This window comes from Enterococcus alishanensis, from assembly GCF_019218635.1.
GTDB lineage: Bacteria > Bacillota > Bacilli > Lactobacillales > Enterococcaceae > Enterococcus_A > Enterococcus_A alishanensis.
Map to the genome: position 1 here is coordinate 230,686 of NZ_JAHUZB010000002.1, position 230,686 is coordinate 461,371.

Annotated in this window: 213 protein-coding genes, 1 tRNA gene, 1 other RNA gene, 1 pseudogene, 2 riboswitches and 1 other annotated feature (2 of these 219 running past the window's edge); of the genes and pseudogenes, 179 read left to right on the forward strand and 37 right to left on the reverse strand. The window is 34.7% G+C overall.

Features of this window, described 5'->3' with window-relative positions; all coding sequences use genetic code 11:
• The 3 genes from dnaK to KUA55_RS04770 all read left to right on the forward strand — a co-directional run.
• Positions 1-226 carry the final stretch of a molecular chaperone DnaK gene (dnaK, locus tag KUA55_RS04760; RefSeq protein WP_218325037.1) on the forward strand. 1,610 nt of this gene lie to the left of the window's left edge, so the window shows 226 of its 1,836 coding nt (coding positions 1,611-1,836); the start codon falls outside the window, past its left edge; the stop codon is at positions 224-226.
• 147 nt (positions 227-373) lie between these two features.
• Positions 374-1,546 carry a molecular chaperone DnaJ gene (gene dnaJ, locus KUA55_RS04765; RefSeq protein WP_218325038.1) on the forward strand — a complete coding sequence of 391 codons (1,173 nt, stop codon included), beginning with the start codon at positions 374-376 and terminating at the stop codon, positions 1,544-1,546.
• Between the two features lie 102 nt (positions 1,547-1,648).
• The gene (locus KUA55_RS04770) at positions 1,649-2,683 is read left to right on the forward strand and encodes an IS1096 element passenger TnpR family protein (RefSeq protein ID WP_218325039.1); all 1,035 of its coding nucleotides are present in this window, start codon (positions 1,649-1,651) and stop codon (positions 2,681-2,683) included.
• Positions 2,684-2,700: 17 nt separating this feature from the next.
• Here KUA55_RS04770 and mprF read toward each other — a convergent pair whose 3' ends face one another.
• Both mprF and KUA55_RS04780 read right to left on the reverse strand, forming a co-directional pair.
• The gene (mprF, locus tag KUA55_RS04775; RefSeq protein WP_218325040.1) at positions 2,701-5,277 is read right to left on the reverse strand and encodes a bifunctional lysylphosphatidylglycerol flippase/synthetase MprF; all 2,577 of its coding nucleotides are present in this window, start codon (positions 5,275-5,277) and stop codon (positions 2,701-2,703) included.
• Between the two features lies 1 nt (position 5,278).
• Complete coding sequence (locus tag KUA55_RS04780; RefSeq protein WP_218325041.1) at positions 5,279-6,007, reverse strand: alpha/beta fold hydrolase; 729 nt, start codon at positions 6,005-6,007, stop codon at positions 5,279-5,281.
• Between the two features lie 191 nt (positions 6,008-6,198).
• Here KUA55_RS04780 and KUA55_RS04785 point away from each other — a divergent pair, with 191 nt between their 5' ends.
• The 12 genes from KUA55_RS04785 to KUA55_RS04840 all read left to right on the forward strand — a co-directional run bounded on the left by KUA55_RS04785 (position 6,199) and on the right by KUA55_RS04840 (position 17,472).
• Positions 6,199-6,828: a lysozyme family protein gene (locus KUA55_RS04785; RefSeq protein ID WP_218325042.1), complete on the forward strand. Its 630-nt coding sequence runs from the start codon at positions 6,199-6,201 to the stop codon at positions 6,826-6,828.
• Positions 6,829-6,962: 134 nt separating this feature from the next.
• Complete coding sequence (gene dnaG, locus KUA55_RS04790; protein ID WP_218325043.1) at positions 6,963-8,774, forward strand: DNA primase; 1,812 nt, start codon at positions 6,963-6,965, stop codon at positions 8,772-8,774.
• A gap of 20 nt (positions 8,775-8,794) precedes the next feature.
• Entirely contained in the window at positions 8,795-9,904 is a 1,110-nt protein-coding gene (rpoD, locus tag KUA55_RS04795; RefSeq protein ID WP_218325044.1) for an RNA polymerase sigma factor RpoD, read from the forward strand.
• Positions 9,905-10,055: 151 nt separating this feature from the next.
• Positions 10,056-11,651, forward strand: a complete 1,596-nt coding sequence (locus tag KUA55_RS04800; protein WP_218325045.1) for a cell division site-positioning protein MapZ family protein — start codon at positions 10,056-10,058, stop codon at positions 11,649-11,651.
• Positions 11,652-11,738: 87 nt separating this feature from the next.
• A complete protein-coding gene (locus KUA55_RS04805; protein WP_218325046.1) occupies positions 11,739-12,596 on the forward strand; it encodes a CvfB family protein in 858 nt (285 codons plus the stop codon).
• 109 nt (positions 12,597-12,705) lie between these two features.
• Positions 12,706-13,158: a ferric iron uptake transcriptional regulator gene (gene fur / locus KUA55_RS04810; RefSeq protein ID WP_218325047.1), complete on the forward strand. Its 453-nt coding sequence runs from the start codon at positions 12,706-12,708 to the stop codon at positions 13,156-13,158.
• 94 nt (positions 13,159-13,252) lie between these two features.
• Entirely contained in the window at positions 13,253-14,143 is an 891-nt protein-coding gene (xerD, locus tag KUA55_RS04815) for a site-specific tyrosine recombinase XerD (protein WP_218325048.1), read from the forward strand.
• Between the two features lie 13 nt (positions 14,144-14,156).
• On the forward strand, positions 14,157-14,537 hold the full coding sequence (locus KUA55_RS04820; RefSeq protein WP_218325049.1) for a GNAT family N-acetyltransferase: 381 nt from the start codon (positions 14,157-14,159) through the stop codon (positions 14,535-14,537).
• A complete protein-coding gene (locus tag KUA55_RS04825) occupies positions 14,530-15,279 on the forward strand; it encodes a segregation/condensation protein A (protein ID WP_218325050.1) in 750 nt (249 codons plus the stop codon). The genes KUA55_RS04820 and KUA55_RS04825 overlap by 8 nt, the downstream gene beginning before the upstream one ends.
• Complete coding sequence (scpB, locus tag KUA55_RS04830) at positions 15,272-15,853, forward strand: SMC-Scp complex subunit ScpB (protein WP_218325051.1); 582 nt, start codon at positions 15,272-15,274, stop codon at positions 15,851-15,853. Before KUA55_RS04825 ends, scpB begins: the two co-directional genes overlap by 8 nt.
• Entirely contained in the window at positions 15,854-16,570 is a 717-nt protein-coding gene (locus KUA55_RS04835; RefSeq protein ID WP_218325052.1) for a pseudouridine synthase, read from the forward strand. It begins immediately after the preceding gene.
• A gap of 66 nt (positions 16,571-16,636) precedes the next feature.
• Positions 16,637-16,757: riboswitch (FMN riboswitch) on the forward strand.
• A gap of 118 nt (positions 16,758-16,875) precedes the next feature.
• On the forward strand, positions 16,876-17,472 hold the full coding sequence (locus tag KUA55_RS04840; protein ID WP_218325053.1) for an ECF transporter S component: 597 nt from the start codon (positions 16,876-16,878) through the stop codon (positions 17,470-17,472).
• Between the two features lie 43 nt (positions 17,473-17,515).
• Here KUA55_RS04840 and KUA55_RS04845 read toward each other — a convergent pair whose 3' ends face one another.
• Entirely contained in the window at positions 17,516-17,728 is a 213-nt protein-coding gene (locus KUA55_RS04845; RefSeq protein WP_218325054.1) for a ferredoxin, read from the reverse strand.
• A 23-nt stretch (positions 17,729-17,751) separates the two neighbouring features.
• Here KUA55_RS04845 and KUA55_RS04850 point away from each other — a divergent pair, with 23 nt between their 5' ends.
• From KUA55_RS04850 to KUA55_RS04915, 14 genes are all read left to right on the forward strand, one after another.
• Complete coding sequence (locus tag KUA55_RS04850) at positions 17,752-18,750, forward strand: helix-turn-helix domain-containing protein (protein ID WP_218325055.1); 999 nt, start codon at positions 17,752-17,754, stop codon at positions 18,748-18,750.
• The gene (locus KUA55_RS04855; protein WP_218325056.1) at positions 18,741-20,132 is read left to right on the forward strand and encodes a RecQ family ATP-dependent DNA helicase; all 1,392 of its coding nucleotides are present in this window, start codon (positions 18,741-18,743) and stop codon (positions 20,130-20,132) included. Before KUA55_RS04850 ends, KUA55_RS04855 begins: the two co-directional genes overlap by 10 nt.
• A 66-nt stretch (positions 20,133-20,198) precedes the next feature.
• Entirely contained in the window at positions 20,199-20,834 is a 636-nt protein-coding gene (locus tag KUA55_RS04860; RefSeq protein WP_218325057.1) for an SAG1386/EF1546 family surface-associated protein, read from the forward strand.
• 85 nt (positions 20,835-20,919) lie between these two features.
• Positions 20,920-21,591 (forward strand): (d)CMP kinase, encoded by a 672-nt coding sequence (gene cmk, locus KUA55_RS04865; protein ID WP_218325058.1) that lies wholly within the window; start codon positions 20,920-20,922, stop codon positions 21,589-21,591.
• A 142-nt stretch (positions 21,592-21,733) separates the two neighbouring features.
• Positions 21,734-22,960 (forward strand): 30S ribosomal protein S1, encoded by a 1,227-nt coding sequence (gene rpsA / locus KUA55_RS04870; RefSeq protein ID WP_218325059.1) that lies wholly within the window; start codon positions 21,734-21,736, stop codon positions 22,958-22,960.
• Positions 22,961-23,077: 117 nt separating this feature from the next.
• On the forward strand, positions 23,078-24,388 hold the full coding sequence (gene der, locus KUA55_RS04875; RefSeq protein WP_218325060.1) for a ribosome biogenesis GTPase Der: 1,311 nt from the start codon (positions 23,078-23,080) through the stop codon (positions 24,386-24,388).
• A 222-nt stretch (positions 24,389-24,610) separates the two neighbouring features.
• Entirely contained in the window at positions 24,611-24,886 is a 276-nt protein-coding gene (locus KUA55_RS04880) for an HU family DNA-binding protein (RefSeq protein ID WP_218325061.1), read from the forward strand.
• 127 nt (positions 24,887-25,013) lie between these two features.
• The gene (locus KUA55_RS04885; RefSeq protein ID WP_218325062.1) at positions 25,014-25,898 is read left to right on the forward strand and encodes a helix-turn-helix transcriptional regulator; all 885 of its coding nucleotides are present in this window, start codon (positions 25,014-25,016) and stop codon (positions 25,896-25,898) included.
• A 67-nt stretch (positions 25,899-25,965) separates the two neighbouring features.
• Complete coding sequence (locus tag KUA55_RS04890) at positions 25,966-26,577, forward strand: GyrI-like domain-containing protein (protein ID WP_218325444.1); 612 nt, start codon at positions 25,966-25,968, stop codon at positions 26,575-26,577.
• 300 nt (positions 26,578-26,877) lie between these two features.
• Complete coding sequence (abc-f, locus tag KUA55_RS04895) at positions 26,878-28,374, forward strand: ribosomal protection-like ABC-F family protein (RefSeq protein ID WP_218325063.1); 1,497 nt, start codon at positions 26,878-26,880, stop codon at positions 28,372-28,374.
• A 68-nt stretch (positions 28,375-28,442) separates the two neighbouring features.
• Positions 28,443-29,501, forward strand: a complete 1,059-nt coding sequence (locus KUA55_RS04900; protein ID WP_218325064.1) for a PI-PLC domain-containing protein — start codon at positions 28,443-28,445, stop codon at positions 29,499-29,501.
• A complete protein-coding gene (locus KUA55_RS04905; protein ID WP_218325065.1) occupies positions 29,494-30,753 on the forward strand; it encodes a tetratricopeptide repeat protein in 1,260 nt (419 codons plus the stop codon). Before KUA55_RS04900 ends, KUA55_RS04905 begins: the two co-directional genes overlap by 8 nt.
• A gap of 4 nt (positions 30,754-30,757) precedes the next feature.
• A complete protein-coding gene (locus KUA55_RS04910) occupies positions 30,758-31,318 on the forward strand; it encodes a YpiB family protein (RefSeq protein WP_218325066.1) in 561 nt (186 codons plus the stop codon).
• A 200-nt stretch (positions 31,319-31,518) separates the two neighbouring features.
• The gene (locus KUA55_RS04915; RefSeq protein WP_218325445.1) at positions 31,519-32,736 is read left to right on the forward strand and encodes a CapA family protein; all 1,218 of its coding nucleotides are present in this window, start codon (positions 31,519-31,521) and stop codon (positions 32,734-32,736) included.
• A gap of 70 nt (positions 32,737-32,806) precedes the next feature.
• Here the strand turns inward: KUA55_RS04915 and KUA55_RS04920 are convergent, their stop codons facing one another.
• Positions 32,807-33,694 carry a YitT family protein gene (locus KUA55_RS04920; protein WP_218325067.1) on the reverse strand — a complete coding sequence of 296 codons (888 nt, stop codon included), beginning with the start codon at positions 33,692-33,694 and terminating at the stop codon, positions 32,807-32,809.
• A gap of 115 nt (positions 33,695-33,809) precedes the next feature.
• Here KUA55_RS04920 and KUA55_RS04925 point away from each other — a divergent pair, with 115 nt between their 5' ends.
• The 21 genes from KUA55_RS04925 (at position 33,810) to KUA55_RS05025 (ending at position 50,366) form a co-directional block, all read left to right on the forward strand.
• Positions 33,810-34,157, forward strand: coding sequence for a nucleotide pyrophosphohydrolase (locus tag KUA55_RS04925; RefSeq protein ID WP_218325068.1), 348 nt, complete (start codon positions 33,810-33,812; stop codon positions 34,155-34,157).
• Entirely contained in the window at positions 34,154-35,383 is a 1,230-nt protein-coding gene (locus tag KUA55_RS04930) for a CCA tRNA nucleotidyltransferase (protein ID WP_218325069.1), read from the forward strand. Before KUA55_RS04925 ends, KUA55_RS04930 begins: the two co-directional genes overlap by 4 nt.
• The gene (locus KUA55_RS04935; RefSeq protein WP_218325070.1) at positions 35,367-35,738 is read left to right on the forward strand and encodes a thioesterase family protein; all 372 of its coding nucleotides are present in this window, start codon (positions 35,367-35,369) and stop codon (positions 35,736-35,738) included. Before KUA55_RS04930 ends, KUA55_RS04935 begins: the two co-directional genes overlap by 17 nt.
• Positions 35,739-35,798: 60 nt before the next feature.
• Positions 35,799-36,251: a hypothetical protein gene (locus KUA55_RS04940; RefSeq protein ID WP_218325071.1), complete on the forward strand. Its 453-nt coding sequence runs from the start codon at positions 35,799-35,801 to the stop codon at positions 36,249-36,251.
• Positions 36,252-36,414: 163 nt separating this feature from the next.
• Positions 36,415-36,969 (forward strand): MarR family winged helix-turn-helix transcriptional regulator, encoded by a 555-nt coding sequence (locus tag KUA55_RS04945; RefSeq protein ID WP_218325072.1) that lies wholly within the window; start codon positions 36,415-36,417, stop codon positions 36,967-36,969.
• Between the two features lie 74 nt (positions 36,970-37,043).
• On the forward strand, positions 37,044-38,924 hold the full coding sequence (locus KUA55_RS04950; RefSeq protein WP_218325073.1) for an ABC-F family ATP-binding cassette domain-containing protein: 1,881 nt from the start codon (positions 37,044-37,046) through the stop codon (positions 38,922-38,924).
• Entirely contained in the window at positions 38,925-39,872 is a 948-nt protein-coding gene (locus KUA55_RS04955) for a thymidylate synthase (protein ID WP_218325074.1), read from the forward strand.
• Positions 39,873-39,875: 3 nt separating this feature from the next.
• Complete coding sequence (locus KUA55_RS04960) at positions 39,876-40,364, forward strand: dihydrofolate reductase (protein WP_218325075.1); 489 nt, start codon at positions 39,876-39,878, stop codon at positions 40,362-40,364.
• 227 nt (positions 40,365-40,591) lie between these two features.
• Positions 40,592-42,025 (forward strand): peptidoglycan amidohydrolase family protein, encoded by a 1,434-nt coding sequence (locus tag KUA55_RS04965; protein WP_218325076.1) that lies wholly within the window; start codon positions 40,592-40,594, stop codon positions 42,023-42,025.
• Between the two features lie 188 nt (positions 42,026-42,213).
• Entirely contained in the window at positions 42,214-43,053 is an 840-nt protein-coding gene (locus tag KUA55_RS04970; protein WP_218325077.1) for a DegV family protein, read from the forward strand.
• Positions 43,054-43,138: 85 nt separating this feature from the next.
• A complete protein-coding gene (locus KUA55_RS04975) occupies positions 43,139-43,996 on the forward strand; it encodes an SGNH/GDSL hydrolase family protein (protein WP_218325078.1) in 858 nt (285 codons plus the stop codon).
• The gene (locus KUA55_RS04980; protein ID WP_218325079.1) at positions 43,997-44,602 is read left to right on the forward strand and encodes a YpmS family protein; all 606 of its coding nucleotides are present in this window, start codon (positions 43,997-43,999) and stop codon (positions 44,600-44,602) included.
• Entirely contained in the window at positions 44,602-45,111 is a 510-nt protein-coding gene (gene msrA, locus KUA55_RS04985) for a peptide-methionine (S)-S-oxide reductase MsrA (protein ID WP_218325080.1), read from the forward strand. Before KUA55_RS04980 ends, msrA begins: the two co-directional genes overlap by 1 nt.
• A 3-nt stretch (positions 45,112-45,114) precedes the next feature.
• The gene (locus KUA55_RS04990) at positions 45,115-45,336 is read left to right on the forward strand and encodes a YozE family protein (RefSeq protein ID WP_218325081.1); all 222 of its coding nucleotides are present in this window, start codon (positions 45,115-45,117) and stop codon (positions 45,334-45,336) included.
• 82 nt (positions 45,337-45,418) lie between these two features.
• Complete coding sequence (locus tag KUA55_RS04995) at positions 45,419-46,849, forward strand: S41 family peptidase (RefSeq protein ID WP_218325082.1); 1,431 nt, start codon at positions 45,419-45,421, stop codon at positions 46,847-46,849.
• A gap of 24 nt (positions 46,850-46,873) precedes the next feature.
• On the forward strand, positions 46,874-47,413 hold the full coding sequence (lepB, locus tag KUA55_RS05000) for a signal peptidase I (protein WP_218325083.1): 540 nt from the start codon (positions 46,874-46,876) through the stop codon (positions 47,411-47,413).
• Positions 47,414-47,532: 119 nt separating this feature from the next.
• A complete protein-coding gene (locus KUA55_RS05005; protein ID WP_218325084.1) occupies positions 47,533-47,763 on the forward strand; it encodes a DUF1858 domain-containing protein in 231 nt (76 codons plus the stop codon).
• Positions 47,764-49,065 carry a DUF438 domain-containing protein gene (locus tag KUA55_RS05010; RefSeq protein WP_218325085.1) on the forward strand — a complete coding sequence of 434 codons (1,302 nt, stop codon included), beginning with the start codon at positions 47,764-47,766 and terminating at the stop codon, positions 49,063-49,065.
• Between the two features lie 106 nt (positions 49,066-49,171).
• A complete protein-coding gene (locus tag KUA55_RS05015) occupies positions 49,172-49,582 on the forward strand; it encodes an Ohr family peroxiredoxin (RefSeq protein WP_218325086.1) in 411 nt (136 codons plus the stop codon).
• Between the two features lie 126 nt (positions 49,583-49,708).
• Entirely contained in the window at positions 49,709-50,068 is a 360-nt protein-coding gene (locus KUA55_RS05020) for a VOC family protein (RefSeq protein WP_218325087.1), read from the forward strand.
• Between the two features lie 10 nt (positions 50,069-50,078).
• Entirely contained in the window at positions 50,079-50,366 is a 288-nt protein-coding gene (locus tag KUA55_RS05025) for a putative quinol monooxygenase (protein WP_218325088.1), read from the forward strand.
• Between the two features lie 41 nt (positions 50,367-50,407).
• Here the strand turns inward: KUA55_RS05025 and KUA55_RS05030 are convergent, their stop codons facing one another.
• The gene (locus KUA55_RS05030) at positions 50,408-51,895 is read right to left on the reverse strand and encodes an amino acid permease (RefSeq protein ID WP_218325089.1); all 1,488 of its coding nucleotides are present in this window, start codon (positions 51,893-51,895) and stop codon (positions 50,408-50,410) included.
• Positions 51,896-52,002: 107 nt separating this feature from the next.
• Between KUA55_RS05030 and KUA55_RS05035 the strand changes: the two genes are divergently transcribed.
• The 12 genes from KUA55_RS05035 to KUA55_RS05090 all read left to right on the forward strand — a co-directional run bounded on the left by KUA55_RS05035 (position 52,003) and on the right by KUA55_RS05090 (position 61,931).
• Positions 52,003-52,431 (forward strand): GAF domain-containing protein, encoded by a 429-nt coding sequence (locus KUA55_RS05035; RefSeq protein WP_218325090.1) that lies wholly within the window; start codon positions 52,003-52,005, stop codon positions 52,429-52,431.
• Positions 52,432-52,437: 6 nt separating this feature from the next.
• Complete coding sequence (locus tag KUA55_RS05040; RefSeq protein WP_246601401.1) at positions 52,438-53,424, forward strand: sensor histidine kinase; 987 nt, start codon at positions 52,438-52,440, stop codon at positions 53,422-53,424.
• Positions 53,421-54,053, forward strand: a complete 633-nt coding sequence (locus KUA55_RS05045) for a response regulator transcription factor (RefSeq protein WP_218325091.1) — start codon at positions 53,421-53,423, stop codon at positions 54,051-54,053. Before KUA55_RS05040 ends, KUA55_RS05045 begins: the two co-directional genes overlap by 4 nt.
• Before the next feature lie 11 nt (positions 54,054-54,064).
• Positions 54,065-54,760, forward strand: coding sequence for a sirohydrochlorin chelatase (locus KUA55_RS05050; RefSeq protein ID WP_218325092.1), 696 nt, complete (start codon positions 54,065-54,067; stop codon positions 54,758-54,760).
• Positions 54,741-55,190, forward strand: coding sequence for a precorrin-2 dehydrogenase/sirohydrochlorin ferrochelatase family protein (locus tag KUA55_RS05055; RefSeq protein ID WP_218325093.1), 450 nt, complete (start codon positions 54,741-54,743; stop codon positions 55,188-55,190). Before KUA55_RS05050 ends, KUA55_RS05055 begins: the two co-directional genes overlap by 20 nt.
• Before the next feature lie 103 nt (positions 55,191-55,293).
• Entirely contained in the window at positions 55,294-57,726 is a 2,433-nt protein-coding gene (gene nirB, locus KUA55_RS05060) for a nitrite reductase large subunit NirB (RefSeq protein ID WP_218325094.1), read from the forward strand.
• A gap of 1 nt (position 57,727) precedes the next feature.
• Positions 57,728-58,030, forward strand: a complete 303-nt coding sequence (locus KUA55_RS05065; RefSeq protein WP_218325095.1) for a nitrite reductase (NAD(P)H) small subunit — start codon at positions 57,728-57,730, stop codon at positions 58,028-58,030.
• 2 nt (positions 58,031-58,032) lie between these two features.
• Positions 58,033-58,977 carry a uroporphyrinogen-III C-methyltransferase gene (cobA, locus tag KUA55_RS05070; protein ID WP_218325096.1) on the forward strand — a complete coding sequence of 315 codons (945 nt, stop codon included), beginning with the start codon at positions 58,033-58,035 and terminating at the stop codon, positions 58,975-58,977.
• A gap of 14 nt (positions 58,978-58,991) precedes the next feature.
• Positions 58,992-59,819 (forward strand): formate/nitrite transporter family protein, encoded by an 828-nt coding sequence (locus KUA55_RS05075; protein ID WP_218325097.1) that lies wholly within the window; start codon positions 58,992-58,994, stop codon positions 59,817-59,819.
• A gap of 11 nt (positions 59,820-59,830) precedes the next feature.
• Entirely contained in the window at positions 59,831-60,709 is an 879-nt protein-coding gene (hemC, locus tag KUA55_RS05080) for a hydroxymethylbilane synthase (protein WP_218325098.1), read from the forward strand.
• Positions 60,706-61,350, forward strand: coding sequence for a uroporphyrinogen-III synthase (locus tag KUA55_RS05085; RefSeq protein ID WP_218325099.1), 645 nt, complete (start codon positions 60,706-60,708; stop codon positions 61,348-61,350). Before hemC ends, KUA55_RS05085 begins: the two co-directional genes overlap by 4 nt.
• A 347-nt stretch (positions 61,351-61,697) precedes the next feature.
• Positions 61,698-61,931: an InlB B-repeat-containing protein gene (locus tag KUA55_RS05090; protein ID WP_218325100.1), complete on the forward strand. Its 234-nt coding sequence runs from the start codon at positions 61,698-61,700 to the stop codon at positions 61,929-61,931.
• Between the two features lie 682 nt (positions 61,932-62,613).
• Here KUA55_RS05090 and KUA55_RS05095 read toward each other — a convergent pair.
• Positions 62,614-64,212, reverse strand: a complete 1,599-nt coding sequence (locus KUA55_RS05095; protein WP_218325101.1) for a glycosyltransferase family 2 protein — start codon at positions 64,210-64,212, stop codon at positions 62,614-62,616.
• Positions 64,175-64,336 carry a hypothetical protein gene (locus KUA55_RS05100; protein ID WP_218325102.1) on the reverse strand — a complete coding sequence of 54 codons (162 nt, stop codon included), beginning with the start codon at positions 64,334-64,336 and terminating at the stop codon, positions 64,175-64,177. The genes KUA55_RS05095 and KUA55_RS05100 overlap by 38 nt, the downstream gene beginning before the upstream one ends.
• Before the next feature lie 987 nt (positions 64,337-65,323).
• On the opposite strand from KUA55_RS05100, the gene ylqF reads away from it, so the two are divergent.
• The 11 genes from ylqF to KUA55_RS05155 all read left to right on the forward strand — a co-directional run bounded on the left by ylqF (position 65,324) and on the right by KUA55_RS05155 (position 76,575).
• Positions 65,324-66,172: a ribosome biogenesis GTPase YlqF gene (gene ylqF, locus KUA55_RS05105; protein ID WP_218325103.1), complete on the forward strand. Its 849-nt coding sequence runs from the start codon at positions 65,324-65,326 to the stop codon at positions 66,170-66,172.
• Positions 66,172-66,936, forward strand: a complete 765-nt coding sequence (locus tag KUA55_RS05110) for a ribonuclease HII (protein ID WP_218325104.1) — start codon at positions 66,172-66,174, stop codon at positions 66,934-66,936. Before ylqF ends, KUA55_RS05110 begins: the two co-directional genes overlap by 1 nt.
• Before the next feature lie 58 nt (positions 66,937-66,994).
• Positions 66,995-67,852 (forward strand): DNA-processing protein DprA, encoded by an 858-nt coding sequence (gene dprA, locus KUA55_RS05115; RefSeq protein ID WP_218325105.1) that lies wholly within the window; start codon positions 66,995-66,997, stop codon positions 67,850-67,852.
• 109 nt (positions 67,853-67,961) lie between these two features.
• On the forward strand, positions 67,962-70,040 hold the full coding sequence (topA, locus tag KUA55_RS05120) for a type I DNA topoisomerase (RefSeq protein ID WP_218325106.1): 2,079 nt from the start codon (positions 67,962-67,964) through the stop codon (positions 70,038-70,040).
• Between the two features lie 18 nt (positions 70,041-70,058).
• Entirely contained in the window at positions 70,059-71,354 is a 1,296-nt protein-coding gene (gene trmFO, locus KUA55_RS05125) for an FADH(2)-oxidizing methylenetetrahydrofolate--tRNA-(uracil(54)-C(5))-methyltransferase TrmFO (RefSeq protein ID WP_218325107.1), read from the forward strand.
• A gap of 164 nt (positions 71,355-71,518) precedes the next feature.
• Positions 71,519-72,418, forward strand: a complete 900-nt coding sequence (gene xerC, locus KUA55_RS05130) for a tyrosine recombinase XerC (RefSeq protein ID WP_218325108.1) — start codon at positions 71,519-71,521, stop codon at positions 72,416-72,418.
• A gap of 17 nt (positions 72,419-72,435) precedes the next feature.
• Positions 72,436-72,981: an ATP-dependent protease subunit HslV gene (gene hslV, locus KUA55_RS05135; protein ID WP_218325109.1), complete on the forward strand. Its 546-nt coding sequence runs from the start codon at positions 72,436-72,438 to the stop codon at positions 72,979-72,981.
• 12 nt (positions 72,982-72,993) lie between these two features.
• A complete protein-coding gene (gene hslU / locus KUA55_RS05140) occupies positions 72,994-74,394 on the forward strand; it encodes an ATP-dependent protease ATPase subunit HslU (protein WP_218325110.1) in 1,401 nt (466 codons plus the stop codon).
• A gap of 19 nt (positions 74,395-74,413) precedes the next feature.
• Entirely contained in the window at positions 74,414-75,202 is a 789-nt protein-coding gene (gene codY, locus KUA55_RS05145; RefSeq protein ID WP_218325111.1) for a GTP-sensing pleiotropic transcriptional regulator CodY, read from the forward strand.
• 16 nt (positions 75,203-75,218) lie between these two features.
• Positions 75,219-76,088 (forward strand): aldose 1-epimerase family protein, encoded by an 870-nt coding sequence (locus KUA55_RS05150; RefSeq protein ID WP_218325112.1) that lies wholly within the window; start codon positions 75,219-75,221, stop codon positions 76,086-76,088.
• 10 nt (positions 76,089-76,098) lie between these two features.
• Positions 76,099-76,575 (forward strand): GNAT family N-acetyltransferase, encoded by a 477-nt coding sequence (locus KUA55_RS05155; protein ID WP_218325113.1) that lies wholly within the window; start codon positions 76,099-76,101, stop codon positions 76,573-76,575.
• A 25-nt stretch (positions 76,576-76,600) separates the two neighbouring features.
• On the opposite strand, the gene plsY is transcribed toward KUA55_RS05155, so the two are convergent.
• Positions 76,601-77,230, reverse strand: a complete 630-nt coding sequence (gene plsY, locus KUA55_RS05160) for a glycerol-3-phosphate 1-O-acyltransferase PlsY (protein WP_218325114.1) — start codon at positions 77,228-77,230, stop codon at positions 76,601-76,603.
• Between the two features lie 105 nt (positions 77,231-77,335).
• On the opposite strand from plsY, the gene KUA55_RS05165 reads away from it, so the two are divergent.
• The 17 genes from KUA55_RS05165 to KUA55_RS05245 all read left to right on the forward strand — a co-directional run bounded on the left by KUA55_RS05165 (position 77,336) and on the right by KUA55_RS05245 (position 99,827).
• On the forward strand, positions 77,336-77,758 hold the full coding sequence (locus KUA55_RS05165; RefSeq protein ID WP_218325115.1) for a CoA-binding protein: 423 nt from the start codon (positions 77,336-77,338) through the stop codon (positions 77,756-77,758).
• A 124-nt stretch (positions 77,759-77,882) separates the two neighbouring features.
• Positions 77,883-79,925, forward strand: coding sequence for a DNA topoisomerase IV subunit B (gene parE / locus KUA55_RS05170; RefSeq protein ID WP_218325116.1), 2,043 nt, complete (start codon positions 77,883-77,885; stop codon positions 79,923-79,925).
• A gap of 47 nt (positions 79,926-79,972) precedes the next feature.
• Positions 79,973-82,381: a DNA topoisomerase IV subunit A gene (gene parC, locus KUA55_RS05175; protein ID WP_425514601.1), complete on the forward strand. Its 2,409-nt coding sequence runs from the start codon at positions 79,973-79,975 to the stop codon at positions 82,379-82,381.
• Between the two features lie 282 nt (positions 82,382-82,663).
• Positions 82,664-84,955 (forward strand): formate C-acetyltransferase, encoded by a 2,292-nt coding sequence (gene pflB, locus KUA55_RS05180; protein WP_218325118.1) that lies wholly within the window; start codon positions 82,664-82,666, stop codon positions 84,953-84,955.
• Between the two features lie 86 nt (positions 84,956-85,041).
• A complete protein-coding gene (gene pflA, locus KUA55_RS05185; RefSeq protein WP_218325119.1) occupies positions 85,042-85,821 on the forward strand; it encodes a pyruvate formate-lyase-activating protein in 780 nt (259 codons plus the stop codon).
• Between the two features lie 85 nt (positions 85,822-85,906).
• Entirely contained in the window at positions 85,907-86,836 is a 930-nt protein-coding gene (locus KUA55_RS05190; protein ID WP_218325120.1) for a manganese-dependent inorganic pyrophosphatase, read from the forward strand.
• 48 nt (positions 86,837-86,884) lie between these two features.
• The gene (locus KUA55_RS05195; RefSeq protein WP_218325121.1) at positions 86,885-87,694 is read left to right on the forward strand and encodes a DUF1803 domain-containing protein; all 810 of its coding nucleotides are present in this window, start codon (positions 86,885-86,887) and stop codon (positions 87,692-87,694) included.
• A 2-nt stretch (positions 87,695-87,696) separates the two neighbouring features.
• On the forward strand, positions 87,697-88,548 hold the full coding sequence (locus tag KUA55_RS05200; RefSeq protein WP_218325122.1) for an alpha/beta fold hydrolase: 852 nt from the start codon (positions 87,697-87,699) through the stop codon (positions 88,546-88,548).
• Positions 88,549-88,856: 308 nt separating this feature from the next.
• Positions 88,857-90,761, forward strand: a complete 1,905-nt coding sequence (glgB, locus tag KUA55_RS05205; RefSeq protein ID WP_218325123.1) for a 1,4-alpha-glucan branching protein GlgB — start codon at positions 88,857-88,859, stop codon at positions 90,759-90,761.
• A gap of 43 nt (positions 90,762-90,804) precedes the next feature.
• Complete coding sequence (locus KUA55_RS05210) at positions 90,805-91,950, forward strand: glucose-1-phosphate adenylyltransferase (RefSeq protein ID WP_218325124.1); 1,146 nt, start codon at positions 90,805-90,807, stop codon at positions 91,948-91,950.
• The gene (gene glgD, locus KUA55_RS05215; RefSeq protein WP_218325125.1) at positions 91,937-93,085 is read left to right on the forward strand and encodes a glucose-1-phosphate adenylyltransferase subunit GlgD; all 1,149 of its coding nucleotides are present in this window, start codon (positions 91,937-91,939) and stop codon (positions 93,083-93,085) included. Before KUA55_RS05210 ends, glgD begins: the two co-directional genes overlap by 14 nt.
• Positions 93,085-94,515, forward strand: coding sequence for a glycogen synthase GlgA (gene glgA / locus KUA55_RS05220; RefSeq protein WP_218325126.1), 1,431 nt, complete (start codon positions 93,085-93,087; stop codon positions 94,513-94,515). Before glgD ends, glgA begins: the two co-directional genes overlap by 1 nt.
• A gap of 75 nt (positions 94,516-94,590) precedes the next feature.
• Complete coding sequence (locus tag KUA55_RS05225) at positions 94,591-97,026, forward strand: glycogen/starch/alpha-glucan phosphorylase (protein WP_218325127.1); 2,436 nt, start codon at positions 94,591-94,593, stop codon at positions 97,024-97,026.
• Complete coding sequence (locus KUA55_RS05230) at positions 97,007-98,839, forward strand: glycoside hydrolase family 13 protein (RefSeq protein ID WP_218325128.1); 1,833 nt, start codon at positions 97,007-97,009, stop codon at positions 98,837-98,839. The genes KUA55_RS05225 and KUA55_RS05230 overlap by 20 nt, the downstream gene beginning before the upstream one ends.
• A 58-nt stretch (positions 98,840-98,897) precedes the next feature.
• Positions 98,898-99,512, forward strand: a complete 615-nt coding sequence (locus KUA55_RS05235; protein WP_218325129.1) for a hypothetical protein — start codon at positions 98,898-98,900, stop codon at positions 99,510-99,512.
• A 36-nt stretch (positions 99,513-99,548) separates the two neighbouring features.
• Positions 99,549-99,737 carry a hypothetical protein gene (locus KUA55_RS05240; protein ID WP_218325130.1) on the forward strand — a complete coding sequence of 63 codons (189 nt, stop codon included), beginning with the start codon at positions 99,549-99,551 and terminating at the stop codon, positions 99,735-99,737.
• Positions 99,738-99,743: 6 nt separating this feature from the next.
• Positions 99,744-99,827, forward strand: a tRNA-Leu gene (locus KUA55_RS05245).
• 106 nt (positions 99,828-99,933) lie between these two features.
• Here the strand turns inward: KUA55_RS05245 and KUA55_RS05250 are convergent.
• Both KUA55_RS05250 and KUA55_RS05255 read right to left on the reverse strand, forming a co-directional pair.
• On the reverse strand, positions 99,934-100,248 hold the full coding sequence (locus KUA55_RS05250) for a hypothetical protein (protein WP_218325131.1): 315 nt from the start codon (positions 100,246-100,248) through the stop codon (positions 99,934-99,936).
• Positions 100,249-100,391: 143 nt separating this feature from the next.
• Positions 100,392-100,742 carry a hypothetical protein gene (locus KUA55_RS05255; RefSeq protein ID WP_218325132.1) on the reverse strand — a complete coding sequence of 117 codons (351 nt, stop codon included), beginning with the start codon at positions 100,740-100,742 and terminating at the stop codon, positions 100,392-100,394.
• A gap of 203 nt (positions 100,743-100,945) precedes the next feature.
• Between KUA55_RS05255 and KUA55_RS05260 the strand changes: the two genes are divergently transcribed.
• The 4 genes from KUA55_RS05260 (at position 100,946) to KUA55_RS05275 (ending at position 107,039) form a co-directional block, all read left to right on the forward strand.
• Entirely contained in the window at positions 100,946-101,755 is an 810-nt protein-coding gene (locus KUA55_RS05260) for a helix-turn-helix domain-containing protein (protein ID WP_218325133.1), read from the forward strand.
• Between the two features lie 78 nt (positions 101,756-101,833).
• Positions 101,834-102,982: an N-acetylglucosamine-6-phosphate deacetylase gene (gene nagA, locus KUA55_RS05265; protein ID WP_218325134.1), complete on the forward strand. Its 1,149-nt coding sequence runs from the start codon at positions 101,834-101,836 to the stop codon at positions 102,980-102,982.
• Between the two features lie 69 nt (positions 102,983-103,051).
• On the forward strand, positions 103,052-103,753 hold the full coding sequence (locus tag KUA55_RS05270) for an ABC transporter ATP-binding protein (protein WP_218325135.1): 702 nt from the start codon (positions 103,052-103,054) through the stop codon (positions 103,751-103,753).
• 10 nt (positions 103,754-103,763) lie between these two features.
• Positions 103,764-107,039, forward strand: coding sequence for an FtsX-like permease family protein (locus KUA55_RS05275; protein ID WP_218325136.1), 3,276 nt, complete (start codon positions 103,764-103,766; stop codon positions 107,037-107,039).
• Between the two features lie 23 nt (positions 107,040-107,062).
• On the opposite strand, the gene KUA55_RS05280 is transcribed toward KUA55_RS05275, so the two are convergent.
• Positions 107,063-107,659, reverse strand: coding sequence for an FUSC family protein (locus KUA55_RS05280; protein WP_218325137.1), 597 nt, complete (start codon positions 107,657-107,659; stop codon positions 107,063-107,065).
• A gap of 105 nt (positions 107,660-107,764) precedes the next feature.
• A complete protein-coding gene (locus KUA55_RS05285; RefSeq protein ID WP_218325138.1) occupies positions 107,765-108,721 on the reverse strand; it encodes a Gfo/Idh/MocA family protein in 957 nt (318 codons plus the stop codon).
• Positions 108,722-108,836: 115 nt separating this feature from the next.
• Between KUA55_RS05285 and KUA55_RS05290 the strand changes: the two genes are divergently transcribed.
• The 5 genes from KUA55_RS05290 to KUA55_RS05310 all read left to right on the forward strand — a co-directional run bounded on the left by KUA55_RS05290 (position 108,837) and on the right by KUA55_RS05310 (position 112,094).
• Positions 108,837-109,364 carry a hypothetical protein gene (locus KUA55_RS05290; RefSeq protein ID WP_218325139.1) on the forward strand — a complete coding sequence of 176 codons (528 nt, stop codon included), beginning with the start codon at positions 108,837-108,839 and terminating at the stop codon, positions 109,362-109,364.
• A 32-nt stretch (positions 109,365-109,396) separates the two neighbouring features.
• Complete coding sequence (locus KUA55_RS05295) at positions 109,397-110,170, forward strand: M15 family metallopeptidase (RefSeq protein WP_218325140.1); 774 nt, start codon at positions 109,397-109,399, stop codon at positions 110,168-110,170.
• A 9-nt stretch (positions 110,171-110,179) separates the two neighbouring features.
• Positions 110,180-110,791, forward strand: coding sequence for a glycoside hydrolase family 73 protein (locus KUA55_RS05300; RefSeq protein WP_218325141.1), 612 nt, complete (start codon positions 110,180-110,182; stop codon positions 110,789-110,791).
• 37 nt (positions 110,792-110,828) lie between these two features.
• Positions 110,829-111,509 (forward strand): beta/alpha barrel domain-containing protein, encoded by a 681-nt coding sequence (locus KUA55_RS05305; protein ID WP_218325142.1) that lies wholly within the window; start codon positions 110,829-110,831, stop codon positions 111,507-111,509.
• A gap of 90 nt (positions 111,510-111,599) precedes the next feature.
• Complete coding sequence (locus tag KUA55_RS05310; RefSeq protein WP_218325143.1) at positions 111,600-112,094, forward strand: pyridoxamine 5'-phosphate oxidase family protein; 495 nt, start codon at positions 111,600-111,602, stop codon at positions 112,092-112,094.
• Here the strand turns inward: KUA55_RS05310 and KUA55_RS05315 are convergent.
• From KUA55_RS05315 to KUA55_RS05325, 3 genes are read right to left on the reverse strand one after another with little or no spacing between them, the layout of a single operon-like run.
• Positions 112,087-112,758 (reverse strand): DUF2238 domain-containing protein, encoded by a 672-nt coding sequence (locus tag KUA55_RS05315; protein ID WP_218325144.1) that lies wholly within the window; start codon positions 112,756-112,758, stop codon positions 112,087-112,089. The two genes, KUA55_RS05310 and KUA55_RS05315, sit on opposite strands and share 8 nt — an antisense overlap.
• Positions 112,745-113,221 carry a nucleoside 2-deoxyribosyltransferase gene (locus KUA55_RS05320; RefSeq protein WP_246601422.1) on the reverse strand — a complete coding sequence of 159 codons (477 nt, stop codon included), beginning with the start codon at positions 113,219-113,221 and terminating at the stop codon, positions 112,745-112,747. The genes KUA55_RS05315 and KUA55_RS05320 overlap by 14 nt, the downstream gene beginning before the upstream one ends.
• A 22-nt stretch (positions 113,222-113,243) precedes the next feature.
• Entirely contained in the window at positions 113,244-114,461 is a 1,218-nt protein-coding gene (locus KUA55_RS05325) for a GNAT family N-acetyltransferase (RefSeq protein WP_218325146.1), read from the reverse strand.
• 150 nt (positions 114,462-114,611) lie between these two features.
• On the opposite strand from KUA55_RS05325, the gene lepA reads away from it, so the two are divergent.
• A complete protein-coding gene (gene lepA, locus KUA55_RS05330) occupies positions 114,612-116,447 on the forward strand; it encodes a translation elongation factor 4 (protein WP_218325147.1) in 1,836 nt (611 codons plus the stop codon).
• Positions 116,448-117,031: 584 nt separating this feature from the next.
• Here the strand turns inward: lepA and KUA55_RS05335 are convergent.
• A complete protein-coding gene (locus tag KUA55_RS05335; protein ID WP_218325148.1) occupies positions 117,032-119,122 on the reverse strand; it encodes an Ig-like domain-containing protein in 2,091 nt (696 codons plus the stop codon).
• A 1,291-nt stretch (positions 119,123-120,413) separates the two neighbouring features.
• On the opposite strand from KUA55_RS05335, the gene KUA55_RS05340 reads away from it, so the two are divergent.
• The 8 genes from KUA55_RS05340 (at position 120,414) to KUA55_RS05375 (ending at position 130,678) form a co-directional block, all read left to right on the forward strand.
• Positions 120,414-121,835 carry an Ig-like domain-containing protein gene (locus KUA55_RS05340; protein ID WP_218325149.1) on the forward strand — a complete coding sequence of 474 codons (1,422 nt, stop codon included), beginning with the start codon at positions 120,414-120,416 and terminating at the stop codon, positions 121,833-121,835.
• A gap of 200 nt (positions 121,836-122,035) precedes the next feature.
• Positions 122,036-124,042, forward strand: coding sequence for an Ig-like domain-containing protein (locus tag KUA55_RS05345; protein WP_218325150.1), 2,007 nt, complete (start codon positions 122,036-122,038; stop codon positions 124,040-124,042).
• Positions 124,043-124,373: 331 nt separating this feature from the next.
• The gene (locus KUA55_RS05350) at positions 124,374-124,691 is read left to right on the forward strand and encodes a PTS cellobiose transporter subunit IIB (protein WP_218325151.1); all 318 of its coding nucleotides are present in this window, start codon (positions 124,374-124,376) and stop codon (positions 124,689-124,691) included.
• A 12-nt stretch (positions 124,692-124,703) separates the two neighbouring features.
• Positions 124,704-126,725: a BglG family transcription antiterminator gene (locus KUA55_RS05355; protein ID WP_218325152.1), complete on the forward strand. Its 2,022-nt coding sequence runs from the start codon at positions 124,704-124,706 to the stop codon at positions 126,723-126,725.
• A gap of 10 nt (positions 126,726-126,735) precedes the next feature.
• Entirely contained in the window at positions 126,736-127,056 is a 321-nt protein-coding gene (locus KUA55_RS05360; protein WP_218325153.1) for a PTS cellobiose transporter subunit IIA, read from the forward strand.
• A gap of 9 nt (positions 127,057-127,065) precedes the next feature.
• Positions 127,066-127,572, forward strand: coding sequence for a hypothetical protein (locus KUA55_RS05365; protein ID WP_218325154.1), 507 nt, complete (start codon positions 127,066-127,068; stop codon positions 127,570-127,572).
• An 18-nt stretch (positions 127,573-127,590) separates the two neighbouring features.
• Complete coding sequence (gene celB, locus KUA55_RS05370; protein WP_218325155.1) at positions 127,591-128,934, forward strand: PTS cellobiose transporter subunit IIC; 1,344 nt, start codon at positions 127,591-127,593, stop codon at positions 128,932-128,934.
• A 58-nt stretch (positions 128,935-128,992) separates the two neighbouring features.
• On the forward strand, positions 128,993-130,678 hold the full coding sequence (locus KUA55_RS05375) for an adhesive domain-containing protein (protein ID WP_218325156.1): 1,686 nt from the start codon (positions 128,993-128,995) through the stop codon (positions 130,676-130,678).
• A gap of 618 nt (positions 130,679-131,296) precedes the next feature.
• Here the strand turns inward: KUA55_RS05375 and KUA55_RS05380 are convergent.
• Positions 131,297-132,457, reverse strand: a complete 1,161-nt coding sequence (locus KUA55_RS05380; RefSeq protein WP_218325157.1) for an ROK family transcriptional regulator — start codon at positions 132,455-132,457, stop codon at positions 131,297-131,299.
• Positions 132,458-132,615: 158 nt separating this feature from the next.
• Here KUA55_RS05380 and xylA point away from each other — a divergent pair, with 158 nt between their 5' ends.
• From xylA to KUA55_RS05420, 8 genes are all read left to right on the forward strand, one after another.
• Positions 132,616-133,923, forward strand: a complete 1,308-nt coding sequence (gene xylA, locus KUA55_RS05385; protein ID WP_218325158.1) for a xylose isomerase — start codon at positions 132,616-132,618, stop codon at positions 133,921-133,923.
• 8 nt (positions 133,924-133,931) lie between these two features.
• A complete protein-coding gene (gene xylB / locus KUA55_RS05390; RefSeq protein ID WP_218325159.1) occupies positions 133,932-135,413 on the forward strand; it encodes a xylulokinase in 1,482 nt (493 codons plus the stop codon).
• A 20-nt stretch (positions 135,414-135,433) separates the two neighbouring features.
• Positions 135,434-137,503: a glycoside hydrolase family 31 protein gene (locus tag KUA55_RS05395; protein ID WP_218325160.1), complete on the forward strand. Its 2,070-nt coding sequence runs from the start codon at positions 135,434-135,436 to the stop codon at positions 137,501-137,503.
• Complete coding sequence (locus KUA55_RS05400) at positions 137,503-138,282, forward strand: PTS mannose/fructose/sorbose/N-acetylgalactosamine transporter subunit IIC (RefSeq protein WP_218325161.1); 780 nt, start codon at positions 137,503-137,505, stop codon at positions 138,280-138,282. Before KUA55_RS05395 ends, KUA55_RS05400 begins: the two co-directional genes overlap by 1 nt.
• A complete protein-coding gene (locus KUA55_RS05405; protein WP_218325162.1) occupies positions 138,269-139,075 on the forward strand; it encodes a PTS system mannose/fructose/sorbose family transporter subunit IID in 807 nt (268 codons plus the stop codon). The genes KUA55_RS05400 and KUA55_RS05405 overlap by 14 nt, the downstream gene beginning before the upstream one ends.
• Before the next feature lie 16 nt (positions 139,076-139,091).
• Positions 139,092-139,574, forward strand: a complete 483-nt coding sequence (locus tag KUA55_RS05410; RefSeq protein WP_218325163.1) for a PTS sugar transporter subunit IIB — start codon at positions 139,092-139,094, stop codon at positions 139,572-139,574.
• A gap of 8 nt (positions 139,575-139,582) precedes the next feature.
• Entirely contained in the window at positions 139,583-139,987 is a 405-nt protein-coding gene (locus tag KUA55_RS05415) for a PTS sugar transporter subunit IIA (protein ID WP_218325164.1), read from the forward strand.
• Positions 139,988-140,736: 749 nt separating this feature from the next.
• On the forward strand, positions 140,737-142,401 hold the full coding sequence (locus tag KUA55_RS05420; RefSeq protein ID WP_218325165.1) for a malolactic enzyme: 1,665 nt from the start codon (positions 140,737-140,739) through the stop codon (positions 142,399-142,401).
• Positions 142,402-142,458: 57 nt separating this feature from the next.
• Here the strand turns inward: KUA55_RS05420 and KUA55_RS05425 are convergent, their stop codons facing one another.
• The 3 genes from KUA55_RS05425 to KUA55_RS05435 form a co-directional block, all read right to left on the reverse strand.
• Entirely contained in the window at positions 142,459-142,752 is a 294-nt protein-coding gene (locus tag KUA55_RS05425; protein WP_218325166.1) for a hypothetical protein, read from the reverse strand.
• 148 nt (positions 142,753-142,900) lie between these two features.
• The gene (locus KUA55_RS05430) at positions 142,901-144,793 is read right to left on the reverse strand and encodes an SSURE domain-containing protein (RefSeq protein WP_218325167.1); all 1,893 of its coding nucleotides are present in this window, start codon (positions 144,791-144,793) and stop codon (positions 142,901-142,903) included.
• Between the two features lie 416 nt (positions 144,794-145,209).
• The gene (locus tag KUA55_RS05435) at positions 145,210-145,557 is read right to left on the reverse strand and encodes a ribonuclease G (RefSeq protein WP_218325168.1); all 348 of its coding nucleotides are present in this window, start codon (positions 145,555-145,557) and stop codon (positions 145,210-145,212) included.
• Positions 145,558-145,710: 153 nt separating this feature from the next.
• On the opposite strand from KUA55_RS05435, the gene KUA55_RS05440 reads away from it, so the two are divergent.
• From KUA55_RS05440 to KUA55_RS05450, 3 genes are all read left to right on the forward strand, one after another.
• Complete coding sequence (locus KUA55_RS05440) at positions 145,711-146,619, forward strand: M48 family metalloprotease (protein ID WP_218325169.1); 909 nt, start codon at positions 145,711-145,713, stop codon at positions 146,617-146,619.
• Between the two features lie 82 nt (positions 146,620-146,701).
• Entirely contained in the window at positions 146,702-147,133 is a 432-nt protein-coding gene (locus KUA55_RS05445; protein WP_218325170.1) for a universal stress protein, read from the forward strand.
• A 106-nt stretch (positions 147,134-147,239) separates the two neighbouring features.
• Positions 147,240-148,082 carry a GRP family sugar transporter gene (locus KUA55_RS05450; RefSeq protein WP_218325171.1) on the forward strand — a complete coding sequence of 281 codons (843 nt, stop codon included), beginning with the start codon at positions 147,240-147,242 and terminating at the stop codon, positions 148,080-148,082.
• Positions 148,083-148,129: 47 nt separating this feature from the next.
• Here the strand turns inward: KUA55_RS05450 and KUA55_RS05455 are convergent, their stop codons facing one another.
• Positions 148,130-148,456: a hypothetical protein gene (locus KUA55_RS05455; RefSeq protein WP_218325172.1), complete on the reverse strand. Its 327-nt coding sequence runs from the start codon at positions 148,454-148,456 to the stop codon at positions 148,130-148,132.
• A gap of 180 nt (positions 148,457-148,636) precedes the next feature.
• Here KUA55_RS05455 and KUA55_RS05460 point away from each other — a divergent pair, with 180 nt between their 5' ends.
• Positions 148,637-149,068, forward strand: a complete 432-nt coding sequence (locus tag KUA55_RS05460) for a universal stress protein (RefSeq protein WP_218325173.1) — start codon at positions 148,637-148,639, stop codon at positions 149,066-149,068.
• Between the two features lie 31 nt (positions 149,069-149,099).
• Here the strand turns inward: KUA55_RS05460 and KUA55_RS05465 are convergent, their stop codons facing one another.
• Positions 149,100-149,495, reverse strand: a complete 396-nt coding sequence (locus KUA55_RS05465) for a hypothetical protein (RefSeq protein ID WP_218325174.1) — start codon at positions 149,493-149,495, stop codon at positions 149,100-149,102.
• A gap of 316 nt (positions 149,496-149,811) precedes the next feature.
• Here KUA55_RS05465 and KUA55_RS05470 point away from each other — a divergent pair, with 316 nt between their 5' ends.
• Genes KUA55_RS05470 through KUA55_RS05480 form a run of 3 tightly spaced genes read left to right on the forward strand, consistent with a single transcriptional unit; the run spans position 149,812 to position 151,605 of the window.
• Positions 149,812-150,012: a hypothetical protein gene (locus KUA55_RS05470; protein WP_218325175.1), complete on the forward strand. Its 201-nt coding sequence runs from the start codon at positions 149,812-149,814 to the stop codon at positions 150,010-150,012.
• A gap of 9 nt (positions 150,013-150,021) precedes the next feature.
• Positions 150,022-150,510: a hypothetical protein gene (locus KUA55_RS05475; RefSeq protein WP_343214705.1), complete on the forward strand. Its 489-nt coding sequence runs from the start codon at positions 150,022-150,024 to the stop codon at positions 150,508-150,510.
• A 54-nt stretch (positions 150,511-150,564) separates the two neighbouring features.
• Positions 150,565-151,605: a C39 family peptidase gene (locus tag KUA55_RS05480; RefSeq protein ID WP_343214706.1), complete on the forward strand. Its 1,041-nt coding sequence runs from the start codon at positions 150,565-150,567 to the stop codon at positions 151,603-151,605.
• A gap of 43 nt (positions 151,606-151,648) precedes the next feature.
• On the opposite strand, the gene KUA55_RS05485 is transcribed toward KUA55_RS05480, so the two are convergent.
• The gene (locus KUA55_RS05485) at positions 151,649-152,245 is read right to left on the reverse strand and encodes a nitroreductase family protein (protein ID WP_218325177.1); all 597 of its coding nucleotides are present in this window, start codon (positions 152,243-152,245) and stop codon (positions 151,649-151,651) included.
• A 178-nt stretch (positions 152,246-152,423) separates the two neighbouring features.
• Here KUA55_RS05485 and lepB (KUA55_RS05490) point away from each other — a divergent pair, with 178 nt between their 5' ends.
• From lepB (KUA55_RS05490) to pheT, 6 genes are all read left to right on the forward strand, one after another.
• Positions 152,424-152,966: a signal peptidase I gene (lepB, locus tag KUA55_RS05490; protein ID WP_218325178.1), complete on the forward strand. Its 543-nt coding sequence runs from the start codon at positions 152,424-152,426 to the stop codon at positions 152,964-152,966.
• Positions 152,967-153,024: 58 nt separating this feature from the next.
• The gene (locus KUA55_RS05495) at positions 153,025-156,525 is read left to right on the forward strand and encodes a PD-(D/E)XK nuclease family protein (protein ID WP_218325179.1); all 3,501 of its coding nucleotides are present in this window, start codon (positions 153,025-153,027) and stop codon (positions 156,523-156,525) included.
• Complete coding sequence (gene addA, locus KUA55_RS05500; RefSeq protein WP_218325180.1) at positions 156,518-160,216, forward strand: helicase-exonuclease AddAB subunit AddA; 3,699 nt, start codon at positions 156,518-156,520, stop codon at positions 160,214-160,216. The genes KUA55_RS05495 and addA overlap by 8 nt, the downstream gene beginning before the upstream one ends.
• Positions 160,217-160,291: 75 nt before the next feature.
• Positions 160,292-160,621 (forward strand): winged helix-turn-helix transcriptional regulator, encoded by a 330-nt coding sequence (locus tag KUA55_RS05505; RefSeq protein ID WP_218325181.1) that lies wholly within the window; start codon positions 160,292-160,294, stop codon positions 160,619-160,621.
• A 51-nt stretch (positions 160,622-160,672) separates the two neighbouring features.
• Positions 160,673-160,868, forward strand: a binding site (T-box leader).
• 42 nt (positions 160,869-160,910) lie between these two features.
• Entirely contained in the window at positions 160,911-161,954 is a 1,044-nt protein-coding gene (gene pheS, locus KUA55_RS05510) for a phenylalanine--tRNA ligase subunit alpha (RefSeq protein WP_218325182.1), read from the forward strand.
• 6 nt (positions 161,955-161,960) lie between these two features.
• Entirely contained in the window at positions 161,961-164,381 is a 2,421-nt protein-coding gene (pheT, locus tag KUA55_RS05515; protein ID WP_218325183.1) for a phenylalanine--tRNA ligase subunit beta, read from the forward strand.
• Between the two features lie 33 nt (positions 164,382-164,414).
• Here the strand turns inward: pheT and KUA55_RS05520 are convergent, their stop codons facing one another.
• On the reverse strand, positions 164,415-165,392 hold the full coding sequence (locus KUA55_RS05520) for a polyprenyl synthetase family protein (protein WP_218325184.1): 978 nt from the start codon (positions 165,390-165,392) through the stop codon (positions 164,415-164,417).
• A gap of 214 nt (positions 165,393-165,606) precedes the next feature.
• Between KUA55_RS05520 and KUA55_RS05525 the strand changes: the two genes are divergently transcribed.
• The 3 genes from KUA55_RS05525 to hemH all read left to right on the forward strand — a co-directional run bounded on the left by KUA55_RS05525 (position 165,607) and on the right by hemH (position 168,773).
• The gene (locus KUA55_RS05525; RefSeq protein WP_218325185.1) at positions 165,607-166,506 is read left to right on the forward strand and encodes a prenyltransferase; all 900 of its coding nucleotides are present in this window, start codon (positions 165,607-165,609) and stop codon (positions 166,504-166,506) included.
• Positions 166,507-166,526: 20 nt separating this feature from the next.
• On the forward strand, positions 166,527-167,732 hold the full coding sequence (locus tag KUA55_RS05530) for an NAD(P)/FAD-dependent oxidoreductase (RefSeq protein WP_218325186.1): 1,206 nt from the start codon (positions 166,527-166,529) through the stop codon (positions 167,730-167,732).
• A gap of 96 nt (positions 167,733-167,828) precedes the next feature.
• Positions 167,829-168,773, forward strand: a complete 945-nt coding sequence (hemH, locus tag KUA55_RS05535; RefSeq protein ID WP_218325187.1) for a ferrochelatase — start codon at positions 167,829-167,831, stop codon at positions 168,771-168,773.
• 36 nt (positions 168,774-168,809) lie between these two features.
• On the opposite strand, the gene trpS is transcribed toward hemH, so the two are convergent.
• Positions 168,810-169,820: a tryptophan--tRNA ligase gene (trpS, locus tag KUA55_RS05540; protein WP_218325188.1), complete on the reverse strand. Its 1,011-nt coding sequence runs from the start codon at positions 169,818-169,820 to the stop codon at positions 168,810-168,812.
• 261 nt (positions 169,821-170,081) lie between these two features.
• On the opposite strand from trpS, the gene KUA55_RS05545 reads away from it, so the two are divergent.
• The 8 genes from KUA55_RS05545 to cbpB all read left to right on the forward strand — a co-directional run bounded on the left by KUA55_RS05545 (position 170,082) and on the right by cbpB (position 176,350).
• Positions 170,082-170,819 (forward strand): amino acid ABC transporter ATP-binding protein, encoded by a 738-nt coding sequence (locus tag KUA55_RS05545; protein WP_218325189.1) that lies wholly within the window; start codon positions 170,082-170,084, stop codon positions 170,817-170,819.
• Between the two features lie 14 nt (positions 170,820-170,833).
• Positions 170,834-171,673 (forward strand): transporter substrate-binding domain-containing protein, encoded by an 840-nt coding sequence (locus KUA55_RS05550; protein WP_218325190.1) that lies wholly within the window; start codon positions 170,834-170,836, stop codon positions 171,671-171,673.
• The gene (locus KUA55_RS05555; RefSeq protein WP_218325191.1) at positions 171,666-172,310 is read left to right on the forward strand and encodes an amino acid ABC transporter permease; all 645 of its coding nucleotides are present in this window, start codon (positions 171,666-171,668) and stop codon (positions 172,308-172,310) included. Before KUA55_RS05550 ends, KUA55_RS05555 begins: the two co-directional genes overlap by 8 nt.
• Positions 172,311-172,328: 18 nt before the next feature.
• Positions 172,329-172,985 (forward strand): amino acid ABC transporter permease, encoded by a 657-nt coding sequence (locus KUA55_RS05560; RefSeq protein ID WP_218325192.1) that lies wholly within the window; start codon positions 172,329-172,331, stop codon positions 172,983-172,985.
• A 110-nt stretch (positions 172,986-173,095) separates the two neighbouring features.
• Positions 173,096-173,905 carry a glutamate racemase gene (gene racE, locus KUA55_RS05565; protein ID WP_218325193.1) on the forward strand — a complete coding sequence of 270 codons (810 nt, stop codon included), beginning with the start codon at positions 173,096-173,098 and terminating at the stop codon, positions 173,903-173,905.
• A 15-nt stretch (positions 173,906-173,920) separates the two neighbouring features.
• On the forward strand, positions 173,921-175,261 hold the full coding sequence (gene rph / locus KUA55_RS05570) for a ribonuclease PH (protein ID WP_218325194.1): 1,341 nt from the start codon (positions 173,921-173,923) through the stop codon (positions 175,259-175,261).
• Positions 175,258-175,770 (forward strand): metallophosphoesterase, encoded by a 513-nt coding sequence (locus tag KUA55_RS05575; RefSeq protein WP_218325195.1) that lies wholly within the window; start codon positions 175,258-175,260, stop codon positions 175,768-175,770. Before rph ends, KUA55_RS05575 begins: the two co-directional genes overlap by 4 nt.
• Positions 175,771-175,858: 88 nt before the next feature.
• A complete protein-coding gene (cbpB, locus tag KUA55_RS05580; protein ID WP_218325196.1) occupies positions 175,859-176,350 on the forward strand; it encodes a cyclic-di-AMP-binding protein CbpB in 492 nt (163 codons plus the stop codon).
• Positions 176,351-176,395: 45 nt separating this feature from the next.
• Here the strand turns inward: cbpB and KUA55_RS05585 are convergent, their stop codons facing one another.
• The gene (locus KUA55_RS05585; RefSeq protein ID WP_218325197.1) at positions 176,396-178,420 is read right to left on the reverse strand and encodes a urocanate hydratase; all 2,025 of its coding nucleotides are present in this window, start codon (positions 178,418-178,420) and stop codon (positions 176,396-176,398) included.
• Positions 178,421-178,630: 210 nt separating this feature from the next.
• Here KUA55_RS05585 and hutI point away from each other — a divergent pair, with 210 nt between their 5' ends.
• The 11 genes and pseudogenes from hutI to KUA55_RS05640 all read left to right on the forward strand — a co-directional run bounded on the left by hutI (position 178,631) and on the right by KUA55_RS05640 (position 193,083).
• Positions 178,631-179,899 carry an imidazolonepropionase gene (gene hutI, locus KUA55_RS05590; protein ID WP_218325198.1) on the forward strand — a complete coding sequence of 423 codons (1,269 nt, stop codon included), beginning with the start codon at positions 178,631-178,633 and terminating at the stop codon, positions 179,897-179,899.
• 163 nt (positions 179,900-180,062) lie between these two features.
• Positions 180,063-183,107 carry an ATP-binding protein gene (locus tag KUA55_RS05595; protein WP_218325199.1) on the forward strand — a complete coding sequence of 1,015 codons (3,045 nt, stop codon included), beginning with the start codon at positions 180,063-180,065 and terminating at the stop codon, positions 183,105-183,107.
• Positions 183,108-183,826: 719 nt separating this feature from the next.
• On the forward strand, positions 183,827-184,726 hold the full coding sequence (gene ftcD, locus KUA55_RS05600) for a glutamate formimidoyltransferase (protein ID WP_218325200.1): 900 nt from the start codon (positions 183,827-183,829) through the stop codon (positions 184,724-184,726).
• Between the two features lie 10 nt (positions 184,727-184,736).
• Positions 184,737-185,363 (forward strand): cyclodeaminase/cyclohydrolase family protein, encoded by a 627-nt coding sequence (locus KUA55_RS05605; RefSeq protein WP_218325201.1) that lies wholly within the window; start codon positions 184,737-184,739, stop codon positions 185,361-185,363.
• 15 nt (positions 185,364-185,378) lie between these two features.
• Positions 185,379-187,055 carry a formate--tetrahydrofolate ligase gene (locus KUA55_RS05610; RefSeq protein ID WP_218325202.1) on the forward strand — a complete coding sequence of 559 codons (1,677 nt, stop codon included), beginning with the start codon at positions 185,379-185,381 and terminating at the stop codon, positions 187,053-187,055.
• 1 nt (position 187,056) lies between these two features.
• A complete protein-coding gene (locus KUA55_RS05615; RefSeq protein WP_218325203.1) occupies positions 187,057-187,620 on the forward strand; it encodes a HutD family protein in 564 nt (187 codons plus the stop codon).
• 40 nt (positions 187,621-187,660) lie between these two features.
• Positions 187,661-189,016: an APC family permease gene (locus tag KUA55_RS05620; protein ID WP_218325204.1), complete on the forward strand. Its 1,356-nt coding sequence runs from the start codon at positions 187,661-187,663 to the stop codon at positions 189,014-189,016.
• Positions 189,017-189,102: 86 nt separating this feature from the next.
• Positions 189,103-190,656: a histidine ammonia-lyase gene (hutH, locus tag KUA55_RS05625; protein WP_218325205.1), complete on the forward strand. Its 1,554-nt coding sequence runs from the start codon at positions 189,103-189,105 to the stop codon at positions 190,654-190,656.
• A gap of 93 nt (positions 190,657-190,749) precedes the next feature.
• Entirely contained in the window at positions 190,750-191,628 is an 879-nt protein-coding gene (locus KUA55_RS05630; protein WP_218325206.1) for a YitT family protein, read from the forward strand.
• Positions 191,629-191,655: 27 nt separating this feature from the next.
• Positions 191,656-192,416 (forward strand): annotated as a pseudogene (locus tag KUA55_RS05635) (formate/nitrite transporter family protein).
• A gap of 9 nt (positions 192,417-192,425) precedes the next feature.
• Positions 192,426-192,523: riboswitch (THF riboswitch) on the forward strand.
• Between the two features lie 29 nt (positions 192,524-192,552).
• Positions 192,553-193,083, forward strand: coding sequence for a folate family ECF transporter S component (locus KUA55_RS05640; RefSeq protein WP_218325207.1), 531 nt, complete (start codon positions 192,553-192,555; stop codon positions 193,081-193,083).
• Positions 193,084-193,184: 101 nt separating this feature from the next.
• On the opposite strand, the gene KUA55_RS05645 is transcribed toward KUA55_RS05640, so the two are convergent.
• Positions 193,185-194,096, reverse strand: coding sequence for a mechanosensitive ion channel family protein (locus KUA55_RS05645; RefSeq protein WP_218325208.1), 912 nt, complete (start codon positions 194,094-194,096; stop codon positions 193,185-193,187).
• Positions 194,097-194,302: 206 nt separating this feature from the next.
• Between KUA55_RS05645 and KUA55_RS05650 the strand changes: the two genes are divergently transcribed.
• Positions 194,303-195,319 carry a branched-chain amino acid aminotransferase gene (locus KUA55_RS05650; RefSeq protein ID WP_218325209.1) on the forward strand — a complete coding sequence of 339 codons (1,017 nt, stop codon included), beginning with the start codon at positions 194,303-194,305 and terminating at the stop codon, positions 195,317-195,319.
• A 76-nt stretch (positions 195,320-195,395) separates the two neighbouring features.
• The gene (locus KUA55_RS05655) at positions 195,396-195,836 is read left to right on the forward strand and encodes a hypothetical protein (RefSeq protein WP_218325210.1); all 441 of its coding nucleotides are present in this window, start codon (positions 195,396-195,398) and stop codon (positions 195,834-195,836) included.
• A 63-nt stretch (positions 195,837-195,899) separates the two neighbouring features.
• On the opposite strand, the gene fabI is transcribed toward KUA55_RS05655, so the two are convergent.
• Positions 195,900-196,655 carry an enoyl-ACP reductase FabI gene (fabI, locus tag KUA55_RS05660; RefSeq protein WP_218325211.1) on the reverse strand — a complete coding sequence of 252 codons (756 nt, stop codon included), beginning with the start codon at positions 196,653-196,655 and terminating at the stop codon, positions 195,900-195,902.
• A 159-nt stretch (positions 196,656-196,814) separates the two neighbouring features.
• Here fabI and fabZ point away from each other — a divergent pair, with 159 nt between their 5' ends.
• On the forward strand, positions 196,815-197,261 hold the full coding sequence (gene fabZ / locus KUA55_RS05665) for a 3-hydroxyacyl-ACP dehydratase FabZ (protein WP_218325212.1): 447 nt from the start codon (positions 196,815-196,817) through the stop codon (positions 197,259-197,261).
• Positions 197,262-197,390: 129 nt separating this feature from the next.
• Here fabZ and KUA55_RS05670 read toward each other — a convergent pair whose 3' ends face one another.
• Together KUA55_RS05670 and gap are read right to left on the reverse strand one after the other, a co-directional pair.
• Positions 197,391-198,209 (reverse strand): peptidylprolyl isomerase, encoded by an 819-nt coding sequence (locus KUA55_RS05670; RefSeq protein ID WP_218325213.1) that lies wholly within the window; start codon positions 198,207-198,209, stop codon positions 197,391-197,393.
• Positions 198,210-198,321: 112 nt separating this feature from the next.
• Positions 198,322-199,332, reverse strand: coding sequence for a type I glyceraldehyde-3-phosphate dehydrogenase (gene gap, locus KUA55_RS05675; RefSeq protein WP_218325214.1), 1,011 nt, complete (start codon positions 199,330-199,332; stop codon positions 198,322-198,324).
• Positions 199,333-199,594: 262 nt separating this feature from the next.
• Here gap and obgE point away from each other — a divergent pair, with 262 nt between their 5' ends.
• Entirely contained in the window at positions 199,595-200,908 is a 1,314-nt protein-coding gene (obgE, locus tag KUA55_RS05680) for a GTPase ObgE (protein WP_281419008.1), read from the forward strand.
• Here the strand turns inward: obgE and KUA55_RS18700 are convergent.
• Positions 200,816-201,088 (reverse strand): hypothetical protein, encoded by a 273-nt coding sequence (locus KUA55_RS18700; RefSeq protein WP_425514602.1) that lies wholly within the window; start codon positions 201,086-201,088, stop codon positions 200,816-200,818. The two genes, obgE and KUA55_RS18700, sit on opposite strands and share 93 nt — an antisense overlap.
• A 100-nt stretch (positions 201,089-201,188) precedes the next feature.
• Between KUA55_RS18700 and KUA55_RS05690 the strand changes: the two genes are divergently transcribed.
• The 6 genes from KUA55_RS05690 to KUA55_RS05715 all read left to right on the forward strand — a co-directional run bounded on the left by KUA55_RS05690 (position 201,189) and on the right by KUA55_RS05715 (position 206,881).
• The gene (locus KUA55_RS05690; protein ID WP_218325215.1) at positions 201,189-201,722 is read left to right on the forward strand and encodes a DUF456 domain-containing protein; all 534 of its coding nucleotides are present in this window, start codon (positions 201,189-201,191) and stop codon (positions 201,720-201,722) included.
• Between the two features lie 61 nt (positions 201,723-201,783).
• Positions 201,784-202,710, forward strand: a complete 927-nt coding sequence (gene rnz / locus KUA55_RS05695; protein WP_218325216.1) for a ribonuclease Z — start codon at positions 201,784-201,786, stop codon at positions 202,708-202,710.
• A gap of 7 nt (positions 202,711-202,717) precedes the next feature.
• The gene (locus tag KUA55_RS05700; RefSeq protein ID WP_218325217.1) at positions 202,718-203,506 is read left to right on the forward strand and encodes an SDR family NAD(P)-dependent oxidoreductase; all 789 of its coding nucleotides are present in this window, start codon (positions 202,718-202,720) and stop codon (positions 203,504-203,506) included.
• Between the two features lie 12 nt (positions 203,507-203,518).
• Positions 203,519-203,944, forward strand: a complete 426-nt coding sequence (locus KUA55_RS05705) for a LapA family protein (RefSeq protein ID WP_218325218.1) — start codon at positions 203,519-203,521, stop codon at positions 203,942-203,944.
• Positions 203,945-204,037: 93 nt separating this feature from the next.
• Positions 204,038-206,326 carry a single-stranded-DNA-specific exonuclease RecJ gene (gene recJ, locus KUA55_RS05710; RefSeq protein ID WP_218325219.1) on the forward strand — a complete coding sequence of 763 codons (2,289 nt, stop codon included), beginning with the start codon at positions 204,038-204,040 and terminating at the stop codon, positions 206,324-206,326.
• Positions 206,327-206,368: 42 nt separating this feature from the next.
• The gene (locus KUA55_RS05715; RefSeq protein ID WP_218325220.1) at positions 206,369-206,881 is read left to right on the forward strand and encodes an adenine phosphoribosyltransferase; all 513 of its coding nucleotides are present in this window, start codon (positions 206,369-206,371) and stop codon (positions 206,879-206,881) included.
• Positions 206,882-206,922: 41 nt separating this feature from the next.
• Here KUA55_RS05715 and KUA55_RS05720 read toward each other — a convergent pair whose 3' ends face one another.
• Together KUA55_RS05720 and lexA are read right to left on the reverse strand one after the other, a co-directional pair.
• Positions 206,923-207,195: a hypothetical protein gene (locus KUA55_RS05720; protein ID WP_218325221.1), complete on the reverse strand. Its 273-nt coding sequence runs from the start codon at positions 207,193-207,195 to the stop codon at positions 206,923-206,925.
• Between the two features lie 116 nt (positions 207,196-207,311).
• Positions 207,312-207,935: a transcriptional repressor LexA gene (gene lexA, locus KUA55_RS05725; RefSeq protein ID WP_218325222.1), complete on the reverse strand. Its 624-nt coding sequence runs from the start codon at positions 207,933-207,935 to the stop codon at positions 207,312-207,314.
• 132 nt (positions 207,936-208,067) lie between these two features.
• Here lexA and KUA55_RS05730 point away from each other — a divergent pair, with 132 nt between their 5' ends.
• From KUA55_RS05730 to nth, 9 genes are all read left to right on the forward strand, one after another.
• Positions 208,068-208,310, forward strand: coding sequence for a DUF896 family protein (locus KUA55_RS05730; RefSeq protein ID WP_218325223.1), 243 nt, complete (start codon positions 208,068-208,070; stop codon positions 208,308-208,310).
• Positions 208,311-208,403: 93 nt separating this feature from the next.
• Positions 208,404-210,398, forward strand: coding sequence for a transketolase (tkt, locus tag KUA55_RS05735; protein WP_218325224.1), 1,995 nt, complete (start codon positions 208,404-208,406; stop codon positions 210,396-210,398).
• 201 nt (positions 210,399-210,599) lie between these two features.
• Positions 210,600-211,433 carry a glucosaminidase domain-containing protein gene (locus tag KUA55_RS05740; protein WP_218325225.1) on the forward strand — a complete coding sequence of 278 codons (834 nt, stop codon included), beginning with the start codon at positions 210,600-210,602 and terminating at the stop codon, positions 211,431-211,433.
• A 142-nt stretch (positions 211,434-211,575) separates the two neighbouring features.
• On the forward strand, positions 211,576-212,010 hold the full coding sequence (locus KUA55_RS05745; RefSeq protein WP_218325226.1) for a Fur family transcriptional regulator: 435 nt from the start codon (positions 211,576-211,578) through the stop codon (positions 212,008-212,010).
• Between the two features lie 352 nt (positions 212,011-212,362).
• Positions 212,363-213,472: an alanine dehydrogenase gene (ald, locus tag KUA55_RS05750; RefSeq protein WP_218325227.1), complete on the forward strand. Its 1,110-nt coding sequence runs from the start codon at positions 212,363-212,365 to the stop codon at positions 213,470-213,472.
• Entirely contained in the window at positions 213,472-214,479 is a 1,008-nt protein-coding gene (tdcB, locus tag KUA55_RS05755) for a bifunctional threonine ammonia-lyase/L-serine ammonia-lyase TdcB (protein ID WP_218325228.1), read from the forward strand. Before ald ends, tdcB begins: the two co-directional genes overlap by 1 nt.
• A 281-nt stretch (positions 214,480-214,760) precedes the next feature.
• A complete protein-coding gene (locus tag KUA55_RS05760) occupies positions 214,761-216,104 on the forward strand; it encodes an FAD-dependent oxidoreductase (protein ID WP_218325229.1) in 1,344 nt (447 codons plus the stop codon).
• An 83-nt stretch (positions 216,105-216,187) separates the two neighbouring features.
• Entirely contained in the window at positions 216,188-216,889 is a 702-nt protein-coding gene (locus KUA55_RS05765) for a DnaD domain protein (protein WP_218325230.1), read from the forward strand.
• Between the two features lies 1 nt (position 216,890).
• Positions 216,891-217,547, forward strand: coding sequence for an endonuclease III (nth, locus tag KUA55_RS05770; RefSeq protein ID WP_218325231.1), 657 nt, complete (start codon positions 216,891-216,893; stop codon positions 217,545-217,547).
• Positions 217,548-217,563: 16 nt separating this feature from the next.
• Here nth and KUA55_RS05775 read toward each other — a convergent pair whose 3' ends face one another.
• Together KUA55_RS05775 and recU are read right to left on the reverse strand one after the other, a co-directional pair.
• Positions 217,564-219,867, reverse strand: coding sequence for a PBP1A family penicillin-binding protein (locus KUA55_RS05775; protein WP_218325232.1), 2,304 nt, complete (start codon positions 219,865-219,867; stop codon positions 217,564-217,566).
• Positions 219,868-219,870: 3 nt separating this feature from the next.
• Positions 219,871-220,482 (reverse strand): Holliday junction resolvase RecU, encoded by a 612-nt coding sequence (gene recU, locus KUA55_RS05780; protein WP_218325233.1) that lies wholly within the window; start codon positions 220,480-220,482, stop codon positions 219,871-219,873.
• A gap of 68 nt (positions 220,483-220,550) precedes the next feature.
• On the opposite strand from recU, the gene KUA55_RS05785 reads away from it, so the two are divergent.
• From KUA55_RS05785 to KUA55_RS05805, 5 genes are all read left to right on the forward strand, one after another.
• Complete coding sequence (locus KUA55_RS05785) at positions 220,551-221,108, forward strand: SLOG family protein (RefSeq protein ID WP_218325234.1); 558 nt, start codon at positions 220,551-220,553, stop codon at positions 221,106-221,108.
• A 70-nt stretch (positions 221,109-221,178) separates the two neighbouring features.
• Complete coding sequence (gpsB, locus tag KUA55_RS05790) at positions 221,179-221,619, forward strand: cell division regulator GpsB (RefSeq protein ID WP_218325235.1); 441 nt, start codon at positions 221,179-221,181, stop codon at positions 221,617-221,619.
• An 18-nt stretch (positions 221,620-221,637) separates the two neighbouring features.
• An RNA gene (gene rnpB, locus KUA55_RS05795) (RNase P RNA component class B) lies at positions 221,638-222,007 on the forward strand.
• Between the two features lie 85 nt (positions 222,008-222,092).
• Entirely contained in the window at positions 222,093-223,253 is a 1,161-nt protein-coding gene (locus tag KUA55_RS05800) for a THUMP domain-containing class I SAM-dependent RNA methyltransferase (RefSeq protein ID WP_218325236.1), read from the forward strand.
• A complete protein-coding gene (locus KUA55_RS05805; RefSeq protein WP_218325237.1) occupies positions 223,246-223,893 on the forward strand; it encodes an HD domain-containing protein in 648 nt (215 codons plus the stop codon). Before KUA55_RS05800 ends, KUA55_RS05805 begins: the two co-directional genes overlap by 8 nt.
• A gap of 12 nt (positions 223,894-223,905) precedes the next feature.
• On the opposite strand, the gene KUA55_RS05810 is transcribed toward KUA55_RS05805, so the two are convergent.
• Positions 223,906-224,220, reverse strand: coding sequence for a hypothetical protein (locus KUA55_RS05810; protein WP_218325238.1), 315 nt, complete (start codon positions 224,218-224,220; stop codon positions 223,906-223,908).
• A 74-nt stretch (positions 224,221-224,294) separates the two neighbouring features.
• Between KUA55_RS05810 and KUA55_RS05815 the strand changes: the two genes are divergently transcribed.
• Together KUA55_RS05815 and KUA55_RS05820 are read left to right on the forward strand one after the other, a co-directional pair.
• Entirely contained in the window at positions 224,295-225,470 is a 1,176-nt protein-coding gene (locus KUA55_RS05815) for a VanZ family protein (RefSeq protein WP_218325239.1), read from the forward strand.
• Complete coding sequence (locus KUA55_RS05820; RefSeq protein WP_218325240.1) at positions 225,457-226,806, forward strand: DEAD/DEAH box helicase; 1,350 nt, start codon at positions 225,457-225,459, stop codon at positions 226,804-226,806. Before KUA55_RS05815 ends, KUA55_RS05820 begins: the two co-directional genes overlap by 14 nt.
• Before the next feature lie 18 nt (positions 226,807-226,824).
• Here KUA55_RS05820 and KUA55_RS05825 read toward each other — a convergent pair whose 3' ends face one another.
• On the reverse strand, positions 226,825-227,256 hold the full coding sequence (locus KUA55_RS05825; RefSeq protein WP_218325450.1) for a GNAT family N-acetyltransferase: 432 nt from the start codon (positions 227,254-227,256) through the stop codon (positions 226,825-226,827).
• 72 nt (positions 227,257-227,328) lie between these two features.
• Between KUA55_RS05825 and KUA55_RS05830 the strand changes: the two genes are divergently transcribed.
• The gene (locus tag KUA55_RS05830) at positions 227,329-228,381 is read left to right on the forward strand and encodes a DUF7278 family profilin-like fold-containing protein (RefSeq protein ID WP_218325241.1); all 1,053 of its coding nucleotides are present in this window, start codon (positions 227,329-227,331) and stop codon (positions 228,379-228,381) included.
• Between the two features lie 270 nt (positions 228,382-228,651).
• Positions 228,652-230,686: the 5' portion of an alanine--tRNA ligase gene (alaS, locus tag KUA55_RS05835; protein ID WP_218325242.1), read on the forward strand. 599 nt of this gene lie beyond the right edge of the window; only the first 2,035 of its 2,634 coding nucleotides appear in the window; it begins with the start codon at positions 228,652-228,654; the stop codon falls past the right edge of the window.

Sequence of the window (230,686 nt, forward strand, 5' to 3'; positions counted from 1 at the left end):
AGAAGCTCGCGATGAATTAAAAGCTGCTGTTGAAGCTAACAACATCGAAGACATGAAGACTAAACGTGATGCATTGAATGAAATCGTTCAAAGCTTAACTGTAAAACTTTATGAACAAGCAGCTCAACAACAAGCAGAAGAAAATCCAGAAGCTGCACAAGGTGGCGCGGATGATGTCGTAGATGCTGATTTTGAAGAAGTTGACGGCGACGACAAAGATAAATAAGCTTAAGAATAATTAGATAGCGAGACTGAAGCAAAAAACATTTTGGTTTTTGTCTCAGTCTCGTTTCTGATTTAGCTGGTATTCATCTATCGTTAATGGAAACATTGTGATACAATACTAGCGATTCTATTTTATGGAGGAAAACAAATGGCTGAAAAAAGGGATTATTATGAACTCCTTGGGGTACAAAAAGGAGCTTCAGATGATGAGATAAAAAAAGCTTATCGGAAGCTTTCAAAAAAATACCATCCAGATATTAATAAAGAAGCCGATGCAGAAGAAAAATTCAAAGAAATTTCCGAAGCCTATGAAATTTTAAGCGATCCTCAAAAACGAGCAGCCTATGATCAATATGGTCACGCGGGAACCGATCCAAACTTTGGCGGTGGAGCTGGTGGCTTTGGCGGATTTGGTGGCGCCGGAGGATTTGGCGGCGGCGGAGCTGGTTTTGGCTTTGAAGATATCTTTGAATCATTTTTTGGAGGAGCTGGTGGCGGACGTCAAGCGGATCCTACTGCACCAAGGCAAGGTGCTGACTTACAATATTCAGTTACCTTGGAATTTGAAGAAGCAATTTTTGGTGCTGAAAAAGATGTTAAATATAACCGTGAGGAAACATGTCATACTTGTCACGGTAATGGAGCAAAACCAGGAACACAACCGGAAGTTTGTCATAAATGTCATGGTGCCGGAACAATTAATGTTGAACATCAAACTCCTTTAGGACGAGTTGTTAGTCGTCAAACATGTGATGTCTGCCATGGGACAGGTAAAGAAATCAAAGATCCTTGTCCAACATGTCATGGTTCAGGACATGAAAAACGTCCACACACTGTAAAAGTAAATGTGCCTGCAGGTGTAGAAGATGGTCAACAAATGCGTTTAGCTGAACAAGGTGAAGCGGGTACAAATGGAGGACCTTATGGCGATTTATATGTGGTTTTCCAAGTAAAACAAAGTGATATATTTGATCGTGAAGGACCAGAAATTTATTACACATTACCATTGAGCTTTGTTCAAGCAGCTTTAGGTGATGAAATTGCGATACCAACAGTTCATGGTGACGTTAAATTAAAAATTCCTGCTGGAACACAAACAGGACAAAAATTCCGCTTACGTGGTAAAGGTGCACCACGTTTGAGAGGAAATGTAAATGGCGATCAACAAGTAACAGTAAAAATTGTCACTCCTAAGAATTTAAATGACCAACAAAGAGAAGCTTTAAGAACTTTCGCTGAAGCAGGTGGGCAAACCGTTTCTGAGCAAAAAGAAGAAGGTTTTTTCAATAAGGTCAAAGATGCATTCGGTGGAAAAAAATAAAGTTTAGAACAATCGAGGATAAAACTTCGGTTGTTCTTTTTATTAATCAAATACAGACCCAGAAGTCCTCTTTTGTTATAATTAAATATAAGGAGGGGTCTTATGGGACAAATTGAAGAATTATTTAATCGATTAGCAGAAGATTTTTATCATTATTTATTTGTAGGTAGTATGGATGATGCTGATTCACTTTTAGATACGATTGATTTTTTCTTAGATCGCGTAGATAAACAAAAGTTTAGCTATAAATTAGTGGATTCTAAGACTATTCTGCAAGTTTATACTGTGGACATTCCTAAAGATTTCCCCGTTTTTTTTGGTGAAGGCTTATTGATTCATCAAGCGTTGATGGACCTATATTTTGAGTTAAGACAAGTTGATTTAATTTCTAATGAGGATTTTAAAAAAATACAGACACTATTACAAGAAAACAAAAACTTATTTTTTTACCGATTGATTGATTCAAGCTTTTGGGGAGCAGATAAGCGAAAATTGTTGGTTGAAATGACTGATAATGAAATTATTGATTTTGCTCATGTTACTAAAACGATGTTAAATGAAATTAATTATGATAAACCACATACGAAAAGTAATGTCATTCCTTTTCCTAATATGGAGATCGATTTTTTTGAGCCGTTTGAAGATGATGACGGCATGCTAAAGGGATTTCAGCTACGAGTTGATATTGTTGGTGAAAAGCCACCTGTTTGGCGGAGATTATTAGTTCTGGAAGAAATTAATTATCGGCAATTAAGTGATATTATGCAAATGATTTTTCAAATAGATCGTAAAGGGAAGTATTCATTTAAAGCTTTGCAAGGGCAAATTCAAGGAGTCGAAGAGCTAACTGAAACTTATTTGAAGAGTCATCTAGTTAATGTTGAAGATCAGTTAGTTACAAGTTTTATGGGAAAAAATAAGGAACCTTTTCGCTATTATTACTCTTCTTTGGGAAATGAATTAGTTTTAAAAGTGAAAGTAGAAGATTTACTTGGTTTCGAAGATTTCTTTCGGGAAGTTCAACCGATTTGTGCTAAGCTGGTCGGTGAAAATCCTTACGTTAGTCAGCAAAAATTACCTCAACTAGAAGAAATCAATCGAAAACTATCTGTCTATTGGCATAAAGAAATGACATAAAAATGACGCAGTAAGTTTTAAAACTTATTGCGCCATTTTCTTTTATTTGAATGTGCATCATTTAAAACAGGTGCATTGTCAGTAATCAATAGGGCAGCCATAACATAGCCGATCCAGCTATCTCGTGGATAAAGAACATAAGCCGCAGACCACTTGGTAGCATATTTATCTTTGTATTCTTTTAAGCCGCCAAAAGAATAAAAACGAGAACCAAAATTATAGACTAGGTAGGCAATTCGTTCTTGAGTAAAACTTTTTCGAGAAGTGCCCACATTAGCTAAAGGAGCCATTCCCAAATCAAAATATTGGATACCTTGTTCTTGAAAATATTGGAACAAATTAATAAATAGAAAGTCCATTGTTCCCCCAGGAGCTTTTGTCGGACTATGCCGCATAAGGTCAATGGTTGCTAGTTGGTTATCTGTATAGGTTGGCATAAAATTAGCAAATGCAACAATCTCTTGATTTTCATTTCTGATTACCCCAATTGGTGCACGTTGTAAATAATCTTCTGAGAAAAAGCCGAGAGAATAGCCTTTTTCTTTACGACCATTTAACCACTCATCAGAGATATCCTTTAATTGTTGGATTATTTCTTTTGAAAATGGTGGTTGAATGACTTCAAAGATAAAGCCTTGTTTTACTATTTTGTTGAAACTGGCTCTTTGACCCTTCATTTTTTTTCCGCTTAGAGTAAAGTCTGGTAAGTAAACATGGGCTTTTTCGCCAAACTTGATAAAATCATACCCAACTTCATGTAACAACATCACCATGTCTTCGCTATTTTCATAAAAAACAGGTTGATAATTGAAACGATCAGCAATTTCAATAAATTCTTCGGTCGCTTTTTCAAAGTCGTCCTTTTTACCTGAAGGATCTCCCATGACTAAAAGCTTATTGTTAAAGCACGACATTTGGAAAAAGACAGTATCTTCTTCGCCATTATTGTAAATATAGACCTGTTTATCCTTTAAAAAGACCAATTGACTATCAGCATTTCCACCATAATTTGCTAAAATAGTCTCAATCTTTTGTGCATCTAAGTCTTCGCCAATCTTCACTTTTTTCCCTTTTAAATAGCGCACAAAGAATAATACAATCAGTGATACGACTAAGATGGCAATAAAGCCAACTCCCCAAATCCTTTCACTAGGAAATAAGAAAAATTCTGGCAAATGGTGGCGATGATGGATGTGAGGACTATTATAAACGCCAATAACAATATACAAAATAGCTAATCCACCAAAGATAAGTCCATCAATTGTTAGCCATTCCCAACTATAAACCAATTGCTCTCGATACAATTCGTTTTTAGAGAAAATAACGAAAAATAGTAAAAACAAAAGAAAAATCCCTGTTGACAATTGGAAGCCAGCAAAAAATGCATAGATGAAAGTCAAAAGAATTAAAAGAATTGTTGGCCAATAAGCTCGTTTGACTCTGGCTTGAATGCCACGACCAGCAATAATTAATAAATAACCTAGCAATATTGCTGGAAAAACAACGATGACTCTTGATTGAATCGGGTTAAGATGATTAAACCAGCTAAACCTGAAAAAGAATTCTGGAATTGTTGCTGATAAAACCATCATGATGCCAGTCAGATATAGGAGAAATACTTCAACTTTATGAAAGATTTCTTTCAATAAATTGATAGGAATGTCATTGTAGCGTTGATTAATTGTTGTATTGAAATTTTTAATAAAGAGAGTAACCCCAATAATAAATGGCACAATATAATAAAAAAGTCTAAACAATAACAACCATGCGACAACAGTTTCACGATTAATATTTAGAGCGGATAAGCCAATAATCATCATTAAATCAAAACTACCTAATTCGCCTGGAATCATTGAGGCAATCCCAATTACGGTAGCAGCGATGAATAATGGAATGACCTCACGAATTTCAAATGAGAGCCCCATTAATAATCCAGTAGCAATAAAACTAATTAAAACAAAAGACCATTCTAAGACAGAAGTTAAGATTAATTGGAAACGATGACGGTGAGACAAGTCACCTAAGTATTCACCTTTACCAAATAAGCTTAAGCAAAAAACAATCGGGAAGTATAAACCGCCGGCAATTAACCAAACCCAATACTGACTTAAATAACTATTTGATTCGTCAAAAAAAACTAGGAAAAAGGAAAGAAGGGCATATAATGAAAGCCCTGACATGGTAAAGATTAATATTTTGGATAAAGCTTGAACAACTTTTTTTCCAGTATTTTGTTTTCCATAAAATTCTGAGCGGAGGCCAGCACTGATAAAACCACCAAACCCAGCTAAATTATTCAAAGTATTCACTAGCCAGCTAGTTTCTAGGAGATAAGTTTTTTTTGGTTTTTGACCTAAGAGTTGATTCAAAATAACGTCATAGCCTAACATTGGAAGAATTGCTATCAAACCTATTAAAGCCATTAATAAAATATTAATCGGCGGGATATTTGAAAAAATATCCTTTAATTGATGAAACGAAATAGTCTTAGCAATATTCGATAATTCGTAGAAAACAATCACTATTACAGATATTAAAAAGATTGTTTTTATTTTTTTGGCGTTTCGTTTAAACCAATCAATCAGTTTTTCCATTTTAAGACCTCGTACTTTCTAGAAGAAAGCGTAATACTTCTTCATTAAATCGTTTTGGATTTCTTCTGGCAAACATGTGACCTTGACCTTTAACTAGTGCAAAGCTAGCATTGGGAATGGTACGGGCTAAATACATTGAGTGACTCGTTTTGATAACATCATGTTTTCCAACTATAACTAACGTTGGTGCCGTAATTTCTGCTAGATCTTGACTATTTAAACCAACATCATGAAACAGTAATTTCAAAATAGGTAAAAAATTCCGCATCCCTTTATCAAAGAAGGAACCTATCCAAACAATAGCATATTGTAAATAACTTGCTAGATGAGGCATCAAGCGAACACCGCTGACCAATGTGTTTCCCGCATTTAATACTAAATGGTCACAATGATCCGGATAAAGATGGGCAAAAACCATCGCTAAATTTGCACCATCACTAAAGCCCAACAAGTCAGCTTTTTCAATTTTTTCTTGTTTCATAATTGCCAATAGATCATCTGCCATTAATTGAAAACTCGTTACTTTTTTTGTATTTGTTGACCGTCCATGGCCACGACTATCAACCACAAATACAGTGAAGTACTGACTAAAATTTTCTAATTGTTTTGAGAAATATTTCCCACTCCCACCATTTCCATGAAGTAAGAACAAGGCACTACCACTACCATATTTTTCGTAATATATTTCTGAACCGTCTGCTACAACCACTGTTTTATTTTCCACTTTCACATCATCACCTACTATTACATTAGTATAACGATTTCTATGTTTACAATGCAATTAAAAAGAGAGGACCTTACAATAATTAAAGATTGAATAATAATAGTTTAAAGAAATATAAAACTGTCGAAGTTTACTTTTTAATCTCCGTAGCTTCTTGTACTATGGAAGTCATAAGAAATTTAGTTGGATGGTTATCAATGAGAAAAATTAAAAATTTTTTTAAGGGATTCGTTATTTTCATATTAATGGGCGTTTTAATAGTTGCAGGAATTCTATTTTATCGCACGTTTCAATTTACAAAAACAGTTAATGCCTATCGCTCAGAAGTTAGTGAAATTGCTGCAGATGAAGGTATTGAAGAATACACCGATACGATATTAGGTATTATGTATACTGAATCAAAAGGTCGTGGGACAGATTTAATGCAGAGCTCTGAGAGTGCTTATGGAACTACTGGGCAAATATCTAGCCAAGAAGAAAGCTTGAAACAAGGTGTTAGTCATTTTGCTGAAAGTTTGAAATTAGCGGAGGCTGCCGGTTGTGATTTATCTACTGCTATTCAAGCCTATAATTTTGGTTTTAAATACATCGATTACGTCAAAGAAAATGGTGGTGAAAATACTGTTAGTTTGGCTGAAAATTATTCGCGGGATGTGTTATCACCAGGTATGGGTAATACAGATCAGTCTCAGTATCGCTACATGAAAATTCAGTCCTTGATGTATAATGGTGGTTATTTGTATCGTAACGGTGGCAATATGTTTTATGCTGAAATCGTTGAGATGAACCGTAAGATTCTAGATTTTTTTGCTCCAATGCAAAAGTAAGCGTAATGCTTGAAATTTTTTTGGAATCTGATAAAATGATAAATGTATATTTGTGTCTTTGAGTCGCGCTGATTAGTTTTTGAATTAGGGCGATTTTTGTGGCTGTTATTCTTTTAAAGATAGGGGTGATGGGTATGGCACAGAGAATTCCTCAGGAAGTAATTGATGATGTTAGGGAAAAAACCAATATTGTCGAAGTAATTGGTCAATATGTTCAGTTGAAAAAATCTGGAAAAAATTATTCTGGATTGTGTCCTTTTCATGAAGAAAAGACCCCTTCATTTTCAGTAGCAGAAGACAAACAGATCTTTCATTGCTTTGGATGTGGAAAAGGCGGAAATGTCTTTACTTTTTTACAGGAGATTGAAGGAATTAGTTTTCCTGAATCGGTTCAAAAAGTTGCTGAAATGGAACAAATTCCGTTACAATTAAATATCAACCCACAGACAGAAGTGGTCGAAAATTCAGATCAAAAAAAATTAATTACGCTTCATGAAAAAGCTCGTGATCTTTACAATCATATGTTAATAAACACAGCAGTCGGTGAGGCAGCATTAGATTATTTGCAGCAACGAGGATTAGATGATTCAATCATTGAAGAATTTAAGTTAGGCTTTGCGCCAAATCAACGGGATTTTTTAGTGCAGATTAGTCGTCGTGAAGGTTTTTCTGATGACATTATGGAACGCAGTGGTTTATTTATTCGGCGAGAGGATGGTAGTTTTGTTGATCGTTTTTACCAGAGGGTCATGTTTCCTTTAAATGATTTTCGTGGGAAGACAATCGGCTTTTCAGGACGGTTGCTAAAAACAGCAGAATATCCTGGTGAGGATCAGCCAAAATACCTGAATTCCCCTGAAACTGAGTTATTTAACAAGCGAGTCGTGCTTTTTAATTTTGATAAAGCTCGGAATGAGATTCGTAAACAAGGCGAAGCAATCTTGTTTGAAGGTTTTATGGATGTGATTGCTGCTTGGCGAGCTGGCATTAAAACGGGGTTAGCTTCAATGGGTACAAGTTTGACCGAACAACAAATGGCGGCGATTGAACGAATCACAAATCAGGTAATCATTGCTTATGATGGTGATTCGCCTGGAATGGCGGCAACCGAACGAGCCATCACTAGTTTTAGTAATCACTCTCGAATAAATGTTTCTGCTGTTACCATTCCAGAACAATTAGATCCAGATGAATATTTAAAAAAATATGGTGCTGAAGCATTACAAAATTTATTTCAGCATGGCCGGCAAACACCTTTTGTTTTTAAGATGAATTATTACAAAAAAGACTTGAACTTAGATAATGAAAATGATCTGTTGACTTATTTAAACGAGTTGATGCAGGATTTAGCAAAAGTTCAGTCACCGGTTGAGCAGGATTTATATTTAAGTCAATTAGCAGATAATTTTCAGTTATCAAAAGATAGCTTGAAACAACAACTACAATTGGCAAGAAACCAGGTGCGTAATGAACGGCGTCAAACCAATGTACAAAGTGCACCACAAGTAGCAGTTCAGCAGCTATCTCAAACAGAAAAGGCTGAACGAATGTTAATTTATCGTAGTATGAATGAGCCGATGGTGAGAGAAGAACTAATCGCTGGCGGATTTCAATTTGTACACGATCAATATCAGGAATTGCTTCTTTATATCGATAGTTATATGATAGTTCATGGGAATTTTATTTTAGCGGATTTCTTGAATTATTTAAAGGATGATGGGATGAAGCAATTGATCGTCGACATCTCCATAATACCTATGTCACAAGATAGTAATGAACGGGAAATTTCTGATTTGAAAAAAGTTATTGCGCTGACTGGCCTAGCTGAAGAAATCAAAAAACGACAATTAGAGCAGCTTGAAGCCAGAAAAACCGGCAATCAACAAAAAGAATTGGAATTAACGGTTCAAATTATTGAACTGACTAAGCGCTTGAAACAAGCCTAGAAGTGAAAGGGGCATTTTGTATGGCAAACAAAACAGAAAACAAAGAGTATCAAAAAAGATTACAAGCCTTTATTAAGGAAAAGAAACCATTGGGACAAGTGGTTTATGATGAATTAACCAACAAAATGGCGACACCTTATGCTTTGAACGCTGAAGAAATGGATATATTGATCCAAAAAGTGGAAGATGCTGGGATTAGTGTCGTTGATGAAAACGGCGAACCTTCTAAAGCCAGCTTGAAAACACAAGAAAAAACAGCTGAAAAAGCAAAAAATGAAGATTTATCTGCACCAACAGGTGTAAAAATTAATGACCCCGTTCGTATGTATTTAAAAGAGATTGGTCGTGTTTCATTATTAACAGCTCAAGAAGAAGTTGAGTTAGCATTATTAATTGAACAAGGTGACCAAGAAGCTAAACAAAAATTAGCCGAAGCCAACTTACGTTTAGTGGTAAGTATTGCCAAACGTTATGTCGGTCGGGGCATGCAATTTCTTGATTTAATTCAAGAAGGGAATATGGGCTTAATGAAGGCCGTTGAAAAATTTGATTACCGTAAAGGATTTAAATTCTCAACTTATGCTACTTGGTGGATTCGTCAAGCAATTACACGTGCGATTGCTGACCAAGCAAGAACGATACGAATTCCAGTGCATATGGTCGAAACCATTAATAAATTAATCCGAGTACAACGTCAATTACTTCAAGATTTAGGTCGCGAACCGACACCAGAAGAAATTGGAGCGGAAATGGATTTACCAACTGAAAAAGTTCGTGAAATTCTAAAAATTGCGCAAGAGCCAGTATCTTTGGAAACACCGATTGGTGAAGAAGATGATTCACACTTAGGTGATTTTATTGAAGACCAGGAGGCTACTAGTCCGGCTGAACATGCAGCATCTGAAATGTTAAAAGAACAATTAGAAGATGTGTTAGACACCTTAACTGATCGTGAAGAAAATGTTTTGCGATTGCGTTTTGGTTTAGATGACGGCAGAACTCGTACGCTAGAAGAAGTAGGTCGGGTATTCGGTGTAACAAGAGAACGGATTCGACAAATTGAGGCAAAAGCTTTAAGAAAATTACGTCATCCATCTCGTTCAAAACAATTAAAAGATTTCTTAGAATAAAAGATCAAAAATGGAGCATGGATATTACTATCTGTTGCTTCATTTTTTTTATTCAAATATTAAATTTATAGAAATCTAGCAAAACATCTTTTACCTTGGTAGAGGATATGATAAATTTAACAGTAAGAATGAAAAAAAGGAGCAGATTTCATTGCATAAATGTCCCAATTGCGGTTTTGAACCCGTTGATGGCAGAGCTATTTGTCCAAACTGTGGTTTTGAGTTAACCGCCAAAAATGATAGAGCGAAAAAAAATGATGAAATTGAGTGGTCAGAGTTAGCATCTATGCCGATTGATTCGGTTAAGGAAATGTTTAGTGCTACAAACGATGAATCACCTGAAGATAACGAAGGTTCTCAAGATGAATTAAAAATTGTCGAAAAGAAAGCGGAACATTTACCTGAAACGGAAGCATCTTTTGACAGAACTAATCCAATTTTGGAACAATATATCCGAGAACATAAAGAAGAATCGGAAAAGTTAAAAGAAAAGTCAAGTGCTGAAGAAAAGGCCGAAGCTGAAAGAAAAGCACTAATTGAAGCTGAGCAAGCCAAAGTTATCGCAGCAGAGCAGGCCAAGGCAGCAGCGGACGAAACTCGTTCGTTGGAGAGTCATAAAGAAAGCAATCAAGAACCACCTAAAAAAGGAAAAAAAGGTCGCAACATTGCGATAGCTGCAGTTATTTTAGTAGCACTATTAGGTGGAGGTGGTTATTACTACTCTTACCAACAGGATCAAGCGGCAGAAGAAGCCGCAGCAGAGAAAGCCGCTGCTGATAAAAAAACTAATCAAGCAATTGACGAAATTGAAGCAGAAATAACTGATTTTTATACTAATAGTAAGCAAGTCTTCCTAAAAGTGGATAAAGTCGATACTAACACAGCTAAAATTGCAGAAGAGATTAATCAATATAAAAAGAATGACCGTTATAAAGAATTAAAAAATAGTTATGATACTTTAACAGCAAAACAAAAAGATGTTCAAGCAGTTAACAATCTATTTACATCTACGGCAATTAACGGTGACATCTTAGCGAGCGATTTAAAATTAAAAGCAGCAGAAGATGTTACTTTAACTGTTGATACAAAAGATAACCAATTTAACGATTTGTTAAATGAAGCAATTAATCAAGCAAAAACACAGTATGATCAAATTATTGATTTGAGGAATTCTGTAAGTACTCTTATTACTAATGGTACAGTTGCTAGTACAGCTACTCGATCGACTTATAATGCAACAATGCAAAAAGCTGGAACTGTTCCAAATCAAGAACTCATCACAGATCAAGTTAATCAATTGGCAGAAGTAAACCAAACTTTAACCGAATGGGAAACTGCTGCCAGTGAATCAGCAAGTCGTGCTGAGAAAGAGGAAGAAACTACTTCAAGTAGTGAATCTTCAACAAGTTCACCCTCATATAGTATGAGCGGTAATAATCAACCTATTATGTCAACAAACCAAAGTCAAGTTGCAGATTCTGGTAATAGTGCTTGGTCTTGGAATAGTGGTGTGCGCGAAAAATTCTTGCAAACAGTAATTGATCGTGGTTATGTTACTGAGGGTGGTTATTCACTTGTGCCAGTTCAAATTCAAGGTGGCGAAGGATATTACAACTTATTTGCAACTAACAATCAATCCGATTTAACTAAAGGATATACGTCCGCTGATTTACCAATGTATGTTGTAACTGTTAATTGTAAAACTGGTTGGTTTAAGGGAAATGGCGGCGGCGGAAGCAGAAGCTAAAATAGTAAAAATGAATTGAAAAGAGCTGTAACATCAGTGAAGTTTCACTTGTGTTGCAGTTCCTTTCGTTTGAAAAGGAGAAAATAAATGAACGATTTATTAGGTCAAGTCTTTACTGGCTTGATTACAGACGAAAATGAAGAAGCTTATTTTGTGCAAAAAAATGGTGTCACTTTTCAATTAGCGAAAACAGAAGGAGAGCACAAGATTGGTGATCCAGTAGAGGGATTTGCTTATGTGAATCAAAAAAAACAGGGGGCTTTTACAACAGAAATTCCAGCTATTAAAAATGGGCAATATGGTTTTGCTGAAGTGATTGGTGTGCGTAAAGACTTGGGTGTATTCGTTAATATCGGTTTGCCTGATAAGGACGTAGTTGTTTCATTAGATGAATTACCGACTATGAAAGAATTATGGCCCAAAAAAGGTGATCGTCTGATGATTACTTTACGTGTCGATGATAAGGATCGTATGTGGGGAACTTTAGCTGATGAGAATGTATTTCATGCAATGGCTCGTAAAGGCACTGCTGAAATGAAAAATAAAGATGTAAAAGGAACAGTATATCGATTAAAAGTTGCTGGAACATTTTTAATTACGGATGATTTATATTTAGGTTTCATCCATCCATCTGAACGATATAATGAACCTCGTCTTGGTGAAGTCATCGAAGGACGTGTAGTTGGCTTGGCTGCTCATGATAATATGTTAAATATATCTCTTAAGCCTCGTAGTCATGAAATGATTGACGGTGATGCGGGGATGTTGTTAGCAATGCTAGAACGAAGCGAAAATAAAATGTTGCCTTATGGAGACAAATCAGGTCCTGATGAAATTAAAGCGGGATTTGGTATCAGTAAAGGACAATTTAAACGAGCAATTGGCGCTTTATTAAAAGCTAAAAAAATTGAACAACGAGATAATCAAATTTACTTAAAAAACTAATTGAGAATAGCTTGTGTTAATGAAGAATATAAATTATACTTATTCTAAACTAATCACGAAAACCAAATATTTTGTTTATAATGATTATAAATTAGCAGGGAGGTTCTCAATGAATACCGTTTTAGCTCTACAAAAAACAAAAAAACAACTCCATGATTCAGGATTTAAATTAACTCCCCAAAGAGAATCTGTTGTGATTGTCTTGTTAGAAAATGAAAAAGATCATTTGTCAGCTGAAGAAATTTATTTTCTAGTTAAGAAGAAAAGCCCTGAAATTGGTTTAGCAACAGTTTATCGGACTTTGGAAATATTGACTGATTTGCATATTGTTAATAAGGTCAGTTTTGATGATGGTTTGGCTCGTTATGATCTGAGAAAAGAAGGGGCCGCGCATTTTCATCACCATTTACTTTGTTTGGAATGTGGAAACATCGAAGAAATAGAAGAGGACTTGCTGGGAGAAGTTGAACAAGTAGTCGAGTCACGGTATCATTTTATCGTGAAGGATCACCGGTTGACTTTTCACGGTATTTGCTCGGATTGTCAAAATAAAAAACAATAAATAGTTTTTTGATTAGAAAAGCTTGAGTCCCTTAGTTGATACGTGTATCATTTTAAGGGACTTTTTGGTATGATAAAGCGAAAGTGGTGAAACGATGGAAGAACAAATCATTGAATATTTACATTATTTGACGATCGAACGAGGCCTTTCTGCCAATACTAAAAGCAGTTATCAAAGAGATTTAAAACAGTATTTAGCCTTTTTGAATGAGGCTGGTATTTCCGATTGGCAAGCTGTCGATCGTTATACAGTAGTGGCTTTTTTAGCACATTTAAATCAACTGAATAAAGCATCGGCGACTGTTACTCGCATGATTTCTAGTTTACGTCGGTTTCATCAATACTTACGGCAAGAACGATTTACTGATCATGATCCTATGCAGCATATTGAAAGTCCTAAAAAAACTCAAAAATTACCTCAAACACTTTCCTTGCAAGAAGTTGAAAAACTGATTGCTACGCCTGATACAACAACAACTTTAGGTATTAGAGACCGGGCGATTCTAGAAGTGATGTACGCAACAGGATTGCGGGTGAGTGAATTGATTGGCTTGAAAATGGGCGATATCCATTTAGAGATGGGACTTTTACAAACCTTGGGTAAAGGAGATAAAGAAAGGATTGTTCCGTTGGGAGATTATGCGATTCATTGGATTGAGCGATATTTAGCGGAATCCAGACCTTTATTAACGAAAAAAAGACCCCAAGAGAATCATTTGTTTGTCAATAATCATGGCAGTGGATTGAGCCGACAAGGTATTTGGAAAAACCTGAAAGTTTGGGTTCTAAAAGCCGGAATTATAAAAGATGTCACGCCCCATACTTTACGACATAGTTTTGCGACTCATTTGTTAGAAAATGGTGCTGATTTAAGAACTGTTCAAGAATTATTAGGTCATTCGGATATTTCGACAACTCAGATTTACACACATATCACAAAACGACGAATGACAGAAGTTTATAAGGAGCATTTTCCTAGGGCTTAATAAAGGAGTTTATATGATTACTAGGTATCGAAAAAACCAAAGAAAAATTGCGATGGGACTTTTAAGCTTCCATCAAAATTTAAAAGAGCAACAGCATCTTTTAAAAGAATTAGATACTTATGAAGAAGATAATAATTACCAATTATTTTGTTACTATCATGAAGGTGAATCTGCTAATGTTCAAGGACTAATCGGGATTAGCATTGAGAACGATAATGAAATCGTTTTGCAAGATATTAGTTTAAATCCGTCTTATCGTGGTGAACGCATTGGTTTTCAAATGTTAGATGAATTACAATTTTTATTTTCTGGTCAAAAAATCTTAGCAACAAAGACTACGGCCGATTTCTTAAGTCATTGGCATGAAAGTAAAAAGGAAGCAACAAATGAGTGAAATTAGTTTAAAATTAGATGTTTTTGAAGGTCCTTTGGATTTACTTTTACATTTAATTCAGCAGTTAGAAATTGATATTTATGATATTCCAATTACTCAAGTAACTGAACAATATATGGATTTTATTCACACAATGAAAACTTTGGAATTAGAAGTTGCCGGAGAATACATCGTGATGGCTGCGACATTAATGTCCATTAAAAGCCAAATGTTATTGCCGAAAGTAGAAGTTTCTTTAGGTGAAGATGATCTCTATGAAGAAGATCCGCGAGAGGCTTTGGTACAACAGTTATTAGAATATCGAAAATATAAATACGCGGCGAATTTATTGTCTGAAAAGGCAAGTGAACGCGGTCAATATTTTTCTAAAGAACCAATGGATTTATCAGATTACAAGGAAAATAATACCTTACTACCGGCAAATCAAGTCAATACGATTGATTTGTTTTTAGCGATGCATGATGTTTTGCAAAGAAAAAAATTAAACCGCCCACAAGATTCTGTTGTTAGTGGTGAAACCATCACAATTGAGGAGAAAGTAAATCAAATTCGTTTTAAGTTAGATGAATTAAACTCGGATGAAGGGCTTCCTTTGGAGAACTTTTTTCAAAACTATACAAAAGATGAAATGGTGACGACTTTTATGGCGTTATTGGAATTGATGAAAAATGGGCAAGCAACGGCAAAACAAATTAAAAATTACGATCCAATTTTAGTCTACAAAGGAGTTTCAGATGAATAAATTAAGTCAAGTTGAAGCTTTGCTTTTTGTTGTTGGTCAAGAAGGTATTGGCTTAGATGAGCTTTCATACAATTTAAAAATATCAACGGCTGAAACCTATCAGCTGATTGAATCGTTAACAGCAGCATATCAAGCAGATCCGAATCGAGCATTAACTGTTTTGGAGGTGGGCAGTCATTTTGTGTTAACCACCAAAAAAGAATGTGCGCCATTGTTAAAAACTTTTGCACGTTCTCCATTAGTGAACAAATTGAGCCAAGCAGCTTTAGAAACTTTATCTATTATTGCATACAAACAACCAATCAGTCGTGTACAGATTGATGAAATGCGAGGGGTTCAATCTAGTGGAGCAGTTCAAACTTTGGTATCAAGGCATTTAATTGAAGAAAAAGGTCGTGTGGAAGGGCCTGGTCGAGCGATTTTATATGGTACAAATGAGCGTTTTATGGATTATTTCGGTTTAAAAGATTTAAGTGAATTGCCAGATGTTGAAAAAATGGAGGATGATTTATCTTCCGAAGAAGAAGTTCCACTGGATTTGTTTTTTGACCGGTTAAAAGAGGAGAATATATAGATGGAAAGATTACAAAAAGTAATTGCACACGCGGGAATTGCTTCTCGTAGAAAAGCCGAGGAAATTATTTCCAATGGCAGAGTTAAGGTCAATGGAGAAGTTATTACCGAGTTAGGCACAAAGGTTGGTAAAAAAGATGTGGTAGAAGTTGATGGTGTACCCATCTACCAAGAAGAACCGGTTTATTATTTATTTTACAAACCGCGCGGCGTGATTTCTGCTGTCACAGATGATAAAAATCGTCGAGTAGTCACTGATTTTTTCCCAGAAGTGACTGAAAGAATTTATCCAGTGGGTCGTTTAGATTATGATACATCAGGAATTTTAATTTTAACCAATGATGGGGATTTTTCACAAAAATTAGCCCATCCTAAACATCAAATCGATAAAGTATATGTAGCAAAAGTTAAAGGTATAGCTGATCAAAAGAATCTATATCCTTTGACAAAAGGAATTGTGTTGGAAGGCAAAAAAACAGCACCCGCACGTTACGATATTATTTCAAGTGATAAAAAATCTGAGACGAGTATCGTAGAGCTGACTATTCATGAAGGGCGTAATCATCAAGTGAAAAATATGTTACAAGCTGTTGGTCTACCTGTTCAAAAGCTAAAACGTGAAAAATATGGTGAACTTACATTAAAAGGTTTAAAACCAGGTGAGTATCGTCGCTTAAACGCAAAAGAAATCAAAAATTTGTTGCATCAAGCAAAATAAAAACTTTTTACTTGTATTTTGTTAGTGTTGTGCTATATTTGTATTGTAAATAAAAATAATTTTAAGGTTCGTCTTCAGGGGCAGGGTGAAAATCCCGACCGGTGGTAATAGTCCACGAACTGCGTTTACGCAGCCGAATCGGTGTAAATCCGATACCGACAGTACAGTCTGGATAAAGAAGATAGGGCTTATTTGAGTGTGAAATTCAAGTAACTCTATGCTTTTTTCTGAAGCATAGAGTTTTTTTGTACTTTCAAATTCGAGTGGTTCGTTGAAGATGATTCCTGAATCTTGGAGGATGTCAAATGAAGAACTTAAAGTTACAAAAGATGACAGCAGTAGCAGTAGCAGGAGCAATGGGATTGATTTTGCAATTTATCGCTTTTCCCTTAATTCCAATTTTCCCCTTTTTAAAGTTGGATTTTAGTGATATTCCTATTTTAATTAATATGTTCTTATTTGGACCAATTACTGGGATTGCGACAGCGTTAATCAGATCGTTGCTGCATTTAACTATGACTGGCTTTTCCTTTGATAATATGATTGGAGATTTTGCTAGTTTCTTTGCCACTACTATTTATACGTTACCAATTTTTGCATTATATAATAAAAATAAATTTAGTCGAAAATTTTCTGGTTTAGCTTTAGGGATTTTGGCGATGACTTTATTCATGAGCGTGGCTAACTATTTTGTTATCACACCACTTTATTTAAAAGCATTTGGCTTATCAGCTGGACAAATGTTAGGTATGAGTTTAGGTCGTTACGTATTGGTGGGTATTGTGCCATTTAATATTTTAAAAGGTATCATTGTCAGCAGCGCTTTTGTAATACTTCATGCGAAACTATTACCATGGTTAAGTAAGAAGAGTTTTAGTAGCCATTCCCATCACTCTATTTAAATAAAAGGACTAGCCATGATATTTTGGCTAGTCCATTTTTGTGTTATAGTGAATCGTAAGAAATCGCGTAAGCTGGGCATCTTTTTGCTGCTAGCCGAACGTCTTTTTGCGATTTTTCAGGAATAAATTGTTGTCGGGCTTTTTCTTCACCAGAAAAAATGATGATTCCATCATCACGATAGTCAAAAACTTCTGGTGCAATCGTTTGACAGAGTCCGCAAGCAATGCAGCGCTCTGGAAATATTTCTGCTTTCATTTTTCACCTCAAGGAGTATCTATATGACTTTGTTTATTTTAACGTTATTTCGTTCAGGCCACAAGTTAAGAGTATCTAGCATTTATCATTTATTGACTGGGAAAAGAACTAGTTCGGTCCTTATTTTCGGGTACTTTCATCAAATTTTAGTTTTTTTAGGTAGTTTGCCTTCACTAGAGAAAGCGGTATTTAATCAAGTAATCAAAAAATTATTGCAACTTAATTATATTGAAATGAATGATGAGTTTGGAAAAATAACTGATCTAGGACAGCAAGCTTTAACTGAAGTAGTCCAATTAAAACAGTTGACACAATTAGATGGTTTTAGATTTGGGCGGATGCGAATAGAGATGTGGCGGCTCATATTATTTGCGGTTCAAGTTATTAGCTTTATCAGTGTTCGTCAAAAAAAATATACGCCAATTGAACAAAGACCCGAAGCAGTCTATCAGTTAAAAAAATGGCTGAAAAATGCAGACAGTAATTTAATCGGACTATTGCTGGCTGAACTAGAGAAAATCTTTTCACAAATGCCCCAGAACCAAGCTGATTTTCTAGCGAATCAATTAAGTGGCTATCATCAGGATGGGAAAGTAGCTTTTCAGCTATTAGCTGAGGAGTGGCAAAGTGAACCATGGAATGTACTTTTCCAACAACAATGTATTGATTCTTTTCTTGAAAAAGTAATTCCAAATAGCCAGATTGATTTATTAATAAGTGATTTTTCACAACAAAATTGCAATCAAAGTATGTTGCAAACTAGAGATTTATTTTTAGCTGATTTGAATGAAACTGAAATCTTACAACAAAGAAGTATTAAAACTGGAACCTATTATGATCATATTATCGAGTGGGCAATTAGTGATGAAAATTTTCCATTCGAAAAATTTACTTTACTTGATTTTAAAGAGTCTAAAAATTTCGAGGAAGTAATTGATTTAAGTTATAAAAATTATCAGGAGAATTATTTGAATTTTCGTTTATCGCAAATAAAAAATTTGAGGGATTGCCAATGGAATTAAAAAAGGCTCTAGAACAGTATTTTGGTTATTCTGAGTTTCGTCCAGGACAAGCTGAGATTATTTCGACTGTTTTAAAAGGGGAACCGGTCTTAGGTATGTTGCCGACTGGTACAGGGAAATCTCTATGTTATCAATTAGCCGGTTATTTATTACCTGGGACAGTAATTATTATTTCGCCCTTGATTTCATTAATGGAAGATCAAGTCAATCAGTTACAGCAACTTGGAGAAAAACGCGTGATCGCTTTGAATAGTGTTCTTTCTTACAGTGAAAAAGATTATGTCCTTAAAAATATGAAAAAGTATAAGTTCATTTTTATGAGTCCTGAGATGTTTTTACAAGAAAAAATAATGGCACAACTAAAAACAAGTAATATTTCACTCGTAGTGGTCGATGAAGCCCACTGCATTTCACAATGGGGGATTGACTTTCGACCAGAATATCTAAAGCTGTCTGCAGGAATTCATCAATTACCCCAACCGCGAATCATGGCTTTAACAGCAACAGCGACCCCAAATGTACGAGAAGATATCAAACACTTATTGTTTCATCATCAAGTAAAAAGTTTTGTTTATTCAGTTGATCGCCCTAATATTAGTTATTTTGTGTTTCAAGCAGAGAAAAAAACTAAATTGAGAGAGCTACTGGAAACTTTGTCTGGTACGGGAATTGTTTATTGTGCTACTCGTAAACAAGTAGAATCACTATACCAGCTTTTTAGAAATGATTTTCCTGTTGCCTTTTACCATGGTGGTTTAAGCGGACAAGAAAGACGGGTCTTGCAGCAACAGTTTCAGCAAGATGAATTGAAAGTTTTATTTGCCACCAATGCTTTTGGGATGGGGATCAACAAGAATAATATTAGGTATGTGATTCATTATGATTTACCTGATTCACCAGAGAACTATCTACAAGAAATCGGTCGCGCTGGTCGTGATGGGCATCATGCACAAGCTATTTTACTATATGAAAATAATGATGAAAAAATTCACTACTTTCTCCAGGATCAAATTAATGACGTACGTAAACTATATGAAATGAAACAACAAAATCCCGAATTGCTCATTGAACTACCTCTGATTAAAAAATGGGAAACATATTTTCCTGACCAAAGCGATCAAATTATTTCATTATTGGAAAAACGCCAACAAGTAAAAAGACAGCAAATCCGCTTTATGTTGGCTTATGTTCAACAGACTGAGTGTCGCAGAAAATTTCTGACAAATTACTTTGCCGAAAAGTTAGAAAAGATTCCTAAGACTTGTTGTGACAATCATGGTGCCACTTTAACAACTGTAGAAAATAATCTGCAAGAAAAAGTCCAACCACAATCATGGCAAGAAATCTTAGAAAAAATTTTTAAAAATCCCTTGAAAATTTGAAAAAAACGCCATTCTTTTTGAAGCTATGATATAATATTGAACGATATTAAAGAGGAGGTACAAAGCGTGAGTAGAAAAGACCGTTACAATCAAACAGAAAGCAACGAGCCTTGGGATCAACATATATATGAGTCTGAGGAAAGTCAGACTGCAACGAACCGAGTTTCCCGGAGTGAAGCAAGAAGAAACAGTGAAGGAAATAAAGATAATAAAAATGGTGGAGGCAATACTAAATTTTTAACTATTTTAGTTATTTTGTTAGTGGCTCTGATTACCATTCCGGCAGCTGCCTATTTTTTTATAACTAGAGATGGAGGAAATACTGCTGCAAGCTCGTCATCAAGCAGCATTACCGCTTCGTCTACATCAAGTACGGAAGAATCAAGTACAGAAGAATCAAGCGATGATGACACTTCTGCCTCGTCAGAAGCAGAGCAACAACAAGCGGCTGCTTCACAGGCTGCGGCGTCATCCGAAGCAGCTGCATCACAATCAGTAGCTGGTCAACAGTCGCAATATGTTTCACCAGCAGGTGAGGGAGCAAATACGACAACTGTTCAAGCAGGTGAAGGCTTGCAACAAATAGCTAATCGAACAGGTGTAGATATTAGTACAATCGCAGCTTTAAATGGGATTACCATTCAAGGGGATTCATTCTATCCACCAATTAATCCAGGTCAACAAATTGTGATTAGCCAATAATAGTTAAATCTGAATGATGGAGTTGTGGTATGAGTTTTTTGGAACTCGTGTCACAACTCCCTATTTATTGAAGGGAAGTTTAAAAATGAAAAAAATTTCAATTGCGATTGATGGTCCAGCTTCATCAGGAAAAAGTACAGTAGCAAAAATACTAGCGAAGGATTATCAATTCATTTACGTTGATACCGGTGCAATGTATCGAGCGGTAACCTATTTAGCAATGATCAATCAAGTCGCTTTTTCGGATGAAAAAAAGATTGTTGGATTGATTGAAGAATATCCGATTCGCTTTGAACAAGTACCTGGTGGTCAACGTGTTTTTGTAAATCAAAGTGATATTACTGAAGAAATTCGATCACAAGCGGTAACCCAAGCTGTTTCAGAAGTGGCTGCGCATCAATTGGTTCGAGAAAAACTAGTTGAAATTCAGCAAAAACTCGGAGAAACTGGCGGCGTTGTGATGGATGGCAGAGACATTGGGACTACGGTTCTTCCAAATGCAGAAGTAAAGATTTTTCTTATAGCTAGTGTGGAAGAACGTGCCCAAAGACGGTATATTGAAAATCAGGCGAAAGGCTTTTCAGCTAGCTTTGAAGAATTAAAAGAAGCAATTTCAAAACGGGATTATTTAGATTCTCATCGCGAAGTGTCACCTTTGGTGCAGGCTGAGGATGCTATTTTGGTAGATACAACAGGTATGTCGATTGAACAAGTAGTGAAACGCATCAAAGAAATTGTAATAGCAAAGGGCTTTTAAATAAAATTTTGTCGTAAGTAAAATCATTTTTTACAAATTTTAAGAAAAAAAGAGAAATCGCTTTATTTTTCCCTGTAGATAAATTAAAATGGTAATTGTAGTCTATTCATATATTGAATTGTTGGTTAGGAGGACATATGTCATGGCAGATTTAGAACAAAATCCATTAGATAACGAAAATGTATCAATGGAAGCAGCAATGGAAAGTGTACATGAAGTAAAAGTCGGCGATATCGTGAGAGGCGAAGTGCTTGCTTTGGAAGACAAACAAGTCGTTGTCGGTATCGAAGGAGCAGGAGTTGAAGGTGTAGTTCCTGCAAAAGAGCTTTCTACTTTACCAGTAGAAGATATTTCACAAGAAGTAAAAGTCGGTGATGTCTTAGACTTGGTAGTCATTTCTTCTATCGGAAAAGATAAAGAAAATGGCAGCTATCTACTTTCTAAACGTCGCTTAGATGCGAAAAAAGTTTGGGAAGACATCGAAAAAGATTTCCAAGCTGGAAAAATAATCGAAGCACCTGTTACAAATAGTGTTAAAGGTGGTTTGGTAGTTGACGTAGGTGTCCGTGGATTCGTACCAGCATCAATGATTGACGATCATTTTGTAGACGATTTTTCCGCATATATCGGTCAAACCTTGGCCTTTAAAATTATTGAAATTGAACCATCAGAAAACCGCTTGATTTTATCACATAAGGCAGTAGTTGAAGCAGAAAAAGCTGAGAAGAAAAAAGAAATCTTAGCGACTTTATATGATGGTCAAGTAATCAAAGGTCAAGTAGCTCGTTTAACGGACTTTGGTGCATTTGTTGACTTAGGCGGCATTGACGGATTGGTTCACGTATCAGAAATTTCTCATAGCCATGTTGGTAAACCTTCAGATGTTTTATCAGTCGGTGATGAAGTGGAAGTTTTGGTACTTTCTGTCGATCCTGAAAAAGAACGGATTTCATTATCAATTAAAGCAAACTTGCCTGGACCTTGGACAGACATTGACGAAAAAGCAGCACCTGGAACTGTTTTAGAAGGAACTGTTAAACGTTTGACTAGTTTTGGTGCTTTTGTGGAAATTTTCCCAGGAGTTGAAGGATTGGTTCATATCTCTCAAATCTCTCACAAGCACATTGCCACTCCTCATGAAGTATTACATGAAGGTGATAAAGTTCAAGTGAAGGTTTTAGAAGTAAATCCGGATGAACACCGAGTAGCACTATCAATCAAAGCATTACAAGAAAAACCTGAAGAGTTAAAAGAAGAAGTTGTTGAAACTGATGACTACGAAATGCCTGAAGAAAGTTCTGGTTTTACATTGGGTGATGTTTTAGGTGATGCTTTAGCTGAAAGTGAAGCTAACGAAGACAAAGAGTAAAAAAGGCTTAAGGACGTACAATTATGTGCGTCTTTTTTTGTGGTTTTTTCATCTCTTTCTTGCTATAAAGTGATTTCTTCGTTAAACTAAGGAGAATTTTAAAAAAGGAGCAAAAACATGTCAAATCCTATTATAGCCATCGTTGGACGACCCAATGTTGGTAAATCTACATTATTCAATCGTATTGCAGGAGAAAGAATTTCAATTGTCGAAGATACTCCCGGTGTTACTAGGGATCGCATTTATGCGAAAGGTGATTGGTTAGATCATGAGTTTTCAATTATTGATACTGGTGGTATTGATCTAGGTGATGAACCATTTATGGAACAAATTAAACACCAAGCACAAATAGCAATTGATGAAGCTGATGTCATTTTATTTATTGCTAGTGGCCGTGAAGGTGTGACTGACGCTGACGAAGCAGTCGCTAAAATCTTATATCGTAGTAACAAACCGGTTATTTTGGTAGTCAATAAAGTAGACAATCCAGAGATGCGTAGTGACATTTATGAGTTTTATGCACTAGGATTGGGAGAGCCTTTCCCGGTTTCTGGGAGTCATGGCTTAGGTCTAGGTGATGTTTTAGATGAAGCGGTCAAACACTTCCCAGATGATAGTGAAAATGAGGAAGATGAGAGTATTAAGTTTAGTCTAATTGGACGACCTAATGTTGGTAAGTCTTCTTTGATTAATGCGATCTTAGGGGAAGACCGTGTTATTGTGTCAGAGATTGAAGGAACAACGCGGGATGCTATTGATACTAAATTTATTGGCGAAAATGGTCAAGAATTTACCATGATAGATACAGCAGGCATGCGTAAACGTGGTAAAGTTTATGAGAACACTGAAAAATATAGTGTGATGCGGGCTATGCGCGCAATTGATCGCTCAGATGTTGTCTTAGTCGTTATTAACGGTGACGAAGGAATTCGTGAACAAGATAAACGGATTGCTGGATATGCTCATGAGGCTGGTCGTGGAGTTATTTTAGTTGTAAATAAATGGGATTTAGTTGAAAAAGATACTAATACCATGAAGGATTTTGAAGCAGAGATTCGTGATGAGTTTGCTTATTTAGATTATGCGCCGATTATTTTTGTCTCAGCTTTGACGAAGCAACGTTTAAATAAACTTCCTGATTTGATTGAAACAGTCAGCATGAATCAGAACCTGAGAATTTCCTCTTCTATCTTAAATGATGTTATTATGGATGCTGTTGCGATTAACCCGACACCAACTGATAAAGGAAAACGTCTGAAGATTTTTTATGCGACTCAAGTGGCTGTTAAACCACCGACTTTTGTTGTCTTTGTCAATGAAGAAGAATTGATGCATTTCTCTTACGCGCGCTTTTTAGAAAATCAAATTAGAAAAGCTTTTGATTTTGAAGGTACACCGATTCGAATCATCGCTAGACGGCGGAAATAAGCCATTTTACCATAAGTTATTCTGTAGGACAAATATTTTTATCAATGTTTACCATATCTAGGAATTTTTGGTGATAATCGGCTAAAAACCTTGCTATCACAAGGTTCATATGCTATCGTAAAACAAGAATATTGACCAAATCAATATTTATGGTAACTGGACCACTCAGTTACTAAAAGATGTGCAAACATCAAATCATCACTCACGGAGGTGAAAATTTACATGGCAAACAAAGCAGAATTAATCGAAAAAGTTGCAGCTGCGACTGAATTAACTAAAAAAGACGCTACAGCTGCTGTTGATGCTGTATTTTCAAGCATTCAAGACGCTTTAGCTGAAGGTGAAAAAGTTCAGTTAATCGGTTTTGGTAACTTTGAAGTTCGTGAACGTGCTGCCCGCAAAGGTCGCAACCCACAAACTGGCGAAGAAATCCAAATCCCAGCAAGCAAAGTACCTGCGTTCAAACCAGGGAAAGCCCTTAAAGACGCAGTTAAATAATTGACGTCGTAGAACCCTTGTCTTACAAGGGTTCTTTTTTCTTTTTAAGAATTCCCTGATGTTTACAAAAATACATAAAAAAAAGCATCTAAAATACAATACATAGAAAAAAGTGAATGGAGTTTATATGGATAGTCGATTATTTCAAATTTTATATATTTTATTAGAAAGAGGAAGTATCACGGCAAAGGAATTAGCGGAAAAGTTTGAAGTATCTCCCCGAACAATTTATCGTGATGTGGATACTTTAAGTGGTAGTGGGATTCCAGTCTATGCTATGCAAGGCAAGGGTGGTGGTATTTTTATTAATGAAGATTTCGCTTTAAATCGTTCTGTGCTTTCAAAAGAAGAACAGCTTCAAATTTTAACTGCTGTTCAAGGTTTATCAATATTGCCTAGTACTTTTGATGATGACTTATTAACAAAACATGGAGGATTATTTCAGCACAGACAGGCTGGTTGGCTAGAAATTGATTTTTCCGATTGGGGACAAAAAAATCAAGAAGTATTCGTCAATATTCGTGAAGCGATTATTCATAAGAAAAGGCTGTGTATTTTATATTTGAGCCAAGAAGCTGTAGATTCAGAACGTACAGTTGAACCTTTCAAATTAGTTTTTAAACAAAATGCTTGGTACTTGTACGGCTACTGTTTAAAAAAAGAAGCGAATCGAATTTTTAAATTGAGTCGCATCAGGAAAGTTCAAATCTTAGATGAATATTTTTCACGAAACTATGAAGGGAAAATATTTGAATCTAAAGAAAGCCTTGCTTTACCAGAAACTCTAATAACTTTAAAATTTAAAAAGGATCAGCTATCTCAAGTGAAAGAAAATTATCAAAAATATACTCAATTGGGTGATGGTAGTTTATTGGTAAAAGAGAAATATCCGATATCTGAAGGCTTTTATGCTTTTATACTATCATTGGGGGCTAATGTTGAGGTTGTCGAACCATTAGATATTCGGGAAGAATTAATAAAAAGAATTCAAACAATGGCAAATAATTATTAAACTTGACATAAGGTGACATGTTTCACTTGTTATAATTATTTTATCTTATAGAAGTGAGGCGAGAATGATGAAATATGAATGGCGTAAACATGAGAAAGATTTATACAGTACAGTTAAGAAAACATTATTAGTAACTGTCCCAAAACAAAATTTTATAATGATTGATGGTGAAGGAGATCCCAATCAAACAGATTTTTCAGAACGAGTAGGTGTGCTTTTTTCTTTGGCCTATGCAATAAAAATGAATTATAAAAAGCTATGGGCTGATCCGAAAAATCTATATGACGATTTTACTGTTTTTCCATTGGAAGGGCTTTGGGATTCAAAAAATAGCCAAGATACTCGCGATAAAGCCAGTTATATTTATACGATTATGATTCAGCAGCCAGAATTTATTACATCAGAAATGTTTGAAAAAGCTTTATCTATGACCAAGAAGAAACCACATTCTCTACTTGATGAAATTTATTTTAATTCTATCGAAGAAGGAAAATGTGTGCAAATGCTACATGTTGGTCCCTTTGAGAATGAGGCAGCTACCTTTGAAAAAATGCACTTATTTATTGAAGATCAAAAATATCGCAGGAACGGTCATATGCATCGGGAGATTTATTTAAATGATGCGAGAAAAACACCACCAGAAAAGCGCAAAACTATTTTACGTTTTCCATTGGCTTGACCAGTAATAATAATCATGGTAACGTTAACATAAGAAATAGAAAGCGAGGAATCCCAATGAGATATTTCACCAAATAAGTAGAAGCTGCATTCAGACTAAACCAAGGATTTTCCAAGGGGACAGTGTGCAGATTTTTGAAAAATTGGTGGAACATATGATTTGAGGGATTTTAAGCAAAGGATCAGCTAGATTTTTTTGCTGTGTTAAAAACTCAAAATATAGATATGTTTAGGAGACACCGGTTTTTCATTAATAACTGGAGTCTTTTTTTGCTCCTTTTTTCAAAGGAAGTGAGCCAGTATGTCCAATATTAAAATTGAAAATTTGTCTTTTGGTTATGATCAAATGGGAACTTTATTATTTGATGATGCACAATTAATCATTGATGATCAATGGAAGCTAGGATTAGTAGGTAGGAACGGTCGCGGAAAAACTACATTTCTTAGAATTTTACAAAAGCAATTGCCTTATAGTGGAAGAATTCAGTATCAGATGATTTTTGATTACTTTCCCAAAACAATATCTGATGCGAAGCAGCTAACTTTTTATGCTTTATTAGAAATCCGGACATTTGAATTATGGCAGATGGAGCGAGAGTTAAATTTATTAGCCTGTGATCCAGAAGTTTTGTGGCGTCCCTTTGAGACCTTATCTGGTGGTGAACAGACCAAAGTATTGTTGGCCTTAATGTTTATTGAAGAAGGCCTTTATCCTTTGATTGACGAGCCGACCAACCACTTAGATGTAGTCGGTCGTAAACAGGTTGCAAATTATTTAAAGGAAAAAAGACAAGGGTATATTTTAGTTAGCCATGATCGCCAATTTTTAGATGAAACGGTCAATCATATTTTGGCGATTGAAAAAAATCAACTGGTATTATATCAAGGGGATTTTAGTACCTATGAAGATCAAAAGGCCCGTCAAGATGCTTTTGAACAAGCACAAAATATCAAACTGAAAAAAGAGATTTCGCGTTTACAGAAGACGGCAATTGAAAAAGCTGAATGGTCGAAAAATCGTGAAAAAGACAAACTAAATCAATCAAAAGGTTTTATTGATACTGAATATCGGCGGGTAAGCCCAGGTGCAATTGGTGCTGACGCTGCACGAATGATGAAACGATCAAAAGCCATTTTACAAAGAGTAGAAGGTCAAATCAGTGAAAAGTCACAGCTATTAAAAAATATTGAAACAGTTGATGGTTTAGAAATGAATTATCAGCCAAGTTATCATCAAAGAATATTACAAATGGAGAAGGTTGTGCTTACTTATCAACAAACTCCCCTTTTTGATCCAGTTAATATTGAATTATTTAAAGGGGAATGTTTAGCTATTACAGGAGCTAACGGAAGTGGAAAAACTTCATTATTGGCAGCAATTTTGCAGGAATTTAAAGGTAAACAAGCAGGGGAAATCCATTTACCTAAAGGTATCCAAATGAGCCATATTCGGCAAAATTATCAAGATAACTCTGGGACATTAGCAGCTTTTGCTGAAACAGAAGGGCTTGATTTTTCACAGTTTTTGAATAATCTCCGTAAATTAGGCATGGAACGCAATGTTTTTGAGAATAAAATTGAAGAAATGAGTATGGGACAACGAAAAAAAGTTGAAGTGGCTAAGTCTTTAGCTCAACCAGCTAATTTATATGTTTGGGATGAGCCGTTAAATTATTTAGACGTTTTTAATCAGAAACAACTATTAACATTGCTTAAAGAAGTTTCACCAACGATGATTGTAATTGAACATGATACTCGTTTTATTGAAGCAATTGCGGATAAAATTGTCTCGTTATAGCAGAAGTCACATTTGACTTCTGTTTTTTTAACCTTTTTTTGGTATGATAAGAAAGAGGTGGTGAGAAAATGGAAAGAACTTTTCAAAGAAAAGAACCAACTAAAATTTTCTATGGAAAAACTGTGGCTAGCTTATTTCGTTCAACTGACTTAAGGGATAGTCAAATTATTTTTTGCGGGAATCAACGCTACTATGATCATTTGGCTGAGAAACTGAATCAGTTTGTTCAAGCAGCAACTTCGGTTGATTGGTTTATTACAACCAATAATCGATATTGTAATGATTTTCGAACATTTGAAGATTTTATTTCCTTCATGAATCGATTCTCACCAAATAAAAAAATGATCATGATTGGCATCGGCAATCAAGGTGTGATGGAATTGATGAGTTTTTATCAACAAGTGGCAGTTTTTGATGTAGAACTTTGGTTGATTCCCTTATCACTACGTGCATTTGCTCAGTCTTTAAACAATCAAAGTCAAATTATTTCCCAAGAGAAAGTTCAAGCAGTTATGGCAACAGAAATTTCTCCTCAGAGAATTTTGTTCGATCAGACTTTAGCTGACCAACAAATTACTGGTAAAATAGTTGATTTATTAGTACTCATTCGATGTGGAATTGTTTTGGATTACCATTTTTTACAACAGGTTTTTCGAGCATTTCCCACTCGTCAAGTATTGAATACCAAATCCTCAGCGGCATTTATTGATGCAGTCATTGATTTTTATCAAGATAGCCGAACAGAATTGGCCAGTTTTGATGAAATTTTTACCGCAGCATTTTTTCAAACAGAAAACGGACATTTGTTATCAGATAGTATGAAAAATCAGTTTGGGCTACTTTTTGCTTTCTTTTGGAATGGTCAAGTCGCGAAACTTGATTTTAATTTCAAAAATTTTATGATATGGTTGATGCAATTAGATTTTCCAGTTCTCTTGCCGGCGGCGATTTCTTTAGCTGATTATGGCGAGCAAGTAGTTATTATGGCAAAAGGAAAAGGTTCGTTAGGATTAGCCGAGGTAGGGAAAACAAATGGGTATCAAGCAGTGACAGAAGTGCAATTGGATCGTGCTTTTGCAAACTACACAAAAGTATTAAAAGAAATTAGAGGGACAATCAATGAATAGTTATAGTGAAAAAATGTTAGATGCTTTAAGAAATGAAGATTTAGCAAAAGCTCAAGAGATGTTTCAAGCAGCATTGAAAAATGATTCGGCAGAAATATTAGCCAGTTTGGCCCAAGAATTACAGAATTTAGGATTTTTAACAGAAGCTCGTGAAATTATAACGCAGTTGTTGGAAGAATTTCCTGAGGAAGATTATTTTTATTTATCGTTAGCTGAAATGGCGATTGAAGATGACGAGATCGATCAAGCTTTTGAATATCTTGAAAAGATTCCGATGGATAGCCCTAATTATTTAGAAAGTTTATTAGTTACTGCTGATTTATATCAGGTTCTAGGCATTCCTGAGGTTAGTGAAGCAAAATTGTTACAGGCCAAAGCGATAGCACCTGAGGAAACATTGATTACTTTTGCTTTAGGCGAGCTACATTTTGCCAACAACCAATTAGGTGAAGCGATTGCTGAATATGGTCAACTACAAAAACAAGGAATTAATGAAGTCGCAAATATTTCGTTAAATGAACGGATTGGCAGTGGGTATAGTTTGTTAGGCGGTTTTGAAGAGGCGATACCTTTTTTAAAAGCAGCTATTGATGAAGAAAGCACCTCTGATCGATTGTTCCAATTAGGCTTTACTTATTATCAACTGAAAGAATATCAACAAGCTATTATTTATTTTGAAGAAGTTCAAAAAATGGATCCAGAATATCAAAGTGTTTATTATTATTTAGCAGACAGTTTGAAAGAAGAAGAATTAGTAGAAGAAGCTTTGAAAATTGCTGAAGCAGGAATAAAAGAAAATCCTTATCAGGTGGAAACTTTACATTTGGCTTCCGAATTGGCTTATCGTTTACATAATCGAGAAAAATCTGAAGACTATTTAGACCAAGCTCTAAGTACAGGTGAAAAAGTCGATGAAACATTGTTAACATTGAGCAATCTATTTTTAAATGAAGGTGAACCTGAAGAAGCGATTCAAGCGATTAGTAAAATGGATGAACAAGACAATCCATATGCTTTATGGAATTTAGCACAAGCCAATGACGAGCTAGAAGAATATGCTGAAGCTGGTAAATATTATCAATTGGCCTATGAAGAATTAAAGCAAGAAGCAGAGTTTTTGAAGGCTTACGGATTATTTTTGAGAGAAGAAGGCCAATTAGCGCAAGCAAGACAGGTGTTAGCAGATTATTTAGCATTGGAACCAGAAGATATTGAGGTGCAATCGATTTTACAAGATTTATTAGAGAGGTGATCAGATGGTAGATGTAGCAGATAAAAGAGAATTTTTAGTTTGGCTAATCAATAATGTCCCTTTTCAAAGAAGAGAGGTTGTCTGGATTTTAAATTATTTAATTAATCACGAGGCTATTTTAAAAAACGTCCATGTGGTGGAGCAAGCGGAAAAAACTGAGCGAGGAATTGTTTTTCGTGATGCTAGTCAAGAAAAGATGGAACCAATGATGTTGACTGTCTCTGGACAAAATTTTGCTAGTAGTGATCAAATTTTTCATGAAATTCGTCTCCATTGGCAACAACCCTTATATATAGAATGTATTTTTCCGAACCCTTGGCAAAATGCGCTATATTTATCTGTCTTAGAAGATAATCCAGCTATCTCCTGGAATGATTCTGTCAGTGCCGAAACGATCAATGAAGTAGAATCGTATATGGAAAAAGAAGCTCAACAAGCGACTTTGAAACATTTATATCAGCAAATCGATCAAGCTCTAGAAGATGGCGATCAAGATACTTTTGTCGAGCTATCCAATGAAATCAATCGTTTAAAATTATTGATTAAAGAAAAAGAAGTTCAATAAAAAACTAAGCAAAAAGGATAATCAACTCTTGTCCTTTTTGCTTTTTTTGCTTATATTGAATGAATAAGGTGAAAAATTTTGACAACAATTTAGAAATGTTTAGAGCGTCACTCTAGGGGGAAAGAGTAGTGAGATGGGATCGGATTTTTAACAAGCGATATTTAAAATCAATCTTAAACGTGAATCATTTAGATAAAAACATGAAACGAGTTCAAAGAGTCGCCAGAAAAAGAAGAATCGACATGATCTTTTGGCTAAGTTTAGGGTTACTTAGTTTGATAATGTTAGGGATTCGTTTTAGTGAAGCTAATACACAAACGAATGAACCAACAAATACACCAGTAGTTACTAAAAAAAATGAACAAAAAGCGACCATCACAGCAAGCGGAGATATGCTGTACCATGATATTTTATTCAGAAGCGCCTATGATGGTTCCGGCTATGATTTAGACAATGATTATGCTCAAATCAAGCCAATTCTAAAAGAAGCGGATTTGTCTTTAGGAGACTTTGAAGGAACGATTAATCCTGACTGGCAATTAAGTGGTTATCCGATGTTTAATGCCCCAGAAGAAGTAGCAGACAGCATTAAAGAGGCGGGATTTGATGTTGTTGACTTGGCCCATAATCATATTTTGGATACTGGACTAGCAGGACTGAAATCAACGGCTGCAACTTTTAAAAAGATTGGTATTGATCCTATTGGTGTAGAAACGGATCAAGCAGATGCAATGGTCATTAAAGAAGTTAACGGCATAAAAATCGCTTTGCTCGCATATTCTTATGGTTTTAATGGTATGGAAGCTACTTTGACTAAAAAACAATACAATCAATATTTGAGAGATTTGGATATGGAAAAAGTTGCCGCTGATTTGAAAAAAGCTGAAGAAGTGGCAGATATTACAATCGTCATGCCCCAATCCGGAGTGGAGTACTCATTAGAACCAACTAAAGAACAACAAAAAAATTATCGTAAAATGATCGACTTAGGAGCAGATATTATTTTTGGCGGACATCCCCATGTAGCAGAACCGACTGAAATTATCGAAAAAGATGGTGAAAGAAAGTTTATTATTTATTCGATGGGCAATCTTATATCCGATCAACGTTTTGAAAGTGTAGGAGATTACTGGACTGAACGCGGAGTAATTATGGAGGTCGAGATTACTAAAAATGATGGAGGAACCAAACTAACTAAGGTAAAAGCTCATCCAACTTGGGTAGATAAAGAACCAATTGCTGGTCGCTTTTATCAGCACCCAGAATATGGAACAGTCCAAGCGCAAGATTATCAAGTTTTTTTAGCTGAAAATTATCTTCCTAAGGGTAAATATGCAGATACGGTTCCAGAAATAAAAAGACAGCGAATTGAAACTGCCTATTATCGCATGTTGGATTTACTAAATATCCAATGGTAAAAATATCGAATCCTATATAACAACATAAAAAAATCCAAGTCAGTATAAAAAATTTACTGACCTGGATTTTTTAGTTTTTCTTCAAAAAGAATTTTCTACGCTGTGGCTTGAGGTAAGTGAATCCTTCTCCTACCACATCATGAACATTTGAAATAGAGATAAAGGCCTTTTCATCCACAGTATGAATAATTTTCTTTACTTCATTCATTTCTTGAGGAGAAACAATAATATAAATAATTTTTTTCAAATCAGATGAAAAGCCGCCTTCACCATGAATATAAGTGACACCTCGCTCTAAATGATCCATTAAAATTTGAGCGATTTCTTCGTTTCGATTAGAAATAATCATTACACCTTTAGCAGCGTAACCGCCAGATGATAGCATATCGACGACCTTACTAAAGACAAAGGAAACAATTAAAGTATACATCATGCGCTTTAAATCTAAATAAGTTAGAGACAATAGCAATACAATCACATCAAAGATTAGTAATGATTTACCCATTGTAAAACCAATTTTTTGTTCTAATATGCGAGCAATCACATCGGCACCACCAGTAGTTCCACCGTAACGATAAACCAAGCCACTACCAAAGCCTGCGAATAAACCAGCAAGTAGTGAAACAATAAATAAATCGTGGTCTAAATTAATCACAAGAGGTACCCGCTGCCAAATCCATAAAAAGACAGATAAACAAACTGTTCCTAAAATCGTGTAATAAAATGACCGTTTGCCTAGAACTTTACCGCCAATTAAAATCAGAGGAATATTAATCAGTAAAGTTGTATAGGCTGGATCGATACCAAATAATGCACGGATGATTAAAGTGATACCAGTCACTCCACCTTCAGCCAAATGATTCGCGATATTTAAGTAAACCAAACCAAATGCATAAATTGCCGTTCCGCCAACAATGAAGAAAATTTCTTTCACACGGGTTGATGTTGATGTTTCCATTGTGTCCTCCTTTTAGATGTTTTCCACCTTCAAACTTATCATGAAAAAGCAGGACTTACAACATCAGGATAGGAAAGAAAAGCGTTTTTTGATAAGATAGTTCTGAGGTGGTTTGATGGAACAAAAAACATTAGCAAAAATGCAAATAGAAGTTGATCAATATATTCAACAATTTAAGACTGGTTATTTTTCACCCTTAGCACAAATGGCTAGATTAACTGAGGAAGTGGGTGAACTTGCTCGAGAAATTAATCATTATTATGGTGAGAAACCTAAAAAAGATACAGAGGCAATTATTTCTGTTGAAGAAGAATTAGGAGACGTTTTATTTGTTACTTTAATTATGGCGAATTCATTAGACATTGACTTGACGAAAAGTTTTAATCAAAATATGGCGAAATTTAATCAACGAGATGCTTATCGCTTTGAACGTAAAGATGGACAGACAGGTGAGACAAAATGAAATTAGAAAATTTACCGTTGGAGTTTCAAGGAGCGATGCCGATTTTACGAAAACTACAAGAAGCGGGATATGAAGCTTATTATGTTGGTGGTAGCGTGCGAGATATTCTTCTGAATAAACCCATACATGATGTGGATATTGCTACTAGTGCTTTTCCAGCAGAAGTAAAAGCTTTATTTCGAAAAACTATTGATGTCGGTATTCAACACGGCACAGTCATGGTTATTACAAAGGAAGAAACTTATGAAGTGACGACTTTTAGAACAGAATCAACCTATCAAGATTATCGTCGTCCAGACCATGTTGAGTTTGTACGTTCGCTGAAAGAAGATTTAAAACGTCGGGATTTTACAATCAATGCTTTGGCAGTGGGAATAAATGGTGAAGTGATTGATTTATTTGATGGCCTGAATGATTTACGAAATAAAGTTTTACGGGCAGTTGGTAACCCTTACGAACGATTTCATGAAGATGCGCTACGGATGATGAGAGCTTTACGTTTTGTTAGTCAACTAGGATTTAATTTACAAAGGGAGACTTTTGATGCGATTAGTGAATATCATTCTTTGCTGGCAAAAATTTCAGTTGAACGAATAAATATGGAGTTTGTCAAATTATTAATGGGTTCTTTTCGTCAAGCAGGGATGCGCTCGTTTGTGGAATCAGAATGCTATATCTATTGCCCAGGTCTAAGAGCCTACGGTGAAGGATTATTGAGTTTTGCAGAGTTAGTAGGGCCAGCCATTCCACTAGAAAGCCAAGCTTGGACGTTGTTAATTGATCAAATTCATTTGCCGGAGGACAAAATTCGTTCTTTTTTAAAAGAATGGAAATGTTCCAATCAAGTCATTAAAGATGTGCAGCAGATGGTTCCCGCTTTAAAGTATCGCAAAGAAAATGAATGGACAGCTTGGAAATTATATCAAATCGGACGAGAATTGGCCTTATCAGTGGATTACTTATTATATTATTTTGATCAAACACCTAACTTGTCCAAGATTCGGATGATGTATCAGACTTTACCGATTCACTCTTTAAAAGATGTAGTAATCAAAGGAAATGATTTGTTTTCACTATTTGACCGACCTAAAGGACCTTGGATTAATGAAGTATTACGAGCAATTGAAAAGGGAATTGTCGAAGGAGAATTAAAAAATCAAGAGAAATCACTCATTCAATTTGCCCAAAAATATTTAGAAGAGGTGGATAATGGAAAAATTGACTAAAGAGTTTGTAGTTTCGGCAACAGATACAGCAGAAAAATTAGGTTCGGGTGATCTAGCCGTTTTGGCAACACCACGTTTGGTAGCAATGATGGAAAACACCGCAAAAAATATGTTGGATTTAGCTAGTAATATGACTAGTGTTGGTTTTATTATGGAGATGAAACACCTAGCTCCCAGTCCAGTAGGAGCTCAAATAATCGTTACTGCTGAAATTCTTGAGAGAGGTGAGCGAACAGTTGATTTCACTCTCTCTGCTTATGCTGGAGATACATTAATCGCCACAGCAAATCATCAAAGAGTCATCGTGAATCGCTTGAAATTTATGGAAAAAATTCAAAATAAGCCAATCATGTGACCGTTTACTGCTACTTATGCTAGAATTAGTTTATCTTATAGATGTAAGGAGAATGCAAAAATGGCAAGAGAAATGAGTGCTTTAAAATTTTATTTCCGTAATGGGGAAACTTGGACAATTGACCGTCGCTACATTGGCGATTTATGGATTAAACAAATTACAACAAGTTATGGTCGGATTAATGGTAGTGAGTTTGTGGAAATTCACCCAGTTGCTGGTTTCAAAATTGAAATCTATCAAGAGGGCGATCATGTCCAAACATCTGATATTAACTTAGGTGGTTTAGAATTAGGCATGTTCGAAAGAGCCCATAAATTCCAAGATATTGAAAGAATGGAAATCATTTTCCGCAGTGGTAAACCTGATATTGTTTATTTCCCATACAAAGAAAAAGATGCTGATGGTTTAGACAATGTTTATCAATCAATTAAATTCTCTGAAAAAACTAAGAGCTTATACATCGTTATTGACCCAGAAAAAGATGTAGATAGTACGTATCCTGACAAATTTTAAATCCTAAAAGACAGAATTTTCGTAATTCTGTCTTTTTTGTATAAGAAATTATTAAGGTACCATAATAAAAAGAGGAATATTGTTGCAAAAATAGTAAGGTACCTGTATTATATAAACATAAGGTACCTGAAAAAAATAATAACCTTAAGAGGAGATTTTTATTATGGAAAACAATTTAAACGAACAATTCATGAAAATGCAACATGATTTGAGAAGATATTTTCATCGTCAAAGAGCAAAAAACCATGGATTAGAAGCGCATCAAGGACAAGGGCGAGTGTTAGCCTTACTAAAATTACATCCAGAAATTTCGCAAAAAGATTTGATCTTTGTACTAGGATTACGTCCCCAATCTGCTGGAGAATTAATTCAAAAATTAACTGATAAGGGTTGGGTAACTCGTGAGGCATCAGAAGAAGATCGTCGGGCCATGATTGTTAAGCTAACTGATTTGGGTCGCGAAGAGGCTGAAAAAATCGGTCAACGTCCTGATATTACGACAGAACTATTTGTAGATTTTACTGATGAAGAAAAAATGCAATGGTCGACTTTAGTTGACAAATTAAACCAAAAACTTGAAGAAGAATTGGCAGGTGAAGAAGATTCATTTGAAGATGGACCACACGGACATCATGGTAAACCTCATGGACATCACGGACCGCATCATCGCCATCACCATCACCATCATGGTCATGGACCACACTGTCATAGAGATTAATTTCGCAAGAGAAGGAGATGCCATCCTTCTCTTTTTTTGTTACAATGAGTTGAATAAATCTAAAGGTGGCTATCATGAAAGAATTAAAAGTAACAAACTTGCATAAAACTTTTGGGGATAAAACATTGTTTGATCACATTTCTTTTTTAATTCACGAAAAAGATCGTATTGGTTTGATCGGTGTTAACGGTACTGGCAAATCGAGTTTGCTTGCCATTTTAGCTGGTTTAGATAGTGGCGATGGAGATATTTCAGCGATTGAGAAGGCTAGTGATTATCGCATTGGCTTTTTGACTCAAGCACAAGAATTTCCACCTGATGAATCAGTTTTGGAAGTTGTTTTTGCAGGGAATAATCCCTTAATGCAAACAGTTCGTCAATATGAAAAAGCCTTAATAAATTTAAATTCCGACGGTAGTAATCAACAGTTTCAGGAAGAATTTTCTAATGCTGAAGAAGCAATGAATAAACAAGATGCTTGGACAGCCGATAGTGAAGCGAAAGCGATCTTAAATAAGTTGGGAATTGATACCTTACATAAAAAAATAAGTGAATTATCTGGTGGACAGAAAAAAAGAGTGGGTTTGGCACAAGTATTAATTGATGCACCTGATTTACTTTTGTTAGATGAACCAACTAACCATCTAGATTATCAAGCGATTACTTGGTTAGAAAATTATTTGAAAAACTATCAAGGTGCCCTTCTAATGGTGACTCATGATCGTTACTTTTTAGATCGTGTAACCAATCGTATCTTTGAATTGTCATTTGGAAAACTCTATGAGTATCAAGGGAATTATGAATATTATGTAGCTGAAAAGGCAGAGCGAGATCGGATTGCTGGGGAACAAGAAGGCAAGCGAAAACAATTATTTAAACAAGAATTGGCTTGGATGCGTGCTGGTGCAAAGGCTCGAACAACCAAACAACAAGCACGGATTAATCGTTTTGAAGATTTAAAAGAAAATTTGAATCAAGTGCAAACTGATGGGAAAATTGAAGTAAATATTGCTACAAATCGTCTCGGGAAAAAAGTTTTAAAACTTGAAGATGCGAATTATGCGATCAATGGTAAAATTTTGTTAGAGCATTTTAATTTATTAATTCAGGCCAATGAACGTTTGGGTATCACCGGAAAAAATGGTGCTGGAAAATCAACGCTATTAAATATTTTAGCTGGTCGACTTGAATTAGATAGTGGTATTTATGAGATTGGTGAAACTGTTCATTTGGCTTATTACACTCAGGAAAATGAAGTAATTGATCCTAACAAACGGATGATTGCTTATTTACAAGAAGTTGCCGAAGAAGTTAAGCAAAATGATGGGAACCAAATTAGTGTGGCTGAATTATTGGAAAGATTTCTATTTCCAAGATCAATGCATGGCACATTGGTTGGCAAACTTTCAGGTGGCGAAAAACGACGTTTGTATTTGTTGAAATTATTAATTCAACAACCTAATGTCTTGTTATTAGATGAACCGACAAACGACTTAGATATTGCGACTTTGACAGTTTTAGAAGATTATTTGCAAGATTTTTCGGGTGCCGTTATTACTGTGTCTCACGATCGTTATTTCTTAGATAAAGTGACTGACAAACTCTTAATTTTCGAAGGTGAAGGCAAGATTATAAGTACTTTAGCGAGCATTATGGATTATTTAAAAGAGACAGAGGAGTCGACAAAAGTCATAAAAGCTGTTAAAAATGAGACAAAAGAAAAATCAAAAAAGAAGAAATTGTCATATAATGAACAAAAAGAGTGGGCAACCATTGAAGATCGTATTGCCAAGTTAGAAGAAAAAATCGAACAATTAACCGAAGATATGAACCATCAAGGAGAAGATTTTTCTAAATTACAGTCATTACAAAAAGAAATTGATCAAACTGAAATAGATTTAGAGGAACAAATGAATCGTTGGGAATATTTATCTGAAATAGTGGAGGAAAGCTAAATGGAACAAGCATATCTAGATTTAGGTCGTAAATTATTAGAAGAAGGTCATCAGAAAGGTGATCGTACTGGAACAGGTACCAAAAGTATTTTTGGTTATCAAATGCGTTTTGACTTAAGTGAAGGGTTCCCATTATTAACGACCAAACGGGTACCATTTGGTTTGATCAAAAGTGAATTGTTATGGTTTTTAAAAGGAGACACCAATATTCGTTATTTATTACAGCATAATAATCATATTTGGGACGAATGGGCTTTCGAGCGTTATGTTTCTTCAGAAGATTATACAGGACCTGATATGACGGATTTTGGTCGCCGTGCTTTATTGGATGAAGCTTTTAATGAAAGCTATCAAAAAGAATTAAAAGAATTTTGTCAAAAAATATTAGATGATGAAAAATTTGCTGAAAAATATGGAGAATTGGGTAATATTTATGGTTCACAATGGCGTCATTGGCAAACAAAAGATGGTGGTTTTATTGATCAAATCAGTAATGTAATTGAGATGATTAAAACGACACCTGATTCTCGCCGTTTAATTGTATCAGCATGGAATCCTGAAGATGTACCAACAATGGCGTTGCCTCCTTGCCACACGATGTTTCAGTTTTATGTGAATGATGGCAAATTAAGCTGTCAATTATATCAACGAAGTGCTGATGTATTCTTAGGTGTTCCGTTTAATATCGCGAGTTACGCATTATTGACCCATTTAATCGCCCACGAAACAAACCTTGAAGTTGGCGATTTTGTTCATACTTTAGGGGACGCGCATCTTTATTCAAATCACGAAGAACAAATGAAAGAACAATTATCTAGAAAACCGCAAGCTTTTCCTAAATTAATTTTGAATCAAGAAAAAGAATCTGTCTTCGATTTTGAGATGGACGATATAAAAGTTGAAGGATATACACCGGCAGCTGCGATTAAAGCACCGGTGGCGGTATAAACTATGTTAGTTGCAATCTGGGCACAAGATCAGAACGGCTTAATTGGTAAAAAAGGAAAACTACCTTGGCGTCTGCCAGCAGATTTGAAGTTTTTCAAGGAAACAACAGAAAATCAGACAATTGTCATGGGGAGAAAAACCTTTGTCGGGATGAATAGTCGTCCGTTACCTAATCGCAAAACAATTATTTTAACTCGCGATACAGCCTACCATGCTGAGGGTGTTGAAGTTATGCATTCAATAGAAGATATTATGACATTCGCTGAAGCAATGGAAGACGATGTTTTTATTTGTGGAGGCTCAACTATTTATCAGGCACTGTTACCTCATTGCCAAAAAATATTACGAACACTTATCTATGAAAACTTTACAGGCGATGCTTTTTTTCCAGCACTTGATTGGGATAATTTTATGCTTTTAGAAAGAAGAGTTGGGACTAAAGATGAAAAAAATCCTTATGACTACCAGTTTGAAAGCTACCTGCGAAAATAAAAATCGATGATAAAAACTGCTTTAAATAGTTTTTATAATATGCTAGTCTAAAAATGGTCCATTTTATTTTTTAATCAAAAATTTGATTGAGCAAATATAAGACTAGCGTACATATTTAAGGCTAATATTTTTAGTAGTTTTAACTGGTATGAAGCTGGCAATTTTAATTGCCAGCTTTTTTTAATAAATCTATTTTTATTAAAAAGAGTTTAAAAGGGGGAGAAAAAGTGCATAAAGAAATAGATCACATTGAAAAAAAACGGTTTAAAATGTACAAAGCTGGAAAAAAATGGCTGATTGCGCCAATTATTTTCTTTGGGTTACTGGGATTGAGCATTGCTTCTACCAGTCAAGAAGTTGCAGCTGCTGAAACCGAAGCTGTTACAAATTTTTCCGCTGACAGTATTGCAGAAATAGTTGATTTAACCAATCAAGCTATGTCTCCACTTTCTGATACCGAAGCAATTGTCGTAGAATCTCAATCAACTGAATCACTCGAATTCAATCACGAGTCCAAAGAAGATGAATCAACTCAAGCAGTTTCATCAGAAGAAACACTTGATCCAACGGTAGCTGAATCGAATTCAGAACAACCTGATTTAGAAAATACGCCTTTAAATAGTAATACGAATGAAGTAAGTAATGAACAATCGGTTGAAAAAGTACCTAATAATACGAATACATCTACTCAATCAGCTGCTAAAGAAGCGACCAACACAAATGACCAACCGATTGAAGATTTAAACAAAGTAACTACGGTAGACACGATGGATGAAATAAGTGAACCCGACCCAAAAGTATTGGGGGGAACTGTCGATAATGCGCAACCAGCTGAGCAAATTCCAGTTTATCGGGTATACAATCCTCATTCAGGTGAGCATTTTTATACAAAAGATACGAATGAACGAGACTATTTAGTAAGTATTGGCTGGCAAGATGAAGGTATCGGTTCTTATAGTGTTACCGAAGGGAATGAATTGTACCGCGTCTATAATCCTAACTCTGGTGAACATCACTATACTTTATCGCGAGGAGAAATTGATGCATTAATTATAGCTGGTTGGCAGGATGAGGGAATTGCTTGGCTGACAGCAACTGATGGATTATCAGTTTATCGGTTGTTCAATCCAAATGCTCGCAATGCTGGGTCACATCACTATACGGTAGATCTCAATGAAAGAAATCAATTACTAAAATTAGGTTGGAAAAATGAAGGAATCGCATATTATTCTGCTGGAAATAGAGCTAGAATCGATAAAGTTCTTGATTGGTTTTATCAACGACAAGACAATGTAACTTATTCGATGCAAAATCGAAAAGGTCCAAGTTCATATGATTGTTCTAGTGCGGTTTTTTATGCTTTAATTGAGAGCCATTACTTACCGTCAGATCATCGAATTGGTAATACGGAAGACTTATTTGCATTAATAGATATTTTGTTTGTTCCAATAACAAGAGATCAAGTAAAAAAAGGTAGCCTATTTATTTCCGGCGTACAAGGAAGTTCTGGTGGAGCAAGCGGTCATACAGGATTTGCCACAGGCAACGGAACGATTATTCATTGCAATTATGATGATAATGGTATTACAGAAACAGAAATCGATGGACGTACCGGTAGTCCTGTTTTTTGGTTTGACTTAAAAGATATTTATAGCGATTAGTGATTGCATAAAAAGTATTTGAGAATTTTTAATTTTTCAAATAAAATGGAAAATGGGTCGATAATTCAAGCCCATTTTTTTGAAAGTGTTTCAAGTTTTTATAAGAAGACTTCGCGACCAATGATTTATTTTTGCGTGTCTGTTATACTGGTAAATGTGTAAATGTTCTATGAGAAAGAAGGATAGAGATGTCTAAAGTAAAAATAGTTACCGATTCGTCTTGTACCATTGAAAAAAGTGTGCGGGATGATTTAAATATTACAATGATTCCATTATCAGTGATGATTGATGATGTGGTTTATCCCGATGATGATAATTTAAGTGGCGAAAAATTTATGGATATGATGGCAGGGGCAAAGAGTTTACCTAAAACTAGTCAGCCACCAATTGGTTATTTTGCTGAACTTTATGATGAATTGGGTAAAGATGGTAGCCAAATTATTTCTATTCATATGGTTCATACTTTAAGTGGGACTGTTGAAGCAGCTCGCCAAGCAACTTTTTTAACTAGTAGTGATGTCACTGTAATTGATAGTGGTTTCATTGATCAAGGATTATCTTTTCAAGTTATTCGAGCAGCTGAAATGGCAAACAATGGTGCATCAGTTGAAGAAATATTAGCAGCTATTGGTAAAATTAAGGAAAATAGCTATTTGTTTATTGGTATTTCTTCGCTAGATAATTTGGTAAAAGGTGGCCGGGTTTCTCGAGCCAAAGGTGTTATTTCAAACGTATTAAACATGCGAGTGATTATGGAATTAGAAAATGGGTTACTCACGCCCATCGTTAAAGGCCGAGGGAAAAAAACTTTCACCAAGTGGTTTGAAAATTTCAAAGATGAATTAAGTAAATTTACCATTAGAAAAATCGGTATCTCACATACCGGCAAAACAGAATTCATTGAAGAAGCCAAACAAGCATTACAAGAAATGTTTCCTGATATGGAAATTCCAGTTCTGCATACAAATCCAATTGTAGCGACACATGCTGGTAAAGAAGCTTTTGCCATCATGTATTATACTGAATAAAAATTTTGGAGCTGAGTCAAAGTCCTAGCGACTTTTGCTCAGCTTTATTTGTAAAATTATCAATGAAAAGAGGCATCTTCTCTAAATGAAAAGCGTGAATATAAAAAAATTTCTACCAGTTATTGTTCCAATTATTACAGCATTGATAGTTTTGCTTAGTTTAAATCTGCTCTTACCTAAGGCCCAGCCAAAGTTAAAATTTTCTGCGGATAATACAAAGCAAAATTATAAAGAAACGATCCATTTTGTTGCTGTTGGAGATTCTTTGACTGAAGGTGTAGGTGATGAAACCGGTGATGGTGGTTATGTGCCAATAGTAGCTAATGAATTAAAGGAACACTATGATTTGTCTACTGTCCAAAATGAAAATTTTGGAGTTGCGGGTGAACGCAGTGATCAAATTTTAAAACGAATCAAAAAGGATGATGATTTGCAAACAAGTCTTGCTAGTGCTGATTTGATAAGTATTACTGTTGGGGGTAATGATTTAATGCAAAGCTTCCAAAAAAAGATTAACGCAAAAAAATCCAGTGCTTTTAACGGAGCAATAAAAAAATACGACAACAATATTCAAGATATTATGGATGAGATTAGAGAGCTAAATAAAGAAGCACCTATCTACATAGTTGGTATTTATAATCCGTATTATCTAAATTTTTCAAATATAAAAATTATGCAAGAAGTTGTTGATAATTGGAATGAATCAACAAAAGAAATCATTGCAGATAATCAGAATACTTTCTTTATTCCAGTAAATGATTTACTTTATAAAGGTTATAAAACCGCAAATTCTGATAGTGAGGATAATTCAGTCAAAAATAATCTCTTGTCTGACGATGATAGTTTCCATCCTAATAATACTGGTTATCACATCATGGCTGAGGCGATTAGTCAGGAAATGGTCAAGAGTCATAATTTGTGGTTGTTGAAGGAGAATGAATAAATGAAGAAACCAAAAAATATATGGAAATGGGCTTTTTTGATATTAATAGGTCTGATCTTAGGCAGTGGTATTTTTTTAGGTACTAGAATCTTTTCTCAACGAGAAACCAATCTACCACCAGCTAGTGAAGTGACCGTCACAAAAGGTACGTCAGTAGTAACCATGAACACGAATAAGAAAAAATTGAACACTTTAATGTCTTATTTTTTAAATAATTTTCAAAAAGATTCCGATGTTAAATATCAGTTTTATTTAGAAGATGAGGCTTTATTAACTGGAGAGTTTCCGATTTTAGGGACAAAAGTAGAGTTCAGTCTTTATTTTGAACCGTATGTGATGACGAATGGCAATGTCCAATTAAAAGCAACTGATTTATCCATCGGAACTTTGAATTTTCCAGTGCAGCAAGTTATGTCCTTGGTTGAAAAAAGTTATGATTTTCCTGAATGGGTGGAAGTCAATCCTAGTGAGCAAACAATGACGATCAAATTAAATCAATTTAAACTGCAAAACGATATGTACGTGAAAGCAGATCATATTGATTTAGTTGGCGACGATATTCAATTTAGTTTATACTTACCGTCAGATGAAGGAGATGGTGAGTAATGGAAAAAGCAATCTTTGCTGGCGGCTGTTTTTGGTGTATGGTTCAGCCATTTGATAGTTTAGCGGGCATTGAATCAGTTGTTTCAGGCTATACTGGTGGAACAACTGAAAACCCAACTTATCAGCAAGTTAAAAAAGGAGATACGGGACACACTGAGGCAGTTGAAATTACTTTTGACCCGACAATTTTTAGTTATCGAAAATTGTTAGAAGTGTACTGGCAACAAACGGACCCAACCGATGCTTTTGGCCAGTTTGAAGATCGCGGGGACAATTATCGACCAGTGATTTTTTATCAAAGTGAAGAACAAAGACGTGCAGCGGAAAAAAGTCGCCAAGCCTTGGCAGACAGTGGCCGTTTTAATGAGCCAATTGTCACAACGATTGAACCGGCACAAATTTTTTATGCTGCTGAAATGGAACATCAAGACTATTATCAAAAAGAGCCAGAGAATTTTTCAAAGAATCATGCCATTCGAGAAGATTTCCTAGATCAAAATTGGAGGTAAATTTTGCGTAGAAGTTTCTATCATTATATATTGACGCAACGCGGTCACAATGTAGGTGATCCAGTTGAGGATTTTGCAGCCAATGTGGCAAAAGATAATAACTTTCCTAAGCAGTCACAAGACTATCATGAATTAAGTAGTTATCTAGAATTGAGTGTTAACTATCTCTCATCGATGGATTTATTTGATCAAGTTTGGGACAATTATCAAGAAAATAATCAGTAAAATTATGGGAAAAGCCAAACAGCGCTTTTCCTTTTTTTTTTTACATGCTATCATGAAAAAAAGGGATGAAAGGAGTTTTTTTTTGCATAAAAGAACGATTCCACTACCGATTTTTTTAGTTGGACTTTTTTTTACTGTGGTTGTTACTGCAGTTGTTGTTCATTTTATTGAAACTAGAGCGAGTGTACAGAATCAATCGGTTGTTCGAGTGACCCGTAGTGATTTAGATGAAGTTCAGGATTTATATGATTTAATAAGTACGAATTATGTGGAAGAAGTTAGCAAAAAAGCTTTGGTAGAAGGGGGTCTAAGCGGCATGACCGCCGTTTTAGATGATGAATATTCAGAATTTTTAACTGCTGAAGAAACCAAAAAAATTGATGAGTCTGTTTCAAGCAATTTTGGTGGTATAGGGACAAGTATAAATTTAAAGGATCGTTTGCCAGTTATCGAAGGTGTTCCAATTAAAAATTCTCCTGCGGAAAAAGCGTCTTTAAAAGCTGGAGATATTATTTTAGCTGTCGATGGTCAGTCCACTGAAAATCAGACGATTGATGAGACAGCAAATAAAATTCGGGGAAAAAAAGATACAGAAGTGAGTTTGTTGATTCGTCGTGGAGAAGAAGAATTTAGCGTTGATTTAAAAAGAGAGGTTGTTCCCAATGAAACGGTCATGGGAGAAATTAATTCAGATAATCCGACTATTGGTTATGTTGAATTAACTAATTTCCGAGAGACAACTGCGTTAGAATTTCGCAATACGATTGAAGATTTAAGAACTCAAGGAGCTACTTCTTTTGTTGTTGATATCCGTCAAAACTCCGGGAATTTACTTTCTGAAGCAGAACGAGTAGCCAGCTACTTTTTATCGGATGGTGATACAATCGCACAATTTTCAGCCCGTGGTGAGGTGGTATCAACCGAAAAAGCTGGTAGTAAAATAGATAGCGGATTTAAGGTAATTGAACCGACTGTATTTCTAGTAGATCAGGAAACAGCGTTTGGTTCAGAAGTATTGGCTGCGGCAGTTAAGCATAAAGGTTTTTCTTTAGTTGGAGTGAATACTTTTGGCAAAGGAACCATCCAAAATGTCTTACCAATTGGTGAAAATAATTATTTACAATTAACAGTCATGAACTGGCTGACACCAGATGGTTCTTCGATTGATCAGACGGGAGTAAAGCCAACGATTCAAGCAGATTATCCTGACTATGCCAAATTGCCACCAATTTCTACCAGCTCAAACTGGCGAGTTGGTGATAATGGTGAAGTAATTAAGAATATTAATGTAATGCTAGCTGCCTTAGGCTACGAGACAAGTGGTGATTCTTTTAATGAACAAACATTAGATGCAGTCAAGGATATTCAAATCAATAATAATATGGAAGCAACTGGTGTAGTGGATGAGCCGACAGCTAAGAATATTCAAGAAAGCATTTTTCAATTAGTAAAAGAAAATGATACAGCATATCAAAGTGCGGTAGATATGTTAAAAATCAATAAAATCTCCTAACATAAAATTAGAAGGAAAGATTAGATGAAAAGATTTAAAAAAGAATATTTATGGTTAGGTCTAAAATATTTGATAATTGCTTTATTTTTTGGCGTAATTATTCGGGGTTTCATTTTAATTCCTGTACCGGTGACTGGTAATTCCATGTCACCGACTTTGAAACAGTCCGATATGGTAATCATGGAGAAATTTACATCAGTGAAACGTTTTGATGTCGTTGTTTTCGAACAAGCAGATCAAACTACTTATATTAAGCGCGTGATTGGATTGCCAGGAGACCAGATTACCTATCAAGATGATATATTGTATGTGAATAACCAAGCTGTTTCCGAGCCGTATTTACAAAAGAAAAATGCAAGCAAGCAAATGCCTTATACGACAAATTTCACGCTACGAGAATTAATTGGTGAGGATCGCTTACCTGAAGATCAGTATTTTGTTTTAGGAGACAATCGCCGAATCTCTAAAGACAGTCGTTCTTTTGGAACCGTCAAGGCGGATGAAATTATTGGAAAAGCAAGGTTTGTTTATTACCCTTTTAGTGATATGAAAATTATTTCTTAAGCTCTGAGATTAAATGTCTCAGAGTTTTTTTGTGAAAAAAATAGGGGAAATCCCTATATTTTTTCAATAAAAATACGTTTACAATATTTGTGAAATACTTAATTATATGGAGGGATAAAATGCCAGAAATTGATTTATCGCGAACTCTATTTGATATAGTCAAAGACTTTCCAGAAGTTCAAACCATAATGGCCGCTAATGGATTTAAAGAAATTGCCAAACCAGGCATGCTTCAAACAGCTGGCCGCTATATGACAATACCTAAAGGAGCAAAAATGAAAAAAATTCCTTTAGCAGAAATAGTTACAAAATTTGAAGAAGCTGGTTTTATTGTGAAAGGAGTAGATTAAATGGATCAAACTAAAGCACAAAGACAAGAGAAAATTGTTGAAATATTATCTTTGTTACACCAAGGAGGCTCTTTTGAAGAAGCCAAGGAGATGTTTAATCAAGAATTTGATGGTATCGATGTGACAGAAATTACTGCAGCTGAAAAAGCTTTAATTCAAAGTGGACTAGCGCCGACTGAAATTCAAAAATTATGTAATATTCATGCGGCAGTTTTTAAAGGTTCCATTAATGAGATTCATCGTTCTGATTACGAGCATGAACAACCAGGACATCCAGTTGCTGTCTTAAAGCTAGAAAATCAAGTGTTGCAATCGTTATTGACTGATGAAGTGGATGATTTGTTACAGAAAATAAAAACTGGCGATTGGTCTCAAAAAGAGCGCTTGCTATCGGCCTTGACTGATTTAAAACAAATTGATAAACATTATGCCCGCAAAGAAACGATCATTTTTTCTTATATGGAAAAATACGGTATCACAGCGCCACCTAAAGTAATGTGGGGCGTAGACGATAACATTCGGGAAATGCTAAAAGAATTAATTACTTATCTTGATTCGTCTAAAGCAGCCTTTAATCCGCTCTTTGAAAAGTGGACAGCTTTAAAAACAGAAATTGAAGAAATGATTTTTAAAGAAGAAGAGATTATGGTACCGATGACTTTAGATGTCTTTAGTTTAGCTGATTGGGAAAAAATTGCAGCTGATAGTTTTGATATTGGCTATGCGTTTATTCCCGAACCTTTACCATGGAAAGCTAGTGAAAAAGCGAAGGCTAGTGAAATCGAAAGAGAGCCGGCTAGGCAAATCGCAATTGCTCAAGCAAAAGAGACCACAGATGGTATTGCTGCAGGATTAGAATTAACTAAAAATATGGAAGAATCGATAACCTCTAACTCAGAAATAATTGGTCTTCCGACAGGTTCATTACAGCTAAAAGAAATGGTTGCGATATTTCAAGTATTGCCGGTAGACTTAACCTTTGTTGATAAAAATGACATCGTACGTTTTTACTCTGAAGGAAAATCTCGTGTATTTCCACGGACAAATTCTGTTTTAGGCCGAGAAGTAATTAACTGCCATCCGCCAAAAAGTATGCATGTTGTGCAACAAATTTTAGATGATTTTCGAGCAGGTGTGAGAGAAACAGCTGATTTTTGGATCGATATGAAAGGGATGAAGGTTTATATTCGCTACTTTGCTTTAAAAGATCAAGAAGGTGAATACTTAGGTTGTTTAGAAGTGACTCAAGATATTACTAAAATTCAAAAGATTGAAGGCCAAAATCGTTTATTAGATGAATAAGTTTGTTTAATAATGACGTTTTGCAGACGTTCTATGCGAGCGGCTTATTACAATAAAAAATTTTTTTATGCTATATTGAATTTATAGACAAGAAAGGATGATTCAAATGGCAAAAAAAATCTCACTATCAACAGTTGTTAATGAAGGCGGTCGTGAAGGCGAAAGTAAATCAGTGACAGGATATTTAGATGTTAAAACGACTGGTGCAAAAAAAGAGGGGTATACAAATCCTGAAGAACTATTTGCAGCAGGAATTGCTGCTTGTTTTAATGGCGCGATGGTTTTCCCATTAGAACGTGATGGTAAAGGGGATCTACATCGTTCTGTCCGAGCTGAAGTTGGTTTACTTGGTGATTTGCCTGATTTTAATACTTTACATTTAGAAGTGACTTTAATTGGAAAAATCGATGGCTTGTCTAAAGAAGAAACTTTAAAATATATGGAAGAAACAGAAGGTATCTGCCCATATTCTAAAGCAATCAAAGGTAATGTAAAGATTACTTTAGATGCTGAATAATAAATGAACAATCACAAGTTGAGTAATCGGCTTGTGATTTTTTTGCATAAATTTGTAATGATCACTCCTGTAATCTTTTTGAATTTGCTATACTAAAATAAATTAGTAAAGAGAGAAGGGATAAGAATGATTGATCATTTAAGTTTAGGTGTATCTGATTTATCAAAAAGCAAAGAGTTTTATTCAAAAGCTTTGGCACCTTTAGGCTATCAGGTAAAAATCGAAATGGACCACGGAATTTGCTATGGTGCCAGTGATGGTGGGGATCTATGGATTTTAAAAAGCGAGCCAACTAAAATTCATGTAGCTTTTGGCACAACCAAACAGGAAATTGTTGATGCATTTTATCAAGCAGCAATTAATGCTGGTGGAAGAGACAATGGGGCACCGGGTCTTCGTCCTAATTACCATGAAAACTATTATGCAGCCTTTGTAATTGACCCTGACGGTTATAATATTGAAGCCGTCTGCCATCAAGAATATTAGGAGGAAAACAATGATAATTATTAATGTTTTGTTGAAAGTTAAACCAGAAAAACGAGAAGAATTTTTAGTATTTGTAGAGGATTTAGTGAGTAAATCTAGACAAGATGAAGGGGCTCTTTTCTATGATTGTTTAGAGAGCTTGGATACGAAAAATCAGTTTATGATTATAGAAAATTGGCGGGATCAAGCAGCTGTTGACTTGCATAATGAAACAGCCCATTTGAAAAAATTTATTGTTGAAATCGATCAGTATTTAGCTGCTGATAAAGAACTGAAAAAGATAGCTTATCCTGAATAATAAAAAAGTAGAGAACTATTGGCAAAATAGTTCTCTATTAACTATAGTTGCAAAGCTTGTCGTCTTTCAAAACGTTGATATAATAAACGTGAGAGAAAAACAAAAATAATCGGACCAATAATCAAGCTGAAACCATCAACATAATTGCCTAATTTAAAAGGTTGATAAATTTGAAAACCAATTGCTAGCAATATACAAAGACAGACACTGATCGACAATAAATAATTGTTTTTTTTATTTTGAATTAAACGCTCATGATCACTGACAATATTTTTTTGAATAAAGAATGGAAAACTGATGGCAACTACAAAATATGGGATAGAACGAGCGACATTTGTCATATAGGTTAATTGATTGTAGAGATTACCTAAAAATTGATTATTTAAAGATAGTGTAAGAATCACTAAAGCTACCAACACGGCTTGTAACCATAAAGCATTAACCGGCATCTGATTACTATTTAATGAAACAAACTTTTTCGGCCAAATTTCTTTTGGTGTTCCTTGAATTAAACTTTTTAACGGCCCAAAAGTAATTGAAGATAACAAACTTAAATAAGCAACAAACAAGGTGAACGCCGTATAACGAATAAAAATTTGATAAAGTAGTGCTGTTTGACTGTTAGAAAAATTAAAACTAACAGCTAAGTTTTTAGCAGTTGTACCCATTAAACCGTACATAAGATTACCCAGATGCATCTGATTTGTTTGTCTTAAAGCCTCCAAGTTATTCGCACCACTCCATAGAATAATACCTATGAAGTATAATAAAGTAATAATTACTGCAGCAATAATGACTGCTCGAGGAAACCGGCTTTTGCTTTTTTTTGTGCGGTCAGCTAAACTAGCAACAGTATCTAAGCCACCAAAAGCAGTAATTGAAAAAATAAAAAATGGTAGTTGTGAAAAAAACTGGTTATTTGTGCCAGTAAAAAAACTATCCGCATGAATACTACCGATGATATTTGGGAAAAACTCAGCAGGATGACGGCTAATAATCAGTAAATTACTAATTAATGATAAGATTAGTAAGCCGACCATGGCAAAGCTTGAAATTTTCAAAAAAGAAACTATCACTTGAAAGCCACGAGTATTTAAAGCTGTTAATAAGAAAACTGACAGAATCGATAAAAGAGCTACCCAGATTTGGCTAGAAATGCCAAACCAACTGGCTGCACTAGAAATATCTTTACCAAATAGTAAAATAGAAAATGGAATCATGATTCGCATGAACAAACTAACCATCCAAGTAAAATAGCTGCAATACCATAAGGCAGCGGTAATAAAAGCCAACTTTGGTGACAAAGATTCTTTTAACCAGTCAAAAATAGTTCCTGATCGATCAGCGTATTTTTTAGTATACTGTGCGACAATTAAAGCATAAGGAATGAAGTAACAAGCACCGCTAATTAAAAACCAGGGGAGAGACTTACTGCCCATCATGAAAAAAGCGGTAGTCATACTGGAAAAAGAAAAAACAGTGGTTGTAATAATTAGGATTAAGGTAGGTAAGGAAAGATCCTTCTTCATAATTTTTAGCCTCCAAGATTAATAAGCGAAACCTGATTCTTATATTAGTGATATTTGTAACAAAGTACAAGTGAACGAGAAAAAAATAGGGAATTGGAGTAGTTTTGATGATAGAAATCAATAGCTGGTTAGAAATGCAAAGAAAGAAAATAGGTTGTGATTTTTTAGGCGTCGCAGAAAATGTTGCAGAAAAAAATCAAACAACTGAAATTCGTTGGCTACATGTCGCTGGAAATCAGGGAACAGCCTATCAAAAAATTCGTTTACGAGTCGGTCGAGGGATTGCTGGCATTGTTTGGAAAACAGGCAGAATGCATGAAGAACATCATATTTTAAGCCAAACAGATAAATTAGCGGAGTATCCAATTGCTCGTACTGAAAAACTTCAATCCTCATTAGCTGCCCCCATTATTGATAATCGAGAAGTTTATGGGGTGGTCTTAATGGGGTATCGCCAAGAAAAATATTTTTCAGAAAACGATAAAGAATCGCTGATTCAGATTTGTGAAGCTTTGAAAGGCAAATTAGAGGAGTGAAATATTATGGAAGTAACCACTAATTTATTTCGTGAAATCAAACAGGCTTTGTGGTTGCTGGATGATCGTTCTACCGTTTTAGCTCGAACGAAAAAAGCGGAACAGCTACAAGAAAAATTTCAAATAAATTTGACAAAAATTATTGAAATCAGTCAGGGTAAGGGTTGTGCACTACATAGTACCAAAGAAGAATGCTTAAATTGTCCATTGGAAGGTGAAATTTCAGCAAACGGCTTCCCTTTTGTTTTATTGGATCATCAGCAACAACCAAAAGAATTTTGGGGGAGCTTACAAAAGGACCAAGGGAAAACAATGCTTCAAATCGAAGTTCAAAAAAGTCCATTACTCCAACCAAGTGATTCGATGTTTAACTATTTAAATAATGCCCGTGAAAACGAGCGGAAAAAAATAGCGCAAGATCTCCACGATGGTATTGCTCAAAGTATTTATAGCCTAATGTTGGAAACACGTAATTTAAAATGGATCGATCCTTCTTTACGAAGTGAAAAATTAAAAGAAATTGATCATCATTTTAGTGATGTGTTAAAAGAAGTCAAAGATCTGGCTGGAGAATTACGTCCAATGACGATTGATGAATTTGGCTTGGTGCCGGCAATCGAACAATTTGTTGAGCGAACAGTTGAAATGACAGGTTTTGAAATTGCATTATCTGTTACAGGAAAACTTGAGGCTTTAAGTGAGAATAGCCGAATCTCAACCTATCGAATTATTCAAGAAGCAGTAGTTAATTCATTGAAATATTCTGGTGTGAACCAAGTGGAATTGACATTGAACTTTACCGATAATTTTCTGCACGTTCTCATCGAAGATCAAGGAGAAGGCTTTGATTTGAAACGGGCGGAAAATGGATTTGGATTGATTAACATGCAGGAAAGAGCACACGCTGTTGCGGGAGAACTGAATATAATTTCTGCACCACAACAAGGGACAAAAGTTATTTTAAAAGTGCCAATCAAGGAGGTTTTGGAATGAAAATCTTAATTGCTGATGACCATGCAATGATTAGAAATGCCTTGGCTTTTTTAATTAATGCGCAAAAAGATATGGACGTTGTTGCCGATGCGGCTGATGGCCACGAAGTCTTTATGAAGGTTGAAAATGAACCAGTAGATATTGTTTTGATGGATATTTCAATGCCACCGGGAGAGAATGGACTGTTGACAACAAAACGATTAAAAGAAGCTTTTCCAGAAGTAAAAGTGATCATGTTGACGATGCATGATGAGCGTTCTTATGTAAAAGAAGCATTGGGAGCAAATGCTGACGGTTTTGTATTAAAAGCTGCTGACGATGAAAAATTATTAGAAGCAATTCGCCGTGTTTATAATGGAGAAATATTTTATGATGGCTATACAAAAAAAGATCTATCTGAGTTTGCCGTAGAAAAGGAAGATCCTTTGTATGCTAGTTTATCAAAGCGAGAAAAAGAGATTTTACCTCTTATTGCGTTAGGATATAATAATAAACAAATTGCTGAAAAGTTATTTATTTCAGTCAAGACTGTTGAAGTTCATAAAGCAAATATTCGTAAAAAATTGCGATTGGAGAACTATGCTGGCTTGCTAAGGTATAGTTTGAAACACCATTTAGTTGATTTTTAGGAGGTATGAAGATGAAAGGAATCATTTTTGTTTTACATGGAAGACGCGAAAAATTGTCAAAGACTAATTTTTCAATCATCGAAGAAGTAGCAGCGCAATTAGAAAATCCTTCTGCAATTGGATTATTAGAAGGCGAAGAACAAATATTAGAAGATGCTATGGAAAAAATGCAAACAGAAAAAGTTGAAGAGATTATTTTTTTACCTGTATTATTGTTTGCAGCGACGCATGTTAATGAAGATTTGCCAACACGTGCAAAAAAATATTTGATGGATACCCCTTTTAGTATTTTACCAACTTTAGGAACTACTGAAGCGGTCTTGAATTTTGTAGTTGAAGAAATTTCACAGAAAAAAGAAGATTCAGCTGTTCTATTGATTGCTCATGGAACGCCTCATTATCAAGAACCTTATGTACAACTAAGTCGAATTGCAAATGAAGCTAGTTTAAGAAGTGGTAGAAATATTTATCCTGCTTCCTACATTGGTGAAGGAAACTATCAAGACTTTTTAATTAACCACCCAGAAGAATTTATAGTTTTACCATTGTTTCTGACTTCAGGCTTTTTATTAAATAAAATTAAGACAAAAACAACTGAAATTCATGGTGACGACGATATTTGGCTACCGACTTTAGAAAATCAGCCAGCGTTGAAAGCAGCTATTTGGGAGAGATTGAAGGACGCGCATGTATCCAGTACTAATTGATCTAGAAAAAATAAAAATTGTTGTCTTTGGTGGCGGAAAGATTGGCACCCGAAAAGTGCAAGGTTTGGTGGCTGAAGGAAGTTGTCCTGTGGTTATTGCACCAGAAATCACAAACCAACTGGAAATATTATTTTCAGAAGGGAAAATCAGTTGGCAAAAAAGAGTTTTTCAAAAAGGTGATACTACAGATTTTCAAATGGTTTTTATTTGTACTAACCAGAAAGAAGTTAATCAAGAAATCTTAGAGGAAACGTCAAGCACCCAATTGGTAAATGATACAAGTGATAAAAACAACAGCAACTTTTATAACCTAGCACTGTTAAAGCAAAAGGATTTTTCAGTAGCTATAACTACTCATGGTCAGTCTCCCACAAGAAGCAAAGCAATTAAAAACAAAATTAAGGATATACTTGAAAAGCTGCCAATTTAAATTGGCGGCTTTTTTTATTAAATAGGGGATTCCCCTATATTATCTAAAATCTATTTCATTTATTGTGAGTATATTAACAAAGTATAATTCTGAGGTGAAAATTATGAAAGAACGTTTAGTCGTTATTGGCAACGGCATGGCGGGTGTCAGAACGGTAGAAGAAATTATTGAGCGAGATCCCGATCGGTATGAGATTACCATCATTGGTAAAGAAGAATATCCTAATTATAATCGTATTATGTTGTCTAATGTTTTACAAAAGAAAATGACAGTTGATGAAATCATCACAAACCCTCTTAGTTGGTATGATGAAAATGATATCGCTCTGATCAATGATGATCCAGTTGTAGGGATTGATTCAGAAATTAAAAGTGTCGTTACAGAATCAGGTTTGGTTATTCCCTACCACAAATTAATTATTGCTACAGGTTCACACCCATTTATTTTACCAATACCTGGTGCTGATAAAGAAGGCGTAGTAGCTTTTAGAACAATTGATGATACGAAAGAAATGCTAGCAGCATCAGAAAAATATAAAAAAGCTGTTGTTATTGGTGGCGGATTACTAGGATTAGAAGCCGCTAAAGGATTACAAGAACAGGGAATGGAAGTTACCGTTGTTCATCTAGCAAAATGGTTGATGGAAACTCAGTTAGATGAAAAAGCAGGTAAATTATTGCAAGCTGAGTTAGAAGATCAAGGTTTGAACTTTTTGATTGAATACGCTACCCAAGAAATATTAGGTGACAATCATGTAACAGGACTAAAATTTTCTAATGGCGAAGAACTTGAAACGGATTTAGTTGTGATGTCAATCGGTATTCGTCCAGCTGTTGAATTAGCGAAAGAGGCTGGTTTAGAAGTCAACCGTGGGATTGTGGTAGATGATTTCATGCACACAAGTCAGAAAGATATTTATAGCGTTGGTGAATGTGCTGAACATAATGGTATTGCTTATGGATTGGTGGCACCTTTATATGAACAAGGCAAGGTTTTAGCCAATCTTTTAACGGATCAAGAAGAGATCAAACCTTATCAAGGTTCTAAAACTTTCACTTCTTTAAAAGTTTCTGGTGCTGATTTGTATTCGGCAGGGAATATTTTGAATACGGATGATTTAGACAGTATTGAAGCTTATGATAGTGCTTCTCGTAAATATAAAAAAATCTTTTTGAAAGATGGAAAAATTCAAGGAATCGTTTTATATGGTGATACAGATGAAGGTAGCCGCTACTACAATATGATGAAAAAAGGGCAACCGATTGAAGACTTGCAAACTATTGCTGTTTTACAGGCGATTGGTGAAAATCTTGGGGGCGCCGAAAGTGTTGTCGATTGGGATGACGATGAAACTGTCTGTGGCTGTAACGGCGTAGAAAAAGGTGCAATCTTACGTTCCATTCGTGAAAAGGGTCTGACAAGTGTAGCTGAGGTTGGTAAAGTTACAAAGGCAGGAACTTCATGTGGAAAATGTAAACCACAAATTCAAGCTTTATTGGAACATGAACTAGGCGACGCAGTGACTGCTGCAACCGGAATTTGTTCTTGTACTGATTTGAATCGCGATCAAATTGTAACTCAAATTTATGCCAAACACTTAACTTCAACTAAAGAAGTCTATGAAGCACTAGAATGGAAAAATCCAGAAGGTTGTCCAAAATGCCGTCCGGCCGTTAACTTCTATTTAAATGTTGCTTGGCCAGAAGAGCACCAAGACGAGAGTACTTCACGAGTAGTCAATGAAAGAATGCACGCTAATATTCAAAAAGACGGGACATTTTCAGTTGTTCCAAGAATGCGTGGGGGTCAAACTTCTCCACAGCAATTGATGAAATTAGCACAGGTTGCTGAAAGATACAATGTACCTTTAGTAAAAGTTACTGGTTCCCAAAGAATTGGTTTATACGGCGTGAAGAAAGAAGATCTGCCACAAATCTGGGAAGAATTAGATATGGTAGCTGCTCAAGCATACGGGAAAGTTTTCCGTTCAGTGAAAACTTGTGTTGGTCAAAGTTTCTGTCGCTTTGGTACCCAAGATACGATGGGGCTAGGTGTAAAATTAGAAGAAGAATTTGAATATATTGATACACCTCATAAATTTAAAGTGGGTGTTTCTGGTTGTCCAAGAAGTTGTGTAGAATCTGCTGTTAAAGATTTCGGCATTATTGGTGTAGAAAATGGTTTCCAAATTTATATTGGTGGGAATGGTGGAACCGAATTAGTAGCAGCACAATTGTTAACTACGGCAGAAACGGAAGAAGAAGTTGTTGATATTTGTGGTGCGATGATGCAGTATTATCGCGAAACTGGCATCTATGCTGAAAGAACAGCACCTTGGTTAGAAAGAATGGGCTTTGAAAACGTTCAGTCTGTTTTATTAGATCCAGAAAAACGCAAGGATTTGTGGAAAGACTTAAATCGTGCATCAGCTGCGAAAGGTCGTAAGGACACTTGGGGAGTAGTCCTTCGTAATCCTGATTTGAGAGAAAAAATGTATACTATTGATCGTCCAGAAGTTGTAAAGGTGGGAGAATAAGATGAGAGTATTAGCAACTAAAAAATCAAATTTAATCCCAAGGGTGGGACGTTCAGTCGAAATTAATAATCAAAAAATTGCAGTTTTCGAAACAACTGCTGGAAATATCTATGCTTTAGCAGACTTCTGTCCTTTAACCGAAGGGCCAATCTTAGAGGGTATGGTTTCAGGTGAATATGTTTATGAACCAATGCGAGATTTTAAAATTTCATTGATTGACGGTAAAATTCAAGAACCAGATGAAGGACAAGTAAAAACTTATCCAGTAGAAATTTTAGCGGATGATATTTACATTGAGGTGTAACAATGATTTCTTTTGTGGGTAGTGGACCAGGAGATTTGGAATTAATTACGGCCAAGGGTCAAAGAAGATTGCAAGAAGCAGACGTTGTTATCTATGATCGTCTAGTTAATCCATTATTATTATTTCATTGTTCAAAAACATGTCAATTTATTTATGTGGGTAAGACGCCTTACGTTGCCAGCATGAAACAAACAGAAATTAATCAACTTTTAACTATTTATGGGAATAAAAATCAACGGGTCGTACGTTTAAAAGGCGGCGATCCCGCGATTTTTGGTAGATTATTAGAAGAGTTAGCTGTTTGTAAAGAAAATCATATCTCTTTTGAAGTTATTCCGGGAATAACCGCTGCTAGTGGTACAGCTGTCTATAACGGCATGCCTTTGACTGAAAGAGGACAAGCGCAATCGGTCACCTTTATGACGGGGCGTATCCAAACAAGTGAAGAAAATCACTTTCCTGTCATGGGAAAAAATCAAACGATTTGTTTATACATGGGTGTAGAGGCATTAAAAAAATTTATTCCGCATTTAATCAATCAGGGCTTTTTACCTGACACAAAAATTTGTGCCATAAGTTGGGGGACATACGGCCGTCAACAAAAAGCAGTGGGTACATTACTAACAATTGAAGACTTAATTGAAAAGCAAAAAATAACTAATCCAGCAATGATTATTGTTGGCGAGGTGGTTTCTAATGAAGCTAGTTATAATTGGTTTCAACAGCTACCAAAATATGGTCAGCGTGTCTTATTAGTTAGTACAAGATCTCCTGAAATATCAGAATTAATTGCTTACACTGAAAAAGGTGCAGATGTTTGGTGGCAACAAGTAGGCGAAAAACGAGATCTTCGTTTTGATAGTATTTCTGAAAGATATTTGGCAGAACAATCGTACCATGAAGTTATTTTTGTAGATAAAAAAGCAAAAGAACTTTATCAAACTTGAAAGGAAGTGGCAACTTGTCATTATCGCCAAAAGAATTAGTCGATGAAGCAATTAAAAGAGGAACAGCAAAAGCAAATTATGGTTTTTTAACAACAGCAGTTTTAAGTATCATGGCAGGAGTTTTTATTGGTGTCGCTGGTGTTGCAATGATTCGAACAATGGGATCTATGCCAGCTGAATGGGATACTTTTGTTAATTTAATGGGTGCATTGATGTTTCCATTTGGTTTAATTTGTTTATTATTAGTTGGTGGTGAATTAGTCACCGGTAATATGCTTTCTGTCTCGATGGCATTGTATGCGAAAGCAATTACTTTGAAGCAGTGGGTCAGAAATATGTTTTTAGTGACAGTTTTCAATTTAGTAGGTGCAGTTGCGGTAGCCTTTTTCTTTGGTTATCTATCCAATACGTTGCAAGGCCCTTTTGTGGAAAGAACGATTGCTGTAGCGCAAGGTCGAATTGCTGACGCACCCTTGCAAGCTTTTTTATCAGGAATTGCTTGTAATATTTTGGTTTGTACAGGTGTGTATATGAATATGGCAGCAAAAGATTTTATTGGTAAAATTATGGGGACATTTTTGCCAATTGCTGGCTTCGTCATTGCTGGTTATCAGCACGTAGTGGCTAACATGTTTTTAATTGCTGCGGGAATATTTGCCGGTGGTGCAACGATGAATCAATATATTGTCAATCTAGTTGTTGTTTGGTTAGGGAACCTTGTTGGTGGAGGCGTGATTTTAGCGGGTATGTATTTCTTAGCCTTTAAAGTCGGCATGAAGGAACCAGCAAAAGAATTGGATAATGACGAATCTTCTTCTATAATAAGTGAGAGATTAAAATAAAAGAGGTATCCATGAAAAAATTAAGAGTAGGCACACGAAAAAGTCCTTTGGCTATGAGACAAACCCAAATTGTGATCGATTTACTAAAAGCAGTCGCACCTGAAATTGAATGTGAGGTTGTTGGTTTATCAACTAAAGGTGATCGTTTACAAAAAGCAGATCTCACAAAAATTGGTGGTAAAGGTGTCTTTGTTAAAGAAGTTGAATATCAACTTCAGCAGGGGTTAATCGATTTTGCTGTCCATAGTTTAAAAGATATGCCTGCAAAATTGCCATCGGATTTATTATTAGCGGCAACTCCTCAAAGAGCTCTTGCTTTAGATTGTTTGATTTTAAAAGAAGAGGTGGATTTGAATCGACCTTTAACTATTGGAACTAGCAGTATTAGACGTGCAAAACAATTAGCTAATCAATTTCCACAGATGCGCTTCGTACCTATTCGTGGAAAAATTGAAACTCGCCTGAAAAAAATGGTAACGGAAAACTTGGATGGCACAGTGTTGGCTTGCGCAGGTTTAGAACGAATGAATTATTTTGATATTCTTGATGAGTATCAAATATTAGCTCCAGAGATTTGTGTGCCTGCTGTTGGTCAGGGTATTTTAGGAATAGAATGTTGTAAAAATGATAATGAGTTATGTCAATTATTATCTAAAATCAATCACTTAGAAACCTATCAGGCGGCACTGGCTGAACGATATTTACTAGAACAAATGGATGGAAATTGTGATGTGCCGATTGGTGCTTATGCTAAAAAGCTTGCAGATGGAGAATGGTGTTTTTATGGCTTTTTAGCAGAAAACCGTGAATCTGATGGTGAAAAAGTTGTCTTAACAGGGAGTGATCCGTTATCACTAGCAAAAAAAGCCATGAAAAAACTATCTTATTGACACGTGGAAAAGGATTAAATCACCCAGATCGTATTTTTTTTGAAAATCTAGGTTATCAAACATTAGTCGCTCCATTAAGTGTGATAAAGATTCTTCCATTATCAGTTGAAGCAATCAATGAATTAGAGAAAAGTCAGTGGGTTTTTTTCACGAGTCAAGCTCCAGTGAAAACAATTTTATCTGTTGCGCCAAAAGATATAAAAATTGCAGCTATTGGGAAAAAAACTGCAAGCGAAGTTAAAAAATATGGTTATAATCCTGATTTTGTTAGTCCTATAGAAACAAAAAAAGCTATGTTAACAAGTTGGAAAAAATTATATCCTGAACGTACAAGTATTTTTTATCCCAAAAGCCAACTAGCAGACAAGTTTTTGGAAAACTTTTTAAAAACAGACAATGTTTATTCATATGTTGCATACGAGAATGATTTTACTCACGAGGATCAAAATTTTTTAAAAAAGTTACTAATGGAACATTCTATAAGTGCTGTTTATCTGACAAGCCCATCTGCATGGCAACGATTTTATTATGTAAATTCAGACTTCGAAGATTTAGAATTCATTGTGATTGGCGAAACAACTAAGGAAGCTATTTTGGCGGATTTTCCTAAAGCATGTATTAATTTAAAAAATGACTTTTAAAAGTTAGATGACCATTCTAACTTTTGAAAGTCATTTTTTTATATCATAAATTGAAGTTCGTTCTTTCAGTCATTATTTAACGCAAAAATATATTAAAATAATTAATTAATATTTGGATAAGTATTTTTTTGTAGTTTCATTGTTTTTTATTTGCAAAATTTTTTAAAAAAATATTCTAAATATTTTCCAAATAAATTTAAAATATTTAAATTGATTTAAATATAAAAAAATATGTGGAAACATCATTATTTTTAATATTAGTATATTTAAAAAGTGATTAATAAATTCTTGTATAGACTATATATTTGAGTGAAAATGATAATTAATCTAGTGATTTCTTTACTTAATTGTATCTTGGAATTTTTGATAAAAATGCTGCAGATGCTACTGAAACCATGAATAACCAAACAGTCTCCTACGATAAAGATACAAATCTAAATATGAATCAGCATAAACCATCAGGCGACTTTTTTACTGGTTGGACTACTAATTCAGATGGTTCAGGCGATACCTATGAAGATAAAGTTAGCATGAAAAATTTGGCAGAAGTAGATGAAAGTATCACGTTATATGCTCAATAGTTTTGTTTTTTATCATTTGATTTGAATCAGATGATTTAATGGGAAAATACTCATTTAAATTTTTTGAAATTACTAAAGAAGAGTTACTTCAATTAGTAACTTATCAAATGTAAATTAGACTTTAGGGTCTGACTTTATGTATTATTGTATGGTAAAGATAATACTTTATTTAGATATATTGTTTATGTTTGTAATGGGGGAAGTTACTATGAAATGAACCGAGCGAGGCGCATCATAATCAAAATGTATATTCTAATTATGATATTATATTATGATTTGAAAAAAATTAATAATGTGTGAATTTATCTGTAGAGGCTTCCACAGCGATATTTTTGCTTATAACGGTTTAACAGTTTCAAATTGTTGAACTGACTGTGTTGAAAAAAAGCCCTCATTTAAAAGAGGACTTGAAATCTTAAAAAACGTAGTTATATTAATTCATTATTTAATTCTGGCAGAAGTTTATAAATCGAAAAGAAATAGTATGATCCAATTGTCTTTATAAGATGGTGCCTCAAACCCACTATTAAGAGATGTACATTTTTAAATATCTCTAACTTATTCGAGTAGCGATAAATTAAATATGATTTCTCTAGTTTCTGAATTTTTTTAAAATCTCTTTGAATATGTTCAGTGGAAGATTCTTTAAAAAGTAAAAATTCAAAGAATTATCATTTTAAGATTATTCAATCATTTCTTCATTATTTATTAGGTCTGTAACTTTTCCTTCATCATTTTTATTTTTGTCACTTTTTTTGCATAAAGAAGTTAGATAGATGCCTGATAGGCTAGGCAGCACAATTAAAATGATTGGCAATAGACTTTTAGTAAACCACACGGACAAGATCACTAACCCAAAAGAAAATATGATTTCTTGGATGTTACCTTTTATGGTTTCTAATAATGAATATTGCTGATTTTCTTTTGGCGTTACAATGAATTTCGGTTTAATCCCAATCCATGCTTTGGTCGCTCCATAAAAACTGATCCAATATAATGAACCATAAAGAAGAAAGGCAGAAAATAAGTATCCAAGGCTTTTTAGAATTGGATAACGGCCTAATAAATAGACCATGTCATTAATAGTTGGCGCATACAAGAATATAATTGTCGGTGTCATTAACCATAGCGGATACCCTGCGCTCACACCCAATACTGGCAGGAGAATTAAATTGATAATCAAAAATAAAAAGAAAACTGTAGACATTGGTAAACTAAATGTGAATAGAACAACATCTAACTTTTCAAACCAGCGTAAATTTTTGCTAAACATTAATTTTTTTGCATAGTTACTAATAAATTCTAAATTTCCGCCTGTCCATTTCAGATGCCTTTTTTTAAAAGCGAAGTAGTCTACAGGGTACTCTTCTTCACATACAATATAAGTTGAGAAAGCTGTAAAATAGCCTTTAATTTTTGCTTCTATAGAAAAGCATAAATCTTCTGCAACAAGATGTGGAAACTGTCCCACTGCTTTAAAGCATTCTCTAGAAATCATTGCTCCATGTCCCAAAAATGACATAAATCCATATCTTTCTTTCATTGCTTGATAAGTTGGCCAATGTGCATCTACTCCTACAGAAAAACGTTCCATGAATTTCGTTTTGTTCCTTGTTGATATGTGATTAGCTTGTAATAGTCCTATTTCTGGATAATAGGAAAAGTAATGTAAGGATTTAGTAATAAAATCTTCTGGAATGATTTCATCGCTATCTAAAATAACAAAAAAATCATAATCATCTCGATCCACTAGATAATTATTCAGATTACCAGCCTTGTATCCTTCACGATCCTCTCTTCTTACAACTTCAATTGAATGGAGTTGAGCAAAAGTATCAATTCGTTCTTTGTATTGATCTTCGCTGGAATCATCAAGGATGACTGTTTTATAATTTGAATATTGTTGATTCATAGAAGTAGTTAAACTGTCTTCTATAAAATCATTGCAAGTACAGTAAAGCAACAGAACACGAGTATCCTTGTATTGAGGTAGTACATCTGTTTCTAATACCTTCAGTTCTTGTTTTTGCAATTTTCTATATTTAAACTGATAAAAGAAAATATAAACAATATCTTTCGTTCCATTTAACCAAAAATATAAGATGAAAACAGTATTTACCATTAAAAGAATAATGGTCCAGATAGATACATTCATGGCTTTGTTCTGAATAATTGTTGTAATGAAAGTAATTAAACCGAAAGCACTTAAAATTCCCCATGCAATCAATATCCATATATATAGACTACAGTTCTTTTTTATTGTGTTTTTTTCCTTTTCCAATTTGTCCAATTCCTTTCAACGATAAAACAGACACTGCTACAATTAATAATCCTAATAAAATCGGATTTTTCATTAAATATAGAGAGTGTAGATCATTCTCAAATAGTGTTACTAAAAAGTCCAATCCTCCTCCTCCTTTGCGAGCATGTTTCAATAGCAATTTTTATAATTGCATATTTTTTAAACATAAAGTGCTTTTTGAATCCGTTTACATAGTTTTTTTATTTAGAAAAACAAATTTTTATCTATATATAAAGTATAGTTTTTCTAGAAATATTGAAGTAAAAATACTTTTTTTTAGAAATAAAAAACCTTGTCAGGATATGAAACATTTCCAATGAAAAAAAGCACTCTTTTTTCTTCAATATTAAATGTACTGGCCTTTTTGTAGCCTAATATATTGTTTATTATGAAAAAAACCATCTATAAAATAAAAAAATTGATAAAATTTTTTAGAAATCAAATGATACAAAGGAACCATTTCATTTAAAAATTGTACATGCCATCATCGAACCTATGTTTTTGCTATATGTTGCAGCAGCATCGATTTATTTCTTTTTAGTGGAGTCACTAGACGGGTTAATTATGTTGATATTTGTTAGGTTAATTATTTCTATTGAAGTGGTCTAGGAATGGAAGACTGTGGCAAGCCGCTTCAGAAGATTACTGGCGGACAGACTATGTATACGCAGGAATGCTTGTTACAGTCGGAAGTTTAGTAGTTATGGTTGATAAAAATAGCTAAAGTTATTTTGGTAGCTTCTTTTTACTATTCCTCTGAAGGATGAATTGAGAATTAAACTATTTAGATGTGTAACTTTTATAAGAATTTAGAAAATTGTGAAAAGATGCAGATCGGTTGTGTCATTTTTTTATTAAAATAACCGTGTTCAAAAAATTGCATATTTTGTAAAAAAAAATAAAAACTGATAGTTGTTTTTTTAGGGGGAAATATAAACACCTGAGCAATTTTGAAAAAGAAAGTAGTTTTAATACTATTTAAATAATTTAAGTGGATTGTTTTGTATTATTCAAAGAAAAACATCCATTTAATTATGGTACAATCAGAGGTGTCTATCTAAGATTTAAGGTATTAGGAGGAAGTATTTATATGGCTATACAATGGTTTCCAGGACACATGGCGAAGGCTCGGCGTGAAGTTCAGGAAAAATTAAAATATGTAGATATCGTTTTTGAGTTGGTAGATGCTCGGCTACCAAAATCATCCCGTAACCCGATGCTGGATCAAATTATTCAACAAAAACCACGGATTATATTATTAAACAAAGCAGATTTAGCGGACCCTGTCCAAACCCAAAAGTGGCAAAACTATTTTAACAATCTTGGCTATGAAACATTGGCTTTGACTGCGAAAAATGATAAAAGTGTCAAACAAATTGTGCCAGCTGCTAAAAAGGTTTTGGCTGAAAAAAGAGCACGGGATAAAGAAAAGGGTCTAAAAGAACGAGCTATTCGAGCAATTGTTTTAGGCATTCCAAATGTGGGGAAATCAACATTACTTAATCACTTAGCTGGGAAAAAAGTTGCCACGACAGGTAACAAGCCAGGTGTAACAAAAGGTCAGCAATGGTTGCGTTTTAATTCACAATTAGAATTATTGGATACACCAGGAATTTTGTGGCCAAAATTCGAAGATCCAGAGGTGGGTAAAAGGCTGGCTTTGACTGGTGCGATTAAGGATGATTTATTACAATTGGATGATTTAGCCATTTACGAGTTGGAAATTCTTAGTCGTTTTTATCCAGAAATTTTGATGGAACGGTATCAATTATCTGAAGATGATTTGTTTCAACCAGCAGCGGAAATATTAATGGAAATCACCAAAAAACGCGGTTTTAAAGATGATTATGAACGTGGTAGTGAGTTGTTAATCAATGAATTACGTCAAGGACGTTTAGGACGATTCACACTTGATCGTTATGAGGAGAAGGTAGATTAATGGGGAAGCTGTCAATTCAGGAAATAAAACAAATTCTATTAACAATTACAGCAGATAATGACCCACAATTAATGATCTTTCGTGAGGATTCCAGAAAAGGTGTTCAGCAAGCAATTATTCAGTGGGAAAATCAACAGTTAAAAAAAATTGCTTTAAAAAAACAATATCAAGAAATGTCGCAATTTGAAAAAGAGAAAAAAGCGGCCGGTTTTACCGCAATTTGTGGCATTGATGAAGTCGGTCGAGGGCCATTAGCGGGACCTGTGGTTGCAGCGGCAGTTATTTTAAATGAAGACCATCAAATTCTTGGTTTAAATGATTCTAAACAATTATCTATAACAAAAAGAGAAAGTTTAGTTAAAGAAATTAAGAAAAATGCTCGCGCAATTGGAATTGGGGAAGCAACGGCTGAGGAAATCGATCAAATAAATATTTATGAAGCCACAAAAGTTGCGATGCAAAGAGCAATTGATCAGTTGGAAATCTCCCCAGACTGCTTGTTAATTGATGCCATGGTATTACCAAACGGCTTACCTCAAGAAAAAATTATCAAAGGAGATGCCCGTTCGGTGTCGATCGCGGCTGCCAGCATTATTGCCAAAGTTTATCGCGATGAGTGGATGACAAATTATGGTAAAGATTATCCGGCGTACGGTTTTGACAAAAATGCTGGTTATGGCACAAAACAACATATGGCTGCTATTGAGAGTCAAGGAATATTATCGATTCATCGTAAAACTTTCGCACCGATTAAAGATAAATAAAGCAAAACCTCTCTTTTAAACTACCTTATTAATAAATGGTAGAAAAGAGGGGATTTTTTTGGAAGAAAGAGATTTTTTGTTGCGGTTAAGCTTGACAAAAGGGATAGGCATCGTTAGTAAAACCAAAATTTACAATTTTGCTAAAACAAATCATTTTTGGAATCTGACGGCTAATGAAATTGGCTTAATTACCAAATGCCGTCAGCCGAATAATTGGCACGATTTGACTATGGATCATTTAGCTGAAATAAAACGAACGCATCAATACATTACTTACTGCGATGAAATATATCCTGAAGAATTACGTCAAATTCCTCAGCCTCCACTTGTTATTTTTTATAAAGGGAATATTGATCTTATTTCCAGAAGTAAAATTGCAGTTGTTGGTGCGAGAAATGCCTCTAATTATGGTTTTGACGTTTGTAAAAAATTGGTTGGAGATTTGGTGAAGCACCAATTTGTGATTGTTAGTGGTTTAGCTAAGGGAATCGATTCGTATGCCCATCAGTTTGCCATCAGTTATTTTGGAAAAACAATTGCTGTAATTGGTACAGGCTTAGATATTTGTTATCCTAAAGAGTCAGCAAACTTACAAATTGAGATGGCTAAAAATCATTTAATCTTAAGCGAGTATCCTAATGGCACGTCTCCACAAAAATTTCATTTTCCAATGCGGAATCGAATCATTGCTGCTTTGGCAAGTGGTGTGTTAGTTGTAGAAGCAAAAGTTCGTAGCGGGTCACTAATTACGGCTCAAGTTGCTTTGGAGTATGGTAAGGAAGTTTTTGCTGTACCCGGAAGCATTATTGATGGTCGTTCCAGTGGTTGCCATCAACTAATTCAAGATGGTGCAGTCTGTGTGGAGAACGTGCAGAATATTATAGATTCTTACCAATTATTGAAAAAAATTTACTAGCGCTTACTTGACAAATAAATTCTGAATGGCTAATATAGGCTACGATTTGAAAAAAGCTTCAAAAAAGTAGATATATAATAGAAGAAAAAATTTAAGGAGGCAAAAAACTTTGGCCTATAAGAATTTAGTCATTGTGGAATCGCCAGCAAAAGCAAAAACAATTGAAAAGTATTTAGGGAGAAATTATAAAGTTGTAGCAAGTGTCGGACACGTTCGCGATCTACCGAAAAGCAAAATGGGGATTGATGTTGAAAACAATTATGAACCTCATTATATCAACATTCGTGGAAAAGGCGATGTGATTAAGGGCTTGAAACAGGCAGCCAAAAAAGCGCAAAATGTCTATCTCGCAAGTGACCCGGACCGTGAAGGTGAAGCGATAGCTTGGCATTTGGCATATATTTTGAAATTAGATTTGGAAGATAAAAATCGAGTGGTTTTTAACGAAATTACAAAAGATGCAGTAAAAGCTGCCTTCAAAGAACCTCGGACAATTGATGTTTCACTAGTCGATGCCCAACAAGCCCGTCGTGCATTGGATCGTTTAGTAGGTTATAGCATTTCACCTATTTTATGGAAAAAAGTCAAAAAAGGTTTAAGTGCGGGTCGAGTCCAATCGATTGCCTTAAAAATTATTATTGATCGCGAGAAAGAAATTCGTGATTTTAAACCAGAAGAATATTGGAGTATTGACGGTAATTTTAAAAAGAAAACCAAAAAATTTAAAGCTAATTTCTGGGGAGTCGATGGTAAAAAGAAAAAATTACCAAACTCTGAGGCTGTAAAAGAAGTTATCAATCGAATTGATGGTAAAGATTATGATGTCACCAAAGTTGAAAAGAAAGAGCGTAAACGAAATGCGCCAAATCCATTTACCACAAGTAGTTTACAACAAGAGTCTGCTCGTAAAATAAATTTCCGTACTAGGAAGACCATGATGGTAGCACAACAATTGTACGAAGGAATTACTTTAGGGAAACAGGGAACAGTCGGATTAATCACTTATATGCGTACAGATTCCACTCGGATTTCTGATACGGCTAAGACTGAAGCAGCGACTTACATTGAAGAAACTTATGGTAAAGAATATTCGCAACACCATGCCCGTAAAACAAAAAATCCACAAGGTTCACAGGATGCCCATGAGGCAATTCGCCCTACCAGTGTCACTCGTACACCAGAAGTAATGAAACAATACTTAGATAAAGATCAGTTAAAACTTTATACATTAATCTGGTCACGTTTTGTTGCCAGTCAAATGACACCAGCTGTTTTTGATACAGTTCGCGCAACTTTGGAACAAAATGGTGTGACTTTTGTAGCAAATGGCTCGAGAGTGAAATTTAAAGGTTATATGATTGTGTATATAGAAGGTCGCGATGATGGCAAAGAAGATAAAGACAATATTTTGCCAGATTTAGCTGAAGGCGATAAAGTGCAATCTATCGATATCGAACCAAAACAACATTTTACTCAACCACCAGCTCGTTATAGTGAAGCAACTCTAATAAAAACTTTAGAAGAAAATGGCGTGGGACGTCCATCAACCTATGCACCAACTTTAGAAACAATTCAACGACGTTACTATGTAAAATTAAATCAAAAACGCTTTGAGCCGACAGAACTAGGCGAGATTGTTAATTCATTGATTGTGGAATTCTTCCCACAAATTGTCGATGTTAACTTTACAGCTTCGATGGAAAATGACTTGGATAAAGTCGAAGAAGGCAAAGAAGAATGGATTAAAGTCGTAGATAAATTCTACCGACCATTTGCTGAAGAGTTAGAAAAAGCTGAAGAAAATATGGAAAAAATCCAAATTAAGGATGAGCCAGCAGGTTTTGACTGCGACGTTTGTGGTAATCCGATGGTGATTAAACTTGGAAGATACGGAAAATTCTATGCATGTAGTAACTTTCCAGATTGTCGTAATACCAAACCAATCATTAAAGAAATTGGTGTGGAGTGTCCTGTCTGTCATGAAGGTCAAGTTGTGGAAAGAAAGTCTAAGAAAAATCGTTTATTCTATGGTTGTTCTCGTTATCCAGATTGTGATTTTACTTCGTGGGATAAACCAATTGGCCGTAATTGTCCGAAGGATGGCGGCTACTTAGTTGAGAAAAAAGTTAAAGGTGGCAAACAAGTAGTCTGTGTGAACGGTGATTATGAAGAAGCACCGCAAAAATAATTTGAAGTGAGGAACAAGATGAAACCTGTGAATGTAATTGGTGCGGGATTGGCTGGTAGTGAAGCCGCATGGCAGATCGCCGAAGCAGGCGTCCTGGTGAATTTATATGAAATGCGCCCAGTTAAATCAACACCCGCTCATAAAACAGAAAAATTCGCTGAATTAGTTTGTAGTAATTCTTTACGAGGAAACAGTTTAGCAAATGCGGTAGGAGTTTTAAAAGAAGAAATGCGCCGCTTAAATTCTGTCGTCATATCTTCAGCTGATGAAACAGCGGTACCAGCTGGTGGCGCCTTGGCAGTTGACCGTGAAGGCTTCTCAGAATTGATTACAAAAAAAGTTAAAAATCATCCCTTAGTGACTGTCATTAATGAAGAAGTGAATGATTTACCAGAAGGAATTACCATAATTGCAACGGGTCCTTTGACTTCTGAAACATTGGCTGAGAAAATTGCTGAATATAATGGTTCCCACGGATTTTATTTTTATGACGCTGCGGCTCCAATTTTAGATGGTTCAACGATTGATCGAGAAAAAGTTTATTTGAAATCACGCTATGACAAAGGTGAGGCAGCTTATTTAAACTGTCCAATGAATAAAGAAGAATTTGATGCTTTTCGAGAGGCACTTATTGAAGCAGAAGTAGCTGAGCAAAAAGAATTTGAAAAAGAAAAGTATTTCGAAGGCTGTATGCCGATTGAAGTAATGGCTAATCGTGGAGAAAAAACGATGCTTTTTGGTCCCATGAAACCAGTTGGACTAGAAGATCCTAAAACTGGTAAACGTCCCTACGCAGTTATTCAATTACGTCAGGATAATGCGGCAGCGTCAATGTACAATATCGTAGGTTTTCAAACTCATTTAAAATGGGGCGAACAAAAAAGAGTCTTTCGAATGATTCCCGGTTTGGAAAATGCAGAGTTTTTACGGTACGGTGTTATGCATCGTAATAGTTTTATGAATTCACCAGAATTATTAAAACCCACATATCAAAGCAAAAAACGTGCTGATTTATTTTTCGCCGGACAAATGACTGGTGTAGAAGGTTATGTTGAAAGTGCGGGCAGTGGCTTAGTCGCTGGAATTAACGCAGCAAAATTAGCCAAGGGTGAAGAGTTGATTGAATTTCCACCAGAAACTGCGATTGGCTCAATGGCATATTATATTACTCATGCAGAAGGAAAACACTTCCAACCAATGAATGCCAACTTCGGTTTATTTCCAAGTTTGCCAGAACGAATCAAAGATAAAAAACTGCGCTATGAAACGTTAGCCAATCGTGCATTAGTAGCATTAGCCGAAACAAAAATTTAATAAAAGTAAAAGATGAAGTTCATATTGACTTCATCTTTTTTTGTTATCTTAAAAAACCTAAACAGGAAATTGTAAGGTAATTCGTGAAAACTCAATAAATTCTGACAATTTAATTGTATTTATCGATTGGCTGTGCTAAATTTACATATATCTGAGGTGATTAAATGGAGAACCAAAAATTAATTTCAGAATTTTTAAGTTATTTGATTAATCAAAGAGGTTATTCACCTGAAACGGAAAAAGGCTATGGGAATGATTTAGTTGATTTTTTAGAATTCTTAACAGAGTCTGGTGAAGCTAATTTACTAAAAGTGCAACATTTAGATGTTCGAATTTACCTTTCCTATTTAAACGATCTCAAGTATAGTCGCAATACGATTAGCCGTAAAATTGCTAGCTTAAGATCATTTTACCAGTATCTTTTACGTCTAGAGATGATAGAGGAAAACCCATTTTCTTATGTCCATTTAAAAAAGAAAAATGCTAAGTTGCCACGTTTCTTTTTTGAAAAAGAAATACAAGTATTATTTGATAGCGTATCTGGTGATAAACCATTGGATCAAAGAAATCGGGCATTATTAGAAATATTATACGGTGCTGGTTTGCGAGTGAGTGAATGCGCTAACTTAACCTTGTCAGTAGTAGATTTTGATAATAGTGTCTTATTGATTCACGGAAAAGGTGGTAAAGATCGTTATGTGCCACTGGGATCTTATGCAGCGGATGCTTTAAAAGAATATTTAAATGATGGCCGACAAAAAATCATGGCACATTTTCAACAAAGCCATGATTTTGTATTCATTAACCATCGAGGTGTTCAGATTACGCCAACTGGAATTGAATATGTCTTAAAACAAATTATAAAAAAGAGTAGTTTAGCTAGTGACATTCATCCACATATGCTGCGACATACTTTTGCCACGCATTTACTAAATAATGGGGCCGATTTAAGAACGGTGCAGGAACTATTGGGTCATAGTAATCTATCTTCCACTCAAATTTACACACATGTAACAAAGGAAAGTTTACAAAAAAATTATCGCTCATTTCATCCAAGAGCATAAACTAGGAGGAAACAGGAATGTCAGAATCACAATTTCATTCAACAACTATATGTGCCGTTGAAAAAGACGGCAAATTGGCGATGGCTGGAGACGGTCAAGTAACCATGGGACAACAAATCATGATGAAGGGAACCGCTAGAAAAGTTCGCCGCATCTATAATGGAGAAGTGGTAGTCGGATTTGCAGGCAGTGTGGCAGATGCCTTTACCCTTGAAGAAAAATTTGAAGGCAAATTAAATGAATACAATGGCAATTTACAAAGAGCAGCCGTTGAGTTAGCCCAAGAGTGGCGCACTCAACAAGCAATGAAAAACTTAGAAGCTTTGTTAATTGTTATGAATAAAGAAGAAATGCTATTAGTATCAGGAAATGGTGAAGTAATTGCACCAGATGACGGTATTCTAGCCATCGGTTCAGGAGGAAACTATGCTTTAGCTGCTGCTCGAGCAATGAAAAAACATAATCCTGAAATGAGTGCTAAAGAAGTTGCTGAGAGTGCTTTAAATATTGCGGCAGATATTTGTGTCTTCACTAATCATAATATCATTGTCGAAGAAATGTAAAGGAGTTAAAAAATGAGTGAAATGAATAAAACCCCAAAAGAAATAGTCGCTGAATTAGATCAATATATTATCGGTCAAAATGACGCTAAGAGATCAGTTGCCATTGCATTACGGAATCGTTATCGACGAATGCAATTAGAAGAAAGTATGCAGCAAGAAGTAACGCCAAAAAATATTTTAATGATTGGTCCAACTGGTGTTGGGAAAACTGAAATTGCTCGTCGATTGGCTCGAATTGTTAAAGCACCTTTTGTCAAAGTCGAAGCTACAAAATTTACCGAAGTTGGTTATGTTGGTCGTGATGTTGAGTCGATGGTGCGGGATTTAGTCGAAAATGCAATTACAATAGTTGAAAAAGAACAGTATTCTCGTGTATATAGCCAAGCCTTAAAAAAAGCTAATAAACGATTAGTGAAAGTTTTAGTTCCTGGAATCAAAAAAGAACAAAATAACCAAAATAATAATCCTTATCAACAAATGATGAATATGTTTAATCAGGCACAAACCAATGAACCTAAAGAAGAAATCACAGAAGAAATAAAAGTGAATCGTTCAACAATCTTAGAACAATTAGAAAAGGGTGCTTTAGATAGCCGCGAAGTGACTATTGAAATCGAAGAGCCGAAAAAAAATGCTCCCCAAATGAATAATGCGATGGAACAAATGGGTATTGATCTTAATGATGCATTAGGCGCGCTAAGTCCTAGTAAAAAGATCCAACGAACAGTCACTGTTAAAGAGGCGCAAGAATTATTAGTCAGAGAAGAGCAAGCAAAACTTGTTAACGAGGCGGATATTTCTACTGCAGCAATTCGATTGGCTGAAAGTTCAGGCATTATTTTCATTGATGAAATCGATAAGATTACTTCAAAATCCCAACAAAATTCAGGAGAAGTTTCGCGAGAAGGTGTTCAAAGAGATATCTTGCCAATCGTGGAAGGCTCACAAGTAAATACAAAATATGGTGCCATTCAAACTGACCATGTGCTATTTATTGCTAGTGGTGCATTTTCTTTATCTAAACCAAGTGATTTGATTCCTGAATTACAAGGTCGCTTCCCAATTCGGGTAGAATTATCTGATCTAACGGCGGAAGATTTTGTTCGTATTTTAACTGAACCGAACAATGCATTAATCAGCCAGTATGTTGCTTTAATCGGAACAGAAAATGTTAATGTGATTTTTACTCAAGAAGCTATCAAAAAAATTGCCGAAATTGCGTACAATGTCAATCGTGAAACGGACAATATCGGGGCTCGACGTCTTCATACTATTTTAGAGAAATTACTAGAAGATTTATTATACGAAGCACCAGATATGCAAATGGGGGAAATTCGCATTACGGAAGCCTATGTGGATGAAAAATTAGCTAGCATTGCTGAAAACAAAGATTTAAGTCGCTATATATTATAAAAAAGGGGTTGTTAAAAATATGGTCTCATTGCTAGAAAAAACTCGTCAAATCAATAAATTGATGCAACAAAAAAACGCTTTTGAACCACAAGCTGAAATGCCTTACAATAACATGGCTCGAATTTTAGGAGATGTGTTAGAAGCTTTGACGTATATTATCGGTTCTGATGGAAAATTATTAGGTTACAATGAAAAGATTGATATTAATACTGATCGGGTAAAGTCATTTATTGTTGATCGGCAATTTCCAGAAATATATGTATCGAATATGGAAAACGTTGAAAAAACGGAAGCCAATATTTCAGTGGAAAATCCTTTAACCGCTTTTCCAACCGAACGATCTGAATATTATCCTAATGGTTTGACAACAGTGATTCCGATTTTCGGTTCTGGAGAGCGTTTAGGAACAATTGTTGTAGCTAGAACAGATGAAGCTTTTGGTGACGATGATTTAGTCCTAGCAGAATATGGTGCAACTGTTGTCGGTATGGAAATTTTGTACCAACAATTCTTAAATGTTGAAGAAAATGTTCGTTCACAAACAGCTGTCCAAATGGCCATTAACACTCTTTCATATAGTGAATTAAAGGCTGTAAAAGCGATATTTGCAGCTCTCGAAGGTGATGAAGGAAGATTAACTGCTTCTAATATTGCTGATGAAATTGGGATTACTCGTTCAGTGATTGTAAATGCTTTACGAAAGTTAGAATCGGCTGGTATTATTGATTCACGATCTTTAGGAATGAAAGGCACATACTTAAAGGTGTTGAACCCGCTCTTTAAAGAAGAGCTGGCCCGTCACCGCTAAACGAGGGGGCTTGCAAATGTCAGTAACAATTAAGAATGAATATTTGACTGCAATAATTAATGAAAAAGGGGCAGAATTAACCAGTCTTTCTGCGAATCAAATTGAGTATATTTGGCAGGCTGACCCAAATTATTGGGGACGTCACGCACCAATTCTATTTCCTTTTGTGGGTCGTTTGAAGAACGACCAATATACTTATCAAGGGGAAAATTATCCAATGGGTCAACATGGTTTTGCCCGTGATAAAAAATTTGAATTGTTAGAGCAAACTGCTGAAAAAGCTACATTTATTTTGAAGAGTGATGCTGAAACAAAAAAGATCTATCCTTTTGATTTTGTTTTGATTGTTAGTTATGAGGTTTGGGGAGAGGGGCTCCGGATACGTTTTGAAGTCCAAAATCCTAGTTCAGGCGAATTAATTTTCGCTTTGGGTGGACATCCAGCGTTTAACATTCCTTTAGAAGAAAACTTAACATTTGATGACTATTTTATTGCTTTTTCACCGCAAAAAAGTCGGATAAAGATTCCTTTGGAGGGACCGTTTGCTAATTTAGATCAAAAAACTTTAGGTCAAACCAACACCAATATTCAATTGAGTCATGACTTATTTAAAGAAGATGCGTTAATTTATGAAACTCGTGGACTTAATTCATATACTGTTGGTTCAGAAGATTCAAAACATAACGTTACAGTGACTTATAATAATATTCCTTACGTTGGCTTTTGGTCTCCAATGCCAAAAGAAGCACCCTTTTTATGTATTGAACCTTGGTGGGGATTTGCGGATACAGTTAATAGCACTGGCAAATTGGAGGACAAAGCAGGTATGCAGCATTTGCCAGCAAACGAGACATTTAAAACCGAATTTTCAATTACTATTCATTGAGGTGAAACGAATGGAAATTATTAAGTATGATAAAAAATACCAGCAGCAGTTAACCGATTTGATTGTAGGTATTCAAACAGATGAATTTGAGGTAAATATTACGTTAGCAGATCAGCCAGATTTGGCTAATATTCCTGATTTTTATCAAAAAGATGGTGGAAATTTTTGGCTAGCTATCGACCAAGGTCAGGTGGTAGGGACAATTGCTTTGATCCGTTTGAAGGATGGCAATAGTGCTTTAAGAAAAATGTTTGTTAATAAAAAATACCGTGGCAAAGCTCAAGTTGGTCAGAAATTATTGGATGTGTTGTTGGATTATTGTAAAACCGAAGACATTCACTATGTATATTTAGGAACTATTGATATTTTCAAGGCGGCTTTGGGATTTTACAAGAAAAATCAGTTTGTCGCTTTACCATTGACTGATTTTCCAAAGGACTATCCGGTTGTTGCGGTTGATAATGTATTTTTAATGAGAGAAATTTAAAAAAACCAGCTCGTCGCCTAAGCGATTAGCTGGATTTTTTGTGTAAACCAAAGGATATTCGGCTTTCTGTACCATTTTTTATTCGAATGATGTTTTCTCGATGACGATAAATAATGTAGCAAGTTAGTGCAAAACAAATAATAGTTAATAACCAGTTAAAGTTAGGTAGAATTCCTGTATGTGTCAAGGGTAAAATAATTGTCGATAATGTTACAAAGATCGCTGCAATGATACTAGTAGCGCTCACCATACTGGTAATGTACAAAATAATGATAAAAAAGATTAGCGAATACAAGAAAAACTGGGGACTGTAACCTAATAACATGCCACCACTTGTTGCAACTGCTTTTCCACCTTTAAATCCAGCAAAGATTGGTAAAGTATGGCCGATGACAGCAACTAAACCGAACCAAAGTGGATTAATCTCTAAATGGAAAATCATTGGTAGGCAAGTTGCTAAAGTTCCCTTTAATAAATCCATCAAAAAAACAATTGCACCGGCTTTTTTACCTAAAACACGGAAGGTGTTGGTAGTGCCGGTATTTTTACTACCAAAATCACGGATATCTTTTTTAAAGAAAATTTTGCCGATCCAGACACCTGATGGAATCGAACCTAAAAAATAAGCTACTGCCAAAAGCATAGCTGTTTCCATATAAATCCTCATTTCTATCAATAATATGTTCATTTTAGCAGATTTCAAATATGTGAACAAATCAATTTCACATGTTATACTATAAAAAAAGAAAGAGGTGGACTGATGGCGTTTGAAAATCCTAGTCAAGAAAAGATTTTCGATTATCTGAATGATGCTAAAGTTATTGCGGTTGTAGGCTTAAGTGATAATCCAACTAAAACAAGCTATGCCATTGCGGATCTTTTGAAAAAATTTAATTATACATTATACGGTGTGAATCCGAAACTTGCTGGTCAGACAGTGAATGAGATTCCTGTTGTCGCAACCTTAGCTGAAGTTCCTGAGTCGATTGATATTGTTGATATTTTCCGTCGTAGTGAGTTTCTACCACAAGTAGCCGAAGATTTTATCAAAACAGATGCAAAAGTATTTTGGGCTCAATTAGGTTTACAAAGCGAAGAAGCTTATGAAATTTTGAAAGAAGCCGGAAAAAAAGATGTCGTGATGAATCGGTGTATCAAGATCGAATTAGGTAAAAGAGGATAAACTTTTATTTGTAATCATGACAAAAAATTGATAAAATGCCTCTCGGGTACTAAGGGAGGCTTTTTTTTTGGCCAAATTTAGCGTATCATACAAGAGATGTATTTTTTAGATAGGAGCTGTAGGATTGGCTAAGAAGATAAATAATGAATATAATGATGCTTCTATTCAAGTGTTAGAAGGATTGGAAGCAGTTAGAAAACGTCCAGGAATGTATATCGGTTCGACTGACAGCCGTGGTTTACATCATTTGGTTTATGAAATCGTTGATAATGCAGTTGATGAAGCATTATCTGGTTTCGGTAGTGACATTGAAGTAACTTTACACCCTGATAATAGTGTGGAAGTTAGCGATAAAGGTCGTGGGATGCCAGTTGGGATGCATGCTTCAGGAATTCCCACGGTAGAAGTAATTTTTACTATTTTACATGCCGGCGGAAAATTTGGTCAGGGCGGCTACAAAACGTCTGGTGGATTACATGGTGTTGGTGCCAGTGTGGTAAACGCTCTATCAAGTTGGCTGACAGTAAATATTGTTCGTGATGGTGTTGAGTATCAACAAGAATTTAAAAATGGTGGTAAACCACAAGGCACTCTGAAAAAAATTGGCAAAACTAAAAAACCAAACGGTACAATGGTTCATTTTATGCCAGATGATACAATTTTTAGCACAGTTAAATTTTCTTTTGATACTTTAGCTGAACGATTGCGAGAATCGGCTTTCTTATTACGTGGTGTCAAAATTACTTTAAATGATTTACGGGGAGAAGAAAAAAATTCCGAAGTCTATCATTTTGAAGAAGGTATCAAGGAATTTGTAGCTTATTTAAATGAAGACAAAGATACTCTAACACCGGTTACTTATTTTTCTGGAGAAAAAGAAGGAATCGAAGTTGAGTTTTCTTATCAATATAATGATGGCTACTCAGAAAATATCTTATCTTTTGTTAATAACGTCCGCACAAAAGATGGTGGTACCCATGAAGCAGGGATGAAGACATCGATTACAAAGGCATTCAACGAGTATGCTCGTAAAACTGGGTTACTGAAAGAAAAAGATAAGAATTTAGAAGGTACAGATTTCCGTGAAGGTTTGGCGGCAGTATTATCAGTTCGCATTCCTGAAAACCTATTACAATTTGAGGGCCAAACCAAAGAAAAACTCGGAACGCCAGCTGCTAGAGGAGCGGTTGATAGTGTGATTAGTGAACAGCTAGGCTACTATCTACAAGAAAATAGCGAAAATAGTCAGATGTTGGTCCGCAAGGCTGTCAAAGCCCGAGAAGCTCGTGAGGCTGCTCGTAAAGCGCGAGAAGAAAGCCGTAATGGCAAAAAACGTAAAAAAGGTGAGTCACTACTTTCTGGTAAATTGACTCCGGCTCAATCCCGGAATGCAAAACGTAATGAACTATTTTTAGTCGAAGGAGATTCTGCTGGTGGTTCAGCTAAGCAAGGACGCGATCGAAAATTCCAAGCAATTTTGCCTTTAAGAGGGAAAGTCATCAATACTGAAAAAGCCAAAATGCAAGATATCTTAAAAAATGAAGAAATCAATACGATGATTTATACAATTGGTGCTGGCGTTGGTCCAGAATTTAGTATTGAAGACTGCAATTACGATAAAGTGATAATCATGACCGATGCGGATACCGATGGTGCCCATATCCAAGTCTTATTACTGACTTTCTTTTATCGTTATATGAAACCATTGATTGAAGCTGGGAAAATTTATATAGCTTTACCACCATTGTATAAAGTTTCAAAAGGTAGCGGTAAAAAACAAGTAGTGGAATATGTTTGGACTGACGATGAATTACAATCAGCGATTGAAACAGTTGGCAAAGGTTATATGTTACAGCGTTATAAAGGTCTCGGAGAAATGAATGCTGATCAATTATGGGAAACAACCATGGATCCAGAGCATCGTACATTGGTTCGTGTAAGAATAGATGACGCTGCTAAAGCAGAACGAAGAGTCACTACTTTAATGGGGGATAAAGTTGAACCCCGTAGAAAGTGGATTGAAAGCCATGTTCAATTTACCTTGGAAGAAGATGGTAGTTTGTTGGACAGTAAAACAGAAGACGATATTACGGCAACTACCACTGTAGTTAAAGATCCAACTGAAACGGAAATTTATCAAGCAAATTTATTTGATGGGGAGGAATAGCCTTGGAAAATCAACATGCGATTCAAGAATTAACATTAGAAGAAGTCATGGGAGAACGCTTCGGGCGCTATTCTAAATACATTATTCAAGAACGGGCACTGCCGGACATTCGAGACGGTTTAAAACCTGTTCAACGGCGCATCTTGTATGCAATGGATAAAGATGGCAATACTTTTGACAAAGGGTTTCGTAAGTCTGCTAAGTCAGTTGGAAATATCATGGGGAATTATCATCCTCACGGCGACAGTTCAATTTATGAAGCTATGGTCCGAATGAGCCAGGACTGGAAATTACGGGAAGTATTAATTGAGATGCATGGTAATAACGGTTCGATGGATGGAGATCCACCTGCTGCGATGCGGTATACTGAAGCACGTTTATCAAAATTAAGCGGTGAAATGCTGCAAGACATCGAAAAAGAAACAGTCGACTTCGTCTGGAATTTTGATGATACTGAAAAAGAACCGACTGTTTTACCAGCTGCGTATCCTAATTTGTTGGTTAATGGTTCAACAGGGATTTCTGCAGGTTATGCAACTGAAATTCCGACCCATAATTTAGCTGAAGTGATAGATGGTACCATTTATTTGATTGATCATCCTAATGCTGATCTAACTAAAATTATGACTTATATTCCTGGACCAGATTTTCCAACTGGTGCAATTTTACAAGGAAAAGATGAAATCAAAAAGGCCTATGAAACAGGTCGTGGCAAAGTAATCTTACGTTCAAAGACTTCAATTGAACAGTTAAAAGGTGGCAAACAACAAATTGTCATTCATGAAATTCCTTATGAGGTTAATAAAGCTGTGCTAGTGAAAAAAATGGATGAAATCCGTTTAAACAAGAAAATTGATGGTATCGCAGAAGTTCGTGATGAAACAGATCGGACTGGTTTGCAAATTGTTGTGGAATTGAAAAAAGATGTGAATGCAGAAGGTATTCTAAACTACCTATTTAAAAATACTGATTTACAAATCAATTATAATTTCAATATGGTTGCAATTGATAATATGACACCAAAACAAGTTGGCTTGGTTCATGTTTTAAAGAGCTATATTGGTCACCGCCAATCCGTTATTACTAAACGAAGCCAGTATGAATTGACTAAAGCTCGTAAACGTCAGCATATCGTCGAAGGTTTGGTTAAAGCTTTGTCGATTTTAGATGAAGTCATTGCAGCAATTCGCGGAAGTAAAGATAAAAAAGATGCCAAAAATAATTTAGTTGCCCAATTTGATTTTACCGAAGAACAAGCGGAAGCAATTGTGACTTTGCAATTGTATCGTTTAACCAATACGGATATCACACAATTAGAAAAAGAAGCTGAAGAGTTAGCAGCTAAGATCAAAGAATTACAATTAATCTTAAACAGTGATAAAGAACTTTTTAAAATAATGAAACAAGAACTACGTCAAATTAAGAAACAATATGGCAATGACCGTCTGACTAAAATTGAAGAAGAAATTTCTGAAATAAAAATTGAAACTGAAGTTTTAATCACACAAGAAGATGTCATAGTGACCTTAACAAAGGAAGGTTATTTGAAACGTAGTAGTATTCGGTCATATAATGCCTCACAAGTAAATGAACATGGCATGAAAGATGGCGATCAACTAATCTTTATTGATAAATTGAATACCTTGGACCATTTAATGATATTAACCAATCATGGCAATATGATCTATCGACCAATTCATGAAATTACTGATTTAAAATGGAAAGATGTTGGTGAACATATTTCACAAACAATCTCAAATTTATCAATCGATGAAGAAGTGGTAGCAGTATTTCCTTATAAAGAGATTGATGAGAATGCTGTTTTTATCTTTATGACAAGATCAGGCATGATTAAGCAAACGAAGATGTCTGAATTTTCTCCATGGCGTACCTATCGAAGTCGTTCAACCTTAGCAATGAAAATGAAAAACGCTGAAGATAAAGTTGTTTCAGCGATTTTAACCAATCAGAAAAATGACATGGACATCTTTACTGCTACCAACCGAGCTTTTGGATTGCGTTATCCATTAACTGAAGTTCCTTGTTTAGGTGCGAAAGCTGCTGGTGTGAAATCAGTTAACTTGAAAGAGGGCGATTTCATTGTTGGTGGTGCACTAGTCTTTTCTGAAGGGGATTCACCAATTACATTAATTAGTCAACGAGGTGCGGCAAAACGTATCTTGGCTCAAGAACTACCTCAACTTGGTCGTGCTAAACGAGGGTTAATGATTTTCAGAGAATTAAAGAAAAATCCTCATCGATTGGTTTATTTAACGGATCAGTCAATAGGGGAATTAAACATCACTAGTCAAAATGGCACTGAACACTCAATCGCGATTTCTGATATCGTCTTAAGTGATCGTATGTCGAACGGATCATTTGTGATAGATGAAAAAAATGAAGGTCAAGTATATAGTGTTTCATTAGTGAAGGAATTATCTGAAGAAAACAGTTAATCTGTAATACACAGATTGATGAAAACGGCTATCTGTATTAATACAGATAGCCGTTTTTTGTATCACATAATAACTGTTTCAAGAAAATTTGTTAAGAATTTTAAAAAGTAAATATGTTGCAAAAAGCTTGATATCAGCGTTTTGTTAACGATAACAAAAACCTCGGGAAAATATTGTGCAAACTGTTACAAGAAAACCTTGCAAACATTTAAAGATGTGTTATACTCTTTTTGTAGAGCTGTAGCAATTAAATAGTTGGATATTTCTAAGGAGGTCTCTTGAATGGGAACTGCAACAAACGAACTTAAAAAAATGAACAATCTTGAAAAAAGCGCATGGGATGGATTTAAAGGTCACTTATGGAAAACTGAAATTAATACACGTGACTTTATCCAAGCAAATTACACACCTTATGAAGGCGATGCATCTTTCTTAGCTGACCCTACTGACGCAACTGACAAATTATGGGGCAGATTACAACAATTACAAAAACAAGAACGTGAAAATGGCGGCGTATTAGACATGGAAGCTGATGTTGTTTCAGCTGCAAATGCTTATGGTGCTGGTTACATTGATGAAGCTTTAAAAGACAAAGAAACAGTTGTTGGTTTACAAACTGACAAACCTTTAAAACGTGCATTTATGCCTTATGGTGGTATTAAAATGGCTGAAGAATCATTGAAAAGCTATGGCTATACTCCTAACCCTAAATATACTGAAATTTTTACAAAATACCATAAAACACATAACCAAGGTGTTTTTGATGTTTATACTCCAGAAATCAGAGCAGCTCGTCGTAATAAAATTATTACTGGCTTACCTGATACTTATGGTCGTGGACGTATCGTTGGTGACTATCGTCGTGTAGCATTATACGGAATTGATTACTTGATGGAACAAAAATTCCATGATCACGAAAATGTAACACATGGTCAATTCTCAGATGAAGATATTCGTCTAAGTGAAGAAATTACTGATCAATACAATGCGTTAAAACGTATGAAAGAAATGGCTGCAGCTTATGGCTACGATATTTCTCGTCCAGCTGAAAATGCTAAAGAAGCGGTTCAATGGACTTACTTTGGTTACTTAGCTGCAATCAAAGAACAAAATGGTGCGGCAATGTCAATTGGCCGAGTTTCAACTTTCTTGGATGTATATATCCAAAGAGATATCGAACGCGGATTAATGAATGAAGATCAAGCACAAGAATTAATTGACCATTTAGTAATGAAATTACGTATGGTGAAATTTGCTCGTATCCCTTCATACAATGAATTATTCTCTGGCGACCCAGTTTGGGCAACATTATCAATTGCTGGTATGGGTATGGACGGACGTACTTTAGTTACTAAAAACGATTTCCGTTTCTTACACACATTGGAAAACATGGGACCATCTCCAGAACCAAACTTGACTGTTCTTTATTCTTCACGTTTACCAGAAGGCTTTAAAGAATATGCAACTAAAGTTTCAATTGATACTTCTTCAATCCAATACGAAAACGATGATGTTATGCGTCCAGTATGGTTAGATGACTATGCAATTTGTTGCTGTGTGTCTGCCACTCAAACTGGTAAAGAAATGCAATTTTTCGGTGCTCGTGCTAACTTAGCAAAAGGTTTATTATATGCTATCAATGGCGGGGTTGATGAAAAATCTAAAACACAAGTAGGACCTGCTTATCAAGCAATCACTTCTGATGATGCTTTAGACTTTGATGAAGTAATGGCTAAATACGATGACATGATGGAATGGTTAGCTGGTATGTATGTAAATACTTTGAACATCATTCACTATATGCATGATCGCTATTTCTACGAAGCAGCTGAACTAGCTTTGATGGATACAAACTTAAAACGTACTTTCGCAACTGGTATCGCTGGATTCTCACACGTAGTAGACTCATTATCAGCAATTAAATACGCTAAAGTATATCCAGTTCGTGATGAAGATGGTATCGTTATTGACTACCGTACTGAAGGAGAATTCCCTAAATATGGTAACGACGATAGCCGTGCAGATGATTTAGCAGTTTGGTTACTTAAAACATTCATGGAAAAATTAGAACATTACAAAACTTACCGTGATTCTGAACCAACTACTTCAATCTTAACAATTACTTCAAACGTTGTTTACGGAAAAGCAACTGGTGCTTTACCTGATGGTCGTGCAGCTGGCGAACCTTTAGCTCCTGGTGCGAACCCATCTTACGGTGCGGAACAACATGGATTATTAGCTTCATTAAATTCATTAACTAAATTGCCTTACGAATATGCTTTAGACGGTATTTCAAATACTCAAAGTATCAATCCTGATGCTTTAGGTCATGATGAAGAAGAACGTATTACTAACTTGACAAGCGTATTAGATGGTTACTTTGACCAAGGCGCTCATCACTTAAACGTGAACGTATTTGGTAAAGAAAAATTAGTTGATGCAATGGAACACCCAGAAAAAGAAGAGTATGCAAACTTCACAATTCGTGTTTCTGGTTATGCTGTTAAATTTATCGACTTAACTCGTGAACAACAAATGGACGTTATTAGCCGGACTTTCCACGCTAAAATGTAATTTGGTTTCACAATAACTTTAAGCTACAAATGGGCGGATGGACGGAATGTCTATTCGCCTATTCATTTCTAAGGAGGAAAAATCTCATGACTACTGCAACTGAAACGGCTGTTTTAGGAAATGTTCACTCAATTGAAAGCTTTGGTTCTGTGGATGGACCTGGTGTACGTTTTATTGTCTTTTTACAAGGCTGTCAAATGCGTTGCCAATTTTGTCATAATCCAGATACTTGGAAAATTAATGACCCAAAGGCAAAAAAAAGAACAGCTGATGATGTATTGGATGAAGCCCTACATTATAAAAGCTATTGGGGAAAAAAAGGCGGTTTAACAGTCAGTGGCGGGGAACCTTTATTACAAATGGACTTTTTAATTGATTTATTTAAAAAGGCTAAGGAAAGAGGCGTAAACACCACCTTAGATACCTGTGGAAAACCATTTACGAGAGAAGAGCCATTTTTTTCTAAATTTGAAGAACTAATGAAATATACTGATTTAATCTTATTTGATGTGAAACATATTGATGAAAAGCAACATAAAATTCTAACCGGTCATAGTAATGAAAATATTTTGGGAATGGCTAGATATTTGTCTGAAATTAATAAGCCAGTTTGGATTCGCCATGTCCTAGTGCCAGAACGTAGTGACTATGATGAATTTTTAATTCGTTTAGATGAGTTTATCAAAACTCTGAACAATGTCGATAAAGTTGAAATTTTACCTTATCATACAATGGGTAAATATAAGTGGGAAGAATTAGGCTTTAAATATCCATTGGATGGGATTGAACCGCCAACTGATGACCGTGTTGAAAATGCCAAAAAATTATTGCATACGAGTGATTATAAAGGCTATTTGAACCGTTAATCTAAAAGAAAAGAGCAGGATTTTGTTGCTCTTTTCTTTTTTTTTGATATGATAAAAAAGAACTGATAAAAAGGAGCGATAAAATATGTCAAAAGTTTTAATTTTCGGACACCAAAATCCAGATACTGATGCTATTGGTGCTGCTTTAGCCTTTGCACATTTACAAAAAGAATTAGGTGTTGACGCGGAAGCAGTTGCGTTAGGCACACCAAATGAAGAAACTGAGTACGCGTTAAATCAATTTGGTTTGATTGCGCCACGAGTTGTTGAAAAAGTTGCTGGAGAAACGCAAGATGTCATGTTAGTTGACCATAACGAGTTTCAGCAAAGTGTTTCAGATATTGAAGAGGTGAATATTTTAGCGGTTGTTGACCATCACCGAATTGCTAACTTTCAAACAGCTAATCCTTTATACTACCGCGCCGAACCAGTCGGTTGTACTTCAACCATCGTATTGAAATTGTACAAAGAAAATAATGTGACCGTACCTAAAGAAATCGCTGGCATGATGCTTTCAGCAATTGTTTCAGATACTTTATTATTTAAATCTCCAACTTCAACTGAAGAAGATATGAAAGCCGCTAAAGAATTAGCAGCAATTGCTGATGTTGATTTAGAAAGTTATGGCTTAGAAATGTTAAAAGCTGGTACTAACTTAAGCACAAAAACTGAAGCAGAATTATTAGACTTAGATGCTAAAAGTTTCCCAATGGGAGACAAAACTATTCGAGTGGCACAAGTGAATACAGTAGATTTAGCAGAAGTTTTTGCTCGTCAAGAAGCATTGGAAGCAGCGATGATTGTCGAAAACACAAAAAATAAATATGATTTATTTGTTTTATTAGTAACGAATATTTTGAATTCTGATTCTGAGATCTTGATTGCCGGAGAGCCTAAAGAAAAAGTCGAAGTGGCTTTTAATACAAAATTAGAAAATAATCGAGCATTCCTACCAGGAGTTGTTTCTCGAAAAAAACAAGTTGTTCCCCAATTAACTGAAGCCTTTGAAAAATAATTTGACTTGGAGACTTTCATAAGAGAGTCTCCTTTTTTAGGAGTAAAAATGAAGATTATATCTAATGAAGAAAAACTAATAGAATATATAAAAAAACCAGAAATTATGACTCTACTTAATTATTTTGAAAAACAAGAAAATCCTGTGATCCTGCGAGAAATTAAAAATAATTTTCCTAGTATGCGGCATTTGGATCAATATTTAGATCGTTTGATTTCGTTTGAAATAATTTTTCGTAGAAATCGGCGCTATTATTTGCATATTCCTCAGTTAAAGGCGTATCCTTTGGTAGAAAGTTGGAACAAAATAAATCAATTGGCTGAAGAGACAGCAAAAGTAACGTTGATTTCTTTCTTAATCCAAAATTATTGGCAAGAAAAATATCCTGGCACTATAGCAGTTGATTTTAATTTGCCGGAGATAACGCAAATAGCAAATGAGGAATATCAACTGATAACAGTAAATGTGGAAAAAAGGAATGATTTTACAATTCCTAATTATTTTTCTTTTCAAACAGAAGATTATCCTGAATCATTTGAACAATTGGAAAAATTAATTGGTGATGTGAACCAAGAATTTTATTTTAATCAAGTTAGTACGGTTTTAGATTTTGTTTTGAAACAAAAGAAACCGCGGCGAGAAACTATTTATTCTCAAAGTTTAATTGTTACTGATTTGATTCAATTAGATCCAGTGCCCAAAATTTTAGTACCAGTTGTAGATGAAATTCCTGATTTACCAGAATTAGACGCTGAACTTAAAAAATTATCTGGGGATATTCGTTATTTTGCAATTCGTCGATTAATGAAAATACTAGTTCCAACATTAGGTTTTACTTATCTCATAAAGAAGGCGTAAATATGCAAAAAATTTTCAAGATATTAGTAGCAATTATTTCAGTTTTTAGTGTAACTGGAATGTTTTACTATTTTCAAATACGTTCAATAAATGGTGGCAACATATCTAAACAAAAAGGAATTAATTATAGTCAAACACCAACTGTTTTTATTCATGGCTATCAAGGAAATAGTTTTTCTTTTGGTCCGATGCTAAAAATTTTAAATGATGATCAATATGCGAAACGTGCTATGACAATTACAGTTGCTGAGGATGGTCAATTGACTGTAAAAGGGAATTTATCAAAGAAAGCAGATAATCCAACGATCATGTTACTTTTTTCAAATAATCGTGCTAGTGAGATTAAGCAAAGCCAGTGGATTTCTGATGCAATGCAATATTTATCCAAACAAGGCGTAAAAAAAGTGAATCTAGTTGCTCATTCAATGGGTGGTGTATCAGCTTTACGTTACCTTTTAGAATACGATCAAGGTCCTAAAGTAGAAAAGTTGGTGACGGTTGCTACGCCATATAATGATTTAGAAATCGCCGAAGATACTGATGAGGTATTTGCTGCAGAATTGACCGAGACGGGTCCTAGCCAAGAGACACCTATTTATCAATATTTTGACCAACAAATGAATAAATTGCCAAAAAACTTACAAGTTTTAAATATTGCTGGAAATAAAAAAGACGGGACTCAAAGTGATGGTGCGGTCTCACTGCATAGTGCATTTGCCTTACGCTATTTAATCTCGTCTCATGTAAAGAGTTATCAAGAATATACAATTACTGGTATTAAGGCAAGTCATTCTTGGATAACTAAAACAGCCGCATTTGAAAAAGAATTAATTAAATTTTTATGGCAAAAATGAGCTAGAGAATCTATCAAGGATTCTCTAGCTTTTTTCGTGTAAAATAACGATTGGTTTTTAATAGATGATGAAATGAAGTGTTTTTTTAGAAGAGAAAGTTTTCAATTCATTTTCATAAAGCTATTATTTTCTGCATATTTAAATCATTTTAGTAAAAAAAAACTATTTTAATTAGTATTTCGAGCGATCGTACGCATTTTTTTATGTTATTATAAAAGAAGAGAAAGTTAAAAAATAATGAAATAGAATTTTTATTTCAGATTTTTTTACAAGTATTTTTTGAGTAAAATAAGTAAATGAGGTGGCCTATGAAAGAGAAATCTGATGTTGAAGAAAAGCCGTTACTTGAAGCCAAACAGAATTTTTTGTCGGGGGAAAACTTTTATGCCCAACATTTTTTAGGCGCACACTTAAAAAATGATCAATACACATTTCGAGTATGGGCACCTAATGCACAAATGGTATTTTTGGTGGGTGACTTTAATGACTGGAATGATTCTATTCCTATGGAAAAAGATGCTTATGGTATTTGGGAAGTAACAACCGCTTTACCTAGTGAAGGTGATTTGTACAAATTCAAAGTTCGTCAAGCAAACGGTCGTGAGATTATGAAAATTGATCCTTTTGCAATCTTTTTTGAAAAAAGACCAGGTGATGCTGCAGTACTTCATACAGTACCTGAAAAAAAATGGAAAGATGGTCTTTGGCGCGGCAGAAACAAACGTGTAAATCATTTTAAACGACCAATGAATATCTATGAAGTTCATGCTAGCTCGTGGAAACATCACGAGGATGGTCAGCCGTATAATTTCGCTGAATTAACGGAAGAACTAGTGCCATATTTAGTGGAAATGAATTATACTCACGTGGAATTTATGCCATTGATGGAACATCCTTTAGGGATGAGCTGGGGTTATCAATTAATTGGTTATTTTGCATTAAGTTCATATTATGGTACACCAGAAGAATTCCAAAATTTTGTAGAAGCTTGTCATTTAAACAATATTGGCGTGCTAGTCGATTGGGTACCTGGGCATTTTTGTATTAATGATGATACATTGCCTTACTATGATGGAACGCCACAATTTGAATACCAGGATCCAGATCGGGCAAATAACGTTCGTTGGGGATCAATTAATTTTGATCTCGGCAAATCTGAAGTTCAAAGTTTCTTAATATCTAGTGCGATGTTTTGGATTGAGTTTTACCATATTGATGGTATTCGTGTAGATGCTGTTTCAAGCATGATTTATCGCGATTACGATGATGGTCCTTGGACACCCAATCATGAAGGCGGAAATCAAAATTTCGAAGGCTATTATTTCTTGCAAAAATTAAATGCAGTTATCAAATTAGCCCACCCAAATGTACTAATGATGGCTGAAGAAAGCTCTTCAGATACTCAAATTACTGGTTTAATTGAAACAGGTGCTTTAGGTTTCGATTACAAATGGAATATGGGGTGGATGAATGATATTTTACGCTTTTACGAAATGGATCCGCTATATCGTGGAGACAATTTTAATCTATTGACTTTTTCGTTTATGTACATGATGGATGAAAATTTCATTTTACCTTTGTCTCATGATGAAGTTGTTCATGGTAAGAAAAGTTTGATGCATAAAATGTGGGGAGATCGCTATAAGCAATTTGCTCAGCTGCGAAATTTGTTTACTTATTTTATGACTCATCCTGGGAAGAAGCTATTATTTATGGGTAGTGAATGGGGTCAATTTTTAGAATGGAAATATGATGAAGGCTTAGAATGGGTGGATTTAAAGGATTCTCTTAATCATTCCATGCAATTTTTCACTAGCCAGTTAAATCAGTTTTATAAAGACAATCCAGCGTTGTGGGAATTGGAAGAATCTTACGATACTATCGAGATTATTGACGCAGATAATACGAATGAAACAGTACTATCCTTTATCCGCAAAGGAAAACGTAAAAAGGACTTTTTAATTGTTATTTTAAATATGACTCCAGTAGAAAGACAAGGTTTTAGAATTGGCGTGCCTTATGCTGGCAGTTATGAAGAAGTTTGGAATACGGAAATGCTAGAGTTTGGTGGAACTTGGACGGAGCATAATCCAGTAGCAGAAAGTGATGAATATCATTTTAAAGATTATCAATCTTCAATTACTACGACGGTACCGGCTTTGGGGGCATTGATTTTAAAACCGTTAAAAGTAAATACACGGACAAAAAAATAAAAAAGGGGGATGGTGAAAGCTAATTTTTTCACCAACAAAGATTATGAAAACAGAAATCTTAGCAATGATCTTAGCCGGGGGAAAAGGCTCAAGATTAGGGAAATTGACACAACATATTGCAAAACCCGCTGTTCCGTTTGGTGGAAGGTATCGGATTATTGATTTTACTTTAAGTAATTGCGTGAATTCAGGAATAAATAATGTTGGTGTCGTGACACAATATCAACCACTTGCTTTAAATAGTCATATTGGGAATGGTTCAAGTTGGGGATTTGATGGACTGAATTCAGGGGTCACTATCTTACAACCATTTTCTAGTAATGACGGTAGTAAATGGTTTGAAGGTACTGCTCATGCAATCTATCAGAATATGGATTACATTGATCAAATGGATCCACAGTATGTCTTGATTTTATCAGGAGATCACATTTACAAAATGGATTATGAAGCAATGCTTGATGTGCATAAAGAAAATAATGCATCTTTATCTGTTGCCGTTATAGAAGTACCTATGGAAGAAGCTTCTCGTTTTGGAATTATGAATACAGATGAAAATAATCGAATTATTGAATTTGAAGAAAAACCAGAAGAACCAAAAAGTAATCTTGCATCGATGGGGATTTATATTTTCAACTGGTCTCGTTTACGAGATATGCTACTAAATAGTTACCAAAAAGATGATCATATGCTTGATTTTGGGAAACATGTTATTCCTGCTTATCTTGAATCTGGTGAAAATGTTTTTGCTTATCGATTCCAAGGTTACTGGAAAGATGTTGGTACAATTGATTCATTATGGGAATCAAATATGGAATTTATAGATCCTAATCACAGCTTAAATATTCGCGATAAAAATTGGCGAGTTCTAGCTAAAAATACAGTTTCACCACCGCATTTCTTAACTGAAACAGCCTTGGTTAAAGATTCTTTGATAGTCGACGGTTGTTATGTCGCAGGTGAAGTTGATCACAGTATCTTATCAAATGATGTTCAAGTAAAAGAAGGCGCTGTGATAAAGGATAGTTTTATTATGCCGGGAGCTACAATTGGTCGAAATGTAAAAATGAATCGTGCGATTGTTGGCGAAAAAGCTATTATTGGTGACAATGCAGTAATTGATGGGACAGATGAGATTGCTATAGTTGGCTATTCTGAAGTGATTGGAGTGAATGTTGATGAGAGCGAATAAAATAGCGGCGATTATTAGCGGCGTATATGAAAGCAAAGAATTACTACCTTTAACTGAAAATCGACCTTTATCTACTTTACCTTTTGATTGTAAATATCGTATTTTAGATTTTAGTCTTTCAAATGCTGTAAATGCCAATATTAAACAAGTTTATATGATCTTTAATCAGCATCAGACTAAGTCAGTATTTGATCATATTGGTGGAGGACGAGAATGGCATCTTGATAGTGTTGATAGCCGTTTTTTCATTAATTTTTATCAAGAATATTTACAGAAAAAAGCAGAAGGTTTACCATATTATGATGATGCGATTGATTTTTTAAATAAATCTAAGTCAGAGTACACTGTATTTATGGGTAACAGAATGCTGTGTAATATTGATATTGAATCTGTTTTGAAAATTCATCAACAAAAAGATGTCGACTTAACAGTGGTGTATAAAAAAATGTCGAAAGAATATATTTCTGCAAAAGACGTTATCTTAAAAATCGATGATGGACACGTTATTGGTTATGATCGTTTTGAAAATAATAGATTGGAAGATGAATTGCATAATTTGTCCATGACAATTTTTATCTGCCGAACAGATTGGTTGATCCGACAATTTCAAGAGGGTCAGCTAAATAATTCACCGGCTTCTATGCAAGAATTTTTAATGGATCGGATGAATCAAGTACGAACATCTGCATATGAATATACAGGATTTTTAAGTAATATTTTTGATGTCAAATCTTATTATGATGCGAATATGGCAATGCTAGATTCAAAAAAATTCAATTCATTGCTATACACTAGTCAAAAAATTTATACAAAGTTAAAAAATGAAGTTGCAACTTATTATGCGCCGACTTCAGTTGTTAATAATAGTCAGTTTGCAACGGGCTGTATTATTGAAGGAAAAGTTGAAAACTCGTTATTTTCAAGAAAAACCTTTGTCGCAAAAGATGCCGAAGTGTATGATAGTATTGTAATGGCCAATGTGAAAATTCAAGAAAATGCTTTCATAAAAAATGCAATCGTTGATAAAAATGTCATCATTGAGCCAGGTGTGAAGATTATCGGAACAGCTGAAAAACCAGTTGTTGTGAGGAAAAATGCCCATGTCTTAAACGATATCTATGGAGGCGAACATTGATGAAAGTTTTATTTGCGGCAGCTGAATGTGCTCCCTTTTTTAAATCAGGTGGATTAGGCGATGTAGCCGGTGCTTTACCGAAGGAATTAAAGAAAAAAGGGGTCGATATTAAAGTTGTGTTGCCGTTTTTTACTAAGATGGCTGAAAAATATCAAGATCAACTAGAAGATTTGCTTCATTTTGATGTATATGTTGGTTGGCGTAAACAATACTGCGGGGTAAAATATTTACAATTAAATGGAATAGATTATTACTTTCTTGATAATCTCTATTATTTCAATCGTGAAGAATTGTACGGATATTACGATGATGGTGAACGCTTTGCCTTTTTCCAATTAGCTTTGATTGAGATGATGGAAAAAATTAATTTCATTCCTGATGTTCTCCATGTGAATGATTATCATACCGCAATGGTGCCTTTCTTGTTAAAGGAAAAATATAATTGGATTTCGGCCTTCTCTGATATTCGCATCATTTTAACGATACACAATATCGAATTTCAAGGTCAGTTTGATAAACAAATTTTAGTCGACCTATTTGGGATGGGAACAGAACGTTATGATGACGGTACAATCAAATTCAATGATTGTTTGAATTTTATGAAAGCAGGAATTTTATATGCTGATCGAGTGACAACAGTTAGTCCATCTTACGCTAATGAAATCAAAACACCACAATTTTCATCAGGTTTAGATGTCATTTTACAGATGGAAAGTGGTAAATTAAGTGGCATATTAAATGGAATTGATACGGAGGTCTTTAATCCTGAAACGGATCCCGCAATCTTTGAAAAATTCAATATCGAAAATTTAGCTGAAAAGAAAAAGAATAAAACTGATTTACAAAAAGTAATGGGTCTGCCCATTCGTGAAGACGTCCCATTGATTGGTGTGGTCAGTCGTTTGACATATCAAAAAGGTTTCCATTTGGTTTTACAAGAATTAGAAAATTTACTTCAATTTGACGTGCAATTTGTATTAATTGGTACAGGTGATCCGAATTTCGAAGCTGGTTTTAGCTATATTGGTAGCAAGTATCCAGAAAAAGCTAGCATTAATATTGCTTTTGATGTGAACTTGGCGCAAAAAGTTTATGCCGGAGCAGATATGTTTTTAATGCCATCAGCTTTTGAGCCATGTGGATTATCACAAATGATTTCCATGCGTTATGGCACTTTGCCGATTGTTCATGAAGTAGGTGGATTAAAAGATACCGTAATCCCTTATAATCCAATCACTCAAGCAGGCACTGGATTTGGTTTTAATATTTTTGAATCCTATATTTTGATGAATACTTGTAAGCAAGCAATAGCTTTGTACCAAGATGAACCTGATATTTGGCAAAAATTGATGGTTAATGGTATGAAAACAGACTTTAGTTGGGACTTGTCTAGTCAGAAATATTTGGCATTGTATCAAGGCATGCAATAATTAATAAAACCAGAGTCTGCGGTTTACCGTGAGATTTTGGTTTTTCTTATAAATTCGTGAAGGTTGTGATAATTAATGAACAAAAAAGAATTTAAGGCAATATTTAAAAAGCGTTTAGCAGAAAAATACGCAATGGAAGTAGAGGATGCTACTGCTACAGAACTTTATCAAACGCTAGGTTCAATTATTACTGATAGTTATTCGCCGGATTGGTATCAAACTTGGCAAGATTATCGTAAACAAAAACAAAAACAGGTTTATTATTTCTCAATTGAATTTTTACCTGGGCAGATGTTAAAAAGTAATTTATTAAATATGGGTTGGTTAGATATTGTTGAAGACGCCTTAGCAGATATGAATATTGATTTAGCTGATTTGGCTGCTGTTGAACCAGATATGGCACTAGGAAATGGTGGACTAGGTCGGTTGGCCTCATGCTTTATGGATTCAATTGCTTCTCGTGGATTGCCAGGAAATGGTAATGGAATCCGTTATCAATATGGTTTATTTAAACAAAAATTTGTTGACGGTTATCAAGTAGAGCTACCAGACGAATGGTTAAATCAAGGGAATTTATGGGAAGTTCGCAAAGAAAGTAAAGCAGTTAATGTTCATTTTGGCGGACATGTTTGGATGAAAAAAATGCTAGATGGTAATTTAAAACCAGTTTACGAAGGTGGCTCTAAAGTTCGGGCAGTCCCTTATGATACTGGTATGGTCGGATATCAGAATCAAACGGTTAATACGATGCGCTTATGGTCGGTGGAAATTCCTGAAGAAGAGGAAGATCGTTATCGTAGTGTAGAAGAAAGACGCGCAGTTGAAGATTTAACCTCTGTATTGTATCCAGATGATTCTAATGAAGAAGGTCGAAATCTAAGATTAAGACAAGAATATTTCTTTGTTTCGGCTGGACTGCAAAGTATTTTACGTCATTATCTTCAATTACATGAACCAATTGATAAAATTAATCAATATGTGGCGATCCATATTAATGATACCCATCCAGCTATGTGTGTGGCAGAATTTATGCGTCTATTAGTTGATGAGCAAAATGTTCCTTGGGAAAAAGCTTGGGATTTAACAATTAAAGTGATGAGTTATACTAATCATACAATTATGGCTGAGGCTTTAGAAAAATGGTCAGTCGGTATGATGAAGGCTGTTTGTCCCCGAATCTATCAAATCATTGAAGAAATTGATCGTCGTTTCGTCGTAGAGACATCTTGGGTTCATGGTGAAGAATTAGTCAGTCGCACACGTATTATCCAAAATGATCAAGTTCATATGGCTCATTTAGCAATTATTGGTTCTCATTCAACTAACGGAGTGGCAAAACTCCATTCTGATTTGTTAAAATCTGTTGTGCTCCATGATTTTTATATTTTATATCCAGATCGTTTTAATAATAAAACTAATGGAATCGCACAACGTCGCTGGTCACAAATTGCTAACCCTAACATGAGTCGGGTTTTAGATAAGACTATTGGCACTTCTTGGCGTCAAAATTCTAATGATTTAAGATTACTGTTGAATTATCAGGATGATGATACTGCTTTGGATGCTTTAGCGGTTGCTAAACGAGAAAATAAAATTGAATTTGCTAATTATATTAAAGAGACAACCGGAATTACGGTGTCACCAGACGCGATTTTTGATGTACAAATAAAACGTCTGCATGCATATAAACGACAATTATTAAACTTGATGCATATTTTAAATATGTACTTTGATTTGAAAAATGATCCTACATTGGAAATTCCTGCCCGTGTATTTATTTTTGGAGCAAAAGCTGCGCCAAGTTATCATTATGCAAAAGCAATTATTAAGGTCATAAATGAAGTAGCAAAATTGATCAATAATGATCCAGCAATCAATGATAAAATAAAAATCGTCTTTTTAGAAAATTACAAAGTTTCTTTAGCTGAAAAAATTATTCCAGCAGCTGATGTTAGCGAACAAATTTCTCTCGCATCAAAAGAAGCTTCAGGAACTTCAAATATGAAACTGATGCTAAATGGTGCGGTCACAATTGCTACACTAGATGGGGCGAATGTGGAAATTAGAAATTTTGTCGGTGATGACAATATTGCTATTTTTGGCTTAACCGAGGAAGAAGTTTATCGTTATTACCAAGACAATAGTTATAATGCCGGTGATATTTATAATCAAAATGAAAAAATTCACCGGGTAGTCAATGCTTTTGTGGATGGTACCATTCCAAACATTTTATTTGAAGGACAAGAAATTTATGATTCGTTAATTAAATATAACGATGAATACTTTGTTTTACGAGATTTTGATTCTTATTTAGCTGCTCAAAAGACGATTGAGGTTGCTTATTTAGACACAAGACGCTGGCGTCAAGTGAGTTTACAGAACATTGCCAATGCTGGAAGTTTCTCAGCAGATGACACGGTTCAAAAATATGCGGACGACATTTGGCAGATTGAGCCATTATTTAGTCACAATGATGAACGAGGTACAACCCATGGTCAATATTTATTATAATGCTTGGCAGGAAAAGTATAAGCAGCCTTTTGGTGCGATTCCGATCAAACAAACAGTTCATTTCAACATCAACGTATCTGACTTTGCTAAAGCAAAAGTATATTTGGTGATTCGTGAAGAGGATAGTGCTAAGGGTGCAGAAACTTTCATGATGAATCAATTGGAAGAGGATTTGTTTCATTTTTGTTATCGTCTTGGTGAACAGGCTGGTTTGTATTTTTATTATTTCAAAATTGATTTGATCAATGAAAATAATCAAGTATCTACCTATTATTGTAGTTATGGCGAAGATGGTGGTGCAGGAAAAATTTATGATTCAAAAAATCAGATGCCAGAGTATCAACTGACTTGTTATGAGACAGCTGAGATTGCACCTGATTGGTATCAACAGGCAGTTTTTTATCAGATTTTTCCTGATCGTTTTAATAACGGTAATGAAAATGGCCAAGTAAATGCGCCTAAAAAAAATAGTTTTATATATGGAACTAAAGAAGATACGCCGATGTATATTCGAAATGAAAAAAATGAAATTTTAAGATGGGATTTCTACGGCGGTAACTTAAAAGGTATCCAAGCAAAAATTCCTTATTTACTGGAGTTAGGAATTAACGCTTTATATTTAAATCCGATTTTCGAAGCAACTAGTAATCACCGTTATGACACGAATGATTATTTTAAAATTGATCCAATGTTAGGAACAGAAAAAGATTTTGTGGAATTATTAGATGCTTTACATCAAGTCGGAATCCATATTATTTTAGATGGTGTCTTTTCCCATGTTGGTCGCAATAGCCGTTACTTTAATCAAGCCGGCATCTATGGTGAAGAAGTCGGTGCTAGCAGAAATCAACAAAGCCCTTATTATTCTTGGTTCCAATTTACTAAATATCCTGACGAATATCGTTCGTGGTGGGGTGTGGCAGATTTGCCGGAAGTAAATAAAGAAAATCCTAGTTTTCAGTCCTTTATTTATGGACCAAAGGGAGTCATAGATAAATGGACAGCGCTAGGTGTAGATGGTTGGCGTTTGGATGTTGCTGATGAATTAACGGATGATTTTATCGGCGGAATACGCCAACGCTTGAATACATTTAAAAATAAAATATTGATCGGTGAAGTCTGGGAAGATGCTTCTAACAAGATTGCTTATGAAAAAAGAAGGAAATATTTATTTGGTAATCATTTACAGTCAGTGATGAATTATCCTTTACGTCAACAGATTCTAGATATTTTAACAATGCAAAAAAAGATGAGTCAAATTACTAAGGAAATGGTAGAAATTCAAGCCAACTATCCGAAAGATTTTTACTACAATCAATTAAATAACCTTGGGACACATGATACAGAACGAATTTTTACAATGTTGAATCAATCAGAAGATGATTTAGATGTCGCCTGGGGATTATTATTCATGATGCCCGGTATCCCTTGTGTTTATTATGGTGATGAAGCTGGAGTAACCGGTGGAACAGATCCTGACAATCGAAAATATTTCCCATGGAATCACGTGAATCCAACGATTTATCAAGATTGTCATAAATGGATCAAACGCAGAAAGACACATAGCTCTCTTATGAATGGTGAATTCTATCCATTTTATACTGAAACAGAAGATGTCTTTGGTGTATTGCGTTTTAATCAAGAAGAATATAGTGCGTATATTGTGAATCGCGGAGAAAACGACAAGGTTCTGAGATTGGCTGATTTGATTAATCCACGCCAGTTTAATGGTAATTTGTCAATTCTAGAAAAATTATTTTCAGAAAAAGTAATTGAAGGTCATGCAAATTTATTTTTATCGATAAGAATATAAGATATTTTCTCTAATTTGTGCTAGAATTTAAGTACAAAATAAGATAGGATGAATGGCTATGAGTGATCAATCATTTGACGGAAAACGAGCACGTTTTCCTGCTTACGACGATGAATTAGGTGTAAAATTGCATAGTGAAAGCACAAAGGATAAATTTGAAGGTGGAATTAATTTAATTACTGATTTTCGTTTAGACGAGAAAACAGTATTTGAAAGAGAAATTAGCCGACCAACCAAAAGACGTCCCGTTCACACTGATGATAAACCAAAAAGAGAATTGGCAAAACATCGTCAAAATTTACCAGACTATGGTCCTATTGGAAGCGATCTGAAAAAACCTCGTTCACTTTTTGAAGAGGTACCAGAGAAGAATGACCATAAACTACGTTTCAAACCAGAGCAAAAAAATCTAGCGCAATTTGAGCCAACTTATGTTCCAGCTTCTTTGATTCCAGATGAGCCTGAAGATAAAATTTCTCAGAGAGAACTGTTAAATAGTATGTTAAAGGATCCAGAAAACTATATTTTATTAGCAGAAGATCGAGAAGTTCCTAACCAACCTTCGATCAAAAAGAATCAAATCCGAAAAGGTGGCCGCTTAGATCGTTCATTGCGAGGTATTTTACAAGAAGATAGTGATGCAGTTGAAAATACAAAATATTTTAAAGAATAAGAGCGGGAAATCGCCGCTCTTTTTTGAGGTGATAAGATGCAAAATCCATTTGAAGAAAAAATCAAACAACTGCGATCAGGTGAAATTGCCCAATTAGAAGTGAAACATGACGACTTTTTTATGTTTCGTGAAGCTTGGCAGCAACAAGAAGATCGGAAATTTTTCCGGGGCATTGCTGATTTGAATGGTAATATTATTTATGTCTATGATACAACTATAGTATAAAATAATGCGGTGGTGTTGGAATTGGTAGACAAGCAAGACTAAGGATCTTGTGGGCTTTGGCCCGTGTGAGTTCGAGTCTCATTCGCCGCACTAAAAAACACATTAGTAACATTGTTAAAGCAATGTTGCTAATGTGTTTTTTTTATTCTTTTCATGGAAAATCTGCGGAAAGATTTTTAAAGTACTGCTTTAATATTTAAAAATCATCCCAGCCATCATTATCAATTTCCTTATGATCATTCAATTCACGCTCTCTTTTTTCAAGCGCGATTCTTTTTGCTCGTAATTCTAATTGTCTTTCGCGTTCAGCAAGCTCAGCTTCTTCTGCGGCATGCTGTTTTCTTTGCCTCATCTTTGGAATATAGATAATTAGTCCAATGATGACTGCAATGATTAAAATAAATAACAAGTAAGGTGCAATCGTAATGAAGATTGAGCATAAAAATAGAAAGCCAATAACACTCCAACAACCGCAACCAGATTCTTCGGTAACAACATATTTTTTCCCCATCATTAAACTCCTTATAAAAATTTATTATGATACCAACCTTTATAAGTTATTATACTATTATCAACAATTCACTTAAAGAAGAAAATAAACACATCGAGAACTAATTTATAATAAAAAAGCTAGTAGATGATCATCTACTAGTTTTACCAAGTAAAGAAATCTTGTGGTGTAGTGGAATCTAAATACTCAATCAGTGCTTTTAACTCAAATAGTTTTCGCTGGCTACTTTCAATTGGAGTTAATTTTTGGTCTGAAAATTCTTCTAAGGAATACTGGATTACAAACGAGTCACGATCGGGAATAAAGACAACATAGCCAGGCATTAAGTAAGTTTTTTCTTGGTATTGAGCAAAAAAAGAATTACTTAAATCAAAATTTCCGTCTTGTACAAAGTGAAAATCCTCAGATAAAGGAACAGACCAACTCTTTAATGGTTGCCAAATAAACTCTTTTTCTCCAGTTAATTTCAAAATTTGATTGATTGTTAGGGTCATTTTTTCACTTTCCTTCTTGTTTATAGTTAATTTTATTTAATTGTTACAAAAATTCGAAATCTATCTGAAAAAGTATAGCACGAGCGCTGGGAGGGACAAAATAATTGAACCGATTACAATAAGTTAAATCAAAGGATTCTTGTCACTATCATTTCTTTAGGATAAAATAAAGAAAATGCGAATTTGCATATTTGGAGGAAATCATGGTAACGATTGGTGAAGCATTAAAGGAATTCCGTAAAGAGCGTGGTTTTACTCAAAAAGAGTTGTCACAGGATATCTGCTCGCAAAGTGTTTTAAGCCGCATCGAAAATGATGAAGAAATTCCTAATATTTTAGTTATTTCTCAATTAAGTCAACGTTTGGGTATCAGTGTGAATCAATTAATTGGTGACTTATTGCCTGAAGAATTACTGTTACGCAAATATTTTAATAAAATGTTTATGTATTTAAGGCAACAAGGCTATTTAGAAATCGAAGGTATTTTGGCTTTTTTAGAGGCTAGAAAGACGATTTATTTAGATAAGGATTTACAGTTACTATATTATTTTAAAGGTATTTGCAGTTATTATATTGATAATGATCCGAAAAAAGCATTAGAAAAAATCAAAAAAGGTTTGTCAGTTTTTTTTACCCATAAATCACAGGGCTATTTTGATCAAAAAATATTGTTATTATGCTTTGCTGGTAAGATGCAACAAATTCTTGGAAACTTTAGTGAAGCGGAACGTTTATATAGTGAAAGTTTTCAATTATATAAAACAATGATGGCAGATTATTCAGAGCGACTTGAGTTAGTCAATATTTTTACTAATTATGGAAACTTTCTGTTTGATAAAAAAAATCTTGATAAAGCGGAAAAGGTAATTGATGCAGGCTTAACCTGGAGTAAAAATCAACACAGCTATTATCAGTTGGCAGAAATGTTGACCTTAAAAATAAAAATATTGGATACCCGTGGTTTAACTAAAGAGAGTGAATATTTTAAAAAGATTTTGGCAAATATGAATTAATTCCAAGAATGGTGTAGACCATTCTTGACTTTTTTTTTCGGCTGGAGTATTTTTATTGAAAAGAGAGGAAGTTTGAAGATGAAAACATATATTTATGCTGACAAATTCTTTTTAAATTCTGGAGTGAAACCAGCAGGTTATTTAGAAATTACTGATGGCTTTTTTGGTAACTTTAGTCAAGAATTACCAGAAAAAGATGCAAAAGTAATTGACCAATCAGGCAAATGGATTGCACCAGGTTTAGTAGATACCCATATTCATGGTTATTTAAATCATGATGTTATGGATAATGATGCGGACGGTTTAAAAATCATGTCAGAAGCATTACTTTCTTGTGGCGTAACAAGTTTCTTGCCAACGACTTTAACTTCAACTAAAGAACGTTTAAAAGATGTAGCAGAAACGATTGGTAAAGTTCACGAAGATGTGCCTGGAGCAAAAATTCAAGGAATTTACTTCGAAGGACCATTTTTTACGGAAGAACATAAAGGTGCACAAAATCCCAGCTATTTTGGGGATCCAGATCTGCAAACATTTAATGAATGGCAAGAAGCTTCTGGTGGATTAATTAAAAAAATTGCTTTGGCTCCTGAACGTAAAGGCGTGAAAGAATTTGTTTCGGCTGTAACTGATGAAGGTGTAGTCGTTTCTTTAGGTCATTCCAATGCCACTTTAGAACAAGCACAAGAAGCCGTGGAAGCTGGAGCAAGTGTTTTTGTTCATGCATATAACGGTATGCGTGGTTTAGATCATCGTGAACCAGGAATGGTTGGTGCTTTAATGACTTTGGAGCATGTTTTTTCTGAATTGATTTGTGATGGTCACCATGTCCATCCGCAAGCAGCAGATTTATTGATGGAAAAAGTGGGTCATGACCATGTAGCTTTAATCACTGATTGTATGATGGCTGGCGGTATGCCAGATGGTAATTATAATTTAGGTGAGTTTCCTGTAGTGGTTAAAGATGGGACAGCGCGTTTAGACTCTGGCAATCTAGCTGGTAGCATTTTGAAATTAAAAGAAGCAATTAAAAATGTAGTCGAATGGAATATTGCGACGCCCGAAGAAGCAGTTATGATGGCTAGTTATGTACCTGCCGTTAGCTGTAAAATTGACGACCAATGCGGTATGATTAAAAAAGGACGTGCAGCTGATTTTATCGTTTTGGAACCTACGATGGATTTAGTTGCAACTTATTTAGATGGTGTAGAACGTTATCACGTATAGAAATTTTAAAACCTAGCCAATTTTGGTTAGGTTTTTTTTATGTTAAACTATCAAAAGGAGGGGAAAGTTATGGCTTATATAGATGTGATTGATGAAAGTAAACATTATAAAATGGGAGAAACGATTATTTCTGCCAATGATAAAATAAATTTTTCGATTGAACAAGGGGAAGTAGCAGTTATTCTTGGCCCAAGTGGTGCTGGGAAATCAACTGTCTTAAACATTTTAGGTGGTATGGATACTTGTGATGAGGGCCAAGTAATTATTGATGGTACAGATATCGCTACTTTTAATAATCAACAATTAACAACTTATCGACGTAATGATGTCGGTTTTGTTTTCCAATTTTATAATTTAGTTCCAAATTTGACGGCTAAAGAAAATGTTGAACTGGCTGCTCAGATTGTTCCTGACGCAATCGATGCGGCTGAAGTTTTGTCTTCAGTGGGATTGTCTGGTCGTTTGGATAATTTTCCTGCTCAACTATCTGGTGGAGAGCAACAACGGGTGACGATTGCTCGTGCCCTAGCTAAAAAACCTAAATTATTGCTATGTGATGAACCAACCGGGGCCTTAGATTATGAAACGGGAAAGCAAATTTTAAAAATTTTGCAAGATACTTCGAAGGAATTAGGAACGACAGTAGTCATAATTACCCATAATTCAGCGGTAGCACCGATGGCAGATCGGGTTATTCGGATTAATGATGCAAAAGTTCGTAGTGTTGAACTAAACGAAAATCCTCAATCAATTGAAGAAATTCAATGGTAGGAGGTTCAAAATGAAGAGTGCATTAGGGAAATCAAATTTACGAGAAATTTGGCAAACGAAAACAAGGTTTCTATCTATTTTAGGGATTATTTTTTTAGGGGTCGCTTTTTTTGTTGGTTTATCAGCCACTGGTCCAGACATGTTGGAAACAGCCAATCAATATTATAAAAAAAGTCAGTTAGCTGATGCTACTGTTTTATCTTCTACAGGACTAACCAAAACAGATGTAGCACTAACTAAAAAAAATAAAAATATTGCAGCAGTGGAAGGTCGCTATTTTCAAGATTTTTCGGTTGAAAAGGAAAATCAAGTGTTGCGACTGTATAGTTATCAAAAGCAAGATAAAATCAATCAACTGACCTTACTTGAAGGAAAACTTCCTATTAAAGATAATCAAATAGTTTTAGATGAAGTGGCTAAAAATCGTCATGGGTACAGAATTGGTGATCAGGTAACTATTAATCAAACCAATCAACAAATGACTCGAAATAAGTTTAAAGTTGTCGGTTTTGTAAAAAGTGCCCAATATATTGAAAATATTTCTCGTGGCAATACCAATGTTGGTAAAGGTTCTGTAGATTACTTTGGCTATACTAAAGAAAAAAATTTTAATCAGTCAGTCTATACTGAATTACTAGTTCGTTTTAAAAATTTAGAAAACGTTTCTGCCTATTCAAAGACGTATGATGATCGTTTAGAAAAAAATCTTAAGAAATTAAAGAAAGATTTTAAAGTAGAATCAGACAAAAGAATCACTGCGGTTAAAGAAGCACGACAAAATCAATTAGACAAAATGAAAGAACAAATTGCCTCACCAAATGATCAAGGCCAAATGGATCAAGCTCAAGCTAGTTTGTCTGCTGGACAATCAGAATACCAGCAAAAAACGGCGGAAGGTACCGCTCAAATTACTGAAAGAGAAACTTTACTAGCACAAATCCAAGCACAAATAACCGCAAAAGAACAAGAATTACAAACTGTCGAAACTTTAAATCAACAAAAAGATGAGGCCCGCCAAACGGTTTCTACTGTTAATGATCAGCTGAATCAAGTTACCCAACAATTATCGGAATTAAATCGAGAAAAATTGTTGCTTACTGAATCAAATAGTATCATTAATCAGGCACTACAAGGAGATAATAGCCATCTGAATCAATTAAATCAATTAGCAGAGGCTTTATCTAACAATCAGAAAGAAGCTATCATAAACACTTTAAAAGAGCCATCACAAGGGAACCTACAAAGCTTATTGAATAGCCAAAATGAACGCCTGTCTGAAATTAATCAGCAAACTGTTCAATTGAATCCACAGCAAAGTGCTTTAAGTGATCAGTTGAGTCAAGCGCAAGCAATCATTGATCAAAAAGGCATGTCGACCTTGCAACAAGAACAAACTAGAAAAGAAATTGAGCAATTAAAAGAATCTTTAGTGACTGGGACGCAACAATTAGAAAAAGGTAAGGCCGATTTAGCCGAAAGTCAACAAACGGCTGAAGCAGAATTAAATGATGCACAAAAATCTTTTTCTGGTTCTCAGCAGACAATGGCAGAAATAACTGCCCAAATCATTGAGGAAGAAACTGCTATTACTAATTTAGATACTATTGATTATGTTTATCAAGATCGAAATGATAATCCTGGTTATAGTGAATACCAAGATAATGCCAACCGTATCTCATCATTAGCGACCGTGTTTCCGATTATTTTCTTTTTAATTGCTGCTCTAGTAAGTCTGACGACAATGACTCGAATGGTCGAGGAAAAAAGAAGTGAATTGGGTACATTAAAAGCGTTAGGTTTTCGTAACCGCGAGATTGCGCAAAAATATATTTTATATGCTAGTCTAGCTAGTGGAATTGGAACAGTTCTAGGTTTGGCAGTTGGTTTTTATTTCTTACCAACAATTATTTTTAATGCCTATGGACAACTTTATAATTTAACCAATATGGTAACGCCATGGTATCTAAGTTACGGATTAATTGCTTTAATTGTAGCGCTGTTATGTTCGGTAGGATCAACGCTTTTTGTTTTACGTTACGATCTAAAAAGTACCCCTGCCAGTTTGATGCAACCAAAAGCACCAAAAAGCGGGAAAAGAATTTTATTAGAACGAATCACGCCGATTTGGTCACGACTGTCATTTATTCAAAAAGTCACGTTGAGAAATTTATTCAGATATAAACAGCGCATGCTGATGACGGTTATTGGAATTGCCGGGTGTATGTCAATGGTAGTGACCGGCTTTGGCTTACGGGATTCGATTGGTGATATTGTCAACATCCAATTTGATAAACTATGGCATTATCAGGCAATGGTTACTTTTGATGATGATATTTCGGATAACCAATTGACTGATTATCTGAAAGAATTGGAATCCGATAAAAATTATGAAAACCACTTATTGTTAGATAGTGAGACTTATACGGTTAGTAAATCGGGTGTAAACACGCAAGATGTAAATTTACGAGTACCAAAAGAAGTAAAAAGAGTGGATGACTTTATTGAATTTAATGATCGAACCACTGACACTCAGTATCAATTAAACAATCAAGGAGCAATTATCAATGAGAAATTAGCAAAACTTTTTGATCTCAAAGTGGGTAATAAACTTACAGTAAAAAATACGGATGGAAAAGAATTTAAGGTGAAAATTGCTAATATCACTGAAAATTATGTCGGACATTTTATTTATCTAACACCAACATATTATCAGAAAATTTTTGATGAAAAACCGAAATATAATACCGATTTGGTTAATTTCAAAAAGGATGTCAGTCATAAAAAAGAAGATAGCTTTGGTCAGAAATTAATGGGTAAAAACGGTGTGGTAAATGTTACTTTCACTTCTCGTTCTCAAAATGCTTTGCGAGATACTGTGAATAGTTTGAATATTATCATGTGGGTATTGATTGTCTCTGCTGGATTATTGGCTTTCATTGTTTTATATAATTTAACCAATATTAATATTTCCGAACGAATACGAGAATTATCGACGATTAAAGTTTTGGGATTTTATGATAAGGAAGTAGTTGCTTATGTTTATCGGGAAAATATTTTGTTAACGCTGATGGGAATTCTTTTTGGCTTACTGTTAGGAAAAATTGAACATCATTATATTTTACAGACAGTCGAAGTAGATATAACGATGTTTTCACCTATCATTCAACCGTTAAGCTATCTGTATGCCAGCGGGATCACTTTATTATTTGCGATAATAGTCGGTGTAATCATGTATTTCAAACTTAAAAAAATTGATATGATAGAAGCCTTAAAAGCCAGCGATTAAAAAAAAAGACAGAACCAAAAAATTTATTTTTTAGGTTCTGTCTCTTTTATTTTTTTTTGGACTTCTGTTAGCATTTTAGTTAAATCAGCTTCTTTTTGTTTGAGGACTTGTAAATCTTCTTCAATTTCTTTTTCTTTTTCATCGCGATTAGGCGAGATAGTGACATTTAAAGCCAATGCAATCAATGTACCAATGAAAGTATCTAATACGCGGTTCAACGCATAGAGGGCTGATTCTCCTTCTGGAATACTTAAAGCAATTAACAGCATTGTGGCAATTGCAGAAATGATACCAGTATTATTATTTAAGCCATCAGAAATAACAATTACTAAGATGACTAAAAGAGGTAACAGAAAGATATCAAAATAAATATTTTCTCGAAAGAAAGACTGAATGTAATAATAGACGAGGGCTAATAAGCCACCTAAAGAATTACCTAAGACTCTGGAACGTCCGAAAGAAACACTTGTATTTAAATCTTGCCTCAATGAAAAAACAGCGGCTAAAGCAGCAATCAAGGGGGTACCACGATTAGTAAATTCAAATAAAGCGATACAAATCATTACAGCTAGTGCTGTTTTGATTGTGCGCATCCCTAAACGAAAACGACCGATTTGCATAATACTCCCTCCTATAATTATAGTTTAACCAATTTACTAGAAAAAAGCGAAAACGTAAGGGGCGTAAGATAAGCAAAGAAGGACCTCACGTTTTAGCTTAAGAGACTAATTATTTTCCCAATGTTGGCGCATTTGATCCAATAAGTCGATAACATCTTTAGTATAGAAAAGTGATTGATTTGTTTTTTTGTTAACTATCATGTCAGTCATATTCTTGATTTCATAATTCATGGCTTGATTGCTATCACCAACTTCGATAAATTCGTGGGTACCATCATTGAAAAATATTTCGGCTTTGTTTGCGCGGGGATAATCATCTACAGTAATATAACCATTTTCAAAGGCGACAATCCCTTTTTTGGGCATCTTAGCTTGAAAAGTTAAAGTAACAGCCGCTAATTCATTTTTATTATTTTGTAAAATCGTCACAGATTGTTCATCAACACCTGTTTCAAAAGGAACCATTGTTGAAGCAATCACTTGTGGTTGGGCAGTCATAAACCAACGTGCAAAGGAAACAGCATAGGTGCCAATATCTAATAAGGCGCCACCAGCTAAATCAGGGTTAAAGAAACGATTTTTTGGATCAGGTTCTTTGTAGCTGCCAAAAGGTGCCTGAATCATTTTTAATTTTCCTAACTTATTTGTATCTATCAAGCGATGTAATTCGTGATATAATGGCATATTGAAGATGGTCATTGCCTCAGCTAGAATTAAATGATTTTTTTCAGCTAAGACCATCGCTTCTTTTAGTTCAGCACTATCCATCGTAATAGCTTTTTCAGCTAATACATGTTTACCGGCGTTTAAAGCCTTTAAAATGTGTTCATGATGTTGACGATTTGGTACTGCAACATAGATAATGGAAATATCAGGATCGGCTAATAATTCATCATAGCTGCCATATGCTTTTGACAAATTATATTTTTTTGCAAAGGCCTCAGCTTTATCTAAGCTTCTTGAAGCACAGGCTGTTAGTTGACTATCTTCTTGATGGAAAGATTCAGCAAAATCGTTAGCAATACCGCCTAATCCGATAATGCCCCATTGTATTTTTGACATAAAAACAACTCCTTTTTTTAAGTATAGCAATAATTCTTAAATTATTTCAATCAATTAAGTAAAGGACTAGGCAATTTTGAAAATTTCAGTAAAATAGATGTGGAGGAAAGAAAAAATGAATCAAGTATATTTAGATTTAGTGTTGAATGCAATTATTGAACAATACCGTAGCGAAAAAGTTTTTTATGAGGAAATACTGGGTGCGGATGAAGCGAGTTGGTTAGCTTTTAAGCAAGGTGAGTATACTTTTTCAGCTGAAACCAATCAAAAAATTAAAAATTTATTTAGTGATTATGAATGGATGCTGAGCCAAAAAGTAATTCGTCAAGCCATTTTATTTCCTGAAAAACGCCATACAGCCGTAGCTGAATATCGTGAAATGAAGACGATTGTAGCAAGGAAATGGATTGCTAGTGGTGTGGCAGAAGTCTCTCTTATTCCTCATAAAAATGGGGAAAAACAAACAGCACGAGATTTTATCGATTTGAGAGTATCGATTGATTATCAAACTTGGGGATATAATGATATTTTAAGTTTCCGTTTGCCTGCGCATATGCAAAGTCAAATTGAGACTGCACAAAAACAAACAGCCTTATTAGATTGGGTCAATGAAAACTTGACTGAAGCTTATACGTCATCTTAATAAGGTAGACAACCATGAGAGGATTTTTTTAGTTGAAACAATTATTAGGTATTTTATCAGTTATTGTCATGTTCGGCATGGCGGGCTACTCAATTTTTTTCAGTACCAGCCCAGCTATTTCTGAAAACCAAACCGAAAGCACACAATCCAGTACGCAAAATTCTGAAGCAAAAAAAACAGCGGTTCAAAAGGAATTCCCTGATTTAAAAGCCAGTGATTGGAATATGGTCTTAGTGGGTCCTTCTAATAAAATTGCTAGCGAGGTGGCTGAAGATCAGTTAACAACGTTATCTGATAATTCTCATCAATTAGATAGTAGAGTAGCTGATGCTTATGAACAATTTTCTAATGCTGCAACAGAAGCTGGTTATCCGTTGGTAGTTGTTTCTGCCTTCCGGTCAGTTGCAACACAAGAACAAGTTTTTAATGCTAATGTTCAGACGCTCGAGGCACAAGGGTATAGTGCAGAAGATGCAAATACTGAAACTAAAAAAACAATTACTGAGCCTGGATTCAGTGAACATCACACAGGGTTAGCTATTGATGTTGTTGATCAAAGTTGGTACAACAATTACAGTACAACAGTTTTAGATTCTGCTTATGGTGAACAACCAGGCGCCCAATGGATTGCTGAAAATGCACCCAAGTATGGATTTATTATTCGCTACCCTGAAGGAGAAGAAGCTGTAACTGGTATTACTTATGAACCATGGCATCTTCGATATGTTGGAGTAAATGAAGCCGAATATATTAGTGAGCGTAATATGACCTTTGAAGCCTTTCTAAATCAATTGAACGGAAATTAAGGAGAAATTATGCCAAGAAAAAAACTAAAAAAACGCAAACTAACTATCTCAACGCCTCTAATTGTTTTGGGGGCGTTGATGATTGGTCTAGCCGGCGTTTTTTCTTTCTATATTTTACCAAGCCTGAATAGATATGAGAGTCAAACCAATATTGAGAATATGAGTCATGATGAATTTATTCAGACTTTGGAACCCCACGCAAAGCAATTACAACAAAGTTATGGTATTCTACCAAGTATTATTTTGGGACAGGCAATTTTAGAGTCAAACTGGGGGCAGTCAACTTTAGCCAGTCAATATTATAATTTATTTGGCATAAAATCATCTGGTAACCAATCAAGTATCCATTTGGAAACACAAGAATATGTCAACGACCAATGGATTACCATCCAAGGGAATTTTCGTGTATATCAATCTTGGGAAGAATCAATGGATGATCATACGTTATTATTTGTGAATGGAACAGATTGGAACAGTGATTTATATAAAAATGTGTTAAGTGCTACTAATTATCAAGAAGCGGCGACAGCGCTACAAACTGCGGGTTACGCTACTGATCCCGATTACGCCCAAAAAGTAATTAATGTTATTGAGACCTATCAGTTGAACCAGTACGACTAAACATATTAGAATGAATTTAGAGAAGTACTGGGAAGGAATGATGAAAATGGACGCACCAGAAATTATGACAGATTTAAAACAAGATATTGTTCGGGTACCAAAAGTTATCAAAGAAGCATCTGGAATTATTTTCTTTGGGAAGAGAATACGTTCAATTATTTTTACGACTGATATTGCCATAATCAGAAATACAGACGCGGAGGCGGTCATCGCTGTGTATCCTTTTACACCACATCCAGCAATCACCAAAAGTATTATTGAGGCTGCAGATATCCCAGTTTTTTCTGGCATTGGTGGGGGCTTAACTCATGGGCAAAGATCAGCGTATATGGCTTTGTTTGCGGAAGCGCAAGGTAGTCTTGGAGTAGTTGTAAACGGACCGACGCCAGTTGAAACAATTGCTGAGGTCAACAACGTTATTGATATTCCAATCATCAGTACGGTTACTTCAATTCATTCAAAAATTGACGAAAAACTAGCAGCAGGTGTAAAAGTTATCAATATTTCTGCGGCTAAAGATACGGTTGAAACAGTTAAATATTTCCGAGAGAATTATCCTGATTTGCCAATTATTGCCACTGGTGGCCCCGATGAAGAAACGATTCAAAAAACAATTGAAGCTGGGGCGAATGCCATAACATATACGCCACCTTCAAATGGAGAATTGTTTAGTTCGAAAATGAAAAAATATCGGAAGCAAGAAGAATCAGAAAAATAAAGGTGAAGACCATTTCAAATGAATGAAGTGGTCTTTTTTATATTCAATTTCATTTTATCATCTAGTATAATAAAAAAAAGAGGTGTGTTTATGAAAAAGAAAAAAAGACAAGTAACAGATTTAGAGACGATCAAAGAATTTGTCGCTGAAACCCAAGTTGCAAGATTAGCTTTTTTCGATGAAGAATATCCTTATATTGTGCCAGTAAATTTTGCTGAAAAATGGCAGGAAGATCAGCTTATTTTGTATATTCATGGAGCTAAAGATGGGAAAAAAATTGATTTAATTAAGAAAAATCCAAAGGTAGCTATTGAAATGGATGGGAAGCATGAATTGATTGCAACTGGTAGAAATGCAGCTGGTTATTCTTATGCTTATCAAAGTTTAATTGGTTTTGGTGAGGTGGAAATTATCGAAGAGTTAGCTGAAAAACGTCAAGCGCTGGAAGATTTGATGGCTCACGCAGCTCCGATGGCTGAATATGATGAAATTCCAGAAAAAATGATTAAAATTACCGGTATTTTAAAAATAACTTTAAATAGCTATACAATGAAACAAAATCCACCAAAAAAGACGTCTAATTAGACGTCTTTTTTCTGATTGATAGGCGATAACCCTCAAAATATTCTGGTTTATTTCGGCTAGCAAACCAAGCGTAAATCCCCATAATCAAAGCACCAATTGTGTTGGTTAATAAATCTCCCATCGTATCCATCAAAGCAGCCCGACCAACTAAAAGCGTTCCTCCAGAAGTCGCATAGCGTTGCAAATTCATATTTGCGACAGTGTCACAGAGAAATTCCCAAAACTCCCAAAAAACACCACAAGTTCCGGCAAAAGCAAAACCAAACAATAAAAATAGCCATGGAGAAGTTTTGTTAATGCTAGCATTTTTCATCAAGATACCGATTAATCCGTACCCTAAGGCAGTCAACACCATGGGGCTAACGGCATGTAAAATTTTATCCCAAAAAGAAATGATTGAAATCATGTGGAGAGAAGTTCCTAGAAAGACTGATATTATTAAGAAAAACCAGTAGAAATAAACAATTTTATCTGGAATAACAATTTTCAATAATTTATTAGCGATTTCCGGTAGAAAAATTAAGACAATTCCGGCAAGACATTCAATCAAAAAGATAATTCCTTGTTTTGTTGAGTATTTACTAATAAAAAATTCATAGAGATTATAAATAAAGCAGAGTGTTCCAAAGGCTACTAATCCTAATTGCATTTTACGATAAGTCATTAATTTCACCAGTTTCTAAAAATTTTTGAATTCCATGAAGAAAGTCTTCTTCGTTATTGGTTATTTGACCATTTAATTTCACTAAACCAGCGGTAAAAAGATTCAAATAATGAAATTGATTTTCGGCTGTTTCTTGTAAAGCAGCTAATTTTTTCTGGTTATCCGCACCTTGTTGGCGCGTATCAGAATACAATCCAATTACTGGAATTTCTTTCGCAAAAGCAATACCAATCTCTGATGCTACACCGGGATCAATTACTAAACCGTCCAAAATAGCAATTAATAAATCACTTTTTAACACTTCATCAGCATCTGCTTGAGCAATCATCTTGCTATCAGCATAAGCGGATTTTTCATTAATATCGCCATTTTCTTGAGGAAGATAAACTGTCACTTGGTGATTTAATTGACGAATTTTTTTCACCAAATAAGCATTGTACCGCAAATCGCTATTGGCAAACATTGGTGCTGCAAAATAAATATGTTTAGAAATAGTCACTAAAATACGCCTCCATATCAGGTAATGTTGTTTCTAAGAGTGAGATGGCTTTTTTATCAGCTTCTAAGCGCTCGATTCGTGCCAAATAAGAAGCTCTGCGATAATTCATCATCATGCAAGTTAAAGTCTGAATATCTAGTTTAACTTTTTGACCTTTTGGCTGATCTGTTACAGTCAATCGTTCGTTTTCGTCCCAGCTTAAAGCAAAAATACCATTGTTCCATTCCGCTGCTGGATCACTGACTTCAAAATAAAAATCAGCGACTGGTTTGAAAAACGGATAAGCCATTAAAAATTCTTTCACATCGACAATGCGAGCCATAAAGTAAGGTGCAATGGTTTCGGTTATTTCGCTATCGTCTAATAAAAATGATAATGGTTCGTTTTTAAAAATATCTCCTTGCACCCAGTAAATCATTGAAAAATGCGCACTGATAAAATTCCACAAACCATTTCTTGCTGCTTGATTTAAATAATACATCTCTTTAATATGAAATACTTCTTCTTCAATCCAATAAAACATCACACCCATTGGCTGCTGCTTTTGATCATAATAAATCGCAGCTGTTCGTTCTTCTTGATTTTCAAAGCGCCAGTATTCATCCCAGTTTAACGGTTTACGGATCATTGCGCCATGATTTTGCAATGCGAATTCATTATAAACTTTATAAACATCTGGATCATCGACATCTTTTCGTTCAACAATTCCTGGTACATCAACCGTTTTAGGTAATTGCGTATCACGAATTTTAAAGGAAAGTTTATCAGACATAATTTCCCAACCTTTACGACGATAGTAAGGGATGTTATAAGGATATAAATAAGAAATCCATTGTTTGTCTTTTCGCATTTCTTTAAGAGCTAGTGAAATTAGGTCTTTCATTAAACCATGATTGGCATATTCAGGATAAGTACCCACGCCAGTGACACCACCCATTTCGAAAACTTTGCCGTGAATATTTACTTGGCAAGGATAGATAGCAATCTGTGAGATTAATTGATCACCATTAAACCAACCAAAAACTTTTGATTGCTCTAATACTGGTTTTTTTGCTCGAACCATTTCTCTTTTATTTTCGTAACCGCTGCTTTCAATATCACTTTCGGTGACTTGAAAAACATAACTCAATAATTCGTCATATTGGGCTAAGTGTTCTTGTCCAACTTTTTTCAAAACTAATTCTCGATTAAAATCATTGTCCATTCTTTCATCTCCAATTGTTTATTACAGAACTAGTATAGCAAAACCAGCATTATTTTTCTCTTTTTAAAGCAGTTCGGGGAAAAGACTTTTTTTTATCGGTATTGGTTGGTATAATTGAAATTGCTGACTAAAGGAAATGAGGAACTATTTATGAATATAGAAGAAATGAAAGCACGGCAAGAGAAGATACGTAATTTCTCAATCATTGCCCATATTGACCATGGGAAATCTACCTTGGCCGATCGAATTTTAGAGCAAACCAATACAGTGAGCTCTCGTGAAATGCAAGATCAATTATTAGATTCAATGGATCTTGAAAGAGAACGTGGCATTACGATTAAATTGAATGCTGTTGAATTGCACTATACTGCAAATGATGGAGAAGATTATATATTCCATTTAATTGATACACCGGGACATGTCGATTTTACATATGAAGTATCGCGCTCACTAGCTGCTTGTGAAGGTGCGGTGTTAGTAGTAGATGCGGCTCAAGGAATTGAGGCCCAAACTTTAGCAAATGTTTATTTGGCGCTTGATAATGATTTGGAAATCGTTCCAGTAATTAATAAGATTGATTTACCTGCTGCTGATCCTGAACGTGTTCGTAAAGAAATTGAAGATGTCATTGGTATTGATGCCGAAGATGCAGTGTTAGCCAGTGCAAAAACAGGAATTGGAATCGATGAAATTTTAGAACAAATCGTATCCATCGTTCCTGCTCCAAACGGAGACTTAAATGCACCGTTGAAGGCTTTAATCTTTGATTCAGTTTATGATTCTTATCGTGGTGTTGTTTTAAATGTCCGCATCAACGACGGTATCGTTAGACCAGGCGATCGTATTCAATTAATGAGTAACGGTAAAACTTTTGAAGTCACAGAAGTCGGGGTCTTTTCACCAAAAGCGGTTCAACGAGATTATTTAATGGTAGGGGATGTAGGTTATATTACAGCGGCAATTAAATCCGTTCAAGATACGCGGGTAGGGGACACTGTAACTTTAGCAGAAAATCCTGCTGAAGAAGCTTTACCTGGGTACCGTAAGATGAACCCAATGGTTTATTGTGGACTATATCCAATCGATACTTCTCGTTATAATGATTTACGAGAAGCTTTAGAAAAATTGCAACTAAATGATGCAGCTTTACAATTTGAACCAGAAACGTCCCAAGCATTAGGATTTGGATTCCGTTGCGGATTTTTAGGCTTACTTCATATGGATGTTGTGCAAGAACGTTTAGAACGAGAATTTAATTTAGAATTGATTACGACAGCACCATCAGTAATTTATCATGTTAATCAAACTGATGGTACACAAATTGTCGTGGATAATCCAGCAGAATTTCCAGACCCATCAAAAATTCAAAATGTTGAAGAACCTTTTGTGAAAGCCAATATCATGGTACCAAATGATTATGTTGGTGCAGTGATGGACCTCTCTCAAAGAAAACGGGGAGAATTCGTTACGATGGATTATCTAGATGATTATCGCGTAAACGTGGTTTACAACATTCCTTTATCAGAAATTGTTTTTGATTTCTTTGATAAACTAAAATCCAGCACAAAAGGTTACGCGTCACTAGATTACGAAATGTCTGGTTATCGCGAAAGCCGCTTAGTAAAAATGGATATCTTATTAAATGCTGAAAAAGTCGATGCCCTGAGCTTTATTGTCCATCGAGAATTTGCTCAAGAACGTGGAAAAGCTATCGTTGATAAACTAAAAGCATTGATCCCTCGTCAACAATTTGAAGTACCCATCCAAGCAGCAATTGGGACAAAAATTGTTGCCCGTACAGATATCAAAGCTTTACGTAAAAACGTATTAGCAAAATGTTACGGCGGGGATGTCTCTCGTAAGCGTAAATTATTAGAGAAACAAAAAGAAGGTAAAAAACGAATGAAACAAATTGGTTCAGTGGAAGTCCCTCAGGAAGCGTTCATGGCTGTCTTGAAAATGGATGAGGATCAACCGAAGAAATAAAATTTTTAAAATGAAAATCCTATTAAATCAGCTTTTTTAAGTTACTAAAAAATGAATAAATGTTTTTAAATTGACTTAATGCTGTCGATTCAGCTGTCGCTAGCATTAGGTTGTAACAAAAATGAACATTTTCGTGTTGGGGTTTTTATTTTCATAAGGTACGAGTAGAGCATCTTCTTTTGGAGATGCTCTTTTTTTCTTTACTAAATCAGAAGGAACAGCTAAATAGTAGGGAAATAAATATTCAAAAGGATAAAAATTAGCTAAAATAACAAATATCAATTGTTTAACAATAGCAAAATATGATTGACGGATAACCAATACTTCAGATGAAAAAACCGTCTTATTAATACATTGTAAATTAAGACAGATATATATAATAAAGATAAAATTATTGAATTGTCCAGTAACTGTTCTTTCTGGTCGAGGTTAATTAGATGTATCTTTTTTTAAAAATATCCACTACTGACACTGTCTTTTTAAAGAATTTAAATACATAAAAAAACTGTAGACTTTATCCAAATTTTGGATTTTTGCCTACAGTCTGGAATAGACTATCGATAACTCGTTTCTTCTTTTACAAATTATTTTCCATAAAAAGCAACACCTTCATTTTGCCAATCAAGTCTTAATAAATGATCTCTTTCTTCTACATTACTGGTGTAATGATGATTGAAAGCCGTCTGATTTTTATTATAGACACGATAAATTGGTTGTCCATTACTCTCGGCAGAATAAAAAGCTATACCCTCTTGACGCCACCCGATATTACCTAGTTGATTGTATTCATCTTTGTTGGCAGTATAAAAATGCTCTCCAGAATTTGGATTGTACAAACGCCAAACCTCTTTTCCTGAAGTGGGTGTCATCCATGCATTTTTTTCGTCATGCCAGCCTATAGAAATCAAATGATTTTTTTCTTTTGTTGATAAAGTATAAAAATGTTCCCCAGTGTTTGGATTATACAAACGGTAAAGATTTTGACCATTGCTGGTAATTTTTACAGTTATCTCTTTTTTTATTTCTTCATTGAAAAGAATAGTCAAATTATAATCACCAGTCGCCGTATTTTCTTGAGTATCAATCAAACCTGTTTCATCAATTGTTGCACTCGGATTATTCGTTAAATCAGCTGTTTTTGATACTAATTGATACTTAATTTGATTCGTAATCCAAGAATCAGTGATTGGTTTCTGATTGCCATCTAGAATTTCTGAGTTAATGGATAATTGATTACCTTGACTAATTTCAAGTTCGTTGTTAAGAATACTAATTTTTTCCGGTCGCGGATGACTGATGATTGTTACAGTAGGTTGAAGATTTTTTGGATTCTTGATAGTCACATCTGAATTTTCAATTTCACCAGTAAAAGTATACTTTCCAGGGACTTTTTCATCATAATTTTTTGTATCCCATTTTGAAACGGATACTTCTTGTTGACGACCATCATCTAAAGTCATAGTAACGTTTTTTGGTAAATTCAATGTATCTACGGTTTGACCAGTTAAGATATGTTGTTCAGTTTGATTGAAAGAACTGATATTTCTGCTAAGCACTTTGTCTAAAAATGCTTGTAAAGTCTGCGTATATAATTCTGGATCTGCTTCGTAAGAGGCCGCGTGTTCAGCTCCTTCGACTGTTAACAATTCTTTGTATCCTTGACTTTTTGCATATAATTCTTCAGCAACACTGACGGGTGTCCCTGTATCTGCGCGACCATGAATGAAAAGTTTTGGAATGCTATTTTGTAAACTATCAATCGGTGCAATTTCCTCCAGCCTAAATCCTAAAAGTGCTTTCGTTCGTCTACTTACTTGTTCCGCTAATTGTTCAGGGTCAATAAAATCTAAGAATGGAAATTGCTCAAAAACTTCATCAAAACCACTAGTATCACCGTTGAATAAAACATCATATCCGCTGTCTTCGATATAAGCTGCTACATTTGGGTGAGGATTTTTTTGTGACATCATTGTTACAGAAGCACCCATTGATAGTCCCATCAGAATAATTCTTTGATCTGAACTAGTTTGATTTACTTCGTTATCAATCCATAGATTCAAGTCATCTTGTTCATAATAACCAAATGACAAATATTTCCCTTCACTGCCATTCAATCCTCGACTGGAGATAATCAAAACATTGAAGCCGTCTTCCGCAAAAATTTTAGCTTGTCGGATTAAATCATTCCAGTTTGCTCTGTAGCCATGATGCAAAATGGCTGTGGTATCAGATTTGTTGTCAATGTAACGACCAGTCAATTTGATTGGATGTGTTACCTGATTGCCTGAACTATCGTGATAAGTTTCAGTTGTTTCAATCGTTCTGATACTAATATTGTCTAAGCTTTGATACCAATTTTTGGTATACCAATCACGACTCCCTTCCTCTGGATTTTCTGAAATCTCAATATTTTCATTAAAGTTTAAAATTGGATTATCTGCTAAAAAAACAAAATTTATCACTAAGTCAATAAGTGCATCAGGCAATTGTCCATCTGCCGTTAAAGGCACGTTGTCACCTTTTACTCCGGCTTGCTCTAATTCTTGCTTCAATTCATTCATTTTTTGTTCTGAATTCACATCTGCTTTTTCATCAGCAAAAGTCTGACTACTGTACGCTGTTTGTAAACTTAAAAAACAACATGCAATCAGCAATAAACCAATATTTCTTTTCATCAAATCTACTCCTTACACTATATTTAATATAAACATAACATATAATAGTATTTTTAGGATGATAAAATTCTCTATTAGAAAAAGATTATTTACTTAAGATGTTAATATAATTGTATTTTCATGTAAATGTTAGTGTATGTAATAAAATTAAATACTTTAAACTATAAAGATTATTATTAATGTATTTATCTTTAACTTGAATTTCTCCGAATTAGTGACTTGAGAAAATATGAAAATGAATATAGGCTAGAGCAATTTATAGTTTAGACAATCGCGAATATTGAGCATAGTAAATCTGTATTCTGAGATGGAATAAAAGAATGTTTTAAATTATTAGAGACGGTACTGTCCCTCAAAAGTTAGATTTTTGGTCTAACTTCTAAGGGGCTTTTTAGACTGGTATAGTCAGGCCTTTTTTAGTTTTTTGAATTTAATACGAACGATGAAATTTCAAAGTATATTTAGCACTGAGTTCAAAAAATAATCTAAACATATGCGAACTGCTACTGTTTTTCAAAAATATACCGCATTGCAGTGGAAAAAGGTTCTATTCATTTTGAGAACGTTCTCCAATATACTTTTTATTAGAGAAAAGATATTAACTAAAATCTATCGATAGACAATAGTATTAAGTGAGAAGGTGATCTTATGAATAATATGATTTAAATATGTAAAGTAAAAACGATGATGTTAGTACTAGAGGTAATAAAAGAATGGTGTTACTAAGTTTGCAAATATGGGTGAATCATTAATAAGAGTGTCGCAAACTAATCTGAATTTCAATATGGTTACTTACTTATAGAGTAGTGGGTATGCAAATGCACTTAAAAAATTAGTATATGTCATTAATTATTTTGTAATGTTTTTACTTAATAGTAAATAAATTAAGTCAGTTAGAAAACTGATTTTAGGTTAGATCTCAGTATTCAGAAAGACTATCTATCTAAATAATCAAATTCTACAACTATATTTATGGTTGAATCGATGAATTTATCCAGTAGGAGATATGGAATATCTATGTGAGTATCAATTACAAAGAAAAATAATAGTCGTTAGACCATTCATGAACAATAGCAGAATCAAAACTCGGAATTCCATAAAGAAGGAAAAAGATTTTAGAGATTTTTATAATAAATAAAATGAACTATTTTAAATTTACTTAAATAATCATTAAAAAAATTGTAGCATATTCGAAATAAAATAACTAATGTTATTTAAAAGGCGATTCATTAATATACAAATTATTTGAGAGTTTTGTTTTAATAAAAAAATTGAAGGAGAAGGCTAATAAATGAAAAAAACAGGAATAATACTAGTTTTGTTAGGCAATCTATTTTTTTCCCCGCCTCATACATTAGCTGAGGCGACGATTCAAACTAACGAACAGCCATTAAGAAATAATATTCAAGTAGAGCGGGATGAACCAGATTTTAGTAGTCAAAAAGAAATGATAGATATTATCGAAGAGGAGATGAATAATACTGAAGAATCAAACAATCAGAAATTACCAGATATAGTAGCTAATATCATATTCAGAATGACATTTGAAGCGAATATCCCAATACTAAATCTAAAGGATGATCTAATTGTTACAGATGATTCAGAAGTAGGAAGTTTTGATTGGTACACGATGAATTGGTATGATCAGCTGGATAATACTAGTGATCGATATATTACAGCTAATGAAACTTATCAAGATATACATGGGGATGAAATAAATAGACCAATTAAGCTTCGGAGTAGATATATCGATAATGGTTCAGATACAACTGTTTTAATAAATCATGGTTGGCGAACACCATGGAATAAATTGATCAAACCAGCCAAATTTTTTTCTGATGAAGGTTACAATGTCATGATGATTTCTAATCGAGCGCTTAATGGAAGTGGAGGAAAATATTTTACTTTTGGTTATAGTGAACAATCTGATTTGAACCAATGGATTGAAGATGAGGTAACGAGAACTGCACCAAATCAAAAAATTGTACTAATGGGGGTATCGATGGGGGCATCAGTAGTGATGATGTCACAAAATAATCCCCATCCCAATGTGGCTGCTTATATTGAGGATTGTGGATTTGCCACATTAAGGGATGAAATTAAACATGTCTACGCAGGGTTTACTGAGCTAATCCCGTCATTGAAAAAAATTAGTGGTGATACCGTTGTGGAACAAATCAGTCAAAGAACAGAAATGACATTAGGATTTAGTATTGATCAAATTGCTCCTGTTGATGCTTTAAGTATCAATCAAACTCCTAAGTTATTTGTTCATGGAGGATCAGATGATTTTATTCCATTGAGTGCAGTTGAACAGATGTATGACACCAGTATTGGCCCCAAAGAAAAATTGATTGTTGCAGGTGCTGGACATGGTGATTCTTATAATGTTAATCCACTATTGTATCAACAAACTGTCCAAAGATTTTTACAAGATATTCTCCATAAAAAAATTGTATCGTTTGATGTTCATGAACATCAGGTTCCTGTTGGAACCGCTGTAGAAAACTTAAACTTACCAGAGGAAGTTACTGTAATTCTGAATGATGGGAGCCTAGAAGCCGTTAAAGTATCCAATTGGGAAGCAATTCATTATGATGACACTCAAGTCGGTAGCTACACTTTTAGTGGAACATTGGAAATAGAAAATCAAAATATTATTAATCCAGATTATTTGAAGCCAGTTTTAACTGTTGTGTCTCAAGAAAATTAAGTGGATAATAATTTTTCTAAAATATTTCTATGAGTAGGTTATAAGGTAAACAATATTTTACTGTTTAATATAAATTGATGCTTAGTCCTTTTAAACTATTTTTTATTGTTTCTAAGACAAATGAAAAGTCTGCTTTGTAATTTGAAGTTTATTTATTATTTTTATGAAGTTAAAAATAAATTATGGAGGTTAGATTTATAATGAAAAAAGTTGTTCTATTATGTGCTGCTTGTTTGGGATTTTCTTTAATTGGAATACCGATTGATGCTAAAGAAACAGCTCAAGGTCAAGAAATAACTGGAGAAGAAGTTAGATCATTGGTATCCCAAAGTGACTCACCTGATTTTAAATCAAAATTTAAAGAGACACTAGAAAAAGAACTAATACAAAAGGGGGTCAGTAATCCTGAAGAACTGTTGTCATCAAATAAACCATTGCCAGATTTTGTAATTGATATCGCTTTCAACATTATGTTTAACACAAATATTCCTTTAATGAATATGAATGACGATTTAATAGTTAGTGGAGACCCTGAAGAAGGATCTGCGGAATGGTATGTTACAAGTTGGTACAATCATTTGGAGAACACAAGTTATCGTTATATTAATGCACATGAAACTTATCGAGATATTCGAGGAAATGAAGTGAGTCATCCGATTAAACTACGTAGTAGATATATTGACCATGGAGCTGATAAAACAGCAATATTGTATCATGGATATCGAGCGAATTGGTTTGATACGATTAGACAAGCGAAATTCTTTTCTGATGAAGGATATAATGTATTAATGGTAGCTAGTCGTGCTTTGAATGGAAGTGAAGGTAAATATATTACCTTTGGTTATTATGAACAAGATGATTTAAATCAATGGATTTCTGATGAAGTTGCTCAAACAAATCCCAATCAAAAAATTGTTTTACAAGGAATATCAATGGGGGCTGCCACAACAATGATGTCACAGACTACTCCTCATCCTAATGTTTTTGCTTATATTGAAGATTGTGGATATAAGGGGTTGGTATCTGAAGATGCAGGGGAGTTTGTTTCGGCAATTTTTGGTCAGTTTAATCAGAAAACTGAAGAGAGACTTGGTTTTAATTTAAATCAAATTAGTCCTCTTAATAGTGTTTCAAAAAATGAGTTACCTAAATTATTTATCATTGGCAGTGAAGATACGGAAGATAATGTAATTGGGACAGACGATCTATTTAATGCAAGTGCTGGATATAAAGAGAAGCTCGTTGTGGAAGGCGCGGGTCATGGACAAGCATTTGAGACGGATCCTGAATTATATCAAAGAACAATGCGTAATTTCTTAAAGGTTGCTTTGAAGCAAAATATCAGCTCTTTTGAATTACCTGATTATCATACTTCCACAGGTCTTTCTGTTAATGAATTAGACTTACCAACTGAAGTGGATACCAAGTTAGAAGATGGAACTCAAGTTTCTGTACCAGTATCAAATTGGGAAATGATTCATTATGATGAAAACAAGGCGGGTAATTATACCTTTAGTGGCACAGTTGAAGAGGTAGATGGGATAGATAATTTGAATAATCTTAGGCCCACATTAAATGTGATTACACATCCGATTCTTAAAAAAATTGAGATTCTCAATAAAAATATGGAATTGCAGCAAGGAAACGAACTTCAAATTAATGTACAGTTAACTGATGAAAATAATCAGGTTATCAATGATGATTGGGTAAGAAATCAGGTTCAGTATAAGGTGGAATTTGACTCTGCAAATACAACCAATAATCACAATGTATCGGTTGACGAAGATGGGGTTATTAACACTGATGCAAACACTGCTGTGGGAACTTATAAAGTTACTGCCTATAGTGGTGAAGTATCTACATCAACTAGTTTAGAAGTTAAGAAAAATCAAGAGAATTTTAACTTGTATCGATTGTATAATGAAAGTAGTGGAGAGCATTTCTATACCTTGTCAAACGATGAGAGAAGTAATCTAATTTCATATGGCTGGACTGATGAAGGTGTCTCGTGGATAACTTCGGAGTCTGGAGATCCGGTTTGGAGAGCCTATAATCCTAATACGGGAGAACATATTTATACTGCTAGTTTAGCTGAATATGAAAATCTATACTCCAAAAATTGGGTGAAAGAGGGGCATGCATTTTATTCAATGAATACTTCTGAAGGGATACCGATTTATCGACTATATAATAAACAAAAAGCTTAGAAGAAAAGAAATGGCTAATTGAGAATGGATGGTATGATGAAGGAATTGTATTTTACGGTAACTAATAATAATAATTGATACGAATAATAAGTAGAGCAGAGAAATCTGCTCTTTTTTTGTATTGGTAGGAAAGATCGAACTTATTAAAATTTAGTTATTAAGGCATCTTTAGTAAAAAAATACATTATCAATGCGGTAATAGTCTATATTCATTTATTATCTTTTATAATATATAATCAAATCATAAATATATGATTTATGCATAAGTTAGTCTTCGGATATATAGTTTATATTATTTTTTCAAATCATCAAAGAAGAAGGAGGTAGTTTTATGAAAAAAGCATTAATTATTTGTGCAGGAGGAATGTCTTCTTCTGTAATTGCAAAAAAGGTAACGAAAGAATTGAAAAATATGGGAAATGATATTGAAGTGACTGCAACATCCCAGTCTCAAGGAACAACAACAATTAATAAAGATGAATTTGAATTATATCTAGTAAGCCCGCAAACTAAAATGTTTTTTGCTAGTTTAGAAAAAGCGGCCAGTAAATACGGCAAACCTGCTATTAATATACCCCCGCAAGCATACATTCCTGTACCCACGGGGATACAAAAATTAGCTCAATTAATTACAGAGAATATTGAATAAGGATTGATTACTATGTTGAGTAAACGGGAATTTCAAATTTTAAAATTGCTTGTAGAACAAATAGGTCATTACTTAACTAGTCAAGATATTGCATTATCTCTTGAAGTCTCTGGCCGCACAGTTCGAAAATACTTACATTTGTTGGAAGATACATTAAAAAAAGAACAAGTTGCAGAAATAAAAGCAAAACAAGGAAGTGGTTATAAAATAATTATTCGTGATAAAAAGAAATTCAGTAATTTCTGTTTACGGGAGATTGAACAAGAAGCAAAAGCACAGGTTTTAGGTAACGTATCCATAGCAAATGATAGACAATATTATATTTTGAATCGTTTGTTCTTTGAACAAAGTAATATCTATGTTGATGATATTGCTGAGGAATTATTTGTCTCTCGCTCAACAATTTCTAACGAATTAGCGGAAATAAAAAGATTGTTATCTCCTTATGATATTGAGTTGCAGAGTAAGAATAATCAAGGAATTTATATCGTTGGGCAAGAGAAAAACATACGTCATTTTATAATGAGTTTCTTTTTTATGGACCGCTTACAAGATAATATGTTTGCATTTTCTATTTACTCAAATTTATTACAAGGAATTAATATTGAGGGAATTGTAATGATTGTTTTGGACGAATGTCGTAAATCGGGGCTCAAGTTATCTGATTTTATTGTTTATAATTTGGTTTTACATATCGGTTTGGCGATAAAAAGAATTCATGATGGATTTGAAATTGATGTATCTTTGGAGTCTTATTTAGATTTTAACTCTATCGAATACAAAACAGCTCTTAAAATAATTTCTCGGATTGAAGAATCTGATCAAATACATTTTCCCAAACAAGAAGCAGAATTTATTACTATGCATTTAAAAAGTCGCGTGACAGGGCGATCTGCTCTTCACAAAGAATATTTTGATGAAGTTGAAATAAGAGAACAACTGTTAAGATCCTTAGTAGAAATTGATCAAATAGGCGCTTTTGACTTGACTAAAGATGAAATACTCATTGAAGGATTGATGGTTCATTTCTTACCATTACTGACACGTCTTCAGAATCAGATAAAAATAGAGAATCCTTTAACCAGTGAAATCAAAAGTCAATATGCAGATTTATTCACTCTCACTGTTAAACAGCTTTCACAAATGCCGATTTTTACAAAATATGAAATAACAGACAGTGAATGGGCGTATATAGTTATTCATGTCATTGCAGCAGTGGAGCGATTTTATAATCATAGAAAAGCCAGAGTCATAGTTATTTGTACGACAGGACTTGGGAGCGCACAACTGATTCGAAATCGCTTAGAGCGAGAATTCGGGAGTAAAATATCGATTGAAAAAGTTATTAGTTACTATGAAGTTGCTAATCAAGATTTATCTAAAATTGATTTAATTATTTCTTCAATTAATTTAGGAAATATCACACTTAATCGTCCTATTCTTGAAGTTAGTGTTTTCTTGAATAAGGAGGATATACAAAAAATCAACCAGGCATTAGCTGATTTAAAAATTATGGAGCAGAAAACGGCAATCACTAATGTTATCCAAGAAGATATTTCAGAGAAAATTGTTCTGTTGAAAAAATGTTTTAAGCCAGAATTATTCTATTGCTTAACAGGAAAACCAGATAAAGAACAAGTTTTATCGAAATTAGTTCATGGTATTGAATCAATCGAAAATAGATCAATTGCTGAAATATTTTTCAAACAAATAAAATTGCGAGAATCGTATAGTTCGGTAGTATTTTCAAATTATTTGGCTGTTCCTCACCCGATTGAAGCTGTCACTAATAAAGCCTATGTAGCAGTTGCTGTTGTTCCTGAAGGTGTGATTTGGGATGGGAAATATGATGGAATTCAGCTGGTCTTTCTGCTGTCACCAGATAAGTTGCAGCAATTTGAGATAGAAAAGGTGAGTCAGCTTTTGATTTTGATTATGGAAGATGACCAACTGCGAAAGCAATTAAGTCAATGTGAAAGTTTTGAGAGTTTCATCGATACGTTTATTAGAGGAATAGAAAAATCTAATAATTAAGGGGAAAAAAATGGACAATGAAAAATTACAAGAAATTGCCTTTAAAATCATTTTAAGCAGTGGAGATGCAAGAACGCTAATACATGAAGCATTTAAAGCAATGCGAGAAAAAAATTTTAAGATGGCTCATCAATATATTGATGACGTGAACGAGGCTTTAATTGAGGCTCACAAGGTTCAAACGAGTCTCTTACAAAAATATGCAGAAGGTAAAAAAATTGAATTAGAAATAATTATGGTACACGCTCAAGATCATTTAATGACTACAATGACGTTAAAAGAGGTAGCGATAGAAATGTTATACCTTTACAAAGAAGTAGCGGAGAAATGAGGTGTGACGATGGAGGAGCAAAAAATTCAATATCAAAAGAAAAAAATGATGCTTAAGAATTTTAGATTTAATCGTTTTTTACTTTTGAGGTATGTTTTGGCGCTGTTTTTCTTTTCAAATTTATATTGGGGATTAGCATTGTTTATGTCCAATCGGGTGTATTCATTAGTACCTTTTGGATTGTTAATATTTTCAATATTAGCAATTGTTGAACACGCTAAATTATATGGCTTTATTTCAGATAAGTTACACAATCAATTGGACAATCATTTACGATATCAAAAAATTCAAATATTGATTAATGTTATCCTGATTATTACACTACCTTTAAAAAAAATTCAATCGCAATTATTTCCATTTATGAATAGCAGCTTTTCTGTGAAAATTACTTTATGGTTGGTTTTTTTTGTTGGGATCACGCTATCTGTGATTGTGATCCAAATGATAAATAAAATATATACCCAAAAAGATAAGTATTATAAATATATTCAAATTATTGAAAAAAATAATGTATAGAAGGAGTGTGAAATCATTATGGAAGATTCAAGTAATAAGTTTTTTAGCTTTTTTGAAAAAACTTTGATGGAACCAATGGGGAAATTGGCACAATTCAAAATTGTTCGAGCTATCATGGGTGCCGGATTAAGTGCAATTCCTTTCACAATTGTTGGGTCAATGTTTTTGGTCTTTAATATTTTACCATTGACTTTTCCTTCTTTAGAAGGAATATTTAATGCAACATTTTTTAAAATCAGTGATTTATATATGCTAGCTAATAGTGCGACAATGGGCATATTAAGTTTGTACTTTTGTGTGGCTTTAGGCTATGAGTATACTAAAATTATTGCTGAAGAAGAAGAATTAAATATGACACCGATCAGTGGTGCCTTATTAGCGATGTTTGCTTTCTTTTTATCAATTCCACAACTGATAAATGACGGAGGACAAATTACTCGCTTAACGAATATAGATGATTTGATTATCAATGGTTGGGCGATGGGGAATGATGGTGTTACTCGATTAGGTACTATTGGTATTTTCACGGGAATTGTCATGGCTGTTATTGCTGTTCAATTGTATCGATTATGTGTGACGAAGAACTGGGTAATTAAAATGCCAGATTCAGTTCCAGAAGGTGTTACTCGTGCCTTCACGGCGCTAATTCCAGCTTTTGTAGTAGCTTTTGTTGTTTTAATAATTATTGGGATTTTAACTGTTTTTAATACAGATATCTTCCAAATGATAGCGATACCATTTAGTTTTGTAACAAAATTAACTAATAGTTGGTTAGGTATAATTGCTATTTATTTTTTAGTCCACGCATTATGGTTAGTAGGAATTCATGGGGCTAATATAATTTTCCCGTTAATTTCACCAATTCTTTTAAGTAACTTATCGGCTAATACAGAAGGAGCACATATTCCACTAGCTGGAGAATTTAACAACGCTTTTGTAACTATAGGAGGATCAGGTGCAACCCTCGGTTTATGTTTATTTTTGGTATATATGGCAAAGTCTGAACAACTAAAAGTTTTAGGGAAAGCCTCACTAGTTCCTGTGTTTTTCAATATTAATGAGCCTTTGATTTTTGGTATTCCATTAATCTATAATCTGTATTTAGCTATTCCATTTTTCTTAGCACCCATGGCATCCGCTAGCATTGGATATTTTGCTATAAAATTTGAAATGATTCAACCAATTATTGCAAACATGCCTTGGCCATCCCCTGTTGGTATTGGTGCATTTATTAGTACTGGAGGAGATTGGAAAGCTGCTGTTGTAGCGCTCATTTGTGCATTAGTTGCATTTTTGATTTATTTACCTTTTGCCCGTTTCTATGATCAAAAATTAGTGAAACAAGAAAAAAGAGAAATGTAATGTAAATCGATATTATTCAACACAATGAATAATATTATTATGAATAGGAATGAAAAATATGAATAGAAAACTAAAAAGAATTATTGTTGCCTCACTTTTTACAGGAATATTGGTGGGAACGGAAACAACAAATTTTTTGACTATTAATCAAGAGACGGCTCAAGCCGCAGTTATTGGTGGCAATATCAATGAAAAAACAATATTAACTACTGATTTTCAGCAGATTAAAAATATTGGTGCAAATTATGGACAATTCGTAGTAGAAAATTCAGCACTTGCAGAGTTTCAATTATTATTGAAAGGAAATAAAACGGCAGCTATTAAGATTCCTGATGAATTAAAAGGATATGTTTCACTAACAGCTGATGCACAAGTGACAGTTCAAATGGGACTCGATTTATCAGAAAATGTAAAATTGATAAAGGATCTGCTGACTGAGTCAAATAAGGCATTAGTGACTTTATCACAACTAATTGATGATCAATCTTTACTTGGATTTAGCATTAATGCAGAGGAGGTTTATACAGCATTAGATGCTGTAAATCAGTTAGTGAATGTAGATTTGGTCCAATCTTCTTCAAAAGTTGTAATCAGTGATGATGGAGCAGTTCTGAATGCAGAGTTCAATGAAGCAACAATAAAATTGTTAGCTACTAAAGTTTATGAAATTGTTTCCCACTTGAAGTCGGCAATTAGTACTTTTGAAATGCAGGGGGCATCTAGACCTGTGTTAGTTCCTGTAATAAATATTGCACTATTACCTGTAAAAATGATTGTAAATGCTTATTTGGATCAATTTCCTAATCAGATAAATATGGTGCCTGAATTTGTGAAATTGCTAGGTGATGCGGCAATTTTAAAATCTTCTAAAATAATTTTCCCTGTAAGTTTAAATCTCGACAAAAATTGGTTTAAAAATAATGCACCAAATGGACTTGTAACTGAAGTCTTTGCCTCAATAGATGAATCTAATCTAATTTCAATCAATCTTTTTGAGAAGCAGGGAAATAATATCATACCACTAGTTTTTTCTGATATTATTGCTCCAAACGTTCCAATTGTTAGTAATATTAATGCTGAAAAAGATGGATTTTCTTTTGACATAACTGCTGAATCAGGTTCTATTATTACTGTCTACAATAACGAAGATACGATACTTACAAGTTCAAATTCTGTCCCGGGAACAGCGGATGGTAAAACTGCAGGAAAAATTTCCTTGGATGTAAAAGCAGATCCCGGAAGTAAATTGGTTGTGAAAGCAACAGATAAATCAGGAAATGAAAGTATGCCGTTAGAATTTTATTTACCAACTAAATCTGATAAAAATATTCCTTTATATCGTGCATATAATCCAAACTCAGGGGAGCATCTATATACAAAAGATAAAACTGAGTTAAACGATTTAATATCGAATGGTTGGATGGATGAAGATATCGCATGGATAACACCTTCTGAAGGTGTTATTGTGTATCGTTCATATAACCCAAATTCAGGAGAGCACTTTTACACAAAAGATTTAGATGAATTTGAGAGAATTATAGAACAAGGTTGGGAAAATGAAGGGATTGGTTTTTATTCAAACATTGACAAAGACCAAAATAATTCTATTTATCGAGTATTTAATCCTAATGCTAGTGGTCCTGGATCACATCACTTTACTAGTTCTATAGAAGAGAGGAACAATCTTATACTAAGGGGGTGGACTGACGAAAAAGAAGCGTTTTATAGTATTATCGAAAATTAATTTTCAGTTATTATTATAAAAAGTAGATATAAATAATTATATTTATAAATTAATGTGTTTCAATGGAGTTAATGGTGATAATGATAGATCAATATATTTTTAAATGAAAAATATTACTTCCCTTAATTTTTAGATCAGTGTTAATCCAAAAATTTTTTTGGATAAAAGTTGATTTTAGCAACGAGTCAAATTCTACCTTTGTAATTCTTTAAAATATGATTGAATCATTTATTATTGATTAACTTTTGAGAATAAATTCTAGCAATTAATTTTGTTAGAGGAGGCTGTAGACAAATTTTTGTCTGCAGCCTTTTCATTTATTGGTCCTAAAAAGCCGAGTTTCGTATGGACTTTGCTTAAAATAAAAAAACATATGCTGTGCAGGTAGAAACCATTGGTTATACAAAAAATATCATTCTTACAACTCAAATATTATACGACATACAAAATGGATGAGTGAATATCACATTATTTTTACTTCAAGATTAGACCGAAAATAATTTACAATTAATTGAGAAAAAAACTAAAATAATAAAAAAGATATATCCCAATTTTACACAAATGCTCATGATCTGAAGAATTGATATAAGTGTCGTTTTTAAATAATTTAAAAATTTGTTATTCTAATTCAATTAGTTTCAATTCTTCAATATTTAAAAAATGTTGTGCCGCGTATGCAACACCACCGTAAAGAACGGGATTCCATTCGATGGGGCTATTTATTATTTTGATATTCTTAGAAAATCGATTGGTTAAGTGTTCGTTGATCAAAGTAATCATATCCGGAATCTTTTTGGTTAAAGCACTATTGAAGATTACCAACTGCGGGGCGTACATCATTATCACATTATTTACTCCTACAGCTAAAAGAGAGGCATACTTTTGAACAAGAAGTCTAACTTCCTCGTCATTACTATCATATAAATCTTTCATGATTTCAGAATTTACTATGTCTAGATTTTTAATTTCCTTCGTTTCATCATAAATCTTTTTTGTTGAACAGTATTGATCAAAACAACCTCGGTTTCCACATGGACACTGACGCCCCTCGGGAAATAAAATCATGTGCCCAATTTCTCCGGCATTCCCATTATTACCAACCTCTAAGCGACCTCTTTTAACAATTCCAGCACCAATTCCTCTATGTAAGCTAATTGAAATTAAACTTTCAAAGTCAGATGAAAAAGTGTACTCTCCTAAAGCCGATAAATTTGCTTCATTCTCAATATAAATAGGAAATGAATACTTACTATTTAATATATCGTAAAGATCAATATTACTTAAATCATAGTAAGGAGTAAAAATAAGCTTGTTTTTAAAAACTTGGCCCTGTATACCGATAGTCATACCTACAATTCCGTGCGGTGTTTTAGGTAAATTTGCTTCAAATTGAACAACAATTTCATCGATAATTGTCTGTATATTTTCAGAAGTAACTAACAGATTTTTTCTCTGAACTCTACCAACTTCACTGCCATCTACATAAGTTAAGATAGCATCCACATAATTAAAGCCTAAATCTATAGCAATTAATAAAGCAGACTTTTTGTTAAAAGTAAGAAGAATGGGTTTTCTGCCACCTAAAGTGGAGGCTTCTCCCGTACCTACTTCATGAATGAGATGTTCATCAATTAGTTTTTTTGTGATAGAAGAAACAGATGCCTTATTTAACGCTGAAATTTCAGATAGACTTGCGCGAGAAATTTTTTTGTTTTTTATAATGTAATTTAAAATGTTAGCTTCATTCTGTTCTCGAATCGTATATTTACTGGATATCATTTTAAATAAACTCCTTTATTTTCGATAATTCTATTATACTTTTTTTGAAAGCGGTTGACATTTATTTTTAAATGTTTTATAGTTTCCTTGTAAGTTAGTTTATCGTACTAACTAACTAAAATCAAGTACATCAACTATGAGAAATTGGAGGTAGCAAGATGAGTTTTTTCCCAAATGTAAAACAAGTGCAATATGAAGGTGTAAATAGTAAAAATAAGTACGCATTTCGCCATTACAATCCCGATGAAATTATTTTAGGGAAAACAATGAAAGCGCATTTAAGATTTGCTGTAGCTTATTGGCATACTATGACACAGGATGGATCAGATCCTTTTGGTGATGCAATTAACATACGTGACTGGCAAGCAGATTCACCTATGGAAGTTGCCAAGAAGAGAGTAGATGCTTTTTTTGAAATTTTAGAAAAATTAGATGTTGACTATTTCTGTTTTCATGATGTCGATATTGCACCTCAAGGAGATTCTTTAGAGGAATTTTTCCAGAATGTTGATACAATTACGGATTTAATTAAAGAGAAAATGGATCAAACTGGAAAAAAACTTTTATGGAATACCGCTAATATGTTTTCGCATCCACACTTTACAAACGGTGCTGGCTCAACTAACAATGCCGAAGTTTATGCAATCGCGGCAGCGCAAGTAAAAAAAGGAATTGATATAAGTAAAAAACTTAATGGAGCAAACTATGTATTCTGGGGTGGCAGAGAAGGTTACGAGTCATTACTTAATACAGATATGAAGTTTGAGCAGGAGAATATCGCACGACTATTCAAAATGTCAGTTGCCTATGCGGAAAAAATTGGATATAAACCACAGTTTTTAATTGAGCCAAAACCAAAAGAGCCTTCAAAACATCAATATGATTTTGATGCTGCTACAACGATGGCTTTCATTCAAAAATATCATTTAGAAAATGATTTTAAGTTAAATCTTGAAGCCAACCACGCAACGTTAGCAGGACATACCTTTGAGCATGAGTTAAATGTTGCACGGGTGTATGAGGCGCTGGGTTCGATTGATGCAAATCAAGGAGATTTGCTACTAGGCTGGGATACAGATGAATTTCCGACTAATATTTATGACACGACATTAACGATGTATGAGTTATTAGAAAACGGTGGAATTGCACCTGGCGGTATTAACTTTGATGCAAAAGTAAGACGTTCATCATTTGAAATGGAAGATTTATTATTAGCTCATATAGCTGGTATGGACACATATGCTAGAGGACTAAAAGCCGCTGCTAGACTAAAATCAGATGGCTTCTTTAATCAATTGAAGGCAGAACGCTATCAAAGCTTCAAATCAGATTTAGGAAAAAGTATTTTGGCAGACAAGGAGAGTCTGGACAGTCTAGCGGAATATGCAATGAAACACGATACGGTCAACTTAGAGTCAGGTCATCTTGAATATGTGAAGTCATTATTAAATGACTATTTAGTATAGGTGAAATTATGGAGTATGTTTTAGGAATAGATTTAGGAACCAGCAGTTTAAAAGGAATTGTAATGAATCAGGAGGGTAGTGTTGAAGAGACAGCCTCGACAAACTATGTCACATTTCATCCGCAATCTGGTTTTAGCGAACAAGACCCCAAAGTCTGGATAGAAGCTTTCCATGAAGTTTTAACGGAATTGTTGGCAAAGAAACCGGCTCTAAAGGAAAATCTTGTTGGTATAAGTTTTTCGGGACAAATGCATAGTTTAGTCGTACTAGATGAACAGAATCAGGTACTAAGAAATGCTATCTTGTGGAATGATGTCCGTACGACAGAACAAACACAAAAAATTACTGAATATTTTGGTGATGAGCTATTAAAAATCACTAAAAATATTGCTTTAGAAGGATTTACATTACCCAAAATACTTTGGATTCAGGAACATGAACCAGATGCTTGGCTAAAAGTCAGACATTTATTGTTACCGAAGGACTATTTAAATTATCACCTTACTGACAAAATAACGACAGATTATTCTGATGTAGCGGGAACATTATTGTTAGATATGCAAAAAAAAGAATGGTCTACAGAAATACTAAAAGAATTTAATATTCCAAGGGAGTACCTACCAGATTTAAAAGAGTCTAATGATCAAACTGGAATACTTAACCATGAGATAAAACAAAAATATGGATTTGAAAGAGAGATAAAGGTATTTGCCGGAGGTGCTGACAATGCATGTGGTGCCGCTGCCTCAGGAATTTTTGACGAAGAAATGGCCATGTTAAGTATTGGAACTTCTGGGGTATTCTTATCGTTTGAAAAAAATGTTACTTCAGATTACAACGGCAAACTACATTTATTTAGTCATGTATTTAAAAATGGGTATTATTCGATGGGTGTCACTTTGGCAGCAGGAGATAGTTTAAGTTGGTATAAAAATACTTTTGCAATAGACAGTACTTTTGATGAGTTAATTAGTGAAATTCCAACAAGTTCTGAAGGATTATATTTTACTCCTTATATTTCTGGAGAACGTACACCCTATGCTGATAGTAAGATTCGTGGGAGCTTTATTGGGATAGATACTAGACACCAAAGAGGGCATTTCACAAGAGCAGTATTGGAAGGAATTGTCTATTCATTAAAGGACATACAAGTATTAATGAGAAATGTTAGTAAGAAATCTTTCACTAAAATAGTATCTGTTGGTGGAGGAGCTAAAAGTTCCTCGTGGTTACAAATTCAAGCGGATATTTTAAATATCCCGATTGTCTGTTTGAAAACCGAGATGGGCCCTGGATTTGGTGCTGCAATGATAGCTGCAGTTGGTATAGGCTGGTACGACAGTATTATCGATTGCGGAGAAAAAATAATTGAATATACAGAACCTATTTATCCAATTGAAGAAAATGTAAAGAGATATAAAAAATTATATTCTATTTATCAACAAATTTATCCGGCAACTCGTTCAATTTGTCATATGAGTAGAAATTAGTAGCAGGAAGAAGTGATGATGTGATTAGAGTAGAAAAGGACTATTTTGAGAGTCGATTTGATAATGAATTATTGATTGTGGAAGCATGGGGGAAAGATTCCCTAAGAGTTCGCTCATTTGCTGATCAGAATGATTTTGAAGAAAATTTTGCTTTATTAGAAAAACCAGACAGTAATATTAACGAAATTGAGATAAAACAGTCCGAGCATTCCGTTGAAATCATAAATGGTAAAATTCGTGGGAAACTAGATCATCGAAATCGTTTAATTTTTTATAATGACAAAAACGAGATCTTATTGAAAGAATATATTCGCTTAAGGGCTGTTAAACATGATGATGGTGCGGAAGATGCGGGAACTGTTGAAGTAACATCAGATTTTAATTCAACTTTAAAATTAAGTTCTCGAGAGTACAAAGCTAATCAGGGTGGGGACTTTAAAGTCACTACGAGATTTGAGTCTGAACCAAAGGAAAAAATATTTGGCATGGGTCAATACCAACACAGTTTTTTAGATCTGAAAAACACGATTTTAGAATTGGCTCAAAGAAACTCACAAATTTCTATTCCCTTTTATATTTCTAGTTTAGGATATGGATTTTTATGGAATAATCCTGGAATTGGTGAGGTTAATTTTGCAAAGAATTTAACCGAGTGGAAAATGTTTGGGACTCACTTTATTGATTATTGGATCACTTGTGGAGAAGAGCCGAAAGAAATTCTGCAAAAATACGCGAATGTTACTGGTAAAGCACCTAAAATGCCTAATCATTTATTAGGACTTTGGCAAAGTAAATTAAGATACCGAACACCAGATGAAGTATTGGAAGTTGTCAAGAAATATCAAGATAGGGGCATTCAGTTATCTTCAATCGCGATAGATTATTTCCATTGGCCAAAACAAGGAGAGTATCGTTTTGATTATGATTATTGGCCAGATCCTAGTGGTTTAGTAAAAGAATTAAAAGAGAATTATCATGTGGAACCCTTAATTTCGATTTGGCCTACTGTTCAAAATGATGCCGAGAACTACAATCATTATTTAGAAAATGGTTATTTGGTTCAAGTGAATCGTGGTGTCCGCATGACTATGCAAATACAAGGAAGCACAATTTTTGTCGATATGACAAACCCAGATGCGCGTGATTATATTGCCGGTTTAATCGAGCAAAATTATAAAAAATTTGGAATTAACTATTTTTGGTTAGATGTAGCTGAACCAGGTTACGCCGTTTATGATTTTGATAATTTTCGATATAAAAAAGGCACTGATTTACAGTGTGGGAATATGTATCCAATCGATTATTTGAAAATGATTAGTCAGGTGAATTCAAATCAAGATTCTCCTGTAACACTTGTTCGTGGAGGTTGGGCTGGTGCACAAAAATATGGTGCCTTACTATGGTCTGGAGATATTGACTCTAGTTTTGAAGCTTTTAAAAACCAGGTGAATACTGGACTAAATGTCGGGATGGCAGGAATTCCATGGTGGACAACCGATATCGGGGGATTTCATGGAGGAAATCCTAAAAATGAAGAATTTCGAGAATTACTGGTTCGTTGGTTTCAATATGCGACTTTCTCGCCAGTTTTACGAATGCATGGTGACCGCCTGCCTCATAGTAAACCACTTTCTGAAAGTGGTGGTGGGTCTATGGTTACAGGTGCACCCAATGAAATTTGGTCTTATGGATCTGAAGTAGAAGATATTTTGACGAAATATATTCATATGAGGGAGAAATTAAAACCATACATTGAGTTATTGATGACAGAAGCACATGAAACAGGTGATCCGTTAATGAGACCTTTGTTTTATGAATTTCCAAGTGATGAAAGGTCATGGGAAGCAGAAGATACTTATTTATTCGGGCCTGATATTTTAGTATCTCCAATAATGAAATATGAACAAAGAACTGCAAAAATTTATTTACCAAAAGGTATAGAATGGATTAATTTGTGGTCAAACGAAATATATGAGGGAGGGTCAGAAATAGAAATGACCGCAAACCTCGAGGAAATACCATTGTTTTTAAGGGCTGACAAAAGTGAACAGTTTACAGAATTAATTAAGTTTGCAAGGGAGGAAGAATAATGGAAGCGAATTTTTTTCAGATAGTTTTAATTGTTTTATATGGTTTTTTTATTAATTTTGAAAAGAACTCTACAATGTTTGGCACTTATCAACCAGTAACAGCAGGTTTTATTACTGGTTTAATTTTAGGGGATGTAACAACAGGTCTTTATATTGGCGGAACCTTACAATTACTTTCATTAGGAATTAGTAACTTTGGTGGAGCATCAATTCCAGATTATCAAACAGCCAGTATTGTAGCAACATTTATTACAATCACTACTGGACAAGAAGCATCTGTAGGTATTTCTATCGGAATTCCAGTAGCTTTGTTAATGGTTCAATTAGATGTTATTAGAAACACAATTGGAATTTGGTTGGTTCACCGCGCTGAAAATGGTGCAAAAAATGGTGACTATAGTTACATCACAAAAATGCAAATGCTAGGAGTTTTTTTAACAGCGGCAACAACCGGGATTCCTGTAGCATTGGCGGTTATTTTTGGTCCTTCATTAATTAATACCATTTTAAATTACACACCAGAATGGTTAACTACAGGGTTAAGTGTTGCAGGCGGTTTATTACCAGCTGTCGGGATAGGTTTGTTACTAAGATATTTACCTGTGAAAGAATACTTTAGTTATTTAGTCATTGGTTTTGTATTAGCTGTTTATATGAACGTTCCTTTATTAGGTGTAGCATTAGTTGGCGGTGCAGTAGCTTTGATTATTTATAAAAAAAACAGTGCTAATGCTGAGCTTGCAACTTCTGCAGTAGGAGGTATGGATGAAGATGAATAATATTTCAAATGTAGATGAGAAGACAAAAAAAAGTGTATTATGGCGTTGGTTTTTTACAAGTTCAGTTTCATCAAACTATGAAAAAATGCAAGCATTAGCATATTGTTACGCTGTGTTGCCTTTTTTGAAACAAGCATATAAAGATAAACCAGAAGCTTTGCAAAATGCTGTATTAAATCATTTGCAGTTTTTTAATACAAATCCCTGGGTTGCCCCTTATATTTTGGGAATTAATGTGGCAATGGAAGAAAACGCTGACGAAAATACCGAGGAAGCCGTGACTTCAATTAAAACTGGTTTGATGGGTCCTGTCGCAGGGTTAGGAGATAGCCTATTTGTAGTTATTCCTTGGACAATTTTTGGTGCGATTGCTGCAAATATGGCTCTTGACGGAAGCCCTGTAGGTATATTCTTATGGATTGCAGTAAGTATTGCTTTGAAAATGTTAAGTATTCCATTGTTTAATGCAGGATACACTTCCGGTACAAAATTGATTTCGACAATTGAAAAAAGCTTGAAACGTTTAACTGAAAGTACATCTATTTTAGGATTAATGGTAGTGGGTGCTTTAATTCCTTCTGTGGTGAAAGCAAATATTGCTTTAAACTTTAAGCAAGGTGACTTCACAATGAAAGGGCAAGAAATTTTAGATCAAATTATGCCTGGATTAGTTCCAGCATTATTAGTTGGTATTGTTTTTTGGGCGTTGAAAAAAAATGTAAAACCAATTTATTTAATACTAGGTGTGATGGTAGTAGCAGTTATTTTGGCAGCTTTGGGTATTTTAGAATAGAAAGGACTTGTGTAGTTTGGAAATGAAGGGAATTAATAATATTCGTATAGATGATCGTTTAATTCATGGGCAAGTTGCAACTATGTGGAGTAACAAATTGGGTGTAACTAGAATTATGGTGGTGAACAATGCAGTTGCCAATAATGATGTACAAAAAAAAGTATTAAGAATGGCTGTTCCGGCTGGAATTGCTTCGTCAATTATTACAAGTGAAACAGCACTAAAAAATATTATTGCTGACAAATATGAAGGACAGAATGTCTTGTTAATCGTTAAATCACCTATTGATTTATTACCATTTGAAGAAGCCGGTTTGGATTTGGGAGTTGTGAACGTAGGAAATATGTCAAATCGGAAAGATACAGAAGTATTGCGACCTAATATCAGTGTAACATCAGAGGAAAGAGCAGCCTTTGAAAAATTACTGTCGGATGGTGTTGAATTTACGACAATTATGACACCTGACGACAAAAAAACCTATTTGAAAGATATCTTGTAGGTATGCTTATGAATAAAAATATTATATTAATGAGTCACGGAAAAATGGCTGAAGAAACTTTAAATTCAGCAAAGATGATAGTCGGTGATATGTTAGATTATCCTGTAGTTTCAATGGCGTCACAAGATGGTATTGAGGGAACTATAGAAAAATTGAACCAAGCTCTAAAAAAATATGAACGAAGTACAGAAATTTTAGTCATTGTTGATTTACTTGGTGGAACTCCTGGTAATGCAGCTCTTTTGAAAGCACATGAAGATCCACGAATTAGTGTATTGACAGGATTAAACTTAGCAATGCTTTTAGAAAGTATCTCTTTACCACCAGAAAATTTGGCTGATAATTTGAAAGAAATCGGACAAAATAGTATTCAAATTCCGTCAGATAATAAACTTAATGAAGACGATGAATAATGAATTTGAGATGTGATTAACTTTGTAAAACTCCTATTATATGATTATGGACGAATCGTTCGCTATGATCTATTAAAGGAGTTTTTTATTAAGACAAATGGAAAAATATGAAATATTATAGATTAATAAATTTAACTAAGATTATTAAAGAAAAAGTACTAGTATTTGGAAAAAATCATAGAAAGAAATAGACACTCTAATCTTGTTTCTATTTTCATAATACATTTTTAGGAATCGTAACCGTTATTTTTTTAATGAGGGTGTTTTTTGAGAGTGTTACGAAAAAGTATCTGAAAATTCAATTGCAAGTAGATAAAAAAGAGTCTTTAGAGCCTTAATTTCACCCAAAGTCATATGAAAATCACATCTCAGAAATCAGTTAGAATGCTGCTTATATTAAATTTGATTTATGTAAAATCAAAGGTGAAATCCTAATACTTCATCGCGATGGAAATCTTATGAGAATGACTGCTCAAATTAGATAAATCAAAGATTATAATTATAGTAATTTAAAGCACCAATTAAATTCGGGAGAATATCTGAGCCAGATTCAATTTCTTGGTTAGTTCAATAGTTGAAGACATGAGTATTGAATCTTTATTTTATCTTATTTTTCATGATCATTGAAACTCATATAAATCGATCTTATAACAAACAAGGATTTTGACTATAACATTATCAACCAACTATACTTCAATCACTGAGGGAGATAATAAACTTAGCGTGATTGAAAATTAGGAGGAATAGATATGTTATCAGGACAAAATTTATTAAACAATCCATTTTTGAATAAAGGAACTGCTTTTACAAAAGAAGAAAGAGCTAAATATGGAATAACTGGCATGTTACCAAGTACAGTTCAAACTTTAGAGCAACAATCTGTTCAAGCCTACGGACAATATTTGAGTAAAGCGACTGATTTAGAAAAAAGAATCTTTTTAATGAATGTATTTAATACAAATCGAACATTGTTTTATAAATTAATGGGACAACATTTAGTTGAATTTATGCCAGTGGTTTATGATCCAGTTGTTGCTGATGCAATTGAACAATATAATGAAATTTTCTTAAAACCGCAGGATGCAGCATTTCTTTCGATTGACGATCCTGAAAATATTCAAGCGAGCTTAAAAAATGCAGCTGCAGGTCGGGGTATTCGTTTAATTGTGGTGACTGATGCAGAAGGTATTTTAGGTATGGGCGACTGGGGTGTTAATGGAGTTGATATTGCAATTGGGAAATTAATGGTTTACACAGCGGCAGCTGGTATCAATCCGGCACAAGTTTTACCAGTCTCAATTGACGCTGGTACGAACAATCAAGAGTTAATCGATAATCCATTGTATCTAGGCAATCGTCATGCAAGAGTGACTGGCGATAAGTATTATCAATTTATTGATCAATTTGTTAATGCGGCTGAAACATTATTTCCTGAATTATTATTGCACTGGGAAGATTTTGGTCGGGGAAATGCAGCAACTATTTTAGAAAAATACCAAGATAAAATCACTACGTTTAATGATGACATTCAAGGAACTGGGATTGTTGTTTTAGCTGGTGTGTTAGGTGGATTGAATATTTCAGGTGAAAAATTAGCTGATCAAAGAATCCTAACTTTTGGCGCAGGAACTGCTGGTGTGGGAATTGCCAATATTATTTTAGACGAAATGGTTCGGCAAGGAACACCGATTGAAGAAGCTCGTCAACGTTTCTATCAAGTAGACAAACAAGGATTATTGTTTGAAGATACAGAAGGCTTAACTCTTGGACAAGTTCCATTTGCTAGAAATCGTGATGAATTTACTAATGCTGATGAACTAACCAATTTAGAGGCTGTAGTAAAATCAATTAAACCAACCATCATGATTGGTACATCTACACAACCCGGTGCATTTACCGAAACGATCATTAAAGAAATGGCTGCAAACACAGCGCGTCCAATCATTATGCCCTTATCAAATCCAACCAAATTAGCAGAAGCAAAAGCAGCTGATATTATTGAATGGACAGATGGTAAAGCATTAATTGGAACAGGAATTCCTGCAGGCGATGTTGAATATAAAGGAGTCACTTATCAAATAGGACAAGCCAATAATGCTTTAATGTATCCTGGTTTAGGTTTAGGACTAATTGCGTCAACTGCAACTCGTGTAAACGCAGAAATTATTTCTCAAGCCAGTCGTGCTTTAGGTGGAATCGTAGATATAACCCAACCTGGAGCTGCTGTTTTGCCACCTGTTGCAAAAATTACAGATTTTTCACAAATTATTGCAGAAGTTGTTACTAAATCTGTTGTAGAGCAAGGATTAAATCGCGAAGAAATTAGTGATATTGAAGGAACAGTTAAAGCTGCTAAATGGTATCCAGAATATCAAGACTTAGAAACAAGCAAGGAAGCAAAATTAATTAAATAAAAAAAACAGTAAGTTGATCAATTTCAACTTACTGTTTTTGTATTTGATTGAGGAACTTTATTTCATTTTTTCTACAAACCAATCAATAACTTTTTCTTCATAATTGGAGGTGGCTGCTTCTTTGTCAATAATAACTTTTCTCGTCTCAAGATTTATTTTAACAGCCAATTTACCCCAGATAAAAAGAGAAGTTTCATTTTTGGAATTTTTGATGCGATATTTCTCGATAATTGGTGAATTAGTGCTGCAACATCCATAATTTTTAGCTATTCGTCGACTTTTGATAACAGCTTCTCCATTTTTTTGTGCTTCTTCGTATAGTTGGTCTAATTCTTGATCGATTCCTAACATTGACTGTCAGCTCTTTTCTGAATGATTTCTACCATATAATTTTAACAGATTTTTGGCAATTCAGAAATTTATAGCGATTGAATGATTAGAAATTTATTGTTTACATAAAAAAGCCTCCAGTTCTCACTGAAGACTTTCGATTTAAAAATTATTTAACTCCGTAGAAGGCGATTCCTTCATCAATCCAGCCATTACTGTGGATGAAATCTTGTTCAGCGGCTGAAGCAGTGTATAAATGAGAGCCAGCGCCACGTGCATTTGGATTAAAGCTACGGTAAATAGGTGTACCTTCGTTTACATCAGAGTAGAAGGCAATACCTTCCTTAGCCCAACCTTCCTTAGCCACTGAATTATATTCTTTCTCATTCATCGTGTAGAAATGTTCACCAGAGTTAGGGTTGTATAGGCGATATACAGGTGTGCCAGTTTCAGCTGTTTGCCAAGCAGTACCTTCGTCGACCCAGCCAAGATTTACAATATAATCGAACTCAGCTTTGCTTCCAGTATAAAAATGTTCACCGGAATTAGGATTATATGCACGATATAAAGGAAGTCCTTGCATAACTGGAGCTTCTAAATTAATTGAGATATTTTTTTCGGCAATCAGATTGTTTTGATCAACCGCTCGACTTAGCGGATTTGTTGAACCATAAACTTTTATCGTTGCATTATATTCTCCTGGATTCGCTTTTAAAGCAGCTAATAGTTCTGCATCGGTTTTTCCGGCAGCAGCGCCATCTAAATCGACCTCATAAAAATACTTGTTACTTTCTAAAGTTTCAGTTGGTAACAAAGCAACATTTCCAGCAGTACCGTTATTAGACCAAGGGGCACCTTCGGAAGAACCCAAAATTAATCGCGTTAACATGCCATCTCCGCCAAAGTCTTCAAAAGGAATGATTTTGTTGACACCAGCTGTAAATGGGCCAGGGAAATTTGCACTAGAAAGATATTCGCCGGGAACTTTAACACTATCCTTTGTATTTTCAGCTACGGTATTTTGAATACTTTGATCAATATTTACAGTTGCCATTTTAGTTGCTACAATATCTGTTGTTCCAACAGTATAAACATTGATTGTTGCATTATATTGCCCAGGATTTTCTTGAAGTGCTTTAATTAATTCAGCCCCCATTAAACCTTCAGCAGCGCCATCAAGTGTGACCTGATAAGTATATTGATCAGCTTGGAAATCAGCAGCTGGTAGTAAAGCAGCATTTCCAGCAGTGCCATTATCAGACCAAGGAGCACTGTCTGAAGAATTCAATAGTAATCTAGTCAACATACCATCACCACCGAAGTCTTCAAATGGGATCGTTTCATTGACACCAGCAGTAAATGGTCCAGGGTTAACAGCATTTGTAATTGCACTGGTAGATACATCGATAGAGTCTTTTATATTAGTATCTAGTTGCTGTTGAAGATTATTGGTACCGATATTTAATGTAACATTTTTTGTAGCAACTTCGGTTGGATTACCTGTCTCAAATACTCTGACAGTTGCGTTATATGAAGTTGCTGTGCTAGTTTGTAGCGCTTGAATTAACGGTTCTCCTGTTAATCCTGCAGCTTCACCATCTAAATCTACTTGATAAGTATAAGTACCATTTTGTAGATCAGCGACAGGGGGTAATGCAGTATTCATGCCAGTACCATTGTTTGACCAAGGTGCACCATCTGAAGATTTCAGCAATAATCTAGTCAACATACCATCGCCACCAAATTCTTCAAAAGGAATTGATGAATTTACTCCAGCAAGGAAAGGACCAGTGCCGTTTGAATATGCACTGTCAATTATAGTTTTTGGAACATATAGAGAGTCTTTAATATTATTATCAATCGCTTGTTGTACATCACCAGTTTCAATAGCAGTCACTACGGGTGCTGTCTCAGCGTTAGCAGATGATGAACTGTGGATTACCGCGAAACCACTTGTACCTAATACAGCTAATGAAATTAGTGAAATAGCGATTCTTTTTTGTTTTGTCTTTGATAAAGCCCTTGTTTGCTTATTTAACAAATTATATTTTTTCCCACTCATTTTTATTCCTCCAATATTTTCTTGACTTGAACAAATGCTATAAATCATCAGAATAATTCTTTGATAAATTATTCAATATGGTCTTAGGAGATGTCATTAGATTTATCCCCCGGCTTTTATTCTGCAAATTCCCCCCTATATGCAGATGATATTAAACTGAAGGTACTCTCATAGATAGAAAAATGTTTGGAAGTATAAGAAAAGAGATTTTAATATCTGATATTTTTGTTATTTAATTTTTTGAAATCTTTTTTGTATTTGCTTTATATAGAGTGGGATTTAAATATAATGTAATTTTAAGCGAGGTGAATCAATCTTTAATTCAGATGGAAAAAAGTGATTGTTATAGATGAAATAGGTTGTGTTAGAAATTTTTTATGTAAAAAGACCAAGACAGAGATGTCTTGGTCAGAGTTTTAATAGTTATAATAACCATTAAAAAAACTCGAAATTAATGCTGCAAAAAATAAGAAATAAAGGATTACTCCAGCGATTGCTATAATGAATTGCACTAAGCCAGCACGATTCCATGTTTTTTGAACTGCCAAAAAGGTTTCGACATCTTGATAATTCCCTTTTTGCCAAGCCCATTCATTCCCTTTAAACCCACAAACAAAGATCCAAACAATATTAAAGAGTGGAATTAAACAAAGTAATGGTAAATATGTTTGATTTCCGATTCCCCAAAAGATGTTGTACATAAAGGCGCCCCAATTCCAGCCTTTAATTTCTCTTGGAACAATTTTTGTTGAAATTTCATCCATTTTTCATTCCTCCTTTTCTGAAAATAATAGTACCATAACTTGACTTATTCAGCTAAAGATATTGTGAAGGAAAGTTTAAATGGTTTTAAGATTTGGATTTCTTAACAAAGCAAATGCTATACTAATGAAAATAATTGAAGAAGGAAGATTTATTTGCAAAATAAACCACGCGTTGTTGCAAGTCAGTGGCTGTCATTGTTTTTTAGTGTAGCGACAATTTTTTTAATTAGTAGTAGCTCTTTGATATATCGAATTTTTCCTGCGGATTGGACTATTTTAAACACCATACGCAATCAGAGTTATGGACAAATCGTTTTAATAGGCCTTTTGATTTTTATAGTTGTAGCCGTGTATCAATTTTCTCCCTTATCAATTTATTTTAAAAGAAAACAAATTGGAGGTAGAACAATAAACGATCCTGCAGAAATTGAATTTTTGTCAGTTGTCAATGGGGCTGTTTATCAGCGATTACTAAAACGTTATCCAAATGCCAAAAAGGCTAGGTTGTGGATAATCGATGAACGGGAAATTAATGCTTTTGCGTTAGGTTATCGAGATATTTGTTTGTATCGTGGTTTGTTGCAGTTGGTAGAGGTGGACCAATTAGAAGCAATTTTGGCGCATGAATATGCTCATTTGTACCATCGTGACACATTAGGATTGTTGTTAATTCGTACCAGTTATGTAGCTTCGGCATTTTTATTGTTGTATATATTCCATTGGCTCATTGTGATAGTATTTTTAATCGGTCTTATTTTTAGTTTGTTATCAATAGGTAGAAGGAAAAATTTATTCAAAACAATAAGTAATTTTACTAGGAATTTGTTTTATCGTTACTATAAATTAATTCACTTTTTAATGGCGCAAGTAAGTAAGCAGCAAGAATATCGTGCAGATGAAACAGCCTTATATCTAGGTTTTGCGCAAGGATTGGAAAATTTCTTTTATTTGCTGACTGAGATGACTTATCAATCTAACAACAACTTTTTAAAAATGTTACAGTCCAATCATCCTAGTATTAAAGCAAGATTAAAAAATATTCGAAAAAAGATGGAAAGGTGAAGTTATGTTCATTTAGTGAACATAGCTTTTTTTACTGTTTTTTTTGCGAGGTGTTATAATAAAAGAAAAGGAGATGATCAAAATGAAAACTAGCTATCGAAATATTTTAGTAGCTCTGGACGGATCAGAACAAGCCGATAATGCTTTGTTAGAGGCAGTTGAGACAGCCAAACGAAATGATACCAAATTGTACTTAGTTTCTGTCATTGATGATAGTAATTTGTTGATGAATACAGCTATTCCCGTAGATAAAGTTATCGAGGAAGAGAAAAGTTCTGTTAATGCTGAATTGACAAAAAAAATTAAAGAAATCGATTATCCTAAAGCAGAAATTCTGATTGCTGTTGGAAATCCTAAAAAATATTTAACTGTAGATTTACCAAAAAGTCTAAATATTGATCTTATTTTCTTAGGAGCAACTGGTAAAGGTAGAATTGAACGTATCTTGGTGGGTTCCGTAGCAAATTATGTTGTCAATCATGCGCCGTGTAATGTTATGGTGGTCAGAGACTAAGTATTTAAATTTACAGTAATGATGACGTTACCAAAAAGGAATATTCTTGCTTTTTTTCTAGATTTGAGGTGTTATTAGGATACCTTAAATATTTAGGAGCAAGTTTATGAATATAATGATTGCATTAATCCCTGCGATTAGCTGGGGGCTTCAACCTTTGTTTGCGAAGTGGCTAGGTGGGCGACTGAGTAACCAAATTTTGGGAGTAGGTATGGGTGCAATGATTGTTGGTAGCGGGGTATATTTATCTATTTCACCAGAAAAAATTAGTTTTGGATCTTTTATGCTGAGTCTTTTATCTGGTCTTTTTTTCTTAGTTGGACAACTAGGGCAATTAAGAGCTTTAAAAATGATTGGTGTTACACAGATGATGCTTATTTCAGTCGCATCGCAATTGATTATTTCTGATTTAAGCCAATTGATTTTTAACGGGTTTAATGGAGTATCTGGATTAATACTGGTTCTTGTGAGTATTTTGATGATTGGTGCTATTTTTATATTAGCATTTAGGGATCTGAAATCGACAAGAAATAAATTCTTGCAAGCTTTGGTTATCATATTTTTTTCTAGTTTTAGTTTCAATTTGTATTTTTCTATCAGTAATGTAATTAATACTGGAAACTTTTCATTTTACTTTCCACAGATGGTGGGTGTGTTTATAAGTGCCATCGTTTATGTGTTACTAACCAATCCGAAAAGCTTTGTCCAAAAGAAAAGTTGGTATAATGTGATTATTGGCTTGTTAATTAGTGTATCAACTATTGGCTATCTTTTTTTAGATAAACTTTATGATCAAAAGATTAATTACCTTATTTCAGCCGTCGCGGTTGTAATCACCATGATGGGTGGTATGATTGTTTTTCACGAAGTTGAGCAAAGAAGATTAAAGTATTTTCTTCTAAGCGGTGGTTTGTTTGCACTAGGAAGTATTTTGCTTAGTTTATATTAAAAAATGCGCAAAACTGTATAAACAGTTTTGCGCATTTTTTGTAGGTTCTAAAAGAAAATAAAGTATACATTAATAGCATAGTAAATCAATAAACCTAAAGCGATTAGCATGGAGAAAAACGTAATCCAGACAGTCGCTTTCTTTCTTTTCTTGGGTTTCTTTTTTCTACGAGCCCGTCTACTCATATCTGGATCAAAATCAGATGATGTTTCGATTTTTTTGGGATGCAATAATAAGATAGCCAATAAATCAAAAAAGAATAATGCTTGCAACATCGTGGTGATTAAAAAGATAAGTTGATCGCCACCTACAATGCGGTAAATCAGCATCAAAAACATTGCGATATCAAGAATTAATGTAAGTAATAACGCCATAAATAGACTCCTTTAAACATTTCTACCTTTCACAGTATAGCACAAAAAAATTATCTGTCTTGCTGACAAGTAAATTTTATTGTCATTTATCAAAAAAATAAAACTTTTTCGATTTAAGAAGGCTCAAAAATGTTTTATCGCTTCATTTAGTCTATAATTAAATTTAAGGAGGGGATAGTTGTGAAAGAAGAATATAAAAATATTTTAGTTGCCGTAGACGGCTCTGAACAATCAACAGAAGCGTTTAAAGAAACAATGGCTGTTGCCAAAAGAAATCAAGCGAAGGTGACAATCTTAGCGGTAGTAGATGTAAAATACGCTTTTGGCGATCCTGCTTTTGTAAATGATTCTTTAACCATTCATACGAATAATGCCGAAATTGAAATTGATAAATTAATTGCAGAGTATGAGCCAGCACAAATCGATTTTGAAAAAGTAGTCCTTTCAGGGAGTCCTAAAAGAAAAATTGTTGATTATGCAGAAGAAAATGAAATAGATTTAATTATGATAGGTGGAACCGGTACGGGTGCAATCGAACAAATGGTAATTGGCTCAACAACTTCATATGTTGTAAACCATGCACCATGTAACGTGATGGTAGTAAAAAATTAGAAGCCAAACAATTTGTTTAGCTTCTATAAAATTATTTTCCTGCACCTTGTTTTAAGGCTGCAAGAACAAGATTCCCATTTGAAAAACCTAATTGAATCGGAAGCTCTTCTTGTCGAATCATTAAGGTAAGTAAGATCCCATTGATTTTTTTCTTACCGCTAATTTCGGTGGCTTGGTGCAAATTATAACGATAACTTTTTTGTTTACTTAAAACATATAACGTATTTCCTGAAATACCATAAGCAGTCAAGCCTTCTTGTTTTTTTAGGCCGTAATATTTATGAAAACCGATGAAAGCAAAAGAAAAATCAACTTTGGGGAATTCATTTACGAATAAACTAAAAAGTGCAGTACCTTTTTCTTCATTCAGGTTATAGTTTACTTGGTATTTTTTGGTAAACTGGTAAAGTTGTTTGGCTGTATTCATTTAGCTCATCCTTTTTTATTTGTAATACTACAAGTATAGCAAAAAGATAGCGCCTTGCCAGTATGTTTTATTTAGAAAGAAATAATCATGAGAATTTGGTGGCAAAAAAAGACGATTTCTTTAAATAATAATCGTTCTTAAAAAAGCATAACATCAACTTGAAAGCAACTTTTTTATCAAAAAAAAGAATAAAAAAAAGATAAATCAATATAAATCCTGTGTTTTCGGTTGTAATGAATCTTGATGTCCGTTATAATTGCGAAAATACTTAACCAAAAGCTAGATAGTAGAAAATATCGATACTGGAGGATTTATTATGAATGAAGAAGAAATTGAATTAGGTAAAACATACCGTTGTCACCCTATTGGATTTATTGAAGATGTTGAAGGGGAAGTCGTTTCAAAAATGACAAACACTGCTGTTTTACGAATTGAAACTTGTAATCCAACAGATCAACTTCAATTGGAAGAAAAAGCTAAGATGGTGGTTGCTAGATATTCTAGCTTTATCTCATAAAAAGCAAAGGTGAGATTATTGAATTTTTTTACCATTTTACTATTAGTATTTACACTAGTATTGTATCTATACTTAATTGTAAACCGTCGGGCAATTATTATCCCGATAGCGTCATCAAAAAAAAGATACGTGATATATCCATTTTTGATGGGTGTAGTTATCTGGGTGGCTGTAACCCAAGCAATAGATGTAGACCAGCGAATTAGAACTATTTTAGCTGGCTTAATCCTTTTAAGCTTTGTTTTAGATAAAAAGGGCCTAACAGAAGATCGATTGATTTTAAATAGTTTAGACTTGAAAGGAATTCCATTAATAGAGATTGATAGAGTGGTTTTAATGGAAGATGAACTAACTCAACTTGTCAAGGTTAACTATTTTAGAAAAGATCGTCGCGGACCAGTCCTTTTGTTTGATGAAACTATTACTGAATTGGCTATCTTTTTTTCTACACATCTAAAAGAAGGTAGTAAATTAGAAATTGTAACTACGGAAGATTGACTTTTTGGTTAATCTTCTTTTTTTGTTATACTAATTATTAAAGGAGATGATTGTGTGAAGAAAATTTTTTGGAGTTGTTTTGCGTTGAGTGCTTTTATTGGTATCGCAGGATTTGCTCAAGAAAATCAAGCATCCACGTTATATCGTTTATACAATACCAATAGTTCTGAACATTTTTATACGATTCATAATGAGGAAAAGACAAACTTAATGCGTTCAGGTTGGCGTTATGAAGGAACTGGCTGGCAAACTACCGACACAGGACAATCCGTTTATCGGTTGTATAATGAAAATGCTGGCGACCATCATTACACTTTATCAGAGACAGAAAAAAATGATTTGATCAGCAAAGGTTGGAAGGATGAAGGAATTTCTTGGTATACACCAGAATCTGGAATCAATGTTTATCGTTTGTATAATAAAAATGCAAAAGCTGGGGCTCATCATTACACAACTAGTGTGACTGAGCGAGATAATTTAATCCATGCTGGCTGGCAAAATGAAGGAGTTTCTTGGAAAGCAACCGGTGAAGGAACGACAGTTAGTGATAGTGCATCATTAAATGCACCATACATTAATCAAAACTCAGCAGGATATCCAATGGGTTGTGAAGCAGCAGCACTTTTGCAGGCGCTTCAAACAAAGGGACAAGCAAATAATTACAACTTGAGAAGCTTCATTGATGAGATGCCTCTAGCAGCAAATGGAAATCCCAACGATGGTTTTGGTGGTAGACCAGATCAAATTTTAAATGGTACATATCAATCAATCTATCCAAAACCACTAGCCACTTGGGGAAGTCGTTACGGTAATGTTGAAAATATTTCTGACTATTCACCAGAAGAATTAAAAGAAGAATTACGTGGAGGAAATCCTGTGGTAGTTTTTGTCACTTTGGATTTTGCAGATCCTCGTTATGGCAATTATTGGTGGGGAACTGGAATTAATAATGCTCATGTAATGACCTTAGATGGCTTTGATAATCATACCAATCGTTACCATGTATCAGATCCGAATGCTGGTCAATACTGGGTGGAAGGTCATGCTTTTGAAGCAAGTTACAATTTGACTCGCTATGCGGTAGTAGTAAGATAAAAAAGTCATGAAGTAAATTTTCTTTTACTTCATGACTATATTTTTATTTAATGACTTTAAACCGATCTTCATCGTTCATAAATTCTTTTTCTCCAGCTTCTGCTTCTTTTGAACCAAAAACTAATTGGCCGCGTAATTCCCAGTTTGCCGGAATATTCCAAGTGCTTGTAACTTCTGCATCAATCAATGGGTTGTAATGTTGTAAGTTTGCACCAAGACCTTCTGCCGCTAGTGCAGTCCAGGTATTTGCTTGAGCGATACCATTAGATTGTTCTGCCCAGATAGGGAAGTTATTCGCATAAAGTTCGAATTGTTCTTGTAAGTTTTTAACAGTATCTTTTTCTTTAAAGAATAATACTGTGCCATAAGCGTTCTTAAAGCCCGCTAATTTTTCTTGTGTATTTGAAAATGCTTCTGCTGGTGTAACTGGTTTTAAAGCAGCTTCTACGATTTTCCATAATTTTTCATGAGCACCATCAAACAAAATAACTGCTCTTGTAGTTTGTGCGTTAAAGTCAGTGGGACTTAGTTTAACAGCTTCCTTGATCGTAGTTGAAATCTCTTCTTGTGATAAGTTAACGTTGCGTCCTAAAGCATAGATAGAACGACGATTTTTTAAGGCATCTAAAAATTGTGACATGTGAATTTCCTCATTTCTTTCTATTAATTACAAAACTCAATATATCATCTTACATTTAGTAAGTAAAAGAATATGCTTATCGATTTAATTCGAAAAATTTGTTAAATAGAGTTTGAAATAAGTCTATTTTTTAATGACTATGTTAAACTGTTATTATTGAATAATTGGAGGATGTTACATGAAGCTAAAAGAAGTGGTAAAAACTATTATATATTTTGTCATTTTGGCAGCTGTACTTTTTGGTTTGCGGCAATTTGTTTTTACCCCGGTGGTTGTAAAAGGAGATTCAATGGATCCAACCTTGATTGATGGAGAACGAGTTATTGCTTTAAAAAATACAGATGTGAAACGGTATGACATCGTTACTTTTCCAGCTCCAGACGAACCGGGAAAGAATTATATTAAGCGTGTGATTGGTTTGCCAGGGGATACTGTTGAGTATCGAGATGATCAATTATATATAAACGGTAAGAAATACAGTGAACCTTATTTAGATGAATATAAGAGTGAATTAACTGATGGAGAACCTTTGACTTATGATTTTACTTTAAAAGATTTATTTGGCTCTGATAAAGTGCCAGAAGGCAAATTATTTGTTTTGGGTGACAATCGACGTATTTCAAAAGATGGTCGTATTATTGGTTATATCGATGAAGACGATATTATGGCTGATGTGAAATTTGTTTTCTGGCCGATTAACAGAATCGGAACTATTGACTAGCAGATGTTTGCTAGTCTTTTTTTTTTATTGTTATAATGTAAAAAGAAGAGGTGAAAAAATGAGTTTACAATTTCTTAGAAGCGTTGGACAAAGTGATGCTGATCAAAAAATGGTCGAAGTTGCTGAAAGTTGGTTAAGTAATCATCAAACAGGCCGCGTTTTTTTTATTGTACCCAATTATAATAAATTCGAAAAAGAAATCCATTTGTTGCGTTTGATGAAAGAAGCACAACAGACAAGAACTTTTAGCTCGATTAATCGACAAGTATTTAGTTTTAACCGTTTAGCTTGGTTCTTTTTACAAAAAGATGGGAAAATCCCTGGTAATCAGTTGTCAGATGCTGGTAATGCAATGGTTTTAAGAAAAGTCCTAAAAGAAAAAGAAATGGACTTAGTCATCTTTAGAGGTGAAATTAATAAATCAGGTTTTATTGAAGAAGTCATGAAATTCTATCAAGAAATGCAAATAGGAAATCTGACTGTCGATGATTTATTCTTGTTAGCTGAAAATAAAACGATTGATATTGGCTTAAAAATGCAAGATTTACAAACTATTTTATCTGCTTATGAAAAAGAGCTTGCTCAATATCAAGTCGAAAATAACGACCCATTGCAATTATTAAGTGAATATTTATCAGATAATAAACGCGTGGACGATTTGTTCATTGTCAGCGGTTTTACCAGCTTTACTGGAAAAGAAATGCAAGTATTAACAACATTAATGGCTCAAAGTCAACTTTTAGTAGCTTTAGAAGTAGATCAATCTTATGTTGACCAATTACCTAATCCATTAGAATTATTTTCAGTAACTGGCAAAACTTATTATCAGTTGGTTCAAGCTGCACGTAGTGAAAAGATCCCAATCCAGCTTGATTTAATTGCTGTCAATAAAAAAAATGTATTTAATCAGATTGGTGAATTTTGGCGCACACAAAAGCCGCAAAAATTGCAAGCATCAGCAGCAATTCAAATTTGGCAGACTACTACATTAGCTGAAGAAGTCAGACGAGTGGGTAATGAAATTAGACAGCTAGTAATTAAACAAGGATATCGTTATCAAGATATTCAAGTTTTAGTTCGCAATGATGATCGCTATCGCAGTGTTGTTGCAACAATTTTTAACCAATTGGCGATCCCTTATTATTTAGATGAAAAACAAAAAATGGCTGAACATCCTTTATTGGACTTTTTACAAGCCTTATTTTTAATTGATCAATACAATTACCAAATTACAGATGTCATTCGTTTGTTAAGGACAGAGTTATTTGTTCCTTTTGAATGGGCTACCAATACTTGGAAGCTAGAACAAAAAATCTTGCGAGAAAAAATTGATCAGACTGAAAATGTTGCTTTGGCTTACAATTTCAAAGGCTTCTATTGGACGAGAGAAAAAGACTGGAAATTTGTGGACTATGATTTTGAATCTGGCGAATATCATGCAAATGAAACTATAGAAAATGACAGTAATTTAGTACGTCGAATGGTTCAAGAATACTTACCTCCATTTTTTGAAGAAATAAAGAAAGCGGAAAATGGTCGTACAGCAGCAAGTATTTTTTATCATTTTTTAGATCGAGTAGGTGTGAAGCAACAATTGTTACATTGGCGTGATCAAGAAGTTGAACGAGGATTCTTGGAAAAGGCTCGTAATCATGAACAGACGTGGCAAGCTTTATTAGATTTGTTAGATGAGTATGTATTGATTTATGGCGATGAAATTTTTGACTGGGATATTTTTCAAGAAATATTTGTCGCTGGATTAGTTAATTTAGATTACGGAAAAATTCCGACAACGATAGATCAAGTTCAAATTAATCGTTTGGATATTCGCGGTAAACAAACTAAGGTGACCTTTGCGTTGGGTTTAAATGATCATGATTTTCCTGCGCGCTTTGATGATACAGGTTTATTGACTGCCGATGAAAGAGAAGTTTTCAGTCAGGAATTACCAGAGGATAAGTTCTTACCAGAAGCCAATAGCCAAAAAATCATGAGTGAACCATACGTTGCCTATGGTGTTTTTTTATCAGCATCAGAAAAATTGTTTTTAAGTTACGCTACTATTGTAGAGGAAAGTAGTTATGGGATTTCTCCGTTTTTGAAAAGACTGAATGTAGGTTTAGCTATTCCTATTTATTCATTTGAAAATTTGAATTTAACAACAAATCCGGCTGAGTATGTCGGTACGTTTCGGACTATGATTAGTGATGTAATAAATTTGAATCGTCAGAGTAAAGACCAACAATATCCATTATCGGCAGCATGGGCCAAGCTTAGTCAAAATTTGAAAAAAAATGCTGAAGTGGGCGATTTGGCTGGGAAAGTTTTTGCTAGTTTAACTGATTCAAATGTTCCCTTTGACTTGGGACCAGATATTGCTGGAAAGCTTTACGGAAAAGAATTGTATGCCTCAGTTTCACGAATTGAGAATTTTTATAGTTGTCAGTTTAAATATTTTGCAAATTATGGACTTAAGCTAAAAGAGCGTTCATTATACGAATTGACACAAGCAGGAAAAGGCGACTTTTATCATGAAGCCTTAGATATTTTCTTTAAAAAATTAAATGAGAGTGATTTAAATTTAGCAAAAATTAGTGATGAACAACGGCAAAAACTTGCTGATGAAGTATTAGCTGAAGTTTTTGGTAAGGTAAAATTTGAAATTTTAAGCAGTTCTCCAAGGATGAACTATATTCGTTATCAATTGGCGAAAACGATTGAAAAGGTTAGCTGGGGCTTAATGCAACAAAGTAAACGGACAAATTACCAAACAGAAAAAACAGAGGTAATTTTTGGATCGCTTGCTGGTCAAAAAGGTATTAAGGGATTAGATTTGCCTTTAGTAAATGGCGGAGCATTACATCTGCGAGGGAAAATTGACCGAATTGATACTGTGACAAATCAAGAAAATCAATGGTTTAGCGTAGTGGATTACAAATCTAGTCAACAAAGATTTAAGTTAACGGATGCCTATTATGGATTAGCATTGCAGCTAATCACCTATTTAGATGTAGCAATTACTGATTTTTCTGAAGGTAATAATAAAACAGTTAAACCAGGAGGTGCCTATTATTTCCACGTTCAAAATCCTACGATTAAACCGACAGATAATGTATCAGAGGAGACTTTAAAAGAATTTAAATATAATGGTCTGTTTGTTAAAGATGAAGCACTTTTTAAAGAGATGGATAAAGAATTGGCAGAAGGTGAGAAGTCTTCTCTATTTCCACTGGAAATGACAAAAAAAGGAGCTTACTCAATTGGTCGCAATCAGCAAACTTTCTATGATATAAACGAAATTGATTTGTTGAGAGACTATAATAAACAAAATTTAAAACAAGCGGGTGATCAAATTGTTTCTGGAGAATTGAAATTGAATCCGACTTTGGATAATGAGAAAAAAAGGGCTTGTGAATTTTGTCCATTCCAAAGTGTGTGTAAATTTGACGTCATGATGCCAGATAATCAGTATCACCGCTTTGAAAGAATGAAGCGGGAGGAAATTTTAGATCGGATGCGAAAAGACCTGGGAAATACGGAGGAAGAAGGCAATGAGTAGAAAAATACCTATTCCTGAACGAACAGCCGATGTGATGTTTACGGAGCAGCAATGGCAGGCAATTTATGATCAAGGAGACAATATTTTAGTTTCTGCTTCAGCTGGTTCAGGTAAAACAGCTGTTTTGGTCCGCCGTGTGATTGAAAAGATTCGTCAGCAAAATTTTTCAGTCGATGATTTGCTAGTTGTGACTTTTACTGAAGCTGCAGCTGCTGAGATGAAGGAACGCATCCAGCAAGCGATTCAACAGGCGGCTGAAGAGGCGAAAACTTCTGAAGAAAGAAATTATTTCAACCATCAATTAAGTAAGTTACCGATGGCTAATATCTCCACCTTACATGCCTTTTGTGCAAAAGTGATTCAACGATTTTTTTATTTAATTGATTTAGATCCAAATTATCGTATGTTAACGGATGAAACAGAAACAATCTTGCTGAAAGAAGAAGTATGGGATAGTATCCGTGAGCTAAATTATGAAAAAAAGGAAGTCGAATTTTATCGCTTGACTGAAAATTTTTCTAGTGATCGAGATGATCGTGGTTTAGAAAATTTAATTTTTTCCATGTACAATTTTGCTCGGTCCAACTCTGAACCGGAAAAATGGCTAGACTCGCTGTTAGAAAATTATCAGTTTGATGGAGAATTTGCTCACTCCAAAATTTTTACCGAGCAATTGCGACCTATGATTGTAACAGAATTAGATCGTGTGATTGAAAACTATCAATTGATGATTCAACGGTCGCAAGCGATAGGTGGTTTAACCTTAATTATTGAATTAGCAGAAGATGAACTAAATCATGTATTAACGGTTAAAGAAGCTTTATTAAAAGGGGACTTGGCAATTGCTTATCAAGTGATACAAGCAACTACCTTTAAGACATTTCCATCTACAAAGAAAGAAATAAAGGCTGTAAAAGAGGCCTATCCTGAAGAATTTGCGGAAATTCAAAATTTACGAAATTTGAATAAAGATCAGTTGCAAAAAAACATCCTACCGAATTATTTTTCTGAACCTTTTGAAATACAAGGTGAAATCTTAAAAGAATCGGAAAAATTAGTCAGTGGCTTAATCGAAGTAGAAAAAGCTTTTATCCAACAATTCTCAGAGAGAAAAATGAGTAAGAACTTGTTAGATTTCAACGACTTAGAACATTTTGCTTTGAAAATTTTAGAAACTGAAATTGACGGAGCCTATCCTGCTAAAAATTATTATCGGACTCAATTTAAAGAGGTTTTAGTTGATGAATATCAAGATATCAATCAACTTCAAGAAACAATTTTACAAGCAGTTAGCCAAGAGCATCCAGGAAATATGTTCATGGTTGGGGATGTAAAACAATCAATTTATGGTTTCCGTTTAGCTGATCCGACATTGTTTATTGAAAAATATGAAAGCTACCAAAACGATGTTGATTTTGATGGTAACCGAAAGATTATTTTGCCAGATAATTTCCGCTCTCGTAAAGAAGTATTGGATTTTACCAATTTGATTTTTAAACAAATTATGGATAAAGAGCTGGGCCAGATTGAATATGGTTCTCAAGAAGAACTGATTGCAGGATCCAAGGCTTTTCCTGAGTCGGATCATTTTTCAGCAGAGCTTTTAATTGCAGAACAAAAAGTCGAGGAAGATGACTTGATCGATGAGAGTGCGACTGCGGAAATCTATTTAGTTGCGAATAAAATTCGTGAAATGAAAGATCAAAAATTCCAAATTTTTGATAAAAAAATGGGTATTGATCGTGCTTTAGATTATCGGGATATTGTTTTATTGACGCCAACCCGAAAAAATCATCTAACTATTATTGACGTCTTTAAGAAAATGGGGATTCCGTTAAATGTAAATGATGCCCAAAACTATTTTCAAACAACCGAACTAAGAATTATTGTTGCATTAATGCAGATTATTGACAATCCTTTTCAAGATATTCCATTAGCTGCAGTTTTGCGGTCACCAATTACTGATTTGGATGATCAAGAGTTAGCAACGATTCGGTTAAAAATGGTCGAAGGAGATTTCTTTACGGCAATTAAAAACTATCAAGTCACTGAAGAAGATAAAATCAGTCAAAAGCTTGCTATTTTTCTGAACCAATTGGATAATTGGCGGGAACTATCTCATCGTACGTCGATGGTAGATCTTTTATTGAATATTTATCAAGAAACAGCTTATTTAGATTATGTTTTAGGAATGCCGGCTGGTCAGCAACGACATGCAAATTTATTGGCATTAGTAGAACGCGCGAAGGATTATGAGAAGAGCAGTTATCGAGGCTTGTATCAGTTTATTCGATTCATTGAAAAAATGCAGGAGAAGTCAAAAGATTTGGCTGAACCGCCTGCAACAGAAACTGGGGATGCAGTGACAGTAATGACAATTCATGCCAGTAAAGGCTTGGAGTTTCCGGTAGTATTCTTATTAAATAGTAGTCGAAAAGCTAATTTAAGTGATTTACGAAATAAATATATATTTGACGAGCATGCCGGTATTGGCATAAAGTATTTAGATCCTTTTACAAGGGTAAACTATATAACAATTGCCTTTAAATTAATTGCCAAGAAAAAAAATAATAAATTATTGTCTGAAGAAATGCGAAAACTGTATGTAGCTTTGACGAGAGCTGAGCAAAAATTGTTCATTGTTGGTTCCTATGACAGTCAAGAAGCGGCATTAAAAAAATGGCAATTGGCAGCAACGAATGAAGACATTATTTTAGACACCGCAATTCGTAATGGTCAAGGGGTCTTTTTAGATTGGATTGGGCAAAGTTTATTCCGTCATGCAACGATGGAAAATTATCAACAACAATATCCGATAAACCAAAAAAATTCACTTTACCATCATCCTGCAAAGTTTAAAATTACTTTTGCTAATGCTCAAGAAATTGCTCAGACAGCAAATAGTTATCAGCCTGTTTTTACAAAAGTTAAAGCAGATGATCAAGAAATTGATGTTAGCCAGATTTTACAACAAGCCGGCTATCAATATATTTTTCCTGAAGCAACGAAAACTACTAATTATCAGTCAGTTTCCGAAATAAAACGATTATACGATGACCCTGATAATCGAGAAGTATTAGATATTTCTGACAATCAAAATTTGAATCAAAATCGTTATCGCTTTACCGAGAACCAACTACCGGAGCCGCGATTTTTAGTCCAAACAGATGAAATTAGTTCGGCTGAAATCGGTACGGCAACACATTTGGTGATGCAATTGATCGATGTATCCACACAACCAACTGAAAAAAGTGTTCGGGTATTAATCGAATCATTGATTGCGCAAAAAAGTTTAAGCCAAGAATTAGCTGACAGCCTTTCAATAGAAAATATTTTAACTTTTTTTGAAACTGATTTAGGGAAAAAACTGTTGGCTACACCAGATTTACTTCATCGAGAAGAACCCTTTGCAATGTTGTTATCAGCAGATGAAATTTTTAAAGATTATCGAAATAACGACGAAATCTTAATTCACGGGATCATTGATGGCTATTTGGAATATCCAAATGAGATTATTTTATACGATTTTAAGACAGATTATTATAGTGAAAGTCGTGAACAAGAATTAATCAATCGCTATAAAGGGCAATTAACTTTGTACAAAGAAGCATTAGAAAAAGCCAAGCAAAAAAAGGTTAGTGAAATCAATTTAGTTTTTTTAAGAGGAAATAAAATCATTAACTTATTATGAAAAATAGAATTCTAAGCAACTTATACTTATTATTTGTAAGTGATGTGCTATAATTCGTACATCGAGGTGAGAAAGATGGCGGAATTACAAATGACTGAGTTCACACTTTGTCCGACATTTGAAAAGTGTTTTCAAATTTTAGGTAAAAAGTGGAACGGTCTAATCATTGATGTGTTATTAGAAGAAGGACCACAACGTTTTGTTGATTTAGCTGCCAAAATTCCAGAAGTAAGCGACCGAGTTTTAACGGAACGTTTAAAAGAATTAGAGGCGCAAGGAATTGTTGGCCGTGTGATTTCCTGTGAAGGTCAGAAGCGGATGGATTATTGTTTGACTCAAAAAGGATTGTCGTTAGAAAAAGTAATGTCAGAAGTTCATTCATGGGGTGAAACTTGGATGGCTTAAAGAACTTGCGTAAAAGGTTAATTTCTTGTAATATAAGATTTAATCGAATACGAAAAAGCGTTGATGGAAAAGAGTAGTTTTTTTAAAACTTTTCAGGGAGTATCTGCCGTAGACTGGAAGCAGATTAAGTCAAAGAAAAATGAAGTTCACTTCTGGAGCTTGTCTTTAAGACCGGCAAATTGCCGTTAGAATAAGTAAGAGCGCCAATAGGCGAATTAGGATGGTAACGCGAGACCTCGTTCCTTTAAAAGGAAAACGAGGTCTTTTTTTTGTGGAAAGGAAGAAGAAAATGGATTTACAAACGCAGTTAGAAGATTTAAAAACAGCCACACTTGAAAAAATTTCTGCTACTAAAGAGTTAGCTGAAGTTGAAAAAATTCGTGTGGAAACTTTAGGGAAAAAAGGACCAATCACTGAAGTATTACGAGGAATGAAAGATTTATCAGCGGAAGAACGTCCGAAAGTTGGCGCTTTTGCCAATCAGATTCGTGATTTATTAACAGAAGCAATCGAAGAAAAGAAAACTGTTTTAAATCAAGTCGCTTTAGAGGCGGCTTTAGCTAAAGAGACTATTGACGTAACTTTACCTGGAAAACAAATTTCTCAAGGGAGTCGCCACGTATTAACACAAATCATGGAAGAAATTGAGGATACTTTTGTAGGAATGGGTTATCAAATTATTGAAGGTAATGAAGTTGAAACCGATCATTATAATTTTGAACGGATGAATCTACCTAAAGATCATCCTGCCCGTGACATGCAAGATACCTTCTATTTATCGGATGATTTATTGTTACGGACCCATACTTCACCAGTTCAAGCACGAACAATGGAAGATCATGACTTTTCAAAAGGTGCCTTAAGAATGATTTCGCCGGGGAAAGTTTTCCGCAGAGATACTGATGATGCCACTCACAGCCACCAATTTCATCAAATTGAAGGATTAGTGATTGATAAAGGTATTACTATGGCAGATTTAAAAGGTACATTAGAAACTATGTTGAAAACATTATTTGGTGAAGATCGTAATGTGCGTTTACGTCCAAGTTATTTTCCTTTTACAGAACCTTCAGTTGAGGTAGATGTGAGCTGTTTTAAATGCGGTGGTAAAGGTTGTAATGTTTGTAAATATACTGGTTGGATTGAAATTTTGGGGGCGGGCATGGTTCATCCAAATGTTTTGGAAATGTCAGGTATTGACCCAACAATTTATTCTGGTTTTGCTTTTGGTTTAGGACCAGATCGTATTGCTATGTTGCGCTATGGCGTCAATGATATTCGAAATTTCTATCTCAACGATGTTCGCTTCTTAGAACAATTTAAGGGGGAGTAAGCAATAATGTTAGTTTCTTATAAATGGTTAAATGAATACGTAAATATTAAAGATATTAACCCAAAAGATTTAGCTGATCACTTGTCTTTAACAGGAATTGAAGTAGAGGGATTACATCAACCTGAAACTGGTTTGAAAAAAATTGTGGTAGGGGATGTTAAAGAATGTATTCCTCATCCTGATTCTGATCACTTATCGATTTGCCAAGTGGATATTGGTGAAGCAGAATTGTCTCAAATTGTCTGCGGTGCACCGAATATTAAAGCCGGAGTCAAAGTGATTGTTGCTTTACCAGGTTCAAGAATTACTGGCAATGTTAAAATTAAAAAAGGTAAAATGCGTGGTCAAGTTTCAAATGGGATGATTTGTTCTTTACAAGAAGTTGGTTACAGCGAATCAGTAATTCCTAAAGAATTTGCTGACGGGATTTATTTTTTACCTGCTGAAGCAGTTGTTGGCGAACCAGTTTTTCCTTATTTAGAAATGGATGACACAATTATTGATCTTTCCATCACACCAAATCGGGCAGATGCCTTAAGTATTCGTGGTGTTGCTCATGAAGTTGCAGCAATTTACAACAAAAAAGCTGTTTTTCCAGAGGTAAAATTAGTTGAAGGCGAACAAGCAACCAGTGAAAAAATTAAAGTAACGGTGACTGATCAAGCAGATGCACCTCATTATGAAATTCGTGTAATCGAAAATGTAAAAATTGGCCCAAGTCCACAATGGTTGCAAAACCGTTTAATGAACGAAGGTATTCGTCCGATTTCAAATGTGGTAGATATTACCAACTATATTTTACTATTATTTGGTCAACCTTTACATGCATTTGATTATGATAAATTAGGCAGTCAAGAAATTTTGGTGCGCCGAGCAGAGCAAGATGAGCTGTTAACAACTTTAGATGGTGTGGAAAGAAAACTTTCACCAAATAATATTGTCATTACTAATGGACAACAACCTGTAGCATTAGCTGGTGTGATGGGAGGATTAGATTCTGAAATCACTAATACAACAACGACAGTAGCTTTAGAATCCGCGATGTTTGATAGCACTTCAATTCGCCGGACCTCACAAACATATAATTTACGCAGTGAATCTTCAATGCGTTTTGAAAAAGGGATCAATCAAGCAGAAATTTCTTTAGCAGGCGAAGTCGCTGCTCAAATGATGGTAGATTTGGCTGGCGGAACTATTTTAAAAGGTTCTGTTAAAGGCAGTCAGGTACATCCTGAAAATATTGAAGTGACAACAACTTTGAAACATATTAATCAATTTTTAGGGACAGAATTAACACAAGCTCAAGTCAATCAAGTTTTCACTGCGTTAGATTTTTCTTATGAAGAATTAGGTGAAACAATTGCTGTGAGTGTGCCTCCACGCCGTTGGGATATTAAAATTGAAGCGGATTTAATGGAAGAAGTTGCTCGTATTTACGGTTACAATAATATTCCGTCAACATTACCTAGTGGTCAGACAGTAGCTGGCTTTTTAACTCATGAACAAAAGTTGACTAGAAAAGTTCGTGGTATTTTAGAAGGTAGTGGCTTATCAGAAGCGATTAGTTATGCTTTAACGACTGCTGAAAAAGCACAACAATTTATGCTCAGAAAGAGTAAAGTGACTGAATTAGCATTTCCAATGAGTGAAGAACGGTCTACTTTACGGATGAATTTAATTAGTGGATTATTGGAAGATTTAGCTTACAATACTGCTCGAAAAAGTAAAGATCTGGCTTTTTATGAATTTGGACGGGTCTTTTATCAAGACAATGACCCCAAAAAAGATTTACCAAAAGAAGAAAAGCATCTAGCCTTTGCTATTACAGGTGATAAAATAGAAAAATCTTGGCAAGAAACAGCAGAATCAGTTGATTTTTATCAAATCAAAGGATTATTAGAAAATCTAGTAAAAGCATTAAACTTAAAAAATCGCATTAGCTATCAAGCAACCAGTGATTTAAAAGAAATGCATCCTGGTCAAACTGCATTGATTTATTTAGATGATCAAAAAATTGGTTTGATTGGTCAAGTTCATCCTAGTTTAGCTAAAGCCCATGATTTAAAAGCAACTTTTGTGATGGAACTGAATTTTGAAGCTTTAGTTGAGGTAGAAAAACCAGCTCTAGTTTATCAGACTGTTTCAAAATATCCTGCAGTAAGCCGTGACATTGCTATGCTAGTGGATGAAACTGTTTCAAATGGAGACATTGTTGCTGCTATTCGAGAATCTGCTAATCGTTTCTTGACGGATATTAAAATATTTGATGTTTATCAAGGAGAAAATATTGAGGCAGGTAAAAAATCGGTGGCCTACAGTTTAACTTATGTAAATGCTGAAGCAACGCTGACAGATGAAGAAATTAATAGTTTTATGGTGAGAATTGAAAAAACTTTAACAGATAAATTTGCGGTAGTCATTCGCTAAATAAAAAAACGTTGTCTTAGCAGACAACGTTTTTTAATAAGCACGATGCAATAAATCAACAGTAATACTTTTCAAAGTTTCTTTGGAAGCCGATTCTGGCAGTAAATCAATTTCTCGAATAGCTTTTTCAGTTAACTTTTCGGCAAAAATCAAGGCATCTTCTAAGCCACCAGTTTCAGCGACTAACTCAGCTAATTCAGTTCGTTCTTTAATAGATAGATTTTCAGGATGGATTAAATAAGGATTTATTTTTTCCGGTGAATTATTTTTGGCTGCTAACAAAGGGTAGGTATAAATCCCTTGAACAACATCAGTCAAAATTGGTTTTTCATCACTTCCTAAATCCAATGAAAAGTTTAAAATATCATCATAGACTTGGAAGGCTAAGCCAATCGCTTTGCCAATTCTTTTAGCTCGTGCTTGAGTGACAAGATCAGCACCACCAAAATAAGTACCTTCCCAACAGCTTAAACTGATGAGTTCGGCAGTTTTTCCATTGATGCTTTTTAAATACTGCCAAATACTTTGATCTTTTTGATAAGTTAATGACATTTGATGGAGTTCACCCTGTAAAATTTTTTTCATTGATTTGGCATTTTTCATTAGAAATGGGGTGCCTGTCATTGTTTCCGCCAATAGTTCAAAGTAAATTGTATAGATAAAATCTCCCGTGTAAACTGCGATATCTTTGCCAAATTGTGATTGGATCGTTGGCAGCGCACGACGAGTAGGAGAATCATCAATGATATCATCGTGAACTAAAGTAGCTGAGTGTAATAACTCTAACGAAGCAGCAATTTTTACGAATTTTTCATCAGAAACTTCTCCATGAGCAATTTCTGCAAATAAAAAGAAGAGCGCTGGTCGAATTAATTTTCCGCCTTTTGTACTAAAAGCTTGAATAGCACCTTCTATTTCTTTATTTTGAATTACTAATCTTTCAGCCATTAAATCTTGAACTAAGGTAAGTTTTTGCTGGAGATTAGGATAATCTTTCCAATAATCTAACATGTTTACTCCTTTTTCTTTTAGACTCGTTTTTCATTTTAGCTTATCTCAAAGAGAAAAACTACTAGAACCATCTGGATTAGATTAAGTTTTAATTGAAATATGGTAAGTTTTCAGAAAATATTAACTTTTGACCAGCTTTTTGGAGCATAGTTTTTGAAGAAATTGACAAAAACAGGCATAATGTAGAAGAAAGTTTGATAGGAAGAAGGAAGAAATGAGTTTAGCCGTTTTTTTGGAATTAGTCGAAATTAAAGCAAAAACAGCAAGTGTAATGCCTTTTTTTATTGGGATTTGTTTTAGCTGGTATAATTATCGATCACTTCATTTAGGTTTGGTACTTTTATTTTTTATTTCGATGTTTGTTTTTAACATGGCCGTTGACATCTTAGACAACTATAATGATTATCATCACGCCAGTGAAATTCATGACTATCGAGAGAAGACAAATATCATTGGTCGAGAAAAATTAAATGTGCGTCTGGTATTTTGGATGATGATTGCAATGATTATATTTTCTGCGTTATTAGGAATAGTGATTGCAATGATTGTTGGCTGGCCCTTTTTATTAATGGGTGTCTTTTGTTATTTTGTTGGTGTTTTTTATTCCTCAGGTCCACGACCTTTATCAAGCTTGCCACTCGGTGAGTTTTTTTCTGGGTTTACTATGGGCTTTATGATTAGTTTGCTTTGTGTTTATTTAAACACATATCAAATATTCCAATGGAATATTGTGACATTGGCGAGTATTTTTCTGATTTCTCTACCGAATACGTTGTGGATTGCAAATCTAATGTTAGCCAATAATATTTGTGATTTGGAAGAGGATGAAAATAATAATCGTTTTACACTCGTTCATTATTTAGGAAAACCAAGGGCAATTCAACTTTTTACTTGGATGAATGTGATTGCTTTCTTAAGTATCGTTTTAGCAGTCGTTTTTCAAATTGCACCATGGACATTTTTGCTAACTTTTTTAATTTTGCCATTTGTGTATAAACAGGTCGCATTATTTCGGAAAAAACAAATTAAAACAGAAACCTTTATTTGTGCCATTCGCATCCTAGCAGTTGGTGCTTTGGCTCAGGTTGTAACTTTCGCAATTATTTTTATTTAATCTTATAGGAGGTCTTTAAATTGAAAGAAATCGTTATTTTAGGAGCAGGATACGCTGGCTTAAGCGCACTGCATGTATTACAAAAATCTTCAGCAGATATTCATATTACTTTGGTGGATCGCAATGACTACCACTATGAATCAACCGCTTTGCACGAGGTAGCTGCAGGGACACAATCAGGAGAAAAAATTAGTTATCCAATCATGGATGTGGTGAACCCTAAAAAAACAACTTTCCTTCAAAAGACAGTCGAAAAAATCAATGCTGATGAACAATCCGTTTTGTTAACAGATGGTCAAAGCTTGAATTATGATTATCTGATTGTCGGTTTAGGTTTTCAATCTGAAACATTTGGTATTCCTGGTGCGGATGTGAATGCATTAGAAATGGTGGATGTAAAAACAGCTGCTAAAGTTTATGAACATATTGAAGCACAATTAAAAGAATATAAAACAAGTAAAGATGAAGCAAGTTTACGCATTGTTGTTTGTGGCGCCGGTTTTACTGGAATTGAATTAGTTGGTTCACTAGTTGAAAATACGAAACATTTCGCTGAGATTGCTGGTGTTAAACCAGAACAAATCGAAATTTATAATGTTGAAGCAGCTGATAAAATTTTACCAATGTTTAGTGACAAATTAGGTCAATATGCAATTAACCATTTTAAAAAATGGGGCGTAAAACTAATGACCGGTAAAATGATTAAAGAAGTAAGACCAAATGAAGTCGTCTATCAAAATGGTAAAGATGGTGATTTAGAATCTCTTCATGCCAAAACAATCATTTGGACAACAGGTGTAAGTGGTAATAAAATTGTCGGAGAATCTGGTTTTGAAGAACGACGTGGACGAGTTATGGTAAAACCAAACTTAACCGATCCAACCTATGACAACGTCTATATTCTTGGAGATGTAGCGGCTGTAATGGATCCAGCTAGTAATCGTCCATATCCAACAACAGCGCAAATAGCTTTGAAGATGGGGCATTATGCCGGAAAAGACATATTAAATCAAATGAGCGGAAAAGCAAGCACGCCATTTTCATTTAAATCATTGGGTTCAGTTGCATCAATCGGCAATACCCATGCTCTTGGTTTAGTTGGTAAAGCTGAAATGACGGCTTACCCAGCATCAGTTATGAAAAAAGTAATTGCCGATCGTTCACTATTAAAAACAGGTGGTTTGAAAGAAGTTTTTGCTAAAGGTCGTTTTGATTTCTATCATTAAAATAAATTTGAAAGCTATTGCCTGTTTAGGCAATAGTTTTTTTGTAGATAAAATTATGGTATCATGGAATATATTTATTTTTAAAAGGAGTTTAATGTGAAAAAAGGGATATTATTGGTGAATTTGGGAACGCCACAAGCACCAACAGCAGAAGCGGTAGGTCGCTTTTTAAAACAATTTTTAAGTGATCGACGAGTTATTTCACTGCCACGTGCTGTTTGGTTACCAATTTTACATGGAATTATTTTAAAAACAAGGCCCAAAAAATCAGCAAAACTTTATCAAAGCATATGGACTGATGAAGGCTCACCACTATTTTTTTATACGAAAAAGCAGGCACAGCTTTTACAAGAGCTAGTTCCTGATCAGCAAGTTCATTTTGCAATGACTTATGGCGAACCGAAAATAGCAAGAGTTTTAGATGAAATGCTAGCCAAAGGAGTCACTGACTTAACTGTTTTACCTTTGTATCCACAATATTCAAATACAACTGTTGCACCAATTTATGATCAAATCAACCGCTATTTCAAAGATCAGGGTAAACAACCCAATTTACGAGCAATCGCCCATTTTTATGACAATCAAGATTATTTGAATTTATTAGCTGAAAACATAAAAAAGCAATGGGAAAAAAATGATTACGACATGATTCTATTTTCTTACCATGGCATACCAGTTTCTGAAATAAAAAAGGGTGATCCCTACGAGAAACAATGCCAAGAGACTACCCGTTTACTTTTGAAATGTCTGGGAGAGCTGCCATATGCCCATACTTATCAATCCAAATTCGGTCCAGGTGAATGGTTAAGACCGGCTACTAGTGAAACGTTAAATGCTTTACCGAGTCAGAAAGTCAAAAAGATCCTTGTAGTTACACCAGGATTTGTATCCGATTGTTTAGAGACATTAGAAGAAATTGAAGTTGAGAATCGGGGATATTTTATGGAGGCTGGTGGAGAAATATTTGATTATCTTCATCCTTTTAATGAGGATGCTGCTTTTACTAAAGTCTTGCAAAAAGTTGCCTGTGAGGCTAATTAAAAAAACTGTTTCTGCTTAGCAGAAACAGTTTTTTGCTTAACTGAAATAAGCAATTCCCATTGCTTTTTTGACTTCCAATAAAGTATTGGCAGCAACTTTTTGGGCTTCTTGACTGCCTTTTTGTAGAATGTTCATCACTTCAGCAGGATCTTTGGCAAATTCTTCACGACGCGTGCGAATTGGTCCTAATTCTGCTTCTAAAACCTCGATCAAGTAACGTTTGATTTTCACATCGCCAAGACCACCACGACGGTAATGTTCTTTTAATTCTTCGATTTTTTCTTTATCTGTTCCAAAAACATCTAAATAAGTGAAAACCATGTTGCCTTCTACTTGGCCAGGGTCTTCAACATGAATATGGTTAGGGTCAGTATACATACTCATTACTTTTTTTGCGACTGTTTCAGCAGAGTCGGCTAAATAAATGCCATTACCTAAACTTTTACTCATTTTTCCATTGCCATCAATTCCTGGTAAACGTCCCATATTTTTAGCAGGAAAGACACCTTTTGGTTCAACTAAAACTTCACTGTAAGTATGATTAAAGCTGTGAACAATTTCTTGTGTTTGTTCTAGCATTGGTTTTTGATCTTCACCAACGGGCACCAAATTGGCTTTAAAAGCAGTAATATCAGAAGCTTGAGAAATCGGATAAACAAAGAATCCAGTTGGAATACTTTCACCAAATTTCTTTTGTTCAATTTCTGCTTTAACCGTTGGATTTCTGCGTAAACGTCCAACACTCACCAAATTCATGTAGTACATCGTCAATTCTGCCAATTCAGGAATTTGTGACTGGATCAAAAATGTAATTTTTTCAGGATCTAATCCAATGGCTAAGTAATCTAACGCAACTTGTAAGATATTTGAAGAAACTTTTTCAGGGTTTTTCGCATTGTCAGTCAAAGCTTGCATGTCTGCAACCATGATATACAATTTATTATTTGGATCATCTTGCATCATTAAACGATTCTTCAAAGAACCTACATAATGTCCTAAATGTAATTGTCCAGTTGGTCGATCACCAGTTAAAATAATATTTTTCATTTAATCACCTTTCTAATTTGAGCTATCTATCAAATAGTAACCTTTTTTAGTTGATTAGACAACTTTTATTCAACAATTCAAGTTTGATAAAACCATCATCCATGTAATTAAATCTAACATGGAAATAGTAGGAGTTTGACGGAATATTGAAAAATTTTGGATTTATTTCTTTACAAACTAAAATTTTGTGGAATATAATGAGAACTAGCCTATTTTAAATTAGAGAAAATTAATATAAAAGAGATTGGGAGTTGTGATGACATGTCAATGGTGGAATTTAAGCATGTAGATAAATATTTTGGGAAATTTCATGCCCTGAAAGATATCAACTTAACTTTTGAAAAAGGAGAAGTGGTGGTTGTAATCGGTCCTTCTGGTTCAGGTAAAAGTACGATGCTACGCTGTATCAATGCATTGGAAAGAATTTCTTCTGGTGAATTATTTATTGAAGACAGAGATTTATACAGTAAGGAAGTCAAATTAAAAGATATCCGGACAAAAGTAGGAATGGTTTTTCAACATTTTAACTTATATCCTAACAAAACAGCGTTGGAGAATATTACTTTGGCGCCAATTAAAGTCCTAAAGCAATCAAAAGAAGAAGCGACTAAAGCAGCCGAAAAAATGCTGGATCGCGTAGATATGTTAGATAAAAAGGATTCTTATCCATCAATGTTATCTGGTGGACAGCAACAACGGGTAGCAATTGCACGCGGTTTAGCGATGAACCCAGATCTACTTTTATTTGATGAACCAACTTCAGCACTGGATCCAGAAATGATTGGCGATGTGTTGAATGTTATGAAAAAAATCGCTCGTGATGGCATGTCTATGATTGTGGTAACTCATGAGATGGGCTTTGCCAAAGAAGTAGCCGATCGGATTGTTTTTATGGCAGATGGAGAAGTTTTAGAAGATACCAAAGATGTGGAAGGTTTCTTTGAAATGCCAAAAGATGAACGAGCACAACAATTTGTTAGAAAAGTAATCAATCATTAAGAGGAGGGTGACTTATGTCAAAATTTAAGAAATTTGCCTCTTTGATTGCTATTGGATTAGCGGTTGTTTTATTCTTATCCGGTTGTCGTGGACAAAGTGTTGCCGATGAAAACATCGCCACTCGGATTGATGAAACGCCAACAATTAATTGGGGCGTCAAATATGATACACGTTTGTTTGGGTTAATGAATATTAAAGACCGGACCGTTCAAGGATTTGATATCGATATTGCAAAACAAATTACTAAGGAAATTTTAGGTGATGAAGGTAAGGCTGAATTCGTCGAAGTGACTTCTAAAACTCGGATTCCTTTATTAAAAAATGGGAACATTGATGCAATCATTGCGACGATGACCATTTCTAAAGAAAGATTGGAACAAGTTAACTTTTCTGATATTTATTTCTCAGCTGGTCAATCATTATTAGTTGAAAAAGGAAGTCATATCACGGGAGTCGACAGTTTAACAGCAGATGATACTGTGTTAGTGGTAAAAGGCTCAACTTCAGCAGTAAATATTCGCGAAGCCGCACCAGAAGCAAATATTATTGAGTTAGAAAACTATTCAGAAGCTTTTACTGCTTTACAAGCTGGACAAGGTCAAGCAATGAGTACTGATAATGCAATTTTGTTAGGAATGGCTTCAGAAAATGATAAGTATGAATTAGTCGGTGGAACTTTTACCAATGAACCTTATGGTATTGCCATTAATAAAGGTCAAGATGATTTCTTAAATGAAGTCAACAAAGCATTAGAAACCATGCATGATAATGGCACCTACGACAAAATTTATGACAAATGGTTCCCTAATGATTCAGATGGGAAAGCAGCAAAGGGGGCAAAATTTAATGCTTGATTTATTTAATACTTATTCAGCTGATTTTGTCAGTGGTTTTAAATATACGATCATTGCAAGTGTTGTTGCTTTGATTTTTAGTCTGGTAATTGGTACGTTGATGGCTATTTTTCAATTATCCGGAAATAAGATTGTTAGTTCACTAGCTAAAGCTTATGTTGCTTTCTTTCGGAATATTCCATTGCTAATCATCGTGATGTTTTTCTATACAGTGGCGCCGCTTTATTTCTTTCCCTTTGATGGTTTGCAATCTGGAACAATCGGTTTAACAATTTATACTTCAGCTTTTATTGCTGAAACTGTTCGTTCTGGGATTCAAACAGTTCCTTATGGACAAACAGAAGCTGGTCTATCTTCTGGTTTTTCTTATTGGGAATCAATGCGCTATATTGTTTTACCTCAAGCCTTTAAAATTGTTGTACCACCGTTAGGAAATCAATTTATCAATTTGATTAAAAATTCATCAATTTTAGCAATGGTAGCCGGTTTAGATTTGATGTACCAAGGAGACTTAATTGCCTCAACGACTTTTAATACATTTGGTACGTATATTATTGTTGGTTGTTTTTATTTAGTTCTAACTTTGCCATTGTCTTATTTGATGAATTACTTAGACAAGCATTGGGCCAACGTCTAGAAAAGGAGGAATTGATGAATGAATTTTAGTGGAGCTTTTTCATGGATTAATATCCGATTCCTGCTGGACGGTTTATGGGTAACAGTACAAGTTTCGGTGTTTTCAATTATTTTTAGTATGATTTTAGGTGGTATTTTAGGGACGATTCGTTACAGTGGTATTCCTTATCTTTCAAAGATTGTCGGACTTATCGTAGACATCATTCGTAATTTACCTTTATTATTAATTATTTTCTTTACTTATTTCGCTTTACCGCAAATTGGGATTGCTTTTAATATTTTTTGGGCAGCCGTTGCGGCTCTGACTATTTTTGAATCGGCAATGTTATCAGAAATATTTCGAGCAGGGTTAAACGCTGTACCAGATGGACAAACAGAAGCCGGGATGTCGTCAGGCTTAACTTATTTTCAAACATTAACTATTATAATTTTTCCGCAAGCATTAAAATCAATGTTACCAGCGATTTTAAGTCAATTAATTTCGTTAATTAAAGATACTTCATTGGCTGTCATTATTTCATTACCAGAATTATTGCACAATGCCCGTATTATTTATGGTGAAAATACCAATTATGTGGTGCCAATGTTTCTTGCTATGACGGCTATGTATTTTGTGATTTGCTACTTATTGAGCCTAGCATCTGGTTATTTAGAAAAAAGAAATTACAACTATTAAGTCTATCATTTTTGATAGGCTTTTTTTGTTTTATCGTAGGACTTGAAAAATTCGGTTAAAAAGTGGAAAATAACAATAGTTGAAAATTTTTGAAATTGAGGTTAAATATTTTGTCAAATAAACAGCCAATTGGTTTTATTGATTCGGGTGTCGGCGGATTAACTGTTGTTAAAGAAGCCTTACGTCAATTACCAAATGAAAATATTCTTTATCTCGGAGATACTGCACGTTGTCCCTATGGCCCACGGCCAGCAGAGCAAGTCATCGAATTCACTTGGCAAATGACCCGTTTTTTAATTGATCAAGGCATTAAATTATTAGTCATTGCATGCAATACTGCAACAGCAGTCGCTTTAGAAGAAATAAAAGCTCAAGTAGATATTCCAGTAATTGGCGTGATTCAGCCAGGTGCACGAGCAGCCTTAAAAGCAAGTCAAACTGGAAAAGTTGGTGTGATTGGTACTTTAGGTACGGTGAAAAGTATGTCTTATGAAAAAGAATTAAAAGAAAAATCACCAACTGTTTCAGTTACCAGCCTGGCTTGTCCAAAATTTGTACCGATTGTTGAAAGTAATCAATTTTTAAGCCCAGTTGCAAAAAAAGTAGTGGCAGAAACACTTGTGCCGCTTCATAATAAGTATTTAGATACGTTGATTTTAGGGTGTACCCATTATCCATTGCTACGACCAATTATTCAAAATGTGATGGGTAAAAAGGTAACAATGATTGATTCAGGCGCTGAAACTGTCAACGATTTGAGTACGTTACTCGATTATTTTGATTTAAATAACTATGATTTGAACGATAATAAAATTTGTAAGTTTTATACAACAGGATCACCTAAAATGTTTCAAGAGATTGCAGATGAATGGTTGGATATACGTGATTTGATTGTTGAACATATTAGTTTAGATGATTAATGAGGAGGAAAATTAATGCGTCATGATGGTCGAAAGCAAGATCAATTAAGAAATATAAAAATTGAAACCAATGTATTTAAACACCCAGAAGGTTCGGTAGTAATTTCATTTGGTGATACAAAAGTCATTTGTTCGGCAACAGTAGAGGATAGTGTGCCACCTTTTTTAAGAGGGTCAGAGACTGGCTGGGTTACTGCAGAATACAGTATGCTACCACGGGCAACCAATACTAGAAACCGTAGGGAAAGTGCAAAAGGCAAATTGTCTGGTAGAACCATGGAGATTCAACGTTTGATTGGCCGTGCTTTGAGAGCTGTAATAGATTTGGAAAAACTAGGAGAGCGGAGCATTATCATTGACTGTGATGTTATTCAGGCAGATGGTGGGACTAGAACGGCTAGTATTACTGGTGGATTTGTTGCATTAAGATTAGCAATCAATAAATTATTGACTACCGGTGAATTAAAAGAAGACCCTATTATGGAACATTTAGCAGCAATTAGTGTTGGCATTTTACCAGATGGGTCAGTAGTTAGCGATTTAGATTATGTTGAAGATTCTTCCGCAGCAGTTGATATGAATATAGTGATGACTGAAAAAGGTCAATTTGTTGAAATTCAAGGAACCGGCGAAGAAGCAACATTTAATGGTGAAGAATTAAACGCAATGTTATTTCATGGAAAAAATGCGATTGAAGAATTAATTATTTTACAAAAAGAAGCTTTGTACTCTGAGTTTATCCTAAACAAAGACAAAACGATTGTCATTGCAACTGGGAATCCGGGAAAAGTAAAAGAATTTGAAGCTTTATTTGCTAAAGAAGGTTATCAAATAAAAACGTTGAAAGATTATCCAGATTTACCGGATGTCGCAGAAACTGGTCATACTTTTGAAGAAAATGCTCGTTTAAAAGCTGAAACAATCGCTCAAATTTTACAACAACCTGTTTTAGCTGATGATTCTGGTCTAATTGTAGATGCTTTAAATGGTATGCCAGGAGTTTATTCTGCACGTTTTGCGGGAGAAGAAAAGAATGATGCAGCTAACAATGCAAAATTATTACATGAATTAACCGAAATTCCTGATGATCAAAGAACTGCACGCTTTCATTGTACGTTGGTATTTGCTGCACCAAAAAAAGAAAGTTTAGTGGTTTCAGCGGATTGGAAAGGTTTAATCGGTCGCATCCCAAGAGGAGATAACGGGTTTGGGTATGACCCATTGTTTATAGTTCCAGAATTAAACAAGACTGCGGCTGAATTGAGTCAAGAAGAAAAAAATAAATTAAGCCATCGCGCCCAAGCAGTCACAAAGCTTGAAAAAGTCTGGTTGGATTGGTTGGAGGAAAATAAATGAAATATTTAGTAGTTAGTGATAATCACGGTGATCGAGATATTTTAGTTCAATTAGTTGATCGATACAAAGGAAAAGTGGACCACATGTTTCATTGTGGTGATTCAGAGCTTCCTTCAAGTGATGAACTATGGAAAAATTTCACCGTCGTAACTGGAAATTGTGACTTTGACCCTGGTTTTAAAACAGAACAAATTGTAAAAATCGGCTCTGATACGATTTTTATGACTCATGGACATCAATCAAATGTCCGTTTTGGGTTAACGACCTTAGCATTACAAGCAGCTGAAAAACAAGCTGATATTGCTTTGTTTGGACATATTCATCAAGCAGTTGCTGAAATGGATAAAGGGATTCTATTTGTAAATCCTGGTAGTATTTCCCAACCAAGAGGACCGATTCAAATTCCAAGTTATGCGATTATTACAAGTGAATCGACTTATTACGAAGTTGATTATTTTAATCGAGCACACAAGCCAGTAGAGGAATTATCTGTTCATTTGTCCAAATAATTTCTAATTTTTAGTTAATCAAACTTAAAAATTCACTTTTCTTCTAAAAAATTAGGTAAAATAGTGATGTAGAAATGGAGGCAGCCTCATGATTAGTCCTGAAATTGAACAATTAATGATGAACAAAAAGAAAACAATGGTGATTCCGGCTGATAATGTCGCAAATGTCATGAAGGAAAACCCTTTAGAACATGCTCTTCTGGTACTATCACAAGTTGGTTATTCGTCCATTCCAGTCCTAGATAAAGATGATCGTTTTGTTGGTTTATTAACACTGACTGATGTCGTAAGTAAAATGATGGAATTAGATGAAATTGACAGCGATAATTTAAGTCAATTTACAGTAGCTGATGTGATGCAAACAGATATTGGCACGATCACTGAAAAGTCTGATTTGGAAGATATCTTACATCTTTTAGTAGATGCAAATTATTTACCAGTATTAGATGAAAAAGGATTGTTCAAGGGAATTATTACTAGAAGAGAAATTTTAAAAGCCGTGAATCACACGTTCCATGAATTTAACAAAGAAACTAAAATTGAACCTAAAATTTTACTGCAAGTAAGTGCGGATCAATAGAAAAAAGCTTTTTACCATGAAAATTCGGTAAAAAGCTTTTTTATCTTATTTAAAAAGACTAGCCACAGCCCCAGCAATTTTGTTTTCTTCAGGAATATATGGGATTGTAATGTGATCCGTTCCTTGATTATTTTTATTATATTCTATAGAAGTTTCAATAGCATGTTCATTGCGAGCCCAGCTACGCCGAGCTACTCCGCCCATCGTATCCCAAGCGATGGCTGATTTGATGATTTCGTCAACTTCTTCAGAGCCATCTAATACAAGTCCAAAGCCACCATTGATCGATTTTCCGATTCCAACACCACCACCATTATGCAAAGCAACTAATGTCATTCCACGCGCAGCATTTCCAGCATAACATTGCGTGGCCATGTCGGCGCAAACATTACTGCCATCTTTAATATTAGAAGTTTCTCTAAATGGTGAATCTGTACCAGACACATCGTGATGATCTCGTCCTAACATAACTGGTCCAATTTTTCCTTCTCGCACCATCTCGTTAAATTTCAAGGCAATATTTATGCGACCCATGCAATCTTGATATAAAATTCGTGCTTCTGTACCAACAACTAATTGATTTTCTTCAGCATCGCGAATCCAATTATAATTATCTCGATCTTGATAACGCCGATTTGGATCAATTACCTCCATTGCAGCTTGGTCAGTCGCCACTAAATCTTTATGATCATGGCTTAGACAGACCCAACGGAATGGACCATAACCATAATCAAACAGCATCGGTCCCATGATATCTTCAACATATGAAGGCCAGATAAAACCATCTTTATCATCGATACCATTCTTTGAAATTTCTTTTACACCTGAATCGTAAATGGCTTTCATAAATGAATTCCCATAGTCAAAGAAGTAAGTACCTTTTGCAACTAATGATTTAATGACTTCATAATGACGAGCTAAAGTTTGGTCAACTAATTGATGAAATTTTTCTTTGTCAGTTGCTAATAATTCTGTTCTCTCATCAAAGGTAATACCAGCAGGACAATAGCCGCCTTCATAAACATTGTGACAAGAAGTCTGGTCAGATAATAGATCGACATGAATATTATTTTGATCAATATACTCTAACAAATCAACAATATTTCCATGATAGGCAATTGAGGTTCGTTCTTTTTTAGTAATATATTCTTTAGCAATTCGCATAGCCTCTGCGGGTGTTTCAGCAAGATTGCTAATCCAACCTTGGTTTAAACGAGTTTCAATTCTAGATTTATCTACTTCAGCGATGATTGCAACTGCGTTGGCAATTTCTCCGGCTTTTCCTTGTGCGCCGCTCATACCACCAAGTCCAGATGAGATAAATAATTTTCCTCTCAAGTCTCCATCATCAGGAATACCTAATTTTAGACGTCCCGCATTTAATAAAGTATTGAAAGTACCATGAACAATACCTTGCGGTCCGATATACATCCATCCTCCAGCAGTCATTTGCCCATAATTAGTGACACCCATTTCTTCAGCGATTTCCCAATCATCAATATTGTCATATTCGCCAACTAATAAACCGTTGGTGATAATGACTCGGGGTGCATCTTTTTTTGATTTAAATAAACCTAATGGATGACCAGATTCTAATACTAAAGTTTGTTCATCTGTCATGACTTCTAAATATTTTTTAATTAAGTGGTATTGCATCCAGTTAGAACAAACCTGTCCAGTTTCTCCATAAGTGACTAATTCATAGGGGTAGAGAGCCACATCAAAATCTAAATTATTATCTATCATAACTTGCATCGCTTTAGCAGCGGTACATTTTCCTTTATACTCTTGAATTGGTTTTCCATGAACTCTTTCTTTTGGGTACCAACGATAGCCGTAAATACGACCACGTTTTTTTAATTCTTCTAAAAATTCGGGAATCACTTCATCGTGATATTTAGGATGTACGTAACGTAGGGCATTTTTTAACGCCAAGGCCGTTTGTTCTTTTGATAAGCGGAAGCCCCGATCAGGAGCTCGGCGAATACCTTCATGAAAGATGGTTTTTTCTGGTAATATATCATCTAGTTTGATGGTCATCGCGGCTTCGATATCTTTATAATCGACCATTTATTTTTCCTCCTTAAGTGTCAAAATGATTGATTTTTAGAAAAACTGTTAATTGATGGCTGTACTTTAAGTATAAAAAAAACAGTCAATAAAGAGTCAATCAAAAAGAATTTTTTAATTTTTGAAATCAAGAGAAGCGCTTACAAAAATTTGACATTAATTTGACTGTGATTGATGATAATGGAAAAGAAAAAAAGAGGAGAGAAAAACATGCAGGCAGATAAATTATTAGTGAATTTTAGCCAAATATTTTGTCCTAATGACCTGGGGCATCCTTTACGTGGTGCTGAAATGGATGAGGCACAAATAATTGAACACGGTTATATCGCGATTAAAGAAGATAAAATTCTGGAAGTGGCAGCTGGTGAACCTTCTGCTTCATTGATTGGTAAAGCAACTGAAATAGTAGATTATAGTGGAAAATTAGCAACACCTGGTTTAATTGATTGCCATACTCATTTGGTCTATGGTGGTAGTCGAGAAAATGAATTTTCACAAAAATTAAATGGTGTACCATATTTAGATATTTTAGCAGCTGGTGGTGGTATTTTAAGCACGGTGCGCTCCACTAGAAGTGCAACTTTTGAAGAATTGTATCAAAAATCAGAACATCTATTAAATGAGATGATAGTTCATGGAGTAACGACGGTTGAGGCTAAAAGTGGTTATGGCTTAAATTGGGAAACAGAAGAACGTCAATTAAAAGTTGCCCGTCAATTAAATGAAGATCATGATATTGAGCTAGTCTCAACTTTTATGGGCGCTCATGCCATTCCGGAAGAATATAAAGATCGTTCAGATGATTTTATTGAATTGGTAATTGATGAAATGTTGTCAAAAGTCAAAGCTGAGAACTTAGCTGAATTCTGTGATATTTTTTGTGAACGTAATGTTTTTACTGCTGAACAATCCTATCGTTTATTATCAGCAGCTAAAGAACTGGGCTTTAAATTACGGATTCATGCAGATGAAATTGCTTCAATCGGGGGTTCTAAGGTCGCAGCTGACTTGCATGCAGTCAGTGCAGAACATTTAATGGTTATTAAAGATGAAGATATTGATCTTCTCAGCGAGGCAAATGTAATTGGGAACTTGCTACCAGGAACAACCTTTAGTTTAATGGAAGATACTTTTGCTCCTGCTAAAAAAATGATTGAAAAAGGAATGGCAATTACTTTAACGACTGACAGTAATCCTGGAAGCTGTCCGACGGCCAATTTACAGTTTATTATGCAATTGGGCTGTTTCCAAATGAAATTAACGCCGATCCAAGTGTTTAATGCTGTAACCATTAATGCTGCTTATTCAGTAGCTCGCAATGAAAAGGTTGGTAGTTTGGATGTTGGCAAACAGGCGGATATTGCTATTTTTGATGCAGCAAATATTGATTTTCCGATGTATTTTTTTGCAACTAACTTGGTTAGCCAAGTTTATAAAGCGGGCAAATTAGTTGTTAATGAACGTCAAAGGTTAGAATAAAAATTTTATTATAAATAATCTATAGGATTTGGGGAGCAGATACTCTTCAAATCCTTTTTTCTATGATAAAAAATTTTGTTGTTATGATTGTAACTATTAGAGATTATAATTGGCTATTATTTTTTAAATAATTATCGTAAAATGAATGAAAGAAGGTGAATGTATGCGAAAGGTACTACGTTGCCAATTGTTTGGTAACCCTCAAATTTTTTTAGATGATCAACCAGTGTTTTTTGCTTTTTCTAAAATCAATGCGTTAATTTATTACTTGACAGTAAATATTTCGGCCAGTCGAGATGAAATAGCCGGGATGTTGTGGCCTAATAAAACAGAACAAAATGCTCGTAAAAATCTGCGCAATACTATTTACCAAGCCAATAAAGAATTAGGAGCAGAGTTCATTGTTTCTCCCAATAAATCAATTTTACAATTAGATGGAGCGTTAGTTGCTCCCAGTGACGCACGTTTGTTCACGGAAGATCCTATCCACTATCTAGATGAATATCGAGATGAATTTCTAAAAGGATTTTTTTTGAAGGATTCTGAAAGTTTTGATCTGTGGGTCATTAAAATGCGCAATTTTTTTGAACAGAAATTTATTCAAAGCTGTTATAAAAAAGTAGCTGAAGATATTGAAAATAATCATTTGGAAGATGTCGAAAAGAATATTCATCGATTGATTGATATTGATGAATATGATGAACGCAACTATCAGATGTTGATGCGTTTTTATCAAAATAGTCATCGTAATGGTAAAGTTATTGAAACCTATTACAGTTTAGCGGGCACACTAAATGAAGAATTAGGTATTCAGCCAAGTGATGAAACACGAAAAATTTACGAAGATACTTTAACAATCGTTAAACGTAACAAAGAACAAAAAGATGCGACCAAGTATCGTTTCTTTGGACGGACTGCTGAACTTGAAGTATTAGAAGCAAACTTGGATTGTTTTGATCGTAACCAACCGTTTCAATCAGTCTTGATCCAAGGAGATGATGGAGTTGGCAAAACCGCTCTTAGTCAGTTAGTTTTGAATAATGCCTCTGAAATATTATTAGTTAAAGCTAGCTGTTTTCAGGCAGAGCAAACTTTTACTTTAAGAATGTGGCGAGAAATAATGACTCAGTTGGAACCAATTGTTTTAACGGAATCAATCATGACAGAAACTTTATGGCGACAAATGTGTCAGCGTTTTTTTCCTAGTTTTTTAGATATTGCCAGCACTCAATTTGAAGAAAAAATAAGAGATACTGATATCAATCATCTCTCGCAATTTTTGCTGACCATAATGGATAAACTAGCTGCCAAGTATCACATAATTGTATATATTGAGAATCTACAGTGGATTGATCAGCCTAGTTTGAAGTTATTGACAAGTCTTTTACTGCATAATCAAAACTGCTTATTTCTAATGACCTTAAGAACTGATCATCATCGTGAAGTGACTGATTTTATTAATGCAGTCAGTCACTACGATAAATTATTACAAATTACTTTAAAGCCTTTTCCAAAAGAAGCGATTAAAGCTTTTGTTAAAAAGCAAATACCGGAACAACAATTTGATTATGAGATTTGTGACAAACTATATGAAGAATCAGAAGGAAATCCAATGTTTTTAATGGAGTATGTCAAACAATTGCGGCAGGGCGGATCGATTAATTACATGACGGCAAAAATTAAAAAGGAATTGGAATTTTCACTTGTTCAGCTATCTTCAATGGAACGATCAGTATTAGAAGTGGTAGCTTATTTCAAAAATCCCCCTTATATAAGCATGATTGCTTTAATTTTAGAGGTTTCAGAACAGGAAATTGCGAAAGCAGTCGCAAATCTTAGCGAGCGGAATCTTTTAATTGAGCAGGCAATAAATAGTAAAATTCATGTATTTTTCAAGAAAAAAAAATTAAGAGAACATATTTATTCTTGTCAATCAGCCAGTAAAATCCGGTTAATTCATGAAAAAATTGCCCGTTTGCTAGAAGAACAATATAAAGCATCTAATGACAAAGGACTACTCTCGTTGGTGGCTTATCATTATAAAAATGCTGACCAAGAGTTAAAATCTTTAGATTATGAACTTTCTAATTTAGAACTTTCGTTAAAATTTCAACATGAACTTTTTCCAATTTATAACGAACAAAGTAAAGTGGCTTTAGAATTACATCCGCTGGAATTTCAAAAAGAGTTTGAAAAGTTTGAAGAGATTGGTCACCAGTTAAAATCTAATGAAGAACTTTATGGAGATATGAATGACTATCAACAGCTTTTAATGAAGTATTTATATCTGGAAGGTCGTTATTTAATTAATCGTGGTGATTATCATAGCGGGATTGAAGATATCCAAAGGGTGATTGTTCAAGCGAAGGAATACCACCATGACGATATTTTAGCCAAAGCCTATCGACAAATGATTTATTTTTTTATTCAAACAGACAATGCAATCGAGATGGCTCTTTATATTGATATGGCGATGACCATTGCAATTAAATCTAATGATCATGAGTCAATCGGTATTTTACTTAGATTAAAAGGTTTGTATCATTTAATGATTGGCGAATTATCAGAAGCAGAGCGCTTATGTCAGGAATCGATTACGATTTTTACAATTTCAAATGAAGTTAGAGAAAAATATGCCAGCAACATTGCTGCTTCCTATGATTATTTAGCAGAAATTGAACGGCTTCGAAAAAATTACAATCAAGCTGTTTTTTATATGAAAAAAGCTATAGCTCTATGCGAAGAAACCAGTTTAATAACCAGTCTAGTGATTTTTTATGTAGATATGGGTATTTCGTATTTTGCTGCGGGGAATTACCAACAAGCAAGACATTATCTTCAACGTTCAAATGAAATGTACACCAATATTATTTCACCTTGGAAACGGACACAATTAAGTGTGTATTTAGCTTTAATTGATTTACTGGAAGGAAATTATCAAGCAGTGTATGAGTCCTTACTACGTTTTAGTGAAGTTCAAGGTCAAATGACTAATCCACGTGATTCTGGTATCGTTTATTTTTTTAAGGCAATTGTTAAGCATCTTCTAACTATTAAAGCACTGGATACACCGAAGATAGAAAAACTATTAAATTACAGCTCAAATCATTATTATAAGAAAGCTGTAGAAAACCTTAGTGCTTATCGTGATCAATTTGAATTAAATTATTTGAAGGATACTTTTGAAGAAGTAAAAACAACTGAATAGTTTTATAAAGATCGTCTGAAAAAAATTTAAAGAGATCTCGAAAGTCTAATATTTGAGATTCTTTTTTTTAACGGTCTTTTTTTTCGAGTTTTTTTGTACAGCAAAGATTTCGATTTTAAATGAGAAAAATTTTATTTTTTTATTTTTTTCTCATAAAAGTATCAATAAAACGTCAAAAAATCATTTAAGCAAAAAATCATTTAAATCATTAAAAAGAAATATCGATGACTGTTTTTTACATTTTCAATTTTTACTTTTAAAAAGCAATTAAATGATAAAGCGAACCTCTATAAAATATATACATAATATCCTACTGTTATGAAAAGATACTGATAATTTAACGAATTCTTTGAAGTTAAATTTCAGCTTCTTTTTCGACATTCAGATTAAGAATGTCGAAAAAGTGTCAAATTTTTGTCTATAGAAAAATACGATTAAAAAATTAAAATTATACTTAACAAAAATCTTTAAATAAAATTCTGAGGAAGGGCTTAATCTCAGCATTTATATGAGATTGACCGACCTTTTAAATAATGATAAGGTTGTTCCATGAATGGAAGCGCTAACAACGATTTAATTTGTTTATTGCGCAAAATAAGATTTTTAAGATGTAGAACTGTTAAGAAAAAGCTGTGAACTATTTAGTTTATAAGGGAGTGATGCCCCTTATAAAATCGAAAAATGTTATGCAATTATTAAAAAGAGAGGATGTTTTTAAAATGGCAAAATTAATTGAATGTATTCCTAATTTTAGTGAGGGAAGTGACGAAAAAGTCATTAACGGATTAGTGAAAGTTGCCAAAAGTGTTGGAGGAGTGACCTTGTTAGATTATTCTTCGGATGCTAGTCACAATCGTAGCGTCTTCACTTTAGTCGGGGATGAAGCTGGTATCCAGGAAGTTGCTTTCCAACTTGTAAAATATGCTAGCGAAAATATTGATATGACGAAACAGCATGGAGAACATCCCCGAATGGGTGCGACTGATGTGGTACCTTTTGTACCGATTAAAGATGTAACAACCGAAGAATGTGTGGAAATCTCTAAAAAAGTTGCGAAGCGTATCAATGATGAATTGAACATTCCAATTTTCTTATATGAAGAATCGGCTAGTACACCTGCTCGTAAAAATTTAGCAAAAGTACGTAAAGGTCAGTTTGAAGGGATGCCAGAAAAATTACTAGAGGAAGACTGGGCACCCGATTTTGGAGAAAGAAAAATCCACCCAACGGCTGGTGTAACTGCTGTAGGTGCACGGATGCCGTTGGTTGCTTTTAATGTCAACTTAGATACCGATAATATTGATATTGCGAATAAAATTGCAAAAATTGTCCGTGGATCTGGTGGCGGCTTTAAGTATTGTAAAGGAATCGGCGTAATGCTGGAAGAACGTAATATTGCTCAAGTATCGATGAACATGGTGAATTACGAGGGTACACCTTTATATCGTGCCTTTGAAACGATTCGATTTGAAGCCAAAAGATATGGCGTGAACATTATCGGCAGTGAAGTAATTGGCTTAACACCAGCCAAAGCATTAATTGATTGCGCTGAGTATTATTTGCAAATTGAAGAATTTGATTACAACAAACAAGTTTTAGAAAATCATTTATTAAATTAGGAGGATAACTATGCAACTAATAGATTTGAAAGTTAATGAATTTATGACTGTATTGGGTTCAGATGAACCAGCTCCAGGAGGCGGTTCGGCGTCAGCTTTAGCTGGAGCAATGGGAATCTCCTTAACAAAAATGGTGACTGAATTAACAATCGGCAAAAAGAAATATGCTGAATTTGAAGAAATAGTAAAACAAAGACAGGCTGAAGCTGCTAGACTTCAAGACGCTTTTATAATAGCGATTGATGAAGATACAGAAGCCTTTAATAAAGTATCAGCAGTATTTACAATGCCAAAGGATACCGAAGAAGAGAAGGCAGCTCGTAAAGAAGCGATGCAGAATGCTTTAGAGGGAGCAACCAAAACACCTTTTAAAATGATGGAAATTGCTACAGAGGCTTTGAAAGTTACTGAAGCTTTAATTGGAAAATCAAACACTAATGCTGCTAGTGATCTTGGGGTTGCGGCACTTAATTTAAAATCTGCTTTACAAGGCGCTTGGCTAAATGTCCTAATCAATCTTTCAGGGGTTAAGAACGAAGATTTTGTAAAACATTATCGTAAAAATGGCTTGGAATTATTAACAGAAGGAAGTAAGTTAGCCGATCATATTTACACAGAAATCGAAAAAATTGTGTAAGAAGGATTGAGTAAAATGACGATTTTATCAGATATCGAAATTGCAAATCAAGTAGAGATGCTACCGATTAAAGAAGTAGCAAATAAATTAGGTATTCCTGAGGACAGTCTTTCATTATATGGAAATTACAAAGCTAAAATAAATGTTAGTAAACTAAATGATTTAGAAGATACCAATAGAGGCAAATTAATTTTAGTTACGGCGATTACGCCAACGCCTGCTGGTGAAGGAAAAACGACAACTTCAGTTGGTTTAGTAGATGCACTTTCAAAAATAGACAAAAAAGCGGCTATTGCTTTACGAGAACCTTCTTTAGGACCCGTTTTCGGTGTTAAAGGAGGCGCCGCTGGCGGTGGCTATGCCCAGGTTGTCCCAATGGAAGATATCAACTTACATTTTACCGGCGATTTCCATGCGATCGGTGCAGCAAATAATTTGTTAGCTGCCATGTTAGACAATCATATTCATCAAGGAAATGCTTTGGGGATTGATAGTCGTCGAATTACCTGGAAACGTGTGGTGGACATGAACGATCGTCAATTACGACATGTTGTCGATGGTCTGCAGGGACGTGTTAATGGAGTACCAAGAGAAGACGGCTTTGACATCACAGTGGCTTCAGAAATTATGGCAGTTTTATGTTTGGCTAATAATATTACTGATTTGAAAGAAAAACTAAGTCAAATTATTATTGGCTACTCTTTTGAAGGTAAGCCTGTGACTGCCAAAGATTTAAAAGCTGAAGGGGTAATGACCGCTTTATTAAAAGAAGCTATTCAACCAAATATTGTCCAAACTTTAGAGCATTCACCTGCTTTTATTCATGGTGGGCCATTTGCCAATATTGCTCACGGCTGTAATAGTGTTTTAGCAACAAAATTAGCTTTAAAATATGCTGATTACGCAGTTACTGAAGCTGGTTTTGGGGCTGATTTAGGTGCTGAAAAATTTGTTGATATTAAATGTCGTTTAGCTAATTTGAGTCCTGATGCGGTAGTTTTGGTAGCGACCATTCGTGCTTTGAAAATGCATGGTGGAATGAAAAAAGCAGATTTAGCGAATGAAAGTGTTGATGCGGTTATTAAAGGATTACCAAATTTAGAAAAACATCTTAGTAATATTCAAGAAGTTTATGGAATGCCCGTTGTTGTTGCTATCAATAAATTTCCAACTGATACTGAAGCAGAATTAGAAGCTGTGAAAAAAGCTTGTCAGCAAAGAAATGTTGATGTCGCTCTTTCAGATGTATGGGCAAATGGTGGTGCAGGCGGTGTTGATCTTGCGAATAAAGTCATTGAATTAACTGAAAGACAAAGTAATTTCAGTTTTGTTTATGAAGGAACTGATTCAATTGAAGAAAAATTAACTAAAATTGTTCAAAAAGTTTACGGTGGTAAAGGTGTCGAACTAGCGCCAGTAGCTCGAAAAGAATTAGCAGAATTAGAGAAATTAGGTTTTGGGGAATATCCAATTTGCATGGCTAAGACACAATACTCATTCTCTGATGATGCGACTTTATTAGGTGCACCCACTGACTTTACTGTCAAAATTCGAAACTTGAGAGTTTCGGCGGGAGCTGGTTTTATTGTGGCTTTAACTGGGGCTGTTATGACAATGCCAGGATTACCGAAATCACCTGCAGCAGAAAGAATTGATGTTGATAGTGAAGGTAATATCTCTGGGTTATTCTAATATGAATATTACCTATTTAAAGGAAAATAAGTATCATATTTCACTTTGGAGCAGCGGTCAAACGACTGAAATCGTCTTATCTCCAGAAAATGGACAATACCTATTAGATGAATTTGACTATCGAATATCAAGTGCCACGATTGAAACCGAGACTAGTACATTTACATCATTACCTGGTTATAAAAGATTATTGATGTTATTAGCTGGGAAAGTAAAACTTGAACAAGAGAATAATGAGGTGAGGCTTGATCCTTTTCAAGTTTTTGCCTTTAACGGATCCGTATCAACGAAAAGTTTTGGTCAGTGTATAGATTTCAATTTAATCTATCGTGATTCGATGAGAGGATTAATGAAACCCTTAGTAACAAATGAAACCTACCTTTTACCAAAAGCAGAAAGTCTTTTGTATTGCATTGAAGATTGTAAAATTGTGATTAATAATATTGAGTATTTTGTGTCAAAATCAGATAGCTTACGACTAACAGAAGTTAAACGACCAGTTGAGTTGTCAATTTTAGGAGAAGAGAAAAGAGTAAGTCTAGTCAATGCAAGTTGTAGCTTATAACAAAGGTTTGAAAGCGTTTTAAGTAAGAGGAGTACAAAATATGGAAAACAATGAAGAACAGATTCCAGGCATTAAAAACCCTGAAAAACTTGTCGCTGAAGGTGAAAAAGCTAAATTTAGTCTTAGTGGAGCAACTCTTTATGGGATAAATGCTGTAATTGGTTCTGGAATTTTTTTATTGCCTCGTACTATTTATCAGGATTTAGGACCTGCCTCTTTAGTTGCAATGTTAGTCGATGTTATTTTAGTCGTGATGCTGGCTGTATGCTTTGCTGAAGTATCGGGATATTTCAACAAAAATGGTGGTGCATTTCAATATGCTAAAACCGCTTTTGGTGATTTTGTAGGATTTAATGTAGGGATTTTAGGTTGGTTTGTAACAATTATTTCCTGGGCTGCGATGGCTTCTGGTTTTGCCGAATTGTTAATACAAGCTTTTCCTAATTTAACTGGCTATAACACTTGGATTAGCGTTTTATTGGTAATTTTATTATCGGTCATTAACAGTATGGGTATTAAAACGTCGAAAATTTTTACAATTGTCATTACGATTGCAAAATTGATTCCAGTCATTGCATTTGCTTTAATGAGTATATTCTTTATTAAAAACGGAATCAACATGGGAAATTTCACGCCATTTTTACAACTAAATCCTGACATGACAATTTCTCAAGCAATGGCATCAACTTCACTGACTGTTTTTTATGCTTTTATTGGTTTTGAAGCCTTACCAATTGTTGCGGGTGAAATGCGGAATGCGAAAAAAAATGTCCCTAAAGCAATTTTAAGCTCAATAAGTATTGTGTCGACTTTATATTTTTTAATCATTGCTGGTACAATCGCAATGTTAGGCACTGGAATTTTACAAAGTAATGCACCAGTACAAGATGCTTTTGTACAAATGATTGGACCCGCTGGCAAATGGATTATTTCCATTGGTGCTTTGGTTTCAATTGCTGGATTGAACATGGGAGATTCTTTAATGATTCCTCGCTATGGTGCTTCGATTTCCGATGAAGGATTGTTACCCAAGGTTATCGCTAAAAAGAATGCAAAAGGTGCGCCAATTGTAGCTATTATTGTTTCAGGGATCATTACGATTGCTTTCTTAATGAGTGGTTCATTTGAACAATTAGCTGAGCTGAGTGTGGTATTTCGATTCTTTCAATACATTCCGACAGCGTTAGCCGTTATTTGGTTACGTCGTAAAGGTATGGATACGAAACCAGTCTTTAATCTGCCATTTGGATCGGTAATTCCAATTATTTCAATTATTGTTAGCATTTGGATGGTTGCGGCTGCTAATCCAGTAAACTTGATTGCTGGACTTGTAGGGGTAATCGTGGCTAGTATTTTGTATTTTATAATTAATCGTAAACCAAATGTAGTGCAATAAAATTTAAAACAAAGATAAAATTCAACAATTATTTAATAAAACGATTTTTGTATAAGTCATGGCATCTAAAATTGGAGGATTTGGACATGAGAGAGGAAAAAATAATTGTACTAGATGGTGATCATTTAACTTTAGAAGAAGTTATCGCTGTTGCAAGAAATAATATCAAAGTAATAATTGCTGAAAGTGCTGAAGAAGCTGTTAATCGTTCTCGAAAAATAGTGGATGACATCGTTGCCGAAAAACGAGTAGTTTATGGAATAAATACTGGCTTTGGTTCATTGTGTAATGTCAGTATTTCTCAAGAGGATACCGCTCAGTTACAAGAAAATTTGATCCGAACACATGCTTCTGGATTTGGCGATCCATTTCCGGTAGATGTTGTGCGGGCCATCATGTTAATCAGAGTGAACTCTTTAGTCAAAGGTTATTCTGGAATCCGTTTAGGCACCGTAAAAGCATTAATGGAAATGTTAAATAATGGGGTACATCCACATATTCCTGAAAAAGGATCGTTAGGAGCTTCCGGAGATTTAGCTCCATTAGCTCATATGGTCATGCCATTATTAGGTTTGGGTAAAGCTTATTACCAAGGGGAATTATTACCTGGTAGAGAAGCAATGGAAAAAGCTGGTTTAGAAATTATTCAGTTAAGTGCTAAAGAAGGTTTGGCTTTTATTAATGGAACCACTGTTTTAACCGCAGTAGGAGCTTTGGCTACCTATGATGCTATTGAATTATTGAAATTAGCAGATATTGCTGGGGCGTTGTCTTTAGAAGTTCATCGCGGTATTTCCAGTCCATTCGAAGAAGAATTACACACTATTAGACCACAAAGCGGTCAATTAGCAACAGCTAGAAATATTCGTCGATTAATTGAAGGCAGTGTCTATACAACAGAAGCAACTCCAGATAATGTTCAAGATGCGTACACATTGCGCTGTATGCCGCAAATTCATGGTGCAAGTAAAGATTCAATCGCTTATGTGAAAAGAAAAGTTGAAATCGAAATCAACTCAGTCACAGATAACCCAATCATCACAAGAGACGGAAAAGTTATTTCTGGTGGGAATTTCCATGGTGAACCAATGGCTCAGCCGTTTGATTTCTTAGGGATTGCGATTGCTGAAATTGGTAATGTTTCTGAACGCCGGTTAGAGAGATTAGTTAATAGACAGCTAAGCAAATTGCCGTCTTTCTTAGTGAAACATCCTGGTTTGAATTCTGGCTTCATGATTACTCAATACGCATGTGCATCATTGGTCTCTGAAAATAAAATTCTAGCTCACCCTGCTAGTGTTGATTCGATTCCATCGTGTGAAAATCAAGAAGATTTTGTCAGCATGGGGACCACAGCAGCTAGAACGGCGGCAGAAATTTCACAAAATTCTCGTCGCGTGGTTGCTACCGAAATTATGGCTGCTTGCCAAGCGATTGATATTCGTCAAGCACAAAAAAATCTCGGTAAAGGGACTCAAGTGGCTTATGATACTTTCCGTGAATCCGTGGATTTCATTGAAAATGATAAAGATATTGAAATTTATGATGAACTAAACATAGCAACAAACGTATTAGTAGATGGCAGTTTATTAGCTGCTGTTGAATCAAAGATTGATTTAGACATTCAGTTTGAAGATTAATAGATCATGGAACAAGTAAAAAGTGACTTCTTATTGTTGCTTTTGCTTGTTCATCTTGTTTTAGCAAGTTCATAAATATGGAAGGGGCACTTTATGCTAAAAGGGAAACAAAAGGAATTTTGGCAAGATACAGTTACTAAACTAACAATTGCCCTAATTTACGCTTTTTTGTATTCAATTGCTTTAAACTTCTTTTGGCAACCTGGTCAAATTTATGCAGGTGGAATTACTGGGATTTCACAAATTTTGACGACTCTTTTTGATCGCGGTAGCGGTGCAAACATACCAATTTCAATCATTTATTATTTATTAAATGTACCAATGTTCATTTTAGCATGGTTTAAAATCAATAAAAAATTTGTCGTTTTTACAGTTATTTCTGTAACATTTGCTTCTTTTGCAATGTACATTGTGCCAAATATAAGTTTGACGAATGATCCGATTATTTGTGCAATTTTTGGTGGTGTTATTAATGGGTTTTCTTTGGGATTGGCCTTGAAATATGGTATTTCAACAGGTGGAATGGATGCTCTCATTATTACTTTAAGACAACATACAGGTCGAAGTATTGGCGCTATTTCAATGATGATTAATGGTGTGATTATATTGACAGCTGGATACTTATTCAGTTGGCCGTATGCTTTTTACAGTCTCTTAGCAATTTTTGTCAGTGGAAAAGTAACTGATTTAGTTTATGTGAAACATCAAAAAGTTCAAGTGATGGTGATCACGCAAAAGCCAGCAGAAGTCATCGCCGCCTTACAAGAAGATTTAACTAGAGGGATTACGGTTATTCCTCAAGGCTATGGTGCTTACGACCATCAAGAACAGACGATTTTAATTACTGTTATAACTTTCTATGAAATGGAAATTCTTAATCGTATCATGAAAGAAGTAGATCAGAAAGCCTTCGTGAGTGTCTCTCAGGATATTAAAATACTGAGTCATTTTGAAGAATTAAACATTGTTTAAAAAGATTTTCTTCAAGGAGTTGAATCAATGTTTAGTCCAACTAAAATTTTACAGCAAAGTATTCTCGTTGGAATTCAAAAATTCAAAAACCATTATTAACTAAACTTATTTTAGGTTTTATCGGAGGTGCCATGATTTCCTTAGGTTATCTGGCTTATATTCGAGTTTCAGCTTCTATTGCAACGGATTTACCTAGCATTGCTAGTTTAGTAGGTGCGTGTGTCTTTCCGATTGGCTTGATTGTCATTTTATTGGCGGGTGGAGAATTAGTCACTGGAAATATGATGGCCGTTAGTAGTGCCTACTTTGCAAAAAAAATCGTTTTTGGTGATTATATAAAAAATATTTTAACAATTACATTTGCTAATCTAGTGGGTGCAATTTTTGTTGCATATTTTTTTGGTCATTTTGTTGGATTAACCCATAGCGGTGTTTTTCAAGAACAAGTAATCAATATTGCTCATCACAAAGTAGAAGCAACTTTTTTTCAAGCTTTTGTTTCTGGGATAGGCTGTAATTGGTTTGTAGGGTTAGCTTTATGGTTATGCTATGGTGCCAAAGATAGTGCGGGGAAGATTATAGGTATTTGGTTTCCTGTAATGATTTTTGTAGCGATTGGTTTTCAACATAGTGTGGCTAATGCTTTTATAATTCCAGCAGCCATTTTTGAGGGTGGCAGTACCTAGGTAGCTTTTATCAGTAATTTTATCCCAGTTTTTTTAGGAAATATTGTTGGAGGAGGAATTTTTGTTTCCGGTTTTTATTATTTAAGTTATAATCAGCATTGATAAAAAATAAACAGAGTAGAAGACAAAGCGTTAAGTGTCTTGAAGATGGAATGTTGCTTCAGGAACGAAGAATGGCGATTCGCGGTTTTGTCTTCGCATTCGCTGCATGCTTTTTTGTGTAGCAGCTCTAAAGGAGATGCTCATCGTGAAAAAATTAAACGCTCACGCAATTGCTACAATGGGATTATTAATCGCCTTAATGGTTGTTTTATCCCAAATTTTTGGATTTGAAACGCAGCTACTAAAAGTTACCTTTGATTTTGTACCAGAGGTAGTATTAGCTAGCCTTTTTGGTCCTTTATGGACAGGGGTTGGAGCTGCCATTGCTGATATAATCGGCAATACAATGTTAGGAAAAGCGCCATTTTTCATCGGCTTCACTTTGAATGCTTTTATTGGTGGCTTGATTTATGGTTATTTTTTCTATAAGAAAAAAGTAACTATAAAAAATGCATTTTTCTGTGTGTTACTGAATACAATAATCATTAGCTTATTTTTAACACCACTATGGTTGTCAATTATGTATGGTATTCCTTTTACGGACAAAGCCTTATGGACAATTCGCTTGACTAAGGCTGCGGTTATGCTTCCTTTACAAACTGGGTTAATTTTCTTTTTTAGCAATGCATTACCGTTAAAAATGATCAGCAAGCGCTATGCTTCATAAAAAATAATTTATATCGGTAAGAAATCCGCGGATCTCTTACCGATATTTTTTTTATTTCACGAAAAAAACAGCGGAAACTTCCCACTGTTTTTGAAGCTCGTTTAATTTACGACAATCGGATTATTAGGAATTGTAAATCCGTGTTGGTTGAGTGTGTTTACGTAAGCAGTTAAAAATTCTTCCTTCAGATGGTATTGTTTACCATTTTCTACATACATAACCGTTCGGATTGCATAATTGCTATTTCCTAAATCCACCATGCCAAACAATGTAGGACCATCAAAAATTTCTGATTTAAATTTTTCACTTAACTCTGTGTTAACCTGCATGATTAACTGGCTGATAGCATCGTAACCTTCATTAGGATTAATTCGAATATCTAGCAGTACTTGCATATGAGCTCTTGATAAATTACTAATAGTGGTAATATTACGGTTGGGGATAAAATGAACCGTACCATCTGTCGACTTCATTTGAATAGTCCGAATACCCACTGAGGTAACAGTTCCTTCAAGTTGTAAATTAACCAACCGAATATAGTCGCCAACATCAATCTGTTGTTCTAAGATAATAAAAAATCCGGTAATAATATCATTCATAAATCCTTGGGCGCCCAGTCCGATTGCAACGCCGGCAATCCCAGCCCCCGCTAATAATGAGCCAACTGGAATACCAATTGTATCTAATACTGCGTACAAGAAAAAGAACAATAAAAAGTAGGAAAACACATTGCTAGAGAGTGTGTGAATAGTCTTTAATCTAGTGATACTGCCGGTCATCTTTTGTTGCTGTCGTTCAAAAGACTGATTGATTAGAAAATTTCCAACTCGTCGAATGATGATAAATAATACTAAAACAATTAGTAAAGTAATACTTTTTTGAATAAAAGTCGCTAATATATCATCCCAATTGATTGAATCCCAGTATCTTTGCCAAGCGGATAATTTTTTGGTTGCTTGATCAACAACATCTAAATTCGTGCTGGAATCCACTGTTGTATTAAGAAAAAACATATGAAAACTCCTTTTTAAAATTAAGGTAATTATTTGTGCAATGATAGTCTTTAAAAGATGCTCCCATCAGTTTAACAAGTTTTCTAAATACTGTCGATGAAAAATCTTGAAAGAATTTATCTGAAAATTTCAAATATTTCTAAAAATACCATGACATTTTGATGTGAAAATGGTAGACTTTCTATAAATTAAAAGGAGATGGTAAAATGGTGGATATCAAATGGGAAGAATTAGGCTTTAGTTACATTAAAACTCCTTATCGCTATATTTCATATTGGAAAGATGGCGCCTGGGACGAAGGAAAATTAACTGAAGATAATATGATTCATATTAATGAAGGTTCAACAGCTTTACATTATGGTCAAGAAGCTTTTGAAGGGTTGAAGGCATACCGTACAAAAGAAGGCGGAATTAATTTATTTAGACCAGAACAAAATGCGAAACGATTAAATAGAAGTGCTGAAAGAATGATGATGCCGGAAGTTCCTCAAGATAAATTTATTGATGCATTGAAGGAAGTTGTTTTAGCTAATGAAGAATACGTGCCACCATATGGAACTGGAGCGACTTTATATTTACGTCCATTTCTGATTGGTGTTGGACCAAATATTGGTGTGAACCCTGCGCCGGAATATATTTTCAGTATTTTCTGTATGCCAGTAGGACCTTATTTTAAAGGTGGAATGGCGCCAACTAATTTTATCGTTTCTGAATACGATCGAGCGGCTCCCCATGGTACTGGTGCAGCAAAAGTGGGTGGGAATTACGCTTCAAGTTTATTGCCAGGGCAAGAAGCACATGATCGTAATTTTTCTGATTGTATCTATTTAGATCCTGCTACTCATACTAAAATCGAAGAAGTTGGTTCTGCAAACTTTTTTGCAATTAGCAAAGACAATCAATTTGTTACCCCAACTTCACCGTCTATTTTACCAAGTATTACCAAATATTCTTTACTGCAATTAGCAGAAGAACGTTTTGGTATGGAAGCAGTTGAAGGGGACGTCTACATCGACAAACTAGATGATTATGTTGAAGCGGGCGCATGTGGGACAGCAGCGGTAATTTCACCAATTGCAGGAATCCAAAATGGAGACAACTTCCATGTTTTTTACAGCGAAACAGAGGTCGGACCGGTAACTAAAAAACTTTATGATGAACTTGTAGGAATCCAATATGGAGACGTAGAAGCTCCGGCAGGCTGGATTGAAAAAGTAAAATAATTTTTTATACTCAGGAATTTCCTGAGTATTTTTTTATTTAAAAATTTTGATATACTTTAAAAAAGGAGGGAAATATGTGAAGAAGAGAAAAATACTGCTTGCCTTAATATTTACTCTTACACTATTTTTAGGAGCTTGTTCTACTAAAAATGATGAGCAGGTTGATGAATCTGTCGATTTAGAAACTCAAGAAATGATGGATGATGTAACGCAAGGTGATGGTACAGGGACTGGTGATTTTAAACTATTGACTGAATCAGTTAATCCAGATGAAAATCAGTTAACCTTTGAAGCAACAGGGATTGATGAAAATCAAGTGACTTTTGTGTATGTAGCGAATCAACTAATTCTATCTGAAAAATTAAAAAATGGAGAGCCTTATAATTTAGATATTACAAATATCGCAGAGGCCCATTCAACAGATTATTCGCCTAAAATTCAATTTGTTCAATTTGAAGACAATGAAGAAGGAAATACGCCAACATTATTTAGACAACTTAGATATGAAGTAAAATAAGAAAAGGACTATGACAATTTTTGTCATAGTCCTTTAGTAATTGCTAAAATATAATAGTTCAAATTAACTTAAATGAACACCTTTATCTACATAAATAATATCACCAATAATACCAGTTGCAAGTGGACTTAAAAGAAAAGCACAAGTGTTACCGACTTCTTCGATTGTTACACTAACTTTGTCCGGTGTTCGTTCTTCAGATAGGTTCAATAAACTTTGATAATCCTTTACCCCAGTTACTGCCAATGTTTTAATCGCACCAGCTGAGATGGCATTTACCCGAATATTCTTAGGCGCCATTTCAGTCGCTAAATAGCGAACTTCAGCCTCTAATGCAGCTTTTGCAATACCCATCATGTTGTAATTTGGAATAGAGCGCTCAGAGCCCATATAGGTCATAGTGACAATACTTCCGCCCTCAGTCATCAAAGGTGCTGCATATTTTGATACCGCCAATAAAGAGTAGGCTGAAACATCTTGCGCCAAAGCAAAACCTTCACGACTAATATCAGTTACATCTCCAGATAATTCTTCTTTATTAGCAAAAGCAATTGAATGCAGTAATCCGTCAATTGTTCCTACAGTTTCTTTGATTTGATTAAATGCTTTTTCGATATTTTCATCAGCAGAGACATCTAGTTCTACCATAATCGCTTCTTCGCCAACTAATTTGACAAGATTTTTTTTCATACGATCATTTTGATAAGTATAAATGACTTGGCCGCCTAAATCAGAAATGGCTTTGGCACATCCCCAAGCAATACTTTTTTTGTTAGCAACGCCAGTCACAACGATTTTTTTTTCAGATAAAATTGACATTCTTTGGCACACTCCTAAATAATATAAAATAAGTATGAGCCTATTATGTTTTAAAATGCTTTGATTGTCAAACTATTTTTTTATTTATTTTTTGGAGGCTTGATAAACTTGAAATAGTATGATAGTTTGATAATCAAATAAATAAATTGAGGTGCAAAAATGAACAAATTGATGAACGTTGAAGAGATTATGGCGGCGATTCCAAATCGTTTTCCCATTTATTATTTAGATGCAGTAACTGAATTTGAAGATGAAAAACATATCACTGCTAAGAAGAATTTAACGATGAATGAAGATTTTTTTCAAGGTTATTTTCCGGACCAACCAATTATGCCCGGCACATTGATTGTAGAAGCTTTGGCTCAAGCAGGTTCTTTACTAATATTAGAATCTAAAGCATTTAAAGGGAAAACAGCCTATATCGGTGGGATTAATAAAGCAGTTTTTCATGAATTCGTTCGGCCAGGCGACACTTTATTCTTAAATTTTGATATTCAAAAGATTAAAGGACCTGTTGGCACTGCTAAAGCTTGGGCAACAGTTGAAGAAAAAATAGTTACTGAATGTGAATTTACGTTTATCGTTGGAGATAAAGAACAAAAATAAGACCGTTGCAAAACTTCGTAAATACTATTACGAAGTTTTTTTATATCTTAAGAACTTATAAAGCAAAAGTTAAATTTGCTATCGAAAGATAGAAAAAGCCAAGATCAACAAATGATCTTGACTTAATAATTAATTTGATGAAGTAGTAGTTGTTTCGGAATTTTCCGTTGCTTCAGTTGAATTGCTAGAATCCGTTGCTTTACTATCACTAGGTTCTTGTAAAATACTAATTGTATCGATGGTTACCGGATTAGTTGGTTTTGAGTTTTCGCCACCAGTATTAGTTGTAACTTCTGCTGCGGCAATTTTATCAACGACATCCATACCTTCAGTCACTTGACCAAAAACAGTATATTCACCGTCTAAGTTTGGTGCACCACCATTTTGATAAGCTTCAATAATCCTTTCAGGATAATATTGAATAGCTAAACCGTCAGAAACATTTTTATTGTTCTGAACGATAAAGAATTGGCTACCATTACTACTGCGAGATTGGGAACGGGCCATCGCAAGAGCACCACGGATATTATAAAGCTGATCAGAATTTTCAGTTTTAAATCCTTCACCCCAGATACTTTCACCGCCAGTGCCATCTCCACTAGGATCGCCACCCTGAATCATAAAATCTTCAACGACACGATGGAAAGTGGTGCCATTATAATAGCCATCCTTTGCATGAGTAACAAAATTTTCAACAGCTTTTGGTGCTTGTTTAGGAAATAGTTTCATCTGAATGGTTCCTTCAGAAGTATCCATTTGAACTAAATATTCATCGGCTGCTACACCTTCATCTAATTGAGGTAAATCGACTTTGCTTAGATCTACACTCGATTCAGTTGTTTTTGCTGAACTTTCTGAAGTTTCTGTTTCATTATTGCTATTGCAAGCTGTTAGAATCAGAGCAGAACAGGCTAAAGCTGCACCAATCATAAATTTTTTGAGTTGCATAAAAAGCTCCTTTCACATTTTCTCTATTTTATGATAACAAAAAAAACACAAAGTAGATATGAAAAAAATGTGAAAAAAAAGAAGAGATCGAAATCTCCTCTTAAATCTAATCTTAAAGGTTAGCAAATTTTTCTAACAAACGAATCATTTGGCAAGTGAAGCCATATTCATTGTCATACCAAGCAACTGTTTTAACTAATTGAACGTCGCCGGCAGTTGTAACTTCTGTTTGAGTTGGGTCAAAGATTGAACCAAAAGTTGTACCAATAACATCAGTTGAAACGATTTCGCGATCGTCATAACCAAATGATGGATTATCAACGGTATGTTTTTTGATTGCTTCGTTAACTTCATCAGCAGTTACTTTAGATTTTAATACAGTTACTAATTCAGTTAATGAACCATCAACAACCGGTACACGTTGTGCATGTCCTTGTAATTTACCATTCAATTCTGGGATAACTAAGCCAATTGCTTTAGCAGCACCAGTTGAATGAGGAATAGTATTGTCAGCAGCTGAACGTGCAGCACGTAAGTTGCCACCACGGACAGGTCCGTCTAATAACATTTGAGTAGAAGTGTAAGCATGAACAGTCGTCATAGTTCCAACTTCAACACCAAATTCATTATTTAAGAAATAAGCCATAGGAGCTAAACAGTTAGTTGTACAAGAACCAGCTGAAATAATTTTATCGTCAGAAGTTAATGTATCATCATTAACATTATAAACGATTGTTTTCATTGCGCCAGCAGGAGCTGAAATAACAACACGTTTTGCACCAGCATCAATATGTGCTTGTGCTTTTTCTTCAGAAGTGTAGAAACCAGTACATTCTAAAACGATATCAACGCCATTTTCTTTTACCCAAGGGATTTTGCTAGCATCAGGTTCAGCGTAAATGCGTGTTTTTTCTCCGTCAACTACGATTGAATCTTCAGTTGCGCTAACATTTCCAGGATAAGTGCCATGAGTTGAATCAAATTGTAATAATTGAGCCAACATTGTAGGGCTTGTTAAGTCATTGATTGCTACTACTTCGATATCATCTGATACTTCTTTGATACGACGGAAAGCTAAACGACCAATACGTCCAAATCCATTAATACCTACTTTTACTGTCATAACCAAAAGTTCCTCCTTTATATAGAAAAAGCAATCACGTGCTCTTTCTTATGAGGTTATTTTGCGACGAATCCTTTTTTTTGTCAAAACAAAACACCTATCAGAATTATTTTTCTGTAACTAATTGAAAATTTTATAATTATTTCCTTAATAATGAGAATTGTATAGAAGATGTTCACTTAAACATGGACTTTTCTTGATAATCTAGCTAAAATGTAAAAGATGTAGATAGTTTGGCTTTAGTAGATAGGAGAATATAATTATGTCAATGTTTTTAGATCAAGTAACAATCGATGTCAAAGCTGGAAAAGGCGGAGACGGAATGGTTGCTTTTCGTAGAGAAAAATACGTTCCAGATGGTGGACCTGCTGGTGGCGATGGCGGACATGGCGGAGCGGTTATTTTAAAAGTTGATGAAGGCTTACGTACTTTAATGGATTTTCGGTACAATCGTCATTTCAAAGCAACACCGGGAGAAAAGGGAATGAGTAAAGGGATGCATGGTCGCGGTTCGGAAGACACCTATGTTAGTGTCCCACCAGGTACAACTGTAAGAGATGCTGAAACAGGCGTTTTAATTGGTGATTTAATAGAAGACGGACAAGAATTGGTAGTAGCAAAAGGTGGACGTGGCGGACGTGGAAATACCCGTTTTGCTTCTCCAAGAAATCCAGCACCAGAATTAGCTGAAAACGGTGAACCAGGACAAGAGCGTAAAATTGAATTGGAATTAAAAGTATTAGCTGATGTTGGTTTAGTAGGATTTCCATCAGTTGGTAAATCAACTATTTTATCTGTTATTTCTGCTGCCCGACCAAAAATTGGTGCTTATCATTTCACTACTTTAGTGCCTAATTTAGGCATGGTAACCACTAGTGATCACCGCAGTTTCGTTGCTGCAGATTTACCAGGTTTAATTGAAGGAGCTTCACAAGGTGTAGGTCTAGGTACGCAATTTTTACGTCATATTGAACGTACGCGGGTTATTTTACATGTTATCGACATGAGTGGTTCAGAAGGCCGTGACCCATACGAAGATTATTTGGCAATTAATCATGAATTGTCTAGCCATAATTTACGTTTGCTAGAACGTCCACAAATTATTGTAGCCAATAAGATGGATATGCCAGATTCAGAAGAAAATTTAAAAACCTTCAAAGAAAAATTACAAGCAGAAAAAGAAGATGAATTTGCTGATGATATCCCGGTTTTTGCAATTTCTGCCTTCACTAAACAAGGATTGGAAAATTTGTTAAACGCTACTGCTGATTTATTAGAAGTGACACCCGAATTTCCATTATATGAGGATGAAATTGAAGAAGATGTGGTTAATTATGGTTATGAATCAGATGAACCAGCCTTCACAATTACTCGTGAACCAGATGCAACTTGGGTATTAGGCGGCGATAAGCTGGAAAAATTATTCAAGATGACCAACTTTGATCATGATGAAACAGTGATGCGTTTTGCCCGTCAACTACGTTCAATGGGCGTTGATGAAGCTTTGAGAAAACGCGGTGCCAAAGATGGCGATATTGTCAGAATTAACAATTACGAATTCGAATTTGTAGACTAAAAAATACGAAGAGAGCATCTGGTTAATTAAATCAGTTGCTTTTTTTTTATAATTATCATTTGAAATTTCCCCCTTTAAAACTTCACAAGCTTGAAAACCTAAATCATAAGCAGGTCGTGGCATAGCCGTTAACTGTGGGGTAGTCATCATTGATAAATTGATATTATCAAAAGCAATAATGCTAAGATCTTCAGAATTTTTATTTCAAAAAGGCCTTTTAAGTATTCATTTTCTACAATAATTGATACACTTAGACAAAAGCATAAAGGATGTGTTTTATATGGAAAAACGAGTAATTATTATGAATTTTGAAATTTCGTCACAAGCGTATGAAGCTTTTTCAAAAGTGAAAAAAATGCATATGAGTAGAGAAGTTAAAGGTGATCAAATGGCTGTTATTCGTCATAGTGAAGATGGACAACACCAATTTGAGATCGAAGACTTTTTAGATTTTACTGGTAATAATAAGAGTGCCACTGGTGGTTTAATTGGGATGCTAGTTGGTATTTTAGGTGGGCCAATCGGCATTTTGTTAGGTTGGTTTACTGGAAGTGTAATCGGTGGCACACAAGATGTTAAAGAAGTTCGTAATGCACAAGGCGTATTTTCATTCTTAATCGATAAAGTTTCTGAAGGTTCAACAGCGCTATTGCTAATTGCTGATGAAGATGACAATCGTCCTTTAAATCAATTAATTATGAATGAATTAGGCGGAGAAATTACGCGTTTAGACTATGATGATGTTGAAGAAGACATTAAAAAAGCCCAAGATATGGCGAAAGAAAAAGAAAATCATTCAAACCTAGAAAAATAAGTTTGCACTGGCTGACAAAGTCTTCTAAAATGGTGTTATTTGATAGAAAGACAGGAATAAGATGGAACTTGAATTTTTAGGAACAGGTGCTGGTGTTCCAGCAAAGCATCGAAATGTTAGTGCACTAGCATTAAAATTATTAGAAGAACGGAATGCAGTCTGGCTTTTTGATTGTGGTGAAGGGACGCAGATGCAAATTTTACGGACCAATTTAAAACCGCGAAAAATTGAAAAAATATTTATTACTCATCTGCATGGTGACCATATTTTTGGTTTACCTGGTTTATTAAGTAGTCGTTCTTTTCAAGGCGGTGATGAACCGCTTGAGATCTATGGTCCTAAGGGATTAGAAACTTTTGTCCGGACGAGCTTACAAATTTCAAAGACAAAGCTTTCTTATCAGCTGAAATTTTTTGAGATTGCAGAAGGAATTGTTTTCCAAGATAAGCAATTTACCGTTTCTTGCGCGAAATTAGACCACGGGATTGAAAGCTTTGGCTACCGAATTGTCGAATCAGATCATGAAGGTACACTTCAAGTAGAAAAACTAGCTGCTTTAAATATTCCAGCCGGACCTTTGTACGGGAAACTAAAAGCAGGTAAAGAAGTCACTTTACCTGATGGTCGAGTTTTGAACGGCCAAGAGTTTGTTGGTGAAAAGAAAAAAGGTCGTGTTATAACTATTTTTGGTGATACCCGTGTGACAAAACAGTCAGTTGAACTAGCAAAAGATAGTGATGTTATGGTTCATGAATCCACTTTTAAAAAAGATGAGAGTCAGATGGCCAGGGCGTATTTCCACTCTACAACGAAACAAGCCGCTGAAATTGCTCAAGCAGCGAATGTGAAATTATTGATTCTTACTCATATTTCAGCACGCTATTTGGCAAAAGATGCTCAAGAACTAGTGGCAGAAGCACGAGAATATTTTCCAAATACAAAAATAGCGAAAGATTTTGATTTGTATAATTTACCGTTGAAGGAGTGAAATTGGAATGGATTTAACAGATAAAGTAGTGGTTGTGACCGGTTCTTCTGCTGGTCTTGGTGAGCAAATTTGCTATGAAGCTGCTAGACAAGGTGCGATTGTTGTGACTTGTGCGCGACGAATCAATTTAATTGGTCAAGTAAAAGAAAAATGTATGGCTTTAAGCGGTAAAGCAGCTTATGCCTTTCAATTAGATATTGCCGATCCTCATAGTGTTGAAAATGTATTAGCCAAAATTGCTGACGAAGTAGGTAACGTGGATGTATTAGTAAATAATGCCGGTTTCGGTTATTTCGAGGACTTTGTAAATTTTGATTTAGATATGGCTAAAAATATGTTTGAAGTCAATGTTTTAGGCATGCTTTATTTCACACAAAAAATAGCGATCCAGATGGTCGCAGAAAAGAGCGGTCATATTTTCAATGTTGCTTCAATGGCTGCAAAAATGGCGACTCCAAAATCGACCATTTATTCGGCAACTAAATTTGCGGTGTTAGGTTTTTCTAATGCTTTACGATTAGAGTTGAAACCGGTCAATGTTCAGGTGACCACTATTAATCCCGGACCAATTGAGACAGATTTTTTTGGTAAGGCGGATCCTAGTGGGAATTACTTAGAAAATATCGGTGCGATTGTCCTAACGCCAGAGAAAATAGCCAAGATAATTATCAGTAAGGTAGGTACGAATACTCGTGAAATTAATCGTCCCCATATGATGGAAGTGGCTAGCCGCTTTTATACATTATTCCCAAGAATTGGTGATTTTTTGGCTGGCGGTTTATTTAATACAAAATAGGATGTGACGCGGATGAAAAAGCAATGGAAAGTGATCGTAGGTTTTCTGCTAGTTTTATTAATCGTATTATTTGCCGTGTTGAACAGTCAAGATGTACCAGTTAGTTTCGGATTTTCTAGTTTCAAAAGTCCGTTAATCATCGTGATTATTGGCTCTGCACTAATTGGTGCCTTAGTGGTTTTCTTAACTTCAAGTGCGAATTTATTTCAACAAAGAAAACAGATTAAACAACTTGAACAGCAAGTAAAGGATTTTGAAACTGATCATGATAAAAAAGTTGATCAGGCTATCGCTGATTATAAAACCGATCATGAACAAGAAGTAGCCACTTTGACTGCGAATTATGAAAGTATGTTAAAAGATAAAGAAGCTGAAATTAATCAATTAAGAAATCAAGAAACAGAAAACAAAAGTGAACCTTTAAATTATTACGATTAAAAGCAAATCTGAGAACAAATAAGCAAAAATTTGTTCTCTTTTTTGTTGTCAAAAATATTCCATGCTATACTATTAAAGTTGGGATGTGAAAGCGTGAAACAAAATAATTATCAATGGAAGATACCGCCAGTCGAAACGGTTGATGAAAATTTTAAAAATGAAATGGAAAAAGCCGGATATACAGAAAATTTCATTACATTATTATGGCAAAGAAATATACATACGATGGCTGCTTTTGAAGAATTGAAAAATACCGATATCAGCGATTTACATGATCCATTTTTACTTCATGATATGGATAAAGCAGTTGAGCGTATTCAAACTGCGATAATGGAAGGCGAGCCGATTTTGATTTACGGCGACTATGATGCAGACGGAATAACTAGTACATCGATTTTAAAGGAAGCATTAGAAACATTAGGTGCTGAAGTCGGTTTTGTCTTACCCAATCGTTTTATTCATGGTTATGGGCCAAATAAAGAATTATTTGCTGAAAAAATTGACGAAGGATTTAGTTTGATTATTACGGTGGATAACGGAGTTGCTGGGAATGAAGCGATTGCTTATGCCAACCAACAAAACATTGATGTGATTGTGACAGACCACCATGAATTGCCACCAGAACTTCCTGAAGCCTATTGTATTATCCATCCAAGATTTCCAGGTGGTAATTATCCATTTGGTGAATTATCGGGAGCAGGTGTGGCTTTTAAACTAGCAACGGCTTTACTTGAAGAGGTTCCAGTAGAGTTGCTTGATCTAGCTTGTGTAGGGACGATTGCGGACTTAGTTTCCTTAACTGGAGAAAATCGTACAATTGTTAAACTAGGTTTACAAGTAATTAAGCAAAATCAACGATTAGGACTGACTCAATTACTAAAAGTCAGCGGTGTAGATTATCAAAAGATTGATGAAACGAGTATTGGTTTTAGTATCGGGCCTCGTTTAAATGCGATCGGACGTTTGGGAGATCCTAATCCAGCAGTGGATTTAATGACTACTTTTGATCCGGATTTAGCCAACGAGCTTGCTGAAAAACTTAATTTAATAAATGATGAGCGAAAAAAAATTGTTCAGGATATTACTGCAGAAGCTTTAACGATGCTTGATGAGACAGCACAAGTCCATTTACTAGCAAAAGAAAACTGGAATCCTGGAGTATTGGGTATTGTTGCCGGAAATATTTTAAAACAAACAGGAAAGCCAGCGATTGTATTAGCTATTGATGATGAAGGAAATGCTAAAGGCTCTGGTAGAAGTGTCGATAGTTTAGACTTATTCGCGATGTTAAATACGATGAGAGAATACTTTACTCATTTTGGCGGTCACGCAGCAGCTATCGGTTTAACCATGCCCGTAGAAAAAATACCTGCTTTACAAGCAGAAATGAATCAATATATTTCAAATAATCAGATCGATTTATCAAAAAGCAATAGCTTGTTAATCGATGAAAAAATATCTATATCGGATATCTCTTTAAAATTAACCGATGAATTAAAAGTTTTAGCCCCTTTTGGCACTGATAACCCTGCTCCACAGTTTATGCTTGAGACGGGCAAAGTGAGTGGCTTTCGTTTAATTGGTGGCGACCATCAGCATGTAAAATTTAGCTTAGTGGACAAAGAGTCAGAAGTAGACGTTATTGGTTTTAATTTTGGTGAAAGTCAAGAGGAATTACAACAAGATGATCTTTCCTTTGTTGGCGTATTAGAAATCAATGAATGGAATGGACAGAAGAAAGTTCAGTTTCGACTTATTGATTTTAAGTCAGAAGGTCTGCAAATAATTGACCGTCGTGCCAAACATACTTGGCAACAAAAAATTGACGGAGATAAACTGTTATACCTAGCTTTTCAACCAAAGACTAAAAAAGTTTTTCAACCAATTTTTGGTGATCAGATAATCACATTCGACCAAGCGTTACCAGCTGAAATTGATAGTTATCAGCAATTGGTGGTATTAGATTGTCCAGATGAATTAGCTATTTTGAAACAAATCGTTCACTTAGGTAACTTTCAAAAAGTCTATCTCTATCTTTATAGTCGTGATCAAGCTTATATTAATGGCATGCCTGATCGGCAACAATTCAAAGATTTATATAAATTTATCATAAAGCAACAAAAATTAGATGTGCGGTACAAGTTAAAAAACATTTCAAATTACTTAAGAATTCCTGAGAATCTGCTAGTCTTTATGATTCACGTGTTTTCCGAGTTGAAATTTGTTACAATAGACAACGGTGTTTTGGAAGCTGTCTCGCAGCCGGAAAATCGTTCATTTGAAGAAAGCCAAGCTTATCAGAAACGATTAGGTCAAATAAATAGTGAAAAATTTTTATTATTAGAAGATATCCAAAGCATCAGAAATTGGCTGCAAAATTAAAGTAAATAAATAGGTTATAGTATGAAGCAGGAGGAAACACAGATGAATTTGAAAGATTATGTGGCAAGTATTGAAGACTATCCTAAAGAGGGAATTGTTTTCCGTGATATTTCACCATTAATGGCAGACGGAGATGCTTACCGAGAAGCAACTAAGCAAATTGTTGATTATGCTAAAGAAAAGCAAATTGACATGGTCGTTGGGCCAGAAGCACGTGGTTTTATTGTTGGTTGCCCAGTGGCTTATGAATTAGGTGTTGGTTTTGCACCTGTTCGTAAACCTGGTAAACTTCCGAGAGAAACAATCGAAGTGGAATACGATAAAGAATATGGAACAGACACATTAACTCTTCACAGTGACGCGATCAAACCAGGACAACGGGTTCTAGTGACAGATGACTTATTAGCGACAGGTGGGACAGTTAAGGCGACGATCGAATTAATTGAACAACTTGGTGGGATTGTAGTCGGTTGTGCATTTTTAATCGAGTTAGAAGATTTACATGGCCGTGATAAAATTGCTAATTATGAAATTTTGACATTGATGGATTATTAAAAAATCAGCCAAAGCTATATGTAGCCTTGGCTGATTTTTTATTATGCTGATTTATGAAAATGATCGGTATAATCATAAGGATTTACGTAGTAGTAATCTTCTCGTGGTTCATCTTCTGGATAATAATGTGGATTCATTTGTGCCATCTTGCGGCGTTTTTGCCGTTGTGCGTATCTCTTGTCATCCCAAAGCATGAACCAAGTCAAAAACAATCCCGAAAAGAACAGTACGTTAGCCAAAAGACTCAATTTTCCAATCAATAAACCTAACAATAAAACTGCAATAATTAGTCCAAAACGACGAATAGCTTTCATTTTTGATTCACTCCTTAAAAATATGTATAGAACAAACGTTCGTATTTCTATTATACGAATGTTTGTTCGATTTGTAAAGAAAAAAATTAATCGGAGTTCCACCGATTAATTGATTCTTAAAAAATATGGTTTCGATATAAGCCAACGACTTTTCCTAAAATAGAGACATTTTCTAAAATAATAGGTGCCATGGTATCATTTTCTGGTTGTAAGCGAAAATGATCAGTCTCCCGATAAAATCTTTTACAAGTTGCTTCGTTTTCATCCGTCATCGCAATGACAATCTCTCCGTTAACAGCTGAAGCTTGTTTACGTACAATCACATGGTCACCGTCATAAATGCCAGCATTAATCATACTTTCTCCTCGAATCGTTAGCATAAACAAACTGCCATCTTCACTTGATAAATCTGGCGGCACAGGGAAAAAGTCAGATGCTTCTTCTACCGCGAGAATCGGTTCGCCTGCTGTAACGACGCCTAACATTGGTATGACTTTTGGTGCAGCACCAATCTTTTCTAATCCCGTGATCGTTAATTCTATTGCTCTAGGCTTTGTTGGATCTCGTTGAATCCAGCCTTTTTTTTCAAGTCTTGCTAAATGACCGTGAACAGTTGAAGTCGATGATAAGTTCACCGCTTCTCCAATCTCACGAACGGTTGGCGGGTAACCTTTGAATTCAACCCGTTCATGGATAAAACGAAGAACTTCTAATTGTTTCGTCTCGGTTCTCTTTGCCATGATCACACCTCTTTCTATAAACAAAGTTTAGCATAGAATAAAAAATCAAACAAGCGTTCGTATTTATTTTTCTATTCTAATTATTATTTTTTGAATTTTTATGTATAATATAGTCAAAGTGAGGTGTATAAAATGCTTTCTGAAGAAAAAATTGCTCGTATCAATGAGTTAGCAAAAAAGAAAAAAACAAGTGGATTGTCTGATGAAGAAACAAAAGAACAAAAGGAATTACGTGAAGAGTATTTGCAATCTGTTCGTGGTGGGATGAGACATCATATTGAAGGGATGAAGGTAGTCGATCCTGATGGAAAAGATGTTACACCTGATAAATTGAAGAAAATTCAAAAAGAAAAAGGACTGCATAATAGAAAATAATCATGTATTTCTATATTGAATAACCGTATTAAATCGGTTACAATGAAATTTGTAATAATAAAAGTATTTAGCACCAAAAAGGAGGAAAAGTTTTTGTTCGACAAAACAGATCAACTAGGTGTCAACACCATCCGTACATTAAGTATTGAAGCAATTCAAAAAGCCAATTCAGGTCATCCAGGTTTACCAATGGGTGCTGCACCTATGGCTTATGCATTATGGACAAAACATTTGAACATCAATCCAGCAACTTCATTAAACTGGCCAAATCGTGACCGTTTTATTTTATCTGCAGGACACGGTTCAGCAATGCTTTATAGCTTGCTTCATTTAGCAGGATTTAATGTTACTATTGATGATTTGAAAAATTTCCGTCAATGGGAAAGTAAAACACCAGGGCATCCGGAATACCATTTTACTGATGGCGTCGAAGCAACAACTGGTCCTTTAGGCCAAGGAATTGCCATGGCTGTTGGGATGGCAATGGCTGAAGCACATCTAGCTGCTACTTATAACCGAGACAGTTTTAAAGTGATGGATCATTATACTTACACGCTTGTTGGTGATGGTGATTTAATGGAAGGTGTCTCACAAGAAGCTAGTTCTATGGCTGGTCATATGAAACTTGGCAAATTAATTGCTTTATATGATTCAAACGATATTTCATTAGATGGTCCAACCAATAAAGCTTTTACCGAAAATGTTGGTGCTCGCTATGAAGCTTATGGTTGGCAACATATTTTAGTAAAAGATGGTAATGATTTAGAAGCCATTTCAAAAGCGATTGAAAAAGCAAAAGCTGAAACTGAAAAACCAACTTTGATTGAAGTTAAAACAGTTATTGGATTTGGCGCTCCAGATGAAGGAACTAGTAAAGTTCATGGGGCACCATTAGGAGCAGAAGGTATTGACGTGGCGAAAGCAGTCTATGGTTGGGAATATCCTGATTTTACAGTGCCTGAAGAAGTAGCTGCACGTTTTAAAGCAGATATTCAAGATAAAGGTGCAAAAGCCGAAGCTGATTGGGATGAAATGTTTGCTAATTATGCTAATGTTCATTCTGAATTAGCAAAGCAATTTAAAGATGCTTTCAACAATGTTTTACCTGAAAATTGGGATGAAGCTATTCCTGTTTATGAAGAAGGTTCAAGTCAAGCGAGCCGCGTATCTAGTAAAGATGTGATTCAAGGAATTGCTAAGAATTTACCAACTTTCTGGGGCGGATCTGCTGATTTATCTGGTTCAAATAATACAACAATTGCAGATGAAAAAGAATTCCAACCAGGTTCTTACGAAGGACGTAATATTTGGTTTGGTGTTCGTGAATTTGCAATGGCGGCAGCTATGAACGGTATTCATCTACATGGTGGGACAAGAGTTTATGGCGGAACATTCTTTGTTTTCGTTGATTATCTTCGTCCAGCGGTTCGTTTATCTGCGATTCAAGGTTTACCAGTCACTTATGTCTTAACACATGACTCAGTAGCGGTTGGTGAAGATGGACCGACTCATGAACCAATCGAACAATTAGCTAGTATGCGTGCAATGCCAAATGTTCAAGTAATTCGTCCAGCTGATGGTAACGAAACAGCAGCAGCTTGGAGAGTGGCTATCGAAACAAATGATAAACCAACATTTTTAGTTTTAAGCCGTCAAAACTTACCAGTCTTACCAAATAGCAAAGAAATTACTGATGCTGGCGTGAAACACGGTGGATATGTCGTGTCTAAACAATCTGGTGAAACACCAGAAGGAATTTTAATTGCAACTGGTTCTGAAGTAAGCTTAGCAATCGAAGCGCAAAAAGTTCTGAAAGAACAAGGCAAAGATGTTTCTGTCGTATCATTACCAAGTTTTGATTTATTTGAAGCACAAGATGCAGCTTATAAAGAATCTGTTCTACCTAAATCAGTTAAAAAACGTGTAGCAATTGAAGCTGGTTCAAGTTTTGGTTGGGAACGGTATGCAACGACTGAAGGAACAACGATTACGATTGATCATTTTGGTGCCTCAGCACCTGGACCATTTGTATTAGAACAATTTGGTTTCACAACTGAAAATGTGGTAAATACATTTAACCAATTATAAAAAAATATCTGAAGGAAGTAACCTATTAAAGGTTGCTTCTTTTTTATTACGAAATTAAAATTTAGTTGCTTAATGATTACAGATGTTACACTCTTTTAACAAATCCATCAAAATATTTTGAAACGTTTGTGAATTATTTCTTGATGACCTATAATTATTATGAAAATAAAAGGATAATTAGGGAATAATTTGGAGGTACCAATGAATCAATATAAAACACGTAGTGAAAAACATCTAATTAAAAAGATGAGAAGAAAAACTATTGCAAAAAAGTCATTTGTATTGGCAGGAACGACTTTAGCGATTTCACCAATTGCAGTTAGTTTAAGTAATCATAGTTTGGTTGCTCAAGCAGAAGAAGTTTCAAGTCAGTCTGCTTTTATTAATCAAATTGGTCAATCGGCAGTAACTATTTCAGCAAATCACGATTTGTACGCGTCAATTATGATTGCTCAAGCTCTAGTGGAAAGTGGTTACGGTTCGTCTTCATTGTCACAAGCACCATACTATAATTTATTTGGGGTAAAAGAATACAATGGTGGCGCATCTGTCAGTATGAGTACCCAAGAATACTTAAATGGTCAATGGGTAACGATGTCGGAACCGTTTGCCGTATATAATTCGTATAATGAATCTTTTGAAGCGCACGCCGATCTTTTACAAGGAACTTATTATGCTGGGGCTTGGAAGAGTCACACGAGTAATTATCAGGAAGCAGCTTACTATTTACAAGGGCGTTATGCTACGGACCCAAGTTATGCCAGCAAACTAATTTCAATCATCCAAACTTATAATTTAACCCAATATGATACAGGTACTACCGTTAACAATACAACTAATACAGCTCCCGCAACAGAAAGTACAGTAACTACTGAAACGAATGTAACAGCCACAACAAGTACTTACACTGTTGCAGCAGGAGATTCTTTATGGGGGATTGCATCTAGTCACGGAATTTCAGTTGATCAGTTATTAGCTAATAATGGTTTAAGTGCAGATTCCACATTATTACCAGGCCAACAACTTACAATTTAAAAATGATTAAAAAGTACTGAAATTTCAGTGCTTTTTATTTTGAAAAACTTGATTATATCAAGGAATTATCTATAATAAGCTGGCTTTTATTTAAAAAGAATAGTATTATTTAAGAAAGATTATAAAAAGGAGGTTTCCTTTCATGACAGAACAAACTGTAAACCACGCGATAGACGATTTAAAGGCTGGTGGTATTCGTATCACACCGCAACGTCATGCTATTTTAGAATACTTAATTACATATAAAAACCATCCAACTGCTGATGAGATATTTCAAGATTTAGAAAGTCGTTTTCCTAATATGAGTGTAGCAACGGTTTATAATAATTTAAGAAAATTTGTTAGTATCGGTATTGTTACAGAAATGAGTTATGGGGATACTGCTAGTCGATTTGACTATACTCAAAAAAAACATTACCATGCAATATGTAATGAATGTGGGAAAATTGAAGATTTTTCATATCCAGGATTAGAAGATGTAGAAATGGCTTCAAGTAAACTAACCGGCTTTCAAATAAATGAACATCGGCTAGAAGTTTATGGTATTTGTCCAGATTGTCAACAGAAAAATCAATAGGCTAAACAACTTTGCTCGAGATAAAAATCTCGAGCTTTTTCTTTGTCTTTTTATTGGAAATACGTGTAACATACACTTTAACAAATATAAAGCTTCTTCTGTTTTAATAACGATGGTAGCGGAATCATAATTTTTGTTTTTTATAAAAAAATGAAAATGAAAAAAAGCTAATAAAAAAACGCACAAGCAGCAAGGGTTTTATGAATAAAAAAAATTATTAATTAATTTAAAATGAAGACAGATGAGACAATGATAACATCTGAATCGTTTTCATTGCGTTGAGTTTTTATTGTGATATATTTTACATGTTAAAAGAAAACAATCAAAAAATAATTTATAGAGGTGAATGATTTTGAAAATTGGAGTTATTAAAGATCCAAAACAAGGTGAAGCTCGTGTAGGGATGACACCTGAAAATGTCAAAATTTTAGTTGAAGCAGGTAATGAAGTTTTAGTTGATAATAACGCTGGTGCTGGTTCAGGTTTTAATAACGATCAATATGAAGCGGCTGGCGGAAAAATTGTAGATACAGATACAGCATGGACTGCTGATTTAATTGTAAAAGTAAAAGAACCAATGGAAAGTGAATATCACTATTTTAAAAAAGGCCAAATTATTTGGGGATTTTTACATTTAGCAGCTAACAAAGCTTGTGTTGAAAAAATGATGGAAGTTGGCGTAACAGCTTTATCTGGAGAAAATATTTCAATCAACGGCGTTTTAGAATTGTTAAAACCCATGAGTGCAATTGCTGGTCGTCGCGCTGTTAACTTAGGTCAATATTATTTAGAAAAACAACATGGTGGCGAGGGTATTTTATTACCAGGTATCGAAGGTGTTGAAGCTGCGACAGTCGTTATTTTAGGCGGCGGTAATGCTGCTGAAAACTCTGCAGATATGGCTGTTGGTTTAGGTGCCCATGTAGTTATTTTAGAAGTAAATGAAAACCGCATCAAACAATTACAAGAACGTTACAAGAATGACAATGTTGAAGTCATTGTTTCTAATACCGAAAATTTAGAAAACCGGATTAAAGATGCAGATGTATTTATTTCAACTGTTTTAATCCCAGGTGCTCGCCCACCAAAATTAGTTAAAGAATATATGGTTGAATCAATGAAACCAGGTAGTGTGATTGTTGATATCGCAATTGACCAAGGTGGTACGGTTGAAACAATTGATAAACCAACCAACCATGCTGATCCAGTATTTACAAAACATGATGTAATTCATTACGCTGTTCCAAATATGCCAGGAGCTGTACCTCGTACAGCAACTATTGCCTTAGCAAAAGGAAATATTTCATTCTTAAAAGAAGTTAGTGTTAAAGGATTAGACGAAGCTTTGAAATCAGACAAAGAATTATTATCTGGTTTAAGCGTGTATAACGGAAAAGTAGTTTCAAAAGCTTTAGCGGATTCAATTGATGTAGAATACACAGAAGTGGGAGATGTTTTATAATGACAAGAATTGCGACAGATTTACCAGTAACGATTGAAGATATTCATGAAGCAAAGAACGTGGTAAAGCAATATGGTCGTAAAACACCATTGATTCAATCAATGTTTCTAACTGCCAAAACTGGCGGCGAAGTTTATTTGAAATTAGAAAATATGCAATTAACTGGCTCATTTAAATTCCGTGGGGCTTACAATAAAATTGCACATTTGACCGAAGAAGAAAAAAATCGCGGTGTTATTGCAGTTTCAGCAGGTAACCATGCCCAAGGTGTAGCGTTAACTTCTAAATTATTAGGAATTAAAAGCACTATCGTTATGCCAGTGACTGCACCAAAAGCTAAAGTTGAAGCAACTGAAGGCTATGGTTCAGAAGTAATTTTACATGGGGAAAGCTTTGATGAAGCAAGAGCTTACTGTGAAAAAATTGTTGAAGAAACTGGTGTGACTTATATCGCACCTTACGATGATGAATACGTAATGGCTGGTCAAGGAACAATTGGTTTAGAAATTTTAGATGATTTATGGGATGTTGATACTGTATTAGTTCCTGTCGGCGGTGGTGGCTTAATCGCTGGAATTGCAGTAGCTTTGAAAACATTTAACCCACATATTAATATTATCGGTGTCCAAGCTGAAAATATTCATGGTATGACCGCCTCTTATGAAGCTGGAAAAATTGTTTCTCATAAAGAAGCAGCAACTATTGCTGATGGTACTGCAGTAGCAGTTCCAGGAACACTAACGTTTGAAGTAGTAGAAGCTTTAGTTGACGATATGGTTGTAGTTTCTGAAGAAGAAATTGAAGCTGCTATGAAAGACTTAATTCAACGGACTAAAATTGTTGTTGAAGGCTCTGGTGCACTTGCAACAGCAGCAATCCTAGCAGGTAAAGTGGATAAATATGTAAACAACAAAAAAGCAGTTTGTGTAGTATCTGGTGGTAACGTTGACTTAAAACGGATCATCGATGTAATTGGTCACTTCTCAGTTGCAAACGAATTAAAATAAACTTTGAACTTAAAAGCATTCTTTCTTCCGTATTTAAAGGAGGAGAGAATGCTTTTTTTATGGACATACAAAGGGGTAATTTATAGAATTATTTCTAATGAATATTAATAATTCAAAAATAAAAATATTTTGATGTTTAAATGATGAATAAATACGTATGGTTAAGGCACTTTAGTATTTGTACTTTAGTGAGCAAAAAAATAGGGCTTGCTGCGCTAGTTTGTTATACTTTTCTTGTGCAAAAAGGCGCAAATTTCTAAATAATAGAAAGAGGGAATGGAATGAAAGTAGTAGTAGTTGGCTGTACCCATGCAGGAACAGCTGCAGTAAAGAGTATTTTAGAAAATCACCCGGAGGCAGAAGTAACCGTTTTTGAACGGAATGATAATATTTCTTTCTTGTCTTGCGGGATTGCATTATATGTCGGTGGTGTTGTGAAAGATCCAGCAGGCTTATTTTATTCAAACCCTGAAGAACTGGCTTCACTAGGTGCAACTGTACACATGGAACACGATGTGACAAAGGTTGATACCGATGCAAAAACTGTAACTGCTAAAAATTTAAAAGACAATGAAGTACAAACAGTCTCTTATGATAAATTAGTCATGACCACCGGTTCTTGGCCGATTATTCCACCAATTAAAGGCATTGATTCAGAAAATATTTTATTATGTAAAAATTATAATCAAGCCAATGAAATTATTGCTTCATCAAACGATGCAAAAAGAGTCGTCGTTGTCGGTGGTGGCTATATTGGAATCGAATTAGTTGAAGCTTTCGCTGAAACTGGTAAAGAAGTCACCTTGATTGATGGATTACCAAGAATTTTAAATAAATATTTAGATAAACCATTTACAGATGTATTAGAAGAAGAATTACGTCAAAAAGGTGTGAAGCTAGCATTAGGTGAAAATGTTAGCGAATTTGTCGCTAACAGTGAGGGTAAAGTTGAAACGGTTGTGACGCCAAGTGATAGCTTTGAAGCTGATTTAGTTATTTTGTGTGTTGGATTTAAACCGAGTACGGACTTACTTAAAGACCAAGTGGAGATGTTACCAACTGGTGCTATTAAAGTGAATCAGTATATGCAAACAAGTAATCCAGATATTTTTTCAGCTGGTGATTCTACAATGGTTCATTACAATCCAAGCCACACAGAAAATTATATTCCACTAGCAACCAATGCAGTTCGTCAGGGTATGCTAGTTGGCAAAAATTTAGTAGAACCAACTGTTAAATATCGTGGTACTCAAGGAACTTCTGGCCTTTATTTGTTTGGTTGGAATATTGGGTCAACTGGTTTGACAGCAGAAAGTGCTAAAATTAACGGCGTTGATGTAAATGTGACAGTTTTCGAAGATAATTATCGACCTGAATTTATGCCAACAACAGAAAATATTTTAATGGAAATTGTTTCTGAAAAAGGTACAAATCGAATTGTTGGGGCTCAATTCTTATCAAAATATGATATTACCCAAAGTGCTAACACGATGTCAGTTGTTATTCAAAATGAAATGACTTTGGAAGACTTAGCATTACAAGATTTCTTCTTCCAGCCACATTTTGATCGTCCATGGAATTACTTGAATCTATTGGCACAAGCGGCTTTGAAAAATATTAAATAATTTTTCCAGCAGTGACTCTTTAGTTGCTGCTGTTTTTCTTAGCCTATTTGGTGTAAACTCAAATGAGAAATGGAGGAAGATAGATGATTTCCTTAGATGAATATTTAGCCGCTGGACAAACGACTGTCTCAAATTTACTTTTAAAAAATTATCGTAGGTTAGGCTTAAATACCAACGAGTTCATGCTTTGGTTGCAATTATATGTTGAAAACCAAACGGGAAATATTTTTCCTGATATGACAGAGATTGCCCGTAGAATTGGTTTACCAGCTGATCAAATTTATCAAATTTTAAATAGTATTATCGGCAAAGGATTTGTAGCATTGGAATCAAAAAAAGATGAAGCAGGTCGCCAAGCCGATTATTATAACGTTTCATTAGCCTTTGATAAGTTAACAATATTGGTTGAACAAGAAAAGTTTAAGAAAACTGAAGATGCCCAACAAATTTCCCAAAAGAACATGTTCACCACCTTTGAAAAAGAATTTGGTCGTTCTTTATCACCAATAGAATATCAGAAAATTGGCTATTGGTTGGAAGAAGATGGTTATACGCCAGAATTAATTACTTTGGCGCTGCAAGAAGCCGTGCTAAATCAAGCCTACAATTTTAAATACATTGAAGCAGTTTTACAAAATTGGGAGAAAAAAAATATCCAAACCAAGCAACAAGTCATGGATGAACAAAAACGTAGAAAGCAGTTAATTCTACAAAAAGAAGAAGCGAATTACCAAGAAAATTTACCTGAAGTGTCGCTAGATGATTGGTTAAATGGGGAGGATTAGCATGCTTAGTCAGACAAAAACAATGGAAGCCATGAATTTAATGTACCAAATGTTTCCAGAGGCCCATGGTGAGCTGGTAGCAGCGACTCCTTTTCAATTAATTATTTCAGTTATCTTAAGCGCACAAGCTACGGATGTCTCTGTTAACAAAGCAACTCCGGTTTTATTTGAAAGCTATCCAGATGCAGTACATTTAGCAGCAGCACCAATCGAAGATATTATTGCTAAGATTAAGACAATCGGTTTATATCGAAATAAAGCCAAGAATATTAAAGCCTGTAGCCAAATGATTTTAACAGATTTTGGTGGAGAAGTTCCAAAAACAAGAGAAGAGCTGGTTAAGCTACCAGGTGTCGGTAGAAAGACAGCTAATGTTGTTTTAGGGGATGCTTTTGATATTCCGGCCATCGCCGTGGATACCCATGTAGAACGGGTTAGCAAAAGACTTAGAATTTGTAAGCAAAGAGCATCGGTTTTAGAGGTAGAGGAAACATTAATGAAGAAAATTCCAGAAAATCTTTGGATAAAATCTCATCATACAATGATCTTTTTTGGAAGATATCATTGTACAGCCAGATCTCCTAAATGTCATTCATGTACTTTGCTTGATTTATGTCAAGAAGGAAAAAATAGACTAAAAGCCAACGGAAAAAAATAATTTCCGTTGGCTTTTTTCATGGGGTAGTTCCGGCATCGCCACCAGTTGGGTCATCGCCACCACCATCTACCGGAGGTGTGCTACTGCCAGTTCCATCATTATTAGTATTACCATTGTTTACACTTGAAGATGGAACTGTTTCATTGCCAGTAACTGAAGAGCTAGAATAATTGTTATAATCCTGAGCAGCAGAGCTTGATGAACTGCTGTTATCATAATAGTTATTGTAGCTAGATGTTGAATTATTGTAATAATTATTGTAACTAGTGCCATCTACTGAGTTAGAGGCGGTTGAACCATTTATATATAATTCTCCACCGACTCGACTGACATTACTTGGTTTTGTCCAGTCTGCGGGTGCTTGATCCTGAGAAACGTATTGCATCATATTTCGATAAAATAATTGTGCGATATTTTCTGAGGCGGTCGTAATCGGCGTCATTCGGTTACTATATCCTGTCCAAACAGAAAGTGCATAATTCGTTGTATATCCAGTAAAAGACACATCTGGTGAAATAGTTGAGTAATGAGGGATTTTCGCTAATTCCTCGGTACTGTAATTTGAAGTTCCAGTTTTACCGGCTTGAGTAACGTTATAAATTGAAGCATACGTACCTGAACCTTTTGTAATAACATCTTTTAAGACATCAGTGACCATGTAAGCAGTAGATTCTTCCATTGCTTTTTGACCAGCACTTGAAAAACTTTGAGTTGTTCCGTCTAAGTATTCAATATGGTCAATGTAAGAAGGTTTATAATAGGTCCCTCCATTTGAAAAAGCAGCATAAGCGGCAGCCATTTTTTCAGTAGAAATACCATATTTCGTTCCTTCTTGCGTTTCAGTATTACTAGAGATGGCATTAGAGGCCAAGATATCTTTATATTGAATACCTAATCCATTTAAAAATTCAGCTGATTTATCAGCTCCAACTTTTTCAAAGAGTTTTACAGCCGGAACATTACGTGAATCATATAGTGCTTGTCTTAAGGTAATGGTTCCCATATAAGAGTTATCCCAGTTGTTTACAGCCGTTTTGGTACCAGGATAATTATATTTAGCGTCGGTAATAGTTGCACCTGTCGAATATTGTAAGTATTCAAACGCCGGACCATAATCAGTAATTGGTTTAACAGTTGAACCTAAATCGCGATCCGTACTAACAGCTTGATTAAAACCTAAATATACATCATCAGCAATGTTTCTTCCGCCAATTTGAGCTGTTACATTACCAGTATTTACATCAACCATCGTAGCGGCTACTTGAAAATCATCATCAGGATAGGCAATCGTACCATCGGTATTATTGGCTAAATTATAGATGTAAGTTTGCTGATCCATATTTAAGTTAGTATGGACTTCTAATCCGTCTGTATAGACATCTTTATCAGTTTCTTCTTCAATTTGATTAATTACTTCTGTTAAATAGTTATCAACAATTTTTCGCGTAGTATTATCGCCTGTATTTAAAGGTTGCAGGCCTGCTTGAATATCAGTTGCGACAGCTTCATCATATTCTGATTGGGTGATTTTATCATTTTCGAGCATGGTGTATAAAACAGTATCTCGACGTTTTTTAGCAGCTTCTGCATGTTCATAAGGTTCATATGAATTTGGTGCTTGTGGTAGTCCAGCTAATAGGGCTGCCTCAGCAATTGATAAATCACTTAAATTTTTACCATAATAAGTTTCTGAAGCAGTTTTCATTCCGTATAATCCGTTACCCATATATACTTTATTAATATAATAAGTAAGGATTTCTTGTTTGCTTTTTTCTTTCTCTAAACGAGTAGCTAGCCATGCTTCTTGGGCTTTTCGTTTTAAGGTTTGATCGGATGCCTTGGTAGAAAAGACTGATAGTTTAACTAACTGTTGAGTTAAAGTACTACCGCCTTGTAAACCACCTGAATCAGAATTGGTGATGTTGTGTATTAAAGATCCGGCAATTCGAATTGGGTCAATACCGTGATGCTTATAGAAGCGTTGATCTTCGACAGAAACAATTGCATCGTCTAAGCGTTGAGGAATTTCTTCGCTGGTTGCTTTTTCTCGATTTTCTGAGCCAATATCTTCAAATAAATTACCATTAATGTCATAAAATTTTGAAGAAGCGGTAGAATCTAAACTTTTTTCAGTGATTGGTTCTGCGTCCTTTGCATAGTAAGCAAATACGCCAATCCCGCCAAGAACACCAATAAGAACTAAACCCACAAGTGCTGTCAGAATTTTTAGAATAATCGACCCAGACTTTCTCGTTTTTTTACCTTTTTTTACCTTAGTGGATGTCCCATGACTCTGATTGGAACGGCTTCGGTTGGCCATAAATTATAACTCCTTTTGTTGAATATATTGATTGACTGCATCCAAATAAGGAATTCTAGGTGCAATCTTAGTTGGAACTTCAATCCCTTTTTTTTCGATGATTGATAGTGGAAGAGATTTTTTTCCATCTTTTTGTTGATGCCAATAATAAATTAAATCTTCGCTAGCAAAAAAGAAGCAGCGTTTTAGACTAGAAAACCACAAAAGGACAAAGCATATGCCATTTTGCTTAAGACATCTTTCCATATGAATAATCTGATGTTCATGAAAATTCTTAAAAGGAAAAGAAGTTTTGTTTTTGGTTTCCTTTGCTTCGAAATCCAAATAATGCCCGTTGTAAACACCATTATAATCGGTTGTTGAAGGTTGTCTGAAATAGGCCTCTTTAATGACGGCGGCACTTCTCTTAGGGTAATCAACCTTAACAATTTGTAAAGGGGTTGGCTTTTTATGGATAACAGCTATATCATAGTTTAAGTAATACTCATTACTCAAATTGATTGCTTCTTCAAAGCGCATTCCGCGGTTAGCAAAATTTGGTTTCTTTTTTTCATTTTTTTCAGAAGTAGTCTTATGATTACTGAAAAGTTGACCGTTGGGATAATGAAAAGGCATTCCCATCACACTCCTAGGCTACATTATAACAAATTTTTGTCTTTTGTACTGAAAGTAGAGGAAAATTTATGAATCAAATCATTAAAAAAATTTATATTACTGGATATCAAAGCTATGAATTAGGAATTTTTACTGAAAAAGACCCTAAAGTTGCAGTCATTAAGAATGTTTTAAAAAATCAAATTATTCAATTAATCGAGAATGGATTGGAGTGGATAATGATTTCTGGTGCTTTAGGCTGTGAACTATGGGCAGGACAAATTATAAATGATCTGAAGCAACAATACCCAGAAATAAAACTGGCTGTCATTTTTCCCTTTAAAGATTTTGGTTCTAATTGGAACGAAGCCAATCAGTTGTTATTGCAAACAGTTGTTGGTCAGGCCGACTTTGTAGATTCAGTCAGTCATAAACCATATGAGAATCCTAGTCAATTTAAGAATCATATAAATTTTTTATTACAACATACTGATGCAAGTTTAATTGTTTACGATCAAGAATATCCGGGTAAAACACGCTATTTTCTAAGGGATGTAGAAAATTTTCAAAAGAATAAAACCTATCAAATTTTTCCAATCACAATGGACGATCTTGAAAATTCAGTATATTTGGGGGATAGTGTTTGATTTACGAACGTTTATCAGCTAGAATATATTGGAGAACAAATGAAGTTAATGATATTAATGAGGTGGAAAAATGGCGAAATTAACGTACACTCCAAATGATATTTTGGAACAAGATTTCAAAACAAAAATGCGTGGTTACGACCCAATTGAAGTGGATGAATTTTTAGACAATATTATCAAGGATTACGAAGAGTACAATAAAGAAATTTTAGCTTTAAAAGAAGAAAACGACCGTCTAAAAGCGCGAGTTGAGCAATTGTCAAAAACACAGTCGACTGCTGGATCAGCTGCGACTGCTCCAACTACTCCGCAACCAAGAACAAAAGAAGCAGCTCCTAAGGGATCTGCTGTAACAAACTTTGACATTTTAAAACGCTTGTCAAATCTTGAAAGAGAAGTTTTCGGAAAAAAATTAGATCAACAAGCAAAGGTTACAGGTAATACGCGGACTGATTTAAGAAAAAACTACACTCAAGCAGATGATGACAATGAAAAAACGCGCCAATTTTAATTTAGTATAATAATTGCAATTTTTGGGTAATCGCGGTGTATTTTTAATATGCTGAGGAAAGTCCATGCTCGCACAGTCTGAGATGCCTGTAGTGTTCGTGCTTAGCGAAACCATAAGCTAAGGTACCAATTATTTTGGTAACGGCAGAAAAACAAGCTAAGGAGAAATCTATGCTTTAGTATTCTTGAAAGTGCCACAGTGACGAAGCATTTTGAGAAATCAAAATGGTGGAACGCGGTAAACCCCTCGAGCGAGCAACCCAAACAATGGTAGGGGCGCTTTTTCTAAGGAAATGAACGATGAAAGAGCCGAATAATTTCGGAGATAGATGATTACCACTGAACTTGTTTACCTGAAACAAGGAATGTACAAAACATGGCTTACAGAAAATTGCAAGATTCAGGAAACCTTCCAACTTTGCTTGTGAAGGTTTTTTTTACGAAAAGAATAAGATGGAATAAATAGGAGATATTATGACTAAACAATATAATTTAATTGCCACAGCAGCAGCGGGAATCGAAGCGCTAGTTGGTAAGGAATTGCGAAATTTAGGAATTGATTGCGAAGTAGAAAATGGTCGCGCTCGTTTCAGTGGAGATTTAGAGACCATTGCTACAACAAATCTATGGCTCAGAACGGCAGACCGGGTAAAAATTATCGCTGGAGAATTTGATGCTTATACTTTTGACGAATTATTTGAGCAAGTAAAGGCTATTCCATGGGAAGACTATTTACCTTACGATGCAGAATTTCCGGTGGCTGGGCGTAGTATCAAATCCAAATTATATAGCGTTCCAGATTGCCAAGCGATTACAAAAAAAGCCATTGTGGAACGCTTAAAAGAGGTCTATCATCGTCCTGCGCGAGTACCATTGCCAGAAACTGGCGCATTTTTTCAATTGGAAGTGGCTTTACTAAAAGATCACGTAGTGTTGACGATAGACACAACTGGACCGTCGTTGTTTAAACGCGGTTACCGTTTAGAAAAAGGTGGCGCGCCATTAAAAGAAAACATGGCAGCTGCTTTAATTGAATTAACTAATTGGCGTAAGGATCGTCCTTTCTATGATCCAGTTTGTGGTTCCGGAACGCTTTGTATTGAAGCGGCTTTAATTGGTCATAATATTGCTCCGGGCTTTAATCGTTCTTTTGCCTGTGAAAAATGGGATTGGGTCGACAGTGATATTTTTGAGAAAGTCCGTGCAAAAGCAGACGAGCAAGCGGATTATGAGATTGAATTAGATATTACTGGTTCTGATATTAATGGAAGAATGATTGAAATTGCTAAAGCAAATGCGGAAGAGATTGGTTTAGGAGATTCGATTATCTTCAAACAACAAGCAGTCAAAGATTTCAAAACTGATAAAGAATATGGGGTAATTGTTGCCAATCCGCCTTATGGTGAACGGTTAGGTGAAGAAGCGAGTGTGCGCCAACTTTATAAAGAAATGGGTGAAGTCTTTCGTCCTCTTGAAACATGGAGTAAATATATTTTAACTAGCGACTTAACTTTTGAAGAGTTTTATGGTGCAAAAACTACTAAGAAAAGAAAACTATACAATGGTGCGATCAGAACTGACTTGTTCCAATACTGGGGAAAACGTCCACCTCGTAAGGGAAAAAAAGATGAATAAAGAATTAACAGCTATAAAAGATTATAGCTTTCAAAAATTAAGTAATGAAAAAAGTGGACATGATTTTTTTCATAGTCAAAGAGTAGCTAAAATCGCTAAAAAAATAGCAGTTAAAGAATCAGCCAATCAAGAATTAGTTGTTGCGGCAGGTTATTTACATGATGTAATTGATGATAAGGTTGCTTTAGATCCGGTGGCTGAAAAGAAAGCAATTGAACAACTATTACACTCATTAGGTTGGAACAAGGAGAAAATTGATGAACTCTTTATGATTATTGAAAATATATCTTTTTCAAAAGAGCTGGAGTCAGGTAAAAAAACATTAACTTTAGAAGGTGAAATCGTCCAAGATGCTGACCGTATCGATGCTTTAGGTGCAATCGGTATTATGCGAACAGCATATTATGGAGGAGCTCATCAAAATATTCTTTATGATCCAGCAATAAAACCAAGAGATTTAACAAGTAAAAAAATGTATCGCGATGAAAATACGGTCATTAATCATTTTTACGAAAAATTATTAAAATTGCCAGCATTGATGAATACTGAGGCAGGGAAAAATGAAGCAAAGCGCAGAAAAGAGTTCATGGAAAATTTTTTAATGGAATTTTATCATGAATGGGAGAACGAAAAAGAATAACAGGCGAGCCTGTTATTCTTTTTTTCTGAATTGAGTAAATAAAAAGATGAGATTTATCAATGTTAAAATAATTCCTAAGATGAAGGGAAGTAACAGTAAATTTGCAGAATAACCAAAATTATTTTGAAATTCACTGGTTGAGTTGGTGCTGATAATACTACGGCTGTAGTGATAAACTTGATAACTAAAAGTTGCTAGAAAAACTGATATCAAAGTCAAAACAAAGCGACGATAATCAGCAAACTTTTCTTTTTTGATCAAAGTGAATATGATGTAACCAGCAAGTAAAGAAATGGGTACACCAAAAGCAAAATATGGATTTAACATGATGAGGCCTCCTTATGAATAGTTTTCCTCATTGTTTTTAAATAGTCAAGCAAAAATTTTAAGGATGTGTGAATATGTTCTCAGCTTATACCGGACCAATCAAAACTGCAATTTTACTTTTTCCTTTTTTAGCATTACTAGTTAGCGCACCAATTTTAATTTTCTATTATCGTAAATATGGCGAATTAGGTAAATTTCGTAGTTTAGTTATTTATTCTTTTGTCTTTTATTTATTGACAGCTTATTTTTTAGTCATATTACCTTTGCCGTCTGTTGAAACGGTAAGCCAAATGACTGGACCACGTATGCAACTGCATTTATTTCAATCAGAAATTGACTTTTTCCATCAAACGGTCTTTCGTATAAATGACACCAGCACGTATCTTCCTGCTATAAAACAAAGTGTATTCTTAGAGCCTATTTTTAATTTAGCATTATTTTTTCCGTTAGGAGTCTATTGTCGTTATTATTTCAAATTTTCATGGAAAAAAACTACCTTGATAAGTTTTTGTTTGTCCTTATTTTTTGAGTTGACTCAGTTAAGTGGCTTGTATTTTATTTATCCTAGACCTTACCGTCTATTTGATGTAGATGATTTATTACACAACACACTTGGTGGTGGAATAGGTTACCTAATCGCACCATTGATTACATTTTTCTTACCAAGCCGTGAAGAGCTAGATTTAGAATCATTGGAGGATGGAAAAAAAGTTTCTTTGATTCGGCGAACGGTTGCTTTTTTGATTGATTGGTTTATTATAGGAATCATTTTTGATTTAGTCCCTACTCTAATCAATTTAATTGCACCAAATCCGCTAACGAATTATCTTGCATCGGACACTAATAGCTTTATCTTTACCCTAAAAGTAATTTTATATTTTATTTTGTTTACTTATTTCTGGCGGGGCAAGACATTTGGTAAAAAAATTGTTAAAATACAAGTTATGGAAGAAAATCGTTCCCGGATATCTTTATGGGGATTAATTAAGCGTTATGGATTATTTTATTTATTGATACGTTATGATTTGGATATTTTTAATTATTCAATCAATCAGTTGACTACGGCTGATAGTACCGGTTTAATTATCCATATCGGTTTAGCTTTCATCAGTTTATGCATTTTATTATTATTTGTCTTTAATCTTTTATATGCTTTTATTAGAGGAAAACATCGTTTATTCCATGAAAAAGCCAGTCGTACGTATACAATTAGCACAATCAGAGAAGAGGGAACAAATGGCGAACTTTAAAGCCTTTAACTTTCAGCCTTTTATTTTAGAAGCTTTAGCTGAAATTCATTTTAACGAACCAACTGTAGTACAAGAAAAATTAATTCCTTTAATTAAAAAAGGGAAAAACGTTGTAGGACAATCGCAAACGGGTTCTGGTAAAACCCACACTTTCTTATTGCCTTTATTTGATAAAATCAAACCAGATGTCGATCAAGTCCAAGTATTGATTACGGCACCTAGTCGTGAATTAGCCAATCAAATCTATCAAGCTGCAATTCAAATTGCCAAACATGCACCAACTGAAATTCGGGTAACTAATTTTGTTGGTGGAACTGATAAGAAAAGACAAATTGAAAAATTACAGCATCATCAACCACATGTTGTAATCGGCACTCCTGGAAGAATTTTAGATATGATGAATGAGCAAGCGTTAAAAGTTCATACGGCAGAATATTTTGTTGTTGATGAGGCAGATATGACTTTAGATATGGGATTTTTAAAAGAAGTCGATCAAATTGCAGGTCGTTTGCCTAAAAATCTTCAAATGCTCGTCTTTTCAGCAACTATTCCAGAAAGCTTGCGACCATTCTTATTAAAATACATGGAGAATCCAGTCATTGAAGAAATCAAAGCAAAAGCTGTAATTTCTGATACAGTCGATAATTGGTTGATTTCAACCAAAGGAAAAGATAAGAACAAAATTATCTATGATTTACTGACTGTTGGACATCCTTATTTAGCAATTGTTTTTGCCAACACCAAACAGCGTGTGGATGAAATTAGTGACTATTTGAAGAGTCAAGGACTAAAAATTGCAAAAATCCATGGTGATATTTCTCCTCGCGAACGGAAAAGAGTCATGCGTCAAGTTCAGAATATGGACTATCAATATGTAGTAGCAACTGATTTAGCTGCACGAGGAATTGATATCGAAGGGGTTTCTCACGTGATTAATGCAGAAATTCCTAATGACTTAACATTTTTCATTCATCGTGTTGGACGAACAGGACGTAATGGTTTGTCTGGTACCGCAATTACTTTATATGATCCAAGTGATGATTTGGCAATAACCGAACTTGAAAAAATGGGTGTTAGTTTTACACCAAAAGAAATTAAGAACGGTACAATCGTTGAGAGTTATGATCGAAATCGTCGACTTAAACGTGAAAAAAGTAAAGACGAACTAGATCCAACTTTAATCGGTTTAGTTAAAAAGAAAAAGAAAAAAATTAAACCTGGCTATAAGAAAAAAATTGATTGGGCGATTGCTGAATCGAACAAACAAAAACGACGTCAAGCAAAACGTCAAGAAATTAGAAACGTCAAAAAGAATAAAAAGAAATCGAATAATTAGTATTAGAGCTGTGAATCCTCACAGCTCTTTTTTCATAGTTACACATAAGATGCCGTCTTCTTTATAGGGCTCTGAGATCACTTGATAACCTTGCTTTTGATAAAAATCAATTGCAGTCATTTCAGCAGATAGTTCAGACGAAATTAAATTATTCTTTTTACCTTCTGTTTCTAAACAAGTTAATAGCTGTTGACCTAATCCTTTCAATCGATATTTTTTTGTCACGCAAAGGCGATCAGGTTGTAAAATCTTACTAGTTTTTGTTTGAAATCTTGCTGTTGCAACAGGCAGCTCGTGGTCAAAGAAGACCAGATATTTCCGATCGCTTGTATCCAAACCATCAAATTCAAGCGATGCTGGTATTCTTTGTTCCAAAACAAAAACTTGATATCTTAAATAAAAACTAGCAGCTTGCACAGCTTTTTGATTTCCAAAAATAATCTCCATAATAATCATTTCTCCTAATAGTAATATGAGTTATAATGGAATTGTAGCATAGCAAAAAGGGAGGAACCATTTTTTATGAATCTCGTTGATCAGTTAGATTGGGCGTATTGGAAACGTCTAAATCCAAAAGAAAAAAGAACATTACTTAGTCAAGTTTTACTTTATTATGTGAATCCCCTCTTAAAAATTTCTGATATTGAATTAAAGGAATTCGAGTTATATGGTATCAAATGTGAGACCTTTGAATTATTGATTGACGAAGAAAAATTTGTTTTTGTACCTGGGAATAAAGAAGCCATTTTAGGCTGGAATTTGGGTGCAAAAGGTTTGTCTTTACTTGAAACCGCTCAAGATAGTCCCAATATATCAATTCCAGAAGAAATTTTAAATCAATATAATTTGTTAGAAACAGAATCTTTAGCAAATTACATAAATGATAAAACAACTCGTTTACGGAAATCCGCTATTCCTGCAATGTTTGTACAACGTTATGCGTTACCAGCAGGAACTGAGTTTTTAGGCAGATTTGATGCTGTCACTGGAAGCTTTGAGGGCCGTGTCGATTTATTTGCTAAAATCGAAAAAGAAATAAAAGAAATTCTAACACCAAAATTGAATTCTCAAGAAAGTTTAATTTGGACCTTTCCGGAAAGCTTTTTAATGGAGGATAGTTGGTATATTGAGTTAGAACCAGAAAGTGATTTGTATCGTGTCTATACGCATACTACTCATAACTACACTAGTTTAAGAAAAGAGATTCGTAAGAAAAACTTTGACTTGTTAACTGAAGATCAATGGGAATATTGTAACGGTGCTGGTAGTCGAAGATTATTCCGCTGGGGAAATGACTTAAATATGTCAGATCCATATCGTGGTAAGGCTATCAAAAAAATGATTCAGGGATTAAATATGTTTGGCTTATCTTTTGATACTAAGATGACTCGTTTTGAGATTACTGAAGATCCGGGTGTCTTAAAGTTAACCGATCATCAAGAGAAGATTGGCATTCCAGCAGTTGAGTATTTACCGTTATCTTCTTATTATAGTAATAGTAAGATGCTTCATTCAGAAGTGATTCTATTTCCGCAAAAATATTTGTATCGTAAAGCGATTGTTTTGAAAGTCTAATTTGACTTTTCAGTAGAAATTTTCTATACTTCATTTTAGGATATAATTTAGTTATTTGCTTCTAAAGAAAGTAAGACCTTGGCTGAGAGTCTTGCGCTGTAATAATTAAGTTGCTCCCTAAAACATTTGATTGAAAAATCAACGTGACTCAGCGTTAACGAGCTTAAGAGGTAATGATCAAAAACTATCATTGCAATCAAGGTGGTACCGCGAACTTTCGTCCTTGAATGCAGTGGTGGTTTTTTTATTTTTTTAAAAGGAGAAAACAAGATGAAAAAATTAAGTAGTACAGAAGTAAGACAAATGTTTTTAGACTTCTTTAAATCAAAAGGACATATGATTGAGCCAAGTGCACCGCTAGTACCAGTCAATGATCCAACATTATTATGGATTAATTCCGGTGTTGCAACCTTGAAGAAATATTTTGATGGTTCAGTGACACCAGAAAATCCCCGGATTGCTAATGCACAAAAATCAATTCGAACGAATGATATTGAAAATGTAGGAAAAACTGCTCGCCACCATACCATGTTTGAAATGTTAGGGAACTTTTCAATCGGTGATTATTTCAAAGAAGATGCGATTGCTTGGGCTTGGGAATTTTTAACTTCACCTGATTGGATGGCTTTCGATCCTGAACTTTTATACGCAACTGTTTATCCAGAAGATAAAGAAGCTAAAAGAATCTGGTTAGAAGAAATTGGATTACCGGAAGATCATGTTGTTGAAATTGCTGATAATTTTTGGGATTTAGGCGCGGGACCAAGTGGACCGGATTCAGAAATTTTTTATGATCGCGGAGAAGCGTTTAATGACTTAACAGAAGATGATCCAGAAAATTATCCTGGCGGAGAAAATGAACGCTATTTAGAAATTTGGAATTTGGTATTTTCTGAATTTAATCATACTCCTCAAGGTACTTATGAACCATTACCCCATAAAAATATTGATACGGGAATGGGACTTGAAAGAATGGTCTCAATTATTCAAGATGCACCAACCAACTTTGAAACAGATTTATTTTTACCAATCATTGCTAAAGTGGAAGAATTAAGCGGTAAAAAGTACGGTGTAGATAAACAGTTGGATATCTCTTTTAAAGTTATTGCTGATCATATTCGTTCTTTGGCTTTTGCGATTGGAGATGGCGCTCTACCTTCAAATGAAGGCCGTGGGTATGTATTGCGCCGTTTGTTAAGACGAGCAGTGATGCATGGACAAAAGTTAGGCATTCAATCTGCCTTTTTATATCAACTAGTGCCAGTTGTTGGTGAAATTATGGTGGGTTACTATCCTGAAGTGCAACAACAAAAAGAATTCATTGAAAAAGTAGTTAAAAATGAAGAAGAACGCTTCCACGAAACTATCAATGAAGGCTTAAGCATGTTAAATAATGTGTTAGCAGAACTAAAAGAAAATAATCAAACTATTTTAGATGGCCAAACAATTTTCAAATTATATGATACTTTTGGATTTCCAGTGGAGCTGACTGAAGAAGTTGCTGAAGATAATGGTTTAAAAGTTGATCATGCCGGCTTTGAAACTGAAATGCAAGCACAAAAAGAACGAGCAAGAGCAGCACGAACAACTGAAAAATCAATGGGTGTGCAAACTGCTTTATTAGGAGATATTAAAGTGGATAGTCAATTTGTTGGTTACGATCAACTAAATATTGAAGGTAAATTAGAAGTGATTATCGCAACAGATGCTATTGTTTCTTCGGTTGATACAGGAAGCGCTCAATTGATTTTTAATCAAACACCATTTTATGCGGAGATGGGTGGACAAGTTGCTGATCACGGAACAATTACTGATTCTGAAGGAAATTTGGTTGCCAATGTAACGGATGTTCAAAAGGCACCTAATGGTCAACCCCTACACACAGTAGAAGTTGTCTCTCCGTTAGTTGAAGGAAATACTTATTTCTTAAACGTTAATCAAAAAATGCGAAATAAAATCATTAAAAATCATACTGCGACTCATTTACTTCATAAAGCTTTAAAAGAAGTCTTAGGTGATCATGCCAATCAAGCTGGATCATTAGTAGCACCAAAACATTTACGTTTTGATTTTAGCCATTTTGGTCAAGTTACCACTGATGAACTAAAAGAAATGGAAAAAATTGTTAATCAAAAAATTTGGGAAGCTATTCCTGTCGTGACAATCGAAACTGATATTGATTCAGCGAAAAATATGGGTGCAATGGCATTGTTTGGCGAAAAATATGGTCACGATGTCCGCGTAGTGAATATTGGTGACTGGTCAATTGAATTATGTGGTGGAACCCATGTGAGCAATACAGAAG

Excerpts from the sequence above, each read along its gene's own strand:
- dnaJ (WP_218325038.1), top strand. The coding sequence starts at position 374 with ATGGCTGAAAAAAGGGATTATTATGAACTCCTTGGGGTACAAAAAGGA.
- KUA55_RS04770 (WP_218325039.1), top strand. The coding sequence starts at position 1,649 with ATGGGACAAATTGAAGAATTATTTAATCGATTAGCAGAAGATTTTTAT.
- mprF (WP_218325040.1), bottom strand. The coding sequence starts at position 5,277 with ATGGAAAAACTGATTGATTGGTTTAAACGAAACGCCAAAAAAATAAAA.
- KUA55_RS04785 (WP_218325042.1), top strand. The coding sequence starts at position 6,199 with ATGAGAAAAATTAAAAATTTTTTTAAGGGATTCGTTATTTTCATATTA.
- dnaG (WP_218325043.1), top strand. The coding sequence starts at position 6,963 with ATGGCACAGAGAATTCCTCAGGAAGTAATTGATGATGTTAGGGAAAAA.
- rpoD (WP_218325044.1), top strand. The coding sequence starts at position 8,795 with ATGGCAAACAAAACAGAAAACAAAGAGTATCAAAAAAGATTACAAGCC.
- KUA55_RS04805 (WP_218325046.1), top strand. The coding sequence starts at position 11,739 with ATGAACGATTTATTAGGTCAAGTCTTTACTGGCTTGATTACAGACGAA.
- fur (WP_218325047.1), top strand. The coding sequence starts at position 12,706 with ATGAATACCGTTTTAGCTCTACAAAAAACAAAAAAACAACTCCATGAT.
- xerD (WP_218325048.1), top strand. The coding sequence starts at position 13,253 with ATGGAAGAACAAATCATTGAATATTTACATTATTTGACGATCGAACGA.
- KUA55_RS04820 (WP_218325049.1), top strand. The coding sequence starts at position 14,157 with ATGATTACTAGGTATCGAAAAAACCAAAGAAAAATTGCGATGGGACTT.
- KUA55_RS04825 (WP_218325050.1), top strand. The coding sequence starts at position 14,530 with ATGAGTGAAATTAGTTTAAAATTAGATGTTTTTGAAGGTCCTTTGGAT.
- scpB (WP_218325051.1), top strand. The coding sequence starts at position 15,272 with ATGAATAAATTAAGTCAAGTTGAAGCTTTGCTTTTTGTTGTTGGTCAA.
- KUA55_RS04835 (WP_218325052.1), top strand. The coding sequence starts at position 15,854 with ATGGAAAGATTACAAAAAGTAATTGCACACGCGGGAATTGCTTCTCGT.
- KUA55_RS04840 (WP_218325053.1), top strand. The coding sequence starts at position 16,876 with ATGAAGAACTTAAAGTTACAAAAGATGACAGCAGTAGCAGTAGCAGGA.
- KUA55_RS04845 (WP_218325054.1), bottom strand. The coding sequence starts at position 17,728 with ATGAAAGCAGAAATATTTCCAGAGCGCTGCATTGCTTGCGGACTCTGT.
- KUA55_RS04850 (WP_218325055.1), top strand. The coding sequence starts at position 17,752 with ATGACTTTGTTTATTTTAACGTTATTTCGTTCAGGCCACAAGTTAAGA.
- KUA55_RS04855 (WP_218325056.1), top strand. The coding sequence starts at position 18,741 with ATGGAATTAAAAAAGGCTCTAGAACAGTATTTTGGTTATTCTGAGTTT.
- cmk (WP_218325058.1), top strand. The coding sequence starts at position 20,920 with ATGAAAAAAATTTCAATTGCGATTGATGGTCCAGCTTCATCAGGAAAA.
- rpsA (WP_218325059.1), top strand. The coding sequence starts at position 21,734 with ATGGCAGATTTAGAACAAAATCCATTAGATAACGAAAATGTATCAATG.
- der (WP_218325060.1), top strand. The coding sequence starts at position 23,078 with ATGTCAAATCCTATTATAGCCATCGTTGGACGACCCAATGTTGGTAAA.
- KUA55_RS04880 (WP_218325061.1), top strand. The coding sequence starts at position 24,611 with ATGGCAAACAAAGCAGAATTAATCGAAAAAGTTGCAGCTGCGACTGAA.
- KUA55_RS04885 (WP_218325062.1), top strand. The coding sequence starts at position 25,014 with ATGGATAGTCGATTATTTCAAATTTTATATATTTTATTAGAAAGAGGA.
- KUA55_RS04890 (WP_218325444.1), top strand. The coding sequence starts at position 25,966 with ATGAAATATGAATGGCGTAAACATGAGAAAGATTTATACAGTACAGTT.
- abc-f (WP_218325063.1), top strand. The coding sequence starts at position 26,878 with ATGTCCAATATTAAAATTGAAAATTTGTCTTTTGGTTATGATCAAATG.
- KUA55_RS04900 (WP_218325064.1), top strand. The coding sequence starts at position 28,443 with ATGGAAAGAACTTTTCAAAGAAAAGAACCAACTAAAATTTTCTATGGA.
- KUA55_RS04905 (WP_218325065.1), top strand. The coding sequence starts at position 29,494 with ATGAATAGTTATAGTGAAAAAATGTTAGATGCTTTAAGAAATGAAGAT.
- KUA55_RS04910 (WP_218325066.1), top strand. The coding sequence starts at position 30,758 with ATGGTAGATGTAGCAGATAAAAGAGAATTTTTAGTTTGGCTAATCAAT.
- KUA55_RS04915 (WP_218325445.1), top strand. The coding sequence starts at position 31,519 with ATGAAACGAGTTCAAAGAGTCGCCAGAAAAAGAAGAATCGACATGATC.
- KUA55_RS04920 (WP_218325067.1), bottom strand. The coding sequence starts at position 33,694 with ATGGAAACATCAACATCAACCCGTGTGAAAGAAATTTTCTTCATTGTT.
- KUA55_RS04925 (WP_218325068.1), top strand. The coding sequence starts at position 33,810 with ATGGAACAAAAAACATTAGCAAAAATGCAAATAGAAGTTGATCAATAT.
- KUA55_RS04930 (WP_218325069.1), top strand. The coding sequence starts at position 34,154 with ATGAAATTAGAAAATTTACCGTTGGAGTTTCAAGGAGCGATGCCGATT.
- KUA55_RS04935 (WP_218325070.1), top strand. The coding sequence starts at position 35,367 with ATGGAAAAATTGACTAAAGAGTTTGTAGTTTCGGCAACAGATACAGCA.
- KUA55_RS04940 (WP_218325071.1), top strand. The coding sequence starts at position 35,799 with ATGGCAAGAGAAATGAGTGCTTTAAAATTTTATTTCCGTAATGGGGAA.
- KUA55_RS04945 (WP_218325072.1), top strand. The coding sequence starts at position 36,415 with ATGGAAAACAATTTAAACGAACAATTCATGAAAATGCAACATGATTTG.
- KUA55_RS04950 (WP_218325073.1), top strand. The coding sequence starts at position 37,044 with ATGAAAGAATTAAAAGTAACAAACTTGCATAAAACTTTTGGGGATAAA.
- KUA55_RS04955 (WP_218325074.1), top strand. The coding sequence starts at position 38,925 with ATGGAACAAGCATATCTAGATTTAGGTCGTAAATTATTAGAAGAAGGT.
- KUA55_RS04960 (WP_218325075.1), top strand. The coding sequence starts at position 39,876 with ATGTTAGTTGCAATCTGGGCACAAGATCAGAACGGCTTAATTGGTAAA.
- KUA55_RS04970 (WP_218325077.1), top strand. The coding sequence starts at position 42,214 with ATGTCTAAAGTAAAAATAGTTACCGATTCGTCTTGTACCATTGAAAAA.
- KUA55_RS04975 (WP_218325078.1), top strand. The coding sequence starts at position 43,139 with ATGAAAAGCGTGAATATAAAAAAATTTCTACCAGTTATTGTTCCAATT.
- KUA55_RS04980 (WP_218325079.1), top strand. The coding sequence starts at position 43,997 with ATGAAGAAACCAAAAAATATATGGAAATGGGCTTTTTTGATATTAATA.
- msrA (WP_218325080.1), top strand. The coding sequence starts at position 44,602 with ATGGAAAAAGCAATCTTTGCTGGCGGCTGTTTTTGGTGTATGGTTCAG.
- lepB (WP_218325083.1), top strand. The coding sequence starts at position 46,874 with ATGAAAAGATTTAAAAAAGAATATTTATGGTTAGGTCTAAAATATTTG.
- KUA55_RS05005 (WP_218325084.1), top strand. The coding sequence starts at position 47,533 with ATGCCAGAAATTGATTTATCGCGAACTCTATTTGATATAGTCAAAGAC.
- KUA55_RS05010 (WP_218325085.1), top strand. The coding sequence starts at position 47,764 with ATGGATCAAACTAAAGCACAAAGACAAGAGAAAATTGTTGAAATATTA.
- KUA55_RS05015 (WP_218325086.1), top strand. The coding sequence starts at position 49,172 with ATGGCAAAAAAAATCTCACTATCAACAGTTGTTAATGAAGGCGGTCGT.
- KUA55_RS05020 (WP_218325087.1), top strand. The coding sequence starts at position 49,709 with ATGATTGATCATTTAAGTTTAGGTGTATCTGATTTATCAAAAAGCAAA.
- KUA55_RS05025 (WP_218325088.1), top strand. The coding sequence starts at position 50,079 with ATGATAATTATTAATGTTTTGTTGAAAGTTAAACCAGAAAAACGAGAA.
- KUA55_RS05030 (WP_218325089.1), bottom strand. The coding sequence starts at position 51,895 with ATGAAGAAGGATCTTTCCTTACCTACCTTAATCCTAATTATTACAACC.
- KUA55_RS05035 (WP_218325090.1), top strand. The coding sequence starts at position 52,003 with ATGATAGAAATCAATAGCTGGTTAGAAATGCAAAGAAAGAAAATAGGT.
- KUA55_RS05040 (WP_246601401.1), top strand. The coding sequence starts at position 52,438 with ATGGAAGTAACCACTAATTTATTTCGTGAAATCAAACAGGCTTTGTGG.
- KUA55_RS05045 (WP_218325091.1), top strand. The coding sequence starts at position 53,421 with ATGAAAATCTTAATTGCTGATGACCATGCAATGATTAGAAATGCCTTG.
- KUA55_RS05050 (WP_218325092.1), top strand. The coding sequence starts at position 54,065 with ATGAAAGGAATCATTTTTGTTTTACATGGAAGACGCGAAAAATTGTCA.
- KUA55_RS05055 (WP_218325093.1), top strand. The coding sequence starts at position 54,741 with ATGTATCCAGTACTAATTGATCTAGAAAAAATAAAAATTGTTGTCTTT.
- nirB (WP_218325094.1), top strand. The coding sequence starts at position 55,294 with ATGAAAGAACGTTTAGTCGTTATTGGCAACGGCATGGCGGGTGTCAGA.
- KUA55_RS05065 (WP_218325095.1), top strand. The coding sequence starts at position 57,728 with ATGAGAGTATTAGCAACTAAAAAATCAAATTTAATCCCAAGGGTGGGA.
- cobA (WP_218325096.1), top strand. The coding sequence starts at position 58,033 with ATGATTTCTTTTGTGGGTAGTGGACCAGGAGATTTGGAATTAATTACG.
- hemC (WP_218325098.1), top strand. The coding sequence starts at position 59,831 with ATGAAAAAATTAAGAGTAGGCACACGAAAAAGTCCTTTGGCTATGAGA.
- ylqF (WP_218325103.1), top strand. The coding sequence starts at position 65,324 with ATGGCTATACAATGGTTTCCAGGACACATGGCGAAGGCTCGGCGTGAA.
- KUA55_RS05110 (WP_218325104.1), top strand. The coding sequence starts at position 66,172 with ATGGGGAAGCTGTCAATTCAGGAAATAAAACAAATTCTATTAACAATT.
- trmFO (WP_218325107.1), top strand. The coding sequence starts at position 70,059 with ATGAAACCTGTGAATGTAATTGGTGCGGGATTGGCTGGTAGTGAAGCC.
- xerC (WP_218325108.1), top strand. The coding sequence starts at position 71,519 with ATGGAGAACCAAAAATTAATTTCAGAATTTTTAAGTTATTTGATTAAT.
- hslV (WP_218325109.1), top strand. The coding sequence starts at position 72,436 with ATGTCAGAATCACAATTTCATTCAACAACTATATGTGCCGTTGAAAAA.
- hslU (WP_218325110.1), top strand. The coding sequence starts at position 72,994 with ATGAGTGAAATGAATAAAACCCCAAAAGAAATAGTCGCTGAATTAGAT.
- codY (WP_218325111.1), top strand. The coding sequence starts at position 74,414 with ATGGTCTCATTGCTAGAAAAAACTCGTCAAATCAATAAATTGATGCAA.
- KUA55_RS05150 (WP_218325112.1), top strand. The coding sequence starts at position 75,219 with ATGTCAGTAACAATTAAGAATGAATATTTGACTGCAATAATTAATGAA.
- KUA55_RS05155 (WP_218325113.1), top strand. The coding sequence starts at position 76,099 with ATGGAAATTATTAAGTATGATAAAAAATACCAGCAGCAGTTAACCGAT.
- plsY (WP_218325114.1), bottom strand. The coding sequence starts at position 77,230 with ATGGAAACAGCTATGCTTTTGGCAGTAGCTTATTTTTTAGGTTCGATT.
- KUA55_RS05165 (WP_218325115.1), top strand. The coding sequence starts at position 77,336 with ATGGCGTTTGAAAATCCTAGTCAAGAAAAGATTTTCGATTATCTGAAT.
- parC (WP_425514601.1), top strand. The coding sequence starts at position 79,973 with ATGGGAGAACGCTTCGGGCGCTATTCTAAATACATTATTCAAGAACGG.
- pflB (WP_218325118.1), top strand. The coding sequence starts at position 82,664 with ATGGGAACTGCAACAAACGAACTTAAAAAAATGAACAATCTTGAAAAA.
- pflA (WP_218325119.1), top strand. The coding sequence starts at position 85,042 with ATGACTACTGCAACTGAAACGGCTGTTTTAGGAAATGTTCACTCAATT.
- KUA55_RS05190 (WP_218325120.1), top strand. The coding sequence starts at position 85,907 with ATGTCAAAAGTTTTAATTTTCGGACACCAAAATCCAGATACTGATGCT.
- KUA55_RS05195 (WP_218325121.1), top strand. The coding sequence starts at position 86,885 with ATGAAGATTATATCTAATGAAGAAAAACTAATAGAATATATAAAAAAA.
- KUA55_RS05200 (WP_218325122.1), top strand. The coding sequence starts at position 87,697 with ATGCAAAAAATTTTCAAGATATTAGTAGCAATTATTTCAGTTTTTAGT.
- glgB (WP_218325123.1), top strand. The coding sequence starts at position 88,857 with ATGAAAGAGAAATCTGATGTTGAAGAAAAGCCGTTACTTGAAGCCAAA.
- KUA55_RS05210 (WP_218325124.1), top strand. The coding sequence starts at position 90,805 with ATGAAAACAGAAATCTTAGCAATGATCTTAGCCGGGGGAAAAGGCTCA.
- glgD (WP_218325125.1), top strand. The coding sequence starts at position 91,937 with ATGAGAGCGAATAAAATAGCGGCGATTATTAGCGGCGTATATGAAAGC.
- glgA (WP_218325126.1), top strand. The coding sequence starts at position 93,085 with ATGAAAGTTTTATTTGCGGCAGCTGAATGTGCTCCCTTTTTTAAATCA.
- KUA55_RS05225 (WP_218325127.1), top strand. The coding sequence starts at position 94,591 with ATGAACAAAAAAGAATTTAAGGCAATATTTAAAAAGCGTTTAGCAGAA.
- KUA55_RS05230 (WP_218325128.1), top strand. The coding sequence starts at position 97,007 with ATGGTCAATATTTATTATAATGCTTGGCAGGAAAAGTATAAGCAGCCT.
- KUA55_RS05235 (WP_218325129.1), top strand. The coding sequence starts at position 98,898 with ATGAGTGATCAATCATTTGACGGAAAACGAGCACGTTTTCCTGCTTAC.
- KUA55_RS05240 (WP_218325130.1), top strand. The coding sequence starts at position 99,549 with ATGCAAAATCCATTTGAAGAAAAAATCAAACAACTGCGATCAGGTGAA.
- KUA55_RS05250 (WP_218325131.1), bottom strand. The coding sequence starts at position 100,248 with ATGGGGAAAAAATATGTTGTTACCGAAGAATCTGGTTGCGGTTGTTGG.
- KUA55_RS05255 (WP_218325132.1), bottom strand. The coding sequence starts at position 100,742 with ATGACCCTAACAATCAATCAAATTTTGAAATTAACTGGAGAAAAAGAG.
- KUA55_RS05260 (WP_218325133.1), top strand. The coding sequence starts at position 100,946 with ATGGTAACGATTGGTGAAGCATTAAAGGAATTCCGTAAAGAGCGTGGT.
- nagA (WP_218325134.1), top strand. The coding sequence starts at position 101,834 with ATGAAAACATATATTTATGCTGACAAATTCTTTTTAAATTCTGGAGTG.
- KUA55_RS05270 (WP_218325135.1), top strand. The coding sequence starts at position 103,052 with ATGGCTTATATAGATGTGATTGATGAAAGTAAACATTATAAAATGGGA.
- KUA55_RS05275 (WP_218325136.1), top strand. The coding sequence starts at position 103,764 with ATGAAGAGTGCATTAGGGAAATCAAATTTACGAGAAATTTGGCAAACG.
- KUA55_RS05280 (WP_218325137.1), bottom strand. The coding sequence starts at position 107,659 with ATGCAAATCGGTCGTTTTCGTTTAGGGATGCGCACAATCAAAACAGCA.
- KUA55_RS05285 (WP_218325138.1), bottom strand. The coding sequence starts at position 108,721 with ATGTCAAAAATACAATGGGGCATTATCGGATTAGGCGGTATTGCTAAC.
- KUA55_RS05290 (WP_218325139.1), top strand. The coding sequence starts at position 108,837 with ATGAATCAAGTATATTTAGATTTAGTGTTGAATGCAATTATTGAACAA.
- KUA55_RS05300 (WP_218325141.1), top strand. The coding sequence starts at position 110,180 with ATGCCAAGAAAAAAACTAAAAAAACGCAAACTAACTATCTCAACGCCT.
- KUA55_RS05305 (WP_218325142.1), top strand. The coding sequence starts at position 110,829 with ATGATGAAAATGGACGCACCAGAAATTATGACAGATTTAAAACAAGAT.
- KUA55_RS05310 (WP_218325143.1), top strand. The coding sequence starts at position 111,600 with ATGAAAAAGAAAAAAAGACAAGTAACAGATTTAGAGACGATCAAAGAA.
- KUA55_RS05315 (WP_218325144.1), bottom strand. The coding sequence starts at position 112,758 with ATGACTTATCGTAAAATGCAATTAGGATTAGTAGCCTTTGGAACACTC.
- KUA55_RS05320 (WP_246601422.1), bottom strand. The coding sequence starts at position 113,221 with ATGTTTGCCAATAGCGATTTGCGGTACAATGCTTATTTGGTGAAAAAA.
- KUA55_RS05325 (WP_218325146.1), bottom strand. The coding sequence starts at position 114,461 with ATGGACAATGATTTTAATCGAGAATTAGTTTTGAAAAAAGTTGGACAA.
- lepA (WP_218325147.1), top strand. The coding sequence starts at position 114,612 with ATGAATATAGAAGAAATGAAAGCACGGCAAGAGAAGATACGTAATTTC.
- KUA55_RS05335 (WP_218325148.1), bottom strand. The coding sequence starts at position 119,122 with ATGAAAAGAAATATTGGTTTATTGCTGATTGCATGTTGTTTTTTAAGT.
- KUA55_RS05340 (WP_218325149.1), top strand. The coding sequence starts at position 120,414 with ATGAAAAAAACAGGAATAATACTAGTTTTGTTAGGCAATCTATTTTTT.
- KUA55_RS05345 (WP_218325150.1), top strand. The coding sequence starts at position 122,036 with ATGAAAAAAGTTGTTCTATTATGTGCTGCTTGTTTGGGATTTTCTTTA.
- KUA55_RS05350 (WP_218325151.1), top strand. The coding sequence starts at position 124,374 with ATGAAAAAAGCATTAATTATTTGTGCAGGAGGAATGTCTTCTTCTGTA.
- KUA55_RS05355 (WP_218325152.1), top strand. The coding sequence starts at position 124,704 with ATGTTGAGTAAACGGGAATTTCAAATTTTAAAATTGCTTGTAGAACAA.
- KUA55_RS05360 (WP_218325153.1), top strand. The coding sequence starts at position 126,736 with ATGGACAATGAAAAATTACAAGAAATTGCCTTTAAAATCATTTTAAGC.
- KUA55_RS05365 (WP_218325154.1), top strand. The coding sequence starts at position 127,066 with ATGGAGGAGCAAAAAATTCAATATCAAAAGAAAAAAATGATGCTTAAG.
- celB (WP_218325155.1), top strand. The coding sequence starts at position 127,591 with ATGGAAGATTCAAGTAATAAGTTTTTTAGCTTTTTTGAAAAAACTTTG.
- KUA55_RS05375 (WP_218325156.1), top strand. The coding sequence starts at position 128,993 with ATGAATAGAAAACTAAAAAGAATTATTGTTGCCTCACTTTTTACAGGA.
- KUA55_RS05380 (WP_218325157.1), bottom strand. The coding sequence starts at position 132,457 with ATGATATCCAGTAAATATACGATTCGAGAACAGAATGAAGCTAACATT.
- xylA (WP_218325158.1), top strand. The coding sequence starts at position 132,616 with ATGAGTTTTTTCCCAAATGTAAAACAAGTGCAATATGAAGGTGTAAAT.
- xylB (WP_218325159.1), top strand. The coding sequence starts at position 133,932 with ATGGAGTATGTTTTAGGAATAGATTTAGGAACCAGCAGTTTAAAAGGA.
- KUA55_RS05400 (WP_218325161.1), top strand. The coding sequence starts at position 137,503 with ATGGAAGCGAATTTTTTTCAGATAGTTTTAATTGTTTTATATGGTTTT.
- KUA55_RS05405 (WP_218325162.1), top strand. The coding sequence starts at position 138,269 with ATGAAGATGAATAATATTTCAAATGTAGATGAGAAGACAAAAAAAAGT.
- KUA55_RS05415 (WP_218325164.1), top strand. The coding sequence starts at position 139,583 with ATGAATAAAAATATTATATTAATGAGTCACGGAAAAATGGCTGAAGAA.
- KUA55_RS05420 (WP_218325165.1), top strand. The coding sequence starts at position 140,737 with ATGTTATCAGGACAAAATTTATTAAACAATCCATTTTTGAATAAAGGA.
- KUA55_RS05425 (WP_218325166.1), bottom strand. The coding sequence starts at position 142,752 with ATGTTAGGAATCGATCAAGAATTAGACCAACTATACGAAGAAGCACAA.
- KUA55_RS05430 (WP_218325167.1), bottom strand. The coding sequence starts at position 144,793 with ATGAGTGGGAAAAAATATAATTTGTTAAATAAGCAAACAAGGGCTTTA.
- KUA55_RS05435 (WP_218325168.1), bottom strand. The coding sequence starts at position 145,557 with ATGGATGAAATTTCAACAAAAATTGTTCCAAGAGAAATTAAAGGCTGG.
- KUA55_RS05445 (WP_218325170.1), top strand. The coding sequence starts at position 146,702 with ATGAAAACTAGCTATCGAAATATTTTAGTAGCTCTGGACGGATCAGAA.
- KUA55_RS05450 (WP_218325171.1), top strand. The coding sequence starts at position 147,240 with ATGAATATAATGATTGCATTAATCCCTGCGATTAGCTGGGGGCTTCAA.
- KUA55_RS05455 (WP_218325172.1), bottom strand. The coding sequence starts at position 148,456 with ATGGCGTTATTACTTACATTAATTCTTGATATCGCAATGTTTTTGATG.
- KUA55_RS05465 (WP_218325174.1), bottom strand. The coding sequence starts at position 149,495 with ATGAATACAGCCAAACAACTTTACCAGTTTACCAAAAAATACCAAGTA.
- KUA55_RS05470 (WP_218325175.1), top strand. The coding sequence starts at position 149,812 with ATGAATGAAGAAGAAATTGAATTAGGTAAAACATACCGTTGTCACCCT.
- KUA55_RS05485 (WP_218325177.1), bottom strand. The coding sequence starts at position 152,245 with ATGTCACAATTTTTAGATGCCTTAAAAAATCGTCGTTCTATCTATGCT.
- lepB (WP_218325178.1), top strand. The coding sequence starts at position 152,424 with ATGAAGCTAAAAGAAGTGGTAAAAACTATTATATATTTTGTCATTTTG.
- KUA55_RS05495 (WP_218325179.1), top strand. The coding sequence starts at position 153,025 with ATGAGTTTACAATTTCTTAGAAGCGTTGGACAAAGTGATGCTGATCAA.
- addA (WP_218325180.1), top strand. The coding sequence starts at position 156,518 with ATGAGTAGAAAAATACCTATTCCTGAACGAACAGCCGATGTGATGTTT.
- KUA55_RS05505 (WP_218325181.1), top strand. The coding sequence starts at position 160,292 with ATGGCGGAATTACAAATGACTGAGTTCACACTTTGTCCGACATTTGAA.
- pheS (WP_218325182.1), top strand. The coding sequence starts at position 160,911 with ATGGATTTACAAACGCAGTTAGAAGATTTAAAAACAGCCACACTTGAA.
- pheT (WP_218325183.1), top strand. The coding sequence starts at position 161,961 with ATGTTAGTTTCTTATAAATGGTTAAATGAATACGTAAATATTAAAGAT.
- KUA55_RS05520 (WP_218325184.1), bottom strand. The coding sequence starts at position 165,392 with ATGTTAGATTATTGGAAAGATTATCCTAATCTCCAGCAAAAACTTACC.
- KUA55_RS05525 (WP_218325185.1), top strand. The coding sequence starts at position 165,607 with ATGAGTTTAGCCGTTTTTTTGGAATTAGTCGAAATTAAAGCAAAAACA.
- trpS (WP_218325188.1), bottom strand. The coding sequence starts at position 169,820 with ATGAAAAATATTATTTTAACTGGTGATCGACCAACTGGACAATTACAT.
- KUA55_RS05545 (WP_218325189.1), top strand. The coding sequence starts at position 170,082 with ATGTCAATGGTGGAATTTAAGCATGTAGATAAATATTTTGGGAAATTT.
- KUA55_RS05550 (WP_218325190.1), top strand. The coding sequence starts at position 170,834 with ATGTCAAAATTTAAGAAATTTGCCTCTTTGATTGCTATTGGATTAGCG.
- KUA55_RS05555 (WP_218325191.1), top strand. The coding sequence starts at position 171,666 with ATGCTTGATTTATTTAATACTTATTCAGCTGATTTTGTCAGTGGTTTT.
- KUA55_RS05560 (WP_218325192.1), top strand. The coding sequence starts at position 172,329 with ATGAATTTTAGTGGAGCTTTTTCATGGATTAATATCCGATTCCTGCTG.
- rph (WP_218325194.1), top strand. The coding sequence starts at position 173,921 with ATGCGTCATGATGGTCGAAAGCAAGATCAATTAAGAAATATAAAAATT.
- KUA55_RS05575 (WP_218325195.1), top strand. The coding sequence starts at position 175,258 with ATGAAATATTTAGTAGTTAGTGATAATCACGGTGATCGAGATATTTTA.
- cbpB (WP_218325196.1), top strand. The coding sequence starts at position 175,859 with ATGATTAGTCCTGAAATTGAACAATTAATGATGAACAAAAAGAAAACA.
- KUA55_RS05585 (WP_218325197.1), bottom strand. The coding sequence starts at position 178,420 with ATGGTCGATTATAAAGATATCGAAGCCGCGATGACCATCAAACTAGAT.
- hutI (WP_218325198.1), top strand. The coding sequence starts at position 178,631 with ATGCAGGCAGATAAATTATTAGTGAATTTTAGCCAAATATTTTGTCCT.
- KUA55_RS05595 (WP_218325199.1), top strand. The coding sequence starts at position 180,063 with ATGCGAAAGGTACTACGTTGCCAATTGTTTGGTAACCCTCAAATTTTT.
- ftcD (WP_218325200.1), top strand. The coding sequence starts at position 183,827 with ATGGCAAAATTAATTGAATGTATTCCTAATTTTAGTGAGGGAAGTGAC.
- KUA55_RS05605 (WP_218325201.1), top strand. The coding sequence starts at position 184,737 with ATGCAACTAATAGATTTGAAAGTTAATGAATTTATGACTGTATTGGGT.
- KUA55_RS05610 (WP_218325202.1), top strand. The coding sequence starts at position 185,379 with ATGACGATTTTATCAGATATCGAAATTGCAAATCAAGTAGAGATGCTA.
- KUA55_RS05615 (WP_218325203.1), top strand. The coding sequence starts at position 187,057 with ATGAATATTACCTATTTAAAGGAAAATAAGTATCATATTTCACTTTGG.
- KUA55_RS05620 (WP_218325204.1), top strand. The coding sequence starts at position 187,661 with ATGGAAAACAATGAAGAACAGATTCCAGGCATTAAAAACCCTGAAAAA.
- hutH (WP_218325205.1), top strand. The coding sequence starts at position 189,103 with ATGAGAGAGGAAAAAATAATTGTACTAGATGGTGATCATTTAACTTTA.
- KUA55_RS05630 (WP_218325206.1), top strand. The coding sequence starts at position 190,750 with ATGCTAAAAGGGAAACAAAAGGAATTTTGGCAAGATACAGTTACTAAA.
- KUA55_RS05640 (WP_218325207.1), top strand. The coding sequence starts at position 192,553 with ATGCTCATCGTGAAAAAATTAAACGCTCACGCAATTGCTACAATGGGA.
- KUA55_RS05645 (WP_218325208.1), bottom strand. The coding sequence starts at position 194,096 with ATGTTTTTTCTTAATACAACAGTGGATTCCAGCACGAATTTAGATGTT.
- KUA55_RS05650 (WP_218325209.1), top strand. The coding sequence starts at position 194,303 with ATGGTGGATATCAAATGGGAAGAATTAGGCTTTAGTTACATTAAAACT.
- fabI (WP_218325211.1), bottom strand. The coding sequence starts at position 196,655 with ATGTCAATTTTATCTGAAAAAAAAATCGTTGTGACTGGCGTTGCTAAC.
- fabZ (WP_218325212.1), top strand. The coding sequence starts at position 196,815 with ATGAACAAATTGATGAACGTTGAAGAGATTATGGCGGCGATTCCAAAT.
- KUA55_RS05670 (WP_218325213.1), bottom strand. The coding sequence starts at position 198,209 with ATGCAACTCAAAAAATTTATGATTGGTGCAGCTTTAGCCTGTTCTGCT.
- gap (WP_218325214.1), bottom strand. The coding sequence starts at position 199,332 with ATGACAGTAAAAGTAGGTATTAATGGATTTGGACGTATTGGTCGTTTA.
- obgE (WP_281419008.1), top strand. The coding sequence starts at position 199,595 with ATGTCAATGTTTTTAGATCAAGTAACAATCGATGTCAAAGCTGGAAAA.
- KUA55_RS05690 (WP_218325215.1), top strand. The coding sequence starts at position 201,189 with ATGGAAAAACGAGTAATTATTATGAATTTTGAAATTTCGTCACAAGCG.
- rnz (WP_218325216.1), top strand. The coding sequence starts at position 201,784 with ATGGAACTTGAATTTTTAGGAACAGGTGCTGGTGTTCCAGCAAAGCAT.
- KUA55_RS05700 (WP_218325217.1), top strand. The coding sequence starts at position 202,718 with ATGGATTTAACAGATAAAGTAGTGGTTGTGACCGGTTCTTCTGCTGGT.
- KUA55_RS05705 (WP_218325218.1), top strand. The coding sequence starts at position 203,519 with ATGAAAAAGCAATGGAAAGTGATCGTAGGTTTTCTGCTAGTTTTATTA.
- KUA55_RS05715 (WP_218325220.1), top strand. The coding sequence starts at position 206,369 with ATGAATTTGAAAGATTATGTGGCAAGTATTGAAGACTATCCTAAAGAG.
- KUA55_RS05720 (WP_218325221.1), bottom strand. The coding sequence starts at position 207,195 with ATGAAAGCTATTCGTCGTTTTGGACTAATTATTGCAGTTTTATTGTTA.
- lexA (WP_218325222.1), bottom strand. The coding sequence starts at position 207,935 with ATGGCAAAGAGAACCGAGACGAAACAATTAGAAGTTCTTCGTTTTATC.
- KUA55_RS05730 (WP_218325223.1), top strand. The coding sequence starts at position 208,068 with ATGCTTTCTGAAGAAAAAATTGCTCGTATCAATGAGTTAGCAAAAAAG.
- KUA55_RS05740 (WP_218325225.1), top strand. The coding sequence starts at position 210,600 with ATGAATCAATATAAAACACGTAGTGAAAAACATCTAATTAAAAAGATG.
- KUA55_RS05745 (WP_218325226.1), top strand. The coding sequence starts at position 211,576 with ATGACAGAACAAACTGTAAACCACGCGATAGACGATTTAAAGGCTGGT.
- tdcB (WP_218325228.1), top strand. The coding sequence starts at position 213,472 with ATGACAAGAATTGCGACAGATTTACCAGTAACGATTGAAGATATTCAT.
- KUA55_RS05760 (WP_218325229.1), top strand. The coding sequence starts at position 214,761 with ATGAAAGTAGTAGTAGTTGGCTGTACCCATGCAGGAACAGCTGCAGTA.
- KUA55_RS05765 (WP_218325230.1), top strand. The coding sequence starts at position 216,188 with ATGATTTCCTTAGATGAATATTTAGCCGCTGGACAAACGACTGTCTCA.
- nth (WP_218325231.1), top strand. The coding sequence starts at position 216,891 with ATGCTTAGTCAGACAAAAACAATGGAAGCCATGAATTTAATGTACCAA.
- KUA55_RS05775 (WP_218325232.1), bottom strand. The coding sequence starts at position 219,867 with ATGGCCAACCGAAGCCGTTCCAATCAGAGTCATGGGACATCCACTAAG.
- recU (WP_218325233.1), bottom strand. The coding sequence starts at position 220,482 with ATGCCTTTTCATTATCCCAACGGTCAACTTTTCAGTAATCATAAGACT.
- KUA55_RS05785 (WP_218325234.1), top strand. The coding sequence starts at position 220,551 with ATGAATCAAATCATTAAAAAAATTTATATTACTGGATATCAAAGCTAT.
- gpsB (WP_218325235.1), top strand. The coding sequence starts at position 221,179 with ATGGCGAAATTAACGTACACTCCAAATGATATTTTGGAACAAGATTTC.
- KUA55_RS05800 (WP_218325236.1), top strand. The coding sequence starts at position 222,093 with ATGACTAAACAATATAATTTAATTGCCACAGCAGCAGCGGGAATCGAA.
- KUA55_RS05805 (WP_218325237.1), top strand. The coding sequence starts at position 223,246 with ATGAATAAAGAATTAACAGCTATAAAAGATTATAGCTTTCAAAAATTA.
- KUA55_RS05810 (WP_218325238.1), bottom strand. The coding sequence starts at position 224,220 with ATGTTAAATCCATATTTTGCTTTTGGTGTACCCATTTCTTTACTTGCT.
- KUA55_RS05815 (WP_218325239.1), top strand. The coding sequence starts at position 224,295 with ATGTTCTCAGCTTATACCGGACCAATCAAAACTGCAATTTTACTTTTT.
- KUA55_RS05820 (WP_218325240.1), top strand. The coding sequence starts at position 225,457 with ATGGCGAACTTTAAAGCCTTTAACTTTCAGCCTTTTATTTTAGAAGCT.
- KUA55_RS05830 (WP_218325241.1), top strand. The coding sequence starts at position 227,329 with ATGAATCTCGTTGATCAGTTAGATTGGGCGTATTGGAAACGTCTAAAT.